Origin of the sequence: Pantoea sp. B270, assembly GCF_018726825.1 — a bacterium.
Lineage (GTDB): Bacteria > Pseudomonadota > Gammaproteobacteria > Enterobacterales > Enterobacteriaceae > Pantoea > Pantoea dispersa.
In genome coordinates, this window is the sequence record NZ_JAHCSX010000001.1 from 1 (window position 1) to 228,955 (window position 228,955).

Annotated in this window: 216 protein-coding genes, 2 tRNA genes, 1 other RNA gene, 2 pseudogenes and 1 other annotated feature (1 of these 222 cut by a window edge); of the genes and pseudogenes, 130 read left to right on the forward strand and 91 right to left on the reverse strand. The window is 57.9% G+C overall.

Translation table 11 applies throughout. The features are described 5' to 3' along the window. Positions 1-77: transfer RNA gene (locus KOL70_RS00005), tRNA-Asp, on the forward strand. Between the two features lie 100 nt (positions 78-177). Here the strand turns inward: KOL70_RS00005 and KOL70_RS00010 are convergent. Then, positions 178-1,671 (reverse strand): NCS1 family nucleobase:cation symporter-1, encoded by a 1,494-nt coding sequence (locus tag KOL70_RS00010; protein ID WP_215480038.1) that lies wholly within the window; start codon positions 1,669-1,671, stop codon positions 178-180. Between the two features lie 144 nt (positions 1,672-1,815). Here KOL70_RS00010 and KOL70_RS00015 point away from each other — a divergent pair, with 144 nt between their 5' ends. From KOL70_RS00015 to puuE, 3 genes are read left to right on the forward strand one after another with little or no spacing between them, the layout of a single operon-like run. Further along, positions 1,816-2,538, forward strand: coding sequence for a GntR family transcriptional regulator (locus KOL70_RS00015; RefSeq protein ID WP_058769324.1), 723 nt, complete (start codon positions 1,816-1,818; stop codon positions 2,536-2,538). Beyond that, the gene (gene hpxA / locus KOL70_RS00020; protein ID WP_021507303.1) at positions 2,535-3,266 is read left to right on the forward strand and encodes an allantoin racemase; all 732 of its coding nucleotides are present in this window, start codon (positions 2,535-2,537) and stop codon (positions 3,264-3,266) included. Before KOL70_RS00015 ends, hpxA begins: the two co-directional genes overlap by 4 nt. 35 nt (positions 3,267-3,301) lie before the next feature. Beyond that, a complete protein-coding gene (puuE, locus tag KOL70_RS00025; protein WP_021507302.1) occupies positions 3,302-4,255 on the forward strand; it encodes an allantoinase PuuE in 954 nt (317 codons plus the stop codon). A gap of 74 nt (positions 4,256-4,329) precedes the next feature. Here the strand turns inward: puuE and hpxZ are convergent, their stop codons facing one another. From hpxZ to KOL70_RS00045, 4 genes are read right to left on the reverse strand one after another with little or no spacing between them, the layout of a single operon-like run. Then, a complete protein-coding gene (gene hpxZ, locus KOL70_RS00030; protein WP_058769325.1) occupies positions 4,330-4,713 on the reverse strand; it encodes an oxalurate catabolism protein HpxZ in 384 nt (127 codons plus the stop codon). Positions 4,714-4,715: 2 nt separating this feature from the next. Next, on the reverse strand, positions 4,716-6,113 hold the full coding sequence (locus KOL70_RS00035) for an AtzE family amidohydrolase (protein WP_215480039.1): 1,398 nt from the start codon (positions 6,111-6,113) through the stop codon (positions 4,716-4,718). Then, positions 6,110-6,295, reverse strand: coding sequence for an oxalurate catabolism protein HpxX (gene hpxX / locus KOL70_RS00040; protein WP_010616983.1), 186 nt, complete (start codon positions 6,293-6,295; stop codon positions 6,110-6,112). The genes KOL70_RS00035 and hpxX overlap by 4 nt, the downstream gene beginning before the upstream one ends. A gap of 11 nt (positions 6,296-6,306) precedes the next feature. Beyond that, entirely contained in the window at positions 6,307-7,893 is a 1,587-nt protein-coding gene (locus tag KOL70_RS00045; RefSeq protein ID WP_166709618.1) for a gamma-glutamyltransferase family protein, read from the reverse strand. A 192-nt stretch (positions 7,894-8,085) separates the two neighbouring features. Between KOL70_RS00045 and hpxU the strand changes: the two genes are divergently transcribed. From hpxU to katG, 10 genes are all read left to right on the forward strand, one after another. Further along, positions 8,086-8,925: a MurR/RpiR family transcriptional regulator HpxU gene (hpxU, locus tag KOL70_RS00050; protein WP_021507298.1), complete on the forward strand. Its 840-nt coding sequence runs from the start codon at positions 8,086-8,088 to the stop codon at positions 8,923-8,925. 194 nt (positions 8,926-9,119) lie between these two features. Further along, a complete protein-coding gene (locus KOL70_RS00055; protein WP_031279673.1) occupies positions 9,120-9,905 on the forward strand; it encodes a transporter substrate-binding domain-containing protein in 786 nt (261 codons plus the stop codon). Between the two features lie 12 nt (positions 9,906-9,917). After that, positions 9,918-10,586: an amino acid ABC transporter permease gene (locus KOL70_RS00060; RefSeq protein ID WP_021507296.1), complete on the forward strand. Its 669-nt coding sequence runs from the start codon at positions 9,918-9,920 to the stop codon at positions 10,584-10,586. Beyond that, positions 10,583-11,239 carry an amino acid ABC transporter permease gene (locus KOL70_RS00065; protein ID WP_021507295.1) on the forward strand — a complete coding sequence of 219 codons (657 nt, stop codon included), beginning with the start codon at positions 10,583-10,585 and terminating at the stop codon, positions 11,237-11,239. Before KOL70_RS00060 ends, KOL70_RS00065 begins: the two co-directional genes overlap by 4 nt. Continuing rightward, the gene (locus KOL70_RS00070; RefSeq protein ID WP_021507294.1) at positions 11,220-11,951 is read left to right on the forward strand and encodes an amino acid ABC transporter ATP-binding protein; all 732 of its coding nucleotides are present in this window, start codon (positions 11,220-11,222) and stop codon (positions 11,949-11,951) included. Before KOL70_RS00065 ends, KOL70_RS00070 begins: the two co-directional genes overlap by 20 nt. 21 nt (positions 11,952-11,972) lie before the next feature. Then, positions 11,973-13,208, forward strand: a complete 1,236-nt coding sequence (locus tag KOL70_RS00075; RefSeq protein ID WP_215480040.1) for an alanine--glyoxylate aminotransferase family protein — start codon at positions 11,973-11,975, stop codon at positions 13,206-13,208. After that, positions 13,205-14,464, forward strand: a complete 1,260-nt coding sequence (gene hpxK, locus KOL70_RS00080) for an allantoate amidohydrolase (protein ID WP_058758022.1) — start codon at positions 13,205-13,207, stop codon at positions 14,462-14,464. The genes KOL70_RS00075 and hpxK overlap by 4 nt, the downstream gene beginning before the upstream one ends. 12 nt (positions 14,465-14,476) lie before the next feature. Continuing rightward, on the forward strand, positions 14,477-14,971 hold the full coding sequence (gene uraD, locus KOL70_RS00085; RefSeq protein WP_215480041.1) for a 2-oxo-4-hydroxy-4-carboxy-5-ureidoimidazoline decarboxylase: 495 nt from the start codon (positions 14,477-14,479) through the stop codon (positions 14,969-14,971). Next, positions 14,968-15,303, forward strand: a complete 336-nt coding sequence (gene uraH, locus KOL70_RS00090; protein ID WP_021507290.1) for a hydroxyisourate hydrolase — start codon at positions 14,968-14,970, stop codon at positions 15,301-15,303. The genes uraD and uraH overlap by 4 nt, the downstream gene beginning before the upstream one ends. A gap of 245 nt (positions 15,304-15,548) precedes the next feature. After that, positions 15,549-17,747 carry a catalase/peroxidase HPI gene (katG, locus tag KOL70_RS00095; RefSeq protein ID WP_215480042.1) on the forward strand — a complete coding sequence of 733 codons (2,199 nt, stop codon included), beginning with the start codon at positions 15,549-15,551 and terminating at the stop codon, positions 17,745-17,747. Between the two features lie 41 nt (positions 17,748-17,788). Here the strand turns inward: katG and KOL70_RS00100 are convergent, their stop codons facing one another. From KOL70_RS00100 to fadE, 5 genes are all read right to left on the reverse strand, one after another. Further along, positions 17,789-18,205, reverse strand: coding sequence for a type II toxin-antitoxin system HigA family antitoxin (locus tag KOL70_RS00100; protein ID WP_021313564.1), 417 nt, complete (start codon positions 18,203-18,205; stop codon positions 17,789-17,791). Beyond that, positions 18,202-18,513, reverse strand: a complete 312-nt coding sequence (locus KOL70_RS00105) for a type II toxin-antitoxin system HigB family toxin (RefSeq protein WP_215480918.1) — start codon at positions 18,511-18,513, stop codon at positions 18,202-18,204. Before KOL70_RS00105 ends, KOL70_RS00100 begins: the two co-directional genes overlap by 4 nt. A 121-nt stretch (positions 18,514-18,634) precedes the next feature. Further along, positions 18,635-19,405 (reverse strand): amidohydrolase, encoded by a 771-nt coding sequence (locus KOL70_RS00110; RefSeq protein ID WP_215480043.1) that lies wholly within the window; start codon positions 19,403-19,405, stop codon positions 18,635-18,637. Further along, entirely contained in the window at positions 19,393-20,553 is a 1,161-nt protein-coding gene (locus KOL70_RS00115; protein ID WP_215480044.1) for a pyridoxal phosphate-dependent aminotransferase, read from the reverse strand. Before KOL70_RS00115 ends, KOL70_RS00110 begins: the two co-directional genes overlap by 13 nt. Before the next feature lie 184 nt (positions 20,554-20,737). Continuing rightward, entirely contained in the window at positions 20,738-23,188 is a 2,451-nt protein-coding gene (gene fadE, locus KOL70_RS00120; RefSeq protein WP_215480045.1) for an acyl-CoA dehydrogenase FadE, read from the reverse strand. A gap of 229 nt (positions 23,189-23,417) precedes the next feature. On the opposite strand from fadE, the gene lpcA reads away from it, so the two are divergent. Together lpcA and KOL70_RS00130 are read left to right on the forward strand one after the other, a co-directional pair. Next, complete coding sequence (gene lpcA, locus KOL70_RS00125; RefSeq protein ID WP_021507284.1) at positions 23,418-23,996, forward strand: D-sedoheptulose 7-phosphate isomerase; 579 nt, start codon at positions 23,418-23,420, stop codon at positions 23,994-23,996. Between the two features lie 48 nt (positions 23,997-24,044). After that, positions 24,045-24,812, forward strand: coding sequence for a class II glutamine amidotransferase (locus KOL70_RS00130; RefSeq protein WP_021507283.1), 768 nt, complete (start codon positions 24,045-24,047; stop codon positions 24,810-24,812). Here KOL70_RS00130 and dpaA read toward each other — a convergent pair. Beyond that, entirely contained in the window at positions 24,783-25,526 is a 744-nt protein-coding gene (gene dpaA / locus KOL70_RS00135) for a peptidoglycan meso-diaminopimelic acid protein amidase (protein WP_021507282.1), read from the reverse strand. The two genes, KOL70_RS00130 and dpaA, sit on opposite strands and share 30 nt — an antisense overlap. A gap of 244 nt (positions 25,527-25,770) precedes the next feature. Between dpaA and dinB the strand changes: the two genes are divergently transcribed. Continuing rightward, positions 25,771-26,826, forward strand: coding sequence for a DNA polymerase IV (gene dinB / locus KOL70_RS00140; RefSeq protein ID WP_127833721.1), 1,056 nt, complete (start codon positions 25,771-25,773; stop codon positions 26,824-26,826). Between the two features lie 109 nt (positions 26,827-26,935). On the opposite strand, the gene pepD is transcribed toward dinB, so the two are convergent. After that, positions 26,936-28,396 (reverse strand): beta-Ala-His dipeptidase, encoded by a 1,461-nt coding sequence (pepD, locus tag KOL70_RS00145; protein WP_021507280.1) that lies wholly within the window; start codon positions 28,394-28,396, stop codon positions 26,936-26,938. 253 nt (positions 28,397-28,649) lie between these two features. Between pepD and gpt the strand changes: the two genes are divergently transcribed. The 3 genes from gpt to crl all read left to right on the forward strand — a co-directional run bounded on the left by gpt (position 28,650) and on the right by crl (position 30,987). Beyond that, a complete protein-coding gene (gene gpt / locus KOL70_RS00150; protein ID WP_021507279.1) occupies positions 28,650-29,108 on the forward strand; it encodes a xanthine phosphoribosyltransferase in 459 nt (152 codons plus the stop codon). A 120-nt stretch (positions 29,109-29,228) separates the two neighbouring features. Beyond that, entirely contained in the window at positions 29,229-30,476 is a 1,248-nt protein-coding gene (gene frsA / locus KOL70_RS00155) for an esterase FrsA (protein ID WP_058769336.1), read from the forward strand. 109 nt (positions 30,477-30,585) lie between these two features. Next, the gene (crl, locus tag KOL70_RS00160; RefSeq protein WP_021313042.1) at positions 30,586-30,987 is read left to right on the forward strand and encodes a sigma factor-binding protein Crl; all 402 of its coding nucleotides are present in this window, start codon (positions 30,586-30,588) and stop codon (positions 30,985-30,987) included. 81 nt (positions 30,988-31,068) lie between these two features. On the opposite strand, the gene ompC is transcribed toward crl, so the two are convergent. Continuing rightward, positions 31,069-32,151 carry a porin OmpC gene (gene ompC, locus KOL70_RS00165; protein ID WP_021507277.1) on the reverse strand — a complete coding sequence of 361 codons (1,083 nt, stop codon included), beginning with the start codon at positions 32,149-32,151 and terminating at the stop codon, positions 31,069-31,071. A 246-nt stretch (positions 32,152-32,397) separates the two neighbouring features. On the opposite strand from ompC, the gene proB reads away from it, so the two are divergent. The 13 genes and pseudogenes from proB to KOL70_RS00230 all read left to right on the forward strand — a co-directional run bounded on the left by proB (position 32,398) and on the right by KOL70_RS00230 (position 46,596). Next, on the forward strand, positions 32,398-33,501 hold the full coding sequence (gene proB / locus KOL70_RS00170) for a glutamate 5-kinase (protein WP_021507276.1): 1,104 nt from the start codon (positions 32,398-32,400) through the stop codon (positions 33,499-33,501). 10 nt (positions 33,502-33,511) lie between these two features. Further along, positions 33,512-34,765 (forward strand): glutamate-5-semialdehyde dehydrogenase, encoded by a 1,254-nt coding sequence (gene proA / locus KOL70_RS00175; RefSeq protein ID WP_215480919.1) that lies wholly within the window; start codon positions 33,512-33,514, stop codon positions 34,763-34,765. Positions 34,766-35,118: 353 nt separating this feature from the next. After that, positions 35,119-35,850 (forward strand): S24 family peptidase, encoded by a 732-nt coding sequence (locus KOL70_RS00180; RefSeq protein ID WP_031279669.1) that lies wholly within the window; start codon positions 35,119-35,121, stop codon positions 35,848-35,850. A 412-nt stretch (positions 35,851-36,262) separates the two neighbouring features. Further along, the gene (locus KOL70_RS00185; RefSeq protein WP_021507273.1) at positions 36,263-36,541 is read left to right on the forward strand and encodes a hypothetical protein; all 279 of its coding nucleotides are present in this window, start codon (positions 36,263-36,265) and stop codon (positions 36,539-36,541) included. 178 nt (positions 36,542-36,719) lie between these two features. Then, the gene (locus KOL70_RS00190) at positions 36,720-37,187 is read left to right on the forward strand and encodes a glycoside hydrolase family protein (protein ID WP_021507272.1); all 468 of its coding nucleotides are present in this window, start codon (positions 36,720-36,722) and stop codon (positions 37,185-37,187) included. A gap of 2 nt (positions 37,188-37,189) precedes the next feature. After that, positions 37,190-37,534: a hypothetical protein gene (locus KOL70_RS00195; protein WP_031279668.1), complete on the forward strand. Its 345-nt coding sequence runs from the start codon at positions 37,190-37,192 to the stop codon at positions 37,532-37,534. Beyond that, positions 37,531-37,824, forward strand: a complete 294-nt coding sequence (locus KOL70_RS00200) for a hypothetical protein (protein WP_021507270.1) — start codon at positions 37,531-37,533, stop codon at positions 37,822-37,824. The genes KOL70_RS00195 and KOL70_RS00200 overlap by 4 nt, the downstream gene beginning before the upstream one ends. 201 nt (positions 37,825-38,025) lie before the next feature. After that, on the forward strand, positions 38,026-39,771 hold the full coding sequence (locus KOL70_RS00205; protein ID WP_215480046.1) for an amylovoran biosynthesis protein AmsF: 1,746 nt from the start codon (positions 38,026-38,028) through the stop codon (positions 39,769-39,771). 197 nt (positions 39,772-39,968) lie between these two features. Further along, positions 39,969-40,044: transfer RNA gene (locus KOL70_RS00210), tRNA-Thr, on the forward strand. Between the two features lie 183 nt (positions 40,045-40,227). Beyond that, positions 40,228-41,390: pseudogene (locus tag KOL70_RS00215) on the forward strand (tyrosine-type recombinase/integrase). 400 nt (positions 41,391-41,790) lie between these two features. Next, complete coding sequence (locus tag KOL70_RS00220) at positions 41,791-44,364, forward strand: hypothetical protein (RefSeq protein ID WP_254185824.1); 2,574 nt, start codon at positions 41,791-41,793, stop codon at positions 44,362-44,364. After that, positions 44,309-45,781 carry a hypothetical protein gene (locus KOL70_RS00225; RefSeq protein WP_215480047.1) on the forward strand — a complete coding sequence of 491 codons (1,473 nt, stop codon included), beginning with the start codon at positions 44,309-44,311 and terminating at the stop codon, positions 45,779-45,781. Before KOL70_RS00220 ends, KOL70_RS00225 begins: the two co-directional genes overlap by 56 nt. Before the next feature lie 92 nt (positions 45,782-45,873). Further along, positions 45,874-46,596 (forward strand): hypothetical protein, encoded by a 723-nt coding sequence (locus tag KOL70_RS00230; protein WP_215480048.1) that lies wholly within the window; start codon positions 45,874-45,876, stop codon positions 46,594-46,596. A gap of 165 nt (positions 46,597-46,761) precedes the next feature. Here KOL70_RS00230 and KOL70_RS00235 read toward each other — a convergent pair whose 3' ends face one another. After that, positions 46,762-50,571 (reverse strand): SIR2 family protein, encoded by a 3,810-nt coding sequence (locus tag KOL70_RS00235; protein WP_254185825.1) that lies wholly within the window; start codon positions 50,569-50,571, stop codon positions 46,762-46,764. A 220-nt stretch (positions 50,572-50,791) separates the two neighbouring features. Here KOL70_RS00235 and KOL70_RS00240 point away from each other — a divergent pair. Beyond that, a pseudogene (locus KOL70_RS00240) lies at positions 50,792-50,863 on the forward strand (ArsB/NhaD family transporter); the annotation flags it as partial. Positions 50,864-50,909: 46 nt separating this feature from the next. Here the strand turns inward: KOL70_RS00240 and KOL70_RS00245 are convergent. Further along, positions 50,910-52,328, reverse strand: a complete 1,419-nt coding sequence (locus KOL70_RS00245) for an aldehyde dehydrogenase family protein (RefSeq protein WP_104092619.1) — start codon at positions 52,326-52,328, stop codon at positions 50,910-50,912. 104 nt (positions 52,329-52,432) lie between these two features. Between KOL70_RS00245 and KOL70_RS00250 the strand changes: the two genes are divergently transcribed. Next, complete coding sequence (locus KOL70_RS00250) at positions 52,433-53,335, forward strand: LysR family transcriptional regulator (protein ID WP_215480049.1); 903 nt, start codon at positions 52,433-52,435, stop codon at positions 53,333-53,335. A gap of 24 nt (positions 53,336-53,359) precedes the next feature. Here KOL70_RS00250 and KOL70_RS00255 read toward each other — a convergent pair whose 3' ends face one another. Beyond that, positions 53,360-55,258, reverse strand: coding sequence for a flagellin (locus KOL70_RS00255; protein ID WP_215480050.1), 1,899 nt, complete (start codon positions 55,256-55,258; stop codon positions 53,360-53,362). Between the two features lie 1,203 nt (positions 55,259-56,461). Between KOL70_RS00255 and KOL70_RS00260 the strand changes: the two genes are divergently transcribed. The 3 genes from KOL70_RS00260 to KOL70_RS00270 are packed head-to-tail and all read left to right on the forward strand — an operon-like array spanning position 56,462 to position 59,755. After that, positions 56,462-57,439 carry a glycosyltransferase family 2 protein gene (locus KOL70_RS00260; RefSeq protein WP_104092622.1) on the forward strand — a complete coding sequence of 326 codons (978 nt, stop codon included), beginning with the start codon at positions 56,462-56,464 and terminating at the stop codon, positions 57,437-57,439. Positions 57,440-57,455: 16 nt separating this feature from the next. Continuing rightward, complete coding sequence (locus tag KOL70_RS00265; protein WP_058775186.1) at positions 57,456-58,763, forward strand: oligosaccharide flippase family protein; 1,308 nt, start codon at positions 57,456-57,458, stop codon at positions 58,761-58,763. Continuing rightward, positions 58,760-59,755 (forward strand): glycosyltransferase family A protein, encoded by a 996-nt coding sequence (locus KOL70_RS00270; protein WP_215480051.1) that lies wholly within the window; start codon positions 58,760-58,762, stop codon positions 59,753-59,755. The genes KOL70_RS00265 and KOL70_RS00270 overlap by 4 nt, the downstream gene beginning before the upstream one ends. A gap of 166 nt (positions 59,756-59,921) precedes the next feature. Here the strand turns inward: KOL70_RS00270 and KOL70_RS00275 are convergent, their stop codons facing one another. Continuing rightward, on the reverse strand, positions 59,922-60,167 hold the full coding sequence (locus tag KOL70_RS00275) for a hypothetical protein (RefSeq protein ID WP_146068670.1): 246 nt from the start codon (positions 60,165-60,167) through the stop codon (positions 59,922-59,924). Here KOL70_RS00275 and KOL70_RS00280 point away from each other — a divergent pair. Next, complete coding sequence (locus KOL70_RS00280; protein ID WP_021507261.1) at positions 60,155-61,444, forward strand: HAAAP family serine/threonine permease; 1,290 nt, start codon at positions 60,155-60,157, stop codon at positions 61,442-61,444. The genes KOL70_RS00275 and KOL70_RS00280 overlap by 13 nt on opposite strands. Before the next feature lie 99 nt (positions 61,445-61,543). Here KOL70_RS00280 and KOL70_RS00285 read toward each other — a convergent pair whose 3' ends face one another. From KOL70_RS00285 to dbpA, 3 genes are all read right to left on the reverse strand, one after another. Continuing rightward, on the reverse strand, positions 61,544-63,100 hold the full coding sequence (locus KOL70_RS00285) for a methyl-accepting chemotaxis protein (RefSeq protein WP_031279667.1): 1,557 nt from the start codon (positions 63,098-63,100) through the stop codon (positions 61,544-61,546). 762 nt (positions 63,101-63,862) lie between these two features. Then, positions 63,863-64,825: a chemotaxis protein gene (locus tag KOL70_RS00290; RefSeq protein ID WP_021507259.1), complete on the reverse strand. Its 963-nt coding sequence runs from the start codon at positions 64,823-64,825 to the stop codon at positions 63,863-63,865. A 141-nt stretch (positions 64,826-64,966) separates the two neighbouring features. Then, positions 64,967-66,346 (reverse strand): ATP-dependent RNA helicase DbpA, encoded by a 1,380-nt coding sequence (gene dbpA / locus KOL70_RS00295; RefSeq protein ID WP_058758000.1) that lies wholly within the window; start codon positions 66,344-66,346, stop codon positions 64,967-64,969. Between the two features lie 391 nt (positions 66,347-66,737). Between dbpA and KOL70_RS00300 the strand changes: the two genes are divergently transcribed. Further along, positions 66,738-66,935, forward strand: coding sequence for a hypothetical protein (locus tag KOL70_RS00300; RefSeq protein WP_010618157.1), 198 nt, complete (start codon positions 66,738-66,740; stop codon positions 66,933-66,935). 109 nt (positions 66,936-67,044) lie between these two features. Here KOL70_RS00300 and KOL70_RS00305 read toward each other — a convergent pair whose 3' ends face one another. Further along, entirely contained in the window at positions 67,045-68,406 is a 1,362-nt protein-coding gene (locus tag KOL70_RS00305) for an amidohydrolase (protein WP_215480052.1), read from the reverse strand. An 89-nt stretch (positions 68,407-68,495) separates the two neighbouring features. Next, a complete protein-coding gene (locus tag KOL70_RS00310) occupies positions 68,496-69,356 on the reverse strand; it encodes a LysR family transcriptional regulator (protein ID WP_031279666.1) in 861 nt (286 codons plus the stop codon). A gap of 87 nt (positions 69,357-69,443) precedes the next feature. Between KOL70_RS00310 and KOL70_RS00315 the strand changes: the two genes are divergently transcribed. From KOL70_RS00315 to yniD, 6 genes are all read left to right on the forward strand, one after another. Then, the gene (locus KOL70_RS00315) at positions 69,444-70,616 is read left to right on the forward strand and encodes a cyanate transporter (RefSeq protein WP_215480053.1); all 1,173 of its coding nucleotides are present in this window, start codon (positions 69,444-69,446) and stop codon (positions 70,614-70,616) included. A gap of 227 nt (positions 70,617-70,843) precedes the next feature. Continuing rightward, on the forward strand, positions 70,844-72,493 hold the full coding sequence (gene lldP / locus KOL70_RS00320) for an L-lactate permease (protein WP_215480054.1): 1,650 nt from the start codon (positions 70,844-70,846) through the stop codon (positions 72,491-72,493). Further along, positions 72,490-73,275, forward strand: coding sequence for a transcriptional regulator LldR (lldR, locus tag KOL70_RS00325; RefSeq protein WP_059011939.1), 786 nt, complete (start codon positions 72,490-72,492; stop codon positions 73,273-73,275). Before lldP ends, lldR begins: the two co-directional genes overlap by 4 nt. Continuing rightward, entirely contained in the window at positions 73,275-74,465 is a 1,191-nt protein-coding gene (gene lldD / locus KOL70_RS00330) for an FMN-dependent L-lactate dehydrogenase LldD (protein ID WP_058769356.1), read from the forward strand. Before lldR ends, lldD begins: the two co-directional genes overlap by 1 nt. A 62-nt stretch (positions 74,466-74,527) precedes the next feature. Next, a complete protein-coding gene (locus tag KOL70_RS00335) occupies positions 74,528-74,956 on the forward strand; it encodes an OsmC family protein (RefSeq protein ID WP_021313986.1) in 429 nt (142 codons plus the stop codon). 79 nt (positions 74,957-75,035) lie between these two features. Next, entirely contained in the window at positions 75,036-75,143 is a 108-nt protein-coding gene (gene yniD / locus KOL70_RS23535; protein WP_021507251.1) for a small membrane protein YniD, read from the forward strand. A gap of 111 nt (positions 75,144-75,254) precedes the next feature. On the opposite strand, the gene KOL70_RS00340 is transcribed toward yniD, so the two are convergent. Both KOL70_RS00340 and KOL70_RS00345 read right to left on the reverse strand, forming a co-directional pair. After that, positions 75,255-75,494 (reverse strand): hypothetical protein, encoded by a 240-nt coding sequence (locus KOL70_RS00340; RefSeq protein WP_021507249.1) that lies wholly within the window; start codon positions 75,492-75,494, stop codon positions 75,255-75,257. A 111-nt stretch (positions 75,495-75,605) separates the two neighbouring features. Beyond that, the gene (locus KOL70_RS00345; protein WP_127833729.1) at positions 75,606-75,929 is read right to left on the reverse strand and encodes a hypothetical protein; all 324 of its coding nucleotides are present in this window, start codon (positions 75,927-75,929) and stop codon (positions 75,606-75,608) included. A gap of 58 nt (positions 75,930-75,987) precedes the next feature. On the opposite strand from KOL70_RS00345, the gene KOL70_RS00350 reads away from it, so the two are divergent. From KOL70_RS00350 to KOL70_RS00370, 5 genes are all read left to right on the forward strand, one after another. After that, complete coding sequence (locus KOL70_RS00350; protein WP_021507248.1) at positions 75,988-76,173, forward strand: hypothetical protein; 186 nt, start codon at positions 75,988-75,990, stop codon at positions 76,171-76,173. 207 nt (positions 76,174-76,380) lie between these two features. Continuing rightward, a complete protein-coding gene (locus KOL70_RS00355) occupies positions 76,381-76,689 on the forward strand; it encodes a PTS sugar transporter subunit IIB (protein WP_031279665.1) in 309 nt (102 codons plus the stop codon). Positions 76,690-76,777: 88 nt separating this feature from the next. After that, entirely contained in the window at positions 76,778-78,094 is a 1,317-nt protein-coding gene (locus KOL70_RS00360; protein WP_021507246.1) for a PTS sugar transporter subunit IIC, read from the forward strand. Then, entirely contained in the window at positions 78,094-78,408 is a 315-nt protein-coding gene (locus tag KOL70_RS00365; RefSeq protein WP_215480922.1) for a PTS lactose/cellobiose transporter subunit IIA, read from the forward strand. The genes KOL70_RS00360 and KOL70_RS00365 overlap by 1 nt, the downstream gene beginning before the upstream one ends. Positions 78,409-78,420: 12 nt before the next feature. Beyond that, a complete protein-coding gene (locus KOL70_RS00370) occupies positions 78,421-79,860 on the forward strand; it encodes a glycoside hydrolase family 1 protein (protein ID WP_215480055.1) in 1,440 nt (479 codons plus the stop codon). Positions 79,861-79,911: 51 nt separating this feature from the next. On the opposite strand, the gene KOL70_RS00375 is transcribed toward KOL70_RS00370, so the two are convergent. Continuing rightward, entirely contained in the window at positions 79,912-81,291 is a 1,380-nt protein-coding gene (locus tag KOL70_RS00375; RefSeq protein ID WP_215480056.1) for an NAD-dependent succinate-semialdehyde dehydrogenase, read from the reverse strand. A gap of 152 nt (positions 81,292-81,443) precedes the next feature. On the opposite strand from KOL70_RS00375, the gene KOL70_RS00380 reads away from it, so the two are divergent. Next, positions 81,444-82,331, forward strand: coding sequence for a LysR substrate-binding domain-containing protein (locus KOL70_RS00380; RefSeq protein ID WP_127833733.1), 888 nt, complete (start codon positions 81,444-81,446; stop codon positions 82,329-82,331). On the opposite strand, the gene KOL70_RS00385 is transcribed toward KOL70_RS00380, so the two are convergent. Both KOL70_RS00385 and KOL70_RS00390 read right to left on the reverse strand, forming a co-directional pair. Continuing rightward, entirely contained in the window at positions 82,326-83,345 is a 1,020-nt protein-coding gene (locus tag KOL70_RS00385) for a LacI family DNA-binding transcriptional regulator (RefSeq protein ID WP_215480057.1), read from the reverse strand. The two genes, KOL70_RS00380 and KOL70_RS00385, sit on opposite strands and share 6 nt — an antisense overlap. A gap of 93 nt (positions 83,346-83,438) precedes the next feature. Continuing rightward, complete coding sequence (locus tag KOL70_RS00390) at positions 83,439-84,086, reverse strand: CPBP family intramembrane glutamic endopeptidase (protein WP_021507241.1); 648 nt, start codon at positions 84,084-84,086, stop codon at positions 83,439-83,441. 532 nt (positions 84,087-84,618) lie between these two features. On the opposite strand from KOL70_RS00390, the gene KOL70_RS00395 reads away from it, so the two are divergent. Continuing rightward, positions 84,619-84,918 (forward strand): I78 family peptidase inhibitor, encoded by a 300-nt coding sequence (locus tag KOL70_RS00395; protein WP_058758053.1) that lies wholly within the window; start codon positions 84,619-84,621, stop codon positions 84,916-84,918. 250 nt (positions 84,919-85,168) lie between these two features. Then, positions 85,169-85,486 carry a hypothetical protein gene (locus KOL70_RS00400; RefSeq protein ID WP_021507239.1) on the forward strand — a complete coding sequence of 106 codons (318 nt, stop codon included), beginning with the start codon at positions 85,169-85,171 and terminating at the stop codon, positions 85,484-85,486. Between the two features lie 12 nt (positions 85,487-85,498). On the opposite strand, the gene KOL70_RS00405 is transcribed toward KOL70_RS00400, so the two are convergent. Beyond that, positions 85,499-85,750 (reverse strand): biofilm development regulator YmgB/AriR family protein, encoded by a 252-nt coding sequence (locus KOL70_RS00405; RefSeq protein ID WP_215480058.1) that lies wholly within the window; start codon positions 85,748-85,750, stop codon positions 85,499-85,501. Between the two features lie 393 nt (positions 85,751-86,143). Here KOL70_RS00405 and KOL70_RS00410 point away from each other — a divergent pair, with 393 nt between their 5' ends. Further along, the gene (locus tag KOL70_RS00410) at positions 86,144-87,442 is read left to right on the forward strand and encodes a multidrug efflux MFS transporter (protein ID WP_127833734.1); all 1,299 of its coding nucleotides are present in this window, start codon (positions 86,144-86,146) and stop codon (positions 87,440-87,442) included. Here the strand turns inward: KOL70_RS00410 and KOL70_RS00415 are convergent. Further along, complete coding sequence (locus KOL70_RS00415; protein WP_215480059.1) at positions 87,375-90,461, reverse strand: beta-galactosidase; 3,087 nt, start codon at positions 90,459-90,461, stop codon at positions 87,375-87,377. The genes KOL70_RS00410 and KOL70_RS00415 overlap by 68 nt on opposite strands. Positions 90,462-90,950: 489 nt before the next feature. Next, entirely contained in the window at positions 90,951-91,103 is a 153-nt protein-coding gene (locus KOL70_RS00420; RefSeq protein ID WP_155519908.1) for a hypothetical protein, read from the reverse strand. Between the two features lie 18 nt (positions 91,104-91,121). Here KOL70_RS00420 and iraP point away from each other — a divergent pair, with 18 nt between their 5' ends. From iraP to KOL70_RS00440, 4 genes are all read left to right on the forward strand, one after another. Then, on the forward strand, positions 91,122-91,376 hold the full coding sequence (gene iraP / locus KOL70_RS00425) for an anti-adapter protein IraP (protein WP_021507236.1): 255 nt from the start codon (positions 91,122-91,124) through the stop codon (positions 91,374-91,376). Positions 91,377-91,461: 85 nt separating this feature from the next. Beyond that, on the forward strand, positions 91,462-91,767 hold the full coding sequence (locus KOL70_RS00430; protein ID WP_058775199.1) for a PsiF family protein: 306 nt from the start codon (positions 91,462-91,464) through the stop codon (positions 91,765-91,767). A 199-nt stretch (positions 91,768-91,966) separates the two neighbouring features. Further along, the gene (lpxO, locus tag KOL70_RS00435; RefSeq protein ID WP_021507234.1) at positions 91,967-92,878 is read left to right on the forward strand and encodes a lipid A hydroxylase LpxO; all 912 of its coding nucleotides are present in this window, start codon (positions 91,967-91,969) and stop codon (positions 92,876-92,878) included. Between the two features lie 146 nt (positions 92,879-93,024). Further along, positions 93,025-94,551: an FAD-dependent oxidoreductase gene (locus KOL70_RS00440; protein WP_215480060.1), complete on the forward strand. Its 1,527-nt coding sequence runs from the start codon at positions 93,025-93,027 to the stop codon at positions 94,549-94,551. A gap of 159 nt (positions 94,552-94,710) precedes the next feature. Here KOL70_RS00440 and proC read toward each other — a convergent pair whose 3' ends face one another. After that, entirely contained in the window at positions 94,711-95,523 is an 813-nt protein-coding gene (gene proC, locus KOL70_RS00445; RefSeq protein WP_215480061.1) for a pyrroline-5-carboxylate reductase, read from the reverse strand. Between the two features lie 144 nt (positions 95,524-95,667). Between proC and KOL70_RS00450 the strand changes: the two genes are divergently transcribed. Further along, a complete protein-coding gene (locus tag KOL70_RS00450; protein ID WP_010616571.1) occupies positions 95,668-96,111 on the forward strand; it encodes a YaiI/YqxD family protein in 444 nt (147 codons plus the stop codon). Here the strand turns inward: KOL70_RS00450 and KOL70_RS00455 are convergent, their stop codons facing one another. After that, complete coding sequence (locus KOL70_RS00455; protein ID WP_058775202.1) at positions 96,112-96,798, reverse strand: DUF2076 domain-containing protein; 687 nt, start codon at positions 96,796-96,798, stop codon at positions 96,112-96,114. A gap of 332 nt (positions 96,799-97,130) precedes the next feature. On the opposite strand from KOL70_RS00455, the gene aroL reads away from it, so the two are divergent. The 7 genes from aroL (at position 97,131) to ppnP (ending at position 102,763) form a co-directional block, all read left to right on the forward strand. Beyond that, positions 97,131-97,655, forward strand: a complete 525-nt coding sequence (aroL, locus tag KOL70_RS00460; RefSeq protein ID WP_021507230.1) for a shikimate kinase AroL — start codon at positions 97,131-97,133, stop codon at positions 97,653-97,655. 110 nt (positions 97,656-97,765) lie between these two features. Then, the gene (locus KOL70_RS00465; RefSeq protein WP_021507229.1) at positions 97,766-97,957 is read left to right on the forward strand and encodes a YaiA family protein; all 192 of its coding nucleotides are present in this window, start codon (positions 97,766-97,768) and stop codon (positions 97,955-97,957) included. Between the two features lie 288 nt (positions 97,958-98,245). Beyond that, entirely contained in the window at positions 98,246-99,004 is a 759-nt protein-coding gene (locus tag KOL70_RS00470; protein ID WP_136546355.1) for an IclR family transcriptional regulator, read from the forward strand. A gap of 182 nt (positions 99,005-99,186) precedes the next feature. Beyond that, a complete protein-coding gene (locus KOL70_RS00475) occupies positions 99,187-100,746 on the forward strand; it encodes an OPT/YSL family transporter (RefSeq protein ID WP_058769365.1) in 1,560 nt (519 codons plus the stop codon). Between the two features lie 15 nt (positions 100,747-100,761). After that, positions 100,762-101,694, forward strand: coding sequence for a DUF1177 domain-containing protein (locus KOL70_RS00480; protein WP_021507226.1), 933 nt, complete (start codon positions 100,762-100,764; stop codon positions 101,692-101,694). A gap of 2 nt (positions 101,695-101,696) precedes the next feature. Continuing rightward, positions 101,697-102,374 carry an AroM family protein gene (locus KOL70_RS00485; protein ID WP_058758052.1) on the forward strand — a complete coding sequence of 226 codons (678 nt, stop codon included), beginning with the start codon at positions 101,697-101,699 and terminating at the stop codon, positions 102,372-102,374. Positions 102,375-102,478: 104 nt separating this feature from the next. Continuing rightward, positions 102,479-102,763 (forward strand): pyrimidine/purine nucleoside phosphorylase, encoded by a 285-nt coding sequence (ppnP, locus tag KOL70_RS00490; protein WP_010616577.1) that lies wholly within the window; start codon positions 102,479-102,481, stop codon positions 102,761-102,763. Positions 102,764-102,961: 198 nt separating this feature from the next. Here the strand turns inward: ppnP and rdgC are convergent, their stop codons facing one another. After that, entirely contained in the window at positions 102,962-103,873 is a 912-nt protein-coding gene (gene rdgC, locus KOL70_RS00495) for a recombination-associated protein RdgC (RefSeq protein WP_021507129.1), read from the reverse strand. A 147-nt stretch (positions 103,874-104,020) separates the two neighbouring features. Here rdgC and mak point away from each other — a divergent pair, with 147 nt between their 5' ends. After that, positions 104,021-104,932 carry a fructokinase gene (mak, locus tag KOL70_RS00500; protein ID WP_021507130.1) on the forward strand — a complete coding sequence of 304 codons (912 nt, stop codon included), beginning with the start codon at positions 104,021-104,023 and terminating at the stop codon, positions 104,930-104,932. A gap of 60 nt (positions 104,933-104,992) precedes the next feature. Here the strand turns inward: mak and KOL70_RS00505 are convergent, their stop codons facing one another. The 3 genes from KOL70_RS00505 to eat all read right to left on the reverse strand — a co-directional run bounded on the left by KOL70_RS00505 (position 104,993) and on the right by eat (position 108,635). Next, on the reverse strand, positions 104,993-105,925 hold the full coding sequence (locus KOL70_RS00505; protein ID WP_215480062.1) for a LysR family transcriptional regulator: 933 nt from the start codon (positions 105,923-105,925) through the stop codon (positions 104,993-104,995). A 137-nt stretch (positions 105,926-106,062) separates the two neighbouring features. Continuing rightward, positions 106,063-107,061 (reverse strand): aldo/keto reductase, encoded by a 999-nt coding sequence (locus KOL70_RS00510; RefSeq protein ID WP_215480063.1) that lies wholly within the window; start codon positions 107,059-107,061, stop codon positions 106,063-106,065. 209 nt (positions 107,062-107,270) lie between these two features. Beyond that, positions 107,271-108,635: an ethanolamine permease gene (eat, locus tag KOL70_RS00515; protein WP_058758051.1), complete on the reverse strand. Its 1,365-nt coding sequence runs from the start codon at positions 108,633-108,635 to the stop codon at positions 107,271-107,273. 267 nt (positions 108,636-108,902) lie between these two features. Between eat and KOL70_RS00520 the strand changes: the two genes are divergently transcribed. Next, complete coding sequence (locus KOL70_RS00520) at positions 108,903-109,907, forward strand: phosphotransferase enzyme family protein (RefSeq protein ID WP_215480064.1); 1,005 nt, start codon at positions 108,903-108,905, stop codon at positions 109,905-109,907. A 56-nt stretch (positions 109,908-109,963) separates the two neighbouring features. On the opposite strand, the gene KOL70_RS00525 is transcribed toward KOL70_RS00520, so the two are convergent. Further along, positions 109,964-110,104: a hypothetical protein gene (locus KOL70_RS00525; RefSeq protein WP_215480065.1), complete on the reverse strand. Its 141-nt coding sequence runs from the start codon at positions 110,102-110,104 to the stop codon at positions 109,964-109,966. A gap of 32 nt (positions 110,105-110,136) precedes the next feature. Here KOL70_RS00525 and KOL70_RS00530 point away from each other — a divergent pair, with 32 nt between their 5' ends. Then, the gene (locus tag KOL70_RS00530; RefSeq protein WP_058757980.1) at positions 110,137-111,276 is read left to right on the forward strand and encodes an AraC family transcriptional regulator; all 1,140 of its coding nucleotides are present in this window, start codon (positions 110,137-110,139) and stop codon (positions 111,274-111,276) included. Here KOL70_RS00530 and KOL70_RS00535 read toward each other — a convergent pair. Continuing rightward, entirely contained in the window at positions 111,158-111,538 is a 381-nt protein-coding gene (locus KOL70_RS00535) for a cell envelope integrity TolA C-terminal domain-containing protein (protein WP_254185826.1), read from the reverse strand. The genes KOL70_RS00530 and KOL70_RS00535 overlap by 119 nt on opposite strands. A 200-nt stretch (positions 111,539-111,738) precedes the next feature. On the opposite strand from KOL70_RS00535, the gene KOL70_RS00540 reads away from it, so the two are divergent. The 3 genes from KOL70_RS00540 to KOL70_RS00550 are packed head-to-tail and all read left to right on the forward strand — an operon-like array spanning position 111,739 to position 113,437. Then, entirely contained in the window at positions 111,739-112,416 is a 678-nt protein-coding gene (locus KOL70_RS00540; protein ID WP_215480067.1) for a CsgG/HfaB family protein, read from the forward strand. An 11-nt stretch (positions 112,417-112,427) separates the two neighbouring features. Further along, the gene (locus KOL70_RS00545) at positions 112,428-112,784 is read left to right on the forward strand and encodes a DUF4810 domain-containing protein (RefSeq protein ID WP_021507139.1); all 357 of its coding nucleotides are present in this window, start codon (positions 112,428-112,430) and stop codon (positions 112,782-112,784) included. After that, positions 112,781-113,437, forward strand: coding sequence for a DUF799 domain-containing protein (locus tag KOL70_RS00550; protein ID WP_021507140.1), 657 nt, complete (start codon positions 112,781-112,783; stop codon positions 113,435-113,437). Before KOL70_RS00545 ends, KOL70_RS00550 begins: the two co-directional genes overlap by 4 nt. A gap of 45 nt (positions 113,438-113,482) precedes the next feature. On the opposite strand, the gene KOL70_RS00555 is transcribed toward KOL70_RS00550, so the two are convergent. Continuing rightward, on the reverse strand, positions 113,483-117,160 hold the full coding sequence (locus tag KOL70_RS00555) for an AAA family ATPase (protein ID WP_215480068.1): 3,678 nt from the start codon (positions 117,158-117,160) through the stop codon (positions 113,483-113,485). Continuing rightward, the gene (gene sbcD / locus KOL70_RS00560; protein ID WP_215480069.1) at positions 117,157-118,374 is read right to left on the reverse strand and encodes an exonuclease subunit SbcD; all 1,218 of its coding nucleotides are present in this window, start codon (positions 118,372-118,374) and stop codon (positions 117,157-117,159) included. The genes KOL70_RS00555 and sbcD overlap by 4 nt, the downstream gene beginning before the upstream one ends. Before the next feature lie 197 nt (positions 118,375-118,571). On the opposite strand from sbcD, the gene phoB reads away from it, so the two are divergent. From phoB to proY, 6 genes are all read left to right on the forward strand, one after another. Continuing rightward, positions 118,572-119,261: a phosphate response regulator transcription factor PhoB gene (phoB, locus tag KOL70_RS00565; RefSeq protein ID WP_021507143.1), complete on the forward strand. Its 690-nt coding sequence runs from the start codon at positions 118,572-118,574 to the stop codon at positions 119,259-119,261. Between the two features lie 15 nt (positions 119,262-119,276). Then, the gene (phoR, locus tag KOL70_RS00570) at positions 119,277-120,590 is read left to right on the forward strand and encodes a phosphate regulon sensor histidine kinase PhoR (RefSeq protein WP_215480070.1); all 1,314 of its coding nucleotides are present in this window, start codon (positions 119,277-119,279) and stop codon (positions 120,588-120,590) included. Positions 120,591-120,608: 18 nt separating this feature from the next. Then, a complete protein-coding gene (locus tag KOL70_RS00575; protein WP_215480071.1) occupies positions 120,609-121,535 on the forward strand; it encodes a PstS family phosphate ABC transporter substrate-binding protein in 927 nt (308 codons plus the stop codon). A 165-nt stretch (positions 121,536-121,700) separates the two neighbouring features. Continuing rightward, positions 121,701-122,807, forward strand: coding sequence for a cobalamin-independent methionine synthase II family protein (locus KOL70_RS00580; protein ID WP_211725159.1), 1,107 nt, complete (start codon positions 121,701-121,703; stop codon positions 122,805-122,807). A gap of 402 nt (positions 122,808-123,209) precedes the next feature. Further along, the gene (gene brnQ, locus KOL70_RS00585; protein WP_021507147.1) at positions 123,210-124,529 is read left to right on the forward strand and encodes a branched-chain amino acid transporter carrier protein BrnQ; all 1,320 of its coding nucleotides are present in this window, start codon (positions 123,210-123,212) and stop codon (positions 124,527-124,529) included. Positions 124,530-124,598: 69 nt separating this feature from the next. Then, positions 124,599-125,954 carry a proline-specific permease ProY gene (gene proY, locus KOL70_RS00590; protein ID WP_058757974.1) on the forward strand — a complete coding sequence of 452 codons (1,356 nt, stop codon included), beginning with the start codon at positions 124,599-124,601 and terminating at the stop codon, positions 125,952-125,954. 42 nt (positions 125,955-125,996) lie between these two features. Here proY and KOL70_RS00595 read toward each other — a convergent pair whose 3' ends face one another. From KOL70_RS00595 to KOL70_RS00610, 4 genes are all read right to left on the reverse strand, one after another. Beyond that, positions 125,997-127,949, reverse strand: a complete 1,953-nt coding sequence (locus KOL70_RS00595) for an acyltransferase family protein (protein WP_215480072.1) — start codon at positions 127,947-127,949, stop codon at positions 125,997-125,999. A 276-nt stretch (positions 127,950-128,225) separates the two neighbouring features. Further along, positions 128,226-129,461: a histidine-type phosphatase gene (locus tag KOL70_RS00600; RefSeq protein ID WP_215480073.1), complete on the reverse strand. Its 1,236-nt coding sequence runs from the start codon at positions 129,459-129,461 to the stop codon at positions 128,226-128,228. Next, positions 129,458-130,267, reverse strand: coding sequence for an inositol monophosphatase (locus KOL70_RS00605; protein ID WP_058757972.1), 810 nt, complete (start codon positions 130,265-130,267; stop codon positions 129,458-129,460). The genes KOL70_RS00600 and KOL70_RS00605 overlap by 4 nt, the downstream gene beginning before the upstream one ends. A gap of 162 nt (positions 130,268-130,429) precedes the next feature. Further along, a complete protein-coding gene (locus KOL70_RS00610; RefSeq protein WP_215480074.1) occupies positions 130,430-131,011 on the reverse strand; it encodes an ACP phosphodiesterase in 582 nt (193 codons plus the stop codon). Positions 131,012-131,115: 104 nt separating this feature from the next. On the opposite strand from KOL70_RS00610, the gene queA reads away from it, so the two are divergent. From queA to secF, 5 genes are read left to right on the forward strand one after another with little or no spacing between them, the layout of a single operon-like run. Beyond that, positions 131,116-132,186 (forward strand): tRNA preQ1(34) S-adenosylmethionine ribosyltransferase-isomerase QueA, encoded by a 1,071-nt coding sequence (gene queA / locus KOL70_RS00615; protein ID WP_058769378.1) that lies wholly within the window; start codon positions 131,116-131,118, stop codon positions 132,184-132,186. Between the two features lie 39 nt (positions 132,187-132,225). Next, positions 132,226-133,350, forward strand: coding sequence for a tRNA guanosine(34) transglycosylase Tgt (gene tgt / locus KOL70_RS00620; protein ID WP_021507154.1), 1,125 nt, complete (start codon positions 132,226-132,228; stop codon positions 133,348-133,350). Between the two features lie 25 nt (positions 133,351-133,375). Further along, entirely contained in the window at positions 133,376-133,708 is a 333-nt protein-coding gene (yajC, locus tag KOL70_RS00625) for a preprotein translocase subunit YajC (RefSeq protein ID WP_021507155.1), read from the forward strand. Positions 133,709-133,733: 25 nt separating this feature from the next. Further along, positions 133,734-135,581, forward strand: coding sequence for a protein translocase subunit SecD (secD, locus tag KOL70_RS00630; protein WP_071813591.1), 1,848 nt, complete (start codon positions 133,734-133,736; stop codon positions 135,579-135,581). A gap of 10 nt (positions 135,582-135,591) precedes the next feature. Next, positions 135,592-136,560, forward strand: coding sequence for a protein translocase subunit SecF (gene secF / locus KOL70_RS00635; RefSeq protein ID WP_021507157.1), 969 nt, complete (start codon positions 135,592-135,594; stop codon positions 136,558-136,560). 65 nt (positions 136,561-136,625) lie between these two features. Here the strand turns inward: secF and KOL70_RS00640 are convergent, their stop codons facing one another. Both KOL70_RS00640 and lysM read right to left on the reverse strand, forming a co-directional pair. Then, positions 136,626-137,201 carry a DUF3251 domain-containing protein gene (locus KOL70_RS00640; protein ID WP_215480075.1) on the reverse strand — a complete coding sequence of 192 codons (576 nt, stop codon included), beginning with the start codon at positions 137,199-137,201 and terminating at the stop codon, positions 136,626-136,628. A gap of 15 nt (positions 137,202-137,216) precedes the next feature. Next, positions 137,217-137,654, reverse strand: coding sequence for a peptidoglycan-binding protein LysM (lysM, locus tag KOL70_RS00645; RefSeq protein WP_215480076.1), 438 nt, complete (start codon positions 137,652-137,654; stop codon positions 137,217-137,219). A 171-nt stretch (positions 137,655-137,825) separates the two neighbouring features. Here lysM and nrdR point away from each other — a divergent pair, with 171 nt between their 5' ends. From nrdR to pgpA, 6 genes are all read left to right on the forward strand, one after another. Next, positions 137,826-138,275 (forward strand): transcriptional regulator NrdR, encoded by a 450-nt coding sequence (gene nrdR / locus KOL70_RS00650; protein WP_031279647.1) that lies wholly within the window; start codon positions 137,826-137,828, stop codon positions 138,273-138,275. A gap of 3 nt (positions 138,276-138,278) precedes the next feature. After that, positions 138,279-139,382 carry a bifunctional diaminohydroxyphosphoribosylaminopyrimidine deaminase/5-amino-6-(5-phosphoribosylamino)uracil reductase RibD gene (gene ribD / locus KOL70_RS00655; RefSeq protein WP_215480077.1) on the forward strand — a complete coding sequence of 368 codons (1,104 nt, stop codon included), beginning with the start codon at positions 138,279-138,281 and terminating at the stop codon, positions 139,380-139,382. 93 nt (positions 139,383-139,475) lie between these two features. Further along, on the forward strand, positions 139,476-139,946 hold the full coding sequence (ribE, locus tag KOL70_RS00660; RefSeq protein ID WP_021507162.1) for a 6,7-dimethyl-8-ribityllumazine synthase: 471 nt from the start codon (positions 139,476-139,478) through the stop codon (positions 139,944-139,946). A gap of 19 nt (positions 139,947-139,965) precedes the next feature. After that, complete coding sequence (nusB, locus tag KOL70_RS00665) at positions 139,966-140,385, forward strand: transcription antitermination factor NusB (RefSeq protein WP_031279648.1); 420 nt, start codon at positions 139,966-139,968, stop codon at positions 140,383-140,385. A gap of 46 nt (positions 140,386-140,431) precedes the next feature. Then, positions 140,432-141,409: a thiamine-phosphate kinase gene (gene thiL, locus KOL70_RS00670; protein WP_021507164.1), complete on the forward strand. Its 978-nt coding sequence runs from the start codon at positions 140,432-140,434 to the stop codon at positions 141,407-141,409. Further along, positions 141,396-141,887, forward strand: a complete 492-nt coding sequence (gene pgpA / locus KOL70_RS00675; RefSeq protein WP_021507165.1) for a phosphatidylglycerophosphatase A — start codon at positions 141,396-141,398, stop codon at positions 141,885-141,887. Before thiL ends, pgpA begins: the two co-directional genes overlap by 14 nt. Before the next feature lie 126 nt (positions 141,888-142,013). On the opposite strand, the gene KOL70_RS00680 is transcribed toward pgpA, so the two are convergent. From KOL70_RS00680 to xseB, 4 genes are all read right to left on the reverse strand, one after another. After that, positions 142,014-142,988: an aldo/keto reductase gene (locus tag KOL70_RS00680; protein WP_150361499.1), complete on the reverse strand. Its 975-nt coding sequence runs from the start codon at positions 142,986-142,988 to the stop codon at positions 142,014-142,016. A 67-nt stretch (positions 142,989-143,055) separates the two neighbouring features. Next, on the reverse strand, positions 143,056-144,921 hold the full coding sequence (dxs, locus tag KOL70_RS00685) for a 1-deoxy-D-xylulose-5-phosphate synthase (RefSeq protein ID WP_215480078.1): 1,866 nt from the start codon (positions 144,919-144,921) through the stop codon (positions 143,056-143,058). A gap of 19 nt (positions 144,922-144,940) precedes the next feature. Next, entirely contained in the window at positions 144,941-145,840 is a 900-nt protein-coding gene (gene ispA / locus KOL70_RS00690; protein ID WP_021507168.1) for a (2E,6E)-farnesyl diphosphate synthase, read from the reverse strand. Beyond that, positions 145,840-146,082: an exodeoxyribonuclease VII small subunit gene (gene xseB / locus KOL70_RS00695; protein ID WP_058757966.1), complete on the reverse strand. Its 243-nt coding sequence runs from the start codon at positions 146,080-146,082 to the stop codon at positions 145,840-145,842. Before xseB ends, ispA begins: the two co-directional genes overlap by 1 nt. Positions 146,083-146,316: 234 nt before the next feature. Between xseB and thiI the strand changes: the two genes are divergently transcribed. Then, positions 146,317-147,765: a tRNA uracil 4-sulfurtransferase ThiI gene (thiI, locus tag KOL70_RS00700; RefSeq protein ID WP_021507170.1), complete on the forward strand. Its 1,449-nt coding sequence runs from the start codon at positions 146,317-146,319 to the stop codon at positions 147,763-147,765. A gap of 137 nt (positions 147,766-147,902) precedes the next feature. Here the strand turns inward: thiI and yajL are convergent, their stop codons facing one another. Together yajL and panE are read right to left on the reverse strand one after the other, a co-directional pair. After that, positions 147,903-148,514: a protein deglycase YajL gene (gene yajL, locus KOL70_RS00705; RefSeq protein ID WP_215480079.1), complete on the reverse strand. Its 612-nt coding sequence runs from the start codon at positions 148,512-148,514 to the stop codon at positions 147,903-147,905. Continuing rightward, on the reverse strand, positions 148,468-149,388 hold the full coding sequence (panE, locus tag KOL70_RS00710) for a 2-dehydropantoate 2-reductase (RefSeq protein WP_215480080.1): 921 nt from the start codon (positions 149,386-149,388) through the stop codon (positions 148,468-148,470). The genes yajL and panE overlap by 47 nt, the downstream gene beginning before the upstream one ends. Positions 149,389-149,515: 127 nt before the next feature. Between panE and KOL70_RS00715 the strand changes: the two genes are divergently transcribed. Further along, positions 149,516-150,007 (forward strand): YajQ family cyclic di-GMP-binding protein, encoded by a 492-nt coding sequence (locus KOL70_RS00715; protein WP_021507173.1) that lies wholly within the window; start codon positions 149,516-149,518, stop codon positions 150,005-150,007. On the opposite strand, the gene KOL70_RS00720 is transcribed toward KOL70_RS00715, so the two are convergent. Further along, positions 150,004-151,770 carry a sigma-54-dependent Fis family transcriptional regulator gene (locus tag KOL70_RS00720; protein WP_159377437.1) on the reverse strand — a complete coding sequence of 589 codons (1,767 nt, stop codon included), beginning with the start codon at positions 151,768-151,770 and terminating at the stop codon, positions 150,004-150,006. The two genes, KOL70_RS00715 and KOL70_RS00720, sit on opposite strands and share 4 nt — an antisense overlap. Positions 151,771-152,031: 261 nt before the next feature. Between KOL70_RS00720 and KOL70_RS00725 the strand changes: the two genes are divergently transcribed. Next, the gene (locus KOL70_RS00725; RefSeq protein ID WP_021507175.1) at positions 152,032-153,552 is read left to right on the forward strand and encodes an aldehyde dehydrogenase family protein; all 1,521 of its coding nucleotides are present in this window, start codon (positions 152,032-152,034) and stop codon (positions 153,550-153,552) included. Positions 153,553-153,582: 30 nt separating this feature from the next. After that, positions 153,583-154,623 carry an alcohol dehydrogenase AdhP gene (gene adhP / locus KOL70_RS00730; protein ID WP_021507176.1) on the forward strand — a complete coding sequence of 347 codons (1,041 nt, stop codon included), beginning with the start codon at positions 153,583-153,585 and terminating at the stop codon, positions 154,621-154,623. 56 nt (positions 154,624-154,679) lie between these two features. Here adhP and KOL70_RS00735 read toward each other — a convergent pair whose 3' ends face one another. From KOL70_RS00735 to KOL70_RS00770, 8 genes are all read right to left on the reverse strand, one after another. Further along, entirely contained in the window at positions 154,680-156,044 is a 1,365-nt protein-coding gene (locus tag KOL70_RS00735; protein ID WP_031279651.1) for an MFS transporter, read from the reverse strand. Between the two features lie 203 nt (positions 156,045-156,247). After that, the gene (gene cyoE, locus KOL70_RS00740; protein WP_021507178.1) at positions 156,248-157,135 is read right to left on the reverse strand and encodes a heme o synthase; all 888 of its coding nucleotides are present in this window, start codon (positions 157,133-157,135) and stop codon (positions 156,248-156,250) included. Positions 157,136-157,148: 13 nt separating this feature from the next. Next, a complete protein-coding gene (locus KOL70_RS00745; RefSeq protein WP_022549333.1) occupies positions 157,149-157,478 on the reverse strand; it encodes a cytochrome o ubiquinol oxidase subunit IV in 330 nt (109 codons plus the stop codon). After that, positions 157,478-158,092: a cytochrome o ubiquinol oxidase subunit III gene (locus KOL70_RS00750; protein ID WP_021507179.1), complete on the reverse strand. Its 615-nt coding sequence runs from the start codon at positions 158,090-158,092 to the stop codon at positions 157,478-157,480. Before KOL70_RS00750 ends, KOL70_RS00745 begins: the two co-directional genes overlap by 1 nt. Beyond that, complete coding sequence (gene cyoB, locus KOL70_RS00755) at positions 158,092-160,074, reverse strand: cytochrome o ubiquinol oxidase subunit I (RefSeq protein WP_021507180.1); 1,983 nt, start codon at positions 160,072-160,074, stop codon at positions 158,092-158,094. The genes KOL70_RS00750 and cyoB overlap by 1 nt, the downstream gene beginning before the upstream one ends. 4 nt (positions 160,075-160,078) lie before the next feature. Then, a complete protein-coding gene (gene cyoA, locus KOL70_RS00760) occupies positions 160,079-161,002 on the reverse strand; it encodes a cytochrome o ubiquinol oxidase subunit II (RefSeq protein WP_031279652.1) in 924 nt (307 codons plus the stop codon). A gap of 438 nt (positions 161,003-161,440) precedes the next feature. After that, complete coding sequence (gene ampG, locus KOL70_RS00765) at positions 161,441-162,928, reverse strand: muropeptide MFS transporter AmpG (RefSeq protein ID WP_104092650.1); 1,488 nt, start codon at positions 162,926-162,928, stop codon at positions 161,441-161,443. Between the two features lie 54 nt (positions 162,929-162,982). Continuing rightward, positions 162,983-163,561, reverse strand: a complete 579-nt coding sequence (locus KOL70_RS00770) for a lipoprotein (protein WP_021507183.1) — start codon at positions 163,559-163,561, stop codon at positions 162,983-162,985. A 268-nt stretch (positions 163,562-163,829) separates the two neighbouring features. Between KOL70_RS00770 and bolA the strand changes: the two genes are divergently transcribed. The 9 genes from bolA to KOL70_RS00815 all read left to right on the forward strand — a co-directional run bounded on the left by bolA (position 163,830) and on the right by KOL70_RS00815 (position 174,218). Beyond that, entirely contained in the window at positions 163,830-164,144 is a 315-nt protein-coding gene (gene bolA / locus KOL70_RS00775; RefSeq protein ID WP_058757958.1) for a transcriptional regulator BolA, read from the forward strand. Between the two features lie 303 nt (positions 164,145-164,447). Continuing rightward, a complete protein-coding gene (tig, locus tag KOL70_RS00780; RefSeq protein WP_021507185.1) occupies positions 164,448-165,752 on the forward strand; it encodes a trigger factor in 1,305 nt (434 codons plus the stop codon). A gap of 336 nt (positions 165,753-166,088) precedes the next feature. After that, positions 166,089-166,712, forward strand: a complete 624-nt coding sequence (gene clpP / locus KOL70_RS00785; protein ID WP_010616837.1) for an ATP-dependent Clp endopeptidase proteolytic subunit ClpP — start codon at positions 166,089-166,091, stop codon at positions 166,710-166,712. Positions 166,713-166,839: 127 nt separating this feature from the next. Beyond that, complete coding sequence (clpX, locus tag KOL70_RS00790; RefSeq protein WP_021507186.1) at positions 166,840-168,111, forward strand: ATP-dependent protease ATP-binding subunit ClpX; 1,272 nt, start codon at positions 166,840-166,842, stop codon at positions 168,109-168,111. A 189-nt stretch (positions 168,112-168,300) separates the two neighbouring features. Further along, positions 168,301-170,655 (forward strand): endopeptidase La, encoded by a 2,355-nt coding sequence (gene lon, locus KOL70_RS00795; protein ID WP_021507187.1) that lies wholly within the window; start codon positions 168,301-168,303, stop codon positions 170,653-170,655. Positions 170,656-170,867: 212 nt separating this feature from the next. Continuing rightward, on the forward strand, positions 170,868-171,140 hold the full coding sequence (gene hupB, locus KOL70_RS00800) for a nucleoid-associated protein HU-beta (RefSeq protein WP_014606441.1): 273 nt from the start codon (positions 170,868-170,870) through the stop codon (positions 171,138-171,140). A 237-nt stretch (positions 171,141-171,377) separates the two neighbouring features. Next, positions 171,378-173,246, forward strand: a complete 1,869-nt coding sequence (gene ppiD, locus KOL70_RS00805; protein WP_215480081.1) for a peptidylprolyl isomerase — start codon at positions 171,378-171,380, stop codon at positions 173,244-173,246. Between the two features lie 139 nt (positions 173,247-173,385). Further along, positions 173,386-173,709: a helix-hairpin-helix domain-containing protein gene (locus tag KOL70_RS00810; RefSeq protein ID WP_215480082.1), complete on the forward strand. Its 324-nt coding sequence runs from the start codon at positions 173,386-173,388 to the stop codon at positions 173,707-173,709. Positions 173,710-173,810: 101 nt separating this feature from the next. After that, positions 173,811-174,218: a thioesterase family protein gene (locus KOL70_RS00815; protein ID WP_215480083.1), complete on the forward strand. Its 408-nt coding sequence runs from the start codon at positions 173,811-173,813 to the stop codon at positions 174,216-174,218. A gap of 44 nt (positions 174,219-174,262) precedes the next feature. Here KOL70_RS00815 and queC read toward each other — a convergent pair whose 3' ends face one another. Beyond that, on the reverse strand, positions 174,263-174,958 hold the full coding sequence (gene queC / locus KOL70_RS00820) for a 7-cyano-7-deazaguanine synthase QueC (RefSeq protein WP_058775231.1): 696 nt from the start codon (positions 174,956-174,958) through the stop codon (positions 174,263-174,265). Positions 174,959-174,984: 26 nt separating this feature from the next. Further along, positions 174,985-176,700 carry an SgrR family transcriptional regulator gene (locus tag KOL70_RS00825; protein WP_215480084.1) on the reverse strand — a complete coding sequence of 572 codons (1,716 nt, stop codon included), beginning with the start codon at positions 176,698-176,700 and terminating at the stop codon, positions 174,985-174,987. A gap of 93 nt (positions 176,701-176,793) precedes the next feature. Between KOL70_RS00825 and cof the strand changes: the two genes are divergently transcribed. After that, a complete protein-coding gene (cof, locus tag KOL70_RS00830) occupies positions 176,794-177,615 on the forward strand; it encodes an HMP-PP phosphatase (protein ID WP_058757954.1) in 822 nt (273 codons plus the stop codon). Between the two features lie 34 nt (positions 177,616-177,649). Here the strand turns inward: cof and KOL70_RS00835 are convergent, their stop codons facing one another. Beyond that, on the reverse strand, positions 177,650-178,684 hold the full coding sequence (locus KOL70_RS00835; protein ID WP_215480085.1) for a PLP-dependent cysteine synthase family protein: 1,035 nt from the start codon (positions 178,682-178,684) through the stop codon (positions 177,650-177,652). Positions 178,685-178,799: 115 nt separating this feature from the next. Here KOL70_RS00835 and KOL70_RS00840 point away from each other — a divergent pair, with 115 nt between their 5' ends. The 5 genes from KOL70_RS00840 to amtB all read left to right on the forward strand — a co-directional run bounded on the left by KOL70_RS00840 (position 178,800) and on the right by amtB (position 184,744). Then, positions 178,800-179,261 (forward strand): Lrp/AsnC family transcriptional regulator, encoded by a 462-nt coding sequence (locus tag KOL70_RS00840; RefSeq protein WP_058775235.1) that lies wholly within the window; start codon positions 178,800-178,802, stop codon positions 179,259-179,261. Between the two features lie 24 nt (positions 179,262-179,285). Beyond that, a complete protein-coding gene (locus tag KOL70_RS00845; protein ID WP_215480086.1) occupies positions 179,286-181,055 on the forward strand; it encodes a SmdA family multidrug ABC transporter permease/ATP-binding protein in 1,770 nt (589 codons plus the stop codon). Beyond that, positions 181,048-182,823, forward strand: coding sequence for a SmdB family multidrug efflux ABC transporter permease/ATP-binding protein (locus tag KOL70_RS00850; RefSeq protein WP_215480087.1), 1,776 nt, complete (start codon positions 181,048-181,050; stop codon positions 182,821-182,823). Before KOL70_RS00845 ends, KOL70_RS00850 begins: the two co-directional genes overlap by 8 nt. Before the next feature lie 259 nt (positions 182,824-183,082). Further along, positions 183,083-183,421 (forward strand): P-II family nitrogen regulator, encoded by a 339-nt coding sequence (gene glnK, locus KOL70_RS00855; protein ID WP_007886947.1) that lies wholly within the window; start codon positions 183,083-183,085, stop codon positions 183,419-183,421. A 33-nt stretch (positions 183,422-183,454) separates the two neighbouring features. Next, positions 183,455-184,744, forward strand: a complete 1,290-nt coding sequence (gene amtB / locus KOL70_RS00860) for an ammonium transporter AmtB (protein WP_058757951.1) — start codon at positions 183,455-183,457, stop codon at positions 184,742-184,744. 72 nt (positions 184,745-184,816) lie between these two features. On the opposite strand, the gene tesB is transcribed toward amtB, so the two are convergent. Both tesB and KOL70_RS00870 read right to left on the reverse strand, forming a co-directional pair. Beyond that, a complete protein-coding gene (tesB, locus tag KOL70_RS00865; protein ID WP_058757950.1) occupies positions 184,817-185,680 on the reverse strand; it encodes an acyl-CoA thioesterase II in 864 nt (287 codons plus the stop codon). After that, entirely contained in the window at positions 185,677-185,868 is a 192-nt protein-coding gene (locus KOL70_RS00870; RefSeq protein WP_125309056.1) for a hypothetical protein, read from the reverse strand. The genes tesB and KOL70_RS00870 overlap by 4 nt, the downstream gene beginning before the upstream one ends. Positions 185,869-185,883: 15 nt before the next feature. On the opposite strand from KOL70_RS00870, the gene KOL70_RS00875 reads away from it, so the two are divergent. Further along, a complete protein-coding gene (locus KOL70_RS00875) occupies positions 185,884-186,441 on the forward strand; it encodes a YbaY family lipoprotein (protein ID WP_021507201.1) in 558 nt (185 codons plus the stop codon). Between the two features lie 167 nt (positions 186,442-186,608). Here the strand turns inward: KOL70_RS00875 and KOL70_RS00880 are convergent, their stop codons facing one another. Continuing rightward, on the reverse strand, positions 186,609-186,920 hold the full coding sequence (locus KOL70_RS00880) for an MGMT family protein (protein ID WP_371824648.1): 312 nt from the start codon (positions 186,918-186,920) through the stop codon (positions 186,609-186,611). A 176-nt stretch (positions 186,921-187,096) separates the two neighbouring features. On the opposite strand from KOL70_RS00880, the gene ffs reads away from it, so the two are divergent. After that, positions 187,097-187,193, forward strand: an RNA gene (gene ffs, locus KOL70_RS00885) — signal recognition particle sRNA small type. Between the two features lie 128 nt (positions 187,194-187,321). Here ffs and KOL70_RS00890 read toward each other — a convergent pair. From KOL70_RS00890 to KOL70_RS00900, 3 genes are all read right to left on the reverse strand, one after another. Then, positions 187,322-187,540: an HHA domain-containing protein gene (locus KOL70_RS00890; RefSeq protein ID WP_021507203.1), complete on the reverse strand. Its 219-nt coding sequence runs from the start codon at positions 187,538-187,540 to the stop codon at positions 187,322-187,324. Positions 187,541-187,564: 24 nt separating this feature from the next. Beyond that, a complete protein-coding gene (gene tomB, locus KOL70_RS00895; protein WP_021313568.1) occupies positions 187,565-187,942 on the reverse strand; it encodes an Hha toxicity modulator TomB in 378 nt (125 codons plus the stop codon). Between the two features lie 145 nt (positions 187,943-188,087). Further along, positions 188,088-188,441 (reverse strand): hypothetical protein, encoded by a 354-nt coding sequence (locus tag KOL70_RS00900; RefSeq protein WP_031279656.1) that lies wholly within the window; start codon positions 188,439-188,441, stop codon positions 188,088-188,090. 327 nt (positions 188,442-188,768) lie between these two features. On the opposite strand from KOL70_RS00900, the gene KOL70_RS00905 reads away from it, so the two are divergent. Genes KOL70_RS00905 through KOL70_RS00915 form a run of 3 tightly spaced genes read left to right on the forward strand, consistent with a single transcriptional unit; the run spans position 188,769 to position 191,161 of the window. After that, positions 188,769-189,425, forward strand: a complete 657-nt coding sequence (locus KOL70_RS00905) for a metal ABC transporter ATP-binding protein (RefSeq protein ID WP_215480089.1) — start codon at positions 188,769-188,771, stop codon at positions 189,423-189,425. Further along, positions 189,422-190,261 (forward strand): metal ABC transporter permease, encoded by an 840-nt coding sequence (locus KOL70_RS00910; protein ID WP_021507206.1) that lies wholly within the window; start codon positions 189,422-189,424, stop codon positions 190,259-190,261. The genes KOL70_RS00905 and KOL70_RS00910 overlap by 4 nt, the downstream gene beginning before the upstream one ends. Before the next feature lie 21 nt (positions 190,262-190,282). Next, on the forward strand, positions 190,283-191,161 hold the full coding sequence (locus KOL70_RS00915) for a metal ABC transporter substrate-binding protein (protein WP_058769397.1): 879 nt from the start codon (positions 190,283-190,285) through the stop codon (positions 191,159-191,161). A gap of 44 nt (positions 191,162-191,205) precedes the next feature. On the opposite strand, the gene ykgO is transcribed toward KOL70_RS00915, so the two are convergent. The 4 genes from ykgO to KOL70_RS00935 all read right to left on the reverse strand — a co-directional run bounded on the left by ykgO (position 191,206) and on the right by KOL70_RS00935 (position 196,138). Next, positions 191,206-191,346 (reverse strand): type B 50S ribosomal protein L36, encoded by a 141-nt coding sequence (ykgO, locus tag KOL70_RS00920; protein ID WP_010616859.1) that lies wholly within the window; start codon positions 191,344-191,346, stop codon positions 191,206-191,208. A gap of 15 nt (positions 191,347-191,361) precedes the next feature. Then, complete coding sequence (locus KOL70_RS00925) at positions 191,362-191,619, reverse strand: type B 50S ribosomal protein L31 (RefSeq protein WP_021507208.1); 258 nt, start codon at positions 191,617-191,619, stop codon at positions 191,362-191,364. Between the two features lie 161 nt (positions 191,620-191,780). Beyond that, positions 191,781-194,930, reverse strand: coding sequence for a multidrug efflux RND transporter permease subunit AcrB (locus KOL70_RS00930; protein ID WP_021507209.1), 3,150 nt, complete (start codon positions 194,928-194,930; stop codon positions 191,781-191,783). Positions 194,931-194,947: 17 nt separating this feature from the next. After that, the gene (locus tag KOL70_RS00935) at positions 194,948-196,138 is read right to left on the reverse strand and encodes an efflux RND transporter periplasmic adaptor subunit (protein ID WP_058757947.1); all 1,191 of its coding nucleotides are present in this window, start codon (positions 196,136-196,138) and stop codon (positions 194,948-194,950) included. 142 nt (positions 196,139-196,280) lie between these two features. Here KOL70_RS00935 and acrR point away from each other — a divergent pair, with 142 nt between their 5' ends. After that, positions 196,281-196,919, forward strand: a complete 639-nt coding sequence (gene acrR / locus KOL70_RS00940) for a multidrug efflux transporter transcriptional repressor AcrR (protein ID WP_031279658.1) — start codon at positions 196,281-196,283, stop codon at positions 196,917-196,919. Here the strand turns inward: acrR and rsmS are convergent. Genes rsmS through priC form a run of 3 tightly spaced genes read right to left on the reverse strand, consistent with a single transcriptional unit; the run spans position 196,916 to position 197,884 of the window. After that, on the reverse strand, positions 196,916-197,071 hold the full coding sequence (rsmS, locus tag KOL70_RS00945; RefSeq protein WP_021507212.1) for a pleiotropic regulatory protein RsmS: 156 nt from the start codon (positions 197,069-197,071) through the stop codon (positions 196,916-196,918). The two genes, acrR and rsmS, sit on opposite strands and share 4 nt — an antisense overlap. A gap of 8 nt (positions 197,072-197,079) precedes the next feature. After that, positions 197,080-197,325, reverse strand: a complete 246-nt coding sequence (locus tag KOL70_RS00950; RefSeq protein ID WP_010616865.1) for a GlsB/YeaQ/YmgE family stress response membrane protein — start codon at positions 197,323-197,325, stop codon at positions 197,080-197,082. Positions 197,326-197,374: 49 nt separating this feature from the next. Further along, a complete protein-coding gene (gene priC, locus KOL70_RS00955) occupies positions 197,375-197,884 on the reverse strand; it encodes a primosomal replication protein PriC (RefSeq protein ID WP_021507214.1) in 510 nt (169 codons plus the stop codon). 58 nt (positions 197,885-197,942) lie between these two features. On the opposite strand from priC, the gene KOL70_RS00960 reads away from it, so the two are divergent. From KOL70_RS00960 to htpG, 6 genes are all read left to right on the forward strand, one after another. Then, complete coding sequence (locus KOL70_RS00960; RefSeq protein ID WP_058775241.1) at positions 197,943-198,326, forward strand: DUF454 family protein; 384 nt, start codon at positions 197,943-197,945, stop codon at positions 198,324-198,326. A 150-nt stretch (positions 198,327-198,476) separates the two neighbouring features. Next, positions 198,477-199,028 (forward strand): adenine phosphoribosyltransferase, encoded by a 552-nt coding sequence (gene apt / locus KOL70_RS00965; protein ID WP_031279659.1) that lies wholly within the window; start codon positions 198,477-198,479, stop codon positions 199,026-199,028. A 247-nt stretch (positions 199,029-199,275) separates the two neighbouring features. After that, the gene (dnaX, locus tag KOL70_RS00970) at positions 199,276-201,255 is read left to right on the forward strand and encodes a DNA polymerase III subunit gamma/tau (protein ID WP_215480090.1); all 1,980 of its coding nucleotides are present in this window, start codon (positions 199,276-199,278) and stop codon (positions 201,253-201,255) included. Continuing rightward, positions 200,597-200,658: a sequence feature (DnaX frameshifting element), on the forward strand. Its footprint overlaps the gene before it by 62 nt. Before the next feature lie 49 nt (positions 201,256-201,304). Further along, a complete protein-coding gene (locus KOL70_RS00975) occupies positions 201,305-201,634 on the forward strand; it encodes a YbaB/EbfC family nucleoid-associated protein (protein WP_010616869.1) in 330 nt (109 codons plus the stop codon). Further along, the gene (gene recR / locus KOL70_RS00980) at positions 201,634-202,239 is read left to right on the forward strand and encodes a recombination mediator RecR (protein ID WP_031279660.1); all 606 of its coding nucleotides are present in this window, start codon (positions 201,634-201,636) and stop codon (positions 202,237-202,239) included. Before KOL70_RS00975 ends, recR begins: the two co-directional genes overlap by 1 nt. 106 nt (positions 202,240-202,345) lie before the next feature. Then, positions 202,346-204,214: a molecular chaperone HtpG gene (htpG, locus tag KOL70_RS00985; RefSeq protein ID WP_185749251.1), complete on the forward strand. Its 1,869-nt coding sequence runs from the start codon at positions 202,346-202,348 to the stop codon at positions 204,212-204,214. A gap of 130 nt (positions 204,215-204,344) precedes the next feature. On the opposite strand, the gene KOL70_RS00990 is transcribed toward htpG, so the two are convergent. Further along, the gene (locus tag KOL70_RS00990; protein ID WP_021507220.1) at positions 204,345-205,214 is read right to left on the reverse strand and encodes a LysR substrate-binding domain-containing protein; all 870 of its coding nucleotides are present in this window, start codon (positions 205,212-205,214) and stop codon (positions 204,345-204,347) included. Between the two features lie 189 nt (positions 205,215-205,403). Between KOL70_RS00990 and KOL70_RS00995 the strand changes: the two genes are divergently transcribed. The 4 genes from KOL70_RS00995 to KOL70_RS01010 all read left to right on the forward strand — a co-directional run bounded on the left by KOL70_RS00995 (position 205,404) and on the right by KOL70_RS01010 (position 209,462). After that, entirely contained in the window at positions 205,404-206,231 is an 828-nt protein-coding gene (locus tag KOL70_RS00995; protein ID WP_058775440.1) for a DUF6024 family protein, read from the forward strand. 151 nt (positions 206,232-206,382) lie between these two features. Continuing rightward, on the forward strand, positions 206,383-207,027 hold the full coding sequence (gene adk, locus KOL70_RS01000) for an adenylate kinase (protein WP_021507222.1): 645 nt from the start codon (positions 206,383-206,385) through the stop codon (positions 207,025-207,027). 115 nt (positions 207,028-207,142) lie between these two features. Continuing rightward, complete coding sequence (hemH, locus tag KOL70_RS01005) at positions 207,143-208,102, forward strand: ferrochelatase (RefSeq protein ID WP_021507223.1); 960 nt, start codon at positions 207,143-207,145, stop codon at positions 208,100-208,102. A gap of 58 nt (positions 208,103-208,160) precedes the next feature. Then, on the forward strand, positions 208,161-209,462 hold the full coding sequence (locus KOL70_RS01010) for an inosine/guanosine kinase (RefSeq protein ID WP_104189087.1): 1,302 nt from the start codon (positions 208,161-208,163) through the stop codon (positions 209,460-209,462). Positions 209,463-209,691: 229 nt separating this feature from the next. Here KOL70_RS01010 and ybaL read toward each other — a convergent pair whose 3' ends face one another. Both ybaL and KOL70_RS01020 read right to left on the reverse strand, forming a co-directional pair. After that, the gene (gene ybaL / locus KOL70_RS01015; RefSeq protein WP_021508650.1) at positions 209,692-211,380 is read right to left on the reverse strand and encodes a YbaL family putative K(+) efflux transporter; all 1,689 of its coding nucleotides are present in this window, start codon (positions 211,378-211,380) and stop codon (positions 209,692-209,694) included. Between the two features lie 219 nt (positions 211,381-211,599). Beyond that, a complete protein-coding gene (locus KOL70_RS01020) occupies positions 211,600-212,799 on the reverse strand; it encodes an MFS transporter (RefSeq protein ID WP_058769404.1) in 1,200 nt (399 codons plus the stop codon). Positions 212,800-212,962: 163 nt separating this feature from the next. Between KOL70_RS01020 and ushA the strand changes: the two genes are divergently transcribed. Then, complete coding sequence (gene ushA, locus KOL70_RS01025) at positions 212,963-214,714, forward strand: bifunctional UDP-sugar hydrolase/5'-nucleotidase UshA (RefSeq protein WP_215480091.1); 1,752 nt, start codon at positions 212,963-212,965, stop codon at positions 214,712-214,714. 34 nt (positions 214,715-214,748) lie between these two features. Here the strand turns inward: ushA and KOL70_RS01030 are convergent, their stop codons facing one another. Then, complete coding sequence (locus tag KOL70_RS01030) at positions 214,749-215,180, reverse strand: multidrug/biocide efflux PACE transporter (protein WP_166719932.1); 432 nt, start codon at positions 215,178-215,180, stop codon at positions 214,749-214,751. 90 nt (positions 215,181-215,270) lie between these two features. On the opposite strand from KOL70_RS01030, the gene KOL70_RS01035 reads away from it, so the two are divergent. Next, positions 215,271-216,140 (forward strand): LysR family transcriptional regulator, encoded by an 870-nt coding sequence (locus KOL70_RS01035; protein WP_021508646.1) that lies wholly within the window; start codon positions 215,271-215,273, stop codon positions 216,138-216,140. On the opposite strand, the gene ybaK is transcribed toward KOL70_RS01035, so the two are convergent. The 3 genes from ybaK to copA all read right to left on the reverse strand — a co-directional run bounded on the left by ybaK (position 216,137) and on the right by copA (position 220,159). Next, positions 216,137-216,616 carry a Cys-tRNA(Pro)/Cys-tRNA(Cys) deacylase YbaK gene (gene ybaK / locus KOL70_RS01040; protein WP_021508645.1) on the reverse strand — a complete coding sequence of 160 codons (480 nt, stop codon included), beginning with the start codon at positions 216,614-216,616 and terminating at the stop codon, positions 216,137-216,139. The genes KOL70_RS01035 and ybaK overlap by 4 nt on opposite strands. Before the next feature lie 163 nt (positions 216,617-216,779). Beyond that, positions 216,780-217,580: a TraB/GumN family protein gene (locus tag KOL70_RS01045; protein ID WP_021508644.1), complete on the reverse strand. Its 801-nt coding sequence runs from the start codon at positions 217,578-217,580 to the stop codon at positions 216,780-216,782. A 68-nt stretch (positions 217,581-217,648) separates the two neighbouring features. Beyond that, positions 217,649-220,159, reverse strand: coding sequence for a copper-exporting P-type ATPase CopA (gene copA, locus KOL70_RS01050; RefSeq protein ID WP_215480923.1), 2,511 nt, complete (start codon positions 220,157-220,159; stop codon positions 217,649-217,651). Positions 220,160-220,254: 95 nt separating this feature from the next. On the opposite strand from copA, the gene cueR reads away from it, so the two are divergent. Further along, the gene (gene cueR / locus KOL70_RS01055) at positions 220,255-220,671 is read left to right on the forward strand and encodes a Cu(I)-responsive transcriptional regulator (RefSeq protein WP_021508642.1); all 417 of its coding nucleotides are present in this window, start codon (positions 220,255-220,257) and stop codon (positions 220,669-220,671) included. Here cueR and KOL70_RS01060 read toward each other — a convergent pair. From KOL70_RS01060 to tesA, 5 genes are all read right to left on the reverse strand, one after another. Beyond that, a complete protein-coding gene (locus tag KOL70_RS01060) occupies positions 220,647-221,105 on the reverse strand; it encodes an NfeD family protein (RefSeq protein ID WP_021508641.1) in 459 nt (152 codons plus the stop codon). The two genes, cueR and KOL70_RS01060, sit on opposite strands and share 25 nt — an antisense overlap. Beyond that, positions 221,105-222,019: an SPFH domain-containing protein gene (locus tag KOL70_RS01065; protein ID WP_021508640.1), complete on the reverse strand. Its 915-nt coding sequence runs from the start codon at positions 222,017-222,019 to the stop codon at positions 221,105-221,107. Before KOL70_RS01065 ends, KOL70_RS01060 begins: the two co-directional genes overlap by 1 nt. A 64-nt stretch (positions 222,020-222,083) precedes the next feature. Further along, the gene (locus KOL70_RS01070) at positions 222,084-222,938 is read right to left on the reverse strand and encodes a co-chaperone YbbN (protein WP_021508639.1); all 855 of its coding nucleotides are present in this window, start codon (positions 222,936-222,938) and stop codon (positions 222,084-222,086) included. A 79-nt stretch (positions 222,939-223,017) separates the two neighbouring features. Then, positions 223,018-223,791 (reverse strand): SDR family oxidoreductase, encoded by a 774-nt coding sequence (locus tag KOL70_RS01075; protein WP_104189081.1) that lies wholly within the window; start codon positions 223,789-223,791, stop codon positions 223,018-223,020. A gap of 31 nt (positions 223,792-223,822) precedes the next feature. Continuing rightward, the gene (gene tesA / locus KOL70_RS01080; protein ID WP_021508637.1) at positions 223,823-224,449 is read right to left on the reverse strand and encodes a multifunctional acyl-CoA thioesterase I/protease I/lysophospholipase L1; all 627 of its coding nucleotides are present in this window, start codon (positions 224,447-224,449) and stop codon (positions 223,823-223,825) included. On the opposite strand from tesA, the gene ybbA reads away from it, so the two are divergent. Together ybbA and ybbP are read left to right on the forward strand one after the other, a co-directional pair. Next, positions 224,417-225,103, forward strand: coding sequence for a putative ABC transporter ATP-binding protein YbbA (gene ybbA, locus KOL70_RS01085; protein WP_104189079.1), 687 nt, complete (start codon positions 224,417-224,419; stop codon positions 225,101-225,103). The two genes, tesA and ybbA, sit on opposite strands and share 33 nt — an antisense overlap. Then, entirely contained in the window at positions 225,100-227,517 is a 2,418-nt protein-coding gene (ybbP, locus tag KOL70_RS01090; protein ID WP_104189077.1) for a putative ABC transporter permease subunit YbbP, read from the forward strand. The genes ybbA and ybbP overlap by 4 nt, the downstream gene beginning before the upstream one ends. A gap of 263 nt (positions 227,518-227,780) precedes the next feature. On the opposite strand, the gene purK is transcribed toward ybbP, so the two are convergent. Both purK and purE read right to left on the reverse strand, forming a co-directional pair. Beyond that, positions 227,781-228,845, reverse strand: a complete 1,065-nt coding sequence (gene purK, locus KOL70_RS01095; protein ID WP_104189075.1) for a 5-(carboxyamino)imidazole ribonucleotide synthase — start codon at positions 228,843-228,845, stop codon at positions 227,781-227,783. Next, positions 228,842-228,955: the end of a 5-(carboxyamino)imidazole ribonucleotide mutase gene (gene purE, locus KOL70_RS01100; protein ID WP_021508633.1), read on the reverse strand. The gene runs 396 nt beyond the window's last position; 114 of the gene's 510 nt are visible here — the last part of the coding sequence; the start codon falls outside the window, past its right edge — the gene reads right to left on this strand; the stop codon is at positions 228,842-228,844. The genes purK and purE overlap by 4 nt, the downstream gene beginning before the upstream one ends.

Genomic DNA, 228,955 nt, shown 5'->3' on the forward strand with positions numbered 1-228,955 from the left:
GGAGCGGTAGTTCAGTTGGTTAGAATACCTGCCTGTCACGCAGGGGGTCGCGGGTTCGAGCCCCGTCCGTTCCGCCAATCTCTTTAAAGAAGCCGATGCAGCAATGCATCGGCTTTTTGCTTTTCTAAATCATACCCATCTGGCGTACGGTCGCCATTCATGGCGACCGCCAGCGCATTAATCCTTCTGTACCGCCACTTCCGCACGATAGGTGGCTTGCGGCACCTCACGTTCAGCGCGCGCCAGCCAGCGGTAGCAGCCAGCGCCCAGCGCCACGCCGATGAACCAGCTGAAGTTTGCCACCGCGTGCAGGGAAGGAATAAAGCTAATCACCAGGCAAATACCCACGGAAGGTAGCAGCGCAGCAATCGCTTTTGGATTGAAACCGCCGCGGTACCAGTAGCGGCCTTTTGGCGTATCGTTGAACAGGTCATCAACGTATACCTTGCTGCGTTTGATCAGGTAGAAATCGGCGATCAGAATGCCAAACAGTGGCCCGATAAACGATCCCAGCACATCCAGCGTGTAGTGAATCAGCTCCGGCGACTGGAACAGATTCCACGGCGTCAACAGCACTGAACCCACGGCGGCAATCATGCCACCGGCGCGGAAGCTGATCTTCTGCGGTGAGCAGTTAGAGAAATCAAATGCTGGCGAAACGAAGTTCGCCACGATATTGATGCCGATGGTGGCGGTAATCATGGTCAGCAGTCCGATAGCGACCGCCACATCGTTGCCTACCATGCTCACGGTTTCAATCGGGTCGGTGATCATTTTGCCAAACAGCGACTGCGTACCCGAGACAATGACCACGGTCACAATCGAAAACAGCAGGAAGTTGAACGGCAGGCCCCAGCGGTTGCCGCGGCGAATCTCACCCATGCTTTTGCCGTAGCGCGAGAAGTCACCAAAGTTGAGCAGCGGGCCGGAGAAATAAGAGACCACCAGCGCAGTCGCGGTAATCATCTGCCAGGTTTGCTCGCCCGCGCTCAGTGATTTACTGGCGAGGGTGAAGGAGATACCGTCAAAACCGGTTTTGTATACAATCCAGCCCGCCAGCGCCACCATCACCACGTAGACCGCCGGACCGGCGACATCAATAAAGCGTTTAATTGCGCTCATGCCGTGCCAGAACACCATCGCCTGCAGCAGCCACATGACGCCGAAACAGCACCAGCCAAGCTGCGACAGGCCGAGCCAGCTGCTCTGCGTCATGCTGCTTAACGACGGGTAGAACTTCAGCAGCACCAGCATCAGCGCATTCGCCGCCAGATAGGTCTGAATGCCGTACCAGGCGAAGGCGATCAGCCCGCGAATCACCGCCGGGATGTTGGCCCCGAACACGCCAAATGCCTGACGCGAAATCACCGCATAAGGCACGCCGGCCATCTGGCTCGGCTTCGCCACCAGGTTGGCGCACAGCTGCACGATGCAAATTCCCACCAGCAGACACAGCAGCACCTGCCAGCTGGCCAGACCGAGGGTGAAGAAGCTGGCCGCCACCACATAGCCCCCCATGCTGTGCACGTCCGACATCCAGAACGAAAAAATGTTGTACCACGACCAGCTCTGGTTGCGGGTCGGCGCCAGGTCGTCGTTACACAGACGCGGGCTGTAATGGGCGTTGGCTTCAGAGGCCACCGCAGAGGTCACTTCAGAATGATTTGGCATGAAACCTGCTCCTCTTAACTTCATGGAAAAATAATGACAGCGTGAAACGGTATTGCAGGATCCAGGCCAGAATTGATTTCTTGTATACAAAAAATGAATTTCACGTATACGATGTCTGCATACAGTCACTTGCCGGAGCGGGTAATGAAGAGTGAAACAGGCCTGAAAACGGCTGCCGATCTGAATGACAGAGACGAACCTATCTATCAGGCGTTGCTGAACGCCATCGTGGAGCATCAGCTGCCGCCGGGCAGCAAATTGCCGGAAGAGGCGCTGTCGGAGGTGTTTGGCGTCAGCCGTACCGGCATTCGTAAGGTGCTGCAGCGCCTCGCGGCGGTGCAAATGATCACCCTGTCGCCCAGACGTGGTGCACAGGTGGCGACGCCGGGCGTGGAGGAAGCGCGCGACATCTTCGCCACGCGCAGCCTGCTGGAGTGCGCCAACCTGCCGGCGGTGCTGGCGCATCTTCAGCCGCCGCATCTCGCCGCGCTGAGTGGCTTAATTGCCGACGAGCAGCAGGCGCACCAGCAGCATGACGGGGCCGCCGCCATCCGTCTGTCTGCGGCTTTTCATATCCAGCTGCAGGCGATTTCCGGCAACCAGGTGCTGACTGACATGGTGACGCGCCTGACGCAGCGCTCCTCACTGGTGATCGCCGCTTACGGTGCACCGTGGCAGCGTGGCTGTCGTTGCGATCATCACGATCGGCTGGTGGATCTGCTGCGGCAAAACGATCTGCCGGCGTTAACTACGGCGCTGCAGCATCACTTCGAACATATCGTCGCCAGCCTGCACTTTGAACGCAGCGGCGAAACCCTGCCTGATTTCACCCGGTTATTTGCCGGTCATAAAGGAGCGGCATCATGAGCCTGATCCAGGTGATCAACCCGAATACCAGCGCCGCCATGACGGCGACCATCGGTGCAGCGGCGCGCGCCGTGGCCGCACCTGGCACGGAGATTGTGGCGGTGTGCCCGAGCGAGGGCGTGCCCTCCATTGAAGGACACTTTGATGAAGCGATTGCCGCGGTGGGCGTGCTGGAACAGGTAAAACGCGGCAAAGAGCAGGGCGTCAGCGGCCATATCATCGCCTGCTTTGGCGATCCGGGACTGCTGGCGGCGCGCGAACTGGCGAGCGGACCGGTGATTGGCATTGCCGAAGCGGCGATGCACACCGCGACGCTGGTGGCGACGCGCTTTTCGATTGTCACCACGCTGCCGCGCACGCTGGTGATCGCCCGCCATCTGCTGCAGCAGTACGGATTCAGCCATCACTGTGCCGCGCTGCACGCTATTGATCTGCCGGTGCTGGCGCTTGAAGACGGCAGCGGCGTCGCGCAGGAGAAAGTGCGCGAGCGCTGCCTGCAGGCGAAACGTGAAGATGGCAGCGGCGCGATTGTGCTGGGCTGCGGCGGCATGGCGTCGCTGGCGCAGGATCTGACCAAAGAGCTGGGCCTGCCGGTGATTGATGGCGTCAGTGCGGCGGTGAAAATGGTCGAGTCATTACTGGCGCTGGGCTTTGGTACCAGCAAACACGGCGATCTGGCTTACCCGATTAAAAAACCGCTCAGCGCGGCATTTCAGCACCTAAACTAAGGGCTGGTTGAGGACTGATGACAGGAACTTGCAGAATGAGTGATGTATCTGAAAAGAAAGAGTACAGCTTCAACAAAAACTATCCGCGCGATCTGATTGGTTATGCGGGCCAGCCGCCGCACGCGCAGTGGCCGGGTGAGGCGCGGGTGGCGGTGCAGTTCGTGCTCAATTATGAAGAGGGCGCTGAAAACAATGTGCTGCACGGTGACGCGGGCTCTGAGCAGTTTCTCTCCGACATCATCGGAGCCGCCAGCTATGCCGATCGCCACATGTCGATGGATTCCCTGTATGAGTACGGTTCGCGTGCCGGTTTCTGGCGCATCCATCAGGAGTTTCAGCAGCGCGGCCTGCCGCTGACCATCTTTGGCGTCGCGATGGCGCTGGCGCGGCATCCGCAGATTGTCGAGGCCATCAAAGCCGCCGATTACGATGTGGTCAGCCACGGCTGGCGCTGGATTCACTATCAGGGGATGGATGCCAAAACCGAGCGTCAGCACATGCAGCAGGCAGTGGACGTGCTCACCGAGTTATTCGGTAAAGCGCCCACCGGCTGGTATACCGGGCGCGACAGCCCCAATACGCGGCGGCTGGTGGTCGAGCAGGGCGGCTTCAGCTACGACAGCGATTACTACGGTGACGATCTGCCCTTCTGGACGCAGGTCACCTGTCAGGACGGCACGGTGAAGCCGCATCTGATCATTCCCTATACGCTGGAGTGCAACGACATGCGCTTCGCCACGCCGCAGGGATTCAACACCGCCGAGCAGTTCTATACCTATCTGCGCGATACCTTTGATGTACTGTATGAAGAGGGCGCGACGGCGCCGAAGATGATGTCGATTGGCATGCACTGCCGTCTGCTGGGGCGTCCGGGGAAATTCCGCGCGCTGCAGCGTTTCCTCGACCATATTCAGCAGCACGACAAGGTGTGGGTGTGCACGCGTCAGCAGATTGCCGATCACTGGATGAAGACGCATCCGGCTGCGTAAGCAGCCTTACCTTTCACGGATATCAGGTCGTTTTTGCCCTCTCTTGCCAGGAGAGGGCAACACTCGCGCCTGCGTCAGCTCATCAAACTCACCTGCGCTGCCACGATGCGCCAGCCGCACGGCAGCCGTACCCAGGTCTGCTGCTGACGGCCGATCTTCTCTACGCCCTCGCGGGTGAACTCGGTGCTGCACACCGCATAGTCATCGCCAAAAGTGGTGATGACCGTATTGCGCAGCGTGCGATCGAGCCCCTTTGACGGACGCGCCGCGCGAAAGGCGCGAATCTCGTCAATCCCGTACAGATTCTCTCCGGCACCGAGTCGCACCGTACGCGCATCGTGCCAGAACAACTCGTCCAGCACGGCGACATCATTGCTCACCAGCGCCTGCTCGTAGCGGTAAAACGCGGCGGTGACTTCAGCCAGTATCGCCGGACGATCGATATGTTCAGGTGTCATCTTCAGGCATCCATAAAAGAGGTTTGTGGCAGCGTCACACCCTGCTGCTGCAGTGCCCAGGCGGCGCGCAGCGCCAGCTGTTCGTTAAACGGCGCAGCAATCAGTTGCAGGCCAATCGGTAAGCCGCTGGCGGTGAGCAGCGGTACGCTACACACCGGCAGGCCGAGGAACGAAATCGGCTGCGTCAGCATGCCCATGCTGGCGCGTGTCGGCAAATCCTGACCGTTGATGTGAATGGTTTCCTGGCCGATGGTGGTGGCGGTACAGGGCGTGGCCGGGGCGATCAGCACGTCGTAATGGTCGAACAGCGGCAGCGCCTGCTGCTGGAAGTGACGGCGGAAACGCTGGGCCTGCACATACCACGCGGCGGGCAGCATCGCGCCCGCCAGCAGGCGTTCGCGTGAATTCGGCTCAAAGCGTTCTGGCTGGGTGCGCAGCGCTGGCAGATAGTGATTGCCGCCTTCCGCGGCGGTCATGATAAACGCGGCCGAGCGCGCCAGTTCGGCCTGAGGCAGCGTCACTTCTTCTGTCGCGCCGAGCGCGCGGGCCGCTACCGCCACCGCCTCGCGCGCCTCATCGCTGCACCAGTCAGCGAAAAAGCCGCCCAGCACCGCGCTGCGCAGCTTTTCGCTGCCAGCAGAGAGCCTGTCACTGACCGGTTCCGCAGGCCGCGCCGCCTGAAACGCATCGCTGGCGTCGCCGCCCTGCAGCGCATCGTAGACCAGACTCAAATCTTCCACCGAGCGGGCAAACGGACCGATGTGATCGAGGCTGGCGACAAACGGATGGCTGCCGCTGCGCGACAGACGACCAAAGGTGGGTTTCAGGCCGAAAATGCCGCACAGCGAAGCAGGCACGCGAATCGAGCCGTTGGTGTCAGTGCCGAGTGAAAAGTGCACCAGCCCGGCAGCGACGGCTGCCGCGGAACCGCCAGATGAGCCGCCGGCCACGCGTGACAGATCGCGCGGGTTGCGCGTCGCACCATAATGGGTGTTCTCGGTGGTAAAGCCGTAAGCGTAGGCGTCCATATTCAGCATGCCGGAGAGCAGCGCGCCGCTCTGCTGCAGCTTAGAGACCGCCCACGCATCCTGCTGTGCCACCGGCCGCTCGCTGAACAGGCTGGCACCGGCAAGCGTGCTGTGACCGGCGACGTCAAACAGGTTTTTTACCGCATAGGGAATGCCAGCCAGCGCCGGCAGCGGCTCGCCGCGCTGACGCTGCTGATCCAGCCGGTCGGCTTCCCGCAGCATGCGCTGCGCGGTGACGGCGGTCCAGGCGTTGATGGCCGGGTTATGCTGTTCTATGGCGGCCAGCGTCTGTTGTGCGATGTCGCGCGCGCTGAGATCGCCCTGCGCCAGTGCCTGCTGCAGCTGGCTAATTGATAAGGCTGCCAGCGTCATGGATGAAACACTCCTGCCACTTCCAGGCGATCGTCCAGCGGCAGCGCCATCAGCGGCTGCGCCATCGCGGCGATACGGTTAAACTGCGTCAGCAGTTCGGCGCGGCGCGTGTCGTCCAGTTCCAGCGCCAGAATCTGTTCCATTTGGGCAATATAGGTTGCCCAGTCCGGTTGTGCACTCATGATTTTCTCCGTTAAAAACCGGCAGCGCTGCCGTTGCTGCGCGGATCAAACGCGCCTTCCAGCATGCCATTGTTGTGTCTGACGATGGCGCCGGCGTGGCCCACCACTTCACTGTATTCAGCCAGCAGTTCGACTTCATGACCGAGCGCGCGCAGTTGCTGCACGGTTTCAGGCGCGATGCGCGCCTCCAGCTTGAGGGAGTCCGAGGATTGGCCCCAGGTGCGGCCAAGCAGCCAGCGCGGTGCGCTGACCGCCTGCTGCAGCGGCTGGCCCTGAATGACATAGCGGGTAAAGATCGCCGCCTGGGTTTGCGGCTGGCCATCACCGCCCATCGAGCCGTACACCAGCGTGCGGCCATCTTTCAGGCGTGCCGCCGCTGGATTGAGCGTATGGAACGGCTGTTTGCCCGGTGCCAGCGTCAGCAGGTGATCCGGCTGCAGGCTGAACGCCGCGCCACGGTTTTGCCAGGTAATACCGGTGCCGGGCAGCACGACGCCGCTGCCAAATTCGTGGTAAATGCTCTGGATAAAGGAGACGGCCAGGCCGCTGCTGTCCATCACCCCCATCCACACGGTATCGCCCGGTCCGCGTCCGGTGCCCCAGGGCGCGGCGCGATCGTCCTGCACCTGCGCGGCCAGCGTGCCGAGATGATCGGCATTCAGCAGCGACTGCACATCAATCGCCATGTGACGCGGATCGGTGATGTGTTGATCGCGCAGGGCAAAGGCCTGTTTGGTGGCTTCAACGATGCGGTGCACCGTCTGCGCTTCACTGGCGTCGGCCATCGCCAGACGATCGGTGATCCCGAGGATCGCCAGCGACACCAGCCCCTGCGTCGGCGGCGTCATGTTCCAGATATCGCCTTCGCTGTGCGTGAGGTGCAGCGGCGTGCAGCGCCGGGCGCGCTGCCGGTGTAAATCGTCCAGCGTAATCGGCATGCCGAGCGCGCCCATTTCGCGCGCCAGATGGTGCGCCAGCTCACCGCGATAAAAGCTCTCCAGCCCTTGCTCGCTCAGCACGCTCAGCGTCTGCGCCAGCGCTGGCTGGGTAAAACGACTGCCGGCGGCGGGCGGTGCGCCATCAGGCAGAAAGGTGGCAGCAAAACCGGGCTGATGTTGCAGCTCATGCTGTTTTGCCGCCGTCGCTGCCGCCTGCGAGGCGGTGACCGGAATGCCATCGGCCGCATAGCGAATCGCATCGCGCAGCAAACGGCTCAGCGGCAGCGGCGTCGCGCCCAGTTCGTGCGCCAGCGTCAGCGCTTCCTGCCAGCCGCTGACGGTGCCGGCGACCGTCAGTGCCGCTTTAGGGCCGCGATGCGGAATATGGCTCTCACCGTGATAGAAGTCGGGGTGCGCCAGCGAACCGGCGGCGCCGCTGGCATCGATAGCAATCGGATCGCCGCCGGGCGGCACCACCAGCCAGAAGCCGTCGCCGCCGAGGCCATTCATGTGCGGATAGACCACCGCGATGGTCGCCGCGGCCGCCACCATCGCTTCCAGCGCGTTGCCGCCTTCACGCAGTACCGCCAGTGCGCTTTCACTGGCAAGGTGATGCGGCGTCACCGCCATGCCCATCGGGGCCATATTGCTCTGAATCATAGTGAACTGTTCCCGGATTATTCTTTTGTAGCGGCGCGGTTTATCGCGCTGGATAGGGAAAACAAGCGCAATAAATTGTGCCGCTACCTGTCTGTACCATTGGTAAAGCAAGAGCCGTTCCAGTTTTGGTGTTACGCCAGCCTGGATCGATTTATGCTAGCTTGTGATGAAACGAAAGTTACAGGACCGATGATGAAACAGCTCGATGAACGCCTTCGCAGTCACTATCCGCAACTGTCGCCGCAGGAGCAGCGCATTGCTGACTTTGTGTTTGACCATTTTGATGATCTGATTAGCTATAACAGCGCTGAGCTGGCGCGGCTCAGCGGCGTATCAAAGGCCACGGTAAGCCGGCTGTTCAAACGCCTCGGCTATGAAAAATACAAAGACATGCGTGATGAGCTGCGCACCCTGCGCCAGAGCGGAATGCCGCTGACCGATAACCGCGACGCGGTGCAGGGCAACACGCTGCTGTCGCGTCATTACAAGCAGGAGATGGCGAACCTGACGCAGTGGGTCAACAGCATTGACGCCCGGCAGTTTAGCGAGGTGATTGCCGCGCTGGGCGCCGCACGGCGGGTGTTCATCATTGGGATGCGCAACGCGTATCCGGTGGCGCTGCATCTGCGTCAGCAGCTGCTGCAGGCGCGCGCTCAGGTGCAGGTGTTGCCGCAGCCAGGCCAGACGCTGGGCGAAGAGCTGGTGGACATGACGCCGGAAGATGTGGTGGTGGTGATGGCGTTTCGCCGTCGGCCACGCATCATCCGTCCACTGATGCAGCAGCTGCAGCAGAGCGGCATCCCGGTACTGGTGCTGTGCGAACCGCAGGCGCAGGGCATTCTTACCCTGGCGCGCTGGCAGCTGTGCGCACCGCTCGACAGCGTTTCCGCCTTTGACAGCTACGCCTCGGCAATGAGCCTAATCAACCTGCTGGCCAACGCGCTGCTGCACGAAATGCTGTCGCAGGGGCGTCAGCGCATCCACCAGATTGCCGATCTTTACCAGCAGCTCGACGAGCTGGAACACCGCTAAAGGGCACCGTTTTGGTGCTTTGCACCTTTTTTGATCGCGTCTGCTAACGGGGTGCCCCCCGTTATGATGCGCCCTTAACCGCCTTAAATCCTCCGCTTAGCCGCTGCGTTTGCTGCCCGTTGTGGTTGGCACATTAGTTGCAAATCAATTTATCAAGAATCTTTTGTTTCACCATTAACTCACCGGGGTGCATAATGAACAAAGTATTACTGGCAGTAGCAGGGGCAGCATTGCTGCTGGCGCAGGCAGGCAGCGCCATGGCCGATCAGCTGCAGGATATCCAGAAGCGTGGCGTGATTCGCGTGGCGGTGCCGCAGGATTTCCCGCCGTTTGGCTCGGTCGGTACCGATCTGCAGCCGCAGGGCTATGACATCGACATGGCGAAATACCTCGCGAAGCAGATGAAACTGAAGTTGCAGCTGGTGCCGGTGACCAGCGCCAACCGCGTACCGTATCTGCAGACCGACAAGGTCGACCTGGTGATCTCCAGCATGGGCAAAAACGCCGAGCGCGAAAAAGTGATCGACTTCAGCCGCGCCTACGCACCGTTTTTCCTCGGCGTGTTCGGCCCGAAAGGCGAGACGCTGAAAGATGCGGCGGCGCTGAGCGGGAAATCGATTGGCGTGACGCGCGGTGCGGTAGAGGACATGGTACTGAGCGATGTCGCTCCGAAAGATGCTCAGGTGAAGCGCTACGAAGATAACAACACCACGCTGTCCGCCTATCTCTCCGGTCAGGTGCAGTATGTCGCCACCGGAAACCTGGTGGTCGCGGCGATTGCGCGCCAGAACGCGGAAAAAGCCCCGGTGCCGCAGTTTATGCTGAAAGATTCACCGTGCTTTATCGGCCTGAAAAAGAATGAGCCAGCGCTGAAAGAGAAAGTGAACGCACTGATTGAGCAGGGTATTAAAGACGGCACGCTGAACAAGCTGTCGGAAGAGTGGCTGAAAGCGCCGCTGCCTGCCAACCTCGGCGCATAACAGGAACGGCCAATGATTGGGCAACTTAACTTTGCAGATCTCTGGCCGCACTGGCCAGAGCTGCTGGCCGGACTGTGGGTCACGGTGCAGCTTACGGTGCTGGCAACGGTGGGCGGTGTCGGACTGGGTATTCTCGGCGCGGCGCTGCGCAGCGGCAAACCGGGCTGGGCCAGCCGCCTGTGGGGCATCTACGTCGAGCTGATTCGCAACACGCCGTTTGTGGTACAGCTGTTTTTTATCGTGTTTGGTCTGCCTAATCTCGGGCTGAAACTGACGGCCGGTGAAGCGGCGCTGCTGGCGATGCTGATTAACCTTGGCGCCTATAGCACTGAAATCATCCGTGCCGGTATCCAGGTCACGCCGCGCGGGCAGTGGGAAGCGGGGCGCGTGCTCGGGCTGAGCCGCACGCAAACCTTCATCCGCGTGGTGCTGCCGCCCTCGCTGCAGCGCATTTATCCGGCGCTGGTCAGCCAGTGCATCATTGTGATGCTCGGCTCGTCGGTGGTGTCGCAGGTCTCATATGAAGAGCTGACGTTTGCCGCCAACCTGATTCAGTCGCGCACCTTTTTGAGTTTTGAAGTCTATCTGGTGACCACGCTGATCTATCTGGCGTTGTCGATTGCCATGCGACAGCTGCTGCTGGCGCTGGGTCGCAAATGGTTTGGAGCGCAGCCGGCATGACGACGTTTACTGACTGGGACATCCTGCGCAACCTGCTGCTGGCGGCGCGCTGGACGATTTTGCTGTCGCTGGTGGCCTTTTTCGGCGGCACGCTGGTGACACTGCCGCTGCTGTTTCTGCGTCTGCTGCAGCGTCGCTGGCTCACCCGCCTGATTCGCTGTTATACCGAGCTGTTTCAGGGCACGCCGCTGCTGATGCAGCTGTTTCTTGCCTTCTTCGGCGTCGGCCTGTTCGGCATCGATGTCGCGCCCTGGACGGCAGCGTCGCTGGCGCTGACGCTGTATACCAGCGCGTTTTTACTGGATATCTGGTACGGCAGCATTCGCGCGCTGCCAAAAGGGCAGTGGGAAGCGTCGCGCTGCCTCGGCCTGAACTTTGGCCAGACACTGTATCGCGTGGTGGCACCGCAGGCGATCCGCATCGCCATCGCGCCGACCGTTGGCTTTGCCGTGCAGGTGATCAAGGGCACCGCGCTGGCGTCGATTATCGGCTTTGTCGAGCTGACCAAAGCCGGCACTATTCTCAACAATGTGACGTATCAGCCCTTCAAGGTGTTTGGCCTGGTGGCGCTCGGTTACTTCCTGATGTGTTATCCGCTGTCGCGTTACAGCCAGTACCTGGAGAAAAAATTCAATGCCGCTCATCACCATTAATCAGGTCCAGAAGTACTACGGTGATAACCACGTACTGAAAGGGGTCGATCTGGATATCGACAACGGCGAAGTGATTTCCATTATTGGCCGCAGCGGCTCCGGTAAAAGTACCCTGCTGCGCTGCATGAACGGGCTGGAAGGCTATCAGGAGGGCAGCATTAAACTGGGCGGCATGACGATTACCGATCGTGAATCGCAGGCGCGTGAAATCAGCCGCTCGGTGGGCATGGTGTTTCAGAACTTTAACCTGTTTCCGCACATGACCGCGCTGGAAAACGTGATGCTGGCACCGCGCCGCGTGCTGAAAAAGAGCGAGGCGGAGTGCCGCACGCTGGCCACGCAGATGCTGGAAAAAGTCGGGCTCGGCGAACGCCTCAATTACTACCCGGCCAACCTGTCGGGCGGTCAGCAGCAACGCGTGGCGATTGCCCGCGCGCTGGCGATGCAGCCAAAAGTTTTACTCTGTGACGAAATCACCTCGGCGCTCGATCCGGAGCTGGTGGGTGAAGTACTGAAAGTGCTGGAGCAGCTGGCCGCCGAAGGCATGACGCTGATTCTCGTCACCCATGAAATGAACTTCGCCCGCGACGTGGGCGACCGCGTGGTGTTTATGCATCAGGGACGCGTGTGGGAGCAGGGCGACAGCAAAACGCTGTTTGCAAATCCACAAACCGCCGAGCTGAAGCAGTTTATTTCGACCGTGCGTCTGTAACCGAACAATAAGGAACCCCTCATGGATATCAGCCAGTTCTCGCAAATCAATCCGCCACAGCGTCTGCTGATGGGACCGGGCCCGATCAACGCCGACCCGCGCGTGCTGCGCGCCATGTCGAGCCAGCTGCTTGGGCAGTACGATCCGGCGATGACGCACTATATGAACGAGGTGATGGCGCTGTACCGTGGCGTATTCCGCACTGAAAACCGCTGGACCCTGCTGATTGATGGCACCTCACGCGCCGGTATCGAAGCCATCCTGCTGTCGGCGATTCGTCCGGGCGATAAAGTGCTGGTGCCGGTGTTCGGCCGCTTCGGCCATCTGCTGTGCGAAATCGCCCGTCGCTGCCGCGCGGAAGTCCATACCATTGAGGTGCCGTGGGGCGAGGTATTTACCCCGGATCAGATCGAAGATGCGATCAAAAAAGTCAAACCGCGCCTGCTGCTGACGGTGCAGGGCGATACCTCAACCACCATGCTGCAACCGCTGGAGCAGTTCGGTGCGATTTGTCGCCAGTACGGCGTGCTGTTGTACACCGATGCCACCGCATCGCTGGGCGGCAACCCGCTGGAAACCGATGCCTGGGGGCTGGATGCGGTCTCTGCCGGCATGCAGAAATGCCTCGGCGGTCCGTCCGGCACCTCGCCGATCACCCTGAGCCCGCAAATGGAAGCGGTGATCCGCCAGCGTAAGTGCGTGGAGCAGGGCATCCGCACCGACGCACATCAGGATGGCGTCGACGAGATGATCTACTCCAACTACTTCGATCTCGGCATGATCATGGATTACTGGGGACCGGAGCGGCTCAACCATCATACCGAAGCCACCTCGGCGCTGTTTGGCGCACGCGAATGTGCCCGTCTGATCCTGCAGGAAGGGCTGGATAACGGCATCGCACGCCACAAACTGCACGGTGATGCGCTGCTGAAAGGTATTCAGGGCATGGGGCTGGAAACCTTTGGCGATCTCAGACACAAGATGAATAACGTGCTTGGCGTGGTGATCCCGCAGGGCATCAACGGCGACCAGGTACGCAAATTGATGCTGGACGATTTAGGCATTGAGATTGGCACCTCGTTCGGTCCGCTGCACGGCAAAGTGTGGCGCATCGGCACCATGGGCTACAACGCGCGCAAAGATTGCGTGATGCTGACGCTGAGCGCGCTGGAGTCCGTGCTGAATCACGTCGGTTTCCGCACCACTCAGGGCGCGGCGCTGCAGGCTGCCTGGGACCACTACGGGAGCCACGCATGAGTCATAGCCTGATGAGCGCCGGTGAGGCGCAGTCAGCGGCGGCGCGGGTGATGGCGCGCTGTGACGCGCTGGCAGCAATCAGTGAGAGCGAAGAGGGGCTGACCCGCGTCTATCTGTCGCCGGAGCAGGTGCGCGCCAACGCGCGCGTTGCTGAGTGGATGCAGGCGGCAGGTATGCACACCTGGCAGGATGCGGTCGGCAATATCTGCGGTCGCTATGAAGCGGCGGAGCCGGGCGCACCGGCGCTGCTGCTCGGCTCGCACCTTGATACCGTGCGCAACGCCGGACGTTACGATGGCATGCTGGGCGTGCTCAGCGCCATCGAAACCGTGCAGTGGCTGCACGACCATCAGCAGCGCCTGCCGCTGGCGATTGAAATTGTCGGCTTCGGCGATGAAGAGGGCACGCGCTTTGGCATCACGCTGCTTGGCAGCCGCGGCCTCACCGGCAGCTGGCCGGAGAGCTGGGTGTCACATCCGGACGGTAACGGTATTACGGTGGCGCAGGCGATGCAGGACCTCGGCCTGGACGCGGCGCTGATCCCGCAGGCGGCACGTGAGGTGAGCGACATTGTGGCTTATCTCGAACTGCACATTGAGCAGGGACCGTGTCTGGAACAGGACGATTTGGCGCTTGGTGTGGTGACGGCGATTAACGGCGCGCGCCGTCTTAACTGCCGCTTTGTCGGGGAGGCCGGTCATGCCGGCACGGTGCCGATGACGCACCGCAAAGACGCGCTGGCAGCAGCGGCAGAGTGGATGGTGTTTGTGGAACAGGCCACGCAGGATCAGGATGCGCAGCTGGTGGCAACGGTGGGCACGCTGAGCTGTCTGCCGGGCGCCGTTAACGTTATCCCCGGCGAGGTGCAGCTGTCGCTGGACGTGCGCGGACCGCAGGATGAACCGCTGGAACGTCTGCTCTCCAGCCTGCTGACCCAGGCGGAAGCCATCGCGCTGCGGCGCGGGCTCAGCTTCAGCGCTAACGAGTACTATCGCATCGCGGCCACCGCCTGTGATACGCGGCTGCAGCAGGCGCTGAGCCATGCGGTAGAAACCGTGCAGGGGCGCAGTCTGGCGCTGCCGAGCGGAGCCGGTCACGACGCGATCGCGATGGCTGAGCGCTGGCCGGTGGGCATGCTGTTTGTGCGCAACCATCGCGGTATCAGCCATCATCCGGCGGAATCGGTGCAGGTGGCCGATGTGGCGCTCGGCGTGCAGGCCTATCTGCAGGCGGTGTGCGATCTGGCGCGCAGCTAAAGGAGCCGCGAAATGGATCTGAACGATTTTAATCAGGCGAGCACCGCGCAGGCGCAGGCGGCGATTGCCCACTGCGTGGCGATTCCCGCCTGGCAGCAGGCGCTGGTGGCGGCGCGGCCGTTCGCCAGCCTGACGGCGCTGTACACCACGGCGCAACAGCTGGCGCTGGCGTGGCAGGGCGACGCCTTGCAGCAGGCGCTGAGCGCCCATCCGCGCATCGGCGAAAAAGCGAAGGGCGCGGGTAAAGAGGCCGCGCTGTCGCAGCAGGAACAGGCAGCGATGCAGCAGGCTAACGGTGCGCTGCAGCTGGCGATGCTGGCCGGTAATGAGCGCTATGAGCAGCGCTTCGGCCGGGTGTTTCTGATTCGCGCCAAAGGGCGCAGCGGTGAACAGATGCTGGCGGAATTGCAGCGCAGGCTCAACAATGATGAAGAGACCGAGCAGCAGGAAGCGCTGGCGCAGCTGCGGGAAATTACCCTGTTACGGCTTAAGGAGAGCATCAGATGAGCACCATCACCACCCATATTCTCGACACCGCGCTGGGCAAACCGGCGATTGGCGTCGCGATGTCGCTGGAGCAGAACAGCCCTGAGGGATGGCTGCCAGTGGCCGAGGGCGAAACCGACAGCGACGGGCGCATCAAAGATCTCACGCCTGAACCGCTGGCGCCGGGCCACTATCGCTTAACCGCGGAGATCGGTGACTATTTCGCCGCCGACGGGCGTGATGCGCTGTACGTCAGCGCGCAGATTGATTTTGTGATTGGCTCCGCCGGCAGCCATTATCACCTGCCGTTCCTCATTTCCCCATGGTCGTGGTCGACCTACCGCGGGAGTTAATCCAGGTCGCCATAAATGGCGCCCCTGTAAAATCGTTATGCGGTTCCGTAGGGTGCGCATTGATGCGCACCGGTATAACCCGATCCATCATGAGGTGTACCTATGCGCCCTGAAATTCGTGCTCTCTATCACAAACCTCGCGCTTGAAAGCCAGTAACTATCAAAACCTTCGGTCCATCCAAATATATTCTGCAACACGGTGCGGTTATCTTAACCGGACAACGTGAAGCCAATGGAGCCGAGAAATGAGCACGCCCGAAAATAATGATAATGCAGCCGCCTCAGGAAAATGCCCCTTTCATCATGGAGCATCGGAAGAGAAAAGCGTTTTAGCGCGTGGCGCCGGAAGCGGGACCACTAACCGCGACTGGTGGCCAAACATGCTGCGCGTCGATCTGTTAAACCAGCATTCCAGCCGTTCTAACCCCCTCAGTGACACTTTCAACTACCGTGAAGAGTTCAGCAAACTGGATTACGCCGCGCTGAAAGCCGACATTCGTGCGCTGCTGACCGACTCGCAATCCTGGTGGCCAGCCGACTGGGGCAGCTACATCGGGTTGTTTATCCGTATGGCATGGCACAGCGCCGGCACCTACCGCACCATCGACGGTCGCGGCGGTTCCGGACGTGGCCAGCAGCGCTTTGCGCCGCTCAACTCCTGGCCGGATAACGTCAGCCTCGACAAAGCGCGTCGTCTGCTGTGGCCGGTGAAACAGAAGTATGGCCAGAAAATTTCCTGGGCCGATCTCTACATTCTTGCCGGTAACGTGTCGCTGGAAAACGCCGGCTTCCGTACCTTTGGCTTTGGTGCCGGTCGTGAAGATGTCTGGGAACCGGACATGGACGTGGACTGGGGACATGAGACCGAATGGCTGGCGCACCGCCATCCGGAAAGCCTGGCAAACGCGCCGCTCGGTGCGACGGAAATGGGCCTGATCTACGTGAACCCGGAAGGTCCGGAAGCCAGCGGCGATCCGCGCTCGGCGGCCCCGGCGATTCGCGCTACCTTCGGCAACATGGGCATGAACGATGAAGAGATCGTCGCGCTGATTGCCGGCGGTCACACGCTGGGTAAAACGCACGGTGCCGCTGCGGCCAGCCACGTGGGCGTCGATCCGGAAGCCTCGCCGCTGGAAGCGCAGGGTCTGGGCTGGCACAGCAGCTACGGCAGCGGTGCCGGTGCCGATGCCATCACTTCCGGTCTGGAAGTGGTATGGACGCAAACCCCAACGCAGTGGAGCAACTACTTCTTCGAGAACCTGTTCAAATATGAGTGGGTACAAACGCACAGCCCGGCGGGCGCGATTCAGTTCGAAGCGGTTGATGCCGAAGCGATTATCCCGGATCCGTTCGATCCAGAGAAAAAACGCAAGCCGACCATGCTGGTCACCGACCTGACGCTGCGTTTCGATCCGGAGTTCGGGAAGATTTCGCGTCGTTTCCTCAACGATCCGCAGGCGTTCAACGAAGCCTTCGCCCGTGCCTGGTTTAAACTAACGCACCGCGATATGGGACCAAAAGCGCGTTACCTCGGTCCGGAAGTGCCGAAGGAAGATCTGCTGTGGCAGGATCCGTTACCGCAGGCCACGCATCAGCCGACGCCGGATGACATCACCGATCTGAAAGCGAAAATTGCCGCTTCGGGTCTGAGCGTCAGCCAGCTGGTCTCTGCGGCCTGGGCGTCCGCTTCCACCTTCCGTGGCGGCGACAAACGCGGCGGCGCGAACGGTGCCCGTCTGGCGCTGGCACCGCAGAACGGCTGGGCGGTCAACGCCAGTGTCACCCGCGATGTGCTGCCGGTGCTGCAGAAGATTCAGCAGGAGTCAGGTAAAGCGTCGCTGGCGGATGTGATTGTGCTGGCGGGCAGCGTCGGGATTGAGCAGGCGGCAGCAGCGGCAGGTGTCGCGGTGCAGGTGCCGTTCACGCCGGGCCGCGTGGATGCGCGTCAGGACCAGACGGATGTCGAGTCATTCAACGTACTGCAGCCGCTGGCCGATGGTTTCCGTAACTATCGCCGCGTTCAGGGCGGTTCTTCTACCGAAACCCTGCTGCTGGACAAAGCGCAACAGCTGACGCTGAGCGCGCCAGAGCTGACGGTACTGCTGGGTGGTCTGCGCGTGCTGGGTACCAACTTCGACGGCAGCGCGCACGGCGTGTTTACCGATCGTGCCGGCGTGCTGAGCAACGACTTCTTCATCAATCTGCTGGATATGCGCACCGCATGGCGCGCCACCGATGAGAGCGCTGAGCTGTTCGAAGGCCGCGATCGTCAGAGCGGAGAAGTGAAGTACAGCGCCACCCGCGCCGATCTGGTGTTTGGTTCTAACGCCATCCTGCGCGCGCTGGCGGAAGTTTACGCCAGCAGCGATGCGAAGCAGAAGTTCGTTAACGACTTCGTGGCCGCCTGGACCAAAGTGATGAACCTCGACCGGTTCGATCTGTAATCCCCTGAGCCGCAGCGTCATGCGCTGCGGCTTATTCCTGTTTATGCCTCACGAAATGCCTCAAACGGCAGATTAAAGCGTCGCGCCAGCGCCGCCTTATGCTTATCCGTTAATCTGCGCTCGCCTTTCAGAATGCGATTCACATACGAACGCTGACCGATTTCTGCCACGAAAGAGGATTGATTCAGACCGTGCTGGTCCATCAGCACCCGCAGCAGCGCCACGCCGCCCGGCAGCGCCTGAGTGCGCGCATTAAACGCGGCAAATTCCGCTGCGGTTTCTTCATACTTCGCGACTTTAACGGCCAGCATCTCAATCAGCGGATGCCCCGGCTGATGCTCAACCAGGTATTCCACCAGTTCAAGCGCCTGTTCATAATCGGCTCTGGACTGACTTCCGCCCAGCAGCGGCACGGCTTTAATCAGATTGTTGGAGGCCTGAATCGCTTCGCTAATCATTCTTTGTTCTCCCGGTAATGCTTAACCAGCTTGTCATACTCAGCATGCGTCACGATATGCTTTACGAAGACTCTTTTTGCCACAAAATCCGCAAAGAACATCAGCCGGAGATTGTTGCCGCCGACATTAATTACCCACCATTTTGCCCGATACTTCATGCGATCTAGGCTGGGAAACCAGGCTTTTAACGCCTGTGGATCGGCAAAATCATGGCCGCTTAATAGTCGGTAAGTGGCATCCAGTGCTGCGGCATCATTAGGAAATCTCTGTGTCGCTTCGTTAAACACTTTCCTTGAGATAATGTGCATCATTCCCTCGAACTGTTCCAGGGTGGAAACATTGTAACGCACAACATAGAATGTTTCCACACAGGAAACAACAGGGCAGGAGGAGATGTGGAAGCCGCATCGCAGGGATGCGGCTAAAAGATTACTTCAGCGTATATTCATCGGCGTCGCGCCAGGCCGGGAAGCGCTCGCGATAGTCCTGCAGCGCCTCCAGTGATAACTCGGCGTCGAGGCGCGCGCGGGCGAAGGGTTCAGCGGCCGCGAGGATCTCACCCTGCGGCGAGATAATCCGGCTGTCGCCGCTGTATTGATGCTGATTGCCGTCACTGCCGACGCGGTTACAACCGGCTACATAGGCCTGATTCTCAATGGCGCGCGCCAGCAGCAGCGCCTGCCAGTGCAGCGCGCGCGGTGCCGGCCAGTTGGCGACATACAGCGCCAGATCGTAATCATTCTGGTTGCGCGAAAACACCGGGAAGCGCAGGTCGTAGCAAATCTGCGGCAGAATACGCCAGCCGCGCCAGTGGAACACCTCGCGCGTTTCACCGGGCACATAGTGCTGGTGCTCACTGGCCATGCGGAACAGATGGCGTTTGTCGTACTGGTGCAGCGTGCCGTCGGGCTCCACCAGCAGGAAACGGTTTACCGCGCCCTGGTCGCTCTGAATCGCCGCGCTGCCGCCGACCAGAGCATTCAGGGCTTTGGCATGACCGTGCAGCCACGCCACTACCTGTTCCTGCGGCAGCGAACTGGCCGCCGCCTCCATGGCAAAGCCGGTGGTAAACATCTCCGGCAGCAGAATGACATCGCGGCCCGTCATGCCCTGCAATACCTCATCAAAATGGCGCAGGTTGGCCGCGCCATCCATCCAGCTCAGGGTTTCCTGTAATACGGTAAGTTTTAAAGCTGACATAAACGCTCCGCAGCGGCGTCGAGCGTCGCTTCCTGTTTAGCAAAGCACAGGCGAATGAGCTTGTGCGGGAAAGGGTCCGCGCAGAACACCGACAGCGGAATCGCCGCCACGCCTACTTCGCGGGTTAACCACTGGCAGAAACTGACATCATCCAAATCGGAAATGGCGCTGTAATCCACCAGCAGGAAATAGGTGCCGGCGCACGGCAGTACCTTAAACCGGCTGGCGGCCAGCGCCTGCATCAGACGGTCACGCCGGGCGCGGTAGAAGGCCGGCAGCTCATCAATATGTTCCGGCTGCTGGCGCAGCATATCGGCAATCGCCAGCTGCGCCGGGGTATTCACTGAAAAAGTGAGATACTGATGCACTTTGCGGATTTCGGCGCTGATCGCCGCCGGAGCGATGCAGTAACCCACTTTCCAGCCGGTCATATGAAAGGTTTTGCCGAAGGATGAGACTGCGATGGCGCGCTGACGCAGGTCGGCATGTGCCAGCACGCTGGCATGGCCCTGCTCATCAAAACAGATGTGCTCATAGACTTCATCGCTGAGCACATAAATTTCCTGTCCGGCGATCGCCTGCCACAGCGCGGCGTAGTCGCTGGCGTGCCACACGGTGGCGGACGGATTATGCGGCGTGTTGACGATCACCAGCCGGGTGCGCACGCTGAGCAGGCTGCTGAAGGCCAGCCAGTCGACCTGAAAAGCGGGCGGCTGCAGCGCGATGCGTTTCAGCACGCCGCCGGCCAGCTGAACCGCTGGCGCATAGCTGTCGTAGCTGGGATCAAAGCAGATCACCTCGTCGCCCGGCCGCACCAGCGCGGTGATCGCGGCATACAGCGCTTCGGTTGCGCCCGCCGTCACGGTGATGTCGCTGTTGATATCCGGCCGGTGACCGTACATATCTGCGGTTTTATCGGCGATCGCCTCGCGCAGCGGCAGGGTGCCAATCATCGGCGCGTACTGGTTAGCGCCTTCGCTGACGTGATGTGCCAGCCGCTGCTGCAAATAGCGCGGGCCGTCAAAATCGGGAAAGCCCTGTGACAGGTTGATGGCGTTGTGCTGGGCGGCGAGGGCGCTCATTTGGGTAAAAATGGTGGTGCCGAGCGCCGGTAGTTTGCTCTCGGGGATCAGGTTGGGCTGCGTCATTATCGGGTGCCTTAAGCGCGAATGTCGTTGCGGAGTAACCTTGTGCTGCAGCCACTATAAACAGGATGTTAACGCTTGGCAATCGAGACGCTTAGACGTCTAAACGTGGCTGGCACAGACGCTGCGTGCGCTTATCCGCTGCCGCAGGCCATAAAAAAAGCCTCCGGCTGGAGGCTTTTTACGGTTACGCCGCTTCGCTGGGGCGGGCGCTCGGTTTGGGTTTACTTTCCGGTTTGGCCACCGCCAGCGCCTCGGGCGCAAAATCATCCACGTTGATGGCCTTCAGCCGGCTGGCTTCGGCCCGCGTCAGCACCTTCGCTTCATTCTCGTCAATCCAGCCTTCTTTCAGCGCGCGCTGGGCCAGCGCATCCAGCCGGGTGAAGGAGAAGTGTTTTTTCTGCTGCTGACACAGACGATCGTGAATCACTTCCGCCGCCATCACATCCTGCAGCGCCTGCTCCAGCTGACCGGCCGGGTTGTGCTCACTCGGAGTCAGATACTGGCCACGGCCCAGACGGGTGCGGGTTGCGGACGGCAGCTGCAGCATTTTGGCCAGCTTATGATCCAGTTTATCGGACGGTGCCGGGCAGTGTTTGCCGCCGGCGAAAATCACCAGCCGCAGCGCACCTGCAACCAGGCGATTCGGGAAGTTACGCAGCAGATCGTCCATCGCCACTTCCGCCTGATGCAGCGCATCCTGCACGCCCCAGTGCACCAGCGGCAGATCCGCCTCGTTGCGGCCTTCATCGTCATAGCGTTTCAGCGTGGCGGATGCCAGATACATCTGGCTCAGCACATCGCCGAGGCGTGCCGAAATACGTTCGCGACGTTTCAGGCTACCGCCCAGCACCGCCATCGACACATCCGACAGCAGCGCAAGGTTGGCGCTCAGGCGGTTCAGCTGCTGATAGTAGCGGCGGGTTGCGTCACGGGTTGGCGTAGCGCTGGTGCGGCCGCCGGTCAGGCCAAGCCACAGGCTGCGCACTTTATTGCTGCCGACGTGGCCGATATGGCTGAACAGCGCGCGGTCAAAGGCGACGAGATCGTTCTTCGCGGCGGCATTCATCTCTTCCAGCACCCACGGATGGCAGCGGATTGCGCCCTGGCCAAAAATAATCATGCTGCGCGTCAGGATGTTCGCGCCCTCAACGGTGATGGCGATCGGGGCACCCTGATAGGCTCGCGCCAGGAAATTATTCTCGCCAAGCATGATGCCTTTACCGCCGGCGATATCCATTGCATCAATGATGGCGCGCTGGCCGCGATGGGTGCAGTGGTATTTGACAATCGCTGACAGCACCGCCGGTTTTTCGCCCAGCATAATGCCGCTGGTGATCAGCGTCGCCGCCGCGTCCATCACGTAAGCGTTACCGGCGATGCGCGCCAGCGGCTCCTCAATCCCTTCCATTTTACCGATAGAGACTTTGAACTGGCGGCGAATGTGCGCGTAGGCACCGGTCGCCAGCGCCAGGCTTTTCAGGCTGCCGGTCGCGTTAGACGGCAGAGTAATGCCGCGTCCTACCGACAGGCACTCAACCAGCATGCGCCAGCCCTGACCGGCCATGGCCGGACCGCCGATGATGTAATCGATCGGCACAAAGATATCTTTGCCGCGCGTCGGCCCGTTCTGGAACGGCACGTTCAGCGGGAAGTGACGTCTGCCAATTTCAACGCCTGGCGTATGGGTCGGGATCAGCGCACAGGTAATGCCCAGCTCTTCGGTTTCGCCCAGCAGATGATCCGGGTCGGAGAGCTTAAAGGCGAGGCCGAGTACGGTGGCAATCGGCGCCAGGGTAATGTAGCGTTTGTTCCAGGTCAGGCGCATGCCCAGCACCTGCTGGCCCTGCCAGTCGCCCATGCACACCACGCCAGTATCCGGAATGGCGCCAGCGTCGGAGCCCGCTTCCGGGCTGGTCAGCGCAAAGCAGGGGATTTCATCGCCACGCGCGAGGCGTGGCAAATAGTGATCTTTCTGCTCATCGGTACCGTAATGCTGCAGCAGTTCACCCGGACCCAGCGAGTTCGGCACGCCGACGGTGATCGCCAGGATTCCGGACACGCCTGCCAGTTTTTGCAGCACACGCGCCTGCGCGTAAGCGGAAAACTCCAGACCGCCGTACTCTTTTTTGATGATCATGGCAAAGAAGCGGTGCTGCTTGAGGTAAGCCCACAGCTCCGGCGGCAGATCGGCCATTTCATGGGTGATTTCGAAGTCGTTAGCCATGCGGCAGGCTTCTTCCACCGGGCCATCCAGAAACGCCTGTTCCTCTTCGGTCAGGCGCGGCTGCGGGTAGTTGTGCAGTTTCTGCCAGTCCGGTTTGCCGCGAAACAGATCGCCTTCCCACCAGGTGGTACCGGCGTCGATCGCCTCTTTTTCGGTGCGCGACATCGGCGGCATCACCTTCTGGAAGCTGTGCAGAGCCGGCTTAGAGAACATGCTGCGGCGCATCGCCGGCAGGTTGAAAGGCAGCAGAATAATGGCCAGCGGCAGCAGCAGCCACGGCGTCCACAGGCCGGTGGCGGCCAGTGCCGCGGTCCACAGCAGCACAATCGCACTGCTGAGCCGCAGTGAAACCTGATGGTAGAAGAGGGCGCTAATTAACACCAGCGTCGCGATGATCGAGGCAAGCAACATAATGAACCGCTCCATAAGTTGTAAGAGGTCTGACCTGTTAGTGATAAGGTTTAGAGCAGTGCACGAAATTTATCAATCTGTTTACATCGCAATTACAACCGAACTCACAAAATCGCGCCGGCAATTGGACGCCAGCGCGGCGTCGCGCTTTTCCCTGCTGCGGGCGCTTTGCGGCTCTGGCCCATTCCGTTAAACTTGCTGGGTCAATTTTCCTCTAAAGGACATCCCTATGTATCAGGACATTATTCGCTCAGAACTCAATGAAGCCGCCGATACGCTCAATAAGTTCCTGAGTGATGAAGCCAACATTCACGCCATTCAGCGCGCAGCCGTGCTGCTGGCCGACAGCTTCAAAGCCGGTGGCAAAGTGCTCTCCTGCGGCAACGGCGGCTCGCACTGCGATGCCATGCACTTCGCTGAGGAGCTGACCGGGCGCTACCGCGAAAATCGTCCTGGCTATCCGGCCATCGCCATTTCGGATGTCAGCCATCTCTCCTGCGTCAGCAACGATTTTGGCTACGACTATGTGTTCTCCCGCTACATCGAGGCGGTCGGGCGCGAGGGCGATGTGCTGCTGGGGCTGTCCACTTCGGGTAACTCGGCCAACATCATCAAAGCCGTAGAAGCCGCGCGCGCCAAAGGCATGAAAGTGATTACCCTGACCGGCAAAGACGGTGGCAAAATGGCCGGTACGGCCGATATCGAAATTCGCGTGCCGCACTTTGGATATGCCGATCGCATTCAGGAGATTCACATCAAAGTGATCCACATCCTGATGCTGTTAATCGAAAAAGAGATGGTTAAGTGATGACGTGCTCCTCCCGCGCCCGCGGGAGGTTCTGATAAGGCGGTTGCTATGTGCGAATTGCTCGGGATGAGCGCCAATGTCCCCACGGATATCTGTTTCAGTTTTACCGGTCTGGTGCAGCGTGGCGGTGCAACCGGGCCGCACAAAGATGGCTGGGGCATCACCTTTTACGAAGATAAAGGCTGCCGCACCTTTAAAGATCCGCTGCCGAGCTACAACTCGCCGATTGCCCGCCTGGTGCAGGAGTATCCGATCAAGTCGCACTCGGTGGTGGCACATATTCGTCAGGCCAATCGCGGACAGGTGTCACTGGAAAATACCCATCCGTTTACCCGCGAACTGTGGGGCCGCAACTGGACTTACGCGCATAACGGCCAGCTAAAGGGCTATCGCCAGCTGGAGACCGGGCATTTCCGTCCGGTAGGCGAAACCGACAGCGAAAAAGCGTTTTGCTGGATTCTGCATAAGCTGGCTGAGCGCTATCCGCGCACGCCGGGCAACTGGCCGGCGGTGTTTCGCTATGTGGCGGAACTGGCGACAGAGCTGCGCCAGAAGGGCGTGTTCAATATGCTGCTGTCTGACGGACGCTATCTGATGGCCTTCTGCTCAACCAATCTGTACTGGATTACGCGCCGCGCGCCGTTTGGCAAAGCGAAGCTGCTCGATCAGGATGTGGAGATTGACTTTCTGCAGCAGACCACGCCGAAAGACGTGGTGACGGTGATTGCGACGCAGCCGCTGACCGGTAATGAAACCTGGCACCGCATCGTGCCAGGTGAGTGGGCATTATTTTACCTGGGTGAGCGCCAGGAATGATTTCGACGCCGCTTCCGGCGTGGTCATGACCGGCGTGTTGTTCACCGCATACTGACCGGTTGCCGTCACGTTGACCGTTGGCGGCACGTGGTATTTGGCGAAGTAAGCATAGCCCGGTTGCAGTTCACGCCAGAAGCTGATGTAAGTCGAGTAACGATGACGCTGCATGTTGCTGTCGGTCATGCGGAACGGGAAGATGTTAACCTGCACATCCTGCTGACCGTTGCGCAGCGCGGCGTTCACGTAAGTGAAGATCTCATCCATCGACGCGTTGGTCATGGCATAGCAGCCCACGGACACGCAATCGCCGTGAATCATCAGATAGTTACCGTTATAGCCTTTGGCGCGATCGTACTGATTCGGGAATCCGGTATTGATGGCGCGATAAAAACGGCTGTCCGGCTTGAGCTGATTCATCTTCACGTTATAAAAGCCTTCCGGACTTTTAAAATCGCCCTGACGACGTTTCGGCCCGAGGCCGCCGGAGAAGTTACAGATGCGATAGCTGTCCAGCAGACGATATTCATTACCGATTTTGCCGTACAGTTCCAGCGTACGCTCTTCCTTGAAGATCTGAATAAATACTGGTGTACCCAGTAATTGTTTCTTTAACTCTTTGCTCACCGGAGCCAGCGGCTGCATTGGCTCAGGCGTCATTGCCCAGCTCAGGAGCGGCATAAGAATCATCGCAAACAATAATGCGATTCTGCCCATTCTGTGTGTACCTTGAAGTGAAGAGGAACGCTGACGCAGTGCGTCACTGTATTGCATTATCGGAAATATCCGCTACCGCAGCGCAACATTATCATTGTCTGGCGTTTAATCAAGCCGGAGTCCGAGAAAATGGTGCAATCCTAAAGGGAATACGACCACAAATTTGTAAACTTTAATCGCACGCGCCACAAATATTGCCGTTGTTTTTCTCTGCTGTATACTTATCCAGTATCCGGAGGGGCGTATGCGCAAAATCATTCATGTCGATATGGACTGCTTTTTCGCGGCAGTGGAAATGCGCGACGATCCTTCATTACGTGATATCCCGATTGCCATCGGCGGCAACCGCGTGCAGCGCGGCGTAATCAGCACCGCCAACTATCCGGCGCGGAAATACGGTGTGCGCAGCGCGATGCCGACCGCCACGGCGCTGCGCCTCTGTCCCCATCTGAAACTGCTGCCCGGCCGCTTTGACGCCTATAAAGAAGCCTCGCAGCAGATTCGCGCCATCTTTACCCGCTATACGCCACTGATTGAGCCATTATCGCTGGATGAAGCCTACCTGGACGTCACCGACAGTGAATACTGCCAGGGATCGGCCACGCTGATGGCGCAGGCGATTCGCGCCGATATCCTGCGCGAAACCGGCCTGACCGCGTCCGCCGGCATTGCGCCGATCAAGTTCCTCGCCAAAATCGCCTCAGACATGAACAAGCCAGACGGCCAGTATGTGATCACGCCGCAGGCGATGCCGGACTTTCTGCTGACGCTGCCGCTGAGCAAGATTCCCGGCGTCGGTAAAGTGGCCACCAAAAAGCTGGAAGAGATGGGACTGCGCACCTGCGCTGACGTACAACAGGCCGATCTGGCGCAGCTGCTGAAGCGCTTTGGAAAATTTGGCCGCGTGCTGTGGGAGCGCAGCAACGGCATCGACGATCGCGACGTGGTGGTGGAGCGCGAGCGCAAATCGCTGGGCGTCGAGCGTACGCTGGGTGAGGACATTCATCACTGGGAGCAGTGTCTGGAGATTATTGATTTTCTCTACGCCGAACTCGATCGCCGTCTCAGCGCGATCCGCCCGGATAAGCAGATTGCACGTCAGGGCGTAAAGCTGAAGTTCAACGATTTCCAGCTCACCACCCAGGAGCATGTCTGGCCGGTGCTGAATAAAGACGACATGATCGCCGTGGCGCGTCAGGCCTGGGACGAGCGCCGCGCCGGACGCGGTGTGCGGCTGGTGGGGCTGCACGTCACGCTGGTAAATCCGCAGCTGGAGCGCCAGCTGGTGCTGGGGTTGTAACGGCTGAGCTGCCGCTGGAAGAGCGCTACAGCGCGGTTGCCTGACGCGGCACCGTTACCGTAAATAAAAAATCCTGCCCGGGGGCAGGATTTTTTTTATCGCAACGGCGTTACGCTTTTTCCGGTACCACGTTCAGCAGCGCGGTCAGCAGTTTCCAGTACAGACCGACGCTGTCGATGTGCACCTGCTCGTCCGGCGAGTGCGGACCGGTGATGGTTGGCCCAATCGATACCATGTCCATGTCCGGATACGGTTTTTTGAACAGACCGCACTCCAGACCGGCGTGAATCACCTGAATGTTTGGCGTCTTACCAAACAGCGCTTCATAGGTCTTACGCGTCAGCGCCATGATTGGCGAGTCGGCATCCGGCTGCCAGCCCGGGTAACCGCCTTTCGGCGCGGTTTTCGCCCCGGCCAGCGCACCCAGCGAAGTCAGGGTTTCGACCACCCAATCTTTACCGGTGTCGATCAGCGAGCGAATCAGGCAGATGATCTCGGCGCTGTCCTGCTCCATGGTGACCACGCCGACGTTAAGCGAGGTTTCCACCACGCCTTTCGCCACGTCCGAGTTGCGAATCACACCGTTTGGCGTGCTGTTCAGCAGGTTGATGAAGCGATCGCGGCTGTCTGCGGTCAGCGCCTGGCCCTGATGCGCCAGCGGCTCGCTCAGCACGGCGACGTTCTTCTCTTTACTGCCCAGCTCATTCTGCAGCGTGGCCTGGAAATGGGCGGCAGCAGACTTCAGCGCATCCACTTTATGGCTGTCGATGGCCAGCGTAGCGAACGCCTCGCGCGGAATCGCATTGCGTAGCGTACCGCCGGTGAACTCAATCAGACGGATATCCAGCTCAGCCGCGTGCACGGCAAGGAAGCGCGCCAGCAGCTTGTTGGCGTTGCCGAGACCAAGATGAATGTCCGCGCCGGAGTGGCCGCCTTTCAAACCTTTCAGCGTCAGCTTCAGGGTTTCGAAACCGGCAGGCACGGCCTCGCGGCTCAGCGGCAGGGTAGTGATAAAGTCGATACCCCCGGCGCAGCCCATGTAGATCTCACCTTCCTCTTCCGAGTCGGTGTTGATCAGGATGTCCGCCTGCAGCCAGTTTGGTTGCAGACCAAAGGCGCCGTCCATGCCCGACTCTTCGGTCATGGTCAGCAACACTTCCAGCGGACCGTGGGTCAGGCTGTTGTCAGCCAGCACCGCCAGCGCAGAGGCCATACCGATACCGTTATCCGCACCCAGCGTGGTGCCGCGCGCTTTCACCCACTCGCCATCAACGTACGGCTGAATCGGATCTTTGGTGAAGTCGTGTACCGTGTCATTGTTCTTCTGCGGCACCATATCGAGGTGCGCCTGCAGCGCCACCGGAGTACGGTTTTCCATGCCTGCGGTAGCAGGTTTACGAATCAGGATATTGCCGACCTGATCGCGTTCAACCCAGAAACCTTGCTCTTTAGCCCAGCCAACAACGTATTCGGCTAGCGCTTCTTCATGGTAAGAAGGGTGCGGAATCGAGCAGATTTTTGCGAAGATATCCCACAGCGGCTGCGGGGAAAGTTGAGACAATTCAGACACAACGCGTCTCCTGTGTCAGCGCGGCGGACATACCGCTCGCACGCGGGTTTCCAGTGAAAGATCGCCGTCAGCACATCTGACGTGATGGGCCAGAGAATATCACTGTTTCCTGCCGGGTGCGCCATCGGGCGCGCTAAAAACCTGCAACCGATGTGCCGGTGCTGGTTTTTAACGCGTCAGATCCTTATAATCTCGCGCAACCTTTTCCCCCTTGCATATTTTTAAGCCAATCTCATTGGCCGGGATTCCTTTTATGAGCGAAAAATACGTCGTTACCTGGGACATGCTGCAGATTCATGCCCGTAAACTGGCCCAGCGCCTGCTTCCTGTGGAACAGTGGAAAGGCATCATCGCGGTCAGCCGCGGTGGTCTGGTTCCGGCATCGCTGCTGGCGCGTGAACTGGGGATTCGCTACGTCGATACCGTGTGCATCTCCAGCTACGATCACGATCACCAGCGTGAAATGAAAGTGCTGAAGCGCGCAGAAGGCGACGGTGAAGGTTTTGTGGTCATCGACGATCTGGTGGATACCGGCGGTACCGCGCAGGCGATTCGTGATATGTATCCAAAAGCGCGTTTCTGCACCATCTTCGCCAAGCCGGCTGGCCGCGCGCTGGTGGACGACTACATTGTCGATATTCCGCAGAACACCTGGATCGAGCAGCCGTGGGACATGGGCGTGGTGTACATTCCGCCGATTGTGAAAAGCTGATTGATGCAACGCAAACAACGCCCGGTTATGCCGGGCGTTGTGCTTTCTGCGCCTCGCGCCCGTGCGGCGGGTGCAGTACACTCTTAGCCATCTATGCGACTGCCGCAGGAGAAGCTTAAGATGGCCGAGAAAAATCTCAGCGAAGAACTGTTCAAACCCCGCTTCAAACACCCGGAAACCTCCTCGCTGGTGCATCGCCAGCACCACCCGACGGCGCAGGTGCACAATGCCCTGGAAGGCGATACCCAGCGCGGCTGGTATCGCATGCTGAATAAGCTGCTGTGGACGTGGCGCGGCCTGGCGCCGCAGGAGATCAGCGAAGTGCTGGCGCGCATTGCCGTCAGTAAGTTTGAACACACCGACGAAACGCTGCTGGACACGGTGATTGGCTATCGCGGCGGCAACTGGAACTATGAGTGGTCGAAGCAGGCGGCGCTGTGGCAGCAGCGCGCGATGCAGAACGCCGATCACGATGAGGCCGGCCAGCAGTGGCTGCATGCCGCCAGTCTCTACAGCCTGGCCGCGTATCCCTACATTAAAGGCGATGAGCTGGCGGATCAGGCGCAGGTGCTGGCGAATCGCGCTTATGAAGAAGCCACCCAGCGCCTGCCGGGCGAGCTTAAATCCCTGACCTTTCCCATCAGCGGCGGCAGTCCGGTCACCGGCTTCCTGCATATGCCGGCGCAGGCCAGCGCGCCGTATCCCACCGTGCTGCTGTGCGGCGGTCTCGACTCGCTGCAGAGCGACCATTACCGGCTGTTTCATGATTATCTGGCACCGCGCGGCATCGCCATGCTGACGCTGGATATGCCGTCGGTGGGTTTCAGCAGCAAATGGACGCTCAATCAGGACACCAGCCAGCTGCATCAGCAGGTGCTGCGCGAGCTGAGCAATGTGCCGTGGATTGACCACACGCGTGTGGCGCTGTTCGGTTACCGCTTTGGCGCCAACGTGGCAACGCGACTGGCTTACCTTGAGGTGCCGCGTCTGCGCGCGGTGGCGTCGCTCGGGCCGATGGTGCATCACGTGTTTGTCGATGCACAGCGCCAGCAGCAACTGCCGGATATGTATATGGACATGCTGGCCAGCCGGCTGGGCATGTCGTCGACCTCCGACAGCAATCTGCGCATCGAGCTCAACCGCTATTCGCTCAAAGTGCAGGGCCTGCTGGGCCGCCGGACGCCGGTGCCGATGCTGGCCGCTTACTGGCCCAACGATCTGTTCAGCCCGGAAGAGGAGGCGCAGCTGATCGTCAACTCCTCGGCGCAGGGCAAGGCGCTGGCGATTCCCGCCACGCCAGTGTTTGCCAGCTTTGATAAGGCGCTCAATCAGATTTGCGACTGGCTGGCAAAACAGTTGCAGCGCTAACTGGCGAAATACGCAGACTCTGCTACAACTTATCTTCGGGAAAATACGTGCGGTGGCGTTTTGCCGCCGCGCTGCGTTTTATACGGTTTATTTGAGGGAGAGAGTTAGCATGACGTTACCGAGTGGTCACCCCCGTAGTCGCCTGCTTAAGCGCTTCACCGAATTGGGGCCGTACATCCGTGAAGGACAGTGTGAAGAGACGCGTTTCTTCTTTGATTGCCTGGCAGCGTGCGTCAACGTCAAACCGGCGCCGGAAAGCCGCGAGTTCTGGGGCTGGTGGATGACGCTGAACGCCTATGAAGATCACTTCACCTACGAATATCACTTCGGCCTGTTTGATAAAGACGGCGACTGGAGCGTGGCCGCCATCAAGGGCAAAGAGAACAATGAGAAAGTGGAGAGCACGCTGCGTAATTTCCACGAGCGCCTGAAAGCCACGCTGCATGAGTTTAAGCTTGATCTCAGGCCCGCGGCGGGGTTCAAAGAAGAGCCGGTTAAACTCAGCGCCTGAACCTGAGTCAGACCTGAATAAGAAAGAGCCGGTGATGAGCCGGCTCTTTTTTTACAGACACAGACAGGGTAATGCTGAAGCTTAGAACTGGTAGGTCAGACCGACCGCCACCACGTCATCGCTGTTGATGCCCAGCGGGTTGTTGTCATCCAGCTGGTTGATTTTGTAGTCAACCATGGCCGACATGTTTTTGTTGAAGTAGTACGTCATCGCCACGTCGACATATTTCACGATGTCCGCATCGCCAATGCCTTCAATGTCTTTGCCTTTGCTCTGCACGTAGCCCAGCGATGGACGCAGACCGAAGTCGAACTGATACTGTGCAACCACTTCAAAGTTCTGCGTTTTATTCGCCACGCCGCCTGTGATTGGCGTCATGTTACGGGTTTCAGAGTAGGTCGACGCCAGGTAGATGCTGTTCGCATCATATTTGATGCCCGCGCCCCAGGCTTCCGCTTTGTCACCACGGCCCAGACGGGTCGCCACGTCCTGCGAGTTGGTACGGTCAGCAGAGGAGATCGCACTCATCAGGCTGACACCGCTATCGCCGAGGGTGTAACCCAGTGACGCACCGTAACCGTCGCCGTTCTGCTTAGGAATCTCTGAACGGCCGTTGGCGCTGGTGGAATCGTTCTTGCCCTGATACTGCACCGCGAAACGCAGGCCATCAACCAGACCGAAGAAATTGCTGTTGCGGTAAGTAGCGACGCCAGAAGTACGGCCCAGCATGTAGGTGTCGGTGTAGGCACTGTCGCCACCGAATTCTGGCAGCACGTCGGTCCATGCCAGCACATCGTAAACCACGCCGTAGTTACGACCGTAATCAACAGAGCCGTAGTTACCAAACTTCAGACCGGCAAAGCCCAGACGGGTTTTGTTACCGATGTTAGCGTCGGTGTTGGTTTCCGCGCGGTTACCCTGGAACTGATATTCCCACTGACCGTAGCCGGTCATCAGGTCGTTAATCTGCGTCTGCCCTTTGAAGCCCAGACGGATGTAAGTTTTGTCGCCGTCAGCGGCTGCGTTGTCGCTGAAGTAGTGCATGCCTTTCACACGACCGTACAGATCCAGTTTGTTACCGTCTTTGTTATAAACTTCTGCGGCTTGTGCGGTTGAGGCCAGAGCCAGCGCGGAAACGATGAGTGCCAGTGTGCTTTTCTTCATTTTGCTATCAATCCCAATGAGTAAAATTTGTTGTACCCGTGAAAAGGTTTGTAAAACACGGGACGTTTTACCGACTGGCAATGAAGGTTTTATGACATTTTTTCTGATTTCTTGTTAATCGCGAACTTTTGGTCTACCCGCTTGTCAGGCGTTTTTTGTGCTTTTCCCCTTGCCGCTGTTGGCTTCCTTGCTGACTCCTGTTAAAACGTCCCTTCGCAGATTTTTTTCTTACATGGCAGGAAAAACATGAGTGGCAGTCAGACCCTGGTGGTCAAATTGGGTACCAGCGTCCTCACCGGCGGATCGCGCCGGCTGAACCGGGCGCATATGGTGGAGCTGGTTCGGCAGTGTGCACAACTGCACGCCGCCGGTCATCGCATTATCATCGTCACCTCAGGCGCGATTGCCGCTGGTCGCGAACACCTTGGTTACCCGGAACTGCCACCGACCATCGCCTCAAAGCAGCTGCTGGCTGCGGTGGGGCAGAGCCGTTTAATCCAGCTGTGGGAGCAGCTGTTCTCCATCTACGGTATCCATATCGGGCAGATGCTGCTGACGCGCGCCGACATGGAAGACCGTGAACGCTTCCTCTACGCGCGCGATATGCTGCGCGCGCTGCTCGACAACCATATCGTGCCGGTGATTAACGAGAACGACGCGGTGGCAACCGCGGAAATCAAGGTTGGCGATAATGACAACCTGTCCGCGCTGGCGGCGATGCTCGGCGGTGCCGATAAACTGCTGCTGCTGACCGATCAGCCTGGTCTGTTTACCGCCGATCCGCGCACCAATCCCGAAGCAGAACTGATCAGCGATGTGCATCAGATTGATGATGCGCTGCGCACGCTGGCTGGCGGCAGCGTCTCCGGTCTCGGCACCGGCGGCATGGCCACCAAACTGCAGGCGGCGGATGTCGCCTGCCGCGCCGGCATTGACGTGATCATTGCGGCCGGCAGCCGCCCGGATGTGATCGGGGATGTGCTGCACGGCAAACCGGTGGGGACGCGCTTCCACGCGCAGCAGTCACCGCTGGAAAACCGCAAGCGCTGGATCTTCGGCGCGCCACCGGCGGGTGAGATCACCATAGACGACGGCGCGCTGGCGGCGGTGCTGGAGCGCGGCAGTTCGCTGCTGCCGAAAGGCGTCCGTGACGTGCAGGGCAATTTCTCGCGCGGCGAAGTGATCCGCATTCGTAACCTGCAGGGGCGCGATATCGCCCACGGCGTCACGCGCTACAACAGCGATGCGATGCGCATGATCGCCGGTCATCACAGTCAGGAGATTGGTGAGATCCTCGGTTACGAATATGGCCCGGTTGCGGTGCACCGCGACGATATGATCGTCAGTTAAGGAGCGGATGATGTTAGAACAGATGGGTAAAGCGGCGCGTGAAGCGTCGTACAAACTGGCGGAGCTCTCCACCGAACAAAAAAATCAGGTGCTGCTGACCATCGCCGATCGGCTGGAAGCGGAAAGCGCCGACATTCTGGCGGCTAACCAGCAGGATCTGGCCGATGCGCGCACTAACGGCATGAGTGCGGCGCTGCTCGATCGTCTGACGCTTAACCCGCAGCGCCTGAAAGGCATCGCGGATGATGTGCGCCAGGTGTGCCGTCTGGCCGATCCGGTTGGCCAGCTGATCGACGGCGGGCTGCTCGACAGCGGCCTGCGCATTGAGCGACGTCGCGTGCCGCTTGGCGTGATTGGGGTGATCTACGAAGCGCGCCCGAACGTCACGGTCGATGTGGCGTCACTGTGTCTGAAAACCGGCAACGCGGCGATTCTGCGCGGCGGCAAAGAGACCTGTCGCACCAACGCCGCCACGGTGCGGGTGATCCAGAACGCGCTCATTGAGCATGGTTTACCAGCAGCAGCGGTGCAGGCGATTGAGAACCCGGATCGCGAACTGGTGAATCAGCTGCTGAAGCTCGATCGCTACGTTGACATGCTGATCCCGCGCGGCGGTGCCGGGCTGCACAAGCTGTGTCGCGAAAATTCCACTATTCCGGTGATCACCGGCGGTATCGGCGTGTGCCATCTCTATCTTGACGAAACCATGGAGACGGACGCCGCGCTGGAGGTGATTGTTAACGCCAAGAAACAGCGTCCCAGCGCCTGTAACTCGCTGGAAACCCTGCTGATTCATCGCGATCAGGCTGAGCGTTTCATTCCGGCGTTTCTGCAGCGTATGGCGCAGGATAACATTGCGCTGCACGCCGACGAAAACGCGCTGGCGCTGCTGCAGCAGGGCCCGGCCAGCGTGGTGGCGGTGCAGATGCACCAATACGACGATGAGTGGCTGTCGAACGATCTGAACGTCAAGCTGGTGGCGGACCTCGATGAAGCGGTCGCGCACATCCGCGCGCACGGCACCCAGCACTCCGACGGCATTCTGACGCGCAGTATTGGCAACGCCAATCGCTTCGTGAATCAGGTCGACTCATCGGCAGTGTACGTCAACGCCAGCACCCGCTTTACCGACGGCGGCCAGTTCGGTCTCGGCGCTGAAGTGGCGGTCAGTACGCAGAAACTGCATGCGCGCGGTCCGATGGGCCTCGAAGCGCTCACCACCTACAAATGGATTGGCTGGGGCGACGATACCCTGCGCCGTTAGTTTTCTCTCCGGCATCATAATGGGCACCTGACGCGGTGCCCTTTTTGATCGCTTTCGATCCAGTTATTTCCAGAGCTTTTCGTTTTATTCCTGTCATCTGTGGCGCGCCTGCGGCTTTTCGCCCATTTTTTGCTGTGGGTGCTGGTCTCAGCGTTACAGAACAATCCTGAAAACCCCTGTCAGAACAAGCTGTCAGAGATTCATTACTGGTTTCCACCAGGGCGAAGAGGATAATGATCGTCCAGCTTTATTGATAAAAGCGGTTGGGTAGTAAACTAGCGGTAATATAAAATGAACTGGTAGCAAAAATGAAAATAACATTCAGTCTTTTACTGATGGCAGACTATTAACTGATGGTTAAAAAAGAGAGTACGAGACAAGCTTTTACTGCCAGGCTGATTGCCGCATGCGAGAGCGCGGGAATTGTCGGACATGGACGGAACAAACAGGTCGCTCAGGCACTGCAACAACGGGGATGCAGGATCTCAACTCCAGGGGTCTGGAAATGGTTTAACGCGCAATCCATTCCGGATGACAGTAATCTGCTGGCGCTCAGCCAGCTGTTAGGCGTGCGCGTGGAGTGGCTGCAGTTCGGCATGGAAAAACCGGATGTGGCGCTTGCCCGTCAGCGCCTGATCGATCCGCAGCACATGTTCCGCGTCGAAAGCCTGGACATCGGGCAACGCAGCGCACAGGGTATTGTCGCGCGCGACGAACTGGTCGAGACCATTCAGGCGATTGAATACGGTCTGGATGAGGCGCGCGTGCTGTTTAACGGTCGTCCGGCCGAAAATATCCGGCTGATTGCCCTGAACAGTGACTCCATGGCCGGTACTTTTGCTCCGCGCGATCAGCTGTTCGTCGATATCAGCGTGCACCGCTTCGACGGCGACGGCATCTATCTGTTTAATCTCGACAACCAGCTCTACCTCAAGCGGCTGCAGTTACAGCACAAGAAGGTGGCGGTGATCTCCGATAACAAACGCTACGAGACCTGGTATCTGACGCTGGACGAAGCGGCGTCGCTGCAGGTGATTGCCCGCGTCATCATGAGCCAGGCGCGTGACTATCAGATTCTGGGGTGAGCAGCAGTGCGTTAACCGGCAAAAAAATAATCCGGCTGAAATCAAAAATTTAACTGTCGGTAAATAAAAAATTAACTGACAGTGTTTGCCAATGCATTAGAACCTGTTAATAATTTGACCATAGATGGACGACATCTCTGCTCCCGGACGAGCCCGCTCTTAAACAATTGAGGCGCTGCACAAGCGCGAGACAACCCACCCAAAGTCAGTGAATTTTGGGATGGGGTGGATACGCACTTAGCAGCGTCGTCAGTTGTCCTCTGCTTTTACTCTCCTCTGCTTATACCTGGCCGTTTTTTACGGCCGGGCAAGCCAGTTGCGGGTGATTGCAGAGGGGCCACGGACGTCCCGGTCTGTGCCGAATCGCCGTGCTCACCACCCCATCGCCAAAGACTCATTCACAGGAGGAGTTATGGCGATTATTCAATATGGCAAATCAGTCTTTAGCGGAAACGCGCGCACCCGTCGCCACCGGCGGCGTCAGCCGCTCAGCCGCCTGAAGCGCAGCATCGACAGTGCCCTGGGCCTGGAGTGTGATGAGATCACCCTGCGCACCGCTGAGCGCATCTGCCAGCGGGAAATCCGCTCCCGGGTAGACCGCGCAGTACTGGCGCCCACGCGGCCCTGCAACGACAACCCCAGCTTTGATAACTGCTGTTTGCCCCACGTTCATCTGTACGCCGTGCGTTAATTCTCTGCTGTTTTTCCAGTTCTGAACGGAACGTTTCACCTTTCCTCACTGTTTAGTTGCGCTTGAGCGTTGCGCTTAACGGCTGCCTGTCGCCCGGCGCAACCGATCAGCGAGGTTTATGTGTTGTGGTTATTTGCGCAGCTTTTCATGCCGTTGCGCCCGTCAAAGAGGAACCGTTATGAGCCAAATCATTGCCATTTTGAATTTCGAAGAGGGATACCGCGAAGCGCCATACCTCGACACACAGGGGTTTCCCACCGTTGCGGGCGGTATTCGCATCGGGCCGAAAGGCGCGTCGCTCAGCCACTATATCTTCCGCGTGCCGCGCCGCGTTGGTGACGTGTGGAAGCAGTGCATCGTTGAGGGCAAGGTGCAGGAGATGCAGCAGCGCGCGTTGGTGCAGCAGGCACTGAGTCAATGCAACGAGGCGCGCAGCGATGTGCTGATCAGCATGGCCTACCAGATGGGCGTTGACGGTCTGGCGCTGTTTCGCGGCATGCTCACCGCGGTGACGCAACGCGATTTCGACGCGGCGGCGAACGCCATGCTCGACAGCCTGTGGGCGCGGCAAACCGCGGGGCGCGCCCGGCGTCATGCCGAAGTGATGCGCACGGGCACCTACGACATCTACCGGGGGCTGCTATGAACATGCGCTGGCTGTTGTTCGTTATCGCCGTGCTGGCGGCCATCATCCTGCTGCTGTTGCTCCAGCGCTTCACCACGCTGGAGTTTGTTAAACACGCGCGCCTGCTGTTTAAAACCTGGTCGGTGTGGCTGGCGTCGCTGGGTTCGATGCTCAGCGCCTGGGTGCAGTCGTTTCCCTCGTCAGCGCTGGATGCATGGAACGCGCTGCCGGCGGATATCAAAGAGATTCTGCCGCACAACTATCTCGGCCTGATCGGCGCCTTCATGGTGGCGATGGGCGTACTGGCGCAGTTCGTGCGTCAGAAGAACCTGGTGGAGCAGAGAAAAACGCTGGAGGACAAACCATGAGCTTTCTTCTTTCTCAGCTTGCCGGCAGCTGGCACTGGCTGGCGGCGATTGGCGGCGTGATTGCCGCGCTGATTGCCAGCTACGCCGGCGGCAAAAAAATCGGCAAGGTGCAGCAGCAGGCGAAAGCTGATGTTGCGCAGGCCGAAAAGACCGCCGCGCAGGCGGTTGAAGTTAATCACCAGCAGCAACAGCTGCGTGAGGAGGCCAGACGTGTGGAAACCCGCAACGGTAATCTTGATGACGCTGCTGCTCGTGACAAGCTGCAGCAGTCGAAATACCACCAACCCTGAGGCGCCCGTCGTTATCGACTCCGCCTGTTCGTTATTTTCCCCGATTTACACCCACGGCAATGACGCCGAACGCATGGACATTCGCACCGTGCGCGCCATCAACAATCACAACGATCTCTGGGACCAGCACTGCCGCCCGGCGGCGCACTGACGCTGTTCTCTCGCTTTGTATTGCAAACCTGAAATGCCGAGGAGGCTAAGATGATCGAAGTTAACTCTTTTGCTGAACTGCGTACCACTGTGCCGGCCAAAAACGGCGATCTGGCGTTCCTGCGCCGCTATAACCCGGACTCCACCTTCCGTGGCGGCGGTGATTTTACCGGCTTTATCGGCACCACCACGGCCGCCGATGACGGCGGTACGCTGGCAGTCGGCAATGGCTTTTACTGGAAACGCGTGATCAACGATCCGGCCGACGTCAACGTCTACCACTTCGGCGCGAAAGGGGACGGTTACGCTAACGATACCGACGCCTTTAACCGCATGCTGGCGTGGACGCAGGGCTACAGCGGTAATATCCGTGACCTGCCGGTGCGTTTCCCGGGCGGTAAATTCCTGATTAACCCTATCGACATCAGCGCCACCGAGATCGCCTTTTTTGGTCTGCAGGGGGATGATGTGGAGCTGGGTTCGCTGCCGCGCACCACCATCATCTCCGACAAAAGCGCCAACACGGTGTTCAAAGTGAAGGCGCGGCGGACCGCGATCAAAGGCATTACCTGGCACGGTCAGGCATCGGCCGACGTCACCACCAACACCGGCACCATTACCGCCGAGATGTGCACCAACGTGCAGCCATTCTTCGAAAACACCTGCATCGAAGGCACCACGTTAAATATTTACTGTTTCCGTGCGCAAAACAGCGGCGGCACGGTGATTAAAGCGCTGGATACGCTCGACAGTAAATTCGACCAGATCTACTCGCTGTGGACCTATGGCCGGGTGTTTGATATTGGCTGGTCAAACTCGCCAAACGGCAAGTGGGACCACTCAACGGCTATCGAGATCTGCAACTGTAACTTCCAGACCGGCTACGGCGACGCCACGCTGTACATGCCGCGCGTGACGCAGGGCATTATGCGTAACGTGTGGATTGAGCACACGCGTAATCCGGGCGATCTGTCGGACGGTGCCTGGAGCATTGATACGCTGAACATTGAGGATTGCGGCTCGCCGTTCAATCTCAATAATGCGCGCGTCATCATGCGCCAGATTGGCCTGCAGTCCGGAGCGAAGATCTCGAACGATATGGCCGGCACGCGCTGGCTGTCGACCTTTGACTACGGCTATCGCCGCGAAGAGCATCACGGCACGCTGATCACCGGCTCATTCCGCGCGGGCTACTACAGCGGCCACAAAGTCACCAACAATACCGACACCGATAACTGGTATCGCCTCGGCCAGCTGTTCTTCCCGACGGCGAATCAGCAGTGGGTGATGGAGCTGATTGGTAAAGCCGACGCCACCCAGCCAACCGGAACGGCCGCTTCGCCGGTCAATCTGGCGGGCACCGGGAAAACGTGGATTAACCTGCAGCGGCTGGAAACGGTATGGGCTGACGCCTGCCATATGGGGCAGCCAGCGGTGCTGGATATTCGCTACAGCCGCGTCGGCACCACCTATGCCGTGGTGTGGGTGAAGCTGCGCGCCAACAGCGGCGATACGCTGATTAATCTGAAGACCACCGGTCCGACGCGTTTTGAAGCCGGCTCCTGCTCGCTGTTCCAGCCTGATTTCTCGGTGGTGACGGATACCACCAAAATGGGCACCCTCAAACCGGCGGCGCGCTTTGGCCTGCACAATGGCGTCGCGGGTATTGGGGCTAACGAGAAAGGCGTGCTTACCGTCGCGACGGCAGCAGGTACGCCGACCAATAAAACCACGCCGACGGGCTTTGTGCTGGTCAATATCAACGGTGTCGATCGTAAGCTTCCTTATTACGATTGAGGCCAGCACCTTTTGGCGAGGCTGCAGCCTCGCCTTTTTTTGTGCCTGACGCGAGAGGGCGCTGATCCGCCGCGGTTATTCCGCGTCAAAACTAAGGCCAGCCCGGGTGATGCTGAAAAACGCAGCACTTAACCGGCACCATCTTGACTCATCCCCCCGATTTTTCTATGTTTACTCCCCGTAGTTCCCGCCTCAATGCCGGTATAGCTCAGTTGGTAGAGCAGCGCATTCGTAATGCGAAGGTCGCAGGTTCGACTCCTGTTTCCGGCACCATTTCAAACACTTCCCAGGTCTACCGAAATCAACTTAAAGCCCGTGTACTGCGGCTCCAAGCCCGTATCTTGTCTCCTGTTATCAACTGGACTCAACCGGAATCAAGTTATAGCTGGGGGCATAAGTAGGGGATTCTGTGTTCGGCCCAGGGATATGTCCCTAATGAAGCTAAACGCATGACAGATAGACACTGCTAATCCCATAGAGAAAGCCTATAAGCTGGCAGATGTTGCTGGTTTGTATCTTGAGGTTGTTCCTTCTGGTTCCAGATATTGGCGGATGAAGTATCGCTTCAATGGAAAAGAGAAGCGTATGGCTTTTGGTGTCTATCCGGCAGTGTCCATTGCACAAGCGAGGGCACTACGTGATGAAGCCAAGAAAAGACTGGCCGAAGGTATCGATCCATCGTTTGCTAAGAAAGAATAAAAGTTGGTTCGCGATGTGCAGCTCAATAATACGTTTCAGGCTGTGGCACTTGAATGGCACGGAACGAAGGTGAGCCGATGGTCAGAAGGTATGCCTCCGACATTATCGAAGCTTTCAATAAAGATATTTTCCCCTATATCGGTCAGCAGCCAGTCAACGAAATTAAGCCTCTTGTTCTGCGTCGGATGGAAAGCCGTGGTGCGACAGAGAAGGCCAAGAAGGTTCGCCAGCGCTGCCGCGAAGTCTTTCGCTACACCATAGTTACCGGTCGTGTGGAATACAATCCGACTGCGGATCTAACCAGCGCGATGTCAGGGCATGAATCGAAGCATTATCCCTTCCTTACCGTTGAGGAGTTACCAGACTTCTTTAAAGCTCTTTCTGACTATACAGGCAGCCCGCTGGTTGTTCTTGCCGCACGTTTGCTGATCCTTACGGGAGTTCGCACCGGCGAGCTTCGAGGTGCTTTCTGGAGTGAGTTTGATCATGAGAAAGCGGTGTGGGAAATCCCTGCAGAGCGTATGAAGACGAAACGGCCTGACCTTGTCCTCCTCTCTACCCAAGCGCTGGAAATCGTACAGCAACTCAAAGTCATGTCAGGGCAATATCCACTGGTGTTCCCGGGACGTAATGATCCCCGCAAGACGATGAGTGAAGCGAGTATCAATCAGGTGTTTAAGCGGATTGGATATACGGGGAAGGTAACGGGGCACGGTTTCCGCCACACGATGAGTACGATTTCGCATGAGGAAGGGTTTAATACGGCATGGATTGAAACCCAGCTTGCGCATGTCGATAAGAATGCGATTCGCGGGACGTACAACCATGCGCTGTATTTGGAAGGCAGGAGAGAGATGATGCAGTGGTATACGGATTATATTGATAAAGTTGGAAGGGTTGCTATCAGGAGTGCTTCATAATTAGATTTCTCTAAGCCTAACTGGATCGTTAGGAATACAGGAAAACTATACAATTATTGCTCCTCCAAAATGGAGGGGCTGAAAATAATAATTATTTTTTATGAAGCACATTTAAGTAGATTATTAACTTCCTCAACTATTAGATATAAGGTTTCTAAATTCCAGAAGTATATGTAAATTATAACTTATTTATTAGTTAACTTGAGGGGCGATAAATAAGTTCACATTTAATGATGCTACAAACCTCGAAATACTATCCCTTTGGATGTGAGTTGGTTTTTATATGTAACTAATTTACTTATATCACATTTCATAATACACAGCATTCATTGTTTTAGGTATAATAATCCGGTTACAGCATTTTAGATGAGTACATGTTTCTTATAAGGGTGTTATCTAAATGGATGATTTTGAAGATAAAAAAAGATTTGAAGAGGCAATCGAAGCTGGTCAACGAAATCTCCGTGCTGTACACCTACTTAGTAACTGGTGTTCTCACTCTGAATTTATTCGATCAGAGGGGAGAGGCATGATTGAGGCTGAAACAGGGTTACCCATTGGTCACATGGGAGTTCAATGCAAATTTGTTAAGCAAAGTTCAATGCTTAGCTGGCTTCTGGAAGACTCGGTTTACAGCTTCTATAAACAGAACTGTAAACATTGTAATCAACGGATTCCGGTGGGATTTCCCAATATTTTAGAGTTTGTAGGCCCAAGAGAAAAATCTGCCGAAGAACGAAATTTGGCTCGCAAAGAAGAAGAAAGGCAGAGAAAGCAGAAGCAGCTCAATAGACAACAAGAGCGAGCAGTATTACGTCTTTCACTTACTCTAGAAGAAACATTTGTACTTGATTTGCTTGATGAACTCGATCAAGAAGATATAGAGAACAACGATCCCCGTTTGGAACAACTTGCTAATCTGGCACCTGAGACATTTACAAGTAAAATAATTGAACACTTGTTGCCTGCAGTGTTACATGAGAAATTGCCATATTCAATGCCAGCAGCAAAAGCTTTAATAAGAACTGAATTATCACAAGCGGAAAAACTGGCAATTTCAGTATATTTAATAAACAACTACGAATATTGTCCACCTGCTATAGAAGCAACCCTCTTGGAAGCAGAGAATCTATCTGAAGATGATTTCTTAGAAGTCCTTTACCACTTTGTTAGAATGGCTGTTGAATCGCCTCCTGGAATGATGATTGGTACATTTGAGCGAAAAGTACTTAATAAAGGCCCCATTCAGTCACTTTTAAAAAAAAGACAAGCTGATATCTGTGATGTTGTTGATGAATACATAAAAGATACTCACCGGGGAAAATTTCAATTTGCTATTGAGATAATTATTGCATCGGATGATGATGAGCTGCTTCTAAGACATATTAGAAGTATATTTGCTAAGCTTATGCGTCGACGGACTCTACTCCCGGAGGAGCGGAGAGATAGCAGCATTCTTTTCTTTCTTCGGAAGGCTGCTACGAAATGCTTAGATAGATTTCCCGATGAAAGCGATAAAGTTATTCAATCCTATCTTGCTGACAAAGATGATATTGGGAGACATGAGGCCAATAGAGCTTACAGATCTGTACTGCGCAATAACTATAGAAAAAAAAGTAAAATAGGAAAGACGCAAAAAATAGCTTTTAGGCGTTTGCTCTGGGCTGCAGTGGATAATCCAGAGGATAGCATGGATGATGCAGGACAATTCTTTAGACACTCTTGGGACGAATTTGCTGAGCTTGCAGTTGATAATTTTGACGATTTGATCGGAGCGGCTGCAACGCTAAGCGAGAAATTTGAGACGTTGAATAAAGAAAAAATCATAGAAATAAATGAGAGTTTTCTAGATCATTTAGATAAAAGTAATAAGCGTAATGCTATTGATGACTTACAGGGTGCATTGATTGAATGGGCTGCGATTGGAGCAAAATCTAGAGGGAGTGAAGGAATCGATGATTTTCTTCAGCTCTATAGAAGCTTACCAGAAGAACAAACTCAAATGCGTGGGAACATGATTGCCCATGTTTCTAAGTTATTAACTGGTATTGACAGCCTAACACTAGTGCTCTCTGATTGGTATCGTGCTCTTATGGATGAGAGTACATTGATTCGAGCACGTGCCGTAGAAGCGTGGGAAAATGTTCCCTATGATTTAGTGAAGAATTTCCCAGATTTATTCTTCGAAGCATATTCAGTCTTGCTATTAGATCAATATGTTATGGTGCATCAGTATACTGTTCGCGCTTTGAGCCGTAGATCTTTTCCTGAGGAGAAACGGGGACTTGTGAGATCCCGGCTATGGAATCTAATTTGCTATTATACTCAACAAGATAAAAAAGATAATTTCATTGTAGAATGCATTGACGTTTTTGCTTCTCTTTGCTTATCAGATGAAGAGAGAAAGGGAAAAATTGGATTGCTTCTTTCTAATATATTATTAATTTTAGAAGGAAGTGCACTTTATGATGCTATCAATCGATTGCGTTTTCGTTTTGATGATATTCCCGGTTTTGTCAAAGTCGCACTCAAAGCAATTCAGGATAAGTATACTCGCAGTATTTCTATTGATGACTGCATCTCAGTGATATTAAAAGCGCCACATGATGAGCTTCTAAATTGTAAAGACGATCTCCAAAAAGCATTCAATGTTCTGAAACCATTTAAACCTCAACAATTTATTGAAGCATTAGTGTACGTGGCTGCGTTAAGCAAGTGTGGTGATAACGTAACTGCAAATGTTTGTTTAAAGGAACTACTGGAAAAAATTCCAAATGATGAAAGAAATACACAATGGAAACTTAAGGCTGCTTTAGTTACAGAAGCAGCTAGCATTGAACATGCCATAAGTGTTTGCGAACCCTGTAATGACTTAATTGAAAAATGGAATGGCCTTACGGCTGAGTTGGAGAAAGAATATGAAGAACGAGCCAAGTTTCGAGATTTTCCGCCAAGCTTTTTCTCCGAGAGTTGAGATTGCAGCAGCGTTGGATGGTGCACTCAAGTCCATTCCGAATGACTTGGTGAAACTTAAAGAAGCGTGTCAAAAGCTCAATGAAACGCTCGATGAGCTCGGTCAGGGATATGTTGAAGATCAATATCGTGCATATTACATAGCAATGACTATATTTGTAACTCTAGCTGAGTGGAAACATGCTATACGTAATGCTGAGACTGATGCTCAAAGGTTTTTAAATTCAGCACAATTAAAAGCATCAGAGATCGACATGACGACGAGTCTTTCGGAGAACAAACAATTTAATGAGTTTATAGAGCAAGTCCGTTCAATCAGTAAATTAGATTCATTAAAAAAAATACAAGACCAGTTAACAAGCTGGTCATTGCCACTACTCTTATTCGCAAATCTTCGCAATAAAAATATTGAGGGGATTAGGCAAGGAATATCTAGTAAAGGGACGAAAGAGAATAAAACGCAAGAATCAACAGTTGCATTTCTAAAGTTTGATATTGATGGGGAACCAGCTCAGCAATGGAATTATCTCAAGCCGGGTACGGCTTATGACCTTAACATAGAGGTCAGGGTTTCAAATTGGCCAAAAAGTGCAAATTTCCTCTCATTAAAGCCAGTGACAATTGATACTCGTGAGCGAGACTGGTTGCCTGATTTTAGATTTGAGAAACCAGAGGGGAAGGGCCCCTTCACACTGAAGGGGATCGGTCGTGTCGTCTTGGAAGTGGCAAATTCATTTGGCTCGAGACCTTACGAATTCCTATATGCTGCCGAGTTTGACAATTTAAGTAATTGCCAAAATATTGCTATCGTAGGACATAGGCGCTTATTACTTGAAGGTAGTGATTCCGCTCAAGCTCCATTAACTGGATTTTCAAACGTCGATAGGCATCTTATAAAAATTCGTAACATATTACGAGCTTTCCCTGGATTACACTCAGATGACATTGCTAATACAATGGTTATACTTGGCGGCTTAGGAAATGTTGCAGCACAAGCTCTTAAAGCTAGTTTATTTATTGCTGGCACATCAGAGCAAAAATTTCAGCGTAAAATAGCCGAAATGCTTAGAAGTAGGAATGATATTGGCGAGAACTTACAAGGCCATCCAGAGGCTGCTGGCGGGATAACGGATCTCACATTTGAAGACATTCCGATAGAACTAAAAGTTGAAAATAATAAGGTTCTTTTCCCCAAGGATTTTCAAAAATATTTCGATCAAACAGCAGCTTATGCCATTGGATTAGGTAAGCGTATCGGTATTTTGGTTGTTCTGGAATCAACGTCAAAATCAGCGCCGGTGGGAGTAATAGAGGATGATATTGAAGTATTCACACATCCAACAGGTCAATCTCAAGTTGCAATTGTTGTTGTCGTCGTCAGAGGTGGTTTACCTAAACCCAGTTCTTATTCTCGATAGCCATTTATATCAACAATTAGTAGAATATAAAGATTATAGGAAATTGTATTCTGTCTATATGATTTTATTTTGTTTTATGCAGAGGGCTGCGTGTGAAAAGAAAAGTGGAAATAACCAAGAACAGCTTTTTTGAGCTTTTTTCTGATGCAATAACTCTTTATGAATTATCAGTAGCAACACAAAAAACACACATCAAAAAAACACTTGCAAAATCAAGTATACTTTCAATTAACTACGCTATTGAGGCTGCAGCTAATTCATTTTTATCTTCTATAGAAATATCGCAAAAGTTAAAGGATCAAATTGACAGATTATCTTCACTTGATAAATTTGACTATACTCTTCAATGGCATAAAGACATATCTTTACCTCGTGGAACCACTCAAACACAAATAATAAAAGAATTAATAGCACAACGAAATGCATTGGTACATCCCAAGATTAAAATTTTCACTGATACAATAGAAACAAAACCGGGTGAAGGAAAAATCGCTTATCAACACCAGTCTAATAGTCACTCCGAACAAGTTAAAAGTAATATATCAGGTATATCACTTGATCCTGAAACATATACTGAAAAAGATGCTTTTATTGCGATCAAGGCTCTTGTGGATTTTTTAAATTGCTACGTTAACGATTGGTGGGGTATTGATTTGGATACTTCTGCTTTATTGCTTTTGCCATCATGGAACGGCTCAATACAATCGCAACCAATAATTTATGAGAGTAACTCACTGGAGACTGTTCTAAGGCATGATCCTGAGCTAAAAATAAAGTTTATTGAGTTGCATGGTATATTTGAGCAATTTCAATAATACTCCATAAATTATTTATACCAGAAGGAATGATGAGAGGCGCTCCTTTAACCAAACTTTAACGCCTGCTTCTTCTCTTAGTCAATAACAGACGTTAAGCGCTACGGCATGTCGAAATTTTTTGCTGATTGATGAGTAATCAACAATGGTAAAAAACCATAAAGGCTAATTGTTCTCAACTAGTGCAATAAGCCGTAAGTACCGCGAATCCTTGGTCAGACTTGTATCTGTATCTTCAATTAGTTCTAGAATTCTCTGCAGCTCACCTGAAGTACGCGTGAATTTCTGTGGTGTTATTTTGTCCATTAAATCAAGTGTGGTTTCTGGAAAAATAGCTGCAATTGCTTCTTTACCACCGAGCTCCCTAGTGAATCTGTAGAACAAGTGATCAATTGTCTCGATTGGTACTAAGTATGTTTTTACTGAATCGTAAACCTCCGGAAACTTATCGCCAGTATCGTCAAGTAAACCAACCCATGCTTTTACAGAGCTCGTGGTTCTATATTGGCGTTCTTTGGGCCAGTCCTCTCTGATTAATGGGATCACATACTTAACCCAGCCACTCTCGTTTTTCTTCCCGACCAATCCTAACCAGGAAATAAACCGATTTCGAGCCTCGTCAGATAATTCTCGTAATATGGATCGCATTTCATTCCTGGAAGGACTGGAGGGCTCATCAGGGTGAAACATTCTCATTAAACCAAGCCATTGCGAAGCTCGAACTGAATAATCTTTTTCCCACGAAAGAGATTCGATCCAAGGTATAAGGTTAAGAAAACAGGGTTTAATAAGTTCAGCTACTGCAATCGAAGGCATATCATTGCAATGAAGATAACCATTCCATGCAGGTTCTGCTGCAGGATGTTTTAAGTCCAAAATAGGTATAAGCCATTCTTTTGCCCATGCAGGATCAACAAACATTAGCCAATTTAGATTGCGAGTCGTTATAGCTATAGTGTGGTCCGCACCTTCTCCTGGTGCAGTAAAAAGACGTTCAATACGAGACTTAATAGAATACGGAATAAGCGAGCCAGCTTTTTTTTCTTCACTTGGCATTACTTGAAAAAGCGCTTGAGTACATTTACCGACAGGACCATTGATTGCATGGCTGAATGTACGCCGAGACTGTATTACAACCTCACCATTTCGGATAACTTCTCCGAAACCACTCCGTGTTGCATCAGCCCCACCGCTCAGTATGCCCTCTATGACATGATCGTAAACTGCCCACCCGAGATCCTCATCAAATTCAAGAGTCGCAACTAAATTTTGTTCAAGCCAGTTACTTAATGTATGTCGTAACTCGACCAAAGCTGTAACTGGCAACCGCACAATTCGGTTCAGGAATACTCGTCTCACCCTTGGTTTAAGATCTTTAGGTAATTCACTTATCATTGGCGACCAAAATTCCTTAGGGTAATCACCGCCTCTTCCTGCAATAGCTAGTGCAGACAAAGCCTTACGCGGGTTTTCTTTTATCAATCCGACAAAAGGTTGCCTACTAGTAAAGCTGTCATCTTCTCGTTTAAGTATCTCTTTTACTTTTGGGATTATTTCGTTTGCTGGAAGATCTAAGATTATATCTGGCTTTTCGTCTGTACGAACCCAACCTGTCCGTGAACCCCAATTGATGACAACAGATGTAGCCCAGCCATCATTCCAGTCAGGAATTCTTTTAATCATCGCAGTTAGTTGGTCACGATGAATAGTGGATATTTTACAGCCGCTTAGTTCGAGATAGCGAGCGTATCTAGCTACTAGTATCTCCCTTTGTTTTGGAATGTCTTCCTCAGGAAAATAAAGTAAATGGTTCGGGCCGGTTAAATTATGCTCTATAATTCGATTCTGATTTTCTTGCGAGAATTCTTCCCAACGATCAGTGAGCAGAAAAAGAAGTTCGCGGGTAACATTTGTGTCCCAAAATTCACTTTGATCCAAAGACAAAAGCTCTTCGGCAACACGGTCAGCCTCAAAGATGCCTGTTTTACTGTATGCATAAAGTCTAAGCTTTCGGAAGAAAAATGGCTCCTTTACTGGCCAAGTTGTTACGTGTGCCTTAGCCAATTCTGGCCACTTCATAACAACTCGGTCTAAAAGGTTGGCAAACCATGTCAATACCTCCGCACCTTTCGCGAAATGTTCTTCTCCTTCAACCGCACGTTCTGGATAACAACTTGGGCTTGGAAAGTAGTACGTATCAATATCCTCTAATATTCCGGAGGCAATTATTATTTGCGCTTCTAAAGCACTAAATACTTGTAGTAATACATTGTCAGGTACGTCTAAATCGTCATCATGTCTTTCGGTGAACACAACTTCAAATTGGCCTAGTTCGCTGAACTGAATTTCCTCCCAGGAGCCGCTTGGCGGTCTGACTTCACCCAATCCATACGGCAATTTCATTTCCAATCGGGGTGTCATTACCCTACGAAACTCTCGTAAAACACCAGCTGTCCAGCCTCGGTTTGTAATTCGATCTTTTAAGTTGTACCAATCGACGTCATAACGACGATTGCGGGGATCTTTATGATGTTCAAGAATTAAGCTCCACAGTTGACGAGAGCGTTTGTGGATAGATGTTGAATGCTCAATATTACGTTCAATATTTTGTAGTAGTAGAGGATGAATGCTGATTTTTCGGATAGCCCACCAAGCCATCACGGGGCTATCAAGAGATTTGCAGAACCAGGCCATGAGATGGCTCAATCGTTTCGGCATTGTCTCCAAACATCCAGCCAAGCGATGGTAATCTGACGGATTATCATCTTCGTCGCGCCATTCAAGGAGATTGTCGTTACTCACTCCACGTTTACGTTCATCATCAGAGATATCTTGCAGATCGTCATCAAGCCCATAAGCTCCTTGTGGATCGAAGGTCTCTGCATCATTGTCATCATGTTCGTAGTATCTTTTCTTCTGTTTGGCTGACCGAATATTTGCATCCATCACACAAATCCATTCAGGATGAGGACGTGGAATAGCTTCAGAGAATAATCTCGCACCTTGTGCAGTGCGAAGTATATGGGCAATTTGGCCACGTTCATACGGCGCTAGAATTTTCGGATCTTGCTGGCTTTTAGCGATAATAGAAGCTCGCCATCGACGTGGATCATCTGCTCGCTCAGCCCATGCTTCCAAAGTCCTCCAAAGGGCCGGATGATCGGAATAGGCTATGGCTGTAACTCCTCTGTCACGCCATTTGGCTTCGATATCCTCAGCAAGGCCGCGATCAAATGCATAAAGTCTGGAACGATCATACTGTCCATCATGATTGAGACCCTGAAGGAGGTATTTAACTGGTGGGTCTTCTGCCTGATAACCGACCAAAACAACAATGTATCGTTCCAGAAGAAGCTTAATAAAGTTGGTCGCCCATCCTTCTGAAAGATATGCTCGACCAAAGTCTGCACTGCTCAGCACATAAGGATGGTTTACAGCATTTTCGTCGACCAGACGGCCGTGAAGATATGTAATTCCCTCAATTGTCGAACCGAAATTCAGATTTGGGAAAGCTGGCGGCACATATCGAGTTAGATTATCTTGCGCTTGGTTAACCTCGAACAGTCGGTCAAAGTTCGTTGTGACAATCTGTGGAACTCCACTCTGATTTGAGGAAATTCTTTTAATCAGAGCATGCTCGCGTCCAACCTCTATGTCAGTTCTTGTAGTCCCCAGACGCTTTGATACCAAAGCATTCACCTCATCCTTGCCATATTCCAGATGTAGGAGGTTGAAAATTTGGTCGAGAGGGACATTCGCCGAAGATTGGTCGTGAAGCCATGGGCGAAATGCAGCCATGATTTCTGAATCGTGTGGTGGGTCAAAGTATTCAATTACATGCTGGGTAAGCTCTACAAAGCTTGGCATCCCTGAAGGTAATGAAACCCCTGCGCCACAAAGAAATACAACTCGCCCTGTATCACAGCGTTCTAAGAGGATATCGGGTATGGAAGGCCCTTCAGGGTTGAATCTCATGAGCTCAACTTTTCTAAGCGTTAATTTATGCTTGGATTCTACTATTCGTAGCCATGTGATGAACACAGGTAGTGAAAAACCTCTGATCTATCTCAAAGTAAACGACTGAATCATTCAGTCTTCTGACATCGATAATCACCTGAAACCTCTCTAGATGGGTAAGCGTACAGCGAGAACCCTATTGACGAAGAGAGTTATTCCGCTGGCAGTATGATGCGCTATCAAAGAGGCGATGATTTATGCCAACGTGATTGGCTCCGATCTGGGACCGAAAATTACACCTATTGGTAGCTTTGACCTGCGCCGCAGTGTGATCAACTGCAGCGCTCACCTCATCCTTAACCAGCAATCAGCGCCCGCGGTTCCAGAAACGCGCTGATACCCGCCTGTCCCATTTCCCGGCCGATGCCGGAGTGGCGGAAACCGCCGAACGGCGCGCGCGGTTCGTGAGCCAGCGTGTTGATCATCACGCGGCCAGCGATCAGCTGTTCTCCCACGTTGCGCGCATGCTGTTCATCCGCACCGATCACCAGTGCCGACAGGCCGTAATCGCTGTCGTTGGCCATGGCGATGGCTTCGGCTTCATCGCGGTAGGTCAGGATGCTCAGCACCGGGCCAAAAATCTCTTCGCGCGCCAGCGGCATTTCATTGGTGACATCGCTGAACAGCGTCGGGCGGATATACCAGCCGTGGTGCAGCCCGTCCGGGCGGCCGCTGCCGCCGGTCAGCAGGCGCGCGCCCTGTTGTTCGCCAAGCGCAATATAGTGCTGCACGCGCTGCCACTGTTTCTCGTTGACCATCGGCCCGATGGTGGTGCGCGCGTCAGCAGGATCGCCGGAGACCTCCGCAGCGACTGCCGCCGTCAGCGCCTGTTCGAACTCGGCCTTGCGCTGCTCCGGCACCAGAATACGCGTGCCAGCAATACAGGCCTGGCCGCTATTGATAAAGCCAGCCTGAACCGCCAGCCCGGCTGCCTGCGCGGCATCGGCATCCGGCAAAATCAGCGTCGGTGATTTACCGCCCAGCTCCAGCGTGACGCGTTTAAAGGTGTCGGCGGCGCTGCGCAGAATTGCTTTGCCGGTGGCGGTCGAGCCGGTGAAGGAGATTTTCGCCACCTGCGGACTGCGGCTCAGGGCTTCACCGACGCTGGCACCACGTCCGGTGACGATATTAAACACCCCCGCAGGCAAACCGGCGGTGTGCAGCGCCCTGGTGATCACCTGGGTCTGCAACAGGCTGAACTCGCTGGGTTTGATCACGGCGGTACAGCCTGCGGCAATCGCGGTGGCTAGTTTATGGCAGATAAAGCCCGCGTTGCTGTTCCATGGTGTGATCAGGCCGGCAACGCCGAGCGGCAGCATCTGCACCTGCGCGCGGCCTGCCTGTTGTACAAACGGATAGCGTTTCAGCTCTTCAATGACCTGCAGAATCACGTCAGCCGGATAGCGGCTCATCCACTCGGAGCGTGCGGTGGGCGCGCCGTACTCCTCAAGGATCGCCGCGCGCAGCTTGCTTTCGGCTCCGTTAACCGCATGGTACATCTGTTCCAGCAGGGTGATGCGCTGCTCCACCGTGGTCGCGGCGAAGGCGGGAAACGCCGCCGCTGCCGCCGCAATCGCGCGTTCAGCATCCTGCGCATCGGCCAGACGCGCTTTACCGATTACGCTGCCGTCGGCAGGTTTGATAATATCCAGCCATTCATCGCCGTCAGGAGTGACAAACTGGCCGTTGATATAGATGTGTTCAATCATGTGCATGGCTATGCTCCTTTGCATGTTGCGTGGCGGCAAAGTAGCACGCACCATCGGCGGCGATAATCCGCCTCCGCCTGCAAAGGGTATTGCGCGAAACGGAATAATTGATGAACCGGACAGGTCTGACTGAACTGGAAATTGTGCTGGCGGTCGCGCGGCGCGGCACCTTTAAAGCGGCGGCCAGCGAGCTGGAGATGTCGCCTTCGGCGGTGACCAATGCGGTTGCCGCGCTGGAGAAACGACTGGGCGTGCGGCTTTTCAACCGCACCACGCGCAGCGTCGCGCTGACCGATGCCGGACGGCGTTTCAGCGAGAAAATTGTGCCAGCGCTGGCGATGATCCGCAGCGCGGCTGAGGAAGCCGGCAGCGATCCGGGCGATCCGGCCGGCATGCTGCGTCTCAACGTGCCGCCCGAGAGCAGCGCGCTATGGTACGCATCGATATTGCTGCCGTTCCTGCAGCGCTATCCACGCATTCGCGTCGATATTTACAGCCAGAAAGAGCGGGTGGATATCGTGGCCGACGGCTTCGATGCCGGCATTCGGCTGGCAGAAGATGTGCCGGGCGATATGATTGCCGTCAGGCTGACGCCGGAAATGCGCATGATTGTGGTGGCCGCGCCAGTCTACCTCGCACACGCGGGCACACCGCAGACGCCAGAGGCGCTCGATCAGCATCAAACCCTGTGTATGCGTATGGCGGACGGCAGCGTTTACCGCTGGGAGCTGAGCCAGCAGCAGCAGCGTTATCGGCTGCAGGGCGAGCCGCGTATGGCGGCCAGCGACATGAGCGCCATCCACCAGGCGGCGCTGGCGGGGCTGGGCATTGCCTGCATGACGGAACAGCAGGTTGCGGCGGATGTGCAGGCGGGCCGACTGGTGCACCTGTTGCCCGGCTGGCAGGTGCCTCTCGGTGCGCTCTGCCTTTACTATCCGGGACACCGGCTGGTGCCGCCGGCGCTGCGGGCGCTCACCGAATTTGTGCGTGAGCAGCGTGATGCTTCTGCCTGATCTGAAGCCGGATGACGTCCTTTATCAGGCGTTCAGTAACTTCAGCACCTGCTGCGGCAGCTGATTAGCCTGCGCCAGCAGGGCGCTGCTGGCCTGTTGCAGAATTTGCTGACGCGACAGGCTGGAGACTTCTGTGGCGTAATCCGCATCCTCAATACGGGAACGCGATGCCGCAATCGCGGCGGTGGCGTTACCCTGCAGCGTTTGCGCCGAGAGCAGCCGGTTAGCAACGGCGCCCAGACGGGTGCGCTGACTGTCGATTTGCCCGATAGCGCGATCCAGCGTGGCAAGCGGATCGTCCGGATGTTTCAGGCGGATCTCTGAACCGGTCTCGGCCACGCGCAGCGTCGTAAAGTTGGTGGAGGCATCGGTCACTGACGACAAAGCCGCCTGGAAGTAAATCTGCACGTCACCCACGCCCTGCAGGGTTTTCAGCATCAGGTTGCCGCTGCTGTCACTGCGCACGAAGGTGGCGGTTTTATCCAGATTGCCGTTCGGCACATCCATGTAGTAATTGCCGTCGGCGTCGAGTTTCAGCACATCATTACTGCTGTTGCCATCGACATCGGTATAGCGCACATCCACATTGGCCGGATCGAGCGTGATGTAAGAGGTGCCGGTCACGCTGTTTACCGCACTGAAGCTATTAATGCTGCTGGCGCTGGTCGCGACGATGCTCAGGGCATTACTGGTGCCATCCGAGGTCGCGCTGACGGCGGCGTTATAATACTGGTAGTTACCGCCGCCGTTATCCACTTCCATTACATACTGCCCGCCGCTGGTGCGCAGCAGACGGCCATTGCTCACCGCGTTGCCGCTGGCATCGCTGAAGCTAAGGCTGGCGGTGCTGGTGTCGATCGCCGGCGTGTCGGTCACCGTGGTCGGCAGGGTCGCGAAATCACTGTCGGTTTTGGCGGCACCGCCGGTCATGCGTGCCGTTACCGCGCCGCTGCTGCCAAAGCTGAGCGTGGCCGGATACCAGCTGTTGTTCTGCTCAATATAATACTGGCCATTATCCTGCGTTAACGTGGCTGCGGGCGTGGTGCTCAGCGCGCTGCCGCTGCTGTCCTGAAAATTAACCGCCGGGATGGTGCGCGACGCAATGCTGCTGACGTTGCTGTACAGCGGCGCCGGATTGCTGCGGCTAATCGAGACGTTACCGGCAGCCGTGGCGGTGTCCCAGCGCGCACTGACGGCGGCCAGATAATAGACCGGCTTGCCGTCGGCGTCGCTGCTCTGCACGTACTGGCGGTTATCACCACTGCTGCGCACCAGCTGCGGTGAGCCGCTGGCGGGCACATAGTTTACGGTAATCGCCGGGTTGCTGAACGCCATATTGGTGGCGAGGCCGGTGAGGGTGGTGACATTGGTCACTTTGCCGCTGATGCCGCTGATCACCAAATCCTTAAGTCCCAGTGCCTCCACGCTGAAGCCGGGCGCCGACAGGTCGAGACTGATTTTCTCGTTGTCATTAGCGCCCACCTGGAATCCCAGCTTACCGGCGCTGCCATCCAGCAGCCTGATGCCGTTAAAGCTGCTGCTGGTGTTGAGCCGGTCAATCTCTTTCAGATTGAGGTTAATCTCCGCCTGAATGGCGTCTGAGTCGCTCTGCGAATTGGTGCTGTTTAATCCCTGAACCGCCAGCTGGCGAATCCGCTGCAGGCGGTTATTGATCTCATCCAGCGCGCTTTCCGCGGTTTCGACCAGTGACAGGCCGTCACCGGTATTACGCTGCGCCACCGCCAGGCCGTTCTGCTGGCTGCTAAAACGGTTACCAATCGCCTGACCTGCCGCATCGTCACGCGCGCTGGTGATGCGCATACCCGACGATAAATGGCGGATCGCATCGCCCAGCGCCGCGCCACTTCTGGCAGATTGCTTGCCGGCGTTGAGGGCAGACAGATTGGTTTGCAGGCTGATCATTTCCGGGCTCACTGATAAATACACTGATAGCGTTATCGGCATTTACCGGCTTTCTTTAAAAAAATATTTGGCCTAAGTCACGTCAGCGAAGCGCTGATTGTTAAAATAAGCAGCATGAAATCTCGCTAAGTTGAGTTTGTGCTGCGGTAAGGATCTGTATTTTTTCGCACGGCGCTAATTTATAGAGGCTGGGCTTGACGACTACTAAAAATAGCAGGTCAGCACAATGAATAAAGATTATTACTGCTTAAGCGGGACGGCGAGGGCGTAACCCATTGCGATAACAACCGCTTAGGACGCTACTGGACTTATCCGCCGGTTTCCCTGCTCTTATTCCTGGTCAGCAGCGCGCGCCGCCCTTATCAATCGCCGCGGTTGCGCTTTATCCATGCTAATCATTCAGCGCGAAATATTGTGGCGGGGCGGGTGAGTAAATTCCGTTTTGGTCTGGAAGGCATTGACCTTATAACTGCGCCTGGTAAGAATGCGGTAAAAGTTTTGAATCAGATCGCAATTTTTGGCCTTGTGCCATTTGCAGTCCGGCTGCGATAGCCGGACTGAATTAACGCCACTTGCACCTCGCGCCGCGCAACATACATCACGGCGTAATAAAAGTGCAGGGCATACAGCAAATATCGTTAATGTCGTAACGCTCGTTGCGAAGGCCCGTCGAAAGATGCACCTTTTCAACCGCGGTCGGCAGTTCCCGTTTTCCTGATGCGGCAAAAAATAGCTGGAGAGGTAGCGCCGATCAGGATAACGAATAAACCTCTATCTGATAAATGTTTTACCCGGCAGCAACGCAATAAATACGTTGCTGTGCAGGAAGCGTTGGGGCTAACTGGCTGATAAATCACTGAACTCTGCGGAGTGCAGCGCCCCTTCTTTACGCCTGAAAATACACCAAAGAGAATTCCAGCACGCTGGTCGCTGTAAGCCAGGGGCGGTAGCCTGCGGTTTTTACCCTTTAAATCGCCAGGTGAACCTGACCTGAATATATAGCGAAATTCTTATCTGGTTCCAGCAAAAAATAGACGTGTTCCGGCGGTCATATTTTGCTGAGGAAACTCTGAAAACAGCGCCGTATTAATGTTAAGCCGGATGAAAGCATGGGCCGTTAAACGTTAAGTATTAACGGTTCAGTATCGATTTTTATTTTGTCACGGCGGGTTTAACCCGCGATAAATTATGTTTTGAGGTCATATGCAAACTCCCGTTAACGACGTGCTGATTAGCGTCATTGTGCCGGTGTATAACGCCGCAGCTTATCTGGAAAGATGCATCGACAGCCTGCTGCAGCAGGATGAGATTCGCTTTGAGGCCATTTTTATTAATGACGGCTCCAGCGATGACTCGCTGGCGATCCTGCAGCGTTACGCCGGTTATCCGCAGTTCCACCTTATCAGCCAGGCCAACGCGGGCGTCTCGGCGGCGCGCAACCGGGGCATTCGCGCCTCGCGCGGCCGGCTGCTGTGTTTTTTAGACGCCGATGACTTTCTGCCGCCCCAGGCCTTCTCGACGTATGTGCGGCTGATGAGTGATGAAACGGCGATGGTGGTGGGTGAGTCACAACACTTCAACCCGGACGGTGCCCCGCTGGATTTTCCCGCCAACCGTGAACAGGCGCACACGCTGTCGGTATCGGCGGCGATTAACGATCTGCTCTATTACCATCCGCGCCACGGTATCTGCGACAAGGTGTTTCGCGGCGATGTCATTCGTCAGCACCGGCTGCGGTTCAACGAAGAGATCGCCAATTTCGAAGACCTGCTGTTTGTCATGAACTACCTGCATCTGCAGCAGGATCGCCAGGTAGTGATGACGCAGCGGGTGGTTTATCACTACGTCAAATCCACGCACTCCGCCACGCGTTCGGCGCTGCGGGAAAAACATTTCTCTTTTGCCCGCTCGTTCAGCGGCATGAAAGCATTTTTATCGAACCAGCATTATCGCTGTTATTACCACCTCTATTTAAAAGTCACGGCGTCTTACATCCACAAAGGGCTGCACAGCGACAGCCTGAGCCGCGCCTTTATTGATGAATACATCACGCTCTATCGCCGCAGTTTCCGCAGCTGGTGCACCGCCGGACCGCTATTTAATCCGTGGAGCCTGTATTTTGCGCTGTTTTTCATTAGCCCGCGCCTGGTTTCACGGCTGCGCCGGCTGGCAGAGAAATAATCGCACCGGAGGCGTTGTGAAAGACAAATTAAAAAACTCCATGTGGATGATTGCCGAAAAGCTGATTGCGGTATTCGGCCTGATCTTTGTCACCTCCTACGTGGCGAAATACGTCGGGCCCACCACCTTCGGCATTATCTCCATCGCCATGCTGGTATTTCAGTTTATTCAGACCATCGCACTGATGGGCAGCGATGTGATTTTGCTAAAACGCATCGCGCAGAATCATCACTCCGGCCTGCGCCTGATGATGGCGACCTTCCTGCTGGTACTGGTGCTGTATTGCGTGCTGTCGATTGTCGGCATGGCGATTATGGAAGAGGAATGGAGCGCCGACGCGCTGGTCTTTATCTGCGCGGCAGCCATTGCCTGCCTGTTCTCATCCATTGACCTGGTCAATATTTACAACGAAGCGAGGCTCAACGCGCGTCTCAATGTGATTGCCAACGTCATTGGCCTGGCGATCAGCCTGACGGTGCGCTTTCTGATCTCCTATTACCAGCTGGAACCGGCCTGGCTGGCGATTCCGATTGTGCTCGCCACCTTTATTCCTTTCACCATCAAGTTAACGCTGTTTCTGCTGTATGAGCGGCGTGCACCGCTTCCGGCGCTGCGCCACGTGAAAAAGTATTCGCGCTACATGCTGGTTTCCGGCATGTCGCTGATCTTCTCTGCGATTGCCGTTGCGCTCTATACCCGCGTGAATCAAATCAGCGTCTCTTATTTTCTCGGCGTGAAAGAGGCGGGCATTTTTTCCGTGGCGCTGACGTTGTCGACCGCCTGGGTATTTTTACCCAGCGCGCTGCTGGCGTCGTTTTATCCGGCATTTTTTGCCGAGCGGAATGACCAGCAGGCGATCGTCAAAGCGCAGAAACTGCATCTGCTGGTGATTGGCGTTTCCGCTGCGGTAATTGTGGCGATCTGGCTGCTGTCGGGCTGGTTTATTCGTGACTTCTACGGTGAGCAATATCTTGATGCGGTCGCGCCGACGTTATTACTCAGCCTCGGTGCGATGTGCGCGGTGCTGAGCAGCGTCATGGATCGTTTCATCATTAAATATAACGGCTATCGCTATCTGGTGAAAAAAACCTTCGCGGTATTAGTGATTTGCGTGCTGTCGTCGCTGCTGCTGGTGCCACATTTCGGTTTAACCGGTGCCGCCATGAGCGTGGTATTAACCGAGTTTTTATCCTTCTCCCTGCTGAATTACTTTTTCCCGGCACAGCCGGTCATGCGTATTCATCTGATCTTTTTCAACCCCAGGAAACTATGGCAGCTCTTTAGCACTATCAAAACCTCAGACAGTAAAGAGAGTTTATCATGAATGAAAAAACGCTATTTAGTATTATCATTCCCGTTTATAACGCGCAAAACACTATCCGGCGTACGCTGCAAAGCGTATTAAATCAAACCTTCAGTAGCTATGAAATAATTGTTGTCAACGATGGCAGTCGCGATAACAGTGCCCGGATTTTGCAGGAGTTTGCTCACTATCCGCAGGTTACGGTGCTTAATCAAATTAACGCAGGCGTCAGTGCGGCACGCAATAGCGGGCTGCAGCAGGCCAGCGGGGAATATGTCCTGTTTCTCGATGCGGATGACTGGGTTGACGATAACTTCCTGATGAGTTTCAAACTCAATCTCAATGCCTGGCCGGCCGAATCGGTGGACTTAATGGTTGGCAATCTCAACGACAACCGTATCGGCAAAGTCTCGCAGGCGGGATTCTTCAGCCAGCAGGATATTCCTTACGTGCTGGGCGAGCTGGAGATGAGTGACAACATTGGCTATCTGCATAATAAATGTTATCGCCGCCAGATTATTGACGATCTTCATCTGCGCTTCATGGAAGGCGTCTCGATGAGTGAGGACCTGCTGTTTAACCTGAAGTTTTTCAGCTGCGTCAGTAATTTTCTCATTACCCTAGGCGCGGCTTATCATTATGAGGATGTGGCGGGATCGCTGTCGAAACGTAAAGTGCAGTACAGCGAACTGAAAGTGCGTAAACAGTCGCTTACCGATTTGTACGATTCGATTGTGGAAAAGTACGCGTCGGGTAATCTCGACCATTTTTTAAAAGCAATCTCGAAACGCGTGCTGGCACTGGATATGCAGATTGTCACCGCTATGTATCACGCCTCGTTTTCACCTGCCGATATTGCGCAGGAAATTAATCAAATCAAGCGCGGAAAATATTCTAAAGGTATTTTTACGCTGCTGAATAAAAATGAAAAACTGAAGTACATGATTATGAATTTGAATACTATCACAGCGTACTATTTCCTTTATGCCCTCTACAGAATGCGGGCATTCTGATTTTCAATTCTCCCGGCGTTATCCTCTGGCGAAGTACAGCATTGCCCGAGGCTAGCTGCCGGGGGAGTTTCCTCCTGAGCGCTCTGCTGCTGGCAACATCCCCGCACTTCATTCTCCCGCTCACGTCCACTTCGCGCTGTGTCTTGCACTCCTGACGCTTCTCAGGTCAAATAGCGCCCCAGGCAATCGATTGCGTGCGTGTTTCGTGCGTTATTGTTGCTTTTATCGCCATTTCGCGCATTTTTACCGCCTTTGTGATGCATGTCTTGCGTTGCTGCAATCCACGCCGGGCAAAAACGGGTAGCATAGGCGCGTTTTGTGAAGCGACCGCACGCTGCAGGCCGCCGCGAATTTTTAGCCGTCGTTCCGGCTGCATTTGAGACAATTTTGGAGAGACAGATGGATAACTCACAAACCGGTACCCTCGGTACGGTGGAGGCGGCAGCAACCGGCTGGCGCAAGAGTGATACGGTGTGGATGCTGGGCCTGTACGGCACCGCGATTGGCGCAGGGGTGCTGTTTCTGCCGATTAACGCCGGCGCGGGTGGGCTGATTCCGTTACTCATCATGGCGATTCTCGCCTTCCCGATGACCTTCTTTGCGCACCGTGCGCTGACGCGCTTTGTGCTCTCCGGCAAAAATCCCGGTGCGGATATCACGGACGTAGTGGAAGAGCATTTCGGTGTCGGCGCCGGTAAGATCATCACGCTGCTCTACTTCTTTGCCATCTACCCGATCCTGCTGATGTATAGCGTGGCAATCACCAATACCGTGGACAGCTTTATTGTGCACCAGCTCGGGCTGGTATCGCCGCCGCGTGCGCTGCTGTCGCTGATTTTGATTGCTGGCATGATGACGGTGGTGCGCTTCGGCGAGCAGATGATTGTCAAAGCGATGAGCGTGCTGGTGTTTCCGTTTGTGGCGGTGCTGATGCTGCTGGCTGCGTATCTGGTGCCGCACTGGCACGGCGCGGCGCTGGAGACCTTATCGTTTGCGCAAAGCGGCAGCGACAGCAGTATCTGGATGACGCTGTGGCTGGCGATTCCGGTGATGGTGTTCTCCTTCAACCATTCGCCGATTATCTCGTCTTTTGCCGTGGCGAAACGCGCCGAGTACGGCGCCGGCGCGGAGAAAAAGTGTTCACGCATTCTGGCCAGCGCCCATCTGATGATGGTGGTGACCGTGATGTTCTTTGTGTTCAGCTGCGTGCTGAGCCTGTCGCCCGCCGATTTACAGGCAGCAAAGGCGCAGAACATCACCATTCTGTCCTATCTGGCGAACCACTTTAACGTGCCGATGATTGCCTGGATGGGGCCGATTGTCGCCATCGTGGCGATCACCAAATCGTTCCTCGGCCACTATCTGGGCGCGCGTGAAGGCTTTAACGGCATGGTAGCGAAGTCGCTGCGCAGCCGCGGTAAAACCATCACGCCGCAGAAAATGAATCGCCTGACCACGCTGTTTATGCTGCTGACCACCTGGCTGGTTGCCACTCTGAACCCGAGCATTCTCGGCATGATTGAGACGCTGGGCGGGCCGGTGATTGCGATGATTCTGTTCCTGATGCCGATGTACGCTATTCATAAAGTCCCGGCGATGCGCCAGTACAGCGGCAAAATCAGTAACCTGTTTGTGGTGCTGGTGGGGATTCTGGCGATTTCATCCATCGCTTATTCGCTGATGAATTAACAGCAGGACGCGGTGCGCCGGACCCGATGCGCACCGCCAAGACAACGCCTGCGACACTGAACGGCCCCGTCTGACGCATGCAGATCGGGGCTGTTTGTTTTAAACCGCAGCGGTTTTAAACACGCTCATCGACTGCGCCAGACGATCGGCCTGCTCCTGCAGCGCCTGAGACGCAGCGGACGCTTCCTGCACCAGCGCGGCGTTCTGCTGCGTCACCGCTTCCATCTGCGTAATGGCCTGATTGATTTCACTGATGCCGCTGCTCTGTTCGCTGCTGGCGATGGTGATTTCGCTCATGATCTCCGCCACGCTGCTTACGCTATTGACGACCTCACCAATGGTCGAACCGGCGTGCGTCACCAGACGGCTGCCTTCATCCACCTTCGCCACTGAGTCTTCAATCAGCACTTTGATCTCTTTCGCCGCGGAGGCAGAACGCTGCGCCAGGTTACGCACTTCGGTGGCGACGACGGCAAATCCGCGACCCTGTTCACCGGCGCGCGCCGCTTCGACCGCCGCGTTGAGCGACAGGATGTTGGTCTGGAAGGCGATAGAGTCGATCACGCTGATGATGTCGACAATCTTCTTCGAGGAGAGGGCAATCGCCTCCATCTTCACAATCACCTGCTCCATCACTTCACCGCCTTCTTTGGCGACGCCGGAGGTTTTCGCCACCAGCGAGTTGGCTTCGCGCGCATTGTCGGCGTTGTGCTTCACGGTAGCGGTCATCTGCTCCATCGCGGAGGCCGTCTCTTCCAGCGAGCTGGCCTGCTGTTCAGTGCGTGAAGAGAGATCGATGTTGCCGCTGGAGATCTGGTTGGACGCCACGGCGATGGTGTCGGATCCGGCGCGTACGTCGGAAACAATGGTCAGCAGGTTATCGTTCATCGCCTGCAGAGCCTGCATCAGCGCGCCCGTTTCATCTTTGCTGCGTATTTCAATGCGCGAGCTGAGATCGCCGGCAGCCACTTTGCTGGCGATGGTCACCGCTTCATTCAGTGGATGCACAATCGAACGGGTCAGCAGCCAGCCCATCACCACGGCAGCGAGAATGGCGAGCGCGGAGAACACCAGCGTGACTTCAATCGCCGTGGTGCCATCGTCGATAATGCCGGCACCTTCCTGCTGGAGCTGCGAGGACTGGGAATCAGCAAACGCCACCGCCAGGTCGAGGTAGGCATTCTGCACGGCGGTAATTTTTTTCAGCACGTAGTAGCTGGCGTCATCGGCTTTACCGGCCCGCACCAGATCCAGCACCTCATTTTTCTGCTGTTCAAACTGCTGACTGGCAGCCTGCAGGCTGGCAATTTTCTTCTTGCCCACGGCGGTAATCTGAATCGCTTCGATCTTCTTCATCGCCGCGTTGGTGCGGGCGGTGGCGTCTGCCAGTTGCTGAAAGCGCTGCACGTTGAACTGTGGTCGGGTGGTATCGATGACGATGCCGCGCAGGTATTTGATCTGATCGTTGACGCCATCGCGCACGTCAAAGCCGAGGCGCACTTTTACATAGCGATCTTCCACAATCGAGGTAATGCCGCTCTTGATGTTGTTAATCTTCATGATTGAGGTAATACCAATCACCACCAGTAGTGCCACCACTAAACCAAAGGCGATGCCCAGGCGGACGCCGACCTTCATATTCTTTAAGCTCAACATTGGATCTCCCCGCAATGCCAGAATGCTGTTGTATTAAAACGGAAACGCAGACGACGGGTCTGCAATATGTCGATGATGTATAAAGGAAAGATTTTTTGCCATTGCGACGAGACGGGTCTGGCGCCACCAGCGCAGGCGCTAAAGTTATCGGTTGCTAATGTTTTAACTTTAATTTTTTAGGGATTTGTCACAAAACGGTTAAGAGGGCTTAAGGTTGATTAATCACTGGTCGTAATTAGGTGGCATCACGGCCTATGTCGGTGCGCAAAATTGCGCACCCTACAAAAACGCGCAGAGGCGGCAGGGTCACCATCGATGGTGACCTGAGACGCGCAACTGAAAGGCATCGCGCAATAAATTGCGCCGCTACCACCCGTGCGGTTATCAGCGGCATCACATGGAAGGAATATCAGTTACCCGTGCGGTTATCAGCGGCATCTTATGAAAGGAATATCTGCATGATAAGTCGCGCCATCATGATTCATTGCGGATGGGATATCTGCATTATCCCGTCGCACAAACCGTAGCGGCGCGATTCATCGCGCATTTCATTTAACGCACCGTGGCGGAATGCGCAATAAACTGCCCTCTGCAAAAAAACACGCAGAGACCCTGTAGGGTCACCATTCATGGTGACCTCAGACGATTAATAGATCAGTAAGACAGGATAAATACGCCGTTACGGTAATGCTGCTGAAGGCAGGCGAGCGGGCACAAAAAAGGCGCGAACATCGCGCCTGAGGGGATAATCGGGGCAAGCGCTTAGCGCTTCTTCTCCAGCACGCGATAAATCACGCTGGAAAGCTCGTTGATTTCAAACTTAGCGACGTAACCGTCAGCGCCCACTTTGCGCACGTGATCTTCGTTGGCGCTGCCGGACAGCGAGGAGTGAATCACCACCGGAATCTGCCGCAGCGCGTCGTCGCGCTTGATGTTGCGCGTCAGGGTAAAGCCGTCCATCTCCGGCATTTCGAGGTCGGTCAGCACCAGCGCGATTTTGTCGTGAATCGACTCGCCGTTAGCCTGCGCTTCTTTCTGCATCTCGCTGATTTTAATCCACGCTTCAAGCCCGGTATTGTGCATGATGGCCGGAATGCCCATGCTTTTCAGCCCCTGTTCCAGCAGCTGACGCGCCACTTTGGAGTCTTCAGCAACAATTGCTACCTGGCCGGGTTTAAGGTTGAAATTCTTCGCCGTCTCTTCGCTCGGCTCAACACCACGCACCGACGGAATGATGTCATACAGAATCTGCTCGACGTCGAGCACCAGTGCCAGATTGTTGCTCTGACCGTCGGTGTCCAGACAGGCGATGCTGGTGATGTTACGGCTGCCGATGCCCGCTTCCGCCGTGTGCACCTGATTCCAGTCGAGACGCACAATGTTCTCCACCGATTCCACGGCAAATGCCTGGGTGCTGCGCGCGTATTCGGTCACCAGCAGCAGGTTGAGGCCGGTTTCCGGTTTGCAGCCGGTTACGGCCGGCAGGTCGATCACCGGAATAAACTGGCCGCGAATGCTGGCCATGCCGAGCAGCGGTGAATTCATGCCGGCGGCGCGGGTAATCGTCGGCATCGGCACAATTTCACGCAGTTTAAATACGTTGATGCCGTACAGCTCAGACTTGCCTTTCAGCCGATCGGAACCCAGCCGGAACAGCAGCAGTTCGAATTTGTTAGAAAGCGCAAGGTTAGCGCGTTCATCGATCTCTTTCTGAAAATTATCCATTGTGGCCTCGGGGCAGAATCTGGGCGGAGTAAAGGGCAGGGCAATAGCGCCATGATTAACTTATCGGCAGCGGAGGAAAAAAATGAAGGGAAGGGCGATGAAAATTTAGCGTAAGGGCGATCGCCCTCACGCTCACAACAGTTACTTCAGCAGAATCGCGCGTACACTTTTGCCTTTGATCTTGCCCTCTTTCAGCTTGATCAGCGCTTTCTTCGCCTGCGCGGCGTCGATGGCGACATACGCATGGGTCGGGGTGAGATCGATTTTACCGATCTGATCGCCGCTGAAACCGGCTTCACCGGTCAGGGCACCCAGAATATCGCCGGGACGCATCTTGGCTTTACGCCCACCGTCAATGCACAGCGTCATCATCGCCGCCGGCAGCGGCTGTGCGCCTTTGCCTTTCAGCGTGCTGGCCGGCTGCCAATTGAGCTTCTGCTGCAGGTAATCTTCCAGCGCATGGGCGCGCACCATTTCGTCGGCCGCCACAAAGCTGACTGCCAGCCCCTGTTCGCCGGCGCGGCCGGTACGGCCAATGCGGTGAATGTGTACTTCCGGATCCCAAGCCAGCTGGAAGTTAACCACCAGCGCCAGCGATTTAATGTCGAGGCCGCGCGCGGCGACGTCGGTGGCGATCAGCACACGGATGCTGCCGTTGGCAAAGCGAATCAGCACGCGTTCGCGATCGCGCTGTTCCAGATCGCCGTGCAGCGCCAGCGCGCTGATCTGGCGATCGTTGAGCGCGGCTGCAATTTCATCGCATTCCCGTTTGGTGTTACAGAACACCACGCAGGAAGCCGGTTGCTGCTGGCTGAGCAGGGCGCTGAGCAGGTTGATACGCTCGCTGGCGCTGGCTTCAATAAACTGCTGCTCAATTGCCGGCAGTTCCGACTGCGCTTCGGTCGCTACTGCCAGCGCATCGCGCTGAAAGCGCTGACTCAGGCTGGCAATGGTATCGGGCCAGGTGGCGGAGAACAGCAGCGTCTGACGCGAATCCGGCGTAAAGCCAATGATGGCTTCCATATCGTCGCGGAAACCCATCTCCAGCATGCGATCGGCTTCGTCCAGCACCAGGCTCTGCAACTGACTTAAATCGAGATTGTCACGCTTGAGATGATCGAGGATGCGCCCCGGCGTGCCGACCACAATATGCGGCGCATGCACCAGCGAGTCGCGCTGCGCACTCATTGGCTGGCCGCCGCACAGCGTCAGGATCTTGATATTGCGGGTAAAGCGCGCCAGCTGACGCAGCACGTTGCTGACCTGGTCGGCCAGTTCACGCGTCGGGCACAGCACCAGCGCCTGGGTATGAAAACGCCCGCTGTCGATGCGGTTCAGCACGCCAATACCGAAGGCGGCGGTTTTGCCGCTGCCGGTTTGCGCCTGCGCCCGCACATCGCGTCCGCTAAGGATGGCCGGCAGGGAAGCGGCCTGAATCGGCGTCATGGCGTCGAAGCCCATCTCGCGCAGGTTGTCGAGCTGGCTGGCAGGCAGTTGCGTCAGGGTAGAAAAAGCAGTCACAGGAGCATCTCAGGTAGTAGCAGGAATAGCGGCGGCCAGTCTGGCAGAAAGGCGGGCTATCGGCAACGGCAATTGCGGTAATAATCACGCAGAGAAATTAGTCAGCCGTTGCGCTTTGTCAGGTCAATGATGAGGTGCAACTATCGCAAAGTTTTAATGAATGTTCCGAATTTCACACGAGGCAGCACGAACGGTAAAAACGCTTTTTCGAGGGAAAAAATGATATTAGCGGCAGGTAAGCGGCAATATCGCGGCATGTTACGGCTATTTTCAGTAAGATTTCGCTTATATGTTACCTATTATGCGGAAAATCTGAGTAAAAATCCTAACCGCTTTGCTTTATATTTAGCGCGCCATTTGGCAATTAATAATTACTTCAGAGGTCACCTCATTGAGTCACTATGTCCAGGGACAAAACGAAGACGTTCTGAAAATCGTCGGCCGCGCCGTGCTAACGCTGCATCTGCATGGAGAGACGTTATCCTCCGATAAAGTCAGCTCCATGATTGCCTGTTATGCGGAAGAAGAGCCTGTTAATGACGATGAGCACCAGCGCCTGTATGCGCTGGCGATTCAGATGTTGTCTTAAATCCAGCATTATCATCGGGCTTGCCGCGCCGGTGTCACCTTCCAAAGCCTCCTGCGGGAGGCTTTTTTCTGGCCGGGTCTGGCGTGCTGGTGCTGGCTGCGATGCGCCTTCAGGCGCTGAATACCGGCGTGCCGCGCTGGAACGTAGCGCGCACCGGCGCAATGCGCGCCACGGCTTCCGCCGAGCAGCTGGCGTCGACCAGCATCATACTGGCTTCATCCTGCAGCTGCGGCCACTGGCGCTCACCGCTATTGGCGAGCGGCAGAATGCCGCCGGTGGCGATATGCAGCGCGCGACTCAGGCCAAACTCATCCGATCCGCGATACAGCTGGGCATACAGATTGGCTTTCTCCAGCATGCTGCCGGTACCGAACGGCGACCAGTGATCGATCACGCTGTCGGTGCCGGTCATCACCGTCACGCCCGCTGCCTGCAGCTGCGGCAATGGCATCGTCAGCTTGCCAATCGGAATCGTTGACGCCACGCTCATCTGCTGTTCGGCCATGCCGGCGATAATCTCATCCAGCGCCTTACCTTCCAGCGTGGCGAGCGCGAAACCGTGGCTCAGCGTCACTTTGCCTTTCAGCTGCGGGTTACGGGCGATAGTGGCGATCATGTACTGAATGGCTGCCACGCCGGCGGCGCTGGTCTCATGCAGGTGAATATCCACGCCGCGATCGTAATCCAGCGCGATGCGGAACATCGCATCAAGTGAAGCCTGCATGGCACCGTCCACGTTAGTGGGATCCAGCCCACCGACATACTGCACGCCGAGCTGCATCGCCTCACGCATCAGACCATCGACCTGCGAATGCAGCAAACCATGCTGCGGAAAGGCGACGATCTCACAGCGAAACGCCGGATGGTTGGCCAGCGCCAGCTGCAGATGTTCGAGACTTTTCAGGCCACTGACTGGATCGATGTTGCAGTGGCTGCGCGCTTCGGTGCTGCCTTTACTTTGCAGCAGGCCAATCAGCGCTTCGGCGCGCGCCTGCGAGGTTGGCAGCAGATGGGGAATCAGCACCTGCTCGCGCGCAATCATATCCATGATGGTCTTGCCCTGCCGCGGGCGCGGTGCCTGCCATGGTCCGCCGTAGAAGGTTTTATCCAGATGGATGTGCATGTCCCGCGTGCGCGGCAGCAGCAGCGCACCGCCGGCATCCCACTGCGGCAGGACAGGCTGGCGCGCCTGGCCGGCGGCGCTAATGGCGCTGAACTTGCCTTCTTTAATGGTGATGTCGTACAGCGCGGTGCGGGTGGCGACAATCTCCGCGCCGTCGCGCTCAAATCCCTCTTCGAGGCGTACATTCAGCAGCTGACAGTGCGCCACGGCAGGCGGCGGGGGGGACGAGACCGGTGGTGTGTCGGGGCGGGCGGCGGCGCTCATGCCAGCCATCATCAGGCTGCCTGCGGCAGTAAGGCGCACGCCGTGGCTGAGAAAATCACGTCGGCTGGAAGCGGTCAGAGGCATCGGAAACTCCAGGCAAAAGGAAAAAACCTAATCTGGCAAAACCGACGCCGCCGCGCTGCGATATTTCCCACTGCCTGGCAGTGGAAAAATCACTGCCACTGTAGCTGGCAGAATTGCACCAGCGCAGCGGCCAGCGCCTGCTGCAGCGCATCCTGCGGCTTACGGCAGAACAGCGCCAGCTCGAAATGGCTGATCACCGGTAAACCCTCAGCGCTGCCCAGCACGCGGTGACCGGGCAGGCGGCAGCTGGCGGGCAGCAGCGTCAGGCCGAGACCGGCGGCACTGGCGCTGGCGAGGGCCACCAGACTGGCGCTGCTGTAGCTGATGCGCCAGCTGCGGCCGAGCGCATCCAGCGTCTGACACATCTCTTCGCGATACAGCCCCTGCTGCGGAAACACCACCAGCGGCAGCGGCGTCTGGTCAAAGCAGGGATGTTCAGCACTGTCCAGCCACAGCAGTGGCTCGGGCCGGGCGGCCAGCGGGCGATCGCCGCCCGGCTGCTTGATCAGCATCAGATCCAGCTCTTCGCGCTGCCATGCGCGATGCAAATCGACGTACATGCCGCTCATCACGTCAAGACGCAGCTGCGGATGCTGTCGGCTGAATCCGGCCAGCAGGCTGGCGGTCGGGGCGGCAAAATCCTCCGGCACGCCAATGCGCACAATGCCGTCGCGCCACTTATCGCTCAGCACATCGTGCGCTTCGCCGTTAAGCGCGATGATGCGCCGCGCGTAGCCGAGCAATTTTTCTCCCTCTTCGGTCAGCGCCACCTGATGTGAGGTGCGCTGTAACAGCGCTTTACCCACCATCTCTTCCAGCCGCCGCACCTGCTGACTGACCGTCGACTGCGACAGGTGCACACGCTCGGCGGCGCGGGTAAAGCTGGCGGTCTCGCACACCGCGACAAAGCTCAATAGCTGCTGCGGCGTAAACATTGGCTGACGATTCATTTATCCACTGCCCATCATGGTGTTATTTCATTTCCAAATAGTACTGTCTGCTGCGATGCTGACAACCTTTTCAATGCAGGATGGGTTATGAACCGAAATGCCAATACGTTAACGCTGGCTGCGCTGGTGCTGGCCGGGCTGAACATGCGCCCGCTGCTGACCTCGGTCAGTCCGCTGCTGGGCCAGCTGCGCCACAGCCTGCATCTGTCAGGGCTGGCCGCCTCGCTGCTGCCGGCGGTGCCGATGGTGATGATGGGCGCGGTGGCGCTGTTCAGCGCCAGGCTGATGCAGCGCGTGGCCTTAAAGCCCTTGCTGCTGGTCGGGCTGACGCTACTGTTGCTGGCGCTGGCGGCGCGCGGCGTGATCGACAGCGGCAGCGGGCTGGTGCTCAGCGCGCTGTTTGCCGGCATCGGCGTCGGCGTGGTGCAGATGGCGATGCCGGGACTGATTCGACAGCGTTTTAGCCGGCGCAGCGCGGCGGTCACCGGGCTGTGGGCGGGCGCGCTGATGGGCGGCGGCGGACTGGGCGCGGCGCTGTCGCCGTGGCTCAGCGCGCAGCTTGGCGTACCGCTGGCGCTCAGCGGCTGGGCGCTGCCGGTGCTGCTGGCTATCCTGCTGTGGCTACTGGTGCGCGTGCCTGCCGCGCCGGATGCCGCGCAGGTAACGATGCCGCCGCTGTGGCGTAAGCCGCGCGCCTGGTCGCTGGCGCTGAGCTTTGGCCTGGTCAACGGCGGCTATGCCACCTGCGTGGCCTGGCTGCCGGATGCGTATCACCGGCTGGGCTGGTCGGCGCAGGCCGGCGGCTCGCTGCTGGGCGTGATGATTCTGAGCCAGGTTGCCGGCGCGCTGCTGATGCCGCTGCTGGCGCGCGGTGCCGATCGCCGTCCGCAACTGATTGTCAGTCTGCTGTGTCAGCTGGCCGGGATGAGCGGGTTTCTTTTTGCGCCGCTGCTGGCGCCGTGGCTGTGGGCCGCCATCGCCGGCTTCGGTCTCGGTGCCGCGTTCCCGCTGGCGATGGTGCTGGCGCTCGATCATCTGCCGCAGCCGCAGGCAGGCGCGCGGCTGGTGGCCTTCATGCAGGGCGCAGGATTCATCATCGCCGGCTGCATGCCGTTTATTGCCGGTCAGTTGCAGGTGCTCACCCACAGCTTTGCCAGCGTATGGCTGATGCAGGGCGTCGTGACGCTGGGGCTGATCGGACTCAATCTGCGTTTTCATCCGCGCAGCTATGCGCGCGCCTTTGGTGCGGCTGCGCGCTGATTGGTCCTGCCAGTGTTATAAAAATGTAGCCACATGGTCACATAACACGAAAAATCACGCCTGCTGCGTTGCTTTGGGTTAACAATGCATTAACTATCTGGAGCCAGAAAGCCCGTCAGCCGCAATGTGGTCCTACCAATTGTGGTGCGGAACCGGGCAACAATCTGCGGCGCACGCCTGCTTTTGCCGATGCGCCGCATCCCTCTGGTGACCTCTGGAGAAACGGCATGCAGGTGTGGCAACAAAACTACGATCCGCTCAACAATTTGTGGCTATCCAGCCTGGTGGCGGTGATCCCGATTGTTTTTTTCTTCTTCGCGCTGATTAAGCTCAAGCTGAAGGGCTATCAGGCCGGTACGATCACCGTGGTGCTGGCGCTGCTGGTGGCGCTGTTGCTGTACGGCATGCCGGTGCCCCAGGCGCTGGCGTCGGTGGCGTATGGTTTTTTATACGGCCTGTGGCCGATTGCCTGGATCATCGTGGCGGCGGTGTTTGTCTACAAGATCTCGGTGAAAACCGGCCAGTTCGATATCATTCGCGCCTCGATTCTCTCCATCACGCCAGACCAGCGTTTGCAGATGCTGATCGTCGGCTTTTCGTTTGGCGCGTTTTTAGAGGGCGCGGCAGGCTTTGGGGCACCGGTGGCGATCACCGCCGCACTGCTGGTCGGGCTGGGCTTTAATCCGCTCTATGCCGCCGGCCTGTGCCTGATCGTCAACACCGCGCCGGTGGCATTCGGCGCGATGGGAATTCCGATCATCGTCGCCGGTCAGGTCACCGGGCTGGACAGCTTCCAGATTGGCCAGATGGCAGGACGCCAGCTGCCGTTTCTCACCCTCATCGTGCTGTTCTGGATCATGGCGATCATGGATGGCTGGCGCGGCATCAAAGAGACCTGGCCGGCGGTGATGGTGGCCGGCGGCTCGTTTGCCATCGCCCAGTACCTCAGCTCTAACTTCCTTGGCCCGGAGCTGCCGGATATCATTTCGTCGCTGGCTTCGCTGATCTGCCTGACGCTGTTTCTGCGCCGCTGGCAGCCGGTGCGCATCTTCCGCTTTAAAGAGCCCGCGCCAGAGGTTGCGCCCTCAGGGACACAACGCTACACGCTGGCGCAGATTGTGCGTGCCTGGATGCCGTTCCTGTTCCTTACCGCGACCGTTACGCTGTGGAGTATTCCGCCGTTTAAAGCACTGTTCGCTAAAGGCGGCGCGCTGTATGACTGGGTGTTTAGCGTGCCGGTGCCGCTGCTGCACGAGCTGGTGGCACGCATGCCGCCGGTGGTGAGCGCAGCAACGCCGTATGCGGCGCTGTTCAAATTTGACGTGGTCTCCGCCACCGGCACTGCGATTCTGCTGGCGGCGGTGATCTCGGTGATTTTCCTGCGTATGAAGCCGGCGGCGGCGCTGCGCACCTTTGGCGAAACCCTGAAGGAGCTGGCGCTGCCGATCTACTCCATCGGCATGGTGCTGGCCTTTGCGTTCATCTCTAATTACTCCGGGCTGTCGGCCACGCTGGCCCTGGCGCTGGCGCACACCGGTCAGGCCTTCACCTTCTTCTCGCCGTTCCTCGGCTGGCTGGGCGTATTTCTGACCGGCTCCGATACCTCTTCCAACGCGCTGTTCGCCGCGCTGCAGGCGACCACCGCGCAGCAGATTGGTGTGTCGGATGTGCTGCTGGTGGCCGCCAATACCACCGGTGGCGTCACCGGTAAAATGATTTCGCCGCAGTCGATCGCCATCGCCTGCGCCGCCGTGGGGCTGGTGGGGCGCGAGTCCGATCTGTTCCGGTTTACCGTTAAACACAGCCTGATTTTTACCTGTATGGTCGGCGTGATTACCACGCTGCAGGCGTATATCTTTACCTGGATGATTCCATGACTGAACCCACACCGCGGCTGGCGGATACGCTGCGCGCGCGTCTTAGCGCCTGGATTGAAGAGCATCAGCTGAAACCCGGCATGCGTTTACCTTCGGAGCGTGCGCTGGCCGCCCGCTTCGGCGTGTCGCGCTCGTCGGTGCGTGAGGCCATCCAGCAGCTGATCAGCAGTGGCGTGCTGATCAGTAAACGCGGCGGCGGCACCTGGCTGTGCGAGCCGCAGGAGCCGTGGTCAGAACAGCGCATCGTCGAGCCGATTCGCCAGCTGCTGGCCGCCGATCCTGACTACCGCTGGGATATTCTTGAGGCGCGCCACGCGATTGAGGCCAGCACCGCCTGGCACGCCGCGCAGCGCGCCACCGAGGCGGATAAAGAGCGGCTGCGCTATGCCTTTGACGCGCTGATACAAATGAACGACTGCGACGATCCCGAACTGGCCGCGCAGGCGGATCTGCGCTTCCACCTCGCCATTGCCGAAGCCTCGCATAATCTGGTGCTGCTGCAGACCATGCGCGGATTTTTCGATCTGTTGCAATCCTCCGTGCTGCACAGCCGCCAGCGTATGTACACCCAGCCGGTGATTTTCAACCAGCTCAACGCCCAGCATCAGGCGATGTTCGATGCGGTGATGGCGGGCGACGCCGACGCGGCGCGCCAGGCGGCGATGGATCACCTCGGCTTTGTTCACACCACCATGAAAACGCTGCATGAAGACGAAGCGCGCCAGGCCCGCATCACGCGGCTACCGGGCGCCACGCAGGTTACCCGTAAGGAAGACAACTGATGATTATTTCTGCTGCCAGTGACTATCGCGCCGCGGCGCAACGTATCCTGCCGCCATTCCTGTTTCACTATCTGGACGGCGGGGCCTACGCAGAACATACCCTGAAGCGCAACGTGGCCGATCTCTCTGACGTGGCGCTGCGTCAGCGCGTGCTGAAAAACATGGCTGAGCTGAGCCTGGAAACGCGGCTGTTCAATGAAACGCTGTCGATGCCGGTGGCGCTGGCGCCGGTCGGCCTGTGCGGCATGTACGCGCGACGCGGTGAAGTGCAGGCGGCGCGCGCAGCAGCGAATCGCGGTATTCCATTTACCCTGTCGACGGTGTCGCTGTGCCCGATAGAAGAGGTGGCACCGGCGATTAACCGTCCGATGTGGTTTCAGCTGTATGTGCTGCGCGATCGCGGCTTTATGCGTAACGCGCTGGAGCGGGCCAAAGCGGCAGGCTGCTCGACGCTGGTGTTCACCGTCGATATGCCGACGCCGGGCGCGCGCTACCGCGATGCGCACTCCGGCATGAGCGGCCCGCATGCCGCGCTGCGCCGTTACTGGCAGGCGGTCACCCATCCGCAGTGGGCGTGGGACGTCGGGCTGCACGGGCGTCCGCACGATCTCGGCAATATCTCCACGTACCTTGGTAACCCTACCGGACTGGAAGATTATATCGGCTGGCTGGCGAACAATTTCGACCCGTCGATCTCGTGGCAGGATCTGGAGTGGATTCGCGAATTCTGGGAAGGGCCGATGGTGATCAAAGGCATTCTCGACCCGGAAGATGCGCGCGATGCGGTGCGTTTTGGCGCCGATGGCATCGTGGTCTCCAACCACGGCGGACGTCAACTGGATGGCGTGCTGTCGTCGGCGCGCGCGCTGCCGGCCATTGCCGACGCGGTAAAGGGCGACATCACCATTCTGGCCGACAGCGGCATTCGTAACGGGCTGGATGTGGTGCGCATGATTGCGCTGGGGGCTGACAGCGTGCTGCTGGGACGCGCGTTTATCTATGCGCTGGCGACGCACGGCCAGCGCGGCGTGGAGAATCTGCTGAGCCTGGTTGAGAAAGAGATGAGGGTGGCGATGACGCTGACCGGTGCGAAAACCATTGCGGACATCACGCAGGATTCGCTGGTGCAGGCGAATGCGCTGCTGAGCGAAGCCGGACTCAGCCCGGCGCGCCCGCACGCGGTGCGCTAAGCCAGGCAAAGCGCCGGCTCTTGTCTATACTGAATAGCTGTCTGACTAACAGGAGGAATGACATGACCATTCATAAGAAAGGATCGGCCCATTGGGAAGGCGACATCAAAGGCAAAGGCACGGTTAGCACTGAAAGCGGCGTGCTCAGCAACCAGCCATACGGTTTTAATACCCGTTTTGAAGGCGAGAAGGGCACCAATCCGGAAGAGCTGATTGGCGCGGCACACGCCGCCTGCTTCTCCATGGCGCTGTCGCTGATGCTGGGCCAGGCCGGTCATCCACCGAAAAGCATCGACACCACCGCCGATGTTTCACTGGACAAAAAGGGCGACGGCTTCGCCATCACCAAAATTGCCCTCAACAGCACCATTGCGCTGCCGGGCATCGATGATGCCAAATTTGATGAAATCATTCAGAAAGCCAAAGCCGGCTGCCCGGTGTCTCAGGTGCTGAATGCCGAAATCACCCTCGACTATACGCTGAATAATTAATCGCCCTCACGGGTGACCAGCGGTAGACTATGCGATGCGCCTGCGGGCGCATCGTTGCTTTCTGCTGTCTGGAGGAAACGTGGCAAAAAAACTGGCTGCGACAAAACACTGGAAGATGATTGTGGTGTTGCTGTGCATCTGCGGCGCGCTGATGCTGATTCGCTGGGCGGCGATGATATGGGGCTAAAGGATTGGGTATGCCGCCACAAGCTCGGGGTGCTGGTGATGATTATTCTGGTGCTGGAACTGGTGCACTACCTGCTGACAGCCTCGTGGCTGCCGTGGCAGTTCTGACGCCTCAGGCATATTCGCCGTCATGCTCATGCTGGCGCAGATTGCGCACGCTGCTGCGCGCAATGCGGTAGGCCTTGCGCGGATCGCCCGCGACAAATTCAAAGGTGGGCGAATAGTAAAACGGCAGCCAGCCGCCGAAGCCGCTCTCCCACTCCCAGCGCACCGGACAGGGCCAGAGAATGCCGTCATACAAAATGTAATAAACCCAGCGTCCGTTGGGACGACGGGGGCGAGTTTTTTTCATGGGATTCACAACTGTAATAGTGTAAAGCAGCTTATATTTTGAACGCTGCGGGCCCAGGTTGCAATGCCGTCTGGCTGTTTTTTATGCAATTGATGACGCACTGGCACCGAATTAACGGTGCACTTCCCCACAAAGCAGCACCACGTTCGGCCGGACTTTATGGATGCGATCGGCCATCTGTTCGCAGGCCACTTTCGTGGGGTAAATCCGCTCCGACACCGGCAGGGCATCACAGGCATCGTGGCCGCAGGCGCTCACTAACAAGACAAAACCAATCAACATAACCGCCTCCTTCTGCACCATTCCCGTGGTACGGAATGCGTGGCTGTGTGTTCCTTTTTTTGATCCAGTATAGCTAAACGCCTCAGGCGTCAATGAACAGCCTGAGCGGCTTTTTTGTCCGAACAGGATGATGATAACCAGCGCCGCGCCCATTAGCAGCACAATCTGGGCTAAACTGTGCGGCACTGACAACAATAAGGAGTGATATCTGATGTCTCATGAAATTGCCCATCCGGCCAGCAGCCCAAAACAGGCCGCCCTGCAACTGGTCATCGAACTGGTGCGCGCCGGTAAACTGAGCCCGCTGCACGGCGATGCCTCCAATATGATCTCCATCTACGAACAGTTCAAGGCACACTTCGAAGCCGACAAGCAAAAAGATTCCGCCATCTCCTGACGTTCTGCCCCGGTGGCGCGCTGTGTCTGGCCGCGCCACTGTTCCCCGACTTTCACATAATCTCTTCCGTTTATTATTGCATCCCGATTAAATTTGCAGCGCGCTTTTTGATATTTCTCACAGATCCGTAACGCAAATCTGAAACCGGTTGCAGAAAATCTTTAGCGCGGGTATTCGTTAATTAAACCCCACACTGAGGATTGAATGATGCCAAAGATTTTACTCTGCTGCGCCGCCGGGATGTCCACCAGCATGGTGGTGCAGAAAATGGAGAAGGCCGCCAAAGAGAAGGGCGTCGAGGTTGAGATAAAAGCCGTTGGCATTGAAGAGTTTAACGATCAGATCGCGAACTTTGACTGTTGCCTGCTCGGGCCGCAGATTAAATACAAACTGGCGGACTTCCAGCCGCTGGCGCAGCAGCTAAATAAGCCTATCACTGTGATTAATAGCATGGATTACGGCATGATGAATGGCGCGAAAATATTAGATGATTCGCTAAAGCTGATTCACGCCTGACGATTGTTGCGAAAATAAAATAATTGTTTACGCCTGTGCGCCAATGCACAGGCTTATTCTGTTGTTGCCTGATGCAAGGAGCTCGCCGATGAGCAGCATAAGCGAATCGTTATTTGGTGTGATTGAAAACCGCATCAGCCCGCTGGCCGGACGCCTCTCCAGCCAGCGCCATGTGATTGCCATCCGCGATGGATTTATTGCCTCGATGCCGTTTCTGATTGTGGGCTCGTTTATGCTGCTGTTTGCCCATCCGCCGTTCTCAGCTGACAGCTCATGGGCGTTTGCCCAGTGGTGGCTCGGTATGGTGCGCGCGCATGAAGCGCAAATCATGATGCCATATAACATGACCATGGGCATCATGGCGCTATATATCGCCAGCGCCATCGCCTATAACCTGGCGAACAGCTACAAAATGAACGGCTTTATGGCGGCCAGCCTGGCGCTGATGGCGTTTCTGGTGGTGGCCGCGCCACAGAGCAACGGCACGCTGCCGGTTGGCTCACTCGGCGGCGAGGGCATTTTCACCGCGATTCTGGTGGCGCTGTTCGCCACTGAGCTGATGCACTTCCTGCAAAAGCACAACATCGGCTTTAAGCTGCCGGAGCAGGTGCCGCCCAAAATTCGTCAGTCGTTCGATCTGCTGATCCCGATCATCGCCATCTTCATCACGCTGTTTCCGCTCAGCCTGTGGGTGCAGGCGCAGTTTGGCCTGCTGCTGCCGCAGGCGATCATGGCGCTGTTCGCACCGATTATCTCCGCCTCGGATTCGTTACCGGCGGTGCTGGTGGCGGTGCTGCTGTGCCACATGCTGTGGTTCGCTGGCATTCACGGTGCGGTGATTGTCGGCGGCATTCTGCAGGCGTTCTGGCTGACTAACCTTGGCCTCAACCAGCAGGCGCTCAACGCCGGTGAGCCGATCACGCACGTGTTTATCGAGCCGTTCTGGCAGTTTTTCATCGTTATTGGCGGCTCCGGTTCCACCATGGGACTGGTGCTGCTCTACCTGCGCAGCCGCTCGGCGCATCTGCGCTCGATTGGCAAGCTGAGCATTGTGCCCAGCATGTTCAACATCAACGAGCCGGTCATCTTCGGTTCGCCGGTGGTGATGAATCCGATTCTGTTCATTCCGTTTATCTGCGCGCCGTTAGTCAACGCCACGCTCGCCTGGACAGCCACCAAAACCCACCTGATTAACCACGTGGTGTCGCTGGCCCCCTGGACCACGCCGGCACCGATCGGGGCGGCCTGGTCGACCGGCTGGGACTGGCGCGTCATCGTGCTGATTGCCGTGCTGGTAACCATCGCCACGCTGATTTACTACCCGTTTTTCAAAATTTATGAGCGGCAACTGCTGCAGCAGGAGCTTGAGCAGGCCGCCGCAGCGCAACCGGTTAAGGAGGCATGATGGAAATTGATGAGAGCACGGTCATGGAACTTATTATTCAGGCGGGAGAAGCGCGCTCCTCCTCGATGGAAGCGCTGCGCGCGGCGCGGCGCAAAGAGTGGCCACGCGCCGATGCGTTGCTGAGCGAAGCCAGCGAGGCGGCCAGAGCCGCGCACCGTATCCAGACCGAATTGATCGGTGCTGACGAAGGCTGCGGCAAAATTCCGGTCAATCTGATCATGGTGCATGCGCAGGATCACCTGATGAACGCCATGCTGTGCCGTGAACTGGCGGAAGAGATCATCCAGCTGCGGCGCGAGCTGGCTGCAGACTAACAAGGAGGCAGTATGCAACATCCTAACCCCGGTGCGTTTCCGCACGGCTTTCTGTGGGGCGCTTCAACCTCGGCGTATCAGGTTGAGGGCGCCTGGAACGTAGACGGCAAAGGGCCGTCGGTGATCGATAAAGGCCATTTTCCTGAGGGGATGACGGATTTCACCGTAACCAGCGATCACTATCATCGCTTCCGGGAAGATATCGCGCTGCTGGCGGAGCTGGGCCTGAAAACCTATCGATTCTCCATCGCCTGGAGCCGCATCTATCCGCAGGGTGACGGCGAGCTGAATCCGGCGGGCATTGCGTTTTATCAGCAGCTGATTGATGAAATTTGCCGCCACGGCATTGAGCCGCTGGTCACGCTCTATCACTTCGACCTGCCGTGGGCGCTGCAGCAGGATGGCGGCTGGTCAAACCGGCGCACCGTGGCCGCCTTTGAGCGCTTCGCCATCACCTGTTTCGAGCACTATGGCGACCGGGTGAAATACTGGCTGACCATCAATGAACAAAACATGATGATCCTCAAAGGCGAGGTGATTGGCACGCTGCCGGCCGGCACGGTGGATGCGCAGAAGACGCTGTATCAGCAGAACCACCATATGATGCTGGCGCAGGCCAAAGCGATGATTGCCTGTCACCAGCGCTTGCCGCAGGCCAAAATTGGCCCGGCACCGAACATCTCCTGTATCTATGCCGCCAGCGCCAGACCGGAAGATGTGCTGGCCGCTGATAACTTTTCAGCGATCCGCAACTGGCTCTACCTCGACCTGGCGGTACACGGCCATTACAACAACGTGGTGTGGGCGTTTCTGCAGCAGCGCGGCTGGCTGCCGCACATTGAGGCGGAGGATATGGCGACCATCGCCGCCGGTCAGCCGGACTTTATCGCCTTCAACTATTATGCATCGGCCACCGTCAGTGCTGACATGCCTGAGGTCGCGCGCGGTGAGCTGAACAGCAAGCAGCAGGCCGACCAGCAGATGGCCGGCATCGACAAATCGGTGTACGTCGGCTGCAACAATCCGCATCTGCAGCAGAATCAGTTTGGCTGGTATATCGATCCGGTCGGTTTCCGCATTACCGCGCGCGAGATCTACGCACGCTATCGCCTGCCGCTGATTGTGACAGAAAACGGTCTGGGTGCGTTCGACACGCTGGAGGCGGGCAACAAAGTGTATGACGACTATCGCATTGCCTATCTGCGCGAGCATATCACTCAGCTGCGGCTGGCAATTGCCGATGGCGTCGAGCTGTTTGGCTACTGTCCGTGGTCGGCCATCGATCTGGTCAGCACTCATCAGGGCATCAGCAAACGTTACGGCTTTATCTATGTTAACCGCGATGAACACGATCTGCGCGATCTGGCGCGCTATCGCAAGAAGAGCTTTTTCTGGTATCAGCAGTTGATCCGCAATAACGGCGCACAGCCTGATGCGGAGGTGGAATACTAACGCGCGGCACGGCGGCATCCCGGCTGGGTCGCCGCCGCGCCAGCAGCGTGATTAGCGGTGTTGTCCCGCCATCAGCACATATTTTACCTGCACATACTCCTCAATACCGTAATGGCCGCCCTCGCGGCCGTAGCCGGAGTGCTTGATACCGCCAAACGGCACTGACGCCGTACCGACTGAGCCGGAATTGAGGATCACCATGCCGGCTTCCAGTTTTTTCGACAGGCGGAAAGCGCGGCCAACGTCCCGCGTCCACGCATAGGCCACCAGACCGTATTCGGTGTCGTTAGCGCAGCGAATCACCTGCTCTTCATCACTGAAACGGTACAGGGCAAATACCGGTCCGAAAATCTCGGTGTTGTGCACGGCAAACGAGGCGTCCAGATCGCACAGGATGGTCGGCTCATAGAACAGCCCGCCCTTCGCGTGTGGCTTGCCGCCGAGGCGCAGCGTCGCCCCCTGTGCTACCGCATCATCCACCAGCGCGGTGACTTTATCGAGCGCCACGCGGTTAATCAGCGGGCCAACCACAAATTCCTGCTGCATACCCTGATCGACGCGGATCTCATTGACTGTTTTCACCAGTTGCTGCACAAAGGCATCGTAAATCGCGTCATGCACAAAGATGCGGTTAGGCGAAATACACACCTGGCCGGAGTTACGCAGTTTGGCGCTGACCAGCCCGGCCACGCTCTCTTCCAGTGGGCTGTCGGCGAACACGATAAAGGGCGCGTTGCCGCCCAGCTCCATAGTCATCTTTTTCAGCGTGGCCCCGCACTGCTGCGCCAGCAGCTTGCCGACGCGGGTAGACCCGGTGAAGGAGATTTTGTGGATGCGCGTATCGCTGGTAAAAGCTTCGCCGATGGCTTGCGGATCGCCGGTTACCATCTCAAACACGCCAGCGGGAATACCGGCCTGACGGGCAAACTCCAGCAGTTTATACGCGGTAAGCGGCGTCTCTTCTGCCGGTTTGATGATCATGGTGCAGCCTGCGGCCAGCGCGGTAGCAATTTTGCGGGTGATCATCATAAACGGGAAGTTCCACGGTGTGATGGCCGCGGTCGGGCCGACCGGCTCTTTTACCACCAGCACGGAGGCGTTAGCATCGTGCGACGGCAGGGTATCACCATTGACGCGTTTGGCCTCTTCCGCATACCACTCAATAAAGCCGAGACCGTACTCGATTTCGCCCAGCGCTTCGCTCAGGCATTTGCCGTTCTCCCTGACCATCAGTTCAGCAAACAGGTGCTTATCGGCGCGTACCAGATCGTACCAGCCACGCAGCAGGTCGCTGCGCTGTTTCGCGCTTTTTGCCGCCCATGCCGGAAACGCGGCACAGGTGCGATCGATAGCGGCCGCGACCTCGTCGTGGCGCATGAACGGTGCTTCGCCGACGAGGCTGCCGTCGGCAGGATTGGTGACTTTAATCATTCCAGTGTGCTCCAGTGTCAGAATCAATGTGACAACCTGGCAGTCAGCGTTATCGGGCTGGCTGCCGCTGTGCAGAAATGATGCGCGTCTGGCCTTTTCGCCACAATCGATTAAAATTGCTCCATCATTGAGAAAAACTGAACGGTTAACTGATGCGTGATTTGCCACCCCTGAATGCCTTGCTGGCGTTTGAATATGTCGCCCGTAGTGGCAGCGTGCGGGCAGCGGCTGATGGCCTGTCGGTGACGCCAGGCGCGGTGAGTCGTCAGATTCGTCTGCTGGAAGAGTACTTTGGCACGGCGCTGTTTCAGCGTCAGGGGCGCGGGCTGGTACTGACGCTGCCCGGCAATGCCTATTTTCTGCAAATCAGCCAGCACCTCGACGGTATTCGCCAGGCGAGCGCCACGCTGCAGCGCAATGCCGGCCGCACGGTCATCCGGCTGCACTCCTTCACCACCTTCGCCACCCGCTGGCTGATTCCGCGGCTGGCACAGTTTCAGCTGGCGCATCCGGCGATTGACGTGCGCCTGACGACCGCGTCGGAATGGGACGATACGGTGGATTGCGACGCGGCGATTCGGCTTGGTGACGGTACGTGGCCGCAGCAGCACGCCACGCCGCTGGTGAAAAACGTGCTGGTGCCGGTGTGCCGTCCGACGGCTGACCGGCGCGCCAGCATGCACCTGGCCGGGCTGGCGCAGCATACCCTGCTGCTGGTGCGCGGACGTCCTGATGACTGGCAGCGCTGGTGCGAAGCATTTGGCGTGGAAATGGACGCGCTGCCGCACCGGCGGCAGATGGAAAGTTCGGCGCTGGCCTATCAGGCCGCCATTGAAGGGCAGGGGATTGCGCTGGCGCAGCGCGTGCTGGTGGAAGCGGAGCTGAAGGCGGGCACGCTGATCGCCATGGAGGATTACCAGCTGGACTGTGGCCGGCACACCTATTACCTGGTGCGCCCGCAGGAGAGCGTTAAGGCTGCTACGCTACAGCAGCTGGAGCAGTGGCTGGTCACGCAGGATGACGGCGATCAGGCGTTATGAGCGGCGAAATGGTCCATCGGCCACGGAGGCGCGCTCAATCAGCCGTCCGCTGAACGGCGGCAGGGGCGCAATCGCTTCGCCCTCCAGCATCGCCACCAGCTGCGCCAGCGTGTGCTGAATCATCTCCGCCACCGGCACGTGAACCGTCGTGAGCGGCGGCAGGAAAAATTCGGCCATGCGAATATCATCAAAGCCCATCAGCGATACATCCTGCGGCAGCCGTTTGCCCGCCGCATTCAGCGCCAGCGCGGCACCAATTACCATATCGTCATTGCTGGCCATCAGCGCACTGAACGTTACGCCGGCACTCAGCAGCTGGCGTGCCGCCGCCTGACCACTCTCCGGCGTCCACGCGCCCGGCAGTACGCGCGCCGCTTCATACGGCAGCTGATGGTCGGCCAGCGCCTGCTGATAGCCAGCCAGACGCGCGGCGGCGGTGGGCGATCCCGCCAGTCCGGTGATAAACGCGATGTCATGGTGACCGCGCGTAATCAGGTAGTTCACCGCATCGCGGGTATTTTGCTGGTGCGAAGCCCAGACGCAGTTCGCCGCGTGCTGCGTCAGACGGCGGTTAACCACCATGATCGGGATATCGTGCTGGTCGATGATCGCTTCCAGCGCGGCGGTGTCGAGAAAACGCGGGTAGATAATGATGGCGTCGCAGCGCAGATCGAGCAGAAACTCAATTGCCGCGCGCTCATCGTCAGCGCTGGTCTTGCCATCGGCGAGGATCAGCTGGCGGCCATAGTTATTGGTCAGCGTGGCCGTCTGGTACAGCAGCTCGCTGAAATAGGGGCCGTTAAACAGCGAATGGGTGACGATCAGGCCGATATTCTGCGATTTTTGCGTCGCCAGACTGCGTGCCAGCAGATTCGGGCGGTAGCCGGTTTCCTCTATCGCCTGAAACACTTTCTGCTGCGTGGATTTGCTGACATAGCGGTTGCCCGCCAGCACGCGCGACACGGTGGCTTTAGAAACGCCCGCTTTGCGGGCCACATCCAGCATAGTAATCATCAGCGCTTCGACCATCATTCCTGCAGGCTAAAAAGCGATAGTACCTGAAAATGCAGGGAAATTAATGGCATCGTTAGCAAACAGTGAGGGGGATCAGGCGTAGAACCAGGCGGGCAGGATGGCGATCAGGTTATTCAGGGTATGCAGAAAAATCGGCAGCGCCAGGCTGTTGCTGCGCAGACGCGCGTAGCACAGCAGCAGCGAGAACAGCGTCAGCGCAACGATGGTTTCCCAATGCACGTACTGCGTGTGCAACGCGGCGAACAGCAGCGATGTGAGCAACATGCAGGCAAAACGGCTTTTGGGCGCCCACAGCAAAAACGCCTGCAGCAGGAAGCCGCGGAATAGCACCTCTTCAAACACCGGCGCCAGCAGCACGGCGGTGAGCAGCAGAATCAGCATTGAGCTGCGTCCCTGCTGGCTCTGTTCAATCAGCCAGCCTTCCGGCTGCAGGAACTGCGTTTGCGCCACCATCAGCACAAACAGCGCGCCGATAAACAGCAGTGCCTGGCCGGGGCGCAGAAAGCCCAGAGGAATGTCGCTGCGGCGCTGGCAGTAGAAACGGTACAGGGGATAGATCACGGCAAATTCAAACAGGCACAGCACTGGCACCAGCAAGCCGTTATTGCGCAGCGTCCCGTAATTGGGAAACAGCGTAATCAGCATGGTCACGAGGTAATAAACCACAAAGCTACCCACGTAAAACAGGGTCAACGTAACTTTGTCGGATTGGGTGTCCATAGGCGACTCAGCGGGCAGAGGAAGACGCATAGTAGCAACGGCGATCGGTGCTGTCGAGGTGCGTTTGCGGAGATTTTCGCCGGTTCAGATACGTCACAATCGCGGCGCTAACCGACCGCCTCATCGCAGGCGATGCGCGGCATGACGGCTTGCGCTTTCATCTGGCGAGCAGGCGGAGAGGGAACCGAATCACTTATCTGGCGCGGAGGATGCCGCTGGCACCGTCTGGTGCACAACGGCAGAGAGAAAATTAACGAGGCTTAACGCACCCGGACGGCCACGAAGGTCATCACGATGGCGAAGCCGATAAAAATAGCCAGTTCCATCATTATCTCCTCAGAAAAGTCTTAGATAATTGTAGCGTCTGCCCGGGTGATTTTTAGACACAGCGTGCGATTAATCCGAAAATGTGAGCAGAAAATCGCGCCTTTTGTCACGCAATGCGACCAGTCTGCTGGAAAAATTTTCGCATCGGCGGCACGCTTTGTTACTCTCAGGAACCCGCTTGTTCATTATTCAGGAGGAGAAAATTGTGAACCATTATGGAAAAGCGCTGCTGCTGACGGCGATGCTCGCCTTAACGGCCTGTCAGTCAGCCAGTAAAACTGACAGCAGTCACGCCGTCAGCCACGATCCGGAAACCGACCAGTGCGGTGCCTCGCAGTATCAGAACTACCTCGGTCAGCCGCTGAGCGCGCTTGATACCCAGCGCTTTGCCGTACCGGTGCGCGCGATTCCGTGGAACGGTGCCGCCACCATGGACTTCAATCTGCGCCGCCTGAATTTCCTCGGCGATCAGAACGGGAAAATTTCCCGGGTTTACTGCGGGTAACACCAAACGGACACGGCATTGTCATCGGGCTGTCATGGCGGCGGGCGAGGATAACTGCGCATTACGGAGATTTCCTCGTCACTCTCGAATATGCAATGCTCGTCTTGTTTCTTCCCGCTACGGCGGGAATTTTTTTCGCTATAACCTGCCTGCTGCGCCATATTGCCCCCGCCATAGCGCGAGATGAATCGCGGCTCTGCGACGCCAGGCGTACAGGCAGCAATAACAGACTGACCTTACAGGAGTGACGATGAAATACCTGACCCGAACGCTGTGTTTGACGCTGCTGCTCAGCCCGCTGGCGCAGGCCTCAAGCGAGGCGGCATGGCAGCAACACGATAAAAACCTGCAGCAGGCGTGTGTGCAGGCCAGCGGTCTGAAAGCGGTGAAAGTGGTGGGCAAGCCGATCATGTACGACGACAGCGTTGGCTACGATGCGCTGTTGCTCGAAGGCCGCTATCCGCAAAAGCACATGAAAAATCAGCTGGGGCGGGAACTGTGCCTGTATCAGCGTCAGAGCGGTAAAGCAGTGGTCAGCGAAGCCGACCAGCTGCGGGTGGTGAAATAATCTCCGGGGCCGCTATTTTTGCGGCCCTGCTTCTAACAGCTGCGCCAGCAGGTTGCGGTAACTCTGCAGGCGCTGTTCATCGCCTTCCACTTCCAGCCGGTTAATCACGCGGGCAATCACCGCTTTATTGGTGGCGGGCTGGCCATCATCCATCAGCTCGCGCATGATGGCGGCCAGCAAATCGCTCTCGTGCGGCGCGTGCCAGGCGGGGCTGTTGAAATAGTCGGTAATCGCCCGACTGGCGCTGTCATGGTGCGTTCTCATAGCCGACCTCCGCAGAGACAACGAAGCCTGCCACCCACGACGGGCAGCAACTGAAAACCTGAATTAAGCATGCGGACTGTCCAGGACGGGCAGCGCCTCGCCAGTGATGACTGGTGATTTTTTAAACATAGATGCGGTGTGGAATATTGTCAGTAACGAATCGTCATATTTTTTCACGTTTGCCGTCTCTCGCGATGCGCTTATCGGGCCTTATGCCAGGTAACCGCACATAAAGACACTACAAAAGTGAGGCATTGCCCTATTTGCTGTGAGCAGAATCACGCCCGGCAGCGAAAAACTGCGTTTTCATCCTCATGCCATGTTTTGCCGTCCGGCAATGTTACGAGGTTGTTAGACTGAACCCTCGTTTCATTTTTTCTGACATCTGCGCTCATGCTACGCTCCATCGAATCCTGGAAGATCAATCTGATATCCGTCTGGTTTGGCTGCTTTTTTACCGGCCTGGCCATCAGTCAGATCATTCCTTTCCTGCCGCTTTACGTGGAAGAGCTGGGTATCCGTGGCGGCAACGCGCTCAGTATCTGGTCAGGTCTGACCTTCAGTGTCACCTTTATTGTTTCTGCCGCCGTGGCGCCGCTGTGGGGCAGCCTTGCCGATCGCAAAGGTCGCAAGCTGATGCTGCTGCGCGCTTCGTTTGGCATGGGCGCGGTGATTTTGCTGCAGGCGTTTGTCACTCAGGCGTGGCAGCTGTTGCTGCTGCGCGCGCTGATGGGACTGACGTCCGGTTATATTCCCAACGCCATGGCGCTGGTGGCCGCGCAGGTGCCGCGTGAGCGCAGCGGCTGGGCGCTGAGCTGCGTGTCGACCGGACAAATTGGCGGCGTGATCCTCGGGCCGATGATTGGCGGTCTTCTGGCCGACTGGCTGGGCCTGCGCATGGTGTTTATCGTTACCGCGATACTGCTGATGGTCAGCTTTCTGGTGACGCTGTTTCTGATTAAGGAGACCGGCTACACGCCGGTGAGCAAGCAGGACAAACTGAGCGGGCGTGAGGTGATGCGCAGCCTCGATAATCCACGCCTGATGTTCTGCCTGTTCGTCACCACCATGGTGATTCAGATGTGTAACGGTTCGGTGAATCCTATCCTGACGCTGTTCGTGCGTGAGCTGGCGCCGGATGCGCAGAATATCGCGTTTCTCAGTGGTGTGATTGCCGCGCTGCCCGGCGTGTCGGCACTCATCGCCGCACCGCGTCTCGGCAAACTCGGCGATCGCATCGGTACCCAGCGTATTTTGCTGGCGACCATGATCGCCTCGCTGCTGCTGCTGATTGCCATGTCGTTTGTCACCAGCGCCACGCAGCTGGGCGTCCTGCGCTTTCTGCTCGGCTTTGCCGATGGCGCGATGATGCCGGCGGTGCAAACCCTGCTGGTGCGTCATTCACGCGATAACGTCACCGGCCGTATTTTTGGTTATAACCAGTCGTTCATGTACCTCGGTAACGTCGCCGGACCGCTGCTGGGCGCAGCGGTCTCAGCCGCCACCGGTTACCGCTGGGTATTCTTCGCCACCGCGGTCGTCGTCCTGCTCAATGTGCTGTTGCTGCGGCGCTTCTATCGCCGGCCAAAAACCGAGCTAAAACCCCTTAGCCCGGCGGCCGCCACTAAGCCGGCTGATGCAGCGTCAGCGCATAGTGCCAGCGCCGCTGAGAAAGCAAAAACTCCGGGCTGACGCTCGGGCTCCACGAATCGTCGCCGCCGACGCCCATATGGAAGCCGTCGAGATGCAGCCAGCAGCCGGGTTCGTCCTGCAGTAAATGGCGGTGCGAGGTGGCGCGCAGCTGCTCAAGGCTGTGGCGGCTAAGCGAGAAGGCGAAGTCGCCGCTGATCTGCCAGCTGCCGCTATCCAGCTGGCGCGTGCCGCAGCGCAAGCCATTCTCACCCGGAAAGACGTAGCCGGTGCTGAGCGCCGCCAGCGGCAGCTGCCAGCGTGAAAACTGCGCCGCCAGCTGGCGATCCGGATAGTTTTCATGAGGCCCCAGTCCCAGCCAGCTCACCAGGTGCGGGACCTGAGCCAGCTGGCAGCGCAGGCCGATGCGCGCGGGCGGCGGCAGACCAGCGGCCTGTTGTACATCGACGCTGATAGTCAGTTCGCCATCGCCGCTAATGCCATAACGCTTATGGCTGGTAAACAGGTGCTGACCCTCACCCAGTACGCGATGCCAGGTTTCAATCTGCACGTCGTGCTGCAGGCTGTCGACCTGCATCGCCAGCAGCTCTGTTTGCAGCCGATCATAGCCCGCGCGTTTCCAGCGCTCGACCCAGGCGTTGGGGTCGATATTGGCAGCTTCGCTGGTGCCGATATCATTATCGATCGGTGCGCGAATAAAGCACTCCTCCAGCGGTGTCAGCATGGTTTCACGATCGTTCACCCACCACTGCAGCAGCGCGCCGCTGCGGCGACAGAAGTGCCAGCGCTGCGTGGGCAGCACCACCGCCACCAGATTGTGATTGGTTTCCAGCTGGGGCGCGCAGGCGCTGAGCGGCGGCAACGTAACCGGCAGCGCGGCCGGCAGCGCCCACTGATCCCAGGCCACGCGATGATCCGCCTCAGACCAGGGCGTGGCGGCGATCTGATGCACCGCGAGGTTGAGCCACGCTTCACCCTGCAGCGCTTCAGGCGCGGGCACGGTAAAGGTGTGGCTGCCTTCGGCATCGAGATCCAGCACCCATTCACCGCGCGCGAGGGTTACACCGTCCTGCTCAATCCACCAGCGCAGCCGTTCGTTGTCGCTGCGGCGGAATAAATATTCGCTGGTGACGGTCACGCGATACGCATCGCCGGGATCGCGCGTAAACCGGAAAAACTGCTGGGCGCGCTGTGCTTCAAACAGCGCCGGATGCGGCGTGCGATCGGCAAACACCAGCCCGTTCATGCAGAACTGGCGATCGTTAGGCGTGTCACCGAAATCGCCGCCGTACGCCTGCCACGGCTGGCCGTGTGCGTCATAGCGCGTCAGGCTTTGATCGACCCAGTCCCAGACGAAGCCACCCTGCAGCCGCGGAAACTGGCGAAATGCCTGCCAGTATTTGGCAAAGCCGCCAAAGCTGTTTCCCATCGCATGGGCGTATTCGCACAGGATCAGCGGACGCGCTTCATCCGGCAGGCTGATCCATTTTTTCAGTGACCACTTCGGCACCGCCGGGAAGGGCTGGTCCTGATCGACGCGCGCATACATCGGGCACAGAATATCGGTGGCCGCCGTGTTGGCACCGCCGCCCTCATACTGTACCGGGCGCGTGCTATCGCTGCTTTTCACCCAGCGGTACAGCGCATCGTGCGTGCTGCCGTGGCCGGACTCATTGCCCAGCGACCAGATGATGATGCAGGCATGATTACGATCGCGCTGCACCATGCGCGTTACGCGTTCGCTATAGGCGGCAAACCAGCGCGGGTCGTCGGAGAGGCGGTTCATCGGCTGCATGCCGTGCGTTTCGATATTGGCTTCGTCAACCACGTACAGGCCGTACTCATCGCACAGCCGATACCACAGCGGATGGTTAGGATAATGAGCGCAGCGCACCGCGTTAAAGTTGTGGCGCTTCATCAGCTCAATGTCCTGACGCATGCCAGCTTCATCCACTACCTGACCGCGCTCGGGATGGTGCTCATGACGATTAACACCGCGTATCAGCAGCGGCTTACCGTTGAGGCACAGCTGGCCGTGCTCAATGCTGACGCGACGGAAACCCACATCATAAGCTTCGGCTTCAATCACCTCGCCGGCATCATCAAGCAGCGTGACTACCGCGCGGTAGAGATGAGGCGTTTCGGCGCTCCACAACAGCGGTTGCAGCACCGGCAACACCAGCAGGGTGCGTTCCGGATAGTGGCCACGTTCATCAATGATGGCGCTGCCCGGCGGTTGTTCATGTTGTGCGATACAGTCACCGTTGCGCCACAGCGTGACGCGCACCCGACACTGACTGAGCGGGCGCGCGCCGGCATGGATTTTGACATTCACCCGTAAATCGCCGCGCAGATATTCCGGGCTGAGCGCGGTTTCGATCTGCACATCGCTCAGGCGAGTGTCCGGTTTATGCAGCAGCGTCACGTCGCGGAAAATGCCGCTCATGCGCCACATATCCTGATCTTCCAGATAGCTGCCGTCGCTCCAGCGCAGCACCATGACCGCCAGACGGTTGTTTCCCGGCTGCAGCACGTGGCTGAGGTCAAATTCGGCGGGTAAGCGGCTATCCTGCGAATAGCCCATCCACTGTCCGTTGCACCACAAATAAAAGGCCGAGCTGACACCATCGAAGATGATGCGCGTCTGCCCCTGGCTTAACCAGCCTTCATCAACTTTAAATGTGAGCGAGTAACATCCGGTGGGGTTCTCGCGTGGCACCAAAGGGGGATTGACCGGAATGGGATACTGCACGTTGGTGTAAATGGGCGCGTCGTAGCCGTGCAACTGCCAGTTGGCGGGCACCGGCAGCGTTGCGGCGTCCGGTAAGTCCTGTAGCAGCCAGCTGTGCGGCACTGCTTCCGGCGCGGTAAAATAGCTGAAGGCCCACTGACCATTCAGCCGCTGCTGCGCAGGTGAGGGATGGCCATCGCGCGCGCTGACTTCATCGCGCCAGCTGGCAAACGGTGGATGCGCGTCCAGGCGATGCAGGCTGGTGATAACCGGGTTTTCCCAGTCACGGCGCGCCAGCACTTCACTCAGAGAAACAGCCGCTAAGGTCATAGTGAGATCTCATTAATTGTATTGCGCTCACATTGCGTGAAATGGCGTTAGCTGTAAAGACGCAGCGCGCAATTTTGTTACTGCGCGCACAGCGAGCAGCACTGACGTTTGCGGCACAGCGTTCGCTGTAACTTAAGCTGGCGTATTGAGCGGTCTGTGAGGCTTTTTTAGCGGTTTCTTGCCACTAAAACGTTAAGCGTGGTGAGCAGGCATGAATAGCGCCGGGTTGCGGAGCATTCTGTATTGTCGTGTTAACCGCCGCTTCATACACTCAGCGCAATTTCAGCAACCTGAGGTCAATATGATCCGTATCGTTAAGCTCGCTGCCGTTGTGGCGCTGGTGTCCGCGTTAAGCGGTTGTCTTTTTCCCCCGCCGGGCGGCGGCGGAGGAGGTTGGGGTGGTCCTGGCGGTGGCGGTCCCGGCCATGGGTATCAGGGTCCGCGTTAATTTAGCGCCAGCGCATAATTAATGCAGCGATGCGAAACGTTTTATCTGCGGCGTATTTTGTCAGTGAAACGTTTCGCCGTTATATATTGAATTTCAGCCACTTTTTTTACGCTTCGGCTAACCATTATTTTTCCTCTGGCCGGCAAAAATTCTTGTTGTTTTAATCCTGCCAATGCTAATTTTTGTTTTCCCATTCTGACTGAGTCCATCGCATGAAAAACCTGATTGCGGAACTCCTGCTCAAGCTGGCAGAAAAAGAAGAAGAGTCTAAAGAATTAGTGGTCCAGGTTGAGGCGCTGGAAATCGTGCTCACCGCCATGCTGCGCAGACTGGATGCCGCCCAGGTTAGCGACATCGCGGCGGGTATTGATCGCGCGATGCCGCCCGCCGCTTCCGTGCAGGAAAATCCGGACGCGCTGATGCTGCGCAATTACGTCGAAAAGTTGCTCAACCACCCGCGCGAATAATCCCGCCGTACGCGCATAGATTTTTTTCCGCTTTGCTTATTCCGTGCCATGCTTAACAGGCAATAATCACACGGAGAAACCGGCAATGAAATCGTGTCTTGTGGCAATAATGGCAGCAGGCCTGCTGCTGGCTGGCGGTGCGGGCGCGGCGGAGAAAACCGCGCAGCAGGAAAAAATGACGCTGTGTAATCAGCATGCAGGCGCGCAAAATCTGAAAGGCGATGCGCGTAAAAGCTTTATGAGCGAATGCCTGAAGAAAGACAGCAAAATGGGCAATATGACGCCGCAGCAGATGAAAATGAAAAGCTGTAATAACGAAGCAGGAGAGAAAAAACTCAGCGGCGATGCGCGTAAAACCTTTATGAGCAGCTGTCTGAAGAAGAGTGCTTAAACCTCTGGCGGCCTGCGGGCCGCTTTTTTGTGTCCGCACTCGCAGGGTTAACGCGCGAGGTATTTTTTCTGACATAAACGGCACGCGTTGCCAAAACTTTACAAAATCCTTACATAAAATTCCATTTCTCCCCATCCAGTCTCTCTGACGCTTAACCGTGGCCAGAGCGGCTTTACGTGCAACATAAGGAACCTGTTGTATGGTCGCTGCGATCATTATTGGTGTATTTATTATTAGTGTGCTTTACGCCCACTCACGCGGCGTGGAAAAGCAAAAGTTTTCCCGTCAGTTATTTGATCACTCCACTTTTATGGCGCCGATCAATATGTTTATGACCGGGCTGTCGCGACTGCCGGCTAAACAGCCCTATTTTCCGGTTGAGGATTTTCCTGAGCTGCGTCAGCTGACTGATAACTGGCAGGTGATTCGTGATGAAGCCATTCGCCTGCAGGATCACATTAAAGCGGCGCAGACGCATAACGATGCCGGATTTAATACCTTCTTCAAGCGTGGCTGGAAGCGCTTCTATTTAAAATGGTATAGCGATGCACATCCGTCAGCGCGCGAACTCTGTCCGGTAACCACCGAACTGGTGAGCAATATTCCCGGCGTTAAAGCGGCCATGTTTGCTGAACTGCCGCCGGGCAGCCATCTGGGCAAACACCGCGATCCTTATGCCGGTTCGGTGCGCTATCACCTTGGGCTGCAAACGCCGAACGACGATCGCTGCTTTATTGAAGTGGATCGTCAGCGCCACAGCTGGCGCGACGGTCAGGCGGTGATCTTCGACGAAACTTACGTGCACTGGGCGCAGAATGAAAGCGAGCAGACGCGTATCATTCTGTTTTGCGATATCGAGCGGCCAATGAAATGGCGCTGGGCGCAGGCGGTCAATCACTGGGTGGGCTCGACGTTAATGTCAGCAGCGGCATCGCCCAACGACGAAAACGATCGTACCGGTTTCCTCAACCGCATCTTCAAATACGTTTATGCGCTACGCGATGCCGGTCAGAACCTGAAGAAACGTAATCGCCGGTTGTATTACTGGGTCAAACATGGACTGATTGTGGCGATTTTCGCGCTGATCATCGTGCCCAGCGTGTTCTTCTGATCCTTTCGTGCCGCTTAAAACGGCGGTTTAACAGTCAGTTAACCGCCGTTTCGCTTTGTTTCTCCTGCTAAATCCTCACGCTTTGCCACACTTACTCTTTGTAAGGAATTGTCGTATCAGACGAACAACCCCGAAGGAGGCGAACCGTGAGCTATCAATCTGTCGTGGAACTCAAGTCGCTGGCGCAGCGTAAACCCACTAAAGTGACCGTCGGTGAAACGGATATGGTGCTGATTCGCGACGGCGACCGCGTGCAGGCGCTGCAGGCAAAATGTCCGCACGCGGGCGCACCGCTGGAGCAGGGCGCAGTGTGCGGCGACAAACTGGTGTGTCCGTGGCATAAGGCGGTGTTTGAGCTGCGCGATGGCAAAATGTGCGAGCCGCTGGCGCTGGCCAATCTCAAACGCTATCCGGTGCGCATTGAACAGGGGCAGGTGCTGATCAATCCGCAGGCGATGTCGCCAGCCAGTGCGCCGGTGGCCCAGGGTGAAGCGCCGTTGTGCGTGATTCTCGGCTCTGGCGCGGCGGGCAGTGCCGCGATCTGGACGCTGCGCGATGAAGGCTTTAGCGGCCGTATTGTGCGTATTGAGCGTGAAAGCGACGCCCCCTACGATCGCACCACGCTGAGTAAATTTGTCCCCTCCGGCAAGATGGCCATCGACGAGGTACCCAAGCTGCTGAAACAGGATGTGCTGGGCCCGGTGGCGTGGCTGCAGGGGGAGGTGGTGCAGCTGAAGGCGCAGGAGCAGACGCTGGTGCTGAAAGACGGGCAGCAGGTGAAGTTTGACCAGCTGCTGATCGCGACTGGCGGCGTGCCGCAGCCGCTTGATATCCCGGGCAAGGATCTGGATGGCGTACACCTGCTGCGTTCACTGCGCCAGGCCGACACGCTGATTTCGCAGGTGGATGAGGCGCAGCAGCTGGTGATTATCGGCAACAGTTTTATCGGTATGGAAGTGGCCGGTGCGCTGCGAAACCGCGACATTGATGTCACGGTGGTGGCGCGTCATCCGCTGCCGTTTGCCAGCCAGTTCGGCGAAGAGATTGGCCGTCATTTTTATGAGCTGCACCGCAGCAACGGCGTGAAGTTTGTCGAGGGTGAACCGGAAGCGCTGAGCGGCGAAGGCGCAGTGAGTGGCGTGCGGCTCAAAGGTGGCAAAACCGTGCCAGCCAGCCAGGTGCTGTTTGCCACCGGCATTGTGCCGGCCACCCATTTTATTCACGACCTGCCCTTACAGAAGGATGGCAGCCTGCTGGCCGACAGTCAGCTGCGGGTCAGTGAAAACATCTGGGTCGCGGGGGATATTGCCAGCTATCTCACGCCGCGTGGCGTGCAGCGTATTGAGCACTATCGCGTGGCGCATCAGCAGGGGCGCATTGCCGCGCTGAATATGCTGGGCAAACGCATCATGTACGATCGCGTGCCGTTCTTCTGGACTGCGCATTACGGCACCCGCTATGAGTATCTGGGACATGCAGAGGAGTGGGACGATTATCGCCTGCTGGGCTCGCTGCAGGACAAGCGCTTTATCGCTTTTTACTGCCAGCAGGGCATGATTGCGGCAGTGTGTTCAGCCGGCATGTATACGCTCACTGCCGCGCTGGTGCACGAGATGCAGCAGCCAATGACGCTGGAACAAGGCCTGGCGCTGTTTGAAGCGTATCAGGGCTGATCCTGAAGCCAGCACCTAACCGTTCCCTCTCCCGTCTGCGGGAGAGACAAACCAGCACCCAACCGTTCCCCCTCCCGCCTGCGGAAGAGACAAACGAGCACCCAACAATTCCCTCTCCCGCCTGCGGGAGAGGGTTAGGGTGAGGGAAAACCCGCACCATCACTGCTTACTCAGCGCCTCGGACTTCGCCATGCACTGCTGCATCGCGCCCATCACCGCAGCGCGGAAGCCTTTATCTTCCAGCACCTTCACCGCTTCAATGGTGGTGCCGCCCGGTGAGCACACCATATCTTTCAGTTCGCCAGGATGTTTGCCGGTCTCCAGCACCATCTGGGCGGAACCTTTTACCGCCTGCGCCGCAAACTGATAAGCCTGCGCCCGCGGCATGCCGCCCAGCACGGCGGCATCAGCCATCGCTTCGATAAACATAAACACGTAAGCCGGTGCCGAGCCGCTGACACCCACCACGGCATGAATCAGATACTCGTTCACCACCGCCGCTTTGCCGAAGCTCTCAAAAATGGTCACCACCTCGTCCACTTCCTGCGGTTCCACCAGCACGTTCGGCGTAATAGAGGTCATGCCTTCATTGACCAGCGACGGCGTATTCGGCATTACGCGGATGATTTTACGATCGTGACCGAGTACCGCCGCCAGCGAATCCAGCGTCACACCTGCGGCAATCGACACCACCAGCGCATCTTTCTTCAGCTGGCCGGCCAGATCCTTAAGCACTTTGAGAATCACGTTGGGTTTCACCGCGCCAAACAGAATGTCCACTTCACGTGCCAGACTCTCGACGCTTTCTGCCGCCGTCACGCCATACTGCTGCGCCATCGCCTGGTTGGTGTCGGGTTTTCGATCGTGCACCCAGATATTGGCCGGGGCGATCTGCCCGCTGTTCACCAGGCCGCTGATGATGGCTTTCGCCATATTGCCGCAGCCGACAAACCCGATTTTCTTCTCCTGCATCGATTTATCCTTAACGTGGTTCGGTTTTCTCAGTGGGTTAGCTTACGTCAGCGGCGGTGAATAACAAGTCGCGCACAAATAACATTTGCCATTCGCGGTCAGCGCGGCAAGATCGCAGGCATTGCCCGTTAATAAGGATTAAACATGTCGATTTGGGTGGATGCCGATGCGTGTCCCAATGTCATCAAAGAGGTGCTGTATCGCGCCGCTGAGCGCACCAAAGTCACCGTGACCTTCGTCGCTAACCAGCCGCTGCGCGTACCGCCGTCGCCGTTTCTGAAAACGCTGCAGGTGGCTGCTGGCTTTGACGTGGCCGATAACGAGATTGTGAAACGCGTGCAGCCGGGCGAGCTGGTGATTACCGGCGATATTCCGCTGGCAGCAGAAGTGCTGGAGAAAGGGGCGGCAGCCCTGAATCCGCGCGGGGAACGCTACAGCAGCGATACCATTCGCCAGCGTCTGACCATGCGCGATTTTATGGAAACGATGCGCGCCAGCGGCATTCAGAGCGGCGGCCCGTCGGCATTAAGCCCACGTGACCGCCAGCAGTTTGCCAACGAACTGGATAAATGGTTACGTCAGCGTTAATCAGACGAAGCTGTCGTCATCGTCAAAATCACCGCCGCTGCCGAAATCGTTGAAATCATTGTTATCGGCAAAGCTGTTGTTGTCCCAGCCTGAATTGTCATTCAGGAAGGCATTGTTGCTGTCATTGCCGTTGAAGGTGTCCAGATTATCATCCACCTGCGGCAGCGCCGGTTCGTTAATGATATTGACGATCTCTTCCGGCTGCGAATGGTGGAACAGGCTGGTGAGCATGTCCGCCATCACCACACCGCCGGCCACGCCGACAGCCGTTTGCAGTGCGCCACCCAGGAAACCGGTACCGCGCGCCGGTGCAGCATACTGCTGCTGAGGCGGTGCGGCATATTGTGGCTGTTGCGGTGCGCTGTTCCATGCCGGCTGTTGCGGCTGCGCCGGGCGTGAACCGCCGCCAAACAGGCTCGACAGGAAACCGCCGCTGCTTTGCTGCGGGGCCTGCTGCTGCGCCTGCGCCAGACGGCTCTCCAGCTCCGATACCTGCGCGTTGAGCTTTTTCATCGCCGCTTCCTGAATCAGGATCGCCTGCGCCATGTAGTAGGGCGCACCGGGCTGGCTCTGTAAATGCTGATTGATTAACTGTTCGGCACCGGCATCACGCGGGCCGCTCTGGCTTTCTGCCTGTTTCAGACGGCTGAACAGGCTTTCAATAAGTTGTTGTTCCTGGCTCTGCATGGTGAACCTCCGGTTAGGCATAGCGTGTTGTTCTTCAGGCGACCAACAGGACGTCCGTTGCCTGAACTATAAAGCGTATATGCGGGCTGCGTGACAGAAAGTAAATCAGCGGCCTGGTAAGCAAATGTTGCCCCGCGCTTACAAATCGCCTGATGCACGAAATGCGCATCGTTTTCCCGTTAAAAATCAAAATATTGTCGCTGGCTATCGCTGAAATACGCGTAATTCGTGCTTCGCGGCTGGCTGATAAAATAAAATCCAGGTATCATGCGACGCATTATTGACCTGATGACGTTGCCCGCGCGGCAGACTACGGCGGAGGATGAGCCCGGATGTCATTACCCATCTATCTGATCGGCGCACGCGGTTGCGGTAAAACCACCATTGGCCAGGCGCTGTCGCAAGCGCTGGGCTATGCCTTTCGTGACACCGACCACCACCTGCAGCTCACCACACAGCGCAGCGTGGCAGAGATTGTGGCGACGGAAGGCTGGGACAGCTTTCGCGCGCGTGAAAGTGAATCGCTGCGGGCGGTTACCGCACCTGCCAGCGTAATCGCCACCGGCGGCGGCATGGTGCTGGCTGATGTCAATCGCCACTTCATGCGTGAGCACGGCCAGGTCATCTGGCTCAACGCGCCCTCGGGCGTGCTGGCCGATCGGCTGGAGCGCCAGCCAGAAGCGGCACAGCGTCCGACCCTGACCGGCCGGCCTATCGCGGAAGAGATGGAAGATATCCTGCGTGAACGCGCGCAGCTCTATCGTCAGGCTGCGCACCATGAAGTCAACGCGATGCAGGCACCGGAGCAGGTGGTGGAACATATTCTGCAATCGCTGTCTCTCGCCCGCGCCAGCTAACTGCCTAAGAATTCTCCCTCTTTTTTACAGCGATCCTCGATTGTCTATACTCAATAGCAGGCAGAGGATCACCGCTGTCTGTGTGGAAACCTGACATAAGAGGGAAAACGATGCCAACCAGACCACCCTATCCGCGAGAAGCGCGCATTGTTGCCGTTGAAAAAGGGCAGGCGGGCAATACCGTCACCTGGTATGAATTACGGGCTGACCATCCACGTCCGGATACCTTAATTAGCGAACATAAATCGGAAGCGGAAGCGCAGGATGCCAAAGACCGCTATGAAGATGTGGAAAAAGAATAATCCCGGTGGGCAGGGATGCCCGCTTTAGCGTAATTACGTCCGGTCGCTAAATAGATTTTTTATTTTCCCTGATGCGCTAATTACGGCGATAAAATTTGCCGTCTTTTCTGTTTAATCGCTCTCCTGCCTGATAACGTCTTTTTATTTTGCCTTTAGCCCTTATTTTCTGCTGCCTTAAATAGCCTGCGTTTTGTCCGGTGCAAAATTTGCGCTTGACCGATAAACCGTCGCGTTTTACTTTCGGGTTATCGATACAGGAACTCAGTTCCATATAGTGAAACCAGCGCCATGACCACACTCGAAAATGCCGCCGCCGTGCTTAAGCTGTTTCAGCGCTTTGGCGTGGCGCAGGGCCATCCCGGCCTGACCTTTACCGAGGTGGTGGAGGCGCTGGGGCTGCCGAAAAGTACCGTGTCGCGCCTGCTGGCGACCATGGAAAGCGAAGGTTTACTGGAGCGCGATCCCGACAGCCGCTGTTTTCAGATTGGCCGCGTGCTGTTGTCCGTTGCCGGGCATTATCTTTCGACACCGCTGATTGACAGCGCATCGGCGCCGATGGCGCGCCTGGCGGCCAGCAGCGGCTGCATGGGCTATATCTCAGTGCTGGACGGTGACGATGTGCTGGTGATGCGCATGTACCACGGTCGCTTCTTTACCCAGCTGGTGACGCCGCCTGGTACACGGGTGTCGGTTACCGGCACGTCGACTGGCCGCGTGCTGTTAGCGCAGCTGAGTGATGACGAGGTGCGCGCGCGCTTCAGCGATAACTGGCAAACCGCGTCGATCAATTCACCGCTGAATATCGATGCGCTGTGCAGAGAGCTGGCGCTGATTCGTCAGCAGGGCTGGGCACTGGCCCGCAATGAAACGCTGCCTGGCATTAGCTCGCTTGCCGTAGCGGTAACCAATAAACACCGCGGTGAAAGTGCCGCATTGTGTCTCTCATTTCTTTCGCAGGAAGCGGCCCCGGGTTATCCGGAAGCGCTGCTCAGCGAATTGCGCGCAACGGCTGCACTGATGGCCGAAAAATACGGCGCAGCGTCCTGAATAAAACAGGACAACCCTAATTTGATTTCAAGGCGTAATACTTCGCGCCACACCGGGGAAATAGCAGGTCTTCGGACCTGCTTATTTCAATAATCAGGGAACGATGAATAAAACATTGAGGTTCCGCGTGTCGGGCACAATGTCATTGCGCGTTTTCTACAGGGTGAAAATACGGGGATAATATGCGTCTGGATAATCCAATAAAAAATATTGGCGTGGGCCTGATGCTGGTTCTGCTGTCAGTTGCAGGGGCCATCATTGGGGTACAGCTGATCACAACTATTGGGGTAACGCCCAATACTTCTATTATCGGCGCGCTATTTGCCATGCTGCTGGCGCGCATTCCACTGCAGTGGTTTCGCCGCTACCGTTCGGTTGAAGTGCAAAACCTTGCACAGACCGCCATCTCTTCCGCCACCTTCGGCGCTGCCAATAGCCTGCTGATGCCGATTGCCGTGCCGTGGGCGCTGGGTGAGCCGCAGCTGGTGCTGCCGCTGTTTGTCGGCGTCAGCGCGGCAATGCTGCTGGATGCGTGGCTGCTGTATCGTCTGTTTGATACGCGCGTGTTCCCGGCCAGCAATGCATGGCCACCGGGCGTGGCGGCGGCAGAAGCGATCAAAGCCGGTGATAAAGGCGGTCGCCAGGCGTGGCTGCTGGTGGCTGGAATCGTGGGCGGCGTCGCGGGCTCGATGCTGAAAATCCCGATGTCTGCCTTTGGTACGGCATTCATTGGCAATATCTGGGCACTGACCATGCTCGGCATTGGCTTCCTGCTGCGTGCCTATGCGCAACCGGTTGCTGGTATCGATATTAACGCGCTGTACATTCCGCACGGCGTAATGGTCGGAGCCGGTCTGGTGGCGCTGATTCAGGTGGTGCAGGTGATTCGCAGTCGCCGTCACGACAACCTCAACGTCAGCCGCAGTGACAACGAAGTTAAACGCGCGCTCGGCCTGGGGACTGTCGGCTATATCGTAATCTCGGCACTGCTGGCGCTGGGTGGCGGGCTGTGGAGCGAAATGGGCCTGCCGATGCTGCTGCTGTTTATTATCTACGCGGCCTTTGCCGCCTTTGTGCATGAGCTGATTGTCGGCATCGCCGCCATGCACTCGGGCTGGTTCCCGGCCTTCGCGGTGGCGCTGATCACCCTGATCCTCGGCATCCTGCTCGGCTTCCCGCCGCTGGCGCTGTGCCTGCTGTGCGGCTTCACCGCGGCTACCGGTCCGGCCTTCGCCGATATGGGCTATGACCTGAAGGCCGGCTTTATTCTGCGCGGTAACGGGGCCGATGTGCAGCAGGAGCTGTGGGGCCGCCGCATCCAGCTGATCGCCGCGATGATCGCTTTCGTCATCGCAATTCCGGTGGTGTGGTATGCACATAACCTGTTCTTTGTCGACAACCTGCTGCCGCCGGTGGCGCGCGTTTACGCCAAAACCATTCAGGCCGGCGCGGAGCCGGGCATTGCCGGTAGCCTGCTGATGTGGGCGATTCCGGGGGCGATTATTCAGCTGATCGGCGGGCCTAAACGCCAGCTCGGCGTGCTGTTAGCCACCGGTCTGTTAATCAACAACGCCGCCGCAGGCTGGGCGGTGCTGGTCGGGATTGCGTTACGTGTCCTGATCCTGCGCGTGTGGGGCGAGCGTGGACGTTCACCGATGGAGGTGATGGCCGCTGGATTCATTGCGGGCGACGCGCTGTACAGCTTCTTCCACTCACTTTTTGCCAGTAGCAGTAAGAAATAATCCAGGGATTTAGCGATGAGTTTACAGCAGACACTACAGGTTTTTGAGTTACTCGACAGCGCCTACGTGGATGGCCAGCAGGTGGTCGATCTGTTCGCCGCCTATCCTGGCGTGCAAGCCAGCTTTAAGCGCGTCAGTGGGCCAAAAGGGCGCACCGATTTTGTGCGCATCGACATTCCTGGCGCCCAGGGCAAAAGCCGGGGCGGCAGCGCGCCGACGCTGGGGATCATTGGCCGTCTCGGCGGCATCGGTGCGCGCCCGACGCGCATCGGCATGGTGTCCGACGCCGACGGTGCGGTCGCTGCGGTGAGCAGCGCGCTGAAGCTGGCACAGATGCAAACCAAAGGCGACGTGCTGGCCGGCGACGTGATCGTAACCACCCATATTTGTCCGGATGCGCCGACCCGGCCGCACGAGCCGGTGGACTTCATGGATTCGCCCTGCGACGACATCACCATGAATGACAACGAAGTGGTTGCGGGCGTCGACGCGATTCTCTCTATCGATACCACGAAAGGAAACCGCATCCTCAACCATAAGGGCTATGCGCTGTCTCCCACAGTGAAAGAGGGCTACATCCTGCGCGTGTCGGAAGATCTGCTGCGCATCATGGAGATGACCAGCGGTCAGCCTGCGGTGACGTTCCCGATCACTACGCAGGACATCACCCCTTACGGCAACGGCGTGTATCACCTCAACAGCATCCTGCAACCGTCCACCGCCACCGATGTGCCAGTGGTGGGCGTCGCGATTTGTGCGCAATCCGTGGTGCCTGGCTGCGGCACCGGCGCCAGCCATGAAGTAGATATCGCGGCGACCGTGCGCTTTGCGGTGGAAGTAGCCAAAGAGTTTGGCCGTGAGACCTGCCAGTTTTATGACCCGCAGGAGTACGCGCTGCTGCTATCTTTGTATGGTAGCCTCAGCCACCTGCGCAGCCGGAAAGCCTGATGATGAAACCGTCGCTTGTAACCTTAACCATTGGCCAGTCACCGCGTAGCGATATTTTGCCGCTGCTGCAGGAGCATTTGCCCGCCGACGCCGTCGCGCATGCCGGTCTGCTGGATGGCCTGACGCTGGCCGAAGTGGAGCAGTTATACGCTCCTGCGCCGGGCGATAAAGTGCTGGTTTCACGCATGAGTAGCGGCGAACAGGTACGGCTGGCGGCGGCCACTGTCGAACAGGGACTGCAGCGTAAAATTACCGCGCTGGAGCAGCAAGGTTACGACACCATTCTGCTGCTGTGTACCGGTGAGTTCGGCACGCTAAAAACCACGTCGGCGCTGCTGCTGGAGCCGGATCGCATCATTCCGCCGCTGGTCAGCGCCATCGTACAGGCGCACAAAATCGGCATCGTGGTGCCGGTTGAGGAGCAGATCGCTGAGCAGGCCAGCAAATGGCGTAACCTGCAAAGCTCGCCCTGTTTTGCCGTCGCCAGCCCATACCTGGCGCAGCAGAGCGAACTGATGGAAGCCGGACTGACTTTGCAGGAGCAGGGCGCTGATGTGGTGGTGCTCGACTGTATCGGTTATCACCAGAAACACCGCGATTTCCTGCAGAACATGCTGGGCATTCCGGTGTTGCTGTCGAATGTGCTGGTGGCGAAACTGGCGGCTGAACTGATCGTCTGATCGAGGCCGATCACAACTTGCGACGGGCGGCGCTAATTCGCGTGACAGATCAGCGAGTTCCCTTGTAATCTGCCGGTAACCCTAATGTGCTGTGAGGAAGTAACATGCTCAACGTAAGTGAGTATTTCGACGGAAAAGTGAAATCCATTGGTTTCGACAGCGTGACCATTGGCCGGGCCAGCGTTGGCGTGATGGCGGAAGGCGAATACACCTTTGGTACCGGCCAGCCGGAAGAGATGACGGTAGTGAGCGGCGCGCTGAAAGTGCTGCTGCCGGGCGAAGCCGAGTGGAAATGGTACGAAGCCGGATCGGTATTTAACGTGCCGGGCCACAGCGAATTCCACCTGCAGGTGGCGGAGCCAACGTCTTACCTGTGCCGCTATCTTTAAGCGTTAAAGCAGCATCCATTATCAACCGGTAAAGCCTGTGCGGCGTTACCGGTTTTTTTTATGCGCCAGCATGAGGTGTGTGGGCTGCGGTCAGCATAAATGCTGACCCTACAGGTATGAATCAGCATATTTGCAGGGGCGCCATTCATGGCGACCGTTAAACACACCCGTACTATCCTTCCAGCCGGCGATGCCCGCTTAACGCTGCGCTTCGCCGCCTAACGCTTCCACCAGATTGCTGATCAATGCCGCCAGCTCACTGGTCATCAGAATGAAATCGGCATCAAAACGCTGGGCGAAATCATCGCGATCGATATCGTCATTCTGCTCGCGCAGCGTGTCGCTGAACTTCAGACGCTTCACCGAGGCGTCATCGGCGATCACCAGCTGAATACGCTCCTGCCAGTCGAGCGCCAGTTTGGTGACCACTTTACCGGCTTCGATGTGGGTGGCGATCTCGTCGGAAACCAGATCCTGCTTTTTACAGCGGATCACGCCGCCATCTTCCAGTATCGCCTTCAGCTCAGCCTCGTCCATCAGGGTGAAACCCGCCGGCAATTCACCGGAGCGCACCCATTCGGTCAGCGTCAGCTCGATCGGATTTTCCAGCGTCAGCGGCACCACCGGCAGCGAGCCGAGGCTCTTACGCAGCAGCGCCAGCGTATCTTCCGCTTTCTTCGCGCTGGCGCAGTCGACGATGATCAGATTATTGACCGTGTCGATCCACATAAAGGTCTGACTGAAACGGCTGAAGGCGCGCGGCAGCAGGCTATGCAGCACTTCATCTTTCAGCGAATCCTTTTCGGTCTTTTTCAGCTTGCGGCTCTGTTCCGCTTCCAGCTTCTCAATTTTGGCTTCCAGCGCCTGCTTCACCACCGGCGACGGCAGAATTTTCTGCTCGGTGCGGGCGCAGATCACTATCTGACCGTTAATCACATGCGTCAGCGCTTCGCTGCGGTTGCCCATCGGCGAGACCCAGCCGGTTTTGGCCATGTCCTGGCTGCCGCACGGCGTGAAGGTGAAGGCGTCGAGCTGTTTTTCCAGATCGTCTGCGGACAGCGGGATGTCCCGATTCAGACGATAAACCATCATATTTTTAAACCACAACATCAGGATTCCTTACCGTGGGTGCGATCGGGCGCACAAGTCTAAAACAGTCAGCGCGCATGATAGCGAAACATCGGAGTGGTTTCATTGCCTTTCCCGATTCAGCCTTCTACTGTATCTGTCACCTGAATGAATAATGAGGAATAAATCGTGCGTATCGGTATTGATTTAGGCGGCACCAAAATTGAAGTGATTGCGCTGTCTGACCAGGGCGAGGAGCTGTTCCGCCACCGCGTGAATACCCCGCGTGACGACTATGCGGCCACGGTGCAGGCGATTGTCGATTTAGTCCTGCTGGCGGAAGCGCAGACCGGGCAGCAGGGGACGGTCGGCATCGGCATTCCCGGCACGATTTCTCCTTATACCCAGCGGGTAAAAAATGCTAACTCGACGTGGCTCAACGGCCAGCCGCTGGACAAAGATTTGGCGCGTGCGCTGAATCGTGACGTGCGCATCGCCAACGACGCGAATTGCCTGGCGGTTTCCGAAGCGGTCGATGGCGCAGGCGCAGGCCAGCCGCTGGTGTTTGCGGTGATCATTGGCACCGGTTCCGGCGCAGGCGTGGCCATCAACGGAGAATCACGCATTGGCGGTAACGGTAACGCAGGCGAGTGGGGGCACAATCCGCTGCCGTGGATGGATGAAGACGAACTGCGCTATCGCGCGGAAGTGCCGTGCTACTGCGGGCTGCAGGGCTGTATTGAGACGTTTGTCTCCGGCACTGGCTTCGCCATTGATTATCAGCGTCTCAGCGGACAGGCGCTGAAGGGCGCGGAGATCATCCGGCTGATCGAACAGCAGGATCCGGTGGCCGAGCTGGCGATGAGCCGTTATGAAACGCGGCTGGCCAAATCGCTGGCGCAGGTGGTTAACCTGCTCGATCCGGATGTGATCGTGCTCGGCGGCGGCATGAGCAACAACGATCGGCTGTACCAGACGGTGCCGACGCTGATGAAGCAGTGGGTGTTTGGCCGCGAGTGCGAAACGCCGGTGCTGAAAGCGGTGCACGGTGACTCCAGCGGCGTGCGCGGTGCCGCCTGGCTGTGGCCGGTGAAAGGGTAGCGTAACGACGCTTTATGCGTGCTTAACCCCTCTTCCAGCGGAAGAGGGGACCGAAGCGGGTCAGTGTTGGCTTAACTGACCGGCGTGACACACGATATCGTGCGCATGCAGCACGGCTGGCCGGTTTTCATTCAGTCGGATGGCGGCATAAATATCGATATGCAGATTTTGCGCTTCATCGTCAGCCGGTGCGCGATAACACAATCCTTCCTGATGAAAGGTACATTTCGACTGCGGCATCAGGGCAAAGCCTTTCCCTCTGGCAATGTGTGTCAGCATAACCAGTGAATCATCCGGCTCTTTAACTCTTTTAAGCGGGGTGTGGAGCTGTGAAAACAAGCGTTCACATTTATCGTAGATCGACGGATTTGCGCTTCTGGCAAACCAGAACAGCGGTAAATCACCGATCGCTTCCAGCGAGACTTTTTCTTTCAGGCTGGCCGGATGTCTGGCCGGCATTGCTACCAGCAACGGCTCACGACCGATCCACTGGTACTGCACGGTATCTTCGTGGCCGGTTGCCCTTTCGCCCGTCAGTACCAGGTCCAGGCGGTTTTTTGTCAGACACTGCAGCAACTGCGCAGACGTCAGATCGGGCGTTTCCACATCGTCGGCGGCGTCCAGTTTCAGCAGTTGCTGGTGAATGGGCGCAATCAGTGCAAAATTCAGCGTGCGGGTGAGGCCGATACGCAGGCGCTTTTCTGAAGAAAGCGAGCCAGGCTTGAGTTCATTCAGCGCCTGAAGGATCTTCTCCGCTTTGATTACCAGCGCCCGGCCAGCGTCCGTCAGACTAACGTCATGGGTGCTGCGGCTAAACAACGGCTGCTCCAGCACGGCTTCAAGGCGCTTAATCTGTCGGGTTAGCGGAGGCTGAGTCATTCTGAGCCGTTCGGCGGCCCGGCGAAAGTTCAGCTCGTGCGCAACCGCAAGAAAGCATTGAAGCTGTTTCACGCTGGGGAGATGGTTGCTGATAAGGTGCTCTGCCGTCGCCATAGAGTCCATCCGGGTAATCAAAGACGTTATTCTACCCCGCTAAAGATCAGCAGGATATGGGGTTAATCGGTCTGGACGCGCAGCAGGCTGGCGGCGCGACGTCAGAAAAAATAACCGGGCGTTACCCGGTTATGGCTTCAGGCATTAATGCTTTTCATCCCTTCCTGAGAATAGCGCTCGCCCCTGATCTCAATATGCTGGTGGATAGCGTTCAGTAAGGCGATATCTGCCTGCTCCAGCACGATATCGGCGGCCTGCGCATTTTCCGCCAGATAGCGGGTCTGTTTCGTTCCCGGAATGGGGATCAGCTTGTCGTACTGCGCCAGTAGCCAGGCCAGCGCAATCTGCCCCGGCGTGCAGCTGTACTTTTCAGCAAGCGGGTGCACCGCGTCAAGAAGCTGGGCGTTATGGTCGAGGCTGGATTGACTAAAGCGCGCATTATTTTTGCGGAAATCACCCTCAGCGAAGTCGCTGTTATGACGATACTTTCCGGTCAGAAACCCTCTGCCCAGCGGAGAGTAGGGAACTAAACCTATACCCAGCTCTTTCACCACCGGCAGAATCTCAGCTTCGATATCGCGCGTCCACAGTGAATATTCGGTTTGCAGGGCAGTGAGCGGGTGAATGGCATGGGCCCGGCGCAGGGTTGAAGCAGAAACCTCACACAGGCCAATGTGGTTGATCTTACCCGCTTTAACGAGGCGGCTCAGGCATTCCATGCTCTCTTCAATCGGCGTAACCTGGCTCACGCGGTGAAGATAGAACAGATCGATGCGCTCAACGCCAAGCCTTTTAAGCGATTCATTACAGCAGCGGGTGATGTAGTCGGGTTGGTTGTTAATCGTCCGGGCATAAGCCTGGTCCGCGGGGCGATCGATTCCGCACTTGGTGGCAATGTTAAACTGCTCACGCGTGGTGTTATCCAGACCGGCAAGAAAGTGGCCAATCAGCCGCTCATTATGGCCCCGCCCGTACATATCCGCGGTGTCGATAAACGTGATATTCAGGTCGAGAAGCGTGTGTAACAGCTGCAGTGAAGCGGTGTCGTCTGTCTGGCCATAAAATTCGCTCAGTCCCATGGCACCATAGCCGATCGAACTGACAGTCAGGGTTTGCGATAAATGTCGGGTGTGCATAGTGGTTCCTTTGGTGGTTTTTTTGATTGTTGCACCCCGATTACGCGTAATGAATTGTCATTTTCGTCATGCAAAAAAGGTATCACAGCAGCATGACCGGAGCGGTGCTGTGGTGGGATGGATTTATCACGTGGGGCAGAAAGAGGCGGGTACACAAAGGGCTCTGTGTACCCGCCTCCGTTGCCTGAAGGGCAGGGGCAATGCGTTTGTTACTCGCCGACCAGCATGGAATCCTGCGGTGCGCGCTCGCGCTGGGCTTTGGTAGCGAGGAAGTAAAGGTAGCCGAGCACCATGATCGCCACAAACAATCCGCCGATTACCGGGTTGAACCACAGCATCGCCACCAGACACACCAGCGACAGCACCAGTGCGATGCCCGGAACCAACGGATAGCCCGGCGCACGGAAGCTGCGCTCCAGGTCCGGTGCGCTGCGGCGCAGCTTAAACAGGCTCAGCATACTCATCAGGTACATCACGATCGCGCCGAACACCGCCATGGTGATCATCGCCGCCGTCAGCGTCATGCCCTGCAGATTGATCAGTCCGTCGCTGTAAATGGCGGCGATACCGATGACACCGCCGGCGATGATGGCGCGGTGCGGCGTCTGGAAGCGCGACAGCTTCGCCAGGCTGGGCGGCAGATAGCCCGCGCGCGCCAGGGCAAAGAACTGACGCGAGTAGCCAAGGATGATGCCGTGGAAGCTGGCGACCAGGCCAAACAGGCCGATCCACACCAGCATATGCATCCAGTTAGAGTGCTCGCCGACGATCATCTTCATCGCCTGCGGCAGCGGATCGTTGATGTCCGACAGCTTGCGCCAGTCGCCCGCGCCGCCGGCCAGCAGCATCACGCCAATCGCCAGCACCACCAGAGTAAGAATGCCGCTGATGTAGGCTTTCGGGATGGTGCGCTTCGGATCTTTGGCTTCTTCGGCCGCCATGGCCGCGCCTTCAATGGCGAGGAAAAACCAGATAGCGAACGGGATGGCGGCAAAGATGCCGGACAGCGCTGGCATGCCAAAATGATCGCTGCCGGCCCAGCCGTTGGCGGCGAAGTTAGCGACGCTGAAACCCGGCGATACCACGCCCATGAACACCAGCAGCTCCAGCACTGCCAGCACCGTCACCACCAGTTCGAACATCGCGGCCAGCTTCACGCCGAGAATATTCAGTGCCATAAACAACAGATAAGCCCCGACCGCCGCCGTTTTGGGGTTGAGATCGGGATACTGCACGTTGAGGTAGGCGCCAATCGCCATGGCGATGGCCGGCGGGGCGAACACGAATTCAATCAGCGTCGCCAGACCGGCAATCAGACCACCGGTTTCGCCAAATGCCCGACGGCTGTAAGCGAACGGCCCGCCAGCGTGCGGAATCGCCGTGGTCAGTTCGGTAAAGCTAAAAATAAAGCAGGTATAAAGCGTGGCGATCAGCGCGGTGGTGATCAGGAATCCCAGCGTCCCGGCCACGCCCCAGCCATAGCTCCAGCCGAAATACTCACCGGAAATCACCAGTCCAACCGCAATACCCCATAAATGCAGGGTGCCCAGCGTGGGTTTTAGTTTGCCTGTCATCTTCATCTCCCCGTCATGCTTGTTGTGCGGCGTTGGCACCGCGCTATTGTGGGTTTGCGCTACAGTGAAGGGATAATGCCGCTGCCCGGGACGGGAAAACTTGACGCCGGCGCAGTGAGTTTTGTCCTCTGCGGTCAACTCGCTGCCAGAAAAAGCGCGGGCTGTACGCTGCGGTCAACTTTTGCTGTTCTGCGGTCAGGCAGTCAGGACGACCTCATCCCATGCTGATAACACTGGTTTATAGAGACTGATGCTGGAGAGTGATGAATGAGCGCCAAACAAGCCGAATCCCTGACCGATGCCGAGATCACCCTGCTGGCGCAACGTGCGCTGGCCTGCTATCCCGCCGCGCTGCACGGTGAGCTGCAATTGTTGTGCCGTTCGGAGAACGCCACCTTTTTGCTGCGTGCTGGCGGCAAACGCTACGCGCTGCGCCTGCACCGGCCGGATTACCACAGCAAAGCGGATATTCTCAGTGAACTGATGTGGCTCGATGCGCTGCGCGAAACCGGCATCATGGTGCCGCAGGCGATTCCGGCGCGCGACGGTGAAAGCGTGCTGACGCTGACGCTGGCGGACGGCAGCTCGCGTCATGCGGTGCTGTTCCACTGGATTGACGGCGAGATGCCGACCACCGACGTCGATCCCAAAGCCTTTCAGCAGCTCGGGACCATCACCGCGCGCCTGCATCAGCACAGCCGCAGCTGGCAGAAACCCGAGGGTTTTCAGCGTATTATCTGGGATCATCACACCATGGTCAGCGAGCACAGCCACTGGGGGCGCTGGCAGGATGCGCCGCATCTCGATCCGACCGATCACGGCATTATCGCAGCGGCGGTGGAGCGCGCCGGGCAGGCGCTGGCGGAATTTGGTAAAGAGCGCGATCGCTACGGCCTGATCCACGCCGATCTGCGTCTGACCAATCTGCTGCTGCACAAAGGCGAAACCCGGGTGATCGACTTCGACGACTGCGGCATGGGCTGGTATCTGCACGATCTGGCGGCCGCGATCAGTTTCGTCGAGCACCATCCGCGTGCGGCGGAGTGGGTGGATAACTGGATCCTCGGCTATGAACGCGTGGCGCACATCAGCGATGCTGAGATGGCGCTGGTGCCGACGCTGCTGATCCAGCGTCGTATTCAGATGACGGCGTGGATGGGCACGCACGCCGATACCGAGATGGCGCTCAGCCTCGGGCCGCACTGGGCCAGCCATTCGGTGCGGCTGTGCCGTCGCTATCTTGAGAGCAGCCAGCTGCCGGTAGGCGCGTGACCTGCACCAGCAGAGGGCAGCGGCGTGCGCTGATGGCGTAATCTGGTGCCTGCGCATCAAGCGCGCCAGCCGTCACAGGCGCGCTGACAGGGACGCGGATCGCCGCCGGGAGCGCGCCAGCGGCGGCCAGGCGGTGCATTGCCTTGCACCACGCGACGCCGGGTGACGCTGGTATGAAAATTGCTGGATCCCTTCATTCTGTTATCCGCGCGATCCCTGAGAGGTTCCCATGCAATCACTCATCTCTGCTGCAGATGCCTTCAGCGCGTTTGCCACACCCGCCAGCAACCGTGGCGTTCTGGCCGCGGCGGCGACCGGTCTGAGCGCCTTCATTACGGATAAAGGCGGCGATGTCGATCGCATCTTTGGCATCAGCGGTATCGATTCCGAACTGCTGGCCAGCCCGACACTGAGCCTCGGGCTGGTGAACTATTGCCGCGTGATGGAAGAAGCGGCGCGCCACTCCGGCTTTGATAACTTCGGTTTGCATTACGGCAGGCAGTTCAAACCGCAGTCATTAGGGTTAATTGGCTACATCGGACTGTGCTCGCCGACGCTGGAGCAGGCGCTGCACAATGTAGTGAACGCGTTTCCCTGGCACCAGCACGATACGCTGACGCGGCTGGTGGACAAGGGCGACTGCTGGCGGCTCGATTATCAGGTGCGCCACGGGGCGATCCTGGCACGCCGTCAGGATGCGGAGCTGACGCTCGGCATGTTCCTCAACCTGATTCGCCACGTGGCGGGCAAAAACTGGGCGCCGCGCGAGGTGCACTTTGAACATCCGCGTCCGGAGCAGTGGCACGAGCACTGCAAAGTGTTTGATGCGCCGGTTTGGTTCGATCAGCCGTTTAACTCACTGCTGATCGCGAAACGCGACCTGCAGCGCGCCATGCCGGAGCAGGATGCGATGCTGCTTATGGTGATGCAGGATGCCATTCGCCGCCTCAACAGCAGCGCCAGCGTGCAGAGCGTGGTCGAACAGGCGCGTTCGCAGGTCAGCCTGACGCTCATTCAGGGCGAACCGGTACTGGAGGAGATCGCCGGCAAAATGGGGTTGTCGAGCTGGTCGCTGCAGCGACGCCTGCGCGAAGAGGGCATCAGCTTTAGCGCGCTGGTGGATAAGGTGCGCTGCGAAATGGCCACGCACTACCTGCAGCAAAGACAGCTGCCGATCTCGGAGATGGCGCTGCTGCTCGGCTATTCCGAGGTCAGCGCGTTTTCCCGCGCCTTCCGCCGCTGGTTCGGCATCAGCCCGCGCCAGTGGCGCCAGGATGGGCTGGTGAGTCAGGCCGGTGCGGCGCAAAGCCAAACCACGCTGGCTGGTCGCGCTGCGGCGGAGGCGGTAAGCCGCGCGACTGACCAATAAGCTGCCACGCGCGCAAACACAGCGCTTCGTCGCCCTGGGTTTGCGTCACCGCGTAGCGCCCACTGTTCTGCCACTCCAGGCGCACCCAGCACTGCTGTCCGGCATAGCGCGCCGCATCGTGAAACTGCTTATTGAGCTGCTGCTGCAGTGCTTCACTCCAGTGGCAGGCGGCGCTGTCAGCATCGCCCTGCGGCTGGCACTGATTGGCCAGGCTGGGGGCTGGCGCGGACACCTGCTGGCAGGCGCTGAGCCCCACCATCATTACTAACCCACCTGATAGTCTCGCTAATCTATTAATTAAATTCATTAATAAGCCTGCATTTTCGCTAAAGATTCCTGGCGCTGCTGCCGACAGTCTACAGACCGCAGCAGGGAATGCTATGGCATTACTCTGACTGTCGGCATAACCAGAATTTGCCGCCTGGTGGCGGTGTTATCCCTTCCTTTATTCATGGACCAGAAATGCAGAAGAAATATGCCTTTGCGGCACTCTCCTTGTTAAGCGCCGCGCTGCTCAGTGGCTGTGCCACCGAGTCGTCACGCGCTATCGACGCGCCTCAGGTTCGCGCCGCAAGCCAGCCGGCTTATCAGGGCGTGCGCAGCCCAATCGCGGTGGGACAGTTTGATAACCGTTCGTCATACATGAATGGGATTTTCTCCGACGGCGTTGATCGTCTGGGCAACCAATCCAAAACCATTCTGATTACGCATCTGCAGCAGACCAATCGCTTCAACGTGCTGGATCGCAGCAACCTGAAAGAGCTGCAGCAGGAAGCCGACTTCAAACACAGCCAGCAGAACATCAAGGGCGCTAACTACATCATCACCGGTGACATCACCGAGTTCGGGCGCAAAGAAGTGGGCGACCAGCAGCTGTGGGGCATCCTCGGGCGCGGTAAAAGCCAGATCGCTTACGCCAAAGTGAACCTGAATGTGGTGGATGTGGCCACTTCAGAAGTGGTGTACAGCGTGCAGGGCGCGGGTGAATACCAGCTGTCAGCGCGTGAGGTGATCGGCTTTGGCGGCACCGCCAGCTATGACTCTACCCTGAACGGCAAAGTGATGGATCTGGCGATCCGTGAAGCGGTCGACCACCTGGTGGATGGCATCAATAATGGCGCATGGCGCCCGGTGAAATAAGGATATTGACGATGAAATTACTGCAACTGAGCGCCGCGCTGATCGCGGCAGGCGTGCTGGCCGGCTGTGCGCCAAAAGGACCGGAGCCGATCTACTACTGGGGTGATTACCAGCAGCAGGTCTACAGCTATTACCAGAAAGACAGCGATCCGCAGAAGCAGATTGATGCGCTGAATCTGGATATCGAAAAGGCCAAAGCGGTGAACAAGCCGGTAGCACCGGGTCTGCACGCCCAGCTGGGCCTGCTGTACGCCAAAAACGGCAATACGGATAAAGCTTTCAGCCAGTTCGCCCTCGAGAAGCAGCTGTTTCCGGAATCGGCCCCGTACATGGACTTTCTGATGAAGAAAAAAGGAGTGAACCAATGAAAAAACTGATTGCCGTGTGCGGCGTATTCGCGGCGCTGCTGCTGACCGGCTGTGCCCAGAATAAGAAACCGTATGACTACAGCGCCTTCCGTGCCAGTAAGCCGGCATCAATTCTGGTGCTGCCTGCCGATAACCGTGCGCCGGATATCAACGCGTCGCACAGCTTCACCTCGCTGGTGACCCAGCCGCTGGCGGAAGCGGGTTACTACGTGTTCCCGGTGGCGGTGGTGGAAGAGACCTTCCAGCAAAACGGCCTGAGCAACGGGCATGAAATTCAGGCGGTGAGCACGAAGCGCTTGCATGACATCTTCAACGCAGACAGCGCACTGTACATTTCGATTACCGATTACGGCAGCAGCTATCTGGTGGTTGATTCGGTGACCACGGTCTCGGCCACTGCCCGTCTGGTCGATCTGCGCAGCGGTAAAGAGCTGTGGCAGGGCATGGCCACCGCCAATGATTCTGAGAACAGCAACAACAGCAACGGCGGCATCATTGGCATGCTGGTGTCGGCGGCGATCAAACAGATCGCCAGCAACGCGGGCGACAAAGCGCACACCATTGCTGGTGTCACCAGCGCACGTCTGTTAGCGCAGAACGAGCAGGGTGGTCTGCTGGCCGGTCCGCGCTACAAAGCGCCGGTTACGCGTTAATCTACCTGGCGCGGCGATCAGCTGATCGCCGCGCCATTTCACGCATCACTCGCCCGGCAGCTCCAGTTTACTGTAGCCGAGCCCGTTCATTTTACGCACCCGGATCTGCACCGGGATGCGCTCTTTCATCGCTTCCACGTGGCTGATCACGCCGATGGTTTTCCCGCTGGCGTTGAGGGCATCGAGCGCATCCAGCGCGGTATCCAGCGTTTCGGCATCCAGCGTGCCGAAGCCTTCGTCGAGAAACAGTGATTCAATGCGCGTTTTATGGCTGACCAAATCGGACAGCGCCAGCGCCAGCGCGAGGCTGACGAGGAAGCTCTCGCCGCCGGACAGCGTACGCGTGTCGCGCGTGGCATCGGCCTGCCAGGTATCCACCACTTCCAGCTCCAGCTCATCGCTGACGCGGCGCTGCAATAAATAGCGGCCGTGCAGGCGATCGAGCTGGCGGTTTGCCAGCCACACCAGATGATCGAGGGTTAAGCCCTGAGCAAAGCGGCGGAACTTGTCGCCTTTGGCCGACCCGATCAGATCGTTGAGGCGGCTCAGCTGTGCCAGTTCCGCTTCGTCAGCGGCGATCTGCGCCAGCAGCGTTTGCTGCTGCTGACGCTGCCGGGTATCGCTGTGCAGCTGCTGCTGCGCTTCACCCTGCTGGCGTGCGTTGTCACGCAGCGCCACGCGCAGCTGCTCGAGCCGGGCGGCGATGGAGCCAGCATCGGCATCACTGAGTGCGGCCGGGCGCTGCTGCTGGTGATCGCTTAGCCGCTGCGCCAGTCTGGCATGCAGCGCGGTGTGCTGCTGATGCTGCTGCTCCAGCGTTTGCAGCCGCTGGCGCAGCGTCTGCACCTCATCTTCCACCAGCAGCGCGGCGCGCAGGGCGCTTTCGTCAGCGAAATCACTGAGCAGCAATGCCTGCCGGAAGGCGCTTTCGGCGTCCGCTGCGCGCTGCGCCAGCGTCTGCTGCTGGCTGACAATCTGTTCATACTGACCTTTCAGGCCGTGCAGCTCGCTTTGCGCCTGCTGCCAGCGCTGCAGCTGTTGCGCCAGCGCCTGGTCATGCTGTTGCAGCGTGGCGTGCTGCTGCTGACGCGCGTCCGCCACGCGCCGGTCGCCAAACAGCTGCTGGCGCTGCTGCTGCTGGGCCTGCTGCTGCTGTTGCAGGTGGTTAAGGGCTTGCTGCAGGCTGGCGACCTGCTGCTGTTCACGCGCCAGAGCGTGCTGCAGGCTGCTGCCTTCCGTTTCGCTTTTCGCCAGCTGCGGCTGTAGCTCAGCAAGTAACCGCTCACTTTCCTGCCACTGCTGCCAGCGCTGCTCCAGCGTTTGCAGCCAGCCGGCGCGCTCGGGCGCTGCAGGCAGGCTAAGCTGATGGGCAGCCAGCTGCTGTTCCAGCTGCTGCAATTGCTGCTGCCATGCCTGACGTTCACCGCTGACGCGCTGATCGAGCTCATCCCGCTGCTGCCGGGCGCTGGCCAGCTGCTGCTGTGCCAGCTGTTGCTGCTGCTGATGTTGCTGCCAGCGCTGCTGCTGTTGCAGATGCGCGTCTTTGGCCTGCTGCAACGTGACGGCCGCCTGTTCACGCGCCTGCAACTGCTGCTGCTGGCGGGCTTCGAGCGCGTCCTGCTGCTGCTGCCAGGCGCTGAATTCTGCGTGCTGTTCAGCGCTGAAGGTAAGCGCCAGCTCACCGCACAGCGCCTGCCAGCGCTCGCGGGTAGTGGCGATCTGCTGGTCGAGATCGGCGATTTCCTGTTGCAGCGCCTGCTGTTGCTGCTGCGACAGTTTGAGCTGCTCGCCCCGCGCAGTGCCGGCTTCCCTGAGCTGCGCCACGTGCGTTTCCAGCGCCGCCTGCCGCTGCTGATTTTCATCCGGCTGTAACTGCTGGTAGCGGTCGATGGCCGGATGCTGGCAGGAGCCGCACAGCGGGCAGGGCTGTTCCGGCTGCAGCTTCGCCCGTTCATCGGCCAGCTGGATGATGGTGCGCTCCAGTTCACACAGGCGACGCACGTCCAGCAGCGTCTGATGCTCGCGCTTGTACTCCTCGCGCAGCTGCTGCAACGCCAGCGCTTCCTGCTCAGCATGCTGCTGTAACTGCTGCAGTTTAAGCTGGCGTTGCTGGCGCTGCGGCTGGAGCGTTTGCCACTGTGCCGCCAGCAGGCTGAGCTGCTGACGTACGCCGCGCTGCTGCTGATGCTGCGCCAGCGCCGTCCGCAACGCCGGGCTGGCGATCTCCGCCTCCAGCGAAGTAAGCACCTGCTCCGCCTGCTGGCGCTGCTGCTGTGCCGTGGCTTCCGCCTGTTGCAGCGGCTGTGCCGCCTGTTCGCGCGCCTGCAGCGCCTGCTGCTGCTGTTCCAGCTGGCTTTGCAGTTGTTGCTGCTGCGCGCTGAGCTGCGTCAGCGTTTGCTCACGCTCTTCAAGCCGGGCGAGTTCGGCCTGCCAGCGCGCCAGTTCGCCGCCCCAGCGGGCGACAGCGGCTTCACTCAGGCGAAACGCCTGCTGCTGCGCCAGCTGCTGTTGTAAGCGTTCACTTGCCTGCTGATGCTGATCCAGCGCCTGCTGGCTGAGTAACAGCGTTTTTTGCTGTTCGCTCAGCAGCGCCTGCTGCTGCTCAAGCTGCTGTGCACGGCTGGCGATCTGCTGATCGAGCGGGATCACCTGTTCGCTCAGCAGCGTCTCCAGCTGTTGCTGTTCGGCCAGCGCGCGTTCACGTGCCTGCTGTGCGGCCTGATAGTGGCTTTCACCCTGCTGCAGCGCCGCTTGCGCCTGTTGCTGTTGCTGCTGTAACTGCTGCGCCTGCTGGTTCAGTGTCTGCTGGTCGCGCTGCAGCTGTTCGCGCTGCTGCAGTTTGTCGCGCAGCTTCTCCGCCGGTTCAGCACGCGCCAGCCGCTGGCGATCGCCTTCCGCCTGCTGCCAGGCCGTGGCGGCAGCCTGCAACGCCTGCTGCGCCTGCTGTTGCTCCGCGTTGAGCTGCTGCTGCTGCGTCAGCCACTGCTGCTGCTGCTGGGCCTGCGCCAGCTGCTCGCTCAGATCCTGTTCGGTGCGGGTCAACTGCTCCAGCTGCTGCGCCAGTTCGGCGCGGCGGGCGTCGTCGAGCAACTGCACCGCACCGGCGCGGGCGCGCAGCGTGTCGAGTGCCGCGCGCGCCGTGCGCCAGCGCTCGTAGATCTGCATCGAGATGTGGCCGTAGATTTCGGTGCCGGTCAGCTCCTCCAGCAGCTCGGCGCGCTCGCCGGGTTTGGCATTGAGGAAGGCGGCAAACTGCCCCTGCGACAGCATCATCGAACGGGTGAAGCGGGCAAAATCGAGACCGGACAAGGTTTCGATGGCTTTGAGCTTGTCACCGACTTTATCGGCGACGATCTGGTTGTCCGCCACGCGCGCCAGTTCGACGCGCGGCGCCTGCAGTTTACCTTCCGCCAGGCCGCGCGCGCGGTTCTGGCTCCAGAAGGCGCGCCAGGCTTCACCTTTGATCTCAAACTCCACTTCGGCGAGGCACTCAGCAGTGTCACGCGTCATCAGCTGATTTTCGCTCTGCGACAGGCCACCAAGGCGCGGCGTCTGGTGATAGAGCGCCAGACAGATGGCATCCAGCAGCGTGGTTTTACCCGCGCCGGTGGCGCCGGTAATGGCGAACAGCCCGTTGCTGGCAAACGGCTCGCGGCGGAAATCGATAAACCACTCGCCGCGCAGCGCGTTGAGGTTTTTAAAACGCAGCGTCAGAATTTTCATGCGCCCGGATCCTCCAGCGTCGCCAGCGTGCTGCGAAACAGCTGCGTTAACTGCGCGCGCTGTTCATCCTCCAGCTGCTCCTCCAGCGCCAGCCGGCGGGCAAACACCTCTTCAACTTTCAGTTCGCTCAGGGTTTCGTTCTCCAGCCGTGCCAGACTGCGCTGACGCTGATCGCGGCTGCGGCGCACCAGCAGCACCTCAACCGGCAGCGCCTCGGTTAGCTGTTCGATGCGGCGCTGCAGATCGCTCAGGTACTCCTGAGTGGTGATTTCGATATCCAGCCACACCGGCAGATCGCCTTCATAGGTGTGAAACGCGGTCAGTTGCTGTTCGATCTCCGCCATGGCGCCTTTTAACATCTGCATCGGCTGGAATGACGGAATAACCAGCGGTGTGACGGACTCCAGCCGGGTGCTAAATTCCAGCAGGAATACGCTTTTCTCACGCCCCAGCTCATCAAAACTGAGCGCAATCGGCGAACCGCTGTAGCGGATGTGATCGCTGTCGGCGATGCGCTGCGCACGATGGATGTGGCCCAGCGCAATGTAGTCGGCTGGCGGGAAGGCCTGCGCCGGAAATGCGTCCAGCGTGCCGATGTAGATATCACGCACTGAATCGCTCTTGCTGACGCCCACGGTGGTGAGATGCCCGGTGGCGATGATCGGCAGCGCACTGCCCATGGCTTCGCGCTGCGCCACGGCGGCGGCATAACAGTGCTGATAGTGCTGCTCAATCGCCTGCAGCAGTGACAGCTGCTTATCGCGACCGGACTGACCCGCCTGGCTGCGCAGGATGTCGCGCGGACGCAGATAGGGGATGGCGCACAGCAGCGCCCCCGGCGTGCCGTCGCGCTGTTGCAGCGTCAGCACCTGCTGCTCGCCGCCGGGCGTGGCGCTGGTAATGACGCGGGTATTGAGGCAGGCCAGCAGCTCGCGCGATTCATTCAGCGTGGCGACCGAATCATGGTTGCCGGCCAGCACAATCAGCTGGCAGCCGCTGGGCTGCAGCGCCACCACGAAACGGTTAAACAGTTCGCGCGCGTAGCTGGGCGGCGAACCGGTATCAAACAGGTCGCCAGCGACGATCAGCGCATCCACCTGATGCTGCACAATCGCGGCCAGCAGCCAGTCGAGGAATTGCTGGTGCTCGGCGGCGCGGCTTTTGCTGTAAAAGAACTGACCGAGATGCCAGTCAGCGGTGTGAATAATGCGCATGAATGCTCCGTGCCTGCTATCGCAAAGCGGCAGTATAACCGCTTAACAACGCAATGAAAAAAAAGCGAAACCGGTTGTCACAATTGCGCTTTTTATCTGATTATCATGGGGTGGGTTTTTCATAAAAGTGTCACAAAACTGACGCATAATGGCGCCGCAAACCCCCGTGACATGCCGTCACAATCGCAGGAGTAATAATGGCTAAGCGCATTTTGGTTGTGGAAGACGAAGCTCCCATCCGTGAAATGTTATGTTTCGTGCTGGAACAAAACGATTATCAGCCGATCGAGGCTGAGGACTATGACAGCGCGATTGGCAAGCTGATCGAACCCTGGCCCGATCTGATTCTGCTGGACTGGATGTTACCCGGCGGCAGCGGCATTCAGTTCATCAAACATTTAAAGCGTGAAGCCATGACGCGTGATATTCCGGTGATGATGCTGACGGCGCGCGGTGAAGAGGAAGATCGCGTGCGCGGGCTGGAAGTGGGCGCCGATGATTACATCACCAAGCCGTTCTCGCCCAAAGAGCTGATGGCGCGCATTAAAGCCGTGATGCGCCGCATCTCACCGATGGCGGTGGAAGAGGTGATTGAGATGCAGGGGCTGAGCCTCGATCCCTCCTCGCATCGCGTGATGTCCGAAACCACGCCGCTGGAAATGGGACCGACCGAATACAAACTGCTGCACTTCTTTATGACGCATCCGGAGCGCGTATACAGCCGCGAACAGCTGCTGAATCACGTGTGGGGCACTAACGTGTATGTGGAAGACCGCACCGTGGATGTGCATATCCGTCGTTTACGTAAAGCACTGGAAGTTTCCGGCCACGATCGCATGGTACAAACCGTTCGCGGAACAGGGTATCGTTTCTCTGCCCGCTACTAAACGGAGTCTTTTACCGTGCTGGAACGACTCTCCTGGAAGAGATTACTGACCGAGCTGGCGCTGGTGTGTCTGCCTGCGCTGGTGCTGGGTCTGCTGGTTGGCTATCTGCCGTGGTGGCTGTTACTGGCCGTGTGCGGCGTGCTGTTCTGGCACTTCAAAAATCTGATGCGGCTGTCGCACTGGCTGTGGATTGATCGTTCAATGACGCCGCCCACCGGGCGCGGCAGCTGGGAACCGCTGTTTTACGGCCTGTATCAAATGCAGTTGCGCAATCGCCGCCGCCGGCGCGAGCTGGGCAATCTGATCAAACGCTTTCGCAGCGGGGCCGAATCGCTGCCGGACGCGGTGGTGCTCACCACCGAAGAGGGCACCATTTTCTGGTGTAACGGTCTGGCCCAGCAGCATCTCGGGCTGCGCTGGCCGGAAGATAACGGCCAGAATATCCTCAACCTGCTGCGCTACCCTGAATTCTCCCGCTATATCCGCCAGCGCGACTTCAACAAGCCGCTGACGCTGGTGCTGAATAATCAGCATCACATGGAATTCCGCGTCATGCCTTACAGCGAAGGTCAGTGGCTGATGGTGGCGCGTGACGTCACCCAGATGCACCAGCTGGAAGGAGCGCGGCGTAACTTCTTCGCCAACGTCAGCCATGAACTGCGTACCCCGCTGACGGTGCTGCAGGGCTATCTGGAGATGATGGACGATGTCGGGATGAACGAGCGCACCCGCAGCAAGGCGCTCAGTACCATGCAGGAGCAGACGCGACGCATGGACAGCCTGGTGAAGCAGCTGCTGACGCTGTCACGCATCGAAGCGGCCCCCGCCATTGATCTGAAAGAGACGGTGGATGTGCCGACCATGCTGCTGCTGTTGCAGCGCGAGGCGGAAACCCTTAGCCAGGGCCGTCACAGCATCCATTTCCATACCGATCCACACCTGAAGGTGTTCGGCAATGATGAACAGCTGCGCAGCGCGATTTCCAATCTGGTGTATAACGCGGTGAACCACACGCCGGATGGCACGCGCATCGACATCAGCTGGTTGCGCACCAAACAGGGCGCCGAATTTAAAGTGTGCGACAACGGGCCCGGCATCAGCGAGGATCATCTGCCGCGCCTGACCGAACGCTTCTACCGCGTGGATAAAGCGCGCTCGCGCGCCACCGGCGGCAGCGGGCTGGGGCTGGCCATTGTTAAGCACGCGCTCGGCCACCACACCACGCGGCTGGAGATCAGCAGCGTGCCGCATCAGGAAACCTGCTTCCGCTTCGTGCTGCCACCGCGCTTGATTGTGGCGAACGGAATCCGCGAGAATGTGGCGCAGTAAACGCCACCGGACTCTGTGATGAAATCACTGCTGCTCTCTCTTTTATTACTGTGCCCGCTGCTGGTGACGGCTCAGCAAAGCATGCTGACCGGCAACCTGAGCAGCGTGGGCTCGGACACGCTGGGCTATCTGATGACGCTGTGGGGCGAAGATTTCAGCCGTCAGTCGCCGGGCGTCAACGTGCAGGTGCAGGCGGCGGGATCGTCGACGGCGCCGACCGCGCTGGCCGCAGGGGCCGCTCAGCTTGGCGCCATGAGCCGGCCGATGCAGGTGGATGAGCGTCAGCTGTTTATCGCGCGCTATGGTTATGCACCGCTGGCGGTGCCGGTGGCGATGGATGCGCTGGTGGTGGTGGTTAATCAGGACAATCCGCTGCCGTCCATCAGTCAGCCGCAGCTGGATGCGCTGTTCTCCGTGACGCGGCTGTGCGGCGCACAGCAGGTGCCGCAGCGCTGGGGCGATGTTGGCCTGCATACGGCGAACTGGGCAACGCGCAGTATTCAGCGCTTTGGCCGTAACTCCGCTTCCGGCACCTGGGGCTTCTTCAAGCAGCAGGCGCTGTGTCGCGGCGATTTCCGCGCTGACGTCGCGGAGTTTCCCGGCTCGGCGGCGGTGGTGCAGGCGGTCGCCAGCACGCCGAACAGCATCGGCTATGCCAGTTTTGGCTTTCACCTGAGCGGCGTGAAAACCCTGCCGATCGTCACCGCCAGCGGCGACAGCGTTATGCCAGATGCCGAATCGATCCGCAGCGGCCGCTATCCGTGGTCGCGCCCGCTGTATATCTACGTTAACAAGGCGCCCGGCAAACCGCTGCCGCCGCTGGTCGCCGCCTTTCTGCAGCAGGTGCTTTCTGCGCAGGGCCAGCGCCGCGTAACGGAGGCCGGCTACCTGCCGCTGTCCGACAGCCAGATCGCGCAGGCGCGCGCGGCGATTGCGCAAAACTAATTCACGCTGACCGATCATGAATTTTTTTCACGTCCCCTGAATTTTCTTCCATTGCCGCCGGTGGGGCGGCATGTCACTCTTATGGACATATAGCCATCCAGATGGCCAAAAATAACCGTACGCAATTATACCCTGACGCAATTATGTGTCAGTGCAGGAGTGAATATGCAACGCAACACCGCCCCGTTCCGCGCCGATACCGTCGGCAGCTTTCTGCGTCCCGCCGCCATTAAACAGGCACGTGAACAGTTCGCCAGTGGTGCCATCAGCGCCGACCAGCTGCGTCAGGTAGAAGACGATGCGATTCGCCAGGTGGTGGAGCAGCAGCGCGCCAACGGTCTGCAGGTGGTGACCGACGGTGAATTCCGCCGCGCCTGGTGGCACTTTGATTTCTTTGGCCATCTGCACGGCGTTGAGCTGTTTGAGGCCGATCAGGGCATTCAGTTCAACGGCGTGCAGACCAAAGCGCACGGCGTGAAGGTCACCGGCAAAGTCGCTTTTAACCCGCAGCATCCGATGCTGGACCATTTCCGCTTCCTGCAAAGCGTGGCCGGCGATGCGGTGGCGAAAATGACCATTCCCAGCCCGAGCGTGCTGCACTTCCGCGGCGGCCGTAAAGTGATTGATGCCACGGTGTATCCGGATCTGGAGCAGTACTTCGCCGATCTGGCACAGACTTACAAGGATGCGATCAAGGCGTTTTACGACGCTGGCTGCCGCTATCTGCAGCTGGATGACACCGTGTGGGCGTACCTGTGTTCAGGCGATCAGCAGCAGCAAATTCGCGAGCGCGGTGAAGATCCGCAACAGCTGGCGCACATTTATGCGCAGGTGCTGAATCGCGCGCTGGAAGATAAACCGGCGGATCTCACCGTCGGCCTGCACGTGTGTCGTGGTAACTTCCGCTCGACCTGGATCTCGGAAGGCGGCTACGAGCCGGTGGCGGAAATTCTGTTTGGCAGCGTGAACATCGACGCGTTTTTCCTCGAGTACGATAATGAGCGCTCCGGTGGCTTTGAGCCGCTGCGTTTCATCAAACCGGGTCATCAGCAGGTGGTATTAGGGCTGATCACCACCAAAACCGGCGAGCTGGAAGACGCTGCACAGGTGAAGGCGCGCCTGCAGGAAGCGGCGCAGTTTGTCAGCCTCGACCAGATTTGCCTCAGCCCGCAGTGTGGCTTTGCGTCAACGGAAGAGGGCAACAGCCTGACCGAAGCGCAGCAGTGGCAGAAGATTCGTCTGGTTGTCGACATCGCACAACAGGTGTGGTGATGCTGTAAAGTTGTGCAAACAGGCGCGTAAAGCGCGCCTTTTGTGCATCCCTGCGGCGGTTTCTGCAAGGAGATCGCCCGCTTTGCAGAAACTTTAAGCAAATCATCTCAGGTGTTTTCCGACTATTTCCTGCTTATCCACTGCGTTCTGACGCTTTCCTGTTATATCCTTCTGGTTTTCCGATCCTGTATTGCCTTTCTTCGCTATAAACGTTTTAATTTGCGCCGTTGTCGATTCATCCCTCTGTGAACAGAAGAAAAGCAGTTTAAATCACCTGCGCTGTACCGATTCGGCCCGCATAACGCACTGGTCAAGCCAGTTAAGCCATTGTTTTCGCGCATCCAGGGGACAACACAAACCCAACTTCCACCGCAACATCAGCTACAGGCAGTACAGAAGTTTATGACACATCGTTTAACCTCCAGGGATATCCTGGCGCTGGGCTTCATGACCTTTGCCCTGTTCGTTGGCGCAGGAAACATCATTTTCCCGCCTATGGTCGGTATTCAGTCTGGTGAACATGTCTGGATTGCCGCCTTCGGCTTCCTGATCACCGCGGTTGGTTTGCCGGTGATGACCGTGATCGCGCTGGCGCGCGTTGGCGGCGGTATTGATGCGCTCAGCTCACCGATTGGTAAAGCGGCCGGTCTGCTGCTCGCCACCGTGTGCTACCTCGCCGTCGGTCCGCTGTTTGCCACGCCGCGCACCGCGACCGTTTCATTTGAAGTCGGGATTGCGCCACTGACCGGCGACGGCCCGCTGCCGCTGTTTATCTATAGCCTGGTGTACTTTGCGCTGGTGATTGGCATTTCGCTCTATCCGGGCAAGCTGCTGGACACCGTCGGCCACTTCCTCGCGCCGCTGAAAATTGTCGCGCTGACCATTCTGGGCGTCGCGGCGCTGCTGTGGCCGGCTGGCGGCATTTCGCCGGCCACCGCCGACTACCAGCGTGCGGCCTTCTCCAGCGGTTTCGTGAACGGCTATCTGACCATGGATACGCTCGGCGCGCTGGTGTTCGGTATCGTCATCGTTAATGCGGCGCGTTCACGTGGCGTGGAAGACAGCAAACTGCTGACGCGCTATACCATGCTGGCCGGCGTGATCGCCGGTGTCGGTCTGACGCTGGTGTACCTCAGCCTGTTCAAGCTGGGCTCCGGCAGCGGCGCGATTGTCGATCAGAACGCTAACGGCGCGGCGATTCTGCATGCTTACGTGCAGCAGACCTTCGGCGGCATGGGCAGTGTCTTCCTCGCCGCGCTGATTTTCGTCGCCTGTATGGTTACGGCGGTGGGCCTGACCTGCGCCTGCGCAGAATTCTTTGCGCAATACCTGCCGTTGTCGTATAAAGCGCTGGTGTTTATTCTCGGCCTGTTCGCCATGCTGGTGTCGAACCTCGGTCTCAGCCACCTGATTCAGATTTCGATTCCGGTGCTGACGGCTATCTATCCGCCGTGCATCGTACTGGTGGTACTGAGCTTTACCCTGAGCTGGTGGAATCGCAGCACGCGTATCATTGCGCCAACCATGCTGATCAGCCTGTTGTTTGGTATCGTCGACGCCATCAAAACCACCAGCTTTAAAGATGCGCTGCCGCTGTTTAGCCAGCATCTGCCGCTGGCCGATCAGGGACTCTCCTGGCTGCCGCCGTCGCTGGCGATGCTGGTGATTGCTGCGGTGGTTGACCGGGTGAAAGGGCGTGAGCAGGTTGCCGTTCACCAGTAAGCAACATCGCTGTTAATTCCGACCACGGGCTTGCCCGTGGTTTTTTCATTTCCACAGGTACTGTTTGTTATGCAAGAAACCAATAAGCTCAAACGCGGACTGAGCACGCGCCACATCCGTTTTATGGCGCTGGGATCGGCGATCGGCACCGGGCTGTTTTACGGCTCGGCAGATGCCATCAAAATGGCAGGCCCCAGCGTACTACTGGCCTACATCATCGGCGGCGCCGTGGCGTATATCATCATGCGCGCGCTGGGCGAGATGTCGGTTAACAATCCGCAGGCCAGCTCGTTTTCACGCTACGCGCAGGATTATCTCGGACCGCTGGCGGGCTATATCACCGGCTGGACGTACTGCTTTGAAATCCTGATTGTGGCGATCGCCGACGTCACGGCTTTTGGTATCTACATGGGCGTGTGGTTCCCGGACGTGCCGCACTGGATTTGGGTGCTGTCGGTGGTGCTGATCATCGGCGCCATCAACCTGATGAGCGTTAAGGTGTTTGGCGAAGTGGAGTTCTGGTTCTCCTTCTTCAAAGTCGCCACCATCATCATCATGATCGTGGCCGGTTTCGGCATGATTTTCTGGGGCATCGGCAACGGCGGTCAGCCGACCGGCATCCATAACCTGTGGACCAACGGCGGCTTCTTTGCCCACGGTATCGTCGGCATGCTGCTGTCGCTGCAGATGGTGATGTTCGCCTACGGCGGCATTGAGATCATTGGTATCACCGCCGGCGAAGCCAAAGATCCGGCGAAATCGATCCCGCGCGCCATCAACTCCGTACCGCTGCGCATTCTGGTGTTCTATGTCGGCACGCTGTTTGTGATCATGTCGATCTATCCCTGGAACCAGGTCGGTACCGCAGGCAGCCCGTTCGTGCTGACTTTCCAGCACCTCGGCATCGCCGCCGCCGCCTCCATTCTGAACTTTGTGGTACTGACTGCCTCGCTGTCGGCGATTAACAGCGATGTGTTTGGCGTTGGCCGCATGCTGCACGGTATGGCGCAGCAGGGTCATGCGCCGAAGATGTTTATGAAGGTGTCGAATCGCGGCATTCCGTGGGTCACGGTGCTGGTGATGATGCTTGCCATGCTGGTGGCGGTGTACCTCAACTATCTGATGCCGGAAAAAGTGTTCCTGGTGATTGCCTCGCTGGCGACGTTTGCCACCGTGTGGGTGTGGATTATGATTCTGCTATCGCAGATCGCGTTCCGCCACAAAATCGGCAAAGAGCAGGCCGGTAAGCTGCAGTTTGCTCTGCCGGGCGGCAGCGCTACGGCGTGGGTGGGGGTGCTGTTCCTTGCCTTTATCATCGCGCTGATTGGCTACTTCCCGGATACGCGTATCTCGCTATATGTCGGGTTTGCGTGGATTGTTCTGCTGCTGCTGGCCTGGCCGCTGGCGAAGAAACGTAAAGCGTAAGAAGCTTTACCACGGGCGAAGCGAGACTTCGCCCGTGGTGCATTACCAGTTTTTTCCCAGCGCCATCTCTCCGCCGTACGGATTCAGGTGATTATTGTCGTACCAGAGCGGCATGCCCTGATGAGTGACCAGACACCCCTGCGCATTACACAACGTCTCCTGCAGTGACAACACGCGCACGCCATGCTGCTGATAATCCTTTAACAGCTCTGCCACCGATGCGTTTGGCATCTGCAACTGCTGCGTGCGTTCCGTCGCCAGCGCCGCGCCATCCTGCGCGCTGAGCCAGCTATTGAGGCTGCGGCGCAGCGGTATATTGCGGTTATGGCTGTAGCGCAGCGGATCGAGCGTGATGGTCGGCACATCGTCTATGAGGGTGATCTTTTTCCCCGCCGCCAGCAGCTGCGCCACCACGGTATCCAGCCCGCTTTTCAGCGCCTGCAGATTGTCCTGCGCCGGATCGCGGAGACTGCGGAATCCGCTGCCCGGCTGCGCACTGAGGCCCGCCGCCCAGAACGCGCTAATCACCACTTCGTCTATTTTATCGCTCAGGATGATCGGCAAAACCCGCTGATTAAAATCGAGGCACTGCTGTGCATGCTGCGGTTTTTGCGGCATCGCGCGCGTGGCCTCAAGCAGGAAAGGGCAGGAGGCTTTGGTCAGCTGAAACAGCGGTTTCTGCTGTCGCCGGGCGTAATCGGCGACGTTAGCCGCCAGCGCCGCGGCATGGCTGTCGCCAATCAGCGCTATCGCCGGTGTGTCACTCTGCGGCTGGCACTGCGCATCGCGGGCGGGCCGCGTGGCGCCGTAATCCAGCAGGCAGGGATCGCGCTGGGCGGCGACTTTCCATTCGTCGCCGAGCATCACCGCTTCACTGACGCGCGATTTCAGGCCACCGCTCTGCCACAGCAGCACCATGGCACCGGCTGCCAGCAGCGACGAGGCGCAGTAGCCGGGGATCAGCCAGCGCGTACCGCTGCGCGCCCGACGGAATGGCTGTTCGACGAAGCGCCAGGAGAGCCAGGCGATGACCAGCGCCACGGCACAGATGCTCAACGCCTGCCAGATACTGAGCGGTCGATCGCTGCAGATGCGTGCCAGACTGAGCAGCGGCCAGTGCCACAGATACCACGAGTAGGAAATTTTACCGATGAAGCGCATCGGCGCGTTCTCCAGCAGCCGCTGATTGAGCGGGCTGCGCGCACCGATCATCAGACAGGCCGCCAGCACCGGCAGCAGCGCCAGCCATCCAGGGAAGCGATCGCTATGGCTGAATAACAGCGTGGCACCAATGATCAGCAGCCAGCCAGCAAGATGACAGAGGCTGGCCAGCCGGCCGGTGACGGGGCGGGGTTGCCACAGCGCCAGCAGCACGCCGGCACCCAGTTCCCAGGCGCGGGTTGGCAGCAGATAAAACGCCTGAGTGCTGGAGAGGGGCGTTAACCACAGGCAGCCAGCCAGCGACAGCAGGCTGAGCAGTAGCACCATGCCGGTCATTGTGCGCCGCAGTCGCGCGGCCAGCAGCAGAATAAACGGCAGCACGATATAGATCTGCTCCTCAATGCCCAGCGACCAGGTCATCAGCAGCGGATTGAGATCGGCATCTGCACTGAAATAGTCGCCGCTCTTCAGTAACAGCATATTGGGCACCGAGAGAAATACCGCCATGCTGTATTTTGCCAGCTGGCTTAATTCCAGCGGGGATAACAGCAGATAACCGAGCAGCAGCAATACCATCAGCGTAAAAAACAGGGCGGGCGCAATACGCCGGATGCGGCGTAAATAAAACTGATAAAACGAGAAGGTGCCGGCGGTAATTTCTTTACTGATAATACCGCCAATTAAAAAGCCGGAAATAACGAAAAATATATCGACGCCAATAAAGCCGCCCGGCACGGCGCTGACGCCGCAGTGGAACAGCACAACCAATATAATGGCGACAGCGCGCAGACCATCGATATCCGGACGATAGCGCAGCGAAACAGGTACAGACATAACAGGATCCCAGTTATTCAATGTTAATTTGCGATTTTATTACTGCGGGTAAAAATAGCTCGGCGCATCCTGTCGCCGAAAAATGTAAAAAGAGAAAGGTATTACTAAGGGATGATTGACCCGTGCAGCATATCGCAGTTTTTCAGCGTTAACGCTTTTAAGGGAAAAAAAAGAAAAGTCTCAGATAACCGTGCCCATCAGCTTGCAGTTTATTGCTGTAATTTCGCTGCAGGAATAAGCCGGCGTAATCTGTCTGGCTTAACCCGGTGGCTGGCGTCAGGGATAGTCCACGGGGATTACCGCGCGCTGATCAATGGCGGTGCGCCAGTGATCAAGCGTCGATTGATAAGGACACAGCGTACCCACCGCCGTCTGGCGACAGTTTTGCTGATGCCACTCCTGGCGCAGCAGCGGGTGCTGCCGATCGATCGGCGTTAGCTGGCGCAGCGCATCCAGACTTTGCGCCTGAAAATAGACGCGCAGCAGCAGCGTCTGCGTCTGGTTATCGCGCCAGCGCTCAAACACCAGACTGCTGCCGGGCGGAATATTACCGCGCGCATAGCCGGGCAGTTGCCAGCTGAAGCCGATCAGCGTGCGTAACATGGCGATATTGGTGTCGTGTGCCACCAGCAGCAGCCAGCGGGTGGAGGACGTCGCCGCATCGTCCTGCAGGTTGCGCACCACCGCGTCCAGCAGAATCGACGCACGCTTTTGCGCGATATATGGCACATCATTACTCAGATCGTAATTGGCGGTCAGCAGCGGCAGCAGGGCGCTGATCTGCTGCGCCCGGGTGATGTTGCCCCACGCCAGCTGGCTGAACGGCAGATTTTCGCTCCAGCCGAGCCGTAAGGTTTCGGCCATGCTGGCCAGCACGCTGAGACCCTGCACGTAGGTATGGCCGCTTTTACTCTGCTTCAGCTGCCAGGGGCGATCGAAGAACGGGCAATCTGCCGCACACACCGCCTGCCTGAGCTGCTGCACGGCGGGCTGTAAACGCTGTTGCAGTGCGGTGAGATCGCCGGCGCGCGCCGCGACCGCTGCCCGCTCCGTGGCAGCATCCGTTTGGCCGAACGGCAGTTTTTCGCTCTGAAATAGCGGATCGACCGCCCCCGCGACGTGATGAACTGCCACATCGCAGCCAGGAAAGGCGCCCTGCAGCAGCGCCTGCGCCGTGGCACGGGTGCGCTGCAGCGGACTGGCACGCACGTAGATTTGCCTGGCATCGGGACAGCCGGCGCGCAGCAGGCCGAGCTGGCGATAGTGTTCACCCTGCCAGCGACCTTTATTCACGACCGCTGCATAACCGTGTGCGGTGAGTTCGCCGTCGGCGCTGCGCCAGCGCGGCCAGGCGCGCTGGGTGGCGGCTTCGATTTCCGTGCGGTTACCTGCGGTGGGAGGACGCACGCCGTGACGGCTGATCTCTACCACTTTTTCCAGCTGGTAGCGCGGCTGCGCCTGCGCGGTGAGCGCCAGCAAAGCCAGCAGCGCGCTCAGCAGCAGACGCGTCATAGCGTTGGCTGTGCCGGCAGCAGCGCTTTGAGCTGCGGATAGAGCACCGCGTTGGCCAGCAGCACCGGATTACCCTGTTGCAGGCCATGGTGGCTGAGATAATCGTTGGTGACGCCGCCCGCTTCGCGCATCAGCACAATGCCGGGCAGGCCATCCCACGGATTCATGTGCGCTTCGTAATAGCCAATCAGCCGGCCGGCGGCCGCCCAGGCGCTCATCAGCGCACCGGAACCGTTGCGGATAAACATGCCGCCCTGCGCCAGCAGCTGGCTGATAAAGGTGGTCAGCGGTTCAATCGGCTGGCTGTTGGAGCTGCTGAGGCCCAGCAGCCCCTGATCGAGCCGCTGCGCGCTGTGTGCCTGAATGCGCTTGTCATTCACCCAGGCACCTTTGCCGCGGCAGGCGTGGAAGGTTTCCTGATGATTAGGATCGCTGACTACGCCAATCACCGGCTGATTGTCACAGACAATCGCCAGCGAGACGCACCAGTTGTGCAGGCCATTAAGAAAGCTGCTGGTGCCGTCAATCGGATCGATGACCCAGATAAAGCGCGCGCCGCTGACGTCACCGCCGCTCTCTTCACCCAGCACCGCATCGTCAGGAAAACGCTCATGAATCAGGTGTTTTACCAGCAGTTCAACGTTGCGATCCGCCTCGCTGACCACATCCTGCAAATCCTTCTTGTGCTCCACCACCAGCTGATGGCGCTGCTGATACCACGCCAGCGCGCGGCTGGCGGCGGTTTTCGCCACCTCACAGGCATAGTGATAACGGGCATCTAATTCGGTTAGCGTAGCTGATGACATTTTTCCCTCTTATCATTCACTGGCAATAGACGTGGCGAACCACGCAGGATAAAGCGCCATGGCTGTGTGACTGGCTTAACAAAAGTTAAGCAAGGCTTCATTAAGCCGCAGATGGCTGCGGCTGGCAAGGGGAGGCAATGCGGGGCAGCGGCAAATTGTGCTTCACAGCTGCCGGGCGCGCGCGGCGGCCATCAGGCGTGGATAGAACTGGAAAAACAGCGGTTCGAGCTGGGTGTAGTGGTCGACAAAATCCTGATACGAGTCGCGCAGCGTCGCCAGCCGTGGCCGGCGATGCGCCATGCCGCTTAGCACGCGCGCCAGCCGCGCCGGGTCAGCATAGTGTTCAAACCAGCGTTCGCGCCACATTACCGCGTTGAGCTCGATAAAATCGCCCGGCGTGCCGGGCAGCTGCGGCACAATGTCGCGCTCGGCGGCAGCGCTAAAGGCAGACAGCGACTGCGCCGGATGCAGCTGATCCCAGTGGCGCGCCAGGAAGTGGTCCCAGATCACGTCGAGGGTGATGGGCGCGACGCGGCGCGTTTCGGCGCGGAACAGCTGACGCGCGCTGCGCACTTCCGGCAGGTTATCGGTCAGCACATCAATGCGCCGGTGCAGGGCAATACCGGCCACCACCGGCTGCGGCCACTGCGCCTCAACGTTGCCGCGCACGAAGTCGGCCAGCAGATTACCCAGCAGTGAGCTGTCGGCCAGGGTGGCAAGGTGAAGGTGAGCAAGAAAGTTCATGGCGCATTATAGGCAGAATCACACCGGCGCAGCCAGTTGTTCAGAATTGCCCACTTTTCCGCTAAACTATGCCGCCTGTTTTTTGAGTCCTGAAGAAGTGATGCATGCGTGTAGCCGATTTTGCCTTTGAATTACCGGAATCTTTGATCGCCCACTATCCGCAGGCGCAGCGCAGCGGATGTCGTCTGCTGTCGCTGGATGGCCCGAGCGGGGCGCTGAACCATGGCGTGTTTACTGATGTGCTGGATAAGCTCAATCCGGGCGATCTGCTGGTGTTCAATAATACCCGGGTGATTCCGGCGCGCGTCTATGGTCGTAAAGCCAGCGGCGGCAAAATTGAGATGCTGGTTGAGCGCATGCTGGATGACAAACGCGTGCTGGCGCACGTGCGCGCCTCCAAAGCGCCGAAGCCGGGTGCCGAATTACTGCTGGGCGACGACGAAAGCGTCAAAGCCACCATGGTGGCGCGCCACGATGCGCTGTTCGAAATCGAGTTTGCGGACGATCGCGCGGTGCTGGATATCCTGAACAGCGTCGGCCATATGCCGCTGCCGCCGTACATCGATCGTCCGGATGAGGAAGCTGACCGCGAGCTGTATCAGACGGTGTACAGCGCGCGCCCCGGCGCGGTGGCAGCGCCGACCGCCGGTCTGCACTTCGATGAGCCGCTGCTGGCGGCGCTGAAGGCGAAAGGCGTGGAGATGGCGTTTGTGACGCTGCACGTCGGCGCTGGCACCTTCCAGCCGGTGCGCGTAGAGAACATCAACGATCACATCATGCACTCTGAATATGCCGAAGTGCCGCAGGACGTGGTGGACGCGGTGCTGGCGTGCAAAGCGCGCGGTAACAAAGTGGTGGCGGTGGGCACCACCTCGGTGCGATCGCTGGAGAGCGCAGCGCAGGCCTGCCAGGATGGGCTGATCGCGCCGTTTTTCGATGACACGCAGATCTTTATCTATCCGGGCTATCACTATCAGGTGATTGATGCGCTAATCACCAACTTCCACCTGCCGGAATCGACGCTGATTATGCTGGTTTCGGCGTTTGCCGGTTATCAACACACCATGGCGGCTTATCAAAGCGCGGTGGCGGAGCAGTACCGTTTCTTTAGCTACGGGGATGCGATGTACATCACCCGTAATCCACAGGCTCCCGACGAAATCGTTGGTGGCTGAGTAATCAGACTGTTTCTCTGATTATCGAAAGAGGTCAATGTGAAATTTGAATTAGATACCACCGACGGGCGCGCGCGCCGTGGCCGTCTGGTCTTTGATCGCGGCGTCGTGGAAACCCCGGCGTTTATGCCGGTCGGCACCTACGGCACGGTCAAAGGCATGACGCCGGAAGAAGTGAAAGAGACCGGCGCGCAGATCCTGCTGGGCAACACTTTCCACCTGTGGCTACGCCCGGGGCAGGAGATCATGAAACTGCACGGCGACCTGCACGATTTCATGCACTGGCAGGGACCGATCCTGACCGACTCCGGCGGCTTCCAGGTGTTCAGCCTCGGTGATATCCGTAAGATCACTGAAGCCGGCGTGCATTTCCGCAACCCCATCAACGGCGACCCGATTTTCCTCGACCCGGAAAAATCGATGGAGATTCAGTACGATCTCGGCTCCGATATTGTGATGATTTTCGACGAATGTACGCCGTATCCGGCGGACTGGGATTACGCTAAACGCTCGATGGAGATGTCACTGCGCTGGGCGCAGCGCAGCCGCGACCGCTTTGACGCGCTCGGTAACAAAAATGCGCTGTTTGGCATTATTCAGGGCGGGGTTTACGAAGATTTACGTGATGTCTCGGTTAAAGGTCTGGTAGAGATTGGCTTTGATGGGTACGCTGTGGGCGGCCTGGCGGTGGGTGAACCAAAAGAGGACATGCACCGCATCCTGGAACACGTCTGTCCGCAAATTCCGCAAGACAAACCGCGTTATTTGATGGGCGTCGGCAAACCGGAAGATCTGGTGGAAGGCGTTCGCCGCGGTATCGATATGTTTGACTGTGTTATGCCAACGCGTAACGCGCGCAATGGCCATCTGTTCGTCACCGATGGCGTGGTGAAAATCCGCAATGCGAAATACAAAGATGACACCGCGCCGCTGGATGCGGAGTGTGATTGTTATACCTGTCGCAATTACACGCGTGCCTACTTGCATCATCTTGATCGCTGTAACGAAATACTGGGCGCACGTCTGAACACCATCCACAATCTGCGCTATTACCAGCGTCTGATGGCGGGTTTACGCCAGGCCATCGAAGAGGGTAAATTAGAGCACTTTGTTAGCGAGTTCTACCAACGGACGGGCAAAGCGGTTCCACCGTTAAACGTCTGATAATTCTATCAATGAGGGAAATTTAATGAGCTTTTTCATTTCTGACGCCGTGGCCGCAGCTGGCGCTCCGTCTCAGGGAAGTCCGTATTCTCTGGTGATCATGCTGGTGGTTTTTGGTCTGATTTTCTACTTCATGATCCTGCGTCCACAGCAGAAGCGCGCCAAAGATCACAAAAAGCTGATGGATTCCATCTCCAAAGGTGATGAAGTGCTGACCAACGGTGGCCTGGTGGGACGCGTAACGAAAGTGGCTGAAACCGGCTACATCGCTATCGCCCTGAACGACACCACTGAAGTAGTGATTAAACGTGATTTCGTGGCCGCCGTTCTGCCGAAAGGTACAATGAAGGCGCTGTAATTTATTCTTCCCGAAGGGAACTGCCGTGTTAAACCGTTATCCTTTGTGGAAGTACATCATGCTGGTCGTCGTGATTCTCGTCGGCCTGCTGTATGCGCTTCCTAACCTTTATGGTGAGGATCCGGCCGTTCAGATCACTGGTGCGCGCGGTGGCGCCGCCAGTGAGCAAACGTTGGATCAGATCCAGACCGTATTAAAACAAGACAATATCCAGAGCAAATCCCTCGCGCTGGAAAATGGTGCCATTCTGGCCCGTTTCGCTAACACGGATATTCAGCTGCGCGCGCGTGAAGCCATCACCAATGCGCTGGGCGAAGATTTCGTCGTGGCGCTCAACCTGGCCCCTGCCACACCGCGCTGGCTGACCATGCTGGCCGCTGAACCGATGAAACTCGGCCTCGATCTGCGCGGCGGCGTGCACTTCCTGATGGAAGTCGACATGGATACTGCCCTCGGCAAGCTGCAGGAGCAGAATGCTGATGGCCTGCGCAGCGATCTGCGCGAAAAAAATATCCCTTACACCAACGTTAGCAAAATCGCTAACTACGGCACCGAAATACGCTTCCGCGACGGCGCCAGCCGTGATGCGGCCATCAGCTATCTGACGCCGCGCCATCGCGACCTGGTGATCACCAGCGCTGGCAGCGACACGCTGCGTGCGGTGATGACCGATGCGCGTCTGAGTGAAGCGCGCGAATATGCGGTGCAGCAGAACATTAACATCCTGCGTAACCGTGTGAACCAGCTGGGTGTAGCTGAGCCGCTGGTACAGCGTCAGGGCGCTGACCGCATCGTGGTTGAGCTGCCGGGTATCCAGGATACCGCGCGTGCTAAAGAGATTCTGGGTGCTACCGCAACGCTGGAGTTCCGCCTGGTCAACACCTCGGTGGATCCGAGCGCAGCCGCCAGCGGCCGCGTGCCGGGTGACTCGGAAGTGAAAAAGACGCGTGAAGGTCAGCCGGTGGTGCTGTACAAGCGCGTGATTCTCACCGGTGACCACATCACCGACTCGACGTCCAGCATGGATGAGTACAACCAGCCGCAGGTGAATATCTCGCTTGATGGCGCCGGCGGTAACATCATGTCCAACTTCACCAAGGACAACATCGGCAAGCCGATGGCGACCCTGTTTGTGGAGTACAAGGACAGCGGTAAGAAAGATGCGAACGGTCGTGCGATTCTGGTGAAGCAGGAAGAAGTGATTAACGTGGCGAACATTCAGTCGCGCCTCGGCAACAGCTTCCGAATTACCGGTATCAGCAACCCGAACGAAGCGCGTCAGCTGTCGCTGCTGCTGCGTGCCGGTGCGCTGATTGCGCCAATCCAGATTGTGGAAGAGCGGACCATCGGTCCAACCATGGGCCAGCAGAACATCACGCAGGGTCTCGAAGCCTGTCTGTGGGGGCTGATCGCCTCCATCATCTTTATGGTGGTGTTCTACAAGAAGTTTGGTCTGATTGCGACCAGCGCCCTGCTGTGCAACCTGGTGCTGATTGTCGGCATCATGTCACTGTTACCGGGCGCCACGCTCACCATGCCGGGCATTGCCGGTATCGTGCTGACGCTGGCGGTGGCGGTGGATGCTAACGTGTTGATTAACGAACGTATTAAAGAAGAATTGCGTAACGGACGCTCGGTACAGCAGGCGATTCATGAAGGCTATAAAGGCGCCTTCTCCAGTATCGTCGACGCCAACGTCACCACGCTGATTAAAGTTATCATTCTTTATGCGGTCGGTACCGGCTCGATCAAAGGGTTTGCGATTACCACGGCTATCGGTATCGCGACTTCCATGTTCACCGCTATCGTCGGCACCCGTGCCATCGTTAACCTGGTGTACGGCGGCAAACGCATCAATAAGCTGTCTATCTGAGGAGTGCGTTGTGGCACAGGAATATAGTATTGAACAGCTGAACCATGGGCGTAAAGTCGTCGACTTTATGCGCTGGGATACGCTGGCCTTTATCATCTCCGGCCTGCTGATTGTGGCGTCCATCGCCATTATCGGTGTGCGCGGCTTTAACTGGGGGCTCGATTTCACCGGCGGGACGGTGATTGAGATCAACCTCGAGAAGCCGGCGGATCTGGATGCGCTGCGTGACGGGCTGGTGAAGGCAGGCTTTGAGGAGCCGCTGGTACAGAACTTTGGCAGCAGCCGTGATGTGATGGTGCGTATGCCACCGACCACCGGCAATGCAGGCCAGGAGCTGGGCAACAAAGTGGTCGCCTCGATCAACCAGACGACGCAGCAGAACGCGACCGTGAAGCGAATTGAGTTCGTGGGCCCGAGCGTGGGCAGCGATCTGGCGCAGGCCGGAGCGATGGCGCTGCTGTCGGCGCTGATTGCGATTCTGATCTACATCGGCTTTCGCTTTGAGTGGCGTCTGGCGCTGGGCACCGTGCTGGCGCTGGCGCACGACGTGATCATCACCTGCGGCATTCTGTCGCTGTTCCACATTGAGATCGATCTGACGATTGTGGCGTCGCTGATGTCGGTGATTGGTTACTCGCTCAACGATAAGATCGTGGTTTCCGACCGTATTCGTGAGAACTTCCGCAAAATCCGTCGCGGTTCTTCTTACGACATCACTAACGTGTCGCTGACCCAGACGCTGAGCCGTACGTTGATCACCTCGATCACCACGCTGGCGATGATCCTGATCCTGTTCATCTTTGGTGGCGCGCTGCTGAAAGGCTTCTCGCTGACCATGCTGATCGGTGTCACCATCGGTACCGTTTCGTCGATCTACGTGTCGTCCGCGCTGGCGCTGAAGCTGGGCATGAAGCGTGAACACATGCTGGTGCAGAAAGTGGAGAAAGAGGGCGCCGATCAGCCTTCGATTCTGCCGTAATTGTGCTGGAGATATGAAACGGGCTGCCTGAGTGCAGCCTGTTTTTTTTATGCCTGACGCCAGAATTACTGGCCTGCGACAACCGCGCCGCTGGCGTCCGTCACCGCCTGCACATCATGCACGCGCACGTAGCCAAGCTGACCCGGTGCCAGCCCGCTGAGGCGCAGCGGTACGCTGACCGAACTGCGCGGCATCAGACTGGCGGGCACGGTAATGGTCTGGCTCAGGCTGTCGGCGTTCAGCGGCTTGCCGCTGGCGGGATCCATTTCGCCCCATACCACGCGGGCGTTGAGCGCCGGCACTGGCTTATCATCGGTTGCACGGATATTCAGGTTAGCGCGGCTGCCGCTGGCTTCCCCCTCAACGTGCGACAGCGACAGGCGCAGTTTACCCAGCTGCGTCTGCAGCTCTACCGGCGTATTCGCCTGCGGGAGTAACCATGCGCCCTGCGTCGACTGGCTGTTGAGCTGCCCCTGAATCTCCAGCGCGCTGGCCTGACTGGTCAGTTTGCGCATCTGCTGGTTGAGCTGGCTCACTTCCTGATGCAGCGCTTTGACCTGAGGTGAAGCGGGGGTGGAGCTGCAACCACTGAGCACCAGCGCAGCAAGCGCTGCCGGCACCCAAATCATCCTGAACGTCATGCAATGTCCTTCCGGTTATTTAGGGATACGTAAAACCTGGCCGGGATAGATCTTATCAGGATGCGTCAGCATTGGCTTGTTCGCCTCAAAGATCTTGTTGTATTCGTTCGGCGTGCCGTACACCTGCTTCGAGATAGCGCTCAGGGTATCGCCTTTTTTCACCGTGTAGAATTCGGCCTGCGCAGCACTGTCAATGGTGGTCACGTTATCTTCCACTTTGGTGATGCCGGCCACGTTACCCGCCGCCACCAGAATCTTCTCTTTCAGCTCCTGCGAGATACCGTCACCGCTGACCTTCACGGTATCGCCCTGGACATCGACTTTCACTTTATCGCTGTCGGGCAGGCCGAGTTGATTAATGTGCTCCTGCAGCTTTTTGCTCTGGTCATCGCCGCCTGACACCGCATCCCACAGTTTTTCACCCGCTTCTTTGACGAAATTGAATAAACCCATACATCCTCCTGTCATTAAGCCGGATTGGCTCTCTAAGCTTAGTAACTTTTCACGGTTTGCTGTAACCGTCAGGCGTCGCTGTGAGCCAGGTGGCGATTCTGCGCCCTGTATTTTGTTGCAACCGGGAACGCGCTACACTATCTGCCCCCAATTCTCGCGACAGGAAACGTCATGCATTGCCCATTCTGCTCCGCTGTGGACACCAAAGTGATTGATTCACGTCTGGTTAGTGAGGGCTCCTCAGTGCGCCGCCGCCGCCAGTGCCTGGTGTGCCATGAGCGTTTTACCACCTTTGAAGTGGCCGAGCTGGTAATGCCGCGCGTGGTGAAAAGCAACGACGTGCGCGAACCCTTTAACGAAGATAAGCTGGCCAGCGGCATGATGAAGGCGCTGGAGAAGCGTCCGGTGAGCGCGGATGCCGTCGACAATGCGGTCAATCACATCAAAACCCAGCTGCGCGCCACCGGCGAACGTGAAATTCCCAGCAAGCTGATTGGTAACCTGGTGATGGAAGAGCTGAAGAAGCTGGATAAAGTTGCTTATATTCGCTTCGCATCGGTGTACCGCAGTTTTGAAGATATTCGTGATTTTGGCGAAGAGATCGCCCGCTTACAGGATTAATCCATGACCGATGCGCACTACATGGCGCGCGCGCTGGAACTGGCGCGGCGCGGACAATACACCACCACCCCGAATCCTAACGTCGGATGCGTTATCGTGCGCGATGGTGAGATCGTGGGCGAAGGCTGGCATCAGCGCGCCGGTGAACCGCACGCGGAAGTGCACGCGCTGCGCATGGCGGGTGACCACGCACGCGGTGCGACCGCATATGTCACGCTGGAACCCTGCAGCCATCACGGTCGGACGCCGCCGTGCTGCGATGCGCTGATTGCCGCCGGCGTCAGCCGGGTGGTCGCGGCGATGCAGGATCCTAATCCGCAGGTGGCCGGGCGCGGCTTGTATCGTTTACAGCAGGCCGGCATCGACGTGAGTCACGGCCTGATGATGAACGAAGCGGAAGCGCTTAATCGCGGTTTTCTCAAACGCATGCGTACCGGTTTTCCGTGGATTCAGCTCAAACTGGGCGCCTCGCTGGATGGCCGTACCGCCATGGCCAGCGGCGAAAGCCAGTGGATCACTTCCGCAGCGGCAAGGCGCGATGTGCAACGTTTACGTGCCCGCAGTTCAGCTATCCTTACCACCAGCGCCACCGTGCTGGCGGACAATCCGTCGCTGACGGTGCGCTGGGATGAACTGAGCGAGACCGTGCGCCAGCAGCTGGATGAGAGCCAGCTGCGTCAGCCGGTGCGGGTGGTGATCGACAGCCAGCAGCGCGTGACGCCACAGCATCGTTTGATCGCCCAGCCCGGCGAAATCTGGCTGATGCGCACCGAGGCTGATGCACAAAGCTGGCCGCCGGGCGTGAGTCAGATTGAGGTGCCACCGCGCGGTGAGCAGCTCGATCTGGTGGCGATGATGATGCTGCTCGGTCAGCGTCAGATCAACAGCGTGTGGGTCGAGGCCGGTGCCGGTCTGGCCGGTGCGCTGCTGCAGGCCGGCCTGGTGGATGAACTGATCGTTTATCTGGCGCCGAAACTGCTGGGTAACGCCGCGCGCGGCCTGTGTGCGCTGCCGGGACTGGAAACGCTGGCCGATGCGCCAGCGCTGAATTTTAGCGACGTGCGTCAGGTTGGCGACGATTTACGGCTGACCCTGACACCACGCTGAGCATGCACGGAAAAGCCTGAGCGCGTTGCCGAAGAGTATGATAGAATCCGCCCCCTTCTGCGGGGCCATAAAACAAACACCCAAAGGATATGTATGAAAGTTATCGAAGCTGCTGTTGCCACGCCTGATGCCAATATTGCCATCGTAATCGCGCGTTTTAACAATTTCATCAATGACAGCCTGCTGGACGGTGCAGTTGACGCGCTGAAGCGTATTGGCCAGGTCAAAGCGGAAAACATCACCGTGGTCTGGGTACCGGGCGCTTACGAGCTGCCGCTGGCGGCACGCGCCCTGGCGAAAACCGGCAAGCACGACGCGATCGTTGCACTGGGCACGGTGATCCGTGGCGGTACCGCACACTTCGAATACGTGGCGGGTGAAGCCAGCTCCGGCATCGCTCACGTAGCGATGAACAGCGAAATTCCGGTGACCTTCGGCGTCCTGACCACCGAAAACATCGAGCAGGCGATTGAACGCGCCGGCACCAAAGCGGGTAACAAAGGCGCCGAAGCGGCCCTGACCGCACTTGAAATGATTAACGTATTGAAAGCCATCAAAGCCTGATTTTTGTAAGGGGAATTTTGTGAAACCTGCTGCTCGTCGTCGCGCCCGTGAGTGCGCTGTCCAGGCGCTTTACTCCTGGCAGTTGTCTAACAACGACATTGCCGATGTGGAATACCAGTTTCTGGCGGAACAAGACGTCAAAGACGTCGATATTAGCTATTTCCGCGAACTGCTGGCCGGTGTGGCGACCAACAGCGCGTTCCTGGACGGCCTGATGAAGCCTTACCTGTCGCGCCAGCTGGAAGAGCTGGGCCAGGTAGAAAAAGCCATCCTGCGCATTTCGCTCTATGAACTGAGCAAGCGTGACGATGTGCCGTACAAAGTGGCGATCAACGAAGGTATCGAACTGGCTAAAGTGTTTGGTGCTGAAGACAGCCATAAATTTGTTAACGGCGTGCTGGATAAAGCCGCTCCGCAAATTCGACCGAACAAAAAATAAGTGCAAAAGGCCGGCTCACCGGCCTTTTTTCATTGAGACCTGACTTATGTCCTGTGGTGAATTCGAACTGATCGCACGTTATTTTAACCGCGTCACCAGCTCCCGCCGCGATGTGGAGAAGGGAATTGGTGACGACTGCGCGTTACTTAACGTGCCGGAAAAACAGACGCTGGCCATCAGCACCGATACGCTGGTGGCGGGCGTGCATTTCTTACGTGATATCCATCCGGCCGATCTCGGCTACAAAGCGCTGGCGGTTAACCTGAGCGACCTGGCTGCGATGGGCGCCGATCCGGCATGGTTAACGCTGGCGTTAACCCTGCCCGAAGTGGATGAGCCGTGGCTGGCGGCGTTCAGCGACAGCCTGTTTGAGCTGCTGGATTACTACGATATGCAGCTGATCGGCGGCGATACCACCCGCGGGCCGCTCAGCCTGACGCTGGGCATTCATGGCCTGGTGCCGGCCGGCCGTGCGCTGAAGCGCGCCGGGGCCAAACCGGGTGACTGGATTTTTGTCACCGGCACGCTGGGCGACAGCGCCGCCGGCCTGTCGCTGCTGCAGCACCACCATCGCCTGAACGATCCGGCGGTGCATGAAGTGCTGATCAAGCGCCATCTGCGCCCGATGCCGCGCGTGCTGCAGGGCCAGGCGCTGCGCAATCTGGCGACGTCAGCCATCGATCTGTCCGATGGCCTGATCTCCGATCTCGGCCACATTCTCACCGCCAGCCGCGTCGGTGCCCGCATTAATCTGGATGCGCTGCCGCTGTCGGCTGCGTTGCGCGATCACTTTGAGCCGGAACAGGTGCTGCGCTGGGCGCTGAGCGGGGGTGAGGATTATGAGCTGTGCTTTACCGTGCCGGAAGTCAATCGTGGTGCACTGGATGTGGCGCTGGGGCATCTTGGCGTGGCGTATACCTGCATCGGCCAGATCGCGCCGGAAGCAGAAGGGCTGACGCTGCTGGAGAACGGCAAGCCGCGCAGTTTCCATCACAAGGGATTTGATCACTTTGACGCTAAATAAAGATGTGGCTAAAAGCCGTCTGCGCATGGCCAATCCGTGGCACCTGCTGGCGACCGGTTTTGGCAGCGGCCTGAGCCCGATTATGCCCGGCACCGCCGGTTCAATTGCCGCCATTCCCTTCTGGTGGCTGATGACGCTGCTGCCGCTGCAGCTGTATTCGCTGCTGGTGCTGATTGGCATTAGCGTGGGTGTCTACCTGTGTCACCGCACCGCGCGTGATATGGGTGTGCACGACCATGGCAGCATCGTGTGGGATGAGTTCATCGGCATGTGGATTACGCTGATGGCGATACCGGCGATGAGCTGGCAATGGGTGCTGGCCGGCTTTGTGATTTTCCGTATTTTCGACATGTGGAAGCCGTGGCCGATTCGCTGGTTCGACCGTAACGTGCACGGCGGCATGGGCATTATGGTCGATGACATTATCGCCGGGGTCATTTCAGCGGCGATTTTGTATGGGTTGGGGCTGGTGCTTTAATGCGCCAGGTGCGCATGAATGTGCACCCTACAGAAAGCGTTGCCATGAATGCCTAGCCCACAGCAGGTTGCCATGCATGCATTGCCTGTGACATCAGGTCGCCCTGAAGGCGACCTGACTGGACTGTTACTCGAATCCCACCACCGGATGCGGTTGGTAGACGCTCTCCAACTCGGCGATATCGGTTGAACTCAGCTCCACGTCCACGGCTTTCACCAGTTCGGCAAACTGCTGCTCGCGCGAGGCACCAATAATCGGCGCGGTAACCACCGGCTTATGCAGCAGCCACGCCAGCGCCACCTGCGCGCGCGTCACGCCTTTGTCCGCAGCCACCGTTGCCAGCCGTTGCGCAATGGCCGCGTCATTCTCTTCGGTGCCGGTATAGAGTTTTTCCATTACGTTATCCGACACCGAACGCGCAGTGGTTTCTCCCCACGGACGCGTCAGCTTACCGCGCGCCAGCGGGCTCCACGGCATCACCGCGATGCCTTCGCGCTGGCACAGCGGATGCATCTCTTTCTCTTCTTCGCGCTGAATCAGGTTGTACTGATCCTGCATACTGACAAAACGCGCCCAGCCATGCTGCTGCTGTAACTGCAGCGCCTGCGCAAACTGGGTGGCATGCATCGAGGAAGCCCCGATGTAACGCGCTTTGCCTGACCGCACTACCTGATCGAGCGCTTCCAGCGTCTCTTCAATCGGCGTGGCGTAATCCCAGCGATGAATCTGCAGCAGATCGACATACTCCATGCCAAGCCGTGTCAGGCTGTCATCAATCGACTGCAGAATATTGGTGCGCGACAGCCCCTGCGACAGGTTGCTCAGCGGAAAATAGACTTTAGTCGCCACCACCACCCGATCGCGCTGCGCGTAATCTTTGAGCGCGCGGCCGAGGATCTCCTCACTGCTGCCGTCGGAGTAGCTGTTAGCGGTGTCGAAGAAGTTGATGCCCGCGTCCAGCGCCTGCTTAATCAGCGGTCGGCTGCTCTCTTCCGGCAGCGTCCAGGCGTGGTTACCGCGCAGCGGATCGCCATAGGTCATACAGCCTAAACAGAGACGTGAAACCTGCAGATCGGTCTGGCCTAAACGAACGGTTTTCATGAAGGGCTCCTGCTCTTATGCGTGGGGTTTTACCCTCAAGCATAGCAGCAGGAGCGGGGAAGGGCGGTTACTGCGCCAGCCAGGCGGCGATTTGCTGCTGGATGCCTGCGGCGTCCAGCTGATAATCCTGACGCACTTCTTCCTGCGTTCCCTGCGGAATGAACTCATCCGGCAGGCCGAGGTTAAGCACCGGCACGCGCAGGCGTTTCGCCATCACGTATTCGTTGACGCCGCTGCCGGCACCGCCTTTGATCGCGCCTTCTTCCAGCGTAATCAGCGCGTCGTGGCTGGCCGCCAGTTCGCTAATCAGGGCTTCATCCAGCGGCTTAACAAAGCGCATGTCGACCAGCGTGGCGTTGAGCGCGTCGGCGGCGGCCTGCGCTTCCGGCAGCAGAGTACCAAAGTTGAGGATGGCCAGCTGCTCGCCGCGACGCCGGATGACCCCTTTGCCAAGCGGCAGGCTGGCCATCGGTTCCAGCGTGGCGCCGGTGCCGGTGCCGCGCGGATAGCGCACCGCGCTCGGGCCATCCTGATAGTGGTAGCCGGTGTAAAGCATCTGACGACACTCGTTTTCATCGCTTGGCGTCATGATCACCATGCCCGGCACGCAGCGCAGATAGGCGATATCAAACGCCCCCTGGTGCGTCTGGCCGTCGGCACCCACGATACCGCCGCGATCGATAGCAAACAGTACCGGCAATTGCTGAATTGCCACGTCGTGAATCACCTGGTCGTAGGCGCGCTGCAGGAAGGTGGAGTAAATCGCCACCACCGGCTTATAACCGCCGATGGCCATGCCTGCGGCAAACGTCACCGCATGCTGCTCGGCGATCGCCACGTCAAAATACTGCTGCGGATAATCACGCGAGTAGCTCACCATGCCGGAGCCTTCGCGCATGGCCGGCGTCACGGCCATCAGCCGCGCATCGTCGGCGGCCATCTCGCTCAGCCAGTTACCAAAAATTTTCGAGTAGCTCGGCAGGCCCGGCGCGCTTTTCGGCAGCGAGCCGCTGGCCGGATCGAATTTCGGCACCGCGTGCCAGGTAATCGGATCTTCTTCCGCCGGCGCGTAGCCCTTGCCCTTTTTGGTCATGATGTGCAGGAACTGCGGCCCTTTCAGATCGCGCATATTCTTCAGCGTGCTGACCAGCGTCAGCACATCGTGACCGTCGACCGGACCGATATAGTTAAAGCCCAGCTCCTCAAACAGCGTGCCCGGCACCACCATGCCTTTCAGGTGCTCTTCGGTGCGCTTCACCAGCTCTTTGATCGGCGGCAGGCCGCCCAGCACGCGCTTGCCGCCTTCGCGCAGGCGTGAATAGGTTTTCCCCGAGAGAATCTGCGCCAGGCGATTGTTCAGCGCGCCCACGTTCTCAGAGATCGACATCTCATTGTCGTTGAGGATCACCAGCATGTCCGGCTTGATATCACCGGCGTGGTTCATGGCTTCAAACGCCATGCCCGCGGTAATCGCGCCGTCGCCAATAATACAGGCGGTGCGGCGACCTTTGCCTTCGCGTTCGGCGGCCACGGCCATGCCGAGACCGGCGCTGATGGACGTCGACGAGTGGCCCACGCTCAGCACGTCATATTCGCTTTCGCCGCGCCACGGGAACGGGTGCAGGCCATTTTTCTGACGGATAGTGCCGATACGGTCGCGGCGGCCGGTCAGAATCTTGTGCGGATAGGCCTGATGGCCGACGTCCCACACCAGATGGTCAAACGGGGTGTTATACACATAATGCAACGCGACGGTCAGCTCGACGACGCCCAGACCCGAAGCAAAGTGGCCAGACGAGCGGCTCACGCTGTCCAGCAGATACTGACGCAGCTCGTCGCACAGGTCCGGAAGTTTTTCTTTAGGCAGTAAACGTAATTCCTGAACCGTGCCTGCTAACGCCAGTGTCGGGTATTTTGCAATATCAAAACTCATCAGAGACTCATTATATAAGTTATTTATCGCGTTCAATTATAAAGCTGGCCAGCGCCTGCAGAGCGGACGTGTCATACGACTGTGCCGCCAGCACCTCCAGCGCGCCCAGTGCTTCGCGATAGAGATCCTGCGCTTTGGCCCGCGCGTTATCCAGTCCCAGCAGCGCCGGGTAAGTGCTTTTCCCCAGCGCCTGATCGGCTCCCTGGGTTTTGCCCAGAACGGCGGTATCGCCGACCACATCGAGGATGTCATCCTGCACCTGAAACGCCAGTCCGATGGCGTTGGCGTAGATATCCAGCTGCGGCAGCGCATCGCGGCCCGCTGCACCTGCTGTGAGGGCGCCGAGACGCACGGCGGCGCGGATCAGCGCGCCGGTTTTGTGGCGATGGATCTGCTCCAGCTGGTTCAGGTCCACGGATTGGCCTTCGGCGGCTAAATCCAGCGCCTGGCCACCGCACATGCCGGCCACGCCGCTGGCCTGCGCCAGTTCGGAAATCATGGCAATGCGATCCTGCGGGCTTACGCCGGGCATCGGCTGGTCCGCAAGAATGGTAAACGCCAGGGTTTGCAGGGCATCGCCGGCCAGAATCGCCGTGTCTTCACCATATTTGATATGGCAGGTTGGCTGCCCGCGACGTAACGCATCGTCGTCCATCGCCGGCAGGTCATCATGAATCAATGAGTAAGCGTGAATGCACTCCACCGCTGCGGCGGGGGCATCCAGGCTGGCCGCCTCGGCGCGCAGCATCTCGCCAGTGGCATACACCAGAAACGGGCGCAGGCGCTTACCGCCTAATAGTGCCCCATATTGCATGGCGTTCACCAGAGGAGAACTCTGAAAAGGAAGTGGATCTATTAAGCGCGTCAACGCCTGGTTCACGCGCTCATGGTAGGCGCGCTGCAGTTGCACGAAATCCATTACTCATTTTCCGGCGTGAAAGGGGCGAGCGGGGCGTCTTTGTCGTCGCTCAGCAGAATCTGCACGCGCTGTTCCGCCGCCTGCAGGGTTTGCTGGCCGCTGCGTGCCAGCTGTACGCCGCGCTCGAATTCATTCAGCGCCTCTTCCAGCGGCAGTTCGCCACTCTCCAGACGGCTGACAATCTGTTCCAGCTGCTGCAGTGCGTTTTCAAAACTCACGGGCGCTTCGGCTTTTTTCGGCATAATCAGTGTCGACTCACAGGTTGGGACATTATGTTGCAATCGGTCATGGTAGCCGACGGGCATTGATTAGCAAAATAATCAATGCGGCGAAGGTTGCTTACAGCAGTCACCCGACAAAGGTGATATACTTGCGCGCCTCGGATGCGGTGGCTGATGCCAACCCGCAATTATATGATTTTACCAGCTAAGTGTTGATGATTTTAGCACTTATTTGCCCAACGAAGCTGTATCGCCATGAAGTTTATCATCAAGCTCTTCCCTGAAATCACCATCAAAAGTCAGTCGGTGCGCCTGCGCTTTATCAAAATTCTGACCGGTAACATCCGTAATACCCTGCGCACCCTCGACGAAGAGATCGCCGTGGTGCGCCACTGGGATCACATCGAAGTGCGCGCGAAGAAGGAAGCGCTGCGTGCCACCGTCACGGAAGAGCTGACGCGCATTCCCGGTATCCACCATGTGCTGGCGGTCGAAGACCGCGCCTATACCGACATGCACGATATCTTCGAGCAGACGCTGGCGCTCAACCGCGAGCGGCTGGAAGGCAAGAGCTTCTGCGTGCGCGTAAAGCGTCGCGGCAAGCACAGCTTTAGCTCGCAGGATGTGGAGCGCTACGTCGGCGGCGGTCTCAATCAGCACATTGAAAGCGCGCGCGTGCAGCTGAATCACCCGGATGTGACGGTGAATCTGGAGATTGAAGACGATCGTCTGTTGCTGATTACCGGCCGCTATGAAGGCCTGGGCGGCTTCCCGATCGGCACCCAGGAAGATGTGCTGTCGCTGATTTCCGGCGGCTTTGACTCCGGCGTCTCCAGCTATATGCTGATGCGCCGCGGCTGTCGCGTGCATTACTGCTTCTTTAACCTTGGTGGCGCGGCGCATGAAATCGGCGTGCGTCAGGTGGCGCACTATCTGTGGCAGCGTTTTGGCCGTTCACATCGCGTGCGTTTTGTCGCCATCAATTTTGAGCCGGTGGTGGGCGAGATTCTGGAAAAAGTTGATGACGGCCAGATGGGCGTGGTGCTGAAGCGCATGATGGTGCGTGCGGCGTCGATGGTGGCTGAGCGTTACGGCGTGCAGGCGCTGGTGACCGGTGAGGCGCTGGGCCAGGTCTCCAGCCAGACGCTGACTAACCTGCGTTTGATTGATAACGCGTCCGACACGCTGATTCTGCGCCCGCTGATCTCGCACGATAAAGAGCACATCATCAATATTGCGCGTCAGATCGGCACCGAAGACTTTGCCCGCACCATGCCGGAGTACTGCGGCGTGATTTCGAAAAGCCCCACGGTGAAAGCGGTGAAGGCGAAGATCGAAGCCGAAGAGCAGAACTTCGATTTCGACATTCTGCAGCGCGTGGTGCAGGAAGCCAGCAACGTCGATATCCGTGAAATTGCGGAGCAGACGGAAGAAGAAGTGGTGGAAGTGGAAACCGTGGCGTCCTTCAGCGGCAACGATGTGGTGCTGGATATCCGTTCAATTGATGAACAGGACGACAAGCCGCTGGCGCTGACCGGTGTGGAAGTGAAATCGCTGCCGTTCTATAAGCTGAGCACCCAGTTCGGCGATCTCGATCAGAGCAGAACCTGGTTGCTGTACTGCGATCGCGGCGTGATGAGCCGGTTGCAGGCGTTGTATCTGCATGAGCAGGGCTTTAAGAACGTGAAGGTGTACCGTCCGTAACCGCGGAGTTAAGCCTGGCGTGCCTGATTTCGGGTGCATGGGCAAAACCCGGTGCGCAGGAATGCGCACCCTGTAATCACCGCGACGAATAAAACTGTGCGCTGATCTCGTGGGGTCGCCATTGATGGCGACCTTTTTTATGCGCGCTCTTCAAATTCCTGATAATTATAAATCCCTGCCGCCAGCACCAGCTGTGATGCGACTTCACGCGCTTGCTCTTTATCCACCAGCAGATCAATCAGCTTCAGGGCAAAATCGATCGCCGTGCCCGGCCCCTGGCTGGTCAGCAGATTAACGCGCGGATCCCACACCACGCGGCGCTCCATCCATTTCTCCTCCGGAATGGTGTGCTTCAGGCCGGGAAATCCGGTCATATTGCCCACCGGAAACAGGTCATGCGGTACCAGTACCGTGCCCGGCGCGGCACAGATCGCCGCGACAATTTTGCCTGACAGGTGACACTGGCGTACCGTCTCCACCAGCAGCGGGCTGTCGCGGAAGGTTTCAGCGCCTTTGAGGCCGCCCGGCAGGACGATGGCGGCAAAATCGTTATCCGCCACTTCAACCAGCGGTGCGTCAGCCAGCAGGCGTACGCCGCGGGAGCAGACAATCTCGCGCGTGCCATCACTCTCCACGCTGGCGGTGGTCACCTTCAGGCCGGCGCGGACCAGCAGGTCGATAGTGGTGATCGCTTCGGTCTCTTCACTGCCATGGGCCAGGCAAACCAGCACTGATGCGTTCGCGCTCATATTGGGACTCCTTGCGTTTAATCAGGTCGTACAGGCGGGTGTTTTCCGGCAGTGCAATCCCCTGCGCACGGGCGCGACGCAGCAGGTAGCCGGTAATGTAATCAATTTCAGTCTGACGCTGCGCACGCACATCCTGCAGCATTGAGGAGACGTTGGCGGCGGTGCTGTCGATGACGTCGTAAATAATGTCGCGCAGGTTATCCAGCGCGATGTGCTGGCCCTCGCGCTCCATCACCCAGGCCAGCTCCTCGCACAGCCGGTTAATCTGCTCCGGCCAGGCGCGCAGCGCGCCGTTCTGGCAGTCGTGCTCAACCGTCAGCGTGTTGATCACGCAATTAACTGCCAGCTTGCGCCAGCTGGCGGACGCGATGTTATCGTGCCACGCTACGTCCGGCAGTGCCTGATGCAGAATATCGGCGATATCGCTCAGCGCCGCGCTTTCGCGGCTGGCAGGCCCAATGTGGGTGATGCCCTGCGCGACATGTTTAATCACCGTGCCGTCGCGCATCGCCGCGTGCGTGGTGATGCCGCGCAGCAGCGGCTGCTGCACTTCTTTGAGCTCTTCGATCGTACCCATGCCGTTGTGCAGCAGCAGGATCGGCGCGTGGCGCGGCAGCACGCTTTGCAGGTTTTTCACCGCAGGTGAAACCTGTGGCGCTTTCAGTGTCACCAGTAGCAGCTGGCTTTCGGCCAGAAACAGCGGATCGTTAGCGATGAAGGTGTGATTGCTGACGTGGCCCTGCGGATCGACCACGTTGACCGAACAGTACGGCTGCGGTACGCGCAGCCAGCCCTGAACGTCATGTCCCTGGCGTGCAAGGGTCGCGAGCCAGATTTGCCCCAGGGCGCCGCAACCCAACACGGTAATTTTCATTATGCCTCCCGCTGGCGGGTGGGTGAATGGGTGTCACACCCTTAATTATAGCTTTCCGCGTCGCGTGTTTTATTAGCGCGACAAGACGCGTATTATGCATGTCACTTTAGTATCAGGAGAAGAAAAGATGCCATCTTTCGATATCGTTTCCGAAGTCGAACTGCCGGAAGTGCGTAATGCGGTGGAGAATGCCAACCGTGAGATCTCAACCCGTTTCGATTTCCGCAACGTGAGCGCCAGCTTTGAGCTCAACGAAAAGAATGAGACCATCAAAGTCACCAGCGAATCGGATTTTCAGGTGAAGCAGCTGGTGGATATTCTGCGTGAAAAGCTGCTGAAGCGCGGCATTGAAGGCGCAGCGATTGAAGTACCGGAAGAGATTGTGCACAGCGGTAAAAGCTGGAGCGTTGAAGCGAAGCTGAAAAAAGGCATCGAAAGCGATGTCGCGAAGAAAATCGTTAAGCTGATCAAAGACAGCAAACTGAAAGTGCAGACGCAGATTCAGGGTGAAGAGCTGCGCGTCACCGGTAAATCCCGCGACGATCTGCAGGGTGCGATGGCGCTGGTGCGCGGTGGCAACCTGGGTCAGCCGTTCCAGTTCAAAAACTTCCGCGATTAATCCCCTCTGTCGCGTGCCGCACGACGATACAGCGTGCTGCGCGCGACTCCCAGCGCCTGCGCCGCTTTACTGATATTGCCGTCATAGCGCTGCAGCGTTTCACTGATCAGCTGTTCATCGTGGCGTTCGCGCAGCGGCGGTGCCGGCGGGCGGCGATACTCTGCCGGCAAGTGACTTTCCGTCAGCGTTTCGCCCTCATCGGCGAGCGCCAGCAGCACGCGCAGCAGACTGCGTAGCTGGCGCACATTGCCTGGCCATGGCTGCTGCGCCAGCGCCGTCAGCAGCGCCGGAGACAGCTGTACGCCACGCTGCGCGGCTCCCAGTTCCTGCCATAAATCGCGGATAAACCCGGCGACGTTCGGCCAGGCGCGCAGTGGCGGAAGGGTCAGCGCAAACTCCTGCAGACGATAGAGCAAATCCTCACGAAATTCGCCTGCGGCCACGCGCTGGGCCAGATCGCGATGCGTGGCGCAAATTACGGCAAAATTCACCGGCCAGCTGCGACTGGAGCCGAGCGGCGCCACCTCTTTTTCCTGCAGCACGCGCAGCAAACGGGTCTGCAGCGTCAGCGGCATGTCACCGATTTCATCCAGAAACAGCACGCCGCCATCCGCTTCGCGAATTTTGCCGATGTAGCCATTTTTACTGGCGCCAGTAAATGCGCCGGGCTGGTAGCCAAACAGTTCGGATTCAATCAGTGCTTCGGGGATGGCGGCACAGTTGATGGCGACAAACTTGCCCGTGCGCCAGCGGCTTTGCTGGTGCAGCGCGCGGCTGACATACTCCTTGCCGCTGCCGGTTTCACCATAAATGCACAGCGAAACGCCGGCATCCAGCAACCGCAGCATTTTTGCGCCGTCAGCTCCCAGCACGCGCGGCAGGTCATGCGTGCGACTGTCCGGCACGCTGACGTGGCTGCGCTGCGGCGCGCGCAGGCGGAACCAGTAGCGCTGCGTGCCAATGTCGACCGCGGCGGGAACGCTGTTGGCCTGCTGCTGCAGTTGTGGAAACAGCTGCTGAAACGTCAGGCTGGCAAAGCGGTCGGCGCTGAGAGCCAGTTCGCGCATCGCCAGCCGGTTGGCTGCGGTCAGCACATTGTCAGAGAACACCAGCAGCAGTTCATCACTGGTGTCGATGCCCTGCGGCTGAGGATGCAGACTAAGCAGCCACTGCTGCGGATGCAGGCTCTGCTTCACCCACAGGTACTCGATCTGCTTTGCCGCTGCTTTCACCCGGTTCAGGGTATGCGGATGCGGAAAGTGTGCCGGACCCGAGATATCCAGCACGCCGGCTATCTGGCCGTTGGGCATCTGCAACGGCATTGCGGCGCAGTACAGACCCTGGTTGCGCGTCAGGAAATGCTGCTGGCCATCAATTTCACAGCCGTCATCAATCGCCAGCGCGGTGCCAATTGCATTGGTGCCGCGTCCGCATTCACTCCACAAATTACCGGGTGCCAGGGCAAAGCGCTGGGCTTTCTCCAGCGCCTGCATATCGCCAAAGGTGTTCAGCACCAGCCCGCTGGCATCGGACAGGATCACCACCGACTGCGTCTCCGCCATCTGCTGCGCCAGCTGGCGGATGACCGGCTGCGCAAACTGCTGCAGCCCGGCGTTGCTGGCCAGCACATCGGCCAGCTCGCCCTGACGCACGCGCGGGAAATCGTCGGCGCTGCGCTCTAATCCATACAGCTGGCTGCGGAACCAGGAGTCGCTTAACAGCGGGTTAGCGTGCACGGCAGACGCGGCTGAATTTCCCTGCATGAGTGACCTCAGAACGGCGTGTAAGTGTTGCGATATTGTAGCGCTCGGGTTTCTGCACTGTTGCGATACGCAACACAGATACAGTGTTTGTCCCGCAGGACTGACAGGTTTGCTGGCGGGGCATGATTTTATTTTATTGATAAATAAAGTATTTATCGCTTTTTCGCCTGATGAGAAAAAACTGGCACGCGCGCTGCAATACCGACACAGGCAGTTGCGCTGCCTGTTCAGACCCTCTGACCTGATAATAAGGAGTTTGCGATGCGTTATGCACATCCCGGCACGCCCGGCGCGCTGGTCTCTTTCCAGGCGACCTACGGCAACTATATCGCCGGCAACTTCACCGAACCGCTGAGCGGCCAGTACTTTATGAACACCTCGCCGGTAGACGGCAGCGATATCGCTCAGTTCCCGCGCTCCGACGCGCGCGACATTGATCTGGCGCTGGATGCCGCGCATCAGGCCGCCGATGCGTGGGGCAAAACCAGCGTACAGCAGCGCGCCAACCTGCTGCTGCAGGTGGCCGATCGCATGGAAGCCAGTCTCGAGAAGCTGGCGGTAGCGGAGAGCTGGGATAACGGCAAACCGATTCGCGAGACGCTCAACGCCGATCTGCCGCTGGCGGTCGACCATTTTCGCTACTTTGCCGGCTGCCTGCGCGCGCAGGAGGGCAGCACCGCCGAGATCGACGAAACCACGGTGGCCTATCACTTCCACGAGCCGCTGGGCGTAGTCGGACAGATCATCCCGTGGAATTTCCCGCTGCTCATGGCGGCGTGGAAGCTGGCACCGGCGCTGGCCGCCGGTAACTGCGTGGTGCTGAAACCGGCTGAGCAGACGCCGCTTGGTATTACGCTGCTGATGGAGCTGATTGGCGATCTGTTCCCACCGGGCGTACTGAATGTGGTGCAGGGCTTTGGCCGCGAAGCCGGCGAAGCGCTGGCCACCAGCAAGCGCATCGCTAAAATTGCCTTTACCGGATCCACGCCGGTCGGGCGGCATATCATGGCCTGTGCGGCGGAGAACATCATTCCCTGCACCGTCGAGCTGGGCGGCAAATCACCCAACATCTACTTCGCGGATGTGATGTCGGGTGAAGAGGCGTTCATCGAGAAAGCGGTCGAGGGGCTGGTGCTGGGCTTCTTTAATCAGGGCGAAGTCTGTACCTGTCCATCGCGTGCGTTAATTCATGAATCGATCTACCAGCCCTTTATGGAGCGGGTGCTGGCCAAGGTTGCCACCATTCGCCGTGGCGATCCGCTCGATACCGACACCATGATCGGTGCTCAGGCTTCGCGCCAGCAATTCGACAAAATCCTGTCCTATATCAACATCGCCCGTGAAGAAGGCGGTCAGATTCTGACAGGGGGCGAGCGTGCGCATATCGCCGCGGAGCTGGATAATGGATTCTACATCCAGCCCACCCTGATCAAGGGCAGCAACCAGATGCGCTGTTTCCAGGAGGAGATTTTTGGGCCAGTGATTGGCGTCACCACGTTCCACGATGAGGCAGAGGCGCTCGCGATCGCCAATGAAACCCAGTTTGGCCTGGGCGCGGGCGTGTGGACGCGCGATACCAATCTGGCGTATCGCATGGGCCGCGGCATCAAAGCCGGTCGCGTCTGGACCAACTGCTATCACATCTATCCCGCCCATGCGGCATTCGGTGGCTACAAGCAGTCGGGCGTCGGGCGTGAAACCCACAAAATGGCGCTCAGCGCCTATCAGCAAACCAAAAATCTGCTGGTCAGCTATGGCACAGCGCCACTGGGGCTGTTCTGAGTCCGCATCCGTTCAAATGGAGAGTGAAAGATGAATATGCAAATCAAAACCACCATGAAAGCCGCGATTGTGAAGGCGTTTGGTGAACCGCTGGTGATTGAGCAGGTGCCGGTGCCGTCCGTTGGGCCGGGGCAGATTCTGGTGAAAATCGCCGCCACCGGCGTGTGCCACACCGACCTGCACGCCGCCGAAGGCGACTGGCCGATCAAGCCCAATCCGCCGTTTATTCCCGGCCATGAAGGCGTCGGGCAGGTGGTGGCCATTGGCGAAGGGGTGAAGCATCTCAAACTGGGTGATCGCGTCGGGGTACCGTGGCTCTACTCGGCGTGTGGCCACTGCGAGCACTGCCTCGACAGCTGGGAGACGCTGTGTCTGTCGCAGCAGAATGCCGGCTATTCAGTCAACGGCAGCTTTGCCGAGTACTGCCTGGCGGATGCCAACTACGTCGGCATCATTCCGGATAACGTTGAGTTTAATGAAGTGGCACCGATTCTGTGTGCCGGTGTGACGGTCTACAAAGGCCTGAAGATGACCGATACCAAACCGGGTGACTGGGTGGTGGTTTCCGGCATCGGCGGTCTGGGGCACATGGCTATTCAGTATGCGGTGGCGATGGGGCTCAACGTGGCGGCGGTCGACATCGACGACGATAAGCTGGCGTTTGCCAAACGGCTCGGTGCCAGCGTGGTTGCCAATGCGAAGCAGGTCGATCCGGCGAAAGTGTTTCAGGAGAGCTTTGGCGGTGCGCACGGCGTGCTGGTGACGGCGGTCTCGCCAAAAGCGTTTGAACAGGCGATCGGCACGCTGCGTCGCGGCGGCACCATGGTGCTTAACGGCCTGCCACCAGGGAAATTCGATCTCTCGATCTTCGACATGGTGCTGGATGGCATCACGGTGCGCGGCTCAATTGTCGGCACGCGTAAAGATCTGCAGGAGGCGCTGGATTTTGCCGGTCGCCATAAGGTGAAAGCGAATGTCGCGGTTGAGCCGCTGACTAACATCAACGATATCTTTGCGCGCATGCACGCCGGCAAAATTGAAGGGCGTATTGTGGTGGATATGTCGCTGTAGTGACGCTGAGCGGACCGCGTGGAGCCAGATCATCGCGGTCCGCTGTGGGCAAGTCATTAACTGCTGGCGAGCAGCGCCTCCAGCTCCACGCGGCTCGTCACTTTGCTGTCAATTTTAATGTAGGCGCTTTTCTCTTCCGGCACGATAAACACCGACGCTACGCCGGGCTGCGCGCGCAGCCGCTTCTCCAGATTCGGTACCGCCAGCACTGCATCGCTCAGCACCAGGCGCAGGCTGCTGACGTACGGCGGCTCCTGCATCGACATGGCGACAAACAGCCACGCCGCAGCCACTATCGCGCCGACCAGAAACACCGTTTGCGCATCGAAGTGGCCGAAAATCCAGCCGCCCAGGCTGCCGCCAATCGCGACGCCAATAAACTGGCTGGTGGAATAAATGCCCATGGCCGTGCCTTTGTAGCCCGCCGGCGACTCTTTGCTGATCAGCGACGGCAGAATCGCTTCCATCAGGTTAAAGGCGAGGAAAAACAGCTGCACGCCAATCACCAGCGTCCAGAAGTGGCCCGCGGCGCCCCACAGTACAATTTCCGCGATGATGATCAGCGCCACGCAGCCGACAAACACCCGCTTCATGCGGCGCTTTACCTCGGCATAGATAATAAACGGCACCACGGCGACAAACGCCACCAGCATGGTCACCAGATACACTTTCCAGTGTTCAGCCGCCGGGAAGCCTGCCTGTTCAAACTGGCCCGGCAGCGCGACGAAGCTCGACATCAGCAAAATGTGCAGACAGAGAATGCCGATATTCAGCTTCAGCAATTTGGGATTAGCCAGCACTGCGCGAATGCTGCCTTTGACCATGCCGGATTCGCGGTTCAGCACGTGGCCCGGCGCATTGGGCACTACCAGCAGGGTGATCACGATACCCAGGCTGGCGAGCAGGGCAATCATCCAGAACAGCGCGTGCAGACCCAGCGCATGCGTGACAATCGGGCCGACCACCATGGCAATCGCAAAGGTAACGCCGAAGCTGATGCCGATAAACGCCATCGCTTTGGTGCGGTTCTGTTCACGGGTCAGGTCTGACAGCAGCGCCATCACCGCCGCGGCAATGGCACCGGAGCCCTGCAGCGCACGACCAAGGATAATGCCCCAGATGGAGGTGCTGGTGGCGGCAATAAGGCTACCAAGCACAAACAGCAGCAGGCCACCGACAATCAGCGGCTTGCGGCCGATACGGTCGGACAGCAGACCAAAGGGGATCTGAAACACGGCCTGCGCCAGACCATAAATACCAATTGCCAGACCGATCAACGTTTCGCTGGCGCCCTGTAAAGCCATACCGTAAGTGGTCAGTACCGGCAGGACCATAAACATTCCCAGCATGCGCAGGGAAAAAACTGTGCCTAAACCCCATGTTGCCCGAAGCTCAACTGGTGTCATTCTATTATCGTTCATTCCAACCTCTGTAAGTTTATGCCCCTGGGACTTCAGGTTGCAGCGGCACAGGTTGCGCGCCCTTATCTGCGACCCGACTCACCGGGACATGCAGCGCTTATTTTAGGAAGCAGGGCAGGGCGGGTAAAACAATTGTTTTTAAGCAGTGGTAACAAAAAGAAAGGGCGCGAAATTCGCGCCCTTGTCCGGAGTAACGGTCTGACTTACCAGACGTAAGTCAGCAGGTCCTTAGAGGCCGGGGCCATAAAGTCCACCGACATCATCACGCTCAGCGCAGTGATGGCGACAATGGAGAACACGAACAGTTTACGCGCCCAAACTTTGTCGTTTGAGGTTTTGTAACCTGACAGTGCCATACCCAGCCACCACACGCTGACGGCGGCAGCCACCACCAGATATTTGTAGCCAGCATAACCGCCCAGCGACAGCATCAGCGTGGCAATCATGAACGCCAGGATGTACAGCGTAATATGATTTTTCGCCACGGAGATGCCTTTCACCACCGGCAGAACCGGAATATTGGCGGCCTGATAATCTTTAAAGCGGAAGATGGCAATCGCGTAGGAGTGCGGCATCTGCCACAGGCTAAAGATAGCCAGTAAGATTAACGCGCCAGCATCAAACTGGTTGGTCACCGCGCAGTAGCCAATCACTGGCGGCGCAGCGCCAGAGAGGCTGCCAATCAGCGTGCCATAGACCGAATGACGCTTCATGTAGAGGCTGTAAATGCCGACATAGACGACGAAGCCCATCACCGCCAGCCACATGGCCAGCGGGTTAGCGCCAAAATACAGCAACGCAAAGCCAGCAATACCCAATGCGGTTGCATAAACCAGGCTTACTTTCGCCGAGATCAGGCCTTTGACCAGAACACGGTTCCGCGTTCTCTCCATTTTGATGTCGATGTCGCGGTCAATCACATTGTTGAATACACAACCGGATGCGACCACCAGCGAAACGCCCACCAAAGCGACGAGAAACAGGGGGTAATCAATGCTGCCTTTTGAAGCCAGCAGGAATCCACCGATCACAGAAATTAAATTGCCGAAAATAATTCCTGGTTTTGTTACTTGCAGGTATTGCTTAATCATTACGCGTGACTCTTTAGTGGGCCATCATGTTGTAGTTGAGGTTCCACATAATCCACAGTGAGCCAATCACCACAATCAGGATAATGACTGCGGAGAAGACAATGGCCACCATGTTCCAGCCACCCTCGGATTTGCTGTCCAGATGCAGGAAGTAGACCAGGTGCACCAGCACCTGAACCACTGCACACACCAGAACCACACCCAGAATGGTGCCGTGAGAAGCACTGCCATCCATCACCATCCAGAACGGGATCGCCGTCAGGATGATCGAGAGGATGAAGCCGATCATGTAAGACTTCACGCTACCGTGAGATGCACCATGTTCGTTTACAGAATGACTCATTACATGGCCCCCATCAGATAGACAACGGTGAATACGCAGATCCACACCACATCCAGGAAGTGCCAGAACAGGCTCAGACACATGATACGGGTGCGGTTGGTGGCGCTCAGACCGCGCTTAGCGATCTGGAACATCAGCACGGCCATCCAGATCAGACCAGAGGTCACGTGCAGACCGTGCGTACCGACCAGAGTAAAGAAGCCAGACAGGAAGCCGCTGCGGTCAGGACCGAAACCTTCCTTGATCAGGTGATGGAATTCATAGATTTCCATCCCGATAAATCCGGCACCGAACAGGAAGGTCAACGCCAGCCAGCTGATGACCGAACCTTTGTTCTGGTTGTTCATCGCAATCACTGCCATACCATACGTGATGGAGCTCAGCAGCAGCAGCGCGGTTTCTACCAGCACAAACGGCAGTTCGAAGATATCTTTACCTGCCGGGCCACCGGCAGTGTTGTTAACCATGACCGCATAGGTCGCAAACAGGGTTGCGAAGATAATGCAGTCACTCATCAGGTAGATCCAGAAGCCAAAGACTTTATTGGCTCCCGCATCGTGATGCCCATGCTCCGCATGGGCGTCGTGGTGGTGTTTAACGGTTTCAGTTGACATTATTTCAGACCTGCTTTGCTGATGTCATCAAAGTGCTTCTTCTCGATCTGCTCGATTTCAGCAACCGGTACGTAGTAATCCACGTCTTCATCGAAGCTCTTCACAATCCAGGTCACGATGGTGCCAAGGAAAGTAAGACCTGCCAGCCACCAGATGTGCCAGATCAGGGCAAAACCGAAGACTGTCATGAAGGCAGCGATAACAATGGCCGCGCCGCTGTTTTTCGGCATATGAATTTCTTCATATTTTTCTGGCTGCTTGTACGCTTCGCCTTTCTCTTTCATTTCCCAGAACGCATCACGCTCGTGGATATGTGGGATCACAGCAAAGTTGTAGAACGGCGGAGGTGAAGAGGTTGCCCACTCCAGCGTACGGCCGCCCCACGGGTCACCGGTCAGATCGCGGTTCTGCTCACGGTCACGTACCGATACCCAGAACTGGATAAGCTGGCACAGGATACCGCAGGCGATCAGCGCCGCACCGCCTGCTGCAACCACCAGCAGAGAGTGGAACTGCGGATCGATGTCCTGGCTCAGACGACGGGTCATCCCCATGAAGCCCAGCGCGTACAGCGGCATAAAGGCAACGAAGAAGCCGATGATCCAGAACCAGAAAGCACGTTTGCCCCAGGTTTCGTTCAGGGTGAAGCCGAAGGCTTTCGGGAACCAGTAGGTCACGCCAGCCATACAACCGAACACCACACCACCGATGATAACGTTGTGGAAGTGTGCAATCAGGAACAGGCTGTTGTGCAGCACGAAGTCTGCGCCTGGCACCGCCAGCAGTACGCCGGTCATCCCACCAACGGAGAAGGTGACCAGGAAGCCGATGGTCCACAGCATCGCCGAGTTGAACTCGATACGACCCTGATACATGGTGAACAGCCAGTTAAAGATTTTCACCCCGGTCGGAATCGCGATGATCATCGTCATGATACCGAAGAAGGCGTTAACGTTCGCACCGGCACCCATGGTGAAGAAGTGGTGCAGCCAAACGATGAACGACAGAACGGTAATGGCGATGGTTGCCCACACCAGCGAGGTGTAACCAAACAGACGCTTTTTCGAGAAGGTGGCCGTGACTTCAGAGAAGACACCAAACACCGGCAGAACGAGGATGTACACCTCCGGGTGACCCCAGACCCAGATCAGGTTGACGTACATCATCATGTTACCGCCCATATCATTGGTAAAGAAATGGAAGTCGAGGTAACGATCAAGCGTCAACAGTGCCAGCGTCACGGTCAGAACCGGGAACGCAGCGATAATCAGGACGTTAGTACACAGTGCTGCCCAGGTGAATACCGGCATCTTGAACAGGTCCATGCCCGGTGCACGCATCTTCAGAATGGTCACGAAGAAGTTGATACCGGTCAGCGTGGTACCAATACCGGAGAGCTGGAGACTCCAGATCCAGTAATCGACCCCGACGCCAGGACTGTATTCTGCCCCCGAGAGCGGTGGATAAGCCAGCCAGCCGGTCTGTGCGAATTCGCCCACACCCAGTGACAGGTTAACCAGGATCACACCGATAGCGGTGAACCAGAAGCTCAGGTTGTTCAGGAACGGGAAGGCAACGTCACGAGCACCGATTTGCAGCGGAACCGCGATGTTCATCAGACCCACCACGAAAGGCATCGCCACGAAGAAGATCATGATCACGCCGTGAGCGGTGAAGATCTGGTCGTAGTGGTGCGGTGGCAGTATGCCTGCTTCCCCGGCGGAAGCCATAACCTGTTGGGTACGCATCATTACCGCATCGGCAAAGCCGCGCAGCAGCATGACGAAGGCCATGATGATGTACATGATACCCAGTTTTTTGTGGTCGATGGAGGTTAACCATTCAGACCACAGATACTGCCATTTACCGAAATAGGTAATAGCAGCGATCAGCGCCAGACCACCAATGATGATACCGGCGACCGTAACCATGATAATGGGTTCATGGTAGGGCACTGCATCCAGTGTTAATTTTCCGAACATCGTATTATTCCTCGGCTCCCGCAGCTGCGGCGTGATTCATGTCCATGCCTTCGTGCGACATGTCCATTTTCCCGTGGCTCATCATGAACTTATCAATAACCTGCTTGAACAGTTCCGGATTCGCAGTTGAGAAATATTCCACCGGGTGATTTTCGCTTGGCGCAGCCAGTTTTTCGAAATCATCCATGGTGGTCAGCGTGTTAGGTGCCGCTTTAACTTTGGCAACCCACTGCTGGAATTCCGCATCGTCTTTGGTGGCAATGGCTTTGAACTTCATGCCAGAGAAACCGCGACCGCTGAAGTTAGCAGAGATACCGTCGAACGTACCTGGCTCGTTGGCGATCAGGTGCAGTTTGGTCTGCATACCCGCCATGGCGTAGATCTGGCTGCCGAGCGTAGGAATAAAGAAGGAGTTCATGACGGAGTTCGAGGTGATCTTGAAGTTCACCGGAGTATTTGCCGGGAAGGCAATCTGGTTGACGGTTGCAATACCCTGTTCCGGGTAGATGAACAGCCATTTCCAGTCCAGTGCCACTACGTCGATCTCAACCGGTTTCACGTCAGAGGCCAGCGGTTTGCTCGGCTCCAGCGCGTGGGTTGATTTCCAGGTCAGCACGCCGAGGAAGAGAATGATCAGGATCGGAATGGTCCAGACCACGGCTTCCACTTTGTTAGAGTGTGACCAGTTAGGGCTATACTTCGCGTTGGTATTGGTTGCCCGATATTTCCAGGCGAACACAACAGCCATTAAGACTGCCGGAATAACGACGATCATCATCAAGCCGAAAGCTGTCAGAATCAGTGAACGTTGCTCCAGTGCAATCTGTCCCTTGGGATTTAACAACGCACTATCGCAGCCGCTGAGTAATACAGCGCCTGCAATTAATGACAAAATCCCCAAACTTTTATTGTATTTCCTGAGTCTCATTTAACGACCTCAATGACAAAGGGCTCTATTGTCGTTTAAGTGTGCGCGCATTTTACGGGAAGGTTTATGCAGTGTAAACCAGCTTAAGGATGTGTCAGAAGGCTGTTGACACCTTTTGCTAAGGGTGTCACAGATGTTGCGCAGGGTGACAAATTATTAACTGCGACAAGCAGTTGGCGGCAATATAACAAAAACCAATGACATTAACCGCAGAGAAAACAGGGAAAGCATAAACCGGAGTTTTAATACTCATTTATTTAACAATTCTGCATCATTTTGGCGATGAAATTTCTACAAATTAATTGCTCACCGGATTTAAATATTACGCGGGTTTGTTAATTTAATGTTTCTATTTCGCGCTAAAAAAAATGCTATCGCTTAAAATTCGCCGGGGGCTATTTTTAAGCGATTTATCCCCGTCTGGCAAATAGCGCAGCGTTAATGTGCACGATTTGACGCTGTTTTTCTTAATGCCAGCCAGTCCAGCATCACGCCGAGCAGCACCGCCAGCAGCGCCAGCGCCATCCCTGCCTCAAACAGATGGGTTGGCAGCGTCGCGCTGTGCCAGATATCCGCCGCACGCAGTGCCAGCGTCAGCAGCCAGAGCGCCAGCAGCGTACAGCCGGCCGCGAACAGGCGTACCGTCCAGCGATAACCCTGTGGCCACAGGCTGCGCTTCATGAATTCACCGCTGTGCTGCATTGCCTGTAGCGTGCCGCGACACGCCCACAGCAGCAGCAGGCCTGGCACGGCGGCCACCACGGTAAAGGCGTAAAATACCGGCCAGCCCCACAGTTCGACCAGCCAGCCAGCCGCCGGACCGACATACACGCGTCCAACCGCTGATAGCGCTGACAGCAGCGCGAACTGCGTGGCCGAGAACGATTTGTTGCACAACGTCATCAGCAACGCCACAAAGGCGGCGGTGCCCATGCCGCCGCACAGGTTTTCGATAAAGACCGCGCTGGCCATGCTCCACAGATGCGGTGGCGTTACCGCCAGCAGCCAGTAAGCGAAATTAGATACCGCCTGCAGCACGCCGAAGATCATCAGCGCGCGGAACAGGCTCAGGCGCTGCATCAGCACGCCGCCGTACAGCGCACCAATAATGGTCGCCAGCAGGCCGAGCGTTTTATTCACCAGACCGACATCACCGGCGCTGAAGCCCACGCCGCGAATCAGGAAGGTGGTGGTGAGCGAAGCGGCGAACGCGTCGCCCAGCTTGTAGAGAATGATTAAGGTGATCAGCAGCCAGGCGTTGTTGCGCTGAAAGAAATCCTTCAGCGGAAACGCGACGGCCTGACGCAGCGAGTGCGGCTCGCGCACCGGCGCCTCAGGTTCACGTGCCAGCAGCGTGGCGATCAGTCCGGGCACCATTAGCAGCGCCATCAGCCAGTAGGTGGCCTGCCAGCCGAGATAGCGATCCGCCAGCCACAACGCCAGGCCGCCGGAAATCAGCATCGCCAGCCGGTAACCGAGCACGGTAATCGCCGCGCCGCTGCCGCGCTCTTCCGGCGGCAGCACATCGGTTTTCCACGCATCAAACACAATATCCTGTGAGGCTGAGCAGAAAGCCACCAGCACCGCCAGCGCCGCCAGCAGGGTAAGGTCGCGTGATGGCTGCATAAAGCCCATCGCCACAATGCCGGCAATCAGCGCTAATTGCGTGACCAGCAGCCAGCCGCGCCGCCGGCCAAGAAAGGGCGGGGTATAGCGATCCATCATCGGCGACCACAGGAACTTAAACACATAAGCCTGACCGACGAGGGAGAAGAAACCAATGGTTTTCAGGTCGACATTCTCTACCGTCATCCACGCCTGTAGCGTACCGGCGGTCAGCGCCAGCGGCAGACCGGAAGCGAAACCGAGCAGCAGCAGGACCGCAGCGTTACGTTGGGTAAAAATACGCAGATAGTGAGATGTCATAGCCAGCCTGAAATGAAGCCCGGTCAGCGGGGACCGGGCAGGTTACTGCGGAAATTAACGCGCGTTTTGCTTGATGAAGTTATTGACGCTGGTGTCCTGCGCCATATCGGCAATCACGTCGCTCAGGGTAGAGTTAACCGCGTTGGTGATCTTGTCGTTAGTAGCGCTGAAGGCACCCTCTACGCTGTAAGTCTGACGGTAGTTTTTCACCTGCTTGTTGCCGTTTTTCGCGGTAGCGATAATAGAGATATCCGCTTTGGTGGTGATGCTGTAACGCACGTTGCCCTGCGTGACATCGGCGTACAGACCATTAACCACGATCTGCAGATCTACCGCGCCGTTCGGGCCAATCATGTAGCCGCGCGAGGTCATCTGCTTCTCCAGCACTTCCTGCAGCAGGAAACGCAGGTCACGTGATGGGGTCAGGGTGATCAGCTGGCCGTCGCGGTTCACTTTGGCCAGCGCCTGATCGCTGCGCTGATCGGCACCGTTAACGCTGACGGTAACGCCCATCAGGCTCGGATCCTGCTGTGGCAGCTGGATTTTTGGCTGGATGTTCAGCGTGGTGTTATTGCTGGCGCAGCCGGCCAAAATAAAGGCAGCCAGCAGAGGGAATAACAGTTTTTTCAACATACTCATTCTCGTTAGCATATGGGTTGGTTTGCAAAACTGCGGCCATCATAGCATTGCGGCACGGCGAAAAAAGCCCCGCACCAGGGGAAATTGATTGTAAAGGATTTTTTCGGACAGCCGGACGCGGTAACCGATTGACCGGCAGCCTCAGCAGGCTAAGATGCGCAGCGCAGCAGGATTTATTTCCTGCCAGACTGCGGGAAAGGTAAAAAACCTACTAATATTTAAACAGATGGGGCACAGCGCTCGCCGTAGAGGAGTGTTAACAATGATTCGCGAACAAATAGAAGAAAAGCTGCGTAACGCTTTTGAGCCTGCACATCTCGAAGTGCATGACGAAAGCTATCGTCATAACGTGCCTGCCGGTTCTGAAAGTCACTTCAAAGTGGTGATCGTCAGCGACCTTTTCACCGGACAGCGCTTCCTGCAGCGTCACCGCGCCATTTATGGCGAGCTGGCAACCGAGCTGGCAGGCAGCGTCCATGCGCTGGCGCTGCATACCTACACGCGCAAAGAGTGGGATGGACTGCAGGATACCGTACTCGCCTCACCGAACTGTCGCGGTGCCGGTACGCTGGCCTGAGTTTTTCTCTTCAGCTTCCTCCAAAACGGCCTGCGGGCCGTTTTTTCTTACCTCAATGATGCACAAACGCGATCTGCGGCGCAAAAAAGCAGCAAAACCGTTAAAAAGTGGTGAGTTTGCAGCCTCGACTCATTCCGGGGATGCCGCTATAATGCGGCGTCTATTTTTCCGGAATGTCTTCGGGACGCTTCTGGTGACAGGGATTAGGTTCTGCCTGCAGAGGCCGTCCCGGTTGTTGGATACGGCGCATTAATTGTGTGGTGTCTGAAGTTGACCGAGCACGTGATTTTTTGAGGTAACAAGATGACAGTTTCAGTAGAAACCACTCAGGGTCTGGGCCGTCGCATTTCGATTACTGTTCCTAAGGACAGCATCGAAAGCGCAGTGAAGAAAGAACTGGTGGAAGTGGCTAAGAAAGTCCGTATCGACGGTTTCCGTAAAGGCAAAGTGCCGGCTACCATCATTAATCAGCGTTACGGTGCCTCTGTTCGTCAGGACGTCCTGAGCGAGCTGATGACGCGTAACTTCGTTGACGCCATCATCAAAGAGAAGATCAACCCAGCTGGCGCACCGAACTACGTGCCGGGTGAGTATAAAGAAGGTGAAGATTTCACCTACGCGGTTGAGTTCGAAGTGTATCCGGAAGTTGAGCTGAAAGGCCTGGATGCAATCGAAGTTGAAAAACCGGTGGTTGAAGTGACCGACGCTGACGTCGACACCATGCTGGAAACCCTGCAGAAGCAGCAGGCGACCTGGAAAGAGACCGATGCCGCTGCGTCAGCAGAAGATCGCGCGACCATCGATTTCACCGGCTCTGTAGACGGCGAAGAGTTCGAAGGCGGCAAAGCGTCTGACTTCGTGCTGGCGATGGGTCAGGGTCGTATGATCCCAGGCTTCGAAGAAGGCATCACTGGCAAGAAAGCCGGCGACACCTTCACCATCGACGTAAAATTCCCGGATGACTACCACGCGGAAAACCTGAAAGGCAAAGACGCGAAGTTCGACATCGTGCTGAAGAAAGTGGAAACCCGCGAACTGCCGGAGCTGACCGCTGAATTCATCAAGCGTTTCGGTGTGGAAGATGGCTCCATCGAAGGTCTGCGCGCTGAAGTGCGTAAGAACATGGAGCGCGAGCTGAAAGGCGCTATCCGTAACCGCGTGAAGACGCAGGCGATTGACGGTCTGGTTAACGCGAACGAAATCGACGTGCCAGTGGCACTGATCGACAGCGAAATCGACGTTCTGCGTCGTCAGGCTGCACAGCGTTTCGGCGGCAACGAGAAGCAGGCGCTGGAACTGCCACGTGAACTGTTCGAAGAGCAGGCAAAACGTCGCGTTGTGGTTGGTCTGCTGCTGGGCGAAGTAATTCGCATCAACGAGCTGAAAGCCGATGAAGATCGCGTTAAAGCGCTGATCGAAGAGATGGCTTCTGCGTACGAAGATCCGCAGGAAGTGATCGAGTTCTACAGCAAAAACAGCGAGCTGATGAACAACATGCGCAACGTTGCGCTGGAAGAGCAGGCGGTTGAAGCGGTACTGGCGAAAGCCAAAGTGACTGATAAAGCCACTAACTTCCAGGAGCTGATGAACCAGACCTCTGCGGCCTGATTCGTGAGTTATCCCTGAGTGCTAAAGCCCGCGACCGCTGTGTCGCGGGCTTTTTCGTTTCTGGCGGAAACCAACCACATTTGTGCGCTATTTGACTAATTAATCGGCAAATTCTTCGCTAAGCTGTTTTTCCGTGTTAGCGAATGGGGAAAAGGTTGTTATGCTTGAAACAACTGGGCTGCATCCCCAGATACAGGGAGAATGCGTGAAAACAGTAAGACTGGCTGATTAACCGTCCTGTTATGTCGGAACGAGACCGCTGCGCATAGTTTTCGCCGCGCGCCTCGCGTAAAATCGGTACAGAATGTTGCCAATGAAATTTATCAGGAGACGGTAATGTCATACAGTGGCGATCGTGAATTTACTGCACCAACCAATGCGCTGGTGCCAATGGTGGTCGAACAAACCTCGCGCGGCGAGCGTTCTTACGACATCTACTCCCGCCTGCTTAAAGAGCGCGTGATCTTCCTGACCGGTCAGGTTGAGGATCACATGGCGAACCTGATTGTGGCGCAGATGCTGTTTCTGGAAGCTGAGAATCCTGAAAAAGACATTTACCTCTACATTAACTCGCCAGGCGGTGTGATTACCGCCGGTATGTCGATTTATGACACAATGAAGTTCATCAAGCCGGACGTGAGCACCATCTGTATGGGCCAGGCCTGTTCGATGGGCGCATTCCTGCTGACGGCGGGGACTAAAGGCAAGCGCTTCTGTCTGCCAAACTCACGCGTGATGATTCACCAGCCGCTGGGCGGCTATCAGGGCCAGGCGACGGATATTGAGATCCACGCGCGTGAAATCCTGAAAGTGAAGCAGCGTATGAATGAGCTGATGGCGGAACATACCGGCAAATCGCTGGAGCAGATTGAACGCGACACCGAGCGCGATCGTTTCCTCTCTGCCAGCGAAGCGGTAGAGTATGGCCTGGTCGATTCCATCCTGACGCATCGCCAATAAGACACATCTGTCTGCCCCTTACGCTATAGTTAACGGGTGCAGACAGGTGAGTTGCATGCATATCGGCCGTTGCTGTGCGGCCATTGCCGTACACCAATTAGGTCTGAGAACGAAAAGAGGTTAGCTGATGACAGATAAGCGCAAAGACGGTTCAGGTAAGTTGCTGTACTGCTCTTTCTGCGGCAAAAGCCAGCATGAAGTCCGTAAGCTGATTGCCGGGCCGTCAGTGTATATTTGCGACGAGTGTGTCGATCTGTGTAACGACATCATTCGCGAAGAGATTAAAGAAGTGGCTCCGCACCGCGAGCGCAGCGCGCTCCCGACGCCGCATGAGATCCGCCATCACCTTGACGATTATGTTATCGGTCAGGAAAAGGCGAAAAAAGTGCTGGCGGTGGCGGTGTACAACCACTACAAACGTCTGCGTAACGGCGACACCAGCAACGGGATTGAACTGGGCAAAAGTAACATTCTGCTGATCGGTCCAACCGGTAGCGGTAAGACCCTGCTGGCGGAAACGCTGGCGCGCCTGCTGGATGTGCCTTTCACCATGGCGGATGCCACTACGCTGACCGAAGCCGGTTACGTGGGCGAGGATGTGGAAAACATCATCCAGAAACTGCTGCAGAAGTGCGACTACGACGTACAGAAAGCGCAGCGCGGCATCGTGTACATCGATGAAATCGATAAGATTTCCCGTAAATCAGACAACCCGTCTATCACCCGTGATGTGTCAGGTGAAGGCGTGCAGCAGGCGCTGCTGAAACTGATTGAAGGCACAGTGGCTGCCGTGCCGCCGCAGGGTGGACGTAAGCATCCGCAGCAGGAGTTTCTGCAGGTCGACACCTCGAAAATCCTGTTTATCTGTGGCGGTGCGTTTGCCGGCCTCGATAAAGTGATTTCACAGCGTGTTGAAACCGGCTCCGGTATTGGCTTTGGCGCGACCGTCAAAGGTAAATCGCAGAAAGCCAGCGAAGGCGAGTTGCTGTCACAGGTTGAGCCGGAAGATCTGATCAAATTTGGTCTGATTCCGGAGTTCATTGGTCGTCTGCCGGTGGTGGCGACGCTCAACGAGCTGAGCGAAGAAGCGCTGATCCAGATCCTGCGTGAACCGAAAAACGCGCTGACCAAGCAGTATCAGGCGCTGTTTAACCTGGAAGGCGTGGAGCTGGAGTTCCGTGACGAAGCGCTGACGGCGATTGCGAAAAAAGCGAACTCGCGTAAAACCGGGGCACGTGGTCTGCGTTCTATCGTAGAAGCGGCGCTGCTCGAAACCATGTACGACCTGCCATCAATGGAAGGCGTAGAGAAAGTGGTGATCGATGAGTCAGTAATCGAGGGGCAATCTGACCCGATGCTGATTTACGGTAAGCATGAAGCCCAGGCTTCTGGCGAATAAATAATCAATTACACCACGTTGTTATCTTAAAAAAGGGGAAAATGTTTCCCCTTTTATTTTTCTCACCTCTGTGACATTGAATGTCGTGCAAGCATCCCCATATACTCATAATCCTGTGGGTCTAACTGCATACAGCCTGTATCACGCGGTTCCCATCACCTGGCGGACATTAAACTAAGAGAGAGCTCTATGAATCCTGAGCGTTCTGAACGCATTGAAATCCCCGTGTTGCCGTTGCGCGACGTGGTGGTTTATCCGCACATGGTAATTCCGTTGTTTGTTGGTCGGGAAAAATCGATTCGTTGCCTCGAAGCGGCGATGGATCATGACAAGAAGATCATGCTGGTTGCCCAGAAAGAGGCTTCAACGGATGAACCTGGTATTAACGATCTCTTCGCGGTAGGGACCGTTGCTTCCGTACTGCAGATGCTGAAACTGCCAGACGGCACCGTTAAGGTGTTGGTGGAAGGTCTTCAGCGCGCACACATCACCACTTTAGCGGACAATGGCGACCACTTTGTTGCCCAGGCCGAATACCTGATCTCGCCGGAAATTGAAGAGCGCGAGCAGGAAGTGCTGGTGCGTACCGCCATCAATCAGTTTGAAGGCTACATCAAGCTGAACAAAAAAATCCCGCCGGAGGTGCTGACTTCACTCAACAGCATCGACGACGCGGCGCGTCTCGCCGACACCGTGGCGGCGCACATGCCGCTTAAGCTGGCTGACAAACAGTCAGTGCTGGAGATGTCCGACATCAATGAGCGTCTGGAATATCTCATGGCGATGATGGAATCGGAAATCGATCTGCTGCAGGTTGAGAAGCGTATTCGCAACCGCGTTAAAAAGCAGATGGAGAAAAGCCAGCGCGAGTACTATCTGAATGAGCAAATGAAAGCGATTCAGAAAGAGCTGGGCGAGATGGACGATGCGCCGGATGAATACGAAGCGCTGAAACGCAAAATCGACGCGGCGAAAATGCCGGCCGAGGCGCGCGAGAAGGCCGAAGCCGAACTGCAGAAGCTGAAAATGATGTCACCGATGTCAGCGGAAGCCACCGTGGTGCGCGGCTACATCGACTGGATGGTGCAGGTTCCGTGGAACGCGCGCAGCAAGGTGAAAAAAGACCTGCGGAAAGCGCAGGAGACGCTGGATACCGACCATTACGGTCTGGAGCGCGTGAAAGACCGCATCCTTGAGTATCTTGCGGTGCAGAGTCGCGTCAGCAAAATTAAAGGGCCGATTCTGTGTCTGGTCGGACCGCCGGGCGTGGGTAAAACCTCGCTGGGACAGTCAATCGCCAAAGCCACCGGCCGTAAATATGTGCGTATGGCGCTGGGCGGCGTGCGTGACGAAGCGGAAATCCGCGGCCACCGTCGTACCTATATCGGGTCGATGCCGGGCAAACTGATCCAGAAAATGGCCAAAGTCGGCGTGAAAAATCCGCTTTTCCTGCTGGATGAGATCGACAAAATGTCATCCGACATGCGCGGCGATCCGGCTTCAGCGCTGCTGGAGGTACTGGATCCAGAGCAGAACATTGCATTCAACGATCACTATCTGGAAGTGGATTACGATCTGTCAGATGTGATGTTTGTGGCTACCTCTAACTCCATGAACATTCCGGCTCCGCTGCTGGATCGTATGGAAGTGATTCGTCTCTCCGGTTACACCGAAGATGAGAAGCTCAACATCGCTAAACAGCACCTGCTGCCGAAGCAGATCGAGCGTAATGCGCTGAAAGAGAAAGAGATCAGCGTTGACGATAGCGCCATTATCGGCATTATCCGCTATTACACCCGTGAAGCGGGCGTGCGTAGCCTGGAGCGCGAACTCTCCAAGCTGTGCCGTAAAGCGGTGAAAGCGCTGCTGATGGACAAAGCGAAAAAGAGCATCAAAATCAACGGCGAAAACCTCAAGGATTTCCTGGGCGTGCAGCGCTTTGATTACGGCCGCGCTGACAGCGAAAACCGTGTTGGTCAGGTCACCGGCCTGGCGTGGACCGAAGTGGGCGGCGATCTGCTCACCATCGAAACCGCCTGCGTGCCGGGCAAAGGCAAGCTGACCTACACCGGTTCACTCGGTGAGGTGATGCAGGAGTCAATCCAGGCGGCGCTGACCGTAGTCCGCGCCCGTGCGGAGAAACTCGGCATCAACGGCGACTTCTACGAGAAGCGTGACATCCACGTGCACGTACCGGAAGGAGCGACGCCGAAAGATGGTCCGAGCGCCGGTATCGCGATGTGTACCGCGCTGGTCTCCTGTCTGACCGGTAACCCGGTGCGTTCGGACGTGGCGATGACCGGCGAGATCACACTGCGCGGTCAGGTACTGCCGATTGGTGGCCTGAAAGAGAAACTGCTGGCGGCGCATCGCGGCGGCATCAAAACCGTGCTGATCCCGGACGAAAACAAGCGCGATCTGGAAGAGATTCCACAGAACGTGATTGCCGATCTGTCGATCCATCCGGTGAAGCGTATTGAAGAAGTGCTGAGCCTGGCGCTGGAAAATGCCCCGTACGGGATGCAGGTTGCCACGGCAAAATAGTGATTAGCGACAAAAAGCGCTAAAAAGCGAAGCTGGCAGGCCAAATCGGGCTTGCCAGCTTTTTTTTGTGCCGCTAATTTAGGGGGCTGCTGGATCAACGATTAAGATGAATACCGTTGTTTCAGCTCCACAGGCTTGATATAACTGGCTGCGCGTTCGCACCGGGCGGGAAGCGCGGGTGCGAGTGAATAATAAAAGAGGGGATGAAGAGAGTGAATAAGTCACAGTTGATCGACAAAATTGCTGCAGACGCTGACATTTCTAAAGCGGCAGCGGGACGTGTGTTAGATGCATTCATGGGCTCCGTTTCTGACGCGCTGAAAGGCGGTGACGAAGTGGCACTGGTCGGTTTCGGTACCTTCTCTGTACGCGAGCGTGCTGCCCGCACCGGCCGTAACCCACAAACCGGTAAAGAAATCACCATCCCGGCTGGTAAAGTACCGGGCTTCCGTGCAGGTAAAGCACTGAAAGACGCCGTCAATTAATGACCGCTGACCTGTCCATCGAAGCATTTTCTTCCATGGATTGAGGACGAAAAAGGCGTTCTCATGTAACATACGGGCACATCATTTTTGATGTGCCTTTTTTTATCTTGATGCGCGACTTTAGCCGCTGGCTTCAGTCTCCGCATGGTTGCCAGCTGCCAGCCTGAACCGCAGCTGCACGATGATGACATCGTGTCAGAGCTTTACATCCACACTACAGCGGAGTGTTGTCATACCATGATGGACAATTTACGCGCGGCGTCGAACCATGTCGTGCTCAAGATCATTCTGGGATTGATCATCCTGTCATTCGTACTGACCGGGGTGGGCAACTACCTGATTGGCGGTAATAGCGATTACGCTGCCAAAGTGAACGGCCATGAAATTAGCCGCGGTGAGCTGGAACAGGCGTTTAACAACGAGCGCAACCGTCAGCAGCAGATGCTGGGCGACCAGTTCTCGCAGCTGGCCAGCAACGACGGCTACATGCAGCAGATGCGCCAGCAGGCGCTGTCGCAGCTGATCGATCAGGCGCTGCTCGATCAGTACATCAAAGATCTGCACATTGGCATCAGCGACGATCAGGTGAAGCAGGCTATTTTCAATCAGCAGGCTTTCCAGACCAACGGTAAGTTCGACAACGCGAAATACAACGGCCTGATCGCCAGCATGGGCTTTAGTGCCGATCAGTACGCCGAAGCGCTGCGCAAGCAGCTGGCGACGCAGCAGCTGATCAACGCCATCGCCAATACCGACTTCATGCTGAAGGGTGAAACCAGCAAGCTGGTGGATCTGGTCTCGCAGCAGCGCGAGATTCGTCAGGCGGTGATTGACGTTAATGCGCTGGCCGCGAAACAAACCGCCAGCGACGACGAAATCAATCAGTACTACCAGCAGCATCAGAGCAGCTTTATGGCACCTGAGCAGTTCCGCGTCAGCTACATCAAAATGGATGCGGCCAGCCTGCAGGAGAACGCCAGCGAAGCGGATATTCAGAGCTGGTACGATCAGCACAAAGCCGACTATTCACAGCCGCAGCGCAACCGTTACAGCATCATTCAGACCAAAACCGAAGCTGATGCCAACGCGGTGCTGGATGCGCTGAAAAAGGGCGAGGATTTCGCCACGCTGGCGAAGAGCAAATCCATCGACCCAATCTCTGCGCGTAAAGGCGGCGACATGGGCTGGCTGGAGCCGAACACCACGCCGGATGAGCTGAAAAACGCCAACCTGACGCAGAAAGGTCAGCTGTCTGGCGTGATCAAGTCCTCAGTAGGTTTCCTGGTGATGCGTCTGGACGATATCCAGCCAGAGCAGGTTAAACCGCTGGCGGACGTGCACGATGCGGTGGCGGATAAAGTGAAGCAGGAAAAAGCCGTCGACGCCTTCTATAAGATGCAGCAGAAGGTGAGCGAAGCCGCCAGCAACGACAACGAATCCCTGGCGGGCGCCGCACAGGCATCTGGCCTGAAAGTGGTGGAAACGGGCTGGATCACCCGCGATAACGTGCCGGCCGATCTCGATTTCGATGCGGTCAAACAGGCGATCTTCAACGGTGGCCTGACCGGTCAGAACGGCGCGCCGGGCAACAACTCTGACATCATCAGCGTCGATGGCGATCGGGCATTTGTGTTGCGCATCAGCGAGCACAAACCGGAAGCGGTTAAACCGCTGGATCAGGTCAAAGCGCAGATTGCCGACAGCCTGAAGCATGACAAAGCGACGCAGCAGGCCAAAGCGCAGGCAGACAAACTGCTGACCGAGCTGAAAGCGGGCAAACAGGACGCGCTGCAGGCGGCTGGCCTGACGCTGAGCGCCAGCAAAACCGTTGATCGCAACGCGCAGGATCCGGTGGCACAGGCCGCATTCAACCTGCCACAGCCAGCGGATAACAAGCCGTCGTGGGGTGTCAGCGAAGATATGCAGGGCAACGTGGTGCTGGTCGCGCTGGATAAGGTCAGCGCGGGCAACATGCCGCAGGCGCAGATCGACGAAATGGTGAAAGGCGTGACGCAAAACAACGCGCAGATCGCCTTTGAAGCGCTGCTGGAAAACCTGCGTAAAGAGGCGAAGATTAAGTACGGCGCCGCCGCACAAAACCAGTAAGCCTCACAAAAAAAGGTAAACTGCTGCAATACCGAAAGGCCGCTTCTGCGGCCTTTTCCATTTCTGATCATCGCCTTTTGAGTGCGTTTCTCGCTTGTGCCACCCTGCAGTGGCTGTCAAACACAAGGAGAAACACAGCATGGTTAAATCAACATTTCGTGCCTTTTGCATCACGCTGGCGCTGGGCGGCGCGCTCTGGACCAGCGGACTGGCGGCGGCGGAAAGCCCCAGTGAAACGCAGGTGACGCAGGTGTCCACGCCGCAGCAGGAACAGGTCAGCATCAATCAGGCCACGGCCGAGCAGCTGGCCGCCGCCATGAACGGTATTGGACTGAAAAAAGCGCAGGCGATTGTCAGCTATCGTGAGCAGTACGGGCCCTTCAGCGCCATCGAGCAGCTGAAAGAAGTACCGGGTATTGGCAGTGCGCTGGTGGAGCGGAACAGCGCGCGGCTGAAATTGTGAAGCGGCTCGCGACTCTGAAGGATTGCTAAAGCGGCCCATCAGGCTGTGCTATGCTCAACAGGTCCAACCAGTTGTCTTTCACAGCCTGAACAGGAGCAATCATGCAAACCATCATCAAAGTGCGCGGCTATCATCTTGACGTCTATCAGCATGTGAACAATGCGCGCTACCTGGAATTTCTGGAAGAGGCGCGCTGGCAGTGGCTGGAAGATGCCGATGCCTTTCACTGGCTGCTGGAGCAGCAGCTGGCATTTGTGGTGGTGAATATCAACATTAACTATCGTCGTCCGGCGGTGCTGGGCGACGTGCTGCACATTGAGAGCGAGGTCTTGCAGCTCAACGGCAAAAGCGGCATTATTTTACAGCGGGTGGTGCTGGCGGGTGATAATACGCTGGTGGCGGATGCGGCGCTGACCTTCGTCTGCATCGATTTGCGCACGCAAAAAACCGTGCCGCTGGAAGGGGAGTTACGTGAACGCCTGGCGGCATTGATGACCGCGCCTTCCTGAGCTGGCATGCCCAGAAAGCACGCCAGCCCGCAGTGCGGTCGCAATCAGCGCAGGCCGCTTTTCTGTTTCATCGCCGCCATCACGCTGGCCGCATTGGCCTGGTAATCGGCCAGGCCGCGCGCGCGCAGATGGCAGGCCGCACACTCACCACAGCCGTCGCCTTTGACGCCGTTGTAGCAGGTTAGCGTCTCCGATCGGACCAGCGGCAGCTGCTGCCAGTAGTCCGCCAGCGCCCAGGTTTCCGCTTTATTCAGCCACATCAGCGGCGTTTCAAAACGCACTTCGCGCGCCATGCCGAGAGTGACGGCGTTGTTCAGCGCTTTGACAAACTCGTCACGGCAATCCGGATAGCCGGAAAAATCGGTTTCACATACGCCGGTGATCACCGCTTCGGCTTCCACCTGATAGGCATAAATTGAGGCCAGCGTCAGAAACAGGATGTTACGCCCCGGGACAAAGGTGCTGGGCAGGCCGCTGGCCTGTGGATTGTAGGCCGGCACCGGAATGTTATCGCGCGTCAGGCTGCTGACCGCCAGTTCATTAAGCAGCGTTACGTCCAGCACTTTGTGCGCCCGCGCGCCCAGCTGGTGCGCCAGCTCTGCGGCGACGCTGATCTCTTCGCGATGGCGCTGACCATAATCAAAGGTCACGCAGTGCACTTCATCATACTGCTGCAGCGCCTGAATCAGACAGGTGGTGGAGTCTTGTCCGCCACTGAATACGACAACGGCTCGTTTCATGTTTTCTTCCCCATAAATCAGTGCGCCTATGGTACTGGCTCCGGCGCGGGCTGAACAGCACCGCCTGCGGCGGGCGGCGGGATCCAGGCGCGGGTGAAATCGAACCAGCCCATGCTGTTAAGCTGAATACCTTCGACGCCTGGTGGAGCAAACACCTGGTAGCGATAGTTAAACAGCGGCAGCAAATGGCCGTCGCGCATTAACTGTTGAAACAGCTGATGAATCGCGGCGCTGCGCAGTGCCGGACTGGCCTGACGGGCGATAGCGTGCAGCGGTGCCTGCAGCACCGCCGGACGCAGCGGTTGCCAGGCCGCATCATTTTCCAGCCAGTTCACCAGGGTAAACTGCGGCGCATCACCAATCAGACGGTCGCCCATGATGATATCGGCGTCACTCAGATCGATGTCGTCGCGCCAGCTTTTGACGTCGTGAAATACGCAGGTGAGGGTACAGCCCTGTGCCGCCAGCAGCGGCACCAGCGCCTGCGCCATGACGTGCAGTTCGATGGGCAGGTGATAATGCAGCGTCAGCGTTGCGGGCAGTGCGCCATCCGGGCGGTGCGGGGCGGGCAGCGGCCAGCCGGGCAGCAGCTCTGCGGTTGGCGTAATTAAGCCTTCATCCAGCGGCAGCTGCTGAATGACGCCGCTGTGCTGAATCAGCGCGAGCAGCGTTTTGGCCTGCGCCTGGCTGAAGCGAGCCGAGAAACGCGGCGCCAGATAACAGAAACCGAGACTGATGCTGCGATCCACCGGCCGCAGCGTGTCCAGCTCGTCGGGATCGCCAATGGCGATCTGCACCGGATGGCGACAGCTGGTGCCCAGCCCGCGATCGAACAGCTGCGGCGTAATCCAGTATTCCACCACCTGAATTAGCGGACGCTGATGGTGCCAGCGCGCATGGCTCTCCAGCCGCACCAGCTCGCGGGTAAAATGCGTCAGGCGCCACGGTCCGCTGCCGGTATCGGCATGATCCGGATGCGGCAGCAGGCAAAACTGATGCGCCAGCCGCTGCGGTAGCCAGTAATCGCTGGTGCGCAGCCGGATACGCAGCGCCAGCGGATGTGGCGCATCGATGTGTTCCACCGCCGCCAGCAGGCGGCCGCCCTGCGGCGTCTGCATGATACGTTGCAGCTGCTGGACCAGCTGTGCCGCCTGCACTGGTTCGTCGTTGTGCCAGCTGAGGAGTGGCCGCAGCCAAAAATACCATTCGCGGCCCTGCGCATCGTGCTGCCAGTGATGTGCCAGATCGCCCTCGACATCATCCGCGTTAAAGCGCGTCAGGCCGGAAAAAATCTGGCGTACCAGATGCTGCTCGGCGCGTCCGGTGAGCTGCAGCGGATCCAGCGCCTCCATCGCGCGATAATAGGGAATGCGCAGCACCGGCGCCTGATTCTGCCACTGGCCGCCCATCAGTGGGCGCAGCATTTTCACCAGCCGTTCAGGCGCGACATCCAGTACCTGCAGTGCCTGTACCGCTTCACCGGCTGCCAGCTGCTGGCTGAGCAATTGCTGACGCAGCTGTTCGGGAGAGAGCAGAAAGCGCAGTTCGCCCTGTTTACCGCGTCCCGCCGCACCGTGCCACTGCAGCCAGCCCGCCTGCTGCCACTGCCGCAACAGGGTACGCACGTGGCGCTCGCTGCAAAAGCAGTGCTGCGCCATGGCCGCAACGCTGATGCGCTGCGCTTCGCCCTGGCTAAGCTGCCACAGGCGCTGAAACTGATTAACCCGATGAAGCTGTCGCATGATTAAACCCGGAACAGTTTTTTGAAAGTATTCACTATTAGTTCCGTAATTACCAGGCGATAGTAAACCCCTCATTCAGACCGGAGAGTTGCTATGGCCCGCCTCGCGGCATTTGATATGGACGGTACACTGCTGCTACCTACCCACCGTTTAGGTGCGGAGACGCTGCAGAGCCTCAACGCCTTACACCAGCGTGGCGTTACACTGGCGTTTGCCACGGGACGTCACCTGCTGGATATGCAGGCAGTACGCCAGCAGATCACCTTGCCCGCCTGGCTGATCACCGGCAACGGTACGCGCATTCACGATGTCGAGGGCAGGCAACTGTACGGCTGTGATCTGGCGCCGTCGGTGGCGGAAGAGGTGTTGCACAGTCACTGGCAAACTCCCGCGTCGATCCACATCTTCAATGACGAAGGCTGGTTTACCGATAAACCGCTCCCGGGATTGCTGGAAGCGCACGCGATGAGCGGGTTTCACTATCAGCTGCGTGATTTGCGCCGCATGCCGGCACATGAAGTCACCAAGATCTGCTTTATCGCGCCGTATGAGATGCTGCTGGCGCTGAAGATTGAACTGCAACAGGCGCTCGGCGATCGCGCCAGCCTGTGCTTCTCCGCCAGGGAGTGTCTGGAAGTTTTACCGGTGGATTGCCACAAAGGCGCCGCGCTGGCGCGGCTGTGCCAGCATCTGTCGCTGTCGCTGGCGGATTGCATGGCATTTGGCGATGCGATGAACGACCGCGAAATGCTGGAGCGCGTCGGGCGCGGTTTTATCATGGGCAACGCCATGCATCAGCTCAAAACCTCGCTGCCCCATTTACCGATTATTGGCCATTGCGAGACACAGGCGGTGTCTCACTACTTAAATCACTGGATGACCACACCACACCTCGATTATTCCCCCGAATGCTGAGGCTTACAGTGAACCGGACAGGATGTCCGGTTTTTTATTGCAGCTCGCGCTGCCACGCCTGAACATCGCCGATCTGCTCAGCGACCCACTGCGGATTGTAATAGGTATCCGGATAGCGCTCGCCGCTGTCACACAGCAGCGTCACCAGCGCGGCGGATTGCCCCTGCGCGCGCAGCCGTTTTGCCACCTGCAGCATGCCCCAGAAATTGGTACCGGTAGAGGCGCCCGGACGCCGGCCGAGAATCTGCTCCAGCCTTAACATCGCCGCCACGGTGGCGCCATCGGGCACTTTCATCATTTCGTCAATCACATCCGGTAAAAACGACGGCTCAACGCGCGGGCGACCAATCCCCTCAATCAGGCTGCCACGCTCGCTGCGCAGCGTGCGATCGCGGCTGTGCCAGTAATCGAAAAACACCGAGTGCTGCGGATCGACCACCAGCAGGCGCGTGTCGTGGCCCTGATAGCGAATGTAGCGCCCCAGCGTAGCCGAGGTGCCGCCGGTGCCGGCGCTCATGATCAGGGTGTGTGGCACCGGGAAAGGTTCATGCGCCATCTGGCGGAAAATGCTTTCGGCAATATTGTTGTTGCCGCGCCAGTCGGTGGCGCGTTCGGCGTAGGTAAACTGATCCATAAAATGGCCGTTAAGTTCACGCGCCAGACGCTCGGATTCGCTGTACAACTGGCACGGATCGGCGACGAAGTGGCACTCCCCGCCGTAAAAGCGGATCAGCTCGATTTTGCGCCGCGCAGTGCTGGCTGGCATCACGGCGATAAACGGCAGGCCGAGCAGACGGGCAAAATAAGCTTCCGACACCGCGGTGCTGCCGGAGGAGGCTTCGATGATCGGCGTGTTTTCTCCAATCCAGCCATTGGCCAGACCATAGAGAAAAAGCGAACGCGCCAGGCGATGTTTCAGGCTGCCGCTTGGATGGGTGCTTTCATCCTTAAGATAAAAGCGAATGCCGGGGAAATCGTCCAGCGTAAAACGGATCAGGTGCGTATCAGCGGAGCGCTGAAAGTCGGCGTTAATTTCATTGATAGCGTGGCGAACCCAGGGCGTTTGCATGGTGCGATTCCGGCAGCGAGATTGCGCTCAGTGTAAGGCACTGGCAGGAAAAAGAGGTTGCTAAAATTTGGTTATAATTGGCAAATAAGAGAAAATTTTTCTCCTGAGGTGGCGAATGCTAGATAAAACTGACCGCATACTGCTGGCGCTGCTGCAAAAAGACTGCACGCTGTCGCTGCAGGCGCTGGCCGATGCGGTGAATCTCACCACCACGCCGTGCTGGAAACGCCTGAAAAAGCTGGAAGATGATGGCATTATTCGGGCGCGCGTCGCGTTGCTGGATGGTGAAAAGCTCGGCCTGTCGCTCACCGCCTTTATGCTGATCAAAACCCAGCAGCACAGCAGCGACTGGTTTCAGCAGTTTGTCGCGGTGGTACAGCAGATGCCGGAAGTGATGGCCTTCTACCGCATGGCGGGCGAGTACGACTACCTGCTGCGCATTCAGGTGGCCGATATGAAGAGCTACGACGCGTTTTACAAGCGTCTGGTTAACGGCGTGCCGGGGCTGATTGACGTCACCTCCAGCTTCGCTATGGAAGAGATTAAATACACCACCGCCTTGCCGGTAGCGCCCTGAACGGGCATCACAAGAGATTGTTTTGTGCGATTATTCAGCCAGTTAAGTTGGTATTTTTTGCGCGAGTGGCGGCGCTATCTGGGCGCCATCAGCTTGCTGATTATCATTGCGCTGCTGCAGCTGCTGCCTCCGCATCTGGTCGGCGTGATTGTCGACGGCGTGACCCAGCACAGCCTGACGCGCGGCGAAATTTTTCTGTGGATCGGCGTGATGCTGGTGACCGCAGTGATTGTCTATTTGCTGCGCTACGTCTGGCGCGTGCTGCTGTTCGGCGCCTCTTACCAGCTGGCGGTGGAGCTGCGCGAAGATTTTTACCGCCAGCTTAGCCGCCAGCATCCGGCGTTTTACCTGCGCCACCGTACCGGCGATCTGATCGCGCGCGCGACCAACGATGTCGATCGCGTGGTGTTTGCCGCGGGTGAGGGGGTGCTGACGCTGGTGGATTCGCTGGTGATGGGGCTGGTCGTGCTGGCGGTAATGAGCGTGCAGATCAGCTGGGAGCTGACGCTGCTGGCGCTGATTCCCATGCCGATTATGGCGCTGGTGATCCAGAAAGACGGCGCGCGCCTGCATCAGCGCTTCAAAGTGGCGCAGGCGGCGTTCTCCAGCCTGAACGATCAAACGCAGGAGAGCCTGACCAGCATCCGCATGATCAAAGCCTTTGGCCTGGAAGATCATCAGTCGAGCCAGTTTGCCGATATCGCCAGCGACACCGGCCGCAAAAATCTGCACGTGGCGCGCGTCGATGCGCGCTTCGATCCCATCATTTATATCGCCGTGGGCTTTTCGAATTTGCTGGCGATTGGCGGTGGCGGCTGGATGGTGTGGCACGGTTCACTGACGCTCGGGCAGCTCACCAGCTTCGTCATGTACTTAGGGCTGATGATTTGGCCGATGCTGGCGCTGGCGTGGATGATTAACATCGTCGAGCGCGGCAGCGCGGCATGGAGCCGTATTGGTGCGCTGCTGGCGGAAGCGCCTGCGGTTGAGGATGGTCAGCAGCCACTGCCGGCGGATGCGGGCGTGCTGCAGGTGGCGATCCGCGCCTTCCACTATCCGGCGAGCAGCGCGCCGGTGCTGAGCAACGTGCATTTCCAGCTACAACCGGGGCAGATGCTTGGGCTGTGCGGGCCTACCGGCTGCGGCAAAAGCACGCTGCTGAGCCTGATTCAGCGCCATTTTGATATCGATCAGGGCGAGATTTGCTATCACGCCATTCCGCTACCGCAGCTGCGGCTGGACAGCTGGCGCAGCCGGCTGGCGGTGGTCAGCCAGACGCCGTTCCTGTTTTCCGATACCGTTGCGAATAACCTGGCGCTGGGCCGCCCGGAGGCAACGCAGGAAGAGATCGAGCGCGTGGCGCAGATGGCCTGCGTGCACGATGACATTCTGCGTCTGCCACAGGGGTACGCTACCGAAGTGGGTGAGCGCGGTGTCATGCTCTCTGGCGGGCAGAAACAGCGCATCGCCATTGCGCGTGCGCTGTTGCTCAACGCGGAGATTCTGATCCTCGACGATGCGCTGTCGGCGGTTGATGGCCGTACCGAACATGAAATCCTGCATAACCTGCGCCAGTGGGGAAAAGGGCGCACGCTGATCATCAGCGCTCATCGGCTGTCGGCGCTGACCGAAGCCAGCGAGATTCTGGTATTGCAGCAGGGCGCAGTGGCACAGCGTGGCGATCACGATACGCTGGCGGCGCAGCCGGGCTGGTATCGCGATATGTATCGCTATCAGCAGCTGGAAGCCGCGCTGGATGAGGACGAGTCAGAACAGGGAGCCGACCATGGCTAAATCGCAACGCTTATGGCCAACGCTGAAACGCCTGCTGGCCTACGGCAAACCGTGGCGCAAATCGCTGTGGCTGGCCGTCGGCATGCTGTGGATCGCTGCCGCTGCCGAAGTCACCGGTCCGGTGCTGGTCAGCTATTTTATCGATAACCTGGTGGCAAAACACCAGATGCCGTGGGGCATCGTGGCCGGGCTGCTGGTGGGCTTTGTGCTGCTGCAGCTGCTGGCAGCGGGTTTGCACTATTTCCAGGCGCTGCTGTTTAACCGCGCGGCGATTGGTGTCGTGCAGCAACTGCGCGTCGACGTGATGAATGCGGCGCTGCGTCAGCCGCTCAGTGCCTTCGACACCCAGCCGGTGGGGCAGATTATCTCGCGCGTCACCAACGACACCGAAGTGATCAAAGATCTTTACGTCACGGTGGTGGCCACTGTGCTGCGCAGCGCTGCGCTGATTGGCGCGATGCTGGTGGCGATGTTTGCACTCGACTGGCGTATGGCGCTGGTGGCGCTGGTGATTTTCCCGCTGGTGTTAGCGGTGATGCTGATCTATCAGCGCTACAGCACGCCGATTGCGCGCCGCGTACGTAGCTATCTGGCCGAAATCAATAATGGCTTCAACGAAGTGATTAACGGCATGAGTGTGATCCAGCAGTTTCGCCAGCAGGCGCGCTTTGGCGAGCGCATGGGCGAAGCCAGCCGTTCACACTATCTGGCGCGGATGGAGACGCTGCGGCTGGACGGCTTTCTGCTGCGTCCGCTGCTCAGCCTGTTTTCTGCACTGATTTTGTGCGGTCTGCTGATGCTGTTCAGCTTTGCCACGCCGGGTGTGTTTGAGGTTGGCGTGCTCTACGCCTTTATCACGTATCTTGGCCGCCTTAACGAGCCACTGATCGAGCTCACCACGCAGCAGTCAATGCTGCAGCAGGCGGTGGTGTCGGGCGAACGTATTTTTGAACTGATGGATGCGGCGCAGCAGGGCTACGGCAGTGACGCTCAGCCGCTGGCTTCCGGGCGTATCACCCTGCGCGATGTCAGCTTTGCCTACCGCGACAACCGCGACGTGCTTAGCCATATCGATCTCGAGGTGCCGGCGCGCGGCTTCGTGGCACTGGTCGGCCACACCGGCAGCGGAAAAAGCACCTTAGCCAATCTGTTGATGGGCTACTATCCGGTGACGCGCGGCAGCATAGAACTGGATGGCCGCCCGCTGCGCCAGCTGACGCACGATGCGCTGCGCGGCAGCGTGGCGATGGTGCAACAGGATCCGGTGGTACTGGCCGATACGCTATTGGCCAACGTGCGCCTGGGACGCGATATCAGCGAAGAGGACGTGTGGCGCGCGCTGGATAAGGTCCAGCTGGCACCGCTGGCCCGCGCGATGCGCGACGGCATTCATACCCGGCTCGGTGAGCAGGGGAACACGCTGTCGGTCGGGCAGAAGCAGCTGCTGGCGCTGGCGCGCGTGCTGGTGTCGCTGCCGCAGATTCTGATCCTCGATGAGGCCACTGCCAATATCGACTCAGGCACCGAGCAGGCGATTCAGCAGGCGCTGCGCACGCTGCGCCAGCACAGCACGCTGGTGGTGATTGCTCACCGTCTTTCCACCATCACCGAAGCGGATCAGATTCTGGTGCTGCACCGTGGTCAGGTGGTCGAACGCGGTACACATACCGAACTGCTGGCGCAGCAGGGCCGTTACTGGCAGATGTACCAGCTGCAGCAGGCTGGCGATGAACTCGCGGCGGGCATACCCGCAACGGCAGAGGGGTGATTTGCACCTTTTTTGCGCAGATTTATCGGAATGTTCTGTATTGATGCACTCCTTTGAGGCCGAAAGCACCAAAGGAGTGCAGTAAAGTCCCACCTTTCTGTTTTTCCGAATGAAAACCTTGCCCGTTACGCCATACCGGAGCGCGATACTCTGCGCCCGGCAGCCTTAGCGCCCACTTTTGCCATTTGTGGCACAGCCTTTGCTTAACTCTCTGCGTGTCCGCGAAGACTCACCTATTTTTATATCCGGAGGGGAACGTATGAAGCTGGTTACCGTGGTAATCAAACCATTTAAGCTGGAGGACGTGCGTGAAGCCTTATCCTCCATTGGCATTCAGGGCCTGACCGTGACCGAAGTGAAAGGCTTCGGTCGTCAGAAAGGCCATGCAGAACTGTACCGCGGTGCCGAGTACAGCGTTAACTTCCTGCCAAAAGTAAAAATCGATATTGCGATTGCGGACGATCAGCTGGATGAAGTGGTGGATGTGATCAGCAAAGCCGCGTACACCGGCAAAATTGGCGACGGCAAAATTTTCGTCGCGGAACTGCAGCGCGTGATTCGTATTCGTACCGGCGAGACCGACGAAGCAGCACTGTAACTGGGGCTCTGAATTGTGATGGGATGGAAAGAAATGAATAAAGTAATGACTAAGTTGGGCCTCACCAGCCTGGCGCTGTTACCGTCTCTTGCGATGGCAGCTGCGCCTGCCGTAGCGGATAAAGCCGATAACGCGTTTATGATGATTTGTACCGCGCTGGTACTGTTCATGACAATTCCCGGCATTGCCCTGTTTTACGGCGGCCTGATTCGCGGCAAAAACGTGCTGTCGATGCTGACGCAGGTCGCGGTGACGTTCGCGTTAGTGTGCGTACTGTGGATCGTCTACGGCTACTCGCTGGCATTCAGCGAAGGCAACGCCTTCTTCGGTAACTTCCAGTGGGCGATGCTGAAAAATATCGAGCTGAAAGCGGTGATGGGCAGCTTCTATCAGTACATTCACGTGGCGTTCCAGGCTTCCTTTGCCTGTATCACCGTGGGGCTGATTGTTGGTTCGCTGGCTGAGCGTATTCGCTTCTCTGCGGTACTGATTTTCGTACTGGTGTGGCTGACGCTGGCCTATCTGCCTATCGCACATATGGTGTGGGCTGGCGGCTTCCTGGCACAGGATGGCGCGCTGGACTTCGCTGGCGGTACCGTGGTGCACATCAACGCCGCCGTTGCGGGTCTGGTTGGTGCTTACCTGGTAGGCAAGCGTGCTGGCTTCGGTAAAGAAGCGTTCAAACCGCATAACCTGCCGATGGTGTTTACCGGTACCGCGATTCTGTACGTTGGCTGGTTCGGCTTCAACGCCGGCTCTGCGTCTTCCGCTAACGAAATCGCGGCGCTGGCCTTCCTGAATACCGTGGTAGCCACTGCGGGTGCCGTGCTGTCGTGGGTGTTCGGTGAGTGGGCGCTGCGCGGTAAGCCTTCACTGCTGGGTGCGTCTTCTGGCTTCATCGCCGGTCTGGTTGCCATCACGCCAGCCTGTGGCTATGTCGGCGTCGGCGGCGCACTGATTATCGGTCTGGCCGGTGGCCTGGCAGGTATCTGGGGTGTGACCACGCTGAAGAAATGGCTGCGCGTGGATGACCCGTGCGATGTGTTCGGTGTGCACGGCGTGTGTGGCATCCTCGGTTGTGTCCTGACCGGCGTGTTTGCCTCCTCGTCACTGGGCGGCGTGGGCTACGCAGAAGGCGTGACTATGGGCCATCAGGTTTGGGTTCAGTTGTTCAGCTGTGGCCTGACCATCGTCTGGTCTGGCGTGGTCGCCTTCATCGGCTTCAAGCTGGCAGATATGATTGTTGGCCTGCGCGTACCGGAAGAACAGGAACGTGAAGGTCTGGATGTGAACAGCCACGGCGAGAACGCTTACAACCAGTAAGTGCCGGCTGGCAGAAGAGCAGTGCGCTATAACTATAATGATTAGAAAGGGGCGAGATAATCGCCCCTTTTTTTATGCTTCGCGCTGACGCATCACCCCTTCCTGCACCGTCGTCGCCACCAGCGTGCCGTCCTGGCTGAAGAACTCACCGCGCACGAAGCCGCGCGCGCCGGACGCTGAAGTGCTTACCACGCTGTACAGGAGCCACTCCGAGAGATCGAATGGACGGTGGAACCACATGGAGTGGTCAATCGTCGCTACCTGCATATCCGGCTCAAGGAAGCCTTTGCCATGCGGCTGCAGCGCGACCGGCAGAAAGTTGAGATCGGAAGCGTAGCCCAGCAGATATTGATGAATGCGGCGATCGTCCGGCAGCTGGCCATTGGCACGCACCCAGACCTGGCGCAGCGGCTCATCAACGTGGCCTTTCAGCGGATTATGGATCTGCACCGGACGGATATCCAGCGGGCGCTCGGCGAGAAATTTTTCTTTCAGCTTGAGCGGCAGGTGCGCAGCCAGCCGGTGGGCGAGATCCTGCTCGGAGGGCAGGTTATCGGGTCCCGGCACCTGCGGCATGCTGTTCTGATGTTCGAAGCCATTTTCCGGTGCCTGGAAGGAGGCGGTCATGTAGAAGATCGGCTGACCGTTTTGTACGGCGCTGACGCGGCGGGCGCTGAAGCTTTTGCCGTCGCGCAGGGTTTCCACATCGTAAATAATGGCTTTCTGGCTGTCGCCCGGGCGCAGAAAGTAGCTGTGGAAGGAGTGGATGATACGGGCTTCCGGCACGGTTTGTTTTGCCGCATACAGCGCCTGACCCACCACCTGGCCGCCAAACACCTGGCGCAGGCCGAGATCTTCACTCTGGCCGCGAAACAGGCCCTCTTCGAGTTTTTCCAGATTCAATAAATTAAGCAGGTTGTGCAGTGCCTGGCTCATAACGGATTCCTCAGTGATGCCAATGGCGTCAGTGTGAAAGATCCGACCAGTTTGCGCAACGCTTTTACCCGGTTTTCAGCAGGATGGCGGGGCTTCAGGCGCAAAGCGGATTTTTGTGCCAGAATTAACAGCAATCGGCGGTGGAAAACCCAGCCAATAAATTTACCGCCGACAATCATAGTGTTCATAAGGAGACGACATCGATGAAACTCTGGCATGTAATTAGCGGTATGACACTGGCGGTGGCAATCACAGGCTGTGCCGATCACAGTAAACCCGTGCCGACGCCAACTTTAGGCGCCAGCGTGGCCGGGCAGCCGTCGGCGATTGCCCAGCCAAACGTAAGCGGTTCCGTCTATATTCGCCAGCGTATTGCGCTGCCGCCGGATGCGGTGCTGACCGTGACGCTGGCCGATGCGTCACTGGCGGACGCGCCGTCCAAAGTGCTGTCACAGCGTGTGGTTCGCACCGAGGGCAAACAGGCACCGTTCCAGTTTGTGCTGCCCTTTAACCCGGCCGATATCCAGCCGAATGCACGCATTTTGCTGAGCGCAGCGATCACCATCGACGGCAAGCTGGCGTTTATTACCGATACGGTGAAACCGGTGATTAATCAGGGTGGAACGAAAGCGGAACTGCTGCTGGTACCGGTGACCAATATGGCGATGCCAACCCAGCCGGGCGCTGCTACCACCGTGCCTTCGACGTCGCCAACCCAGGTTACGCCGTCAGCCTCCGTGCCGGCACCAACCAGTCTGTAAGTTGAAACGGGAGACAGCGCGTTACGGAAGCTGCGCCAGAATGGCACTGCAGAAAGTAAAGGCGCTGTCTCGTCCCTGATCGCTCGGCACACGCCATCCCTGGCGTGTGACGCTTTACTTTCTGCAGTGTCATTCCCGCGCTTTAAAGGGAGTGCGGCCTGTCAGCATTAATACTCCCAGCGATACTTCGCCAGTTCAATTTCTCCCGCATCACTCACTTCAATACCTTCAGCTTCCAGCGCATCGCGCTGACGAAAAAGATCATCGCCCTGCAGCGAAATACGACCATGACGATTAATCACGCGGAACCACGGCAGTTTGCTGCCTGGCGGCAGGCGCCGCAGCACGCCGCCCACCTGACGTGCGGCGCGCGGTGAACCGGCCAGCAGCGCGACATCGCCGTAGGTCGTCACTTTACCGGTAGGAATAGCGGCAACAATTTGCCAGACGCGCTCGGAAAAATTGCTCTGTTCACTCACTGACGCACCTCGTCTGCGGGAAAAGCGCCACTTTAGCATGCGATTGCGGCTATCTGCAGGGTTTTGCCGCCGGCCTGTTCAAGAAACCAACGGTTGCCCGGCCTGCGCTTGCAATTGCCAGGGGCTTCCCCGATAATGCCAGCGCTCTCAACATGAGAGCTCGTCAATGGGGGCCCTGTTGGTTCTCCCGCAACGCTAACTTGTGAACTCGGTCAGGTCCGGAAGGAAGCAGCCGCAGCAGGCGACGCGTGTGCCGGGATGTAGCTGGCAGGGCCTCCACCATTTCTGCTCATGCAAAAACCCTGCGCGCAATGCGGCACAGCACCGTATCGGCACTCCTTTGCCTGCCTGTCATCCATGGAAATAAAGGTGAGTAACGAAACGACCTGCGGGGAGAAAACTTAGCGGACGTACTTCCAGACAGATCCGGGCACTTTGTCATAGAGCTTGTTCATGGTCAGCTCGGCCAGACGGTGATCGGCTGCGGAGTAAAATACCGCTAACTCATCATCGGGTAATTCATACTTGTTCTTTTCAATCACCCGTTCAAGGGTGTCAATTGAGCGACAACGACGCAGTCGCATCAAATAGTCTGTTTTGGTTAAGGCTGGGTTGCTCATAAATAAACCGGTCTCACTCTGATGCTAAAAGGAATGGCTGGGTTGCTGGAGATAAGCGCACTCTTCGGCAAACAGATTAAATAAGCGTTTTGCTGAACGTTGCCACCGTTGAAGATCCTGCGTATTGATTCCATAGCTGCTAAACAGCATAAAGGTATCATCAAGATATTCATCGATTTGCGTAATCAGCGCTTCATCTTCAACATGCTTAATTTTGTAATTCATCGTGAAAGAGGCGATATGCTCAATCAAATCGTTGAGCTGTAAATTGCCTGGCGAAGTGGGATCATTAACCCAGCCGTGATGGCTGTCGGTTAGCGTCGCCATACTTTCGTCAAACAGGTTCTCACACAGAAATTTAAGCTGGGCAATATCATGCCGTTTCGGTGAGTATTCGTCCATCTTTTTCCCCTCCATAGCGAGCACAGTTACCGCGACGCGGCGAGATTTGGAAAAGCTACCAGGGAGCGATCACGAATAAAAAGAATTCAGCGACCTTTTAAATATAATCCACAATCATTAGTTTTGCTCACCCAATTACTAAATATTACAATTCGTCGCACGGTGACGGGCGGGTATTGTCTATCACCTCAAACACCAGTGCACCGGGCGTTGTCTGGAACATAACTTCTTCACGTTGGGTAAAGGTTTCATTTAAATCAAGGCAGGGATTAAATAAATCCCACGTGAAATCGTAAAGCATTTTAAATCGTTTGTGGCCGACGGGCTGAATGGAAATAATGGTAAAACTGTCCGGAACTAATTGCGCGTTTTGAGAATACCACTGTAAATCGCCGGCAAGGTCCTGGGCTATTTTGAGAATATTCCCCTGGATAATCTGGCGTAACTTGCCGCAATCATCCTCATTCACGTCAATATCACTATGAATAATAGACTGCATTCTGCATCCCGTAAAAAGCAAGGAGAGTTCTATCATTGGCTTTCAGCTCTGACATTGCAAGCCATTGGTAAACAGAAAGGGCGATTGCTGCGATGGGCGCTGGCTTGATGGCACAAATCGCCCATGCGTATCGCCGCTGATCAATTTTTGAAACACTTTCGTCCGCGCGTCGCGATGATGCCATCAGGTAGTATATTGTTATGTTATAACATTTTGGTTGCCTATCATGAATCACAGTGGATTACTTCTCTCGCTCGGCGGGCGCCTGCTGGTAGCGCTACTGCTGAGTGGCCTGCTGGCTCTAGCCATCGTCTGGGGCCTGCACCAATGATGCGTTTTCATCGTCTGCAGGGCGGCTATCAGGGCAGGGCGGTGACGCCGGTGGTGAATGGCGAACTGGCGGCCGGCAGTATGACGGCACTGGTCGGGGCCAACGGAACGGGCAAATCAACCTTGCTCAAAACTATCGCCGGACTGCTGCCGCCAGTGGCGGGACGCTGTGAACTGCAGCTGCCGCGAAAAGCGCTGGCCTGGTTGCCGCAGCGCAGCGAGCTGGATACCCGCTTTCCGCTCACCGTCTATGAGCTGGTGGCAATGGGCTGCTGGCCGCGCTGCGGCTGGTTCGGTGGCATCACGCGTGCGCTGAGGCAGGAGATTGATGCCGCGCTGGAGGCGGTGCAGATGCGCGACTTCGCCACTGCGCAGCCCGCGATGCTCTCCGGCGGGCAGTTGCAGCGCGTGCTGTTTGCGCGCCTGATGCTCCAGCGCAGTCAGCTCTGGCTGCTGGATGAACCCTTCAACGGCATTGATACGCCGACGATAACCTTACTGATGTCGATTCTCGAACAGCAGCAGCGGGCGGGCACCACGCTGCTGGTGGTGCTGCACGACAAGCTACTGGTGGCGCGCCATTTTCGTGACGTGCTGTCGCTGGATGAGCGCGACAGTGCGCAGCAACCGCGGCTGTGTCGGGTGGCGTCATGACGTTACTCCAGCCGTTTATTGAGTTTGGTTTTATGCGCCGGGCTCTGGTGGCCTGCATGGCGCTGGCGATCAGTGCAACGCCGCTCGGCGTCTTTCTCTCGCTGCGCCGTATGAGCCTGGTGGGCGATGCGCTGTCCCATGCGGTACTGCCTGGCGCCGCCATCGGCTATCTGGTATCCGGCCTGTCACTGGTAGCGATGGGCATTGGCGGCCTGATTGCCGGGCTGGCGGTGGCGCTGCTGTCCGGTGCGGTCAGCCGTTATACCCACCTGAAGGAAGATGCCAGCTTTTCCGGCTTCTATCTGGGTTCGCTGGCGCTCGGCGTCACGCTGGTATCACTGCGCGGTTCCAGTGTCGATCTGCTGCACGTGTTGTTCGGCTCGCTGCTGGCGGTGGATAACGGCGCGATTGTGCTGGTTGGCAGCATCGCTGCGTTCACCCTGCTAATGCTGGCCGTGATCTTCCGGCCGCTGGTCATTGATGCCTTTGATCCTGATTTTCTGCGTGCGCAGGGAAAATGGAGCGCACCGCTGGTGCACGGCATTTTCCTCACGCTGGTGGTGCTGAATCTGGTGGCGGGTTTTCAGGTGCTCGGCACGCTGATGTCCGTTGGGCTGATGATGCTGCCCGCCACCAGCGCGCGCTTCTGGAGCCGTCACCTTACGCGCATGCTGGCGATTGCCATGCTGCTGGCGCTGATCGCCGCCTTTATCGGCCTGTTGCTCTCCTGGCACTATGCCCTGCCTGCCGGACCGGCGGTGGTACTGAGTGCGGCCGTACTGTTTTTGCTGTCAGTGTTGACAGGACCATGTGGCGGCCTGCTGCGCCGTCGATAATAAGATGACAAGGGGATAGGTATGAAGAAGTTACCGTTGAGTCTGGCGATTGGCGCGATGCTGATTAGCCCGCTGACGCTGGCAAAAACCGTTGATGCCGTAGCCAGTTTTACCGTGCTGGCTGACATCGTTAAACAGGTCGGTGGCGATCACGTTAAGGTGAAATCGCTGGTGGGGCCGGATGGCGATCCGCACACCTTTGAGCCCACGCCGCAGGATAGCCAGGCGCTGGCGCAGGCCGATGTGGTGTTCGTCAGCGGGCTGGGCATGGAAGGCTGGATGGACCGGCTGATTAGCGCGTCCGGCTATAAGGGCACGGTGGTGGTCGCCTCGAACGGCGTCAATACGCGCAAAATGGAGGAGGATGGCAAAACCATCACCGATCCACACGCGTGGAACAGCATGCACAACGGCGTGATCTACGCCACCAACGTGATGAACGCGCTGATCAAAGCCGATCCGGACGATGCCGCCGACATCCGTCACAGCGGTGAACGCTATATTCAGCAGTTGCAGAAGCTGGATAGCTGGGCCAAAAGTGAATTTGCCGGCGTGGCGCAAAGTAAACGCAAGGTACTCACCAGCCATGATGCCTTTGGCTATTTCGGCCAGCGCTACGGCGTGACATTCCTCGCGCCGGTGGGCTTCTCAACCGAAGCGGAAGCCAGCGCCAGCGATGTCGCCGCTATCATCAAACAGCTCCGGGCCGAGCATATCACCACCTACTTTATGGAGAATCAGACCGATCCGCGTCTGGTGAAACAGATCGCCAGTGAAACCGGTGCGCAACCCGGTGGCGAGCTCTATCCGGAAGCGCTGTCAGCGGCCAGCGGGCCGGCGCCCACCTATGAGGCGGCGTTTAAGCACAACGTGGAAACTCTGCTGCACAGCATGAAGTAAAAAAAAGGCCGGGGAGCATCCCGGCCAATTATCACGACACTTTCCTAACGTTTTTTCTTTCTTCCCTGCACCGCCTTAAAGCGCGGGTTGGTTTTGCAAATCACATAAATACGACCTTTACGCCGCACGACTTTGCAATCTTTGTGACGGGTCTTGGCAGACCGCAATGAACTGACAACTTGCATGTGGCTGAACTCCGGTTATTTGCTGCGCGTCAGGAAGCTGCCAAAACGCTTGTTGAAGCGCGCGGCGCTGCCCTCTTTGGCAAACTCTTTCTGTTTACCGGTGTAGTAAACGTGCGACTTCGACGACACATCGAGCGTGACGTACGGCAGCTCTTCGCCCTCAAACTGGATGGTACGATCGGTCTGAATCGTCGAGCCGACTTTGAAGTATTCGTCGACGGTGGTGTCATGGAACACCACAGGACGGTAGTGCGGATGAATGTTTGGTTTCATAATAGTGCTCTCGTGTAATGTTATAATATAACAATATTATGAACCTCGCGCCGCAGGATTGCAACCACGCTTCCGGTGCGGATTTGTCATGGAACGTGCGGAGCAGGGGAGTGCGCAATAAAAAAGGCCGCTTGCGCGGCCTTTTAGCAGAGAGAAATCTATCAGTGAGGGTGATCGACCGGATGGCCCTGTTCCAGCTCAGACTTGTTCTTGCTGAAACGGCGGCGCACCACCACGAAGAACACCGGCACGAAGAAGATCGCCAGCGCGGTGGCCGTCACCATCCCGCCCATTACGCCGGTACCGACGGCGTTCTGTGCGCCGGAGCCGGCACCGCTGCTGATCGCCAGCGGCAGTACGCCGAGGATGAACGCCAGCGACGTCATCAGAATCGGACGCAGACGCATACGTGAGGCTTCCAGCGTCGACTCGACCAGCCCTTTGCCTTCCTTCTCCATCAAATCCTTGGCGAATTCGACGATCAGGATGGCGTTCTTCGCCGAGAGACCAATGGTGGTCAACAGACCCACCACAAAGTACACGTCGTTACTCAGACCGCGCAGCGTGGTGAAGAGCAGGGCGCCAATCACACCCAGCGGCACCACCAGCATGACCGCGAACGGAATCGACCAGCTCTCATACAGCGCGGCCAGACACAGGAACACCACAATCAGCGAAATGGCGTACAGTGCAGGTGCCTGGTTGCCGGACAGGCGTTCCTGATAGGACATGCCGGTCCAGTCGTAGCCGATACCCGCAGGCAGCTTCGAGGCGAGGCTCTCCATCAGGTTCATGGCATCACCCGAGCTCTTGCCCGGTGCTGCCTGACCCAGGATCTCCATTGATGGCAGACCGTTGTAACGCTCCAGACGCGGTGAACCATACTGCCACTTCGCCGAAGAGAAGGCAGAGAATGGCACCATGGTCCCGGCGCTATTGCGCACGTACCATTTGCTAATGTCATCCGGCAGCATGCGCGAGTCGGCCTGACCCATCACGTACACTTTCTTCACGCGACCACGGTCGATGAAGTCATTGACGTAAGAACCGCCCCAGGCCGCACCCAGCGTGGTGTTGATGTCGGACAGCGACACACCAAGCGCCTGCGCTTTTTCCTGATCGATAATCAGTTTGTACTGCGGCGTATCTTCCAGCCCGTTTGGACGCACGCCCACCAGCGTATCCGGATGCTGGGCAATCATGCCAAACAGCTGGTTACGCGCGGCGGTCAGCTTCTCATGGCCGAGGTTACCCTGATCGATCAGCTGGAAGTCGAAACCGGTGGCGTTACCCAGTTCGATAATGGCCGGCAGGTTGAACGGGAACACCATGGCATCTTTAATCTGACCCAGCGCCTGCATTGCACGTCCGGCAATAGCCGGCACTTTCAGGCTGGCATCACCACGCTCATCCCATGGCTTCAGGCTGACGAAGGCGATACCGGTGTTCTGTCCACGACCGGCGAAGCCAAAGCCGTTAACGGTAAACACCGAATTCACGCTGTCTTTCTCTTTGGTCAGGAAGTAATCCGTAACCTGATCCAGCACTTTCTGCGTCCGTTCCTGAGTCGCACCGGCAGGCAGCTGCGCCTGCGCCAGTAACAGCCCCTGATCCTCTTCCGGCAGGAACGAGGTAGGCAGTTTCAGGAACAGGTAAGCCATGCCGACCACAATCAGCAGATAAATCAGCAGATAGCGACCGGTGCTGCGCACAATGTGACCGACGCTGTCGACGTAATGGTTGGTGCTCTTATCAAACAGGCGGTTAAACCAGCCGAAGAAACCGGTGGTTTTGCCGTGTTCGCCTTTTTTGATGGGCTTCAGCATGGTGGCACACAGCGCTGGCGTCAGAATCAACGCCACCAGCACCGACAGCGCCATCGCCGAAACGATGGTGATCGAGAACTGACGATAAATCACCCCGGTTGAGCCGCCGAAGAACGCCATCGGGATAAATACCGCTGACAGCACCAGCGCGATGCCAACCAGCGCGCCCTGAATCTGTTCCATCGAGCGTTTGGTGGCTTCTTTCGGCGGTAATCCTTCTTCCGCCATGACGCGCTCAACGTTTTCCACCACCACGATGGCGTCATCAACTAACAGGCCGATGGCGAGCACCATGCCGAACATCGTCAGGGTGTTTATCGAGTAGCCAAAGGCACTGATGATGGCAAAGGTGCCCAGCAGCACCACCGGCACGGCGATGGTAGGAATCAGCGTCGCGCGGAAGTTCTGCAGGAACAGATACATTACCAGGAACACCAGCACGATGGCTTCGAACAGCGTTTTCACCACTTCGAAAATGGAGATCTTAACGAATGGCGTGGTGTCGTACGGGTAAACGGTTTTCATGCCGGCCGGGAAGAACGGTTCCAGCTTAGCCAGTTCCGCTTTCACCGCGTCGGCGGTATCCAGTGCGTTGGCGCCAGTCGCCAGTTTGACACCGATACCGGAGGCTGGTTTGCCGTTATAGCGGGCAATGATCTCGTAGTTTTCACCGCCGAGTTCAATCTTCGCGACATCGCGCAGGCGCACCTGTGAGCCGTCCTGATTGACCTTCAGCATGATGTTGCCGAACTCTTCGGTCGAGGTCAGACGCGTCTGGGCAATGATCGAGGCGTTAAGCTGCTGACCTGGCACCGGTGGGGTACCGCCCAGCTGACCAGCGGCCACCTGGGTGTTCTGGGTTTGCAGCGCGCTGATCACATCCACCGGCGTCAGCTGGTAGTTGTTAAGCTTGTGCGGATCGAGCCAGATACGCATCGCATACTGCGCACCAAACACCTGAGTGTCACCGACGCCAGGCGTACGGCTGATCGGATCTTTGATGTTCGACGCTACGTAGTCTGAGATGTCGTTCTGCGTCATGCTGCCATCTTCGCTGACGAAACCGGCGACCATCAGGAAGCTGCTGGAGGATTTTTTCACCTGAATCCCCTGCTGCTGTACTTCCTGCGGCAGCAGTGGCATCGCCAGCTGCAGTTTGTTCTGCACCTGCACCTGAGCAATGTCGGCATCAGTGCCAGACTGGAAGGTCAGCGTCAGCGTCAGCGTACCAGAAGAGTCACTGCTCGAGGACATATACATCAGCCCGTCGATGCCGTTCATATTCTGTTCGATAACCTGCGTTACCGAATCCTGTAGCGTTTTCGCATCTGCACCCGGATAAGATGCCTGGATTTCAACTGCCGGCGGCGCAACGTTGGGATATTGCTCGATCGGCAGTTTGATAATCGATAGCGCACCCGCCAGCATAATAATGATGGCAAGCACCCAGGCAAAAATGGGGCGATCGATAAAGAACTTAGCCATGTATCAACGGCTCCTGTTTATGACGATGATTTAGCAGACTGAGATTCCGGTGCGGCTTTGGCATCATCTTTGACTTCCTGCGGCGTCACCTGAGCACCCGGTTTAGCACGCTGAATACCGACGGTAATCACGCGATCGCCCTCTTTCAGGCCATCGGTCACCAGCCATTTGTCGCCAAACGCCTGGTTCGCGGTAATCTTACGCACTTCGACTTTATTATCCGCGCCCACGACCATCGCGGTGGCTTCACCGGTTGGCGTGCGGGTTACGCCGGTCTGCGGTACCAGCAGCGCCGTCGGGTTAGTGCCCTCATCCAGACGTGCACGCACGAACATGCCCGGCAGCAAACGATGATCCGGATTCGGGAAAATCGCGCGCAGGGTAATCGAGCCAGTGGTTTCATCCACGGTAACATCAGAGAATTCCAGTGTGCCCGGCTGGCTGTATGCGCTACCGTTCTGCATCAGCAGGGTAACGTTAGCTTTGCCGTCGTTCTGTTTCAGCTGACCCGACTCCAGCTCGCCGCGCAGGCGCAGGAAATCATCGCTGGACTGGGTCACATCGACGTACATCGGGTCGAGTTGCTGCACGGTCGCCAGCGCGGTGGTCTGGCCGTTCGACACCAGCGCACCTTCCGTCACCGAGGATTTACCAATGCGGCCGCTGATTGGCGAGGTCACTTTGGTATACGCCAGGTTAATGCGGGCGGTTTCCACATTGGCCTGCGCCGCCTGTACGGCTGCGGCGGTCTGCGCGGCGGTGGCCGCGGCGTTATCGTAGTCCTGCTGGCTGATATATTTGGTACCCAGCAGTGGCTTGTAACGATTCACCGTCAGCTGGGCAACGCGCGCGTTGGCCTGAGCCTGGGCTAAATCGCCTTTTGCGCTGTCGTATGCGGCCTGATAGGTGGCGGGATCGATCTGGTACAGCGAATCGCCGGCTTTAACATCACTGCCTTCAACAAAATTACGCTTGAGAATGATACCTGACACCTGCGGACGCACTTCAGCCACGCGGAACGCCGAAGTACGGCCTGGCAGTTCGGTGGTGATTTTCAGGGGCTCGTTTTTTAACGTGACAACACCCACTTCCGGGGGCTGCTGCTGGGCGGCTTGCTGGGATTTATTATCATCACATCCTGTTAACAAAAAGCTGCCTGTAAGCATCACGGCGGCCGCCAGAGGCGCTAATCCTCTGTTTTTATTCATAAATAAACCTCTAGTGTCCGATATCAAATGATCAATGGATCACAAACCGTTAAACCCATTGCTGCGTTAAAACACGGGTCGTGCTATGGTACATACATTCACAAATGTATGTAAACTTGCCAGTTTGTAAAAACAGTCCTCTATGGCACGAAAAACCAAAGCGCAAGCACTTGAAACGCGGCATCAAATTCTGGATGCCGCTTTAGCTCACTTTTCTGAACACGGTGTGGCCGCCACCTCACTGGCGGATATCGCCGCGGCCGCTGGCGTCACGCGCGGCGCTATCTACTGGCATTTTAAAAATAAAGCCGATCTGTTACAGGAGATCTGGCTGCGCTGCGACGCCGGGCTCGACGATGTGGAACTTGAGTATCAGACAAAATACCCTGGCGATCCACTTTCTGTAATGCGTTCGATGCTGATCTATATCCTTGAAGCCACAGCAAAGGATCCACAAAGACGCGCATTAATGGAGATTATCTTCCATAAATGTGAGTTCGTTGGCGAAATGTCGACGTTAATGGCGATGCAGCAGGGGCTGCTGCAGGCGTGTTATGACCGCATCGAAGAGGTGCTGCGCAGCTGTATCGAGGCCGGGCAGCTTCCGGCCAGCCTCAACACCCGCCAGGCGGCGCTGCTGATGCGCGGCTACATCAGCGGCATGATGGAAAGCTGGTTGTTCAATCCGCAAAGTTTTGATCTGGTGAGTGAAGCGCCGCAGGTGGTCGAGGCCTTTATAGATATGCTGCGCCTGAGCCCGACGCTCGCCGGCACGCGCTAAGCGGTGCGTTCGGCCGCCAGCTTCTGCTCATAATCGCGCTGGACAATCGCCAGCGCAGCCAGCACCGTGGCCGTGGGCACCTGGTTTTCCTCCAGCAGCTGAATTAAATCGACCGCCAGCTTGATGTCGTCCGGCGCGGTATCCAGCGTCATAGTGTCTCCTAAATACGTAGTTTAGCGGCGACCAACAGCATCAGCAGGGCACCGGCCAGCGCCACGGCAAAGCCCGTCGGATGCAGCGTACCGAGGTCGCCCGTGGTGAAATACGTGGCGATGTAGCCGCCAATCAGCGCGCCGATCACCGCCAGCACCAGCGTCGGCACCAGTCCGCCGGGACGGCCGGGAAACACCCTCCGCTTCAGCCAGCCGGCAGCCAGGCCAATAATAATCCAGATGATAAGGGTCATGCTTTTCCTCCCGTCAGCGCTGTTTCCAGTATAGAGGAAAGCGAACGGCTTACGGCTGCGCCGCGATCTCCAGTTTATGCAGCGCGGCGCGGCAGCGCGCCAGCCGCTCCTGCAGAATCTCCACCTCGCGCATCAGCTGCTGCTGCACGCTCAGCGTTTCAGCGCGTGCCAGGTGCTGTTCGCGCTGCTGCAGCATGGCCAGCAGTCGCGTTTCATAGCCGCGGTACTCATCACGCTTCGGCTGCAGCGGATCGCGACGCGGCCGTTCACGCACCACGCGCAGTTGCTGGCTACTGCACTCGCGCTGCAGCGCGGCAATCTGGTCCAGCACCTTCTGCGCCAGCCACTGGCGGCGCGACGCATCACTGTCGGACGCCGCGAGCTGCGCCGCATTGTGCTGCAGCTCTTGCAGATAGTCAGCCAGCCGCGTGCCTTTGCAGCGAAACAGCTGCGCGTCAAAGCGCGGCTGACGGCAGCTACCGTCCGGCTGCTGCGCAATCTGCTGGCGCAGCGTGTCAATCATTGCGTGCAGACGCTGTTGGGCGGGCAGTTGAGGCATCACTTCGATTCCGTCTGTGTTAACGTAGCGCTGTTGTGACATTTTTCAGGCATCTGGCATGCAGCGCATTTTACTGTTAAGCCTTGGCTGGCTGGCGATTGTGCTGGGCACGCTGGGCATTGTATTACCTTTACTACCGACCACGCCATTCGTGTTGCTGGCCGCCTGGTGTTTTGCCCGCTCGTCGCCACGCTTTCACCACTGGCTGCTGTGGCGCTCGCCGTTTGGCCGCTATCTGCGCCACTGGCAGCAGCATCGCGCCATGCCGCCCGGTGCCAAAAGCCGCGCCATGTTGCTGATTGTCATCACCTTTGCGGTTTCAATCTGGCTGGTGAAGCTGCTGTGGCTGCGCATCCTGCTCGGTGTGATGCTGGCGCTGCTGCTGCTCATGCTGTGGCGCATCCCGGTTGTAGCAGAAAGTGCGAACCCGCACGAACCGTAGCATCAGGGTTGCATTTAGCCGGCTGTTTGCTTAGATTTGGGCATCTTCGTGCGTGGCTTCCCTTTGAGAAACGACTTCGCTTAACCCGGTTTCCGGGTATTGGCGCTGTGGGAGCTGCGCGTTTTAGATATTTTTCCAGGCGTAACCTTTATGACCGCAACTGCGCAGCAGCTTGAACTGATCAAAAACAGCATCAAAAGCATTCCTGACTATCCGAAGCCGGGCATCCTGTTCCGTGACGTCACCAGTCTGATGGAAGATCCGCAGGCGTATGCCGCAGCGATCGCCATTCTGGTGGAGCGTTATCGTAATAAAGGCATCACCAAAGTGGTGGGCACCGAAGCGCGTGGCTTCCTGTTCGGGGCGCCGGTTGCGCTGGGTCTGGGCGTGGGATTTGTGCCGGTGCGTAAACCGGGCAAACTGCCGCGTGAAACTTTCAGCGAAAGCTATGAACTGGAGTACGGTTCAGACGCGCTGGAACTGCACAAAGACGCCATCAAACCCGGCGATGTGGTGCTGGTGGTGGACGATCTGCTGGCTACCGGCGGCACCCTTGAAGCCACGGTGAAACTGATTCGTCGTGCGGGCGGTGAAGTTAAAGATGCCGCGTTTGTGATCAACCTGTTTGATTTAAGCGGCGAAGCGCGCCTGAACGCGCTGGGTATCGACTGCTACAGCCTGGTCAATTTCCCCGGCCACTAAGGCCATCGCGCCGCCCGCCTTCATGTCCGGCGGCGCCACTCTTCACACTCCCTGACACGGGTATTCCGCTCTGAAGCGCAGCGCGCAACGTATCACGGGTATAGGCATATCCGGCTGTGGCTGTTACAATCCTGTCAAAATAAACAGGGTTTGCGTCACCGCATTTTTCCCCTAAGTCCCACGGCAGAATCGGCGCAACTGAGCGTGCTGCTGTGCCAGGTTAAACAACTCCAGTGATTGAATCCACATGAGCTATCAGGTACTTGCGCGAAAATGGCGTCCCCAGGCTTTCGCCGACGTAGTCGGTCAGGAACATGTGCTGACGGCGCTGGCCAACGGGTTGTCACTGGGACGCATCCATCATGCCTATCTGTTTTCCGGCACGCGCGGCGTGGGGAAAACCTCGATTGCGCGTCTGCTGGCCAAAGGTCTCAACTGCGAAACCGGTATCACGGCCACGCCGTGTGGACAGTGCGATAACTGTCGCGAGATTGAACAGGGGCGCTTTGTCGACCTGATCGAAATCGATGCCGCCTCGCGCACCAAAGTGGAAGACACGCGCGACCTGCTGGATAACGTGCAGTATGCGCCCGCACGCGGGCGCTTTAAGGTCTATCTGATCGATGAAGTGCACATGCTGTCGCGCCACAGCTTTAATGCGCTGCTGAAAACGCTGGAAGAGCCGCCGTCGCATGTGAAATTCCTGCTGGCGACCACCGATCCGCAGAAGCTGCCGGTAACCATTCTGTCGCGCTGCCTGCAGTTCCACCTGAAAGCCCTCGACGTCGAACAAATTCAGCAGCAGCTGGCGCACGTGCTGCAGCAGGAGCAGATTGACGCCGAGCCGCGCGCGCTGCATCTGCTGGCGCGTGCCGCCGACGGCAGTATGCGCGATGCGCTCAGCCTCACCGATCAGGCGATTGCCATGGGGCAGGGCAGCGTCACGCGCGACAGCGTGGCGCAAATGCTGGGCACGCTGGATGATGAACAGCCGCTGGCGCTGATTGAAGCGCTGGTGAAAGGCAACGGCGAACAGGTGATGGCGCTGCTGAATCAGGCCGCATCGCGCGGCGTGGAGTGGGAGGCGCTGCTGGTGGAGATGCTGCGTCTGCTGCACCGTATCGCGATGGTGCAGCTGCTGCCCAGCTCGCTTGGCGAAGATGATGCCAGCCAGGCGCAGCGCCTGCGCGAACTGGCGCGCGTGCTGCCGCCTGCTGACGTTCAGCTCTATTATCAGACGCTGCTGATGGGGCGCAAAGATTTGCCGCTGGCGCCGGATCGCCGGCTCGGCGTGGAAATGACGCTGCTGCGTGCGCTGGCGTTTCATCCGCAGGCCACCATTGCTGAACCGGTGGCGCGCCCGTCGCTGACGCCGCAGGCCGCGCCGGTCGTTGCCGCGCCAGCGCCTCAGACCAAAGCCGCACCCGCTGTGGCCGCGCAGCCGCAGATGGCACCGCCGATGGATGAGTCGCCGCCGCCGGCCGATGATTATCCCGATATGGCACCGGCCCCGGAGCACTTGCCCGACGCCACCAGTCAGCTGTTACAGGCGCGGACGCAGCTGCTGCGTCAGGGAGCCGGCAAAGCAAAAAAGAGTGAGCCGGCAGCGCGTTCCGCGCGGCCGGCAAACCCGGCGCTGGAACGTCTGGCAAGCGTCACCGAGCGCGTGCAACAGCGCGCGTCTGAACCGGCGGTAAAAGCGCCGGCGAAGCCGGAAGCGTATCGCTGGAAAGCCCAGCAGCAGGAGGAGATCAAGCCGGAGCCGGTGGCGACGCCAAAAGCCTTGCGTTCTGCGCTGGAGCATGAGAAAACGCCAGAGCTGGCGCTCAAACTGGCGGAAGAGGCGCTGCAGCGCGATGCCTGGGCGGCGGAAATCGCCACGCTGACGCTGCCGAAGCTGGTCCAGCAGGTCGCGCTGAACGCGTGGAAAGAGGTCAATGAGCAGGGCGTGACGCTGCATTTGCGCAGCAGTCAGCGTCATCTCAACTCTGCCCCGGCGCGCCAGGCGATTCAGGAGGCGCTGAGCCAGGCGGCCGGCCAGCTGGTTGAACTGACCATCGTGGAAGACGATAATCCGGCGGTATTGACGCCGCTGGAGTGGCGTCAGGCCATTTATGAAGAGAAGCTGGCGCAGGCGCGTCAGTCGATCGAAAGCGATACCCACATTCAGACGCTGCGTCGCTTCTTTGATGCGGACCTGGATGAAGAGAGTATCCGACCCGTATGATCACGCTGTCGCGCAGCGTTGCGCGCAGCCCCAGCAGAGAGAGAAAACTATGTTTGGTAAAGGCGGATTGGGCAACCTGATGAAACAGGCCCAGCAGATGCAGGATAAAATGGCCAAAGTTCAGGAAGAGATCGCCGCACTGGAAGTCACCGGCGAATCAGGGGCTGGCCTGGTCAAAGTGACCATCAACGGTGCGCACAACTGCCGCCGCGTGGAAGTCGATCCCAGCCTGCTGGAAGATGACAAAGAGATGCTGGAAGATCTGATCGCTGCGGCGTTCAACGATGCGGCGCGCCGTATTGATGAAACGCAGAAAGAGAAGATGGCGTCCGTCTCTGCCGGTATGCAGCTGCCGCCTGGCTTCAAGATGCCGTTCTGATGCAAACCAGTCCACTGCTTGAAGCTTTGATGGAGTCGCTGCGCTGTCTACCGGGCGTTGGCCCGAAATCGGCGCAGCGCATGGCGTTTCATCTGTTGCAGCGCGATCGCAGCGGTGGCATGCGTCTGGCGCAGGCGCTGACCCGCGCCATGGCAGAAATCGGCCACTGTTCCGACTGCCGCACCTTCACCGAGCAGGAGATCTGCACCATCTGCGCCAATCCCCGCCGTCAGCAAAACGGCCAGATTTGCGTGGTGGAGAGCCCGGCGGATATCCACGCCATCGAGCAGACCGGCCAGTTTGGCGGTCGCTATTTTGTGCTGATGGGCCATCTGTCGCCGCTGGACGGCATCGGCCCGCAGGACATTGGCCTGGATCGGCTGGAGCAGCGCCTTGAACGTGAGACGCTGCAGGAGGTGATCCTCGCCACCAATCCCACGGTGGAAGGCGAAGCCACGGCTAACTATATCGCCGAGCTGTGCGGCCAGTATGGCGTCGACGCCAGCCGCATTGCGCACGGGGTTCCGGTCGGCGGTGAACTGGAAATGGTCGACGGCACAACGCTGTCGCACTCGCTTGCCGGACGGCACAAGATTAAATTCTGACCACTTGCCGGTATCCTGCTGCGATACCGGCTTGAAATTCTTCCCACCATCCCCATTTCACTCTCAACAATTGATCAACCCCGATTCTGTTGAGGTAGCAATGACCATGAAAGGACAAGAGACGCGTGGCTTCCAGTCAGAGGTAAAACAACTTCTGCACCTGATGATCCATTCCCTCTATTCAAACAAAGAGATTTTCCTGCGTGAACTGATCTCCAACGCCTCCGATGCGGCTGACAAGCTGCGCTTCCGCGCACTGTCGACGCCGGATCTGTATGAAGGCGATGGCGACCTGCGCGTGCGTATCTCGGTCGACAAGGAAAAACGCACGCTGACGCTGAGCGATAACGGCATCGGTATGCGCCGTGATGAGGTGATTGAAAACCTCGGCACCATCGCGAAATCCGGTACCAAAGCGTTTCTGGAATCGATGGGTTCCGATCAGGCAAAAGACAGCCAGCTGATCGGCCAGTTCGGTGTCGGTTTCTACTCGGCGTTTATCGTGGCTGACAAAGTGACGGTACGCACCCGTGCCGCGGGCGCCAAAGCCGACGAAGGCGTGTTCTGGGAATCCGCCGGCGAAGGCGAGTATACGCTGGCGGAGATTGAGAAAGCCGATCGCGGCACCGAAATTACGCTGCACTTCCGTGAAGGTGAAGATGACTTCCTCGACGCGTGGCGCGTGCGCAACGTGATCAGCAAATATTCCGATCACATCGCGCTGCCGGTGGAGATCGAGACCAAAGACGAAGAGAACGATACCGTCACCTGGGAGAAGATCAACAAAGCCCAGGCGCTGTGGACGCGCAACAAAGGCGAAATCAGCGACGAAGAGTACAACGAGTTCTACAAACACATCGCCCATGATTTCAGCGACCCGGCCATCTGGAGCCACAACCGCGTCGAAGGTAAGCAGGAGTACACCAGCCTGCTGTACATCCCGTCGCGTGCGCCGTTCGACATGTGGAACCGCGACAGCAAGCACGGTCTGAAGCTGTACGTGCAGCGCGTCTTCATCATGGATGACGCGGAACAGTTTATGCCCAACTACCTGCGCTTTGTGCGTGGCCTGATAGATTCCAGCGATTTGCCGCTCAACGTCTCCCGTGAGATCCTGCAGGACAGCCGCGTCACGCAGAGCCTGCGCGCCGCGCTGACCAAACGCAGCCTGCAGATGCTGGAAAAACTGGCTAAAGACGACGCAGAGAAATATCAGCAGTTCTGGAAAGAGTTCGGTCTGGTGCTGAAAGAGGGCCCGGCGGAAGATCATGCCAACCAGGAGGCGATTGCTAAACTGCTGCGTTTCGCCACTACCCAGAGCGAAGGCGCGGCGCAGACCGTTTCGCTGGAAGATTACGTCAGCCGCATGGTTGAAGGGCAGGAGAAGATTTACTACATCACTGCCGACAGCTATGCCGCCGCGAAAAGCAGCCCGCATCTGGAGCTGTTCCGTAAGAAAGGCATCGAGGTCCTGCTGCTGTCCGATCGTATCGACGAGTGGATGATGAGCTACCTGACGGAGTTCGATGGCAAAGCGTTCCAGTCGGTGAGCAAAGCGGATGAGTCGCTGAGCAAGCTGGCGGACGAAGAGACGGAAGCGCAGAAGGAAGCGGAAAAAGCGCTGGAGCCGTTTGTTGATCGCGTGAAAACCCTGCTGGGCGAGCGCGTCAAAGAGGTGCGCCTGACCCATCGCCTCACCGACACGCCGGCGATTGTCACCACCGACGCCAACGAAATGACCACGCAGATGGCGAAGCTGTTCGCCGCAGCCGGTCAGGATGTGCCGGAAGTGAAGTATATCTTTGAGATCAACCCGGAGCATACGCTGGTGAAACGCGTAGCTGATACCCAGGATGAAGCGCGTTTTGCGGAGTGGGTTGAGCTGCTGCTGGATCAGGCGCTGCTGGCCGAGCGCGGCACGCTGGACGATCCTAACCAGTTTATCCGCCGCATGAATCAGTTGCTGACGGCGTAACGCGGTGCGGTAATCGGAACGGTCGGCATGAATGCCGACCCTGCCGGTTACCAGGCACCGATTCGACAACTGTCCACTCTCTGTAGGGTCGTCATTAATGACGACCTTATTTTATTTATGCCGCCCTTGCTTACTTCAGCGCTTCATCCCGCAACCAATCCCGGAACAACGTAATCTCCGCATCGTGCTGGCGTGACCGCTTGGTCATCATCCAGGTGGCACGGTCGGCGCGCACAAACCCCAGCGGCGCAATCAGCGTGCCGTCGTTCAGCTCCTGACGCACCAGCAGACGCGGCGCCACAATCACGCCCAGCCCGTTTCTCGCGGCCTGAATCGCCAGCGTCAGATTATCGAAATGTTTGCCCAGCCAAAAATTACCGCGCACGCCGCTGATCTTCGCCCATTCGGCCCAGGCCTGCAGGCGGGTATCGGCATGCAAAAGCGGCAGCGACGCCAGATCCTGCTCGCTGTGAAAACGCGCCGCGTACTGTGGGGCGCACAGCGGGCCGACGTAATCATCGCTGATGAGCGAGGCATCTATGTCGTCGTCCGGCGCCTGTTCATAACTGAGGATCAGCACATCGGTGTGTTCGCTGCGCAGCTGAGCAATATCGCCCTGCGGCTGGAATTGCACTTCAATATCGGGATAGCGCTGGTAAAAGCTGCTGATACGCGGAATCAGCCACTGGGATAAAAAACTCGGGGTACAGGCAACGCTCAGATGATTGCGCATCCCGGTGCGAATACTTACGCAGGTGGTAGAGAGTTCGCTAAAGGCTTTCTGGCAGCTCACCAGCAGACGTTCGCCGTGAGAGGTTAAGCGCACGCGTCCGTTAGTGCGGATGAACAGGGGTTTGCCCATCCAGCTCTCCAGCTGGCGAATCTGATGGCTGATGGCGCTGTGGGTGACATGGAGACATTCGGCCGCGACGCTAAAGCTGCAATGCAGCGCCGCCTGATGAAAATAGTGCAGTGCACGTAACGACGGAAGCGCGGTCATACTCATCCCCTGTGTAAAAACCTAACAGGGATTGTCAGTTTATATCATTTTAATGTCCAGCCGCATTAACCTAACCTTTCCTGCTTAATCTGGCGGGTTGACGGACCGGCTTCGCTGTGTACAGCAGCGGCGATGTCCGCTGCCAGCGCCAGCTTCACACAGCAGAATAACCAAGAGAAATGTCACGTGATGACTTCACAACAGGCTACTGCCAGGGCGGCGGCGCGCGATCGGCTGCGCGGCTTGCTGTCCCGTCACTATCGGCTGGAAAATTACGATCTGTTTTTTGCCCCCTCACTGCACATCGCGCGCGTGCTGCTCTCGCAACTGTTTCTGCGCCAGGAGCAGGCGCGCAATCAGACGCGCTACGCCGCGCAATATCCGGTCAGCGAACTCAGCGTGCTGCCGGCCCTGCCGATGATGGCGGGCAATATCGCGCTGGTCGATCACGTCGATATGCAGCAGGGCCGGGTGCGCAATCTGAGTGCCTGCCAGAGCCAGGGCGTGACGCACGCGTCCGGCTCCTTCGCCAGCGTGTTGCATAAACGACTTATCAGCGAGGCGCGACTGTTTGTCACCCAGCTGAATCAGCATGCGATGCTGAGCGACGATCTGGTGCTGATTGCGCTGCGTACTCATGATTTTAGTACGCTGGTGCGCAGTGAACTGCGGCTGTTCGAACAGGGACTGGCGCTGGGTGACGCGCCGGAACGCGCGCTGGAGTACATGGCGCAGGACGACTGGCAGCCCTTCAACGTTGCCAGTGTCGACAGCCTGACGCTGGATACGCCGTTCACGCTACAGTCGATTCACCAGCCCGGCCTGCCGTTTGCGCTGCTGCCCTTGCCGCCCGGCAGTGCGCTGCCAGCGTTGCCCGCGGATATGCAGCTGCTGCCCGCGCCGCATCGCCTGTTTTTGCCGGTCAGCGTGCGCGGCAACGGCAATAAGCCGCAGAACGTCACCGCTGCGCTAAAAAAACGGCTGCGCGAGGTGCTCAGAGACAGCCGAAATTCTTAAAAACGTGCCTGCTACTGGCGCACCGCGCTAAAGCAGGTCAAAGTAGGCCTTTCAGCGCCCGGGGGCCCGTTGCCTTGTGGTGTGCGGGTCATAATGGTATGTTCTTGGCCTTCTCAGATTGATCAATGCGATTCGCAAGGGGAATTACGCAATGCGTATTATTCTGCTCGGGGCACCGGGCGCAGGTAAGGGCACTCAGGCTCAATTCATCATGGAGAAATACGGTATTCCGCAGATCTCCACGGGCGACATGTTGCGTGCGGCTGTCAAAGCCGGCACCGAATTGGGCCAGCAGGCGAAAGCCATCATGGATGCCGGTAAACTGGTAACGGACGAACTGGTGATTGCGCTGGTTAAAGAGCGTATCGCGCAGGAAGACTGCAAAAACGGCTTCCTGCTCGATGGTTTCCCACGCACCATTCCGCAGGCTGACGCCATGAAAGAGGCGGGCATCAAGGTGGATTACGTGCTCGAGTTCGCCGTACCGGACGAGCTTATTGTCGATCGCATTGTCGGCCGCCGCGTGCATGCGCCGTCAGGCCGCGTTTACCACATCAAATACAATCCGCCAAAAGTGGAAGGTAAAGATGACGTGACCGGCGAAGAGCTGACTACGCGTAAAGACGACCAGGAAGAGACTGTGCGTAAGCGTCTGGTGGAATACCATCAGCTGACCGCGCCGCTGATTGCTTACTACAGCAAAGAAGCCGAAGCCGGTAACACCGAATACCACAAAATCGACGGCACCCGCCAGGTGACCGAAGTGAGTGCACAGCTGGCCGATATCCTCGGCTAAGTGGTGACCAGGGCCGGTTGTCCGGCCCTTTTGCAGCAATTGCTTTCCCCCTCCGCTTTTTCCGCTACAATTTCCCCCGATTCAGAACCATTGTCTGCGACATCAAGGAAATACAATGAGGCAAGATAAGCCTGGGGTTTTACTGGTTAACTTAGGTACACCAGACGCACCGACCACCGCGGCGGTGAAACGCTATCTGAAACAGTTCCTCGGCGATCCGCGCGTGGTGGATACGCCGCGCTGGCTGTGGTGGCCGATTCTCAATTTCATCATTCTGCCGTTCCGCTCGCCGCGCGTCTCGAAGCTGTACGCATCGGTGTGGATGGACGAAGGTTCCCCGCTGATGGTGTTCAGCAAACGGCAGCGTGCCGCGCTGGCGCAGCGGCTCGATATGCCGGTAGAGCTGGGCATGAGTTACGGCCAGCCGAGCCTCAACGGTGCGGTTGAGCGTCTGCTGGCGCAGGGTGTCACCAAATTCATCGTGCTGCCGCTCTATCCGCAGTTCTCCTGCTCCACCGTGGCGGCAGTGTGGGATGGCCTGGCGGCCAGCTTTAAACCGCTGCGTTCCCTGCCGGAAGTGGCGTTTATCCGCGATTACGCCGAACATCCGGCCTATATCGCCGCGCTGAAGGCCTCGGTAGAGCGCTCGTTTGCCCAACACGGCGAGCCGGATCTGCTGGTGCTCTCTTACCACGGCATTCCGCAGCGCTTCGCCAATGAAGGCGACGATTATCCGCTGCGCTGTAAAGACACCACCGATGCCCTGGCCGCCGCGCTCGGCATTGCGCCGCATAAAATCATGATGACCTTCCAGTCGCGCTTTGGCCGCGAGCCGTGGCTGATGCCGTACACGGATGAGACCATGAAAAGCCTGCCGGCCAAAGGGATCAAACATGTGCAGGTGATGAGTCCGGGCTTTGCGGCGGACTGCCTCGAGACGCTGGAGGAGATCAGCGGCGAAAACTGCGAAATCTTCCTGCACGCTGGCGGCGAGAAATTTGAATACATTCCGGCGCTTAATGCGGATGATGAGCACATCGAGATGATGGTGCAGCTGGTACAAGCGCGCCGCTAAGGGTGCGGCAGAGAATGTGATATCATTCTCTGCCTGATTTTCCCTGACGGCAGCTTTCATGAAATTTCCCGGCAAACGCAAATCCAAACACTATTTCCCCGTCAACGCGCGCGATCCGCTGCTGCAGGCTTCCCAGCAGGAGCAGGAAGAGGGCAGCTGGGTGGTGGGTATCGACCAGACGCTGGTGGATATCGAAGCCAAAGTCGATGACGACTTCCTGCAGCGCTATGGTCTGAGCGCGGGTCATTCGCTGGTGATCGACGATGCGACCGCCGAAGCGCTGTACAACGAGCTGATGCGCGAGCAGCTGATTAGCCACCAGTTTGCCGGCGGCACCATCGGTAATACGCTGCACAACTACTCGGTGCTGGCTGATGACCGTTCGGTGCTGCTCGGCGTGATGTGTAACAACATCCAGATTGGCGGTTACGCCTATCGCTACCTGTGCAATACCTCCAGCCGCATGGACCTTAACTTCCTGCAGGGCGTCGATGGCGCCATTGGCCGCTGCTTTACCCTGATCGGCGAGCAGGGCGAGCGCACCTTTGCTATCAGCCCTGGCCTGATGAACCAGCTGCAGGCCGCCAGTATTCCGGAAGAGGTGATTGCCGGTGCGTCGGCGCTGGTGCTGACATCCTACCTGGTGCGCTGTCAGCCGGGCGAACCGATGCCGGACGCGACGCTGCGGGCCATTGAGTTCGCCAAAAAGCACAATGTACCGGTGGTGCTGACGCTGGGTACCAAATATGTGATTCAGGATAACCCGCAGTTCTGGCGCGATTTCCTGCGCGAACACGTCTCGATTGTGGCGATGAATGAAGAGGAAGCGTTCGCGCTGACCGGCGAAGCGGATCCGCTGCTGGCCTCCAACATGGCGCTGGACTGGGTCGATCTGGTGCTGTGCACCGCCGGACCGACCGGGCTGTATATGGCCGGGTTCACCGAAGAGGCGTTTAAGCGCAAAACCAATCATCCGCTGTTGCCGGGGGCGATTGCCGAGTTCAACCAGTATGAGTTCAGCCGCGCCATGCGCCATCAGGATTGCCAGCAGCCGCTGCGGATCTTCTCGCACATTGCGCCTTACATGGGCGGTCCGGAGAAGATCATGAACACCAACGGTGCCGGTGATGGCGCGCTGGCGGCGCTGCTGCACGATATTACCGCCAACAATTTCCACCGTCAAAAAGTGCCAAACTCCAGCAAACACGCCCGCGAATACCTGACCTACTCGTCGCTGGCGCAGGTGTGTAAATATGCCAACCGCGTTAGTTATCAGGTGCTGAACCAGCACTCACCGCGTCTGACGCGCGGACTGCCGGAGCGGGAAGACAGTTTAGAAGAGTCTTACTGGGACAGGTAATAACGGCGGGTTGACCAGCGATCCGTCATGGATGACTGCGCTGTGTAAAGCGGTGCGCATGAATGTGTGATGGATATCTGCGCTGTGCGAAACGATGCGCATGAATGCGTGATGGATATCTGCGCTTTGCGAAACGGTGCGCATGAATGCGCACCCTACATGGGTCTCCATGGCGGCGCACCCTATGGTAGGGTCGCCATTCATGGCGACCTGGCAAATTAATAACGTCTTAAATCGGGCACTCGCGCACAATCGGGTTTTGCGCGATCTCTTCCTGCAATACATGCAACATGCTGTTGGCAATCTCCCGCTCGCCCATTACCACGCGATTGGCGCCACGCTCCATGATATAGGCCACTTCGTCGTCGTAATGCGCCCGGGCGATAATCTCAATATCTGCCCGCTTTTCGCGCGCGGCGGTAACAATTTCCCCGGCTTCATAGCCGTTGGGGATGGTCAGCAGCAGCCAGCGCGCGCAGTCAAGACGCGCTAAATCCATGGTATCGACTCGCGCCGCGTTGCCCAGCACGGCTTTGATGCCCTGTTCGCGCAGCGCTTCGACGCGCGGGCGCGAATTCTCCACCACCACCAGCGGCACATCAGCTTCCATCAGCTGCTGTCCCAGCAGGCTGCCGACGCGGCCATAACCCACAATCACCGCATGATTGCAGATATCCACCGGAATCTGCTTCTCTTCTTCAATTGCCTCTTCCAGCGTCTGCTCTTCCATGGTCTCGGTTTTATCGAGGTAACGCTCCAGCACGGTAAACAGAATCGGGTTAAGCATGATGGAGAGAATCGCCGCCGCCAGCACCAGGTTGCGACCTTCATCGCTCAGCATACCGAGCGAAATCCCCAGTCCGGCGAGGATAAAAGCGAATTCGCCAATCTGCGCCAGGCTGACGGAGATGGTCAGCGCGGTGCGCCGTGAGTGGCCGAGCAGCGTGACCAGCAGCCAGGCGGCAATCGATTTGCCCAGCACGATAATGGCCAGCGCACCCAGCACCGCCAGCGGCTGCTCCAGCAGGATCATCGGATCGAACAGCATGCCGACCGAGACAAAAAACAGCACGGCAAACGCATCGCGCAGCGGCAGCGTGTCGTGTGCCGCCCGGTGGCTGAGCTCTGATTCATTCAGCACCATGCCGGCAAAAAAGGCGCCGAGGGCAAAGGAAACATCAAAGAATTCCACCGCGCCAAACGCGATACCCAGCGCCAGCGCCAGTACCGACAGCGTAAACAGCTCGCGTGAACCGGTGGCGGCGCTTTTGGCCAGAATCCACGGCACCACGCGGCGGCCGACCACCATCATCAGCACCATAAAGGCAGCGACTTTGCCGATGGTCAGTAACAGGTCCCACGCCAGCAGCGTCGGGCTGGCATTTCCCTGCTCCAGCATGCCGGCGATGGCCGGCAGCAGCACCAGCGTCAGCACCATCACCAGGTCTTCGACGATCAGCCAGCCGATGGCGATCTGCCCGCGCTGGCTATCAATCAGTTGACGCTCTTCCAGCGCGCGCAGCAGCACCACGGTACTGGCGGTAGAGAGACACAGGCCAAACACCAGGCCGGTCATCCATGACCAGCCCATCGCCCATGACAGACCCATTCCCAGCAGCGTGGCGACCGCGATCTGCGCGATGGCACCGGGAATGGCAATCGACTTTACCGACATCAAATCCTTAAGCGAGAAGTGCAGACCGACGCCGAACATCAGCAGAATGACGCCGAGTTCAGCCAGTTCGGGGGCCAGATTGGTATCCGCGACGAAGCCCGGGGTAAAAGGACCCGCCAGCACGCCGGCCAGCAGATAGCCGACCAGCGGCGAGATGCGCAGGCGATTCGCCAGCATACCAAGGAGAAATGCGAGGACCAGACCTCCGACAATGGTGGTGATCAACGGGGTAGTGTGATGCATGCCTGTCTCCTTGTGTGCAAATGTATCCGCTTGTAACAACCTAGTGTAATGCACAATCGTTCGCCGCGTTTAAACATTTGAGCGGTGAAAGACGAAAAAATTGAAAAAATGAGACAAAAACGCAGCCGAAGCGCTATTTTCCTCAGTTATCTCAGCATATCGGCAGGATTTATGCAGAATGGAGGGGGGCAGAGAAAAATAGTTGCCCCCCGAAAGGGCTCAGCGCTGCTGCTGATCAGGTAAGAAAGCGGTCAACAGGCCAATAAGTGGCAGCCAGGCGCAGATTTGATACACCCATTCGATACTGGTGTGATCGGCGACCACGCCCAGGACCGCCGCGCCGAGGCCACCCATGCCAAAAGCAAAACCGAAAAACAGTCCGGAAACCATGCCGATGCGCCCGGGCAGCAGCTCCTGGGCATAGACCAGAATGGCGGAAAACGCCGAGGCCAGGATCAGGCCAATAATTACGCTCAGCACGCTGGTCCACATCAGGCTGGCGTGCGGTAACAGCAGGGTAAACGGCGCCACGCCGAGAATCGATCCCCAGATGACATATTTCCGCCCGATTTTATCGCCTATCGGTCCACCGATAATGGTGCCGGCGGCGACCGCGCCGAGAAAGGCAAACAGATGGAACTGCGAGGCCTGCACGGACAGCCCGAATTTGTGCATCAGATAGAAGGTGTAATAGCTGCTCAGGCTGGTGAGATAAAAGTACTTGGAGAATATCAGCAGCAGCAGAATGCCGATGGCCAGCGCCACTTTATTGCGCGGCAGGGGGTTACGCGGCCTGCTGGCAGCGCTGGCCTGCGTGGCGCGCTGCTGGTGGCTGTACCAGCGGCTCACCTGCAGCAGCACAATGATGCCGAGCAGCGCGGCCAGCATGAACCAGCTGAGATGGCCTTTGCCATAGGGCGCGACGATGATGGCGGCCAGCAGCGGCCCGAGTGCGCTGCCAAAGTTACCACCGACCTGAAACAGCGACTGAGCCAGCCCGTGGCGGCCGCCGGAGGCCATACGCGCCACGCGCGACGATTCCGGATGGAACACCGATGAGCCGCAGCCAACCAGCGCTGCGGCCAGCAGCACCTGCGGATAAGTGCTGGCAAAGGTCAGCAGCACCAGACCGAACAGGGTAAACCCCATCCCGACCGGCAGTGACCAGGGTTTCGGATATTTGTCGGTGTAATAGCCAATCAGCGGTTGTAATAATGAGGCCGTAACCTGATACGTCAGCGTAATCAAACCAATTTGCACAAAGCTGAGGCTGAAATCTTTCTGCAGCAGCGGATAGATCGCCAGTAACAGCGATTGCAGCATATCGTTCAGCAGATGCGCGAGACTGATGGCACCAAGAATGCCAAAAGCGGTACGCCCGGTGCGCCGCGTCGGGGTTAACGTCTGTTCACTTGCCATAAAGATCCTGAAGGGGTGGGAATTTCGTTATCAGATTGTTACGTCATGCATGACTGTATTCGCCTTTGGCCTTGAGTTAAAGGGCGAACTGTGCGACACAGAAGGGCGAAAAAGCACATCAGGCGCACCGCCCGGTAAAAAACGCAGAATAAGGAGATCGGCTTTGTTGTTATCACCGCACAGAGGGCGCTGGCTGGCGCTGATTATGCTGCTGTTGCCGCTGCTGGCGCAGGCGTGGCAGCCGGACCGCAGCTATCGCTTCAGCATTTTGCACACCAACGATCATCACGGCCACTTCTGGGCCAACGCGCAGGGTGAATATGGTCTGGCCGCGCAAAAAACGCTGATGGATCAGCAGCGGTACGATGTGCAGGCGAAGGGCGGCGGCGCGCTGATTCTGTCGGCGGGCGACGTTAACACCGGCGTGCCGGAATCGGATGTGCTGAACGCCGAGCCGGACATTCGCGGCATGAACCTCATCGGCTATGACGCGATGGCACTCGGTAACCACGAATTCGACAAACCGCTCAGCGTGCTGCAGAAGCAGCAGAAATGGGCGAAGTTTCCTTTTCTTGCCGCCAACATTTATGCCAAAGGCAGCGATAAGCGCCTGTTTAAGCCATGGGCGATATTCAATCGTATGGGGCTGAAAATTGCGGTGATCGGCCTGACCACCACTGATACGCTGCGCATCGCCAATCCGCAAAACGTGGCGCAGATAGAGATTCGCGATCCGGTGAAAGAGACGGAAAAAGCGGTGGCGGAACTGCGCGCCAGCGACAAGCCGGATGTGATTATCGCGCTGACGCACATGGGCCACTACGACGATGGGCAGCATGGCAGCAACGCACCGGGTGATGTGGAACTGGCGCGCAGCCTGCCGCCGGGCACGGTTAATGTGATCGTCGGCGGGCATTCGCACGATGCGGTGTGCATGGCAAAAGAGAACGTCAGCGTGGCGGATTATCAGCCCGGACAGCCGTGCCAGCCGGATCGCCAGAACGGCGTGTGGATCGTGCAGGCAAAAGAGTGGGGGAAATTTGTCGGTCGCGGCGATTTCACCTTCCGCAACGGTGAGCTGACGCTGGATAACTATCAGCTGATTCCGGTCAACCTTAAGCACAAGGTAAAGAACCTTGATGGCTGCGAAACCTGGCTGCCGTATCAGGAAGCGATAGCGCAGAACGGCGCAATGATGAAGCTGCTGACGCCGTATCAGCTGCGCGCCGGCAAACAGCTGGCGGTCAACGTGGGTCGCAGCGACAGCGTGTTTGATGGCGACCGCAGCAAGGTGCGCTTTGAACAAATGCCACTGGCTCAGCTGATCCTGCGCGCGCAGATGGCGGCTACTCAGGCCGACTTTGCCGTTATCAGCGGCGGCGGTATTCGCACCTCGCTGGCGCAAGGAGAGATCAGCTGGCGCGATCTGTTGCAGATCCAGCCGTTTGGCAATCAGGTGGTGTCCGTGACGCTTACGGGCGAAGAGCTGCTGAACTACCTGGCGACGGTGGCGAATATCAAAGCCGATTCCGGCGGTTTCGCGCAGTTCAGCAACATCAGCCTGGTGGCCGATGGCAAAAGTGTTAGCGCAGTGAAAATCAATGGCGAGCCGCTGCAGCTGGATAAAACCTATCGCATGGCCACTAACAGCTTTAACGCCAGCGGCGGCGACGGCTACCCGGTGATTGATGGCCATGCTGGTTTCCGCAACAGCGGCCTGCGTGATGCCGAGGTGCTGCGCAGCTATGTCAGTCAGCACTCACCGCTGCGCGTCGCCGATTATGCGCCACCGCAGATTGTGCACCTGACACCGCAGCAGGTTGAGGAGCGCGACAAAGCGCTGGAGAAGCAAAAGAAGCGCAGCTATCCGCAGATGATCCTGGCATGGATCTGGCCGCGCGCGGCGCACGAGTGACAAAACGGGCAGCACTTCAGCCGCCCGTGGTTTTTCAGGCGCGGCAGGATTTCTGACTCATCCAGCGCTGGCGCAGCTTATCCCATGCCCAGTTGTAAGCCATGGTGTAGGGCAGAAAGAACAGAAAGAACGCTACTTCCAGCAGGAAAGCGTCCAGCAGCGAAATATGCAACATCCACGCGGCAATCGGCAGGCCGATGAGGATAAAGCCGCCCTCAAAGCCGAGCGCATGCAGCGCGCGCAGGCCGAGACCGCGCTGGCGCTGCGGCGGGCAGAGACGGTCAAAACCGCTGTTATAAATGATGTTCCACAGCATGGCGACGGTCGACAGCATAATCGCCAGCGCGCCCATCTGAAACAGCGGTTTATCCATGACCCAGGCGGCCAGCGGCGCAACCGTGACGATCGCTAACCCTTCAAAGCCTGCGGCATGACAAAAACGTTCTTTCAGTGAACGGGTACGCATATAAACCTCCTTTTGAGTAACGCCACGCATTTTCTCACTGCACAATGCTAAGATAAAATGATTACCTATCGATAAAAGCGATGGTTCAGCATGAAGTACTCACCAGAATCCCTTGAGGCATTTGTCCAGACCGTCGCCAGCGGCTCGTTTTCCGCAGCGGCGCGTGCGCTGGCAAAAAGTCAGTCCACCATCAGTAGCGCGGTGGCCAATCTCGAAGATGACTTAGGCTTTGCGCTGTTTGACCGCAGCGGTCGCCAGCCGGTGCTGACCGCTCAGGGCCAGCGCGCGCTGGCGCAGGTGCAGCAAATTCTTGCTGCCAGCCAGCGGCTGGATGAACTGGCGGTGCGGCTGTCGCAGGGCGTTGAGCCGCGCCTCAGCCTGGCCATTTCCGACTTCTGGCAGGCCGATCACCATGAAAATCTGCTGACGCGCTTTGAGGCACGCTATCCGGATATCGAGTTTGAATGCATGATTGCGGAAGATGAGGATGTGCTGGATTTACTGCAGGCCGGGCGCGTACATCTTGGCGTGGTGCGCGCCCAGCCGCGTTTGCCGCCGGATCTGGCGGTGGCGCGACTGCAGGTTGAAGCGCAAATGGCGATTTTCCTGCATCAGGATCACCCGCTGGCAGCCCGTTCGCAGGTGAGCGAGGCGCAGCTGGGCGAATTGCGTCAGCTGCGGCTCAATACCTGGGTGGAAACCCGCCAGCCGCTGCCTGCGGGCCGCACCTGGTCGGCCCCAACTTATCTGTTGTTACTGGAGATGGCGGAGCAGGGGTTTGGCTGGAGCGTACTGCCGCGCTGGCTGGTGCAGCAGTTTGGTCATCAGGTCTTGCGCGAGCTGCCGGTGCCGGGCTGGCCGCAGCATATCGCAGTGGATGTCATCTGGTCGCGGCGCAATCCGCCGGGCCCGGCCGGGCGCTGGATGATCGACCAGCTGTGCGCGCAGCAGCCTGATTAATCGCGGCGCGCCACGTCAGCCAGCGTGGCATCCAGCAGCCGTGCCAGATCCTGCGCGGCCAGTTCGATATCCAGCCCGCGCTTGCCGCCGGAAATAAAGATGGTCGGGAATTCGCTGGCCTGCTGATCGATCACCGTCGGCAGTCGCTTTTTCTGCCCCAGCGGACTGATGCCACCCACCAGATAGCCGGTGACGCGCTGCGCCAGTTGCGGATCGGCCATGTCGGCTTTCTTCGCCCCCAGCGCTTTGGCGACTTTTTTCAAATCCAGCTGTGAAGAGACCGGCGTCACCGCCACTGCCAGCGCTTTGCCATCACCGTTAAGCGCCACCAGCAGGGTTTTAAACACCTGGCGCGCATCCAGGTTGAGCTTGCGCACCGCCTCGTCACCGAAGTGGGTTTCATGGCTGTCATGCTCGTAGGGATGCAGGGTAAAAGCGACCTGTTGTTTTTCCAGCAGTTTTACGGCGGGTGTCATAATCAATCCTTGCTACGAAAATTCTTATCTCGGTTTGCGTGAAAGTACTGGCGAAAATCTGAACTTTGCGCGAAAATTGGCCGGCGCCAGTCACCCTGGCGATAACCAAAATCATAAACAAATTCCTCTTTGACGGGCCGATAGCAATATTGGCCTTCTTTTTTTATGCCTTCAGCAGCTGCGGCAAATTGTCTTCGCCGTACAGATGCAGTGCACCGACCGCCACCACATAGCGCCCGCGCGGCAACGCCAGCAGCAGCTCGCGCCAGTGCTGATTACGGTTGCGCATCAGAGTATCGTTCAGTTCACTACTGAACGTAGTCGGCAGCGCCACCGGCTGACTGGCGGGCGGCGCATCCAGCCACCAGCTGATCATGGTTTGCAGCAGTCGCGCGTTGGTGTGCCAGTGTTCCAGCGTATCCAGCAGCAGCGCCAGGCCATCCTGCGGTAGTGATTTCAGCAACGCGATCTGCGTTTCCGGCCCTTCCAGCTCAATAATGCGTTTTCCTGCCGCCTGCGCTGCCTGCAGCAGCTGATAGTCGATACCGTACTGCGGTCGCAGCCCCAGCCGCTGCGCCTGCTGCGCCTGCAGCATCAGCGCAATTTGCCAGAACGGCAGGCTATCAAACAGCGCGATGTTCAGTGACAGCTCATCGCACAGCGCCGTCAGCTGCTGCAGCGTCTCTGGCGTCAGCCGCGTTGCCAGCGGCGGATACGCTTCACCCTCACTAAACGGTGAACTGCCGCGGGTAATATCCGCTTCCACCACCAGCGCATCGGCTTTCTGCAGCTGGCGCAGCAAGCCGGCCGGCAGCGGTTGCATATCGCGCGTGCCCATATGAATACTGCCAGCCAGATGCAGACGGCGGTCTCCGAGTCTGATATCCATGGCGGGCCAGCTGTAGCTGGCGGGGAACAGGCTGCTGGCCAGCTGTTGCAGGCGGTGCCACACACTGCGTCTCATGCCGTGTCCTTTTTAAGTCAAAAATCCATGCTAGCGATTTCGCTCAGCGAAAGACAGGGCAGAGGTTGCTATTGCCGCTGCGGCGGTTTAAAGCGTAGCAAACGGTTAGCATTGCTCACCACGGTGATCGACGACAGCGCCATGGCGGCACCGGCGACGATGGGGCTGAGCAGCACGCCGGTAAACGGATAGAGTACGCCGGCAGCAATCGGAATGCCCAGGCTGTTATAGACAAAGGCACCCAGCAGATTCTGCCGCATATTGCGCAGCGTGGCGTTGGCCATCGCCAGCGCGTCGGCCACGCAGTGCAGATCGTTGCGCATCAGCGCCATCGCCGCGGTTTCAACCGCCACATCGCTGCCGCCGCCCATGGCGATCCCCACATCCGCCTGCGCCAGCGCCGGGGCGTCGTTGATGCCGTCGCCCACCATCACCACGCTGCGCCCCTGCTGTTGCAGCTGCGCTATCGCCTGCGCTTTACCGTCCGGCAGCACGCCAGCGATCACCTCATCAATGCCCGCTTCGGCAGCGATGGCTTCGGCAGTGGTCTGATGGTCACCGGTCAGCATGATCAGACGGTAGCCCAACTGATGCAGCCGCTGTAGCGCCGCACGGCTCTCCGGACGCAGCTGGTCGCGCAGGGCGATCAGGCCCAGCAGCTGCTGCTGATCCGCCAGCAGCACCGGCGTGGCGCCCTGCGCGGCGAGCCGCGCGATATCCTGCTGTGCGTCGCGCAGGTCGATGTGCTGCTCTTCCAGCAGCGCCGCATTGCCCAGCAGCAGCGTTCTGTCAGCGACAGTAGCACTCACGCCTTTGCCACGTATTGTACGAAATTGCGCAACGCGGGCATCACTGACGGTCGGTGCGGCGGCGACGATGGCCTTCGCCAGCGGATGCCCCGATCCCAGCTCCAGCTGGGCGGCCGCCTGCAATACCTGCTGACGATCCCAGTCGCTGTACAGCAGCACCTCGCTGACCTGCGGCGTACCCTGGGTCAGGGTGCCGGTTTTATCAAACACAATGGTGTCGACTTCACTGGCCCGCTGCAGCGCATCGGCATCGCGCACCAGCACGCCCAGCTCGGCAGCGCGGCCGACGCCCGCAATCACCGACATCGGCGTGGCTAAGCCCAGCGCACACGGACAGGCGATAATCAACACCGTGGTGACAATCACCAGCGTATAGGCCAACTGCGGCTGCGGCCCGATAAAATACCAGACCGCTCCGCTGAGCAAGGCAATCGCCACCACCACCGGCACAAATACCGCCGAGATGCGATCGGCCAGCCGGCCCATTTCCGGCTTGCTGCTCTGCGCCTGACGCACCAGATTGATGATACGGGCCAGCGTGGTATGGCTGCCGGTGGCGCGGGCGGTGAACTGTAGCGATCCGTCCTGCACCAGCGTCCCGGCATAAATCTTATCGCCAGGACGGCGCGACTGCGGCAGCGCTTCGCCGGTGAGCATTGCTTCGTCAAGCCAGGCTTCGCCGCGGCTGACTTCGCCGTCCACCGGTACGCGATCGCCGGTCACCAGCTTCAGCATCATGCCCGGTGCGATTTCGCTCAGCGGCAGTTGCTTTTCCCCTTCGGCGGTGATCACGCAGGCCTGCGCCGGGGTTAAATCCAGCAGCCGCTCCAGCGCCTGTGAGGCGCGCTGGCGCGCGCGCTGTTCCAGCGCATGGCCGAGGTTAATCAGGCCGATGATCATCACGCTGGCTTCAAAATAAAGGTGGCGCGCCTGCGGCGGGAAAAATGCCGGCCACAGCGCGACGCTCATCGAGTAGATCCAGGCCGCACCGGTACCGAGCGCGACCAGCGTGTCCATGGTGGCGGTAGCATGACGCAGGCTGCGCCACGCGCTGCGATAGAAGTGGCCGCCGGCAAGCACCATCACCGCCAGCGTGACGGCACCGAGCACGCGCCAGAGCGTCTGATTGCTGTCGTTTAGCATCATGTGATCACCGACCATGCCCCAGACCATCATCGGCACGCCGACGATCAGCGCCAGCGCCGCCTGCCAGCTAAAGCGGCGCATCGCCTGCCGTGCGCTGACCTGCTGGCGCTCGCGCCGGGTTTGTTCATCTTCGATCACTTCCGCAGAATAACCCGCCTCGTCTACGGCGCTGACCAGCGCTGAGGGTACGGCATCGCCCAGCACCAGCGCGCTGCGCTCACCCAGATTGACGCGCGCCTGGCTCACGCCGGGCACTTTCTGTAACGCCTGCTCGACGCGGCTGACGCAGCTGGCGCAGCTCATCCCGCCTATCAGCAGATGGTGCACCGCAAGATTCTCTTCTGCCGGCTGCGACTCCGTTGTCAGCGCCTCCGGCTGCGGCTCCTGAGCTGGCAACGGATCAGGCTTTGGGCTGGACGCCTCATTTTTCAGCGTGGCGTGATAACCAGCCTGCTCAACGGTGGCAATCAGATCGCTGGCGCTGGCTGCGCCGGTGACGCGCGCTTCCTGCTGCGTTACCTCGGCCTGTTCCACATCGCTGCGCTGTTCCAGCGCCTCTTTAACGCGTTTAACACAGTGGCCACAGGACAAGCCGTCCAGAGCCAGTAATTGTGTGTGTGACATCATCAACTCCTCGTTTATCAGGTTTGACTCGCTGCAAGGTTTGCATTAGTTATAAAGCCTAAACCTTCCATTCAGGGGAAGGTCAAGGGGCAGAGATGAACATCAGCGATGTAGCAAAAAAAACCGGGCTGACCAGCAAAGCGATTCGTTTTTACGAACAGAAAGGGGTGGTTACGCCGCCGTTACGCAGTGACAACGGCTATCGCAGTTATGGCGCGCACCACCTGGATGAGCTCAATTTTCTGCGCCAGGCGCGGCAGGTGGGCTTCACACTCGAGGAGTGTCGCGAACTGGTCGCGCTGTTTAATAACCCGGCGCGCCACAGTGCTGATGTTAAAGCGCGCACTCTGCAGAAGGCGGATGAGATCGCGGCGCATATTGAAGAGCTGCACGCGATGCGCGCGCGTCTGCTGGAACTGGCTGCAGCCTGCCCGGGCGATGACGGTGCCGAATGTCCCATCATCAATCACCTGGCGGGCTGCGGTCATCAGGAGGGCGGCAAACGCGGCTGAATCAGCAGCGTGATGCCTGACACGCCGGTCACGATCACCGGCGTGCCCGCTGGCAAATCTTCCTGCGCCTGCACGCGCCAGCTGCTGTCACCAATGCGCACATGACCGACGCCGTCTTTTAGCGCACTGTCTAACGTCAGGTGCTGGCCAATCAGCTGGCTGCCGCGCTGATTAAGTGTATTGGGCTGCTGCGCACTTTCGCGAAAGCGCATCCAGCGATACCAGAAAAACACGCACAGCAGCGTCAGGGCGGCGAACAACATGCCCTGGCTGGTCCACGAGAACGGAAACAGCCACTCAATGATCCCGACCAGCACCGCCGCCACGCCGCTCCACAGCAGGTAACCGCTGGTGCCGAGCATCTCCGCAGCCAGCAGTAAACCGCCCAGCGTGAGCCAGAACCAGTGCGGATGCGCAATCAGCTCCATCAGCATCACGGTTTGCGCTCCTGACGGCTCTCTTTCAGCAGCTCGCTGATACCGGCCACCGAGCCGAGCAGGCTGCTGGCATCGAGCGGCATCATCACCACTTTGCTGTTATTCGCTTCGCCAATTTTTTGCAGGGCATCGGTGTATTTCTGCGCCACAAAGTAATTAATCGCCTGGATATCCCCGGCAGAGATGGCTTCTGACACCATCCGCGTGGCGTTGGCCTCGGCTTCGGCCTGACGCTCGCGCGCTTCCGCCTGCAAAAAAGCGGAGGTACGTTCGCCTTCCGCTTTAAGGATTTGCGACTGCTTATCGCCCTCGGCGCGCAGGATGGCCGCCTGGCGAACGCCTTCGGCGGCGAGGATATCGGCGCGTTTGGTACGCTCGGCTTTCATCTGCGCGTTCATGGCCGCTATCAGTTCCTGCGGCGGGCGCACGTCGCGGATTTCAATACGGGTGATTTTTACCCCCCACGGATTGGTCGCTTCATCAACAATGTGCAGCAGGCGGGTATTAATGTTATCGCGCTGCGACAGCATCTCATCCAGCTCCATGCCGCCGAGCACGGTGCGGATATTGGTCATGGTGAGGTTGATGATGGCCAGCTCAAGATTGCTGACTTCATAAGCGGCGCGCGCCGAATCCACCACCTGAATAAAGCACACTGCGTCGATGGTGACGTTGGCGTTATCTTTGGAGATGATCTCCTGCGAGGGAATATCGAGGACCTGCTCCATCATATTGATCCGGCGACCAATACGATCCATGAACGGCACGACTAAATTCAGACCGGGCGGCAACGTTTTGGTGTAGCGGCCAAAGCGCTCCACCGTCCACTGGTAGCCCTGTGGCACAATTTTGACACCGGCCCACACGGTAACCAGCGCGAGCACGATGATGACGGGAATCACTGTTAACATATAACCTCCTGGCTGTCAGATTGTCGGGCCGAGTCGCTTCGGCCCGTTTACCGCGCGGTACCGGTCAGTACAGCAGCGAGTAGAGCTGGCGACGATAGCGCGAGGCGAGGGCATCGCCGGTGCCGAGGGCCGCCAGAATCTCCTGGAACATTTTGCGCACTTCGCCGTCACCGGCGCTGAGATCGCGCTTCAGAAAACCTAACAACAGCTCCAGCGCTTCTTCATTGCGGCCCACCTGATGCAGCTGTAACGCAAGTTTAGCAGCCAGACCGGCGTTGTCCGGTTCGCTTGCCATCTGCTCCTGGAGCTGCTGGATCTCCGGCGTGTCGGCGGCCTGTTTCAGCAGGTCGATTTGCGAAATCAGGCTCTGATAGCGCGTATCCTGATCCTGCAACGGCACCACAGCCAGCACCGCTTCGGCTTCTTCGCTGCGGTTCAGGGTGATCAGGACTTCTGCCAGCAGAAAACCGATTTCACTGTTCTGATTGCTCAGCTGCCAGGCGTCTTTCAGCAGCGGTAGCGCATCCAGCGGCTTGCCTTCCTGCATCAGCTGCATCGCCTGCTGCGCCTTTAACTCCTCTTCACGCGGCAGGACTTTCTCCAGCAGCGCGCGAATTGCCTCTTCCGGCTGCGGGCCCTGGAAGCCATCGACCGGCTGGCCGTTCTGGAACAGGTAGACGGTCGGCAGAGAGCGCAGACCAAACTGCGATGCCACCAGCTGCTCTTTATCGCAATCCAGCTTCGCCAGAATAAACTGGCCGGCGTACTCCTGTGCCAGACGTTCCAGCACCGGCGTCAGCTGCTGGCAGTGCTGGCTGCGCTCCGACCAGAAGTAGAACAGTACCGGCAGCTGCATTGATTGCTCCAGCGTCTGCTGCAGGTTGGATTCGTTGATGTCGATAATCAAAGCGTGTGACATGAATACGTCTCTTGGCAGAAAGTGTGTTGAGGATATGGGGGCAAACGCCCCGGCTTCAAGTTCAATTCCGGCTTGCAGTTTAGTTACTGCGTAAAATGCGATCCAGCATCCAGCCCGGCAGCAGTCGTTTGAGCAGACTCATCGCCCAGGCGACCAGCGTCACCGGATAGCGCAGGCGCGGATGTTTACTCTCCAGCGCATGCCGCAGTTTCGGCAGAATCGCCTCCGGTGGCAGGCTAAAGCGCGCGGCGATACCGGGGTTGCGCACGGGCTTGTCGCGTTCGCCCTGCTGCACGTTTTCGGTAAACCGGGTGGTAATCGGGCCCGGCTCAATCAGGCTGACGCGCACGCCGCTGTGGCGCACTTCCATGCGCAGCGCATCGCTCCACGCCTCCAGCGCCCATTTACTGGCGGCATAAGCGCCGCGGCCCGGCGTGGAAATCAGGCCGAGCACCGAGCTGGTGTTGATAATCCGCCCGTCGCCGCTATTTTGCAGCGCCGGCAACAGGCGCAGCGTCAGCTGGTGGGTGCCAAAAAAGTTGGTGGAGAATTGCTGCTCCAGCTGCTGACGCGACACGCTGGTCAGCGGACCGTACTGGCCGAAGCCGCCGTTATTGAACAGCCCGTGCAGGCAGTGATCGGTGAGGTCCAGCACGCGATCGGCGGCGGCATCCACGCTGGCCGGATCGTCAAGATCCAGCTGGATGCCGGTGAAGCCGAGCTCATCCATGCGCGCCACATCGTCGGCGCGGCGACAGGCGGCCAGCACGCGATAGCCGCGCGCCAGCAGATCGTTGGCCGCCACCAGACCGATGCCGCTGGAGCAGCCGGTTATTAATACAGACTTTTGCATATCTTTACCTGTCATTGGGCTCGTCGCGGCGTTAATCATGCTTAACTAGCGGAGCCAGTTGCTCAGCCATCAGGTTGGCGATGAACGGCTGCGCATCCGGATTGGGGTGAATACCGTCCTGCTGCATCCACTCCGGCTTCAGATAAACCTGCTCCATAAAGAACGGTACCAGCGGAATATGATACTGCTGCGCGAGGCGCGGATAGAGCGCGCTGAACGCGTCGGTGTAGCGTCGGCCATAATTAGCCGGCAGACGAATTTGCATCAGCAGCGGCTGGGCGTTAGCGGCTTTGACCTGATCGATAATTTTACTCAGATCCTGCGCGATGTTTTGCGGCGGGAAGCCGCGCAGCCCATCGTTACCGCCCAATTCGATTAACACCCACTGCGGCTGATGCTGTTTTAATAGGCCCGGCAACCGCGCCAGCCCCTGACCGGCGGTATCACCGCTGATGCTGGCGTTAACCACTTTGGGCTGCTGTTGCCAGGTTTTGTCGAGCAGGCTCGGCCAGGCGGCGGTGGCGGACATGCGATAGCCGGCACTCAGGCTATCGCCGAGAATCAGCAGGGTATCGGCGGCGGCGATGCGCGACACCAGCAGCAGCAATAACAACAGGAAGGAATAATGCCAGCGGAAAACATTGTTGCAGTTCATCATCTTACTAAGTCCGTCGGTCAGGGAGAGCATCAGCTGACCATCCTTACCGGAGTTGAGCTGGTTGTCAAACCAGCCGAGACGCTGGCGTTGATCGGCGAGTCGGGATCCGGGAAATCCACCCTGCTGGGCATTCTCGCCGGATTGGATGATGGCAGCAGCGGCGAAGTGCATCTGCTGGGCCAGCCGCTGCACCAGATGAACGAAGAGCAACGCGCCGCGTTACGTGCGCGTGAGGTCGGTTTTGTGTTTCAGTCCTTTATGCTGGTGCCCACGCTCAACGCGCTGGAGAACGTCCAGCTTCCGGCACTGCTGCGCGGAGACAGCGATCGCGACAGTCGCGCGCAGGCCACTGAAATACTGACGCAGCTCGGACTAAAAGATCGTCTGCACCATCTGCCGGCCCAGCTCTCCGGCGGCGAACAGCAGCGCGTGGCGCTGGCACGCGCCTTCAGCGGCCGTCCTGGCCTGCTGTTTGCCGATGAGCCGACCGGTAACCTCGATCGCAAAACCGGCGATCGCATCGCCGATCTGCTGTTTTCGCTCAACCGCGATTTCGCCACCACGCTGATTCTGGTGACGCACGATGAGCAGCTGGCGGCACGCTGCGATCGTCGCCTGCGGCTGCGCGACGGCAAGCTGTGGGAGGAAGCATGATCTGGCGCTGGTTCTGGCGCGAGTGGCGTTCGCCCTCGCTGCTGATTGTCTGGCTGGCGCTGACGCTGGCAGTGGCCTGCGTGCTGGCGCTGGGCTCAATCAGCGATCGCATGGAGAAAGGGCTGAGCCAGCAGAGCCGTGACTTTATGGCGGGCGACCGCACGCTGCGCAGCAGTAAACCGGCACCGGATGCGTGGCTGGACAAAGCGCGCGAAGAGGGGCTGGCGGTTAGCCGGCAGCTCAGCTTTATGACCATGACCTTTGCGCAGGAGACACCGCAGCTGGCCGATGTCAAAGCGGTCGATGATGCGTACCCGATGTTCGGCACCCTGCAGACGGATCCGCCCGGCCTGCGTCCGGTGGCCGGAACGGTGCTGGCCGCGCCGCGTCTGCTGGCGCTGCTTAACCTGAAGGTCGGTGACCGCATTGACGTGGGCGATACCACGCTGCGCATTGCCGGCGAAGTGATTCAGGAGCCGGACGGCGGATTCAATCCGTTTCAGACGGCGCCACGTTTGCTGATGAACCTTGCTGACGTGGAGAAAACCGGCGCGATCCAGCCCGGTAGCCGTCTGAGCTGGCGCTATAAGTTTTCCGGCGAGGCGGCACCGCTGGCGCGCTATGATCGCTGGATTCAGCCGCAATTGCAGGCCGGCGAGCGCTGGATCAGCGTGGAAAATTCCGAGGATGCGCTGGGCCGCTCAATGCAGCGTGCGCAGCAGTTCCTGCTGCTCTCGGCGCTGTTAACCCTGCTGCTGGCGATTGCCGCAGTGGCCGTCGCCATGAGTCATTACTGCCGCAGCCGTTACGATCTGGTGGCGGTGCTGAAAACGCTGGGCGCCACGCGGAAATCGCTGCAGCGGCTGATTATCGGTCAGTGGCTGGCCGTGCTGCTGCTGGCGGCCATCGCTGGCAGTGCGCTGGGGCAGGGCATTGAAGTCGCGCTGCTGCTGATGCTCAAACCGGTGCTGCCCGCCGCTTTACCGGCTGCCAGCGTCTGGCCGTGGTTGTGGGCGATTGGCGCGCTGGTGGTGATCTCGCTGCTGGTCGGGTTGCGTCCGTACCGTCTGCTGATGGCCACACAGCCGCTGCGCGTGCTGCGTCGTGATGCGGTAGCCACACTGTGGCCGCTGCGTATTTATCTGCCGGTGATGGCGCTGGTGGTGGTAGCGCTCCTTGCGCTGCTGATGGGCGGCAGCAAAATGTTGTGGGCGCTGCTGGCTGGCGTGGTGATGCTGGCACTGCTGCTGGCGCTGCTCGGCTGGGGCACGCTCCTGCTGCTGCGCAGACTGGTGGTGCGTAATCTGGCGCTGCGCCTGGCGATCAACCGTCTGCTGCGTCAGCCTGCCATGACGCTCAGCCAGCTGGCGGCGTTTTCGCTCTCCTTTATGCTGCTGGCGTTATTGCTGGTGATGCGCGGCGATCTGCTCGATCGCTGGCAGCAGCAATTACCGGCGGATGCGCCCAACTATTTTCTGCTCAATCTGACCCAGCAGCAGGTGCCGCAGGTAGACGAGTTCCTGCGGCAGCATCAGGTTAACGCCGGAACCTTCTATCCGATCGTGCGGGCAAGGCTCACTGAGCTGAACGGCAAGCCGGCCGATCCCAACCTGGATAACGCGCTGAATCGCGAGCTCAATCTGACGTGGCAGGCGGAGCGTCCGGATCACAATCCGCTGGTGGCCGGCAGCTGGCCACCGAAAGCCGGTGAAGTCTCGATGGAGGTCGAGCTGGCCGATCGTCTGGGCGTCAGGCTCGGCGACAGGCTGACTTTTAGCGGCGATACGCAGCAGTTCAGCGCGACGATCACCAGTCTGCGCAAGGTCGACTGGGAGAGCCTGCGGCCAAACTTCTTCTTTATCTTCCCGCCGGGCGCGCTCGATCAGCAGCCACAAACCTGGCTGACCAGCTTCCGCATGGCGAACGATCCCGCGCTGCTGGCGCAGCTTAACCGCGCGTTCCCGACGCTGAGCCTGCTGGATGTCGGCAGCATGCTGAAGCAGATTGGACAGGTGCTGGCGCAGGTGAGTCAGGCGCTGGAGATCATGGTGATCCTGGTGACGGTTTGCGGTGTGTTGCTGCTGCTGGCGCAGATCCAGGTCGGCATGCGCCAGCGCCGGCAGGAGCTGGTGGTGTATCGCACGCTCGGTGCCAGCCAGCGCCTGCTGCGCGGTACGCTGTGGTGTGAGTTTGCGCTGCTTGGCGTGGTCGCGGGAATCGCGGCGGCGCTGGGGGCGGAAGCGGCACTGTGGGGGCTTCAGCGCAAGATTTTTGATTTCCCGTGGCAGCCAGACTGGACGCTGTGGCTGGCGCTGCCGCTGTGCGGTGCGGCGCTGCTGTCGCTGTGCGGCGGCTGGCTGGGTGTCCGTTTACTGAAGGGGAAAGCGCTGTTCAGGCGGTTTGATGCTGCCTGATGCCCTCACCCCAGCCCTCTCCCACGGGAGAGGGAGCCGATCGGGCCCGTATGCGTGATTCTGCACTTCAGAACGTTCAGGTGAGTGTCAAACTGAAAAATCGCAGCGCATGGTTCCCTCTCCCACGGGAGAGGGGGGCCGATCGAGCCCGTATGCGTGATTCTGCACTTCAGGACATTAAGGTGAGCGTCAAACTGAAAAATCGCACCGTATAATCCCCTCTCCCTGTGGGAGAGGGCAAGGGTGAGGGAAACACCGCAGAACTACAGCTTCGCCACGGCCCACGCGATGCCGCTCGCATAGGCATCAGGCAGCAGCGGTACCAGCGCATTGAGTGCGGCGGTGAGGCGTGCCGGATCGCTGTCGGTCAGATTCAGGTGCCCGACCTTGCGTCCGGCGCGGACTTCTTTGTCGTACCAGTGCAGATGTACCAGCGGCTGCTGCAGCCAGTCGGTATTGAGGTCGGTGCCAATCAGGTTGACCATCACCGACGGCGCAAACACCACCGGCTGCGGCAGCGGCAGACCGAGCACCGCACGCAGGTGCAGTTCAAACTGGCTGATAGAGGCGCCATTCTGCGTCCAGTGGCCGCTGTTGTGCACGCGCGGTGCCAGCTCATTGATCAGCAAGCCCTGCGGCGTGACGAAACACTCCATCGCCATCACGCCCACGTACTTCAGCTCATGCATGATCGCGCTCAGCATCGCTTCTGCCTGCTGCTGTTGCGCGGCATCAGCCTGCGGGAAGGCAAAGCTGGTCCGCAGGATGCCGTCCTGATGCAGGTTGTGCGTCAGCGGATAAAACACCGTGCGGCCATCGTGCCCACGCGCGCCCACCAGCGAGACTTCACCGCTGAAGTTAATACCCTGCTCAACGATGCACTCGCCGTAGCACTCATCCGGCAGCGTTGCGGTTTCGTCGGCGCGCAGGCGCCACTGACCGCGGCCGTCGTAGCCGCCGGTGCGGCGCTTGACGATCGCCAGCTCGCCCAGCGTGCTAAATACCGCCGGCCACTCGCTTTTATCGGCCAGCAACTGCCACGGCGCGGTTGCCAGGTTGAGTTGATCGAGCAACTGCTTTTGCGTCAGGCGATCGGCGAGGCGCGGAAAAATATCGCGGTTGACGAACGCCGGATGGTTAGCCAGCTCGCGCGTCAGCGCGGTTTCCGGCCAGCGCTCGATTTCCGCGGTGATCACGCTTTGCGCGATCGGCAGTGCCGACGGCTCCGCGTCCAGCCCGACCGGATACACGGCGATGCCCAGCGGCTCGCCGGCCTGGCGCAGCATGCGGCCCAGCTGACCGTTGCCGAGTACGCAAACTGGCTTCATGCGTCCTCCCGCGGATCCGGATTATTCAGCACCTCATCGGTCTGGCTCTGACGCCAGGCGGCCAGGCGTGCAGCCAGATCGCGATCGTGAATCGCCAGGATCTGCGCCGC

Coding starts and splice junctions, on each gene's coding strand:
- apt (WP_031279659.1), top strand. CDS start 198,477: ATGACCGCAACTGCGCAGCAGCTTGAACTGATCAAAAACAGCATCAAA.
- yajC (WP_021507155.1), top strand. CDS start 133,376: ATGAGCTTTTTCATTTCTGACGCCGTGGCCGCAGCTGGCGCTCCGTCT.
- uraH (WP_021507290.1), top strand. CDS start 14,968: ATGAGCACCATCACCACCCATATTCTCGACACCGCGCTGGGCAAACCG.
- clpP (WP_010616837.1), top strand. CDS start 166,089: ATGTCATACAGTGGCGATCGTGAATTTACTGCACCAACCAATGCGCTG.
- KOL70_RS00530 (WP_058757980.1), top strand. CDS start 110,137: ATGCAATCACTCATCTCTGCTGCAGATGCCTTCAGCGCGTTTGCCACA.
- KOL70_RS00220 (WP_254185824.1), top strand. CDS start 41,791: ATGGATGATTTTGAAGATAAAAAAAGATTTGAAGAGGCAATCGAAGCT.
- KOL70_RS01010 (WP_104189087.1), top strand. CDS start 208,161: ATGAAATTTCCCGGCAAACGCAAATCCAAACACTATTTCCCCGTCAAC.
- KOL70_RS00875 (WP_021507201.1), top strand. CDS start 185,884: ATGAAACTCTGGCATGTAATTAGCGGTATGACACTGGCGGTGGCAATC.
- KOL70_RS01060 (WP_021508641.1), bottom strand. CDS start 221,105: ATGCTGATGGAGCTGATTGCGCATCCGCACTGGTTCTGGCTCACGCTG.
- xseB (WP_058757966.1), bottom strand. CDS start 146,082: ATGCCGAAAAAAGCCGAAGCGCCCGTGAGTTTTGAAAACGCACTGCAG.
- queC (WP_058775231.1), bottom strand. CDS start 174,958: ATGAAACGAGCCGTTGTCGTATTCAGTGGCGGACAAGACTCCACCACC.
- KOL70_RS01065 (WP_021508640.1), bottom strand. CDS start 222,019: ATGTTAACAGTGATTCCCGTCATCATCGTGCTCGCGCTGGTTACCGTG.
- KOL70_RS00205 (WP_215480046.1), top strand. CDS start 38,026: ATGATCGAAGTTAACTCTTTTGCTGAACTGCGTACCACTGTGCCGGCC.
- ompC (WP_021507277.1), bottom strand. CDS start 32,151: ATGAAGAAAAGCACACTGGCACTCATCGTTTCCGCGCTGGCTCTGGCC.
- KOL70_RS01045 (WP_021508644.1), bottom strand. CDS start 217,580: ATGAGACGCAGTGTGTGGCACCGCCTGCAACAGCTGGCCAGCAGCCTG.
- KOL70_RS00430 (WP_058775199.1), top strand. CDS start 91,462: ATGAAATCGTGTCTTGTGGCAATAATGGCAGCAGGCCTGCTGCTGGCT.
- KOL70_RS00365 (WP_215480922.1), top strand. CDS start 78,094: ATGGAAATTGATGAGAGCACGGTCATGGAACTTATTATTCAGGCGGGA.
- htpG (WP_185749251.1), top strand. CDS start 202,346: ATGAAAGGACAAGAGACGCGTGGCTTCCAGTCAGAGGTAAAACAACTT.
- KOL70_RS00390 (WP_021507241.1), bottom strand. CDS start 84,086: ATGGACACCCAATCCGACAAAGTTACGTTGACCCTGTTTTACGTGGGT.
- KOL70_RS00345 (WP_127833729.1), bottom strand. CDS start 75,929: ATGGGCGCGGCGCTGGTTATCATCATCCTGTTCGGACAAAAAAGCCGC.
- KOL70_RS00600 (WP_215480073.1), bottom strand. CDS start 129,461: ATGACGCGTCTGCTGCTGAGCGCGCTGCTGGCTTTGCTGGCGCTCACC.
- fadE (WP_215480045.1), bottom strand. CDS start 23,188: ATGTTGCTTGCCTCGATCATCGCGACGCTGGTGTTAATTAGCGCCCTC.
- KOL70_RS00990 (WP_021507220.1), bottom strand. CDS start 205,214: ATGACCGCGCTTCCGTCGTTACGTGCACTGCACTATTTTCATCAGGCG.
- thiI (WP_021507170.1), top strand. CDS start 146,317: ATGAAGTTTATCATCAAGCTCTTCCCTGAAATCACCATCAAAAGTCAG.
- rdgC (WP_021507129.1), bottom strand. CDS start 103,873: ATGTTGTGGTTTAAAAATATGATGGTTTATCGTCTGAATCGGGACATC.
- KOL70_RS00935 (WP_058757947.1), bottom strand. CDS start 196,138: ATGAATAAAAACAGAGGATTAGCGCCTCTGGCGGCCGCCGTGATGCTT.
- KOL70_RS00465 (WP_021507229.1), top strand. CDS start 97,766: ATGCCAACCAGACCACCCTATCCGCGAGAAGCGCGCATTGTTGCCGTT.
- KOL70_RS00010 (WP_215480038.1), bottom strand. CDS start 1,671: ATGCCAAATCATTCTGAAGTGACCTCTGCGGTGGCCTCTGAAGCCAAC.
- KOL70_RS00410 (WP_127833734.1), top strand. CDS start 86,144: ATGCTACGCTCCATCGAATCCTGGAAGATCAATCTGATATCCGTCTGG.
- KOL70_RS00915 (WP_058769397.1), top strand. CDS start 190,283: ATGAAGAAGTTACCGTTGAGTCTGGCGATTGGCGCGATGCTGATTAGC.
- KOL70_RS00815 (WP_215480083.1), top strand. CDS start 173,811: ATGCAAACCATCATCAAAGTGCGCGGCTATCATCTTGACGTCTATCAG.
- KOL70_RS00415 (WP_215480059.1), bottom strand. CDS start 90,461: ATGACCTTAGCGGCTGTTTCTCTGAGTGAAGTGCTGGCGCGCCGTGAC.
- KOL70_RS00045 (WP_166709618.1), bottom strand. CDS start 7,893: ATGATTCAGAGCAATATGGCCCCGATGGGCATGGCGGTGACGCCGCAT.
- tomB (WP_021313568.1), bottom strand. CDS start 187,942: ATGGACGAATACTCACCGAAACGGCATGATATTGCCCAGCTTAAATTT.
- purK (WP_104189075.1), bottom strand. CDS start 228,845: ATGAAGCCAGTTTGCGTACTCGGCAACGGTCAGCTGGGCCGCATGCTG.
- acrR (WP_031279658.1), top strand. CDS start 196,281: ATGGCACGAAAAACCAAAGCGCAAGCACTTGAAACGCGGCATCAAATT.
- KOL70_RS00610 (WP_215480074.1), bottom strand. CDS start 131,011: ATGAACTTTCTTGCTCACCTTCACCTTGCCACCCTGGCCGACAGCTCA.
- KOL70_RS00335 (WP_021313986.1), top strand. CDS start 74,528: ATGACCATTCATAAGAAAGGATCGGCCCATTGGGAAGGCGACATCAAA.
- KOL70_RS00035 (WP_215480039.1), bottom strand. CDS start 6,113: ATGACGCTGGCAGCCTTATCAATTAGCCAGCTGCAGCAGGCACTGGCG.
- ppiD (WP_215480081.1), top strand. CDS start 171,378: ATGATGGACAATTTACGCGCGGCGTCGAACCATGTCGTGCTCAAGATC.
- KOL70_RS00770 (WP_021507183.1), bottom strand. CDS start 163,561: ATGTTGAAAAAACTGTTATTCCCTCTGCTGGCTGCCTTTATTTTGGCC.
- KOL70_RS00255 (WP_215480050.1), bottom strand. CDS start 55,258: ATGATCAGCCTGCAAACCAATCTGTCTGCCCTCAACGCCGGCAAGCAA.
- KOL70_RS00420 (WP_155519908.1), bottom strand. CDS start 91,103: ATGGGAAAACAAAAATTAGCATTGGCAGGATTAAAACAACAAGAATTT.
- KOL70_RS00070 (WP_021507294.1), top strand. CDS start 11,220: ATGCCGCTCATCACCATTAATCAGGTCCAGAAGTACTACGGTGATAAC.
- KOL70_RS01030 (WP_166719932.1), bottom strand. CDS start 215,180: ATGCGTACCCGTTCACTGAAAGAACGTTTTTGTCATGCCGCAGGCTTT.
- KOL70_RS00510 (WP_215480063.1), bottom strand. CDS start 107,061: ATGCACACCCGACATTTATCGCAAACCCTGACTGTCAGTTCGATCGGC.
- ybaK (WP_021508645.1), bottom strand. CDS start 216,616: ATGACACCCGCCGTAAAACTGCTGGAAAAACAACAGGTCGCTTTTACC.
- KOL70_RS00385 (WP_215480057.1), bottom strand. CDS start 83,345: ATGATTACTATGCTGGATGTGGCCCGCAAAGCGGGCGTTTCTAAAGCC.
- KOL70_RS01075 (WP_104189081.1), bottom strand. CDS start 223,791: ATGCAAAAGTCTGTATTAATAACCGGCTGCTCCAGCGGCATCGGTCTG.
- KOL70_RS00340 (WP_021507249.1), bottom strand. CDS start 75,494: ATGAAAAAAACTCGCCCCCGTCGTCCCAACGGACGCTGGGTTTATTAC.
- KOL70_RS00930 (WP_021507209.1), bottom strand. CDS start 194,930: ATGGCTAAGTTCTTTATCGATCGCCCCATTTTTGCCTGGGTGCTTGCC.
- KOL70_RS00580 (WP_211725159.1), top strand. CDS start 121,701: ATGCAACGCAACACCGCCCCGTTCCGCGCCGATACCGTCGGCAGCTTT.
- KOL70_RS00310 (WP_031279666.1), bottom strand. CDS start 69,356: ATGAATCGTCAGCCAATGTTTACGCCGCAGCAGCTATTGAGCTTTGTC.
- puuE (WP_021507302.1), top strand. CDS start 3,302: ATGAGTGATGTATCTGAAAAGAAAGAGTACAGCTTCAACAAAAACTAT.
- KOL70_RS00470 (WP_136546355.1), top strand. CDS start 98,246: ATGACCACACTCGAAAATGCCGCCGCCGTGCTTAAGCTGTTTCAGCGC.
- sbcD (WP_215480069.1), bottom strand. CDS start 118,374: ATGCGCATTATTCACACCGCTGACTGGCATCTCGGTCAGTTCTTTTAC.
- gpt (WP_021507279.1), top strand. CDS start 28,650: ATGAGCGAAAAATACGTCGTTACCTGGGACATGCTGCAGATTCATGCC.
- KOL70_RS00640 (WP_215480075.1), bottom strand. CDS start 137,201: ATGACGTTCAGGATGATTTGGGTGCCGGCAGCGCTTGCTGCGCTGGTG.
- hpxA (WP_021507303.1), top strand. CDS start 2,535: ATGAGCCTGATCCAGGTGATCAACCCGAATACCAGCGCCGCCATGACG.
- tesB (WP_058757950.1), bottom strand. CDS start 185,680: ATGAGCCAGGCACTGCACAACCTGCTTAATTTATTGAATCTGGAAAAA.
- KOL70_RS00190 (WP_021507272.1), top strand. CDS start 36,720: ATGAGCCAAATCATTGCCATTTTGAATTTCGAAGAGGGATACCGCGAA.
- KOL70_RS00900 (WP_031279656.1), bottom strand. CDS start 188,441: ATGCAGTCTATTATTCATAGTGATATTGACGTGAATGAGGATGATTGC.
- nrdR (WP_031279647.1), top strand. CDS start 137,826: ATGCATTGCCCATTCTGCTCCGCTGTGGACACCAAAGTGATTGATTCA.
- lpcA (WP_021507284.1), top strand. CDS start 23,418: ATGTATCAGGACATTATTCGCTCAGAACTCAATGAAGCCGCCGATACG.
- bolA (WP_058757958.1), top strand. CDS start 163,830: ATGATTCGCGAACAAATAGAAGAAAAGCTGCGTAACGCTTTTGAGCCT.
- KOL70_RS00905 (WP_215480089.1), top strand. CDS start 188,769: ATGATGCGTTTTCATCGTCTGCAGGGCGGCTATCAGGGCAGGGCGGTG.
- ykgO (WP_010616859.1), bottom strand. CDS start 191,346: ATGCAAGTTGTCAGTTCATTGCGGTCTGCCAAGACCCGTCACAAAGAT.
- ampG (WP_104092650.1), bottom strand. CDS start 162,928: ATGACATCTCACTATCTGCGTATTTTTACCCAACGTAACGCTGCGGTC.
- KOL70_RS00595 (WP_215480072.1), bottom strand. CDS start 127,949: ATGTCTGTACCTGTTTCGCTGCGCTATCGTCCGGATATCGATGGTCTG.
- lldR (WP_059011939.1), top strand. CDS start 72,490: ATGACTGAACCCACACCGCGGCTGGCGGATACGCTGCGCGCGCGTCTT.
- proA (WP_215480919.1), top strand. CDS start 33,512: ATGTTAGAACAGATGGGTAAAGCGGCGCGTGAAGCGTCGTACAAACTG.
- phoB (WP_021507143.1), top strand. CDS start 118,572: ATGGCTAAGCGCATTTTGGTTGTGGAAGACGAAGCTCCCATCCGTGAA.
- KOL70_RS00960 (WP_058775241.1), top strand. CDS start 197,943: ATGCAGCGCATTTTACTGTTAAGCCTTGGCTGGCTGGCGATTGTGCTG.
- KOL70_RS00315 (WP_215480053.1), top strand. CDS start 69,444: ATGAACCGAAATGCCAATACGTTAACGCTGGCTGCGCTGGTGCTGGCC.
- aroL (WP_021507230.1), top strand. CDS start 97,131: ATGTCATTACCCATCTATCTGATCGGCGCACGCGGTTGCGGTAAAACC.
- KOL70_RS00235 (WP_254185825.1), bottom strand. CDS start 50,571: ATGAGATTCAACCCTGAAGGGCCTTCCATACCCGATATCCTCTTAGAA.
- KOL70_RS00720 (WP_159377437.1), bottom strand. CDS start 151,770: ATGCAGGGAAATTCAGCCGCGTCTGCCGTGCACGCTAACCCGCTGTTA.
- KOL70_RS00520 (WP_215480064.1), top strand. CDS start 108,903: ATGAGCGCCAAACAAGCCGAATCCCTGACCGATGCCGAGATCACCCTG.
- hpxX (WP_010616983.1), bottom strand. CDS start 6,295: ATGAGTGCACAACCGGACTGGGCAACCTATATTGCCCAAATGGAACAG.
- adhP (WP_021507176.1), top strand. CDS start 153,583: ATGAATATGCAAATCAAAACCACCATGAAAGCCGCGATTGTGAAGGCG.
- KOL70_RS01035 (WP_021508646.1), top strand. CDS start 215,271: ATGAAGTACTCACCAGAATCCCTTGAGGCATTTGTCCAGACCGTCGCC.
- cyoA (WP_031279652.1), bottom strand. CDS start 161,002: ATGAGACTCAGGAAATACAATAAAAGTTTGGGGATTTTGTCATTAATT.
- KOL70_RS00270 (WP_215480051.1), top strand. CDS start 58,760: ATGAATGAAAAAACGCTATTTAGTATTATCATTCCCGTTTATAACGCG.
- ispA (WP_021507168.1), bottom strand. CDS start 145,840: ATGGATTTCGTGCAACTGCAGCGCGCCTACCATGAGCGCGTGAACCAG.
- KOL70_RS00505 (WP_215480062.1), bottom strand. CDS start 105,925: ATGGCGACGGCAGAGCACCTTATCAGCAACCATCTCCCCAGCGTGAAA.
- iraP (WP_021507236.1), top strand. CDS start 91,122: ATGAAAAACCTGATTGCGGAACTCCTGCTCAAGCTGGCAGAAAAAGAA.
- amtB (WP_058757951.1), top strand. CDS start 183,455: ATGAATAAAGTAATGACTAAGTTGGGCCTCACCAGCCTGGCGCTGTTA.
- proB (WP_021507276.1), top strand. CDS start 32,398: ATGAGTGGCAGTCAGACCCTGGTGGTCAAATTGGGTACCAGCGTCCTC.
- ribE (WP_021507162.1), top strand. CDS start 139,476: ATGAAAGTTATCGAAGCTGCTGTTGCCACGCCTGATGCCAATATTGCC.
- ybbA (WP_104189079.1), top strand. CDS start 224,417: ATGCCAGCGGAAAACATTGTTGCAGTTCATCATCTTACTAAGTCCGTC.
- copA (WP_215480923.1), bottom strand. CDS start 220,159: ATGTCACACACACAATTACTGGCTCTGGACGGCTTGTCCTGTGGCCAC.
- cueR (WP_021508642.1), top strand. CDS start 220,255: ATGAACATCAGCGATGTAGCAAAAAAAACCGGGCTGACCAGCAAAGCG.
- KOL70_RS01020 (WP_058769404.1), bottom strand. CDS start 212,799: ATGGCAAGTGAACAGACGTTAACCCCGACGCGGCGCACCGGGCGTACC.
- KOL70_RS00015 (WP_058769324.1), top strand. CDS start 1,816: ATGAAGAGTGAAACAGGCCTGAAAACGGCTGCCGATCTGAATGACAGA.
- hpxU (WP_021507298.1), top strand. CDS start 8,086: ATGAAACAGCTCGATGAACGCCTTCGCAGTCACTATCCGCAACTGTCG.
- KOL70_RS00185 (WP_021507273.1), top strand. CDS start 36,263: ATGGCGATTATTCAATATGGCAAATCAGTCTTTAGCGGAAACGCGCGC.
- KOL70_RS00480 (WP_021507226.1), top strand. CDS start 100,762: ATGAGTTTACAGCAGACACTACAGGTTTTTGAGTTACTCGACAGCGCC.
- KOL70_RS00280 (WP_021507261.1), top strand. CDS start 60,155: ATGGATAACTCACAAACCGGTACCCTCGGTACGGTGGAGGCGGCAGCA.
- lpxO (WP_021507234.1), top strand. CDS start 91,967: ATGGTCGCTGCGATCATTATTGGTGTATTTATTATTAGTGTGCTTTAC.
- tig (WP_021507185.1), top strand. CDS start 164,448: ATGACAGTTTCAGTAGAAACCACTCAGGGTCTGGGCCGTCGCATTTCG.
- KOL70_RS00475 (WP_058769365.1), top strand. CDS start 99,187: ATGCGTCTGGATAATCCAATAAAAAATATTGGCGTGGGCCTGATGCTG.
- KOL70_RS00555 (WP_215480068.1), bottom strand. CDS start 117,160: ATGAAAATTCTGACGCTGCGTTTTAAAAACCTCAACGCGCTGCGCGGC.
- KOL70_RS00455 (WP_058775202.1), bottom strand. CDS start 96,798: ATGCAGAGCCAGGAACAACAACTTATTGAAAGCCTGTTCAGCCGTCTG.
- KOL70_RS00290 (WP_021507259.1), bottom strand. CDS start 64,825: ATGGATAATTTTCAGAAAGAGATCGATGAACGCGCTAACCTTGCGCTT.
- ybaL (WP_021508650.1), bottom strand. CDS start 211,380: ATGCATCACACTACCCCGTTGATCACCACCATTGTCGGAGGTCTGGTC.
- ribD (WP_215480077.1), top strand. CDS start 138,279: ATGACCGATGCGCACTACATGGCGCGCGCGCTGGAACTGGCGCGGCGC.
- rsmS (WP_021507212.1), bottom strand. CDS start 197,071: ATGACGCTGGATACCGCGCCGGACGACATCAAGCTGGCGGTCGATTTA.
- uraD (WP_215480041.1), top strand. CDS start 14,477: ATGGATCTGAACGATTTTAATCAGGCGAGCACCGCGCAGGCGCAGGCG.
- KOL70_RS00575 (WP_215480071.1), top strand. CDS start 120,609: ATGAAATCACTGCTGCTCTCTCTTTTATTACTGTGCCCGCTGCTGGTG.
- priC (WP_021507214.1), bottom strand. CDS start 197,884: ATGCCTCAACTGCCCGCCCAACAGCGTCTGCACGCAATGATTGACACG.
- KOL70_RS00825 (WP_215480084.1), bottom strand. CDS start 176,700: ATGCGACAGCTTCATCGGGTTAATCAGTTTCAGCGCCTGTGGCAGCTT.
- KOL70_RS00285 (WP_031279667.1), bottom strand. CDS start 63,100: ATGTTGAGCTTAAAGAATATGAAGGTCGGCGTCCGCCTGGGCATCGCC.
- KOL70_RS00810 (WP_215480082.1), top strand. CDS start 173,386: ATGGTTAAATCAACATTTCGTGCCTTTTGCATCACGCTGGCGCTGGGC.
- cyoB (WP_021507180.1), bottom strand. CDS start 160,074: ATGTTCGGAAAATTAACACTGGATGCAGTGCCCTACCATGAACCCATT.
- lon (WP_021507187.1), top strand. CDS start 168,301: ATGAATCCTGAGCGTTCTGAACGCATTGAAATCCCCGTGTTGCCGTTG.
- eat (WP_058758051.1), bottom strand. CDS start 108,635: ATGACAGGCAAACTAAAACCCACGCTGGGCACCCTGCATTTATGGGGT.
- hpxK (WP_058758022.1), top strand. CDS start 13,205: ATGAGTCATAGCCTGATGAGCGCCGGTGAGGCGCAGTCAGCGGCGGCG.
- brnQ (WP_021507147.1), top strand. CDS start 123,210: ATGACACATCGTTTAACCTCCAGGGATATCCTGGCGCTGGGCTTCATG.
- dxs (WP_215480078.1), bottom strand. CDS start 144,921: ATGAGTTTTGATATTGCAAAATACCCGACACTGGCGTTAGCAGGCACG.
- KOL70_RS00105 (WP_215480918.1), bottom strand. CDS start 18,513: ATGCACATTATCTCAAGGAAAGTGTTTAACGAAGCGACACAGAGATTT.
- KOL70_RS00375 (WP_215480056.1), bottom strand. CDS start 81,291: ATGATTAAAGTCACCAATCCTGCCGACGGCAGCCTCGTCGGCGAAGCA.
- lysM (WP_215480076.1), bottom strand. CDS start 137,654: ATGGGTTTATTCAATTTCGTCAAAGAAGCGGGTGAAAAACTGTGGGAT.
- dinB (WP_127833721.1), top strand. CDS start 25,771: ATGCGCAAAATCATTCATGTCGATATGGACTGCTTTTTCGCGGCAGTG.
- KOL70_RS00370 (WP_215480055.1), top strand. CDS start 78,421: ATGCAACATCCTAACCCCGGTGCGTTTCCGCACGGCTTTCTGTGGGGC.
- KOL70_RS00950 (WP_010616865.1), bottom strand. CDS start 197,325: ATGACCCTTATCATCTGGATTATTATTGGCCTGGCTGCCGGCTGGCTG.
- KOL70_RS00735 (WP_031279651.1), bottom strand. CDS start 156,044: ATGAACGATAATAGAATGACACCAGTTGAGCTTCGGGCAACATGGGGT.
- queA (WP_058769378.1), top strand. CDS start 131,116: ATGCGTGTAGCCGATTTTGCCTTTGAATTACCGGAATCTTTGATCGCC.
- KOL70_RS00400 (WP_021507239.1), top strand. CDS start 85,169: ATGAAATACCTGACCCGAACGCTGTGTTTGACGCTGCTGCTCAGCCCG.
- KOL70_RS00180 (WP_031279669.1), top strand. CDS start 35,119: ATGGTTAAAAAAGAGAGTACGAGACAAGCTTTTACTGCCAGGCTGATT.
- KOL70_RS00245 (WP_104092619.1), bottom strand. CDS start 52,328: ATGCACATGATTGAACACATCTATATCAACGGCCAGTTTGTCACTCCT.
- ppnP (WP_010616577.1), top strand. CDS start 102,479: ATGCTCAACGTAAGTGAGTATTTCGACGGAAAAGTGAAATCCATTGGT.
- KOL70_RS00525 (WP_215480065.1), bottom strand. CDS start 110,104: ATGAAGGGATCCAGCAATTTTCATACCAGCGTCACCCGGCGTCGCGTG.
- recR (WP_031279660.1), top strand. CDS start 201,634: ATGCAAACCAGTCCACTGCTTGAAGCTTTGATGGAGTCGCTGCGCTGT.
- katG (WP_215480042.1), top strand. CDS start 15,549: ATGAGCACGCCCGAAAATAATGATAATGCAGCCGCCTCAGGAAAATGC.
- yajL (WP_215480079.1), bottom strand. CDS start 148,514: ATGAGCGCGAACGCATCAGTGCTGGTTTGCCTGGCCCATGGCAGTGAA.
- KOL70_RS00995 (WP_058775440.1), top strand. CDS start 205,404: ATGACTTCACAACAGGCTACTGCCAGGGCGGCGGCGCGCGATCGGCTG.
- KOL70_RS00350 (WP_021507248.1), top strand. CDS start 75,988: ATGTCTCATGAAATTGCCCATCCGGCCAGCAGCCCAAAACAGGCCGCC.
- KOL70_RS00975 (WP_010616869.1), top strand. CDS start 201,305: ATGTTTGGTAAAGGCGGATTGGGCAACCTGATGAAACAGGCCCAGCAG.
- KOL70_RS00535 (WP_254185826.1), bottom strand. CDS start 111,538: ATGATGGTGGGGCTCAGCGCCTGCCAGCAGGTGTCCGCGCCAGCCCCC.
- KOL70_RS00260 (WP_104092622.1), top strand. CDS start 56,462: ATGCAAACTCCCGTTAACGACGTGCTGATTAGCGTCATTGTGCCGGTG.
- KOL70_RS00065 (WP_021507295.1), top strand. CDS start 10,583: ATGACGACGTTTACTGACTGGGACATCCTGCGCAACCTGCTGCTGGCG.
- tesA (WP_021508637.1), bottom strand. CDS start 224,449: ATGATGAACTGCAACAATGTTTTCCGCTGGCATTATTCCTTCCTGTTG.
- KOL70_RS00925 (WP_021507208.1), bottom strand. CDS start 191,619: ATGAAACCAAACATTCATCCGCACTACCGTCCTGTGGTGTTCCATGAC.
- KOL70_RS00910 (WP_021507206.1), top strand. CDS start 189,422: ATGACGTTACTCCAGCCGTTTATTGAGTTTGGTTTTATGCGCCGGGCT.
- cof (WP_058757954.1), top strand. CDS start 176,794: ATGGCCCGCCTCGCGGCATTTGATATGGACGGTACACTGCTGCTACCT.
- KOL70_RS00750 (WP_021507179.1), bottom strand. CDS start 158,092: ATGTCAACTGAAACCGTTAAACACCACCACGACGCCCATGCGGAGCAT.
- KOL70_RS00355 (WP_031279665.1), top strand. CDS start 76,381: ATGCCAAAGATTTTACTCTGCTGCGCCGCCGGGATGTCCACCAGCATG.
- KOL70_RS00840 (WP_058775235.1), top strand. CDS start 178,800: ATGCTAGATAAAACTGACCGCATACTGCTGGCGCTGCTGCAAAAAGAC.
- KOL70_RS00450 (WP_010616571.1), top strand. CDS start 95,668: ATGTCGATTTGGGTGGATGCCGATGCGTGTCCCAATGTCATCAAAGAG.
- KOL70_RS00195 (WP_031279668.1), top strand. CDS start 37,190: ATGCGCTGGCTGTTGTTCGTTATCGCCGTGCTGGCGGCCATCATCCTG.
- KOL70_RS00715 (WP_021507173.1), top strand. CDS start 149,516: ATGCCATCTTTCGATATCGTTTCCGAAGTCGAACTGCCGGAAGTGCGT.
- KOL70_RS00835 (WP_215480085.1), bottom strand. CDS start 178,684: ATGCAAACGCCCTGGGTTCGCCACGCTATCAATGAAATTAACGCCGAC.
- KOL70_RS00540 (WP_215480067.1), top strand. CDS start 111,739: ATGCAGAAGAAATATGCCTTTGCGGCACTCTCCTTGTTAAGCGCCGCG.
- KOL70_RS00100 (WP_021313564.1), bottom strand. CDS start 18,205: ATGATTAGCGAAGCGATTCAGGCCTCCAACAATCTGATTAAAGCCGTG.
- KOL70_RS00870 (WP_125309056.1), bottom strand. CDS start 185,868: ATGAACACTATGATTGTCGGCGGTAAATTTATTGGCTGGGTTTTCCAC.
- dnaX (WP_215480090.1), top strand. CDS start 199,276: ATGAGCTATCAGGTACTTGCGCGAAAATGGCGTCCCCAGGCTTTCGCC.
- adk (WP_021507222.1), top strand. CDS start 206,383: ATGCGTATTATTCTGCTCGGGGCACCGGGCGCAGGTAAGGGCACTCAG.
- frsA (WP_058769336.1), top strand. CDS start 29,229: ATGGCCGAGAAAAATCTCAGCGAAGAACTGTTCAAACCCCGCTTCAAA.
- proY (WP_058757974.1), top strand. CDS start 124,599: ATGCAAGAAACCAATAAGCTCAAACGCGGACTGAGCACGCGCCACATC.
- KOL70_RS00055 (WP_031279673.1), top strand. CDS start 9,120: ATGAACAAAGTATTACTGGCAGTAGCAGGGGCAGCATTGCTGCTGGCG.
- lldD (WP_058769356.1), top strand. CDS start 73,275: ATGATTATTTCTGCTGCCAGTGACTATCGCGCCGCGGCGCAACGTATC.
- cyoE (WP_021507178.1), bottom strand. CDS start 157,135: ATGATTAAGCAATACCTGCAAGTAACAAAACCAGGAATTATTTTCGGC.
- hpxZ (WP_058769325.1), bottom strand. CDS start 4,713: ATGACACCTGAACATATCGATCGTCCGGCGATACTGGCTGAAGTCACC.
- KOL70_RS00745 (WP_022549333.1), bottom strand. CDS start 157,478: ATGAGTCATTCTGTAAACGAACATGGTGCATCTCACGGTAGCGTGAAG.
- ybbP (WP_104189077.1), top strand. CDS start 225,100: ATGATCTGGCGCTGGTTCTGGCGCGAGTGGCGTTCGCCCTCGCTGCTG.
- glnK (WP_007886947.1), top strand. CDS start 183,083: ATGAAGCTGGTTACCGTGGTAATCAAACCATTTAAGCTGGAGGACGTG.
- KOL70_RS00075 (WP_215480040.1), top strand. CDS start 11,973: ATGGATATCAGCCAGTTCTCGCAAATCAATCCGCCACAGCGTCTGCTG.
- KOL70_RS00360 (WP_021507246.1), top strand. CDS start 76,778: ATGAGCAGCATAAGCGAATCGTTATTTGGTGTGATTGAAAACCGCATC.
- proC (WP_215480061.1), bottom strand. CDS start 95,523: ATGCAGGAGAAGAAAATCGGGTTTGTCGGCTGCGGCAATATGGCGAAA.
- KOL70_RS00605 (WP_058757972.1), bottom strand. CDS start 130,267: ATGTCATCAGCTACGCTAACCGAATTAGATGCCCGTTATCACTATGCC.
- KOL70_RS00680 (WP_150361499.1), bottom strand. CDS start 142,988: ATGAAAACCGTTCGTTTAGGCCAGACCGATCTGCAGGTTTCACGTCTC.
- dpaA (WP_021507282.1), bottom strand. CDS start 25,526: ATGGGCAGAATCGCATTATTGTTTGCGATGATTCTTATGCCGCTCCTG.
- KOL70_RS00130 (WP_021507283.1), top strand. CDS start 24,045: ATGTGCGAATTGCTCGGGATGAGCGCCAATGTCCCCACGGATATCTGT.
- clpX (WP_021507186.1), top strand. CDS start 166,840: ATGACAGATAAGCGCAAAGACGGTTCAGGTAAGTTGCTGTACTGCTCT.
- KOL70_RS00890 (WP_021507203.1), bottom strand. CDS start 187,540: ATGAGCAACCCAGCCTTAACCAAAACAGACTATTTGATGCGACTGCGT.
- KOL70_RS00200 (WP_021507270.1), top strand. CDS start 37,531: ATGAGCTTTCTTCTTTCTCAGCTTGCCGGCAGCTGGCACTGGCTGGCG.
- KOL70_RS00250 (WP_215480049.1), top strand. CDS start 52,433: ATGAACCGGACAGGTCTGACTGAACTGGAAATTGTGCTGGCGGTCGCG.
- crl (WP_021313042.1), top strand. CDS start 30,586: ATGACGTTACCGAGTGGTCACCCCCGTAGTCGCCTGCTTAAGCGCTTC.
- KOL70_RS00380 (WP_127833733.1), top strand. CDS start 81,444: ATGCGTGATTTGCCACCCCTGAATGCCTTGCTGGCGTTTGAATATGTC.
- KOL70_RS00485 (WP_058758052.1), top strand. CDS start 101,697: ATGAAACCGTCGCTTGTAACCTTAACCATTGGCCAGTCACCGCGTAGC.
- KOL70_RS00060 (WP_021507296.1), top strand. CDS start 9,918: ATGATTGGGCAACTTAACTTTGCAGATCTCTGGCCGCACTGGCCAGAG.
- KOL70_RS00550 (WP_021507140.1), top strand. CDS start 112,781: ATGAAAAAACTGATTGCCGTGTGCGGCGTATTCGCGGCGCTGCTGCTG.
- KOL70_RS01070 (WP_021508639.1), bottom strand. CDS start 222,938: ATGTCACACGCTTTGATTATCGACATCAACGAATCCAACCTGCAGCAG.
- KOL70_RS00545 (WP_021507139.1), top strand. CDS start 112,428: ATGAAATTACTGCAACTGAGCGCCGCGCTGATCGCGGCAGGCGTGCTG.
- KOL70_RS00725 (WP_021507175.1), top strand. CDS start 152,032: ATGCGTTATGCACATCCCGGCACGCCCGGCGCGCTGGTCTCTTTCCAG.
- hemH (WP_021507223.1), top strand. CDS start 207,143: ATGAGGCAAGATAAGCCTGGGGTTTTACTGGTTAACTTAGGTACACCA.
- KOL70_RS00305 (WP_215480052.1), bottom strand. CDS start 68,406: ATGCCTCTGACCGCTTCCAGCCGACGTGATTTTCTCAGCCACGGCGTG.
- KOL70_RS00225 (WP_215480047.1), top strand. CDS start 44,309: ATGAAGAACGAGCCAAGTTTCGAGATTTTCCGCCAAGCTTTTTCTCCG.
- lldP (WP_215480054.1), top strand. CDS start 70,844: ATGCAGGTGTGGCAACAAAACTACGATCCGCTCAACAATTTGTGGCTA.
- KOL70_RS00110 (WP_215480043.1), bottom strand. CDS start 19,405: ATGTCAGCTTTAAAACTTACCGTATTACAGGAAACCCTGAGCTGGATG.
- KOL70_RS00850 (WP_215480087.1), top strand. CDS start 181,048: ATGGCTAAATCGCAACGCTTATGGCCAACGCTGAAACGCCTGCTGGCC.
- panE (WP_215480080.1), bottom strand. CDS start 149,388: ATGAAAATTACCGTGTTGGGTTGCGGCGCCCTGGGGCAAATCTGGCTC.
- thiL (WP_021507164.1), top strand. CDS start 140,432: ATGTCCTGTGGTGAATTCGAACTGATCGCACGTTATTTTAACCGCGTC.
- KOL70_RS00405 (WP_215480058.1), bottom strand. CDS start 85,750: ATGAGAACGCACCATGACAGCGCCAGTCGGGCGATTACCGACTATTTC.
- KOL70_RS00115 (WP_215480044.1), bottom strand. CDS start 20,553: ATGACGCAGCCCAACCTGATCCCCGAGAGCAAACTACCGGCGCTCGGC.